Origin of the sequence: Mucilaginibacter phenanthrenivorans, from assembly GCF_024721155.1 — a bacterium.
Lineage (GTDB): Bacteria > Bacteroidota > Bacteroidia > Sphingobacteriales > Sphingobacteriaceae > Mucilaginibacter > Mucilaginibacter phenanthrenivorans.
In genome coordinates this window covers 115,344-323,777 of the sequence record NZ_JAHVAP010000010.1, presented here as the reverse complement: position 1 = coordinate 323,777, position 208,434 = coordinate 115,344, and the positions used below count along the sequence as shown (strand labels likewise).

Genomic DNA, 208,434 nt, shown 5'->3' with positions numbered 1-208,434 from the left:
TATTAACAAAGAAAAAGAAGCAAAAAGAAAGCTTCAACAATAATAATAACATATTAATTCTTGTTGAAGCTAATCTAAAGGTAAGTCTGCGCCCCCCCACCGGCTGTGTCCCCACAGCCGGAGATGCTTGTGGTTTGAACTAAGATTTATAGGAAAAAGAGATTTTAGGACTCTTATTGAGAGATTACTCTCATCAAAAAATCCTGCTGGTTGCTGTGAGGACACAGCAACGGGAAAGGAATAAAAAAAGAAATCAAAAAAAATCCCCCAAATCTGCTTAATCCCGGTTACTTTTACCTTTCATAATCATTATTAATTCCATGAGGCCTCTATCCCGCATTATCCTTTTGCTTAGCATTGCTTTATTTTTTGCTATCCCATCATCCGCCCAAAAGAAAAAAGATTTCACCAAATATGTCAACCCTTTTATCGGCACAGGCGGACACGGGCATACTTATCCCGGCGCAGTAGTGCCATTTGGGATGGTACAGCTTAGTCCGGATACCCGGATTCCCGGGTGGGATGCCTGTTCGGGCTATTTTGATGCCGACACCACCGTTTATGGTTTTTCGCATACGCATTTGAGCGGTACCGGTATTGCCGATTATTGCGACGTGCTGTTTATGCCGACCACTGGCGAACCGAAATTTAAAAACACCGATTACATGTCGGGTTTTAAAAAAAAGAACGAGATAGCAACGCCGGGATATTATCGTACGCTACTGGATAAATACAATATCAATGTAGAGCTTACCGCCAGCACCCGCGTCGGCGTTCACCGCTATAGTTTCCCATCAACAAAAGAGGCCAATATTATTATTGATTTGCAACACCGCGACCAGGTGTTGGATTCATGGGTTGAAGTGGTTAATGATCATGAGATTCGCGGTTTCCGCCGTTCAAGCTCATGGGCAAGCGACCAGTCGCTTTACTTCTACGCTAAATTCTCTAAGCCATTCAAAACCTACGGAATAGCCAGCGACGACAAACTACAACCCGGCCAAAGCAAATTACAAGGCAAGAATATCAAAATGTACATCCGCTTTGATAACCCAGGCGAGGTGATCGCCAAGGTGGGAATTTCGTCTGTCAGCGCAGAAGGTGCGTTAAGGAACCTGGATGCGGAAGTTCCTGATTTCAACTTCAAAAAGGTGCAGGCTGATGCAAAAGCTTTATGGGTAGATCAGTTGGCGAAAATAGAAGTTGAAGGCGGTGCACCCACTGCATCGGCACAGCAGGTTCCGCAAAACACACAAGATCCTAATTATAATGGGCAAGCCTCATACAAGCGACCGGCCGGGCAAAAGAAACAGCCGACAATTGATTATGTAAAACAAAAACATACCATTTTTTATACCGCCCTTTACCACGCCATGCTCGCCCCTAATGTTTATAGCGACGTTGATGGCCAGTACCGCGGCATGGATCAAAAAGTGCACAAAGCTGATGGTTTTAATTATTATACCGTATTTTCTTTGTGGGATACCTACCGCGCTGAAGACCCGCTGTTAAACCTCATCGATCGCAAACGCACGCTTGATTTTATAAAATCTTTTTTGGCGATGTACGAGCAGGGCGGTTTATTACCAATTTGGCCTTTAGCATCTAATGAAACTTATTGCATGGTGGGCAACCACTCCATCCCGGTTATTGTTGACGCTTACGCAAAGGGTATCCGGGATTTTAATGTGGATGAAGCATTTACAGCCATGAAAGCCGCCGTTAACCGCAACCAGTTTGGATTGGACTCATACCGTAAAAATGGTGTGGTGTTGTCTGATGATGAGCATGAGTCTGTTTCAAAAACACTGGAATATGCCTTTGATGATTGGTGTATCGCCCAAATGGCAAAAATGCTGAACAAACCAGCGGATTATGCTGAATTCATTAAACGCGCCCAATACTGGAAAAACAACTTTAACGATCAGAATGGCTTTATGCAGGCGCGCAGCAATGGCGGCTGGTTCACGCCTTTTGAACCAACGGAAATCAACAGCAACTATACCGAAGGCAATTCCTGGCAATATTCATTCCTTGCGCCGCAGGATGTGGAAGGATTAGCAGACCGTATGGGCGGCAGAGCTGCGTTTGAAAAGAAATTGGACGAATTGTTCACAACGGATTCAAAATTGAGCGGACACGATCAGCCTGATGTAAGCGGCTTGATCGGCCAGTATGCACATGGCAACGAACCGAGCCACCATATGGCTTACCTCTATAATTTTACCGATGCGCCCGAAAAAACACAACTATACATCAGTCGCATTTTACGCGAGGAATACAGCGATAAACCAGATGGTTTGTCGGGTAACGAAGATTGCGGGCAGATGTCGGCCTGGTATGTGATCAGCTCGCTGGGGATCTATAATATTGCTCCTGGTCAACAGCAATTTCAAATTGGCATTCCGCAGTTTGACAAGGCGGTTATTAATTTAGAGAATGGCAAAAAATTCACCATCACCAACCCCGGCGCAGGCGTAACCCGTGCAAATATTTACCTGCAGGGCATGACTTTGAACAAAAAGGTTTACAACAAACTGTACCTTAACTACGATGATATCGCCAATGGTGGCGATTTCGAGGTACTTACCGGCAAGTTGCCAAACAGCATTTTTGTACAGGGGCTGGAAAAACCAACATCTAAGATCACTGATAGCCTGATCATATCCGATCCGTATATCATCGCACCATCAAAAACATTCAAGCAGCCATTCAAAATTGAAATAAAGGCGGCGGATAAAAACGCGAAGATCTTTTATACCACGGATGGCTCTGCTCCTACAGCAAGCTCAACCCTATATACAGGTTCATTGGATGTTTCGACAAACGTCACAATAAAAGCAATAGCTATTGATGGCGGCAAAGCCAGCTTTGTGGTTACCGGAACTTTTAACAAGATCAGAGATGACATCAAACTAACCCTCGTTAACAAGTACCTGCCCAATTACGCTGACCAGGGTGATAATACGCTAATCAACGGGATCCGCGGCAAAGCAAACTGGCGCACCGGCAACTGGCAGGGCTTCCAGGGAAATGATGTGGTCGCAATAATAGACATGCAACAGGTTAAGTCCGTTAAACAGGTTACATTTGGGGCATTGCAAGACAGCGGCTCATGGATCGTTTTCCCGAAGGAAGTGGAATATTATACTTCTAATGATGGTGTGAAGTATACATTAGCTGCAACTGTAAAAACCAAAATTGATGTTAAAGACACCAAACCACAAACTCAGGACTTTGTCGGGCAATTGAATACCAGTGCCCGCTTCATCAAGGTAATAGCCAAACAATATGGCCCGCTACCCGACTGGCACGAAGCCAAAGGCAGCCCGTCGTATATTTTTGCGGATGAGATTGTGGTGGAGTAGTGTTTAGTTGATTAGAGACTGGAGATTAGTTAAAAAACGTTCTATATAATTTCATTTTTTTTAATGACGGCACAAGAACTTATAAATCTGTATCGAAATAGTCCAGATGAAAAAACAATAAAAAGTGTATTGCCATATTTTCGATTTGAACCTGTTATGCAGGGCAAAAGCGTCACCGACTCAAATCTTGAATTCAGGATTGAAATTGTAAATGGACTTTTGAATGATTTTTCTCTGCTCGATATTGAACTTATTAGAAGTTTATTTACGGAGGACGTTATCTGTGATCGTGCTACCTTTACCAATGCCGATTTATACCAGCAATGCTTTTACTTATTTAGTCTTGGACAATTAGAGGATACATTCATTTTATACGATGCCAAGTATAATGCAACCAATATGGACACCGGTATGATGTTAGACCGGGAAGCTATAACCGTAGGGCATGAAATTGAAAAAGTTATCGACTACGTTGAATCCCGGTTTGAATCCGAACCAACATTGGCAGGTAAATATCCCGATATGCTGGCAGATCTTAAGGATTTACAACTTAATCCGGATTATGAGAACATCGGTACTTACACTCAATTTATAAAAGGATATTTTTTCAGACGCGAAAAAATTAGCCCTCCTGAAAATATATTGCTTATGGAAAACACTCCAGAACCAAAACACGAAGTTCTAAAACCATGGTGGAAGTTTTGGTAAAGAGATTTAAACCTTACGAAATTTTAAAAACTTCGTAAGGTTCTGGGCTAAATAACTATCAGCTTCATCAAAAAAATCAGCTAACATCTGTGATCATTTTTTCCTTGGCCCTTTAGCCAACACCCATCCGGCTACTTTCCTGCCAATATCCTGCGCCGAACTATTCTCAAAATTATAATGTATCCCGCCATAAACGCGGCTGTATCCATTTTCAAACTCAACCTGGCTTAACGATTCAACCACGCGGACAGGTTCACCGTCGGTTGTGGTATGCAGTTCCAAATGGTTTTTATCACCATAAAATTTCTTTAAGATCTCATAACCAGCGGTAACTGTTGCGCTGTGTCCGCTGGGGAAACTTGGATGTGCAGGTGTAGTAATCAACGGAGTCCATTTGGTATATGCTTTTACCGACCCGTCTTCTTCTGCATTTAAAGCTGTTACAGGGCGCCATGCAAGGTATTTATACTTTCCGCCCCATACCTCGATACGCGCATCGGCTTCAGCAATATCAACCAAAGCAAAAATCAATGCATTATCCTCTAATGAAGTACCGTGGGCGACAGCAAGTAATCTGGCACCCTCGTTGACTGTCAGCTCAGCATCCTGCTTGTAAAACTGGGCGATATGGGTTTGATCTTCTGTGCGTTTGGTGCTTTTAATTTCACCAAGCTCATTTACCTCAGTTAATGCCTTTTTATAATCATCGCTGCCGATGGCTGGCGGAGGCGCTGGTAAAAATTGTTTACTATCCTTTAATAAAAACGGCTTTACATTACCCCATTCCACATCTATGCCCGGCGCAAATTTACCCGGCGTTGGGCGGTATGCTCCCACTCCCGGTTTTTCTATCCCAGCATAAGTAGTTAGTGGACTTGAGCCATCATTCGCCCTTAACGCAAGAATATCCGCAGCGGAAGCTGCGCCAATTGCCTGTCCCTTATCGACCGGCCCGTCTGTGATACCCTGGAGGCTATTGGCCAATGCCGAATCAAGCGATGGTTTCTGTGCCGGGAAAAGGCCTGTCAGCACATCATGAGCCGCCTGCACTGCAGCGGCAGTAGCCGATGCCGAACCGGAAACTGATTTATTGTAGTGATATGGTGTCCCGATATGTTTAATTGAATTTACCGCATCGTAAACCGCAATAGCTTCAATAGCTTCTGTGCGACTGCCGAGGTTGCTGTTTTGCTTCGCGATTTTGGTGGCTTTAACTGTGATGAGGTTCCATTGAACTATGGGATCAATAGGTTTTTGCTGGGCAAAGGTGCTATCTATGGATAAGATCCCGGTACCGATTAATGTTGTGATTAATAAAGCTTTATTCATGATAAGTTAAATATACCAGCAAATATATAAAACTATATAATATCTATAGAAATAGTAGAATAATTAATATTTACTTAACATTATCTTTTTGAACTATGATTTTTAGGATTTGAGGATGAACATAATTCTTATGAGATCAACCTAAACCTGGCATATACTATTTGACCATCCATCCTGATAATCCTTTTATCCTTTAATTATGGTTCAAACATTTAATCATATCAATAACTTCCTTGCCTCGTCCAGCTTTTCCTTTTCCTCTTTTGGCAATACCGGGAATTTCAGATCCAGTTCTTTCAACGTCTTCAAAACAACGGTGGATATTGCAATCCGCGTGAACCACTTTTTATCAGCCGGAATAACATACCATGGAGCTTTCGAAGTAGCAGTTTCCTTTATAGCCTTCTCATAGGCATCCATGTATTCATCCCAATATTGCCGCTCCACTATATCGCCGGCACTGAATTTCCAGTTTCTTTTGGGGTCGTCAATACGTTTTAAAAACCGCTCCTTTTGCTCATCCTTCGACAAGTGCAGGAAAAACTTTATGATCACCGTTCCATTATCCGTGATATGTTTTTCAAAATTTCGGATACTTTCATAACGACGTTCCCAAAATGCCTTGTTAACTTTTTTCACATCATCAATAGCCGGAAGGTTTTCCTTTAGCAATAATTCCGGATGAACTTTGGTAACCAGCACATTTTCATAATGCGAACGGTTGTGGATCCCTATCCTACCGCATTCCGGTAAAGCCTTATAATGCCGCCACAAATAATCATGCTCATAGTCCTCCAGGCCTGGTTGCTTAAAACTGTATACTTCGCAGCCTTGTGGATTCAAGCCCGACATGGTATGCGCAATAGCACCGTCCTTTCCCGCTGCATCCATGGCCTGGAAGATGATCAACAATGATTTGCGATTGGCGGCATAAAGTTTTATTTGATGTTCTGCTGTTTCACTTATCAATCCTTTCAATACGGCCCTGGCATCTTCTTTTCTAAAGCCGTCGGAATAACGAGGATCAAAATCCTTCAGTGAAAATTTTTCACCGTCAACTATTTTAAATTTCTTAATTATGTCCATCTTTTTATATAATTGGCAAATGCAAGTTAACTTAAAATTTACCTGCAAAACTTACGTTGTTATTATTTGTTAAAACGGCTATGATATAGTGCCATAATTTTACATCTTTACCACATGTTCAGGGAAATAAAAAACCGATTCCTAAGATATTTCTTAATATTCATCTACTTTATTATCATTTTCTTTTGCTCCATCGAATTAAATTTTCTTTGGCTCTTCGGCTACTCGCCTGATATGCACGACATTAAAAACCCCACATTGTCGCTTGCATCCGAGGTTTATTATGCCGATGGCACGTTGATAGGCCGTTATTATAAAGAAAACCGCTCTCCGGTGGAGTTCAAGCAAATCTCCCCCAATATTATAAACGCCCTTATAGCTACCGAAGATGTAAGATTCTATCACCATAACGGCGTGGATTTTTATTCTTTTTTCACCAGCATGCTTTCAACAGCATCCGGCGACAGGCGCGGTGGCAGCACCATTACCCAGCAATTGGCAAAAAACCTGTTTGAAACGCGTAAAAAGAAATCGCAGGGTATAATAAAACACATCCCTGTGATCAGAACGATAGTGTATAAGTGTAAGGAATGGCTTACCGCCTTCAAGATCGAGCACGTTTACAGCAAGCAAGAGATCTTAACCTTATATTTAAATACCGTTCCTTTTGGTAATAACACTTTCGGCATAAAAACAGCTTCGCTCAAGATCTTCAATAAAACGCCGGACGCGCTGAAGCCTGCGGAGGCTGCCACATTAGTTGGCATGTTGAAGGCAACGTCAACTTATAACCCTATTAATAATCCGAAACATTCATTGGAGCGCCGTAATGTTGTTTTAGGGCAGATGTTTAAAAATGGGTACCTAAAGAAACCTGATTACGACACCAGCATTATAAAACCTATCCAACTTGATTTAAGCTACGTTGAAAATGAGGGTCAGGGTGATTCGTATATTCGCCAGGCGGTGGCCCGCTGGTTGAAAAAATGGTTGAAGGATAACGACTACGATCTTTACGAAGACGGTTTGAAAATATACACAACCATTGATCCGCGCCTGCAACAATACGCGGAGGAAGCCGTTACCGAAAAAATGAAGATGCTGCAAAAGCGCTTTAATAACCTTTGGGGTAACAAAAACCCATGGCAGGATTTAAATGGTGTTGAAATCAAGGACTTCGTGTTAAAGGCAGAGGAACGCCTCCCTATTTATGACAAACTGGAAAAGAAATATAACAACGACGAAAAGCTTGTTAACCAGTATTTCGAGAAGCGTAAGCACATGAAGATCTTTACATGGAACGGTGAGCGGGATACCACATTCTCTACTATCGATTCAATAAAATATTACGCCAAGCTTTTAAATACAGGTATGATGACCATGGAGCCAAGCACCGGAAAAATAAAGGTTTGGGTTGGTGGCATCAATTACCACTATTTTAATTACGACCACGTAAACCAGGCGCGCAGGCAGGCAGGCTCCACATTTAAACCCTTTGCTTATTTAACTGCGTTGGATAATGGATTTACACCTTGCGATAAATTTACCGATAAACCGGTATCTATAAAATACACCGATGAAGGCCGCGACCAGGTTTGGGAGCCCAATAATGCCGACTTCAATTTCTCATACCGCGAAATGTCATTACGCTGGGCAATGGGAAAATCGGTAAACTCTATTACCGCGCAGCTTACTGAGAAGGTAGGCTGGGATAAAATTGTTCAATATGCCCATAAAGTGGGTATCGAAAGCCCTTTAAGAGCTATCCCATCTGTTTCATTGGGATCAAACGATGTGTCGGTTTACGAAATGGTGCGGGCATACAGCACCTTCCTTAATCGCGGAAAAAAAGTTGATCCGATACTGGTAACAAAAATTGCCGACCAGGACGGAAACACATTAGAAGAGTTTACCAAAAAAGAAGTGCAGGTAATCAGCGAGGAAACAGCATGGCTGATGCTATACATGTTCCGCGGCGGTATGGAAGAACCGGGTGGCACTTCTCAAGCTCTATGGGAATATCCGGGCTTGTGGAAAAAGAGCAGCAACCAGATTGGCGGCAAAACAGGTACGTCGTCAAAATATGTCGACGGCTGGTATATGGGCATCACAAAAGATTTAGTAACAGGTGTTTGGGTTGGAGACGATGACCGCAGCGTACACTTTACCAGTTCCGAAACCGGCGAAGGCTCGCACACGGCATTGCCGATTTTTGCCCGTTTTATGGAAAAAGTTTATGCCGATCCTAAATCGGGCTATACCCCGGGGCCGTTCCCGAAACCATGGAGCAAGATCACCAAGAAATATGATTGTCCATCGCCGATACCAGTTGTTGATTCTGCTTCAACGGATAGCTTATTCAGGCCGCTGGATACCACTAAGGTAGCGCCGCCACCGGCAGCAGTACCGGATGATACGAAGCCAAAGGCAACGGATCGTTAATTTTGGCAGTAGTTATAATTGTTGAAGACGTTGTAGGAGTTGTAAATGTTAAAAAGCTATTTATTATGATGAATCTTAACATTTACAACTTTTACAACCCTTACAACCAAACACAACTTTTTATCTACTTTAGCTTATTCTATTTATCGCCATATGAATAAACGTCTCCCCGTTTTAACCAGAGCCCAAAGATTCCTCTTTATATTGGCCGCAATGGCCATTTCCCTCCTGCTTTCACAGCGGGCAAGTGCACAGTATTTCGGGCAAAATAAGGTCCGTTATAAGAACCTGAAGTTCCAGGTTTATAAAACACCGCATTTCGAGATCTACTATTATTTGAAAAATGATAGCATGATCAAACGGTTTGCGCAGGAAAGCGAGCTTTGGTACACCCTGCATCAACAAATTTTCAGGGATACATTCAGGAACGTTAACCCGATTATTCTATATGCCGATCACCCCGATTTCCAGCAAACTACTGCTATCGACGGTGAAATTGACGTGGGGACAGGAGGTATTACCGAGGGTTTAAAAAACCGTGTGGTAATGCCGGTTATGGAAAGCAACCAGATGACCCGCCACGTTATCGGCCACGAATTGGTGCATGCCTTTCAATACCATTCCCTGCGGGGCGGTGATTCAACTACGTTCGAAAATATAGGCAATATTCCTTTGTGGATGGTGGAAGGTATGGCCGAGTACCTGTCGCTAGGGAAAAAGGATGCGTATACGGCCATGTGGATGCGCGATGCCTATTTAAATCATAATATCCCGTCAGTACGAGATCTTACTGAAACGAATAAATACTTCCCATACCGTTACGGCGAGGCATTTTACTCTTTCATTGGCTCTACTTATGGAGATACGGTTATAGTGCCATTCTTTAAAAACGTTGCCCGCTTTGGATTGGGCTACGGCATCAGGCGCACCTTTGGATACGATGACAAAACCCTATCCAGCTTATGGAAAAGTTCGGTTGAAGCCACGTATAAGCCATATTTAAAGGATACTGTGGAAGTACCAGTCGGTACAAGAATAATAGACGAGCACAATTCCGGCAAAATGAACCTTGCTCCCGCCGTTAGCCCGGACGGCAAATACCTGGCGTTCTTATCAGAAAAGAATTTATTTGCTGTCGATCTCTTCCTGGCGGATGCAAAAACCGGGCGGGTGCTCCGACGACTCACCAGCAAGGTATCAAACACGCATATCGACGAATTTAACTTTATCGAATCTGCCGGTGCATGGTCGCCGGATAGCAAGAAGTTTGCCTATAGCGTGTTCAATAAAGGTATAAACCGGATGGTGGTTGAAGACGTGGCATCTGGCACTATCATTAATGACGTTGCTATGGGAAAGGCTGAACAATTCAGCAACCTGTCTTGGTCACCGGATGGGAAAAGCATTGTTTGCCAGGGGCTGGCCGAAGGACAGGGAGACCTTTACCTTTACAACTTCGATACTAAACAGGTAAAGCAGTTAACCAACGACAAATACACTGATTTTCAGCCAACCTTTTCAAGGGATGGCAAAAAGATCCTCTTCTCAAGCGATAGAACGACTTACGATAAATCTTTATCCTACCAGATAACCTTTAACCTCGCTGAGCTTGACCTTGCAACAGGAAAAGTTACCGACATTAAAATTTTTGACGGTGATAATAACTTAAATCCGCAATATTCATCGGACGGCACACAAATATATTTCCTGTCCAACCACCTGGGTTTTCGCAACTTGTACCGTTACACCCCGGCAACCGGGAAGATTGAACAAATGACGAATTTATTTACCGGTGTGTGCGGCATTACTGAATATTCCCCAGCCCTAAGCATTTCTAACAATAGCGATATTGTTTACTCATACTATGCAAAGCAGAAGTATTCATTGTATAATGCGAAGGCTACAGATTTTAAGGCGCAGGTTGTTACGGATATGCCCGGAGATTTTGGTGCAGGCATCCTGCCCCCGGCCCGTTCTGTAGGTGTTGATTTAATAAATTCTAACTTAAATAACTACCTGGCTTACCCTAAATTGCCGATTGATTCCATCAAAACCATTCCCTATAAATCTAAGTTTAAAATGGACTACCTGGTGAGCAGCGGTGTAGGTGCCTCGGTAAGCCAATATGGCGCTGGATTATCCAGCGGCGTCCAGGGTGTTTTTAGCGATATTTTGGGCAGAAACCAAATTTATGCAGCGGTTGCCGTAAATGGGGCCGTTTATGATTTTGGCGGCCAGTTTACTTATATTAAACAAACCGGCAGGTGGAACTTCGGCGGCAGCATTTCGCACATCCCATTCCAAACAGCTAATTACAGCGAGGTAAACTCAACATATAATACTGGGAAGACAACGATCCCATCTATAGAGGACAGGTTCGACCTGATCCGCATTTTCCAGGACCAGGCTTCCTTATTCACCTCATATCCAATCACGAAGAAAACAAGGGTTGAATTTGGAACCGGCATAGCTCATTATTATTACCGGGTTGACAGGTACACCACCATTTATGATACGCTGGGCAACTTCATTGACAATAATAAAACACACATTTCAAATTCCGACTATAACAAAGACCCTTCGAATAATGGAATCAATCTTACCCCGTTCAGCATCTTTAACGTAAATACGGCGCTTGTTGGTGATAATTCATTTTTTGGGGTGGCGTCTCCATTAAGCGGTTATCGCTATCGCCTGCAGGCGGAGTACGACATGGGTACTTACCGCTTCTTCGCCCCTACTATTGACCTGCGCGAGTACCTGCGCGTTGCCCCGGTAACCTTTGCAGCCCGTTTGTACGGATACGGTCGCTTTGGTAATACAGGTAATCTTTACCAGCTGTATGTGGGTTATCCTTACCTGATCAGGGGATATGAACCACAAACTTTTTACAATGTGAACACCAAAAAGGCAAGCAATGGATTTACCATCGATCAGCTATCCGGTAATCGCATTGCTGTCGCTAACTTCGAGATCCGGTTACCTTTTACCGGTCCTGAAAAACTTTCGCAATTTAAATCGAAGATCTTATTTACCGAACTTAATGCATTCTTTGATGCAGGCCTTGCCTGGAACTCAGGAAACCAGATTAAATTCCAATCAGCCCCGGATGTAACCGGTTATGTAGGAAGAGTAGATACCCAAGGCAAGCCGGTATTGGATAAAAATGGTCTTCAACTGCAAGATCCTGTTTATAACACAAACCAGCGTGTACCGGCATTAAGCGCGGGTGTTTCATTAAGAATAAACATATTCGGCTATTTTGTATTGGAGCCATACCTTGCCGTACCATTTAACCGCACCGACGTTACCAAGCCTGTATTTGGTCTAGGCTTTACGCCGGGATGGTAGTTGGGGAGAGTCTTAAGTCCGAAGTCGAAAGTCAATAGTAAAAGGGTATTATTTGATACTTTTCCTGCTAACGACTTTCGACTCAAAGACTCAGGACTTAGTTTTCATGACCCTTCTCTGATCCTTTCCTATTGTCTCTTGCCACTAAAATCCTATCTTTGCGGCCATGAGGAAATGGTTCATCGTAATATTAATAATTGTCGGCGGTCAGCGTTTATTTGCGCAAAATGCAACGCCGAATGCCCCCGTTATTGATTCTGTAAAGGCCAAGTGGGGTAAGGTAAAGAATGTAAACGGCACTAAAATGATATCGTCAAACAATATCATTGAAAACATAGAATTGTCGAACGAATACAGTGTATTGGTAACCGCCATTGAGGACGCGGGTTTAACCGAAACGTTTAAAAGTAAAGGCCCTATCACGTTTTTTGCGCCTACCAACCAGGCATTCGAAAAATTGCCGGCGGGTGAACTGGATACTTTATTAAAGCCTAGCCATAAGCTCGAACTGAATTACCTTATTACAAGCCATGCAATAGTAGGAAGCTTAAGTGTGCGGGATATTCAAAGAAAAATAAACTCAAACAAAGGCGAGGCTACGTTCCGTACTATTGCCGGCACTACGTTAACCGCCAAAATTGATGCCAACCGTAATATTGTTTTGATTGATGATAATGGAGGTAAAAGCATTATCAGTAAATTTGATATTCAGCAAAGCAACGGCATGCTGCATATAGTTAATGCTGTTTTGGTTCCTAAAAGCAGGAACATATAAACAGACCTCCTGTTGACAAACCTGCTGAGCTGATATTTCGTAATTTATTTTGTAAGGATATAGAATTTAATCCGACTAAATTAAAAACATAATAAAATGAAACAATCAATTTTAGCAGTTATTGTGCTGACTATGCTAACATCATTCGGATGCCAGCTAAGCAGCGGCCAGGTAAAAAAATATGATCCTAAGCGCAAGATGAGCAAAACCCCTATTGAGTGGAAAAAGATCTTGTCAGCAAACGCATACCACATAATGGTTGAGAGCGGGACTGAGCCGCCTTATCAAAATGCCTATCATGATAACCATGAGAAAGGTGTATATGTAAGCGCCGCCACCGGCGAGGTTTTATTTTCTTCGGAGGATAAATTCGACAGCGGTACAGGATGGCCAAGCTTTGTTAAGCCTGTTGATCCTAAAAAAATTGAAATAGTTACTGACAATAGCGACGGCATGACACGCGACGAAGTTATTGAAAGAAGTACCGGCCTGCATCTCGGCCATGTTTTTGACGATGGCCCTGCTAACAGGGGCGGCAAAAGATACTGCATGAACTCCGGCGCCTTAAAATTCATTAAAAAGTAACAGCGCGCCTGTTTGAGCTGATAGAAGGACGAAGCTGCGGCCTTACCCTCACACCGCTCTCATAATTTAAACCGATGGTCAGATCTACCCAATCAGGGTTAACAGGTCTGATCATTTTTTCTTTCTGGGGCCTTGTAAAAGTGCTCACAGTTTTAAAGCGCTCCATGGCCTGCTCCTCGGTATTTATCTCCTCGAAATACACCAAACGGTTAAGCTGTTTTGAATTATCAAAAAACAAAGTAGGCATCTGGCGATAAAATTCAAGAGTTTTCAACAGGTCTGAACACAGGCCTACGTGTAAGTTATTGCGGTTTCTGTCAGTAATGATATAGATGAAGCGTTTCATATTGATAAATAAAATTTGCTGGTTAAAAAACAATTACTAATTTTATGAGCATAAAAATACTAATAATTTTAGCAATTCCAAATTTTATCTCAAATATTTATTTATCTGTTGAATTACTTAAGCAGCGTTGAAGAATGTAGAGGTAGTCGGATTAAAAAACATTTTCTTAGTAACAACATTATTACCTATTTACAAACTGATAATTCGAATTTATTTTTTTTATTTTGTAGTAATAAAAGTCCTAAACACTTATTGAAAAAAACCATAATGTCTTTCTGAAATTCACGAGTGTTGATAAGCCTTTTAAGAAAAGTTGCATGTCTTTGGTAAAACATGCTGGGTAAAGCCGCCCCATTTATAATGATGGCACCTAAAAAAATCTCATGAATAATTTAAGAACAAATCTCTTAGCAAGCAATCAATTACTAACGAGAGAAGAAATGAAAAATGTTAAAGGAGGCAAGGTTGTACCTTATAATTGTTTCTGCGAAGATGATCTTGTAGGATGTGGATACTGGCTACCTGAAGATTCAGATGGATACGTTGATAATAAAGATATTTTATGGGCTATGAATGACTGTTGCGGTAGCAACCAAAAGGCCATTTGCGACGGACCAGCGGCGTGAAAACAACACCATAAACTACACATGAATCGGACTACGTTATAGTTTGATTCATGTGTAGTTTAACATTTTGAAATCAATACAATTTTCAATTCCTGTTATCTACTTCCCATTGGCTTAATTCAACGAGTAACAAATGCTAATAAAATTTGTTATTGAAGATAAATTATACTAATTTTATGAGCATTATTATTACTAATAACGTTAGCACTCTGAATTCATGTCAAATATTCCTTCAAATATTAAATTTCTTCGTAAAAAGAAAGGCCTCACACAACAGCAATTTGCTGATGAATTAGGCATAAAACGTTCATTGGTAGGCGCTTACGAAGAGGAAAGGGCTGATCCGAAATACGATCTACTAAAAAAAATAGCATCATTCTTCGACATCTCTATTGATGACTTTATCAATGAAGAAATTGACGAAAAGTGGGCCCCAAAGCCAAAAGGAAATCCGGCCAACCTGCGTGTTTTAAGCATTTCTGTTGATAAGGAAGACAACGAGAATATAGAATTGGTGCCAATGAAGGCAAGTGCAGGCTATTTAAATGGCTATGCCGATCCCGAATATGTGGCCAAATTGCCCAAGTTTTATTTACCCATGTTTAAACAAGGCACCTATCGCGCATTTGAAATTAAAGGCGACTCGATGCTGCCTTTACAATCAGGCACTATTATAATAGGTGAATACGTTGAAAACTGGGGCGACGTAAAACAGGCTGAAACTTATGTTGTAGTCTCTAAAAACGAGGGGGTTGTTTACAAGCGCATCGGAAATAAATTTAAGGACAATAAAAAATTAAAGCTGGTATCTGACAACCCTGTATACGATCCTTACGAAATAGGCGGCGAAGATATCCTGGAGCTATGGAAAGCAAAAGCCTATATCTCCACCCATCTGCCAATCCCAACTCCTGAACCAACCCTCGAAAGCCTAACCGGAATGATGGCCCAGATGCAGCGGTCAATATCGAATCTTCAAGGTAATAATTAGTTAATGGGGTTGGATTGGTTGATTAAGTAAGTGGTTGAAATAAAAACAATTGCTTTTAACCTAATCAACCCAATCCAACTTATTCAACTCAATCAACCACCTCACCACCACGCAACAATTAAGTTACATGTTAACAATTAAACCTTATTGAGGTTATCTTTATCTATAGATTAAAAAAACTAAAAAAAGATGAGAAAAATTTTGTTAATGTGCTGCTTCCTAATTGGAATTACAGCAGTATGTCGCGCACAAGGTGGCGGCAGAAGAACCCCTGAAGAAAGAGCTAAGCAAATGCAAACACAGCTTAAACTAACTGACGACCAAACTACTAAAGTTACAGCGATATTTCAGTCACAATCAAAAACAATGGACAGTTTGCGTACAGCGGGCGCCGATAGGTCAACGTTTCGCCCGTTAATGCAGGCATCTAACGAGAAAATCAAAGCCATTTTAACTCCTGATCAGGCAGCAGCATGGCAGAAAATGATGGATGAGCAACGCGCACAAAGGCAACAAGGCGGCGGTGGTAATTAATCGCCAACTAAAGTTTTTTAAGAAGGCGCTTCGTTAACCGAAGCGCTTTTTTAATTTAGCACAAAATTTGGGGCTTGACATCATCAGAACTATTCATCGTAAAAAAGCTGCAGGAACGGCAACTTGCCGGTAACTACAGAGCGCTACAGCCTGACAATGCTTTAATTGATTTTTGTTCGAACGATTATCTGGGGTTTGCCCGTTCCATCGAACTAAAAAATAAAATTGATGCGGAAATAAGTCGAGCCGGCTTAACTACAAATGGATCAACAGGTTCTAGGTTATTAGCCGGTAATTCAAACTATACAGAAGAAATCGAGCAATATATCACTGATCTTCATAACGCAGAAGCGGGCTTGATCTTTAACTCAGGTTACGATGCCAACCTTGGTTTATTTTCATCCTTACCACAACGCGGCGACACTATAATTTTAGATGAGCTTATCCACGCCTCAATAATAGACGGTGCCCGTTTAAGCTTTGCTAACCGCTATAGCTTTAAACACAATGATCTTAATAATCTTGAAGAAAAGTTAAAACGGGCTAAAGGTAATTGTTATGTGGCCATTGAAAGCGTGTATTCGATGGACGGTGATACGCCTGCCCTTGCAGAAATTGTGGCACTTACAGAAAAATATAATGCCAATTTAATTATTGACGAGGCCCATGCCGTAGGATTATATGGATTTGGCTTAGTGAGTGAACACCTACAGCGCAAAGTTTTTGCACGTGTAGTAACATTCGGAAAAGCTTTGGGTTGCCATGGGGCCATTGTTTTGGGAAGTAAGCTTTTACGTGAATACCTAATAAACTTTGCCCGGTCGTTTATTTATACTACAGCCGCTTCGCCCGGTCAAATAGCAGCAATCAAGATAGCATATGTGCATTTAAAAGCATCCGATGAAGAAATAGAAAAATTAAAAACCAACATCCGACTTTTTAAACACTCCGTAAATAATGTATCCGGTTGTAAACTTATTGAAAGTGACAGCGCAATACACTGTTTGATTTTAAAAAGTAATGAAAGAGCAAGGGAGGCTGCAAGCCTGTTACAGCAAACAGGACTTGACATTCGGCCAATACTTAGCCCTACCGTGCCTCAGGGAAGCGAGCGGATTAGAATTTGCCTTCATTCCTTCAACACACCGGAACAAATAACTTTATTGACCGCTACTATTAATACATTTACCAATGCCGAATAGAACGATATTTATAACAGGAATAGGAACCGAGATTGGCAAAACGATCGTATCAGCGGCCCTGGTTGAAAAATTAAGGGCCGACTACTGGAAACCAGTACAATCTGGCGATTTGGATAACAGCGATACGATGAAGGTGAGAAACCTGATTACCAACGATATTTCTGTTTTTTACCCGGAAACGTATAGGCTAACCCAGCCCTTCTCTCCACACAAATCAGCTGCTATCGATGGTATCAGCATTGATAAAAACAAATTCGTAATTCCTGAAACCGACAATACTTTAATTATAGAGGGTGCAGGTGGGTTGATGGTGCCGCTTAACGATAAATTCCTCATGATAGACCTGATCAGGCAGCTAAATGCTGAAGTGATATTGGTAACCAAAAACTATTTGGGGAGCATTAATCACACACTTTTATCTATCGATGCATTAAAGCACCGTCATATCCCGATTAAAGGGATCATATTTAACGGCGTAAAGGATATTTACTCAAAGGAATATATTCTCAAATATACCGGTATCGAATTATTAGGGCATATCCCGGAATATAACCTGATCGACAAAAAAGCTATTATCGATGCGGGAGGATATGTAGAAATTTAGTTGTAAGTGTTGTAAAAGTTGTAGTTGTTGAAAGCGGAACAAATCTTCCAATAAATTACAACTTTTACAACACTTACAACCTTTACAACAACTAACTTTACTAAATGAAGAACATCACCGTAATAGGCTCCGGCACAATGGGTAACGGAATTGCACATACATTTGCGCAGCATGGCTTTACAGTTATTTTGGTTGATATCAACCAGGATGCTTTAACCAGGGCAATCCAAACCATCACCAGTAACCTTGATCGTCAGCTTAAAAAGGGCACAATTGACGAACAGCTTAAGTCGGATACGCTAAACAACATAACAACTTCTACAGATCTTAAAACCACTGTCGCAAAAGCAGACCTGGTTATAGAAGCCGCAACAGAAAACCGCGAAATAAAGCTAAACCTGTTTAAACAGCTAAGCGACTTTTGCAAGGATGGAGCGATATTGGCTTCAAACACATCATCCATATCGATTACTCAAATTGCATCGGTAACAAAAACTCCGGGAAATGTTATAGGCATGCACTTCATGAATCCTGTTCCCGTAATGAAGCTCGTGGAGGTGATCCGCGGTTACGCTACGACTGACGCGGTTACAGCTACTATTATGGAGTTATCCAAAAAGCTCGATAAGGCGCCGGTTGAAGTAAACGATTATCCGGGATTTGTGGCCAACCGCATCCTGATGCCGATGATAAACGAGGCTATTTATACCTTGTACGAAGGTGTTGCCGGAGTTGAGGAAATTGATACCGTTATGAAATTAGGCATGGCCCACCCGATGGGTCCGCTGCAACTGGCAGATTTTATTGGACTGGATGTTTGCCTGGCTATATTAAAGGTGCTATATGACGGTTTTGGCAACCAGAAATATGCACCTTGCCCCTTGTTGGTAAACATGGTGACAGCAGGGCACACAGGTGTAAAATCAGGCAGCGGCTTTTACAAGTACACACCGGGAAGCAAGGACCTGTTGGTAGCAGAAAAATTCCTTTAGAATCTCCAAAATTTACGAAGTTTTAAAAACTTCGTAAATTTGAACTATTCCCTATTTTTCTTCCGGACTCTACTGACTTTCGGACTAACCAATCTCTAATCTCCAGCCTCTAATTAACTAGCTTAAACCTTTTCTCAAAATAATTGTCTATGTATTCATCTATTATTTAATATTTAATATCTATGAAAACGATATCAAAATTGGGAATAATGACTGCATTAGCGGGATCGTTATTCCTGTCAGCATGTGAAGGAACTTATTATGTGGCCGATCAGCCGGTTGAACCTGTTTATGAACGACCTGTTGCACCCTATGCCGGCGCAGTTTGGATTGATGGTGATTGGGGCTACAGCGGCGGACGTTATGTTTATCGCAGAGGCTACTGGGCGAGGCCGAGAGTCGGCCGGGCTTATGTACGCGGCGGATGGACACACACCAATCGCGGGTATGCCTGGCATAGAGGACATTGGAGATAAAAGCCAAGCCCCCAGCCCCTAAGGGGAGCAAAAAAAATTAAAAAGCAAAAGGCTTCGCGGATAGAACTGCAAAGCCTTTTGCTTTTATTCCCCCTTTAGGGGGATAGGGGGCCTACATCCGCTCCGGCACGTCTATCCCCAATAATTTCATTCCTTTATTAATCACCTTTCCTGATGCTGCCGATAATTGCAATCTGAATTCTTTTACATTTTCATCGTCCGCCTGTAGTATCGAGCATTCGTGGTAGAATTTGTTGTAGATTTTAGCCACCTCGTATACATAATTCGCAATTACTGCCGGGCTGTAGCCATCTGCAGCAGCCTTTATGATTTCCGGGAACTGGGTTAGTGAAACGATCAGATCCCGCTCTTCAGGTGCCAATTGGCTAACCGTAACGTCAGCATTGGTAATTTTAGCCCTGCTTAATACGGACCGAATTCGCGCATGGGTATATTGAATAAACGGTCCGGTATGCCCCTGGAAATCAACCGACTCTTCAGGATTAAATAGTAACCGCTTCTTGGGATCAACCTTTAACAGGAAATATTTTAAAGCGCCCATACCGATGGTATGATAAAGCTGTTGCTTTTCGTCCTCGCCAAAGCCATCTACCTTACCCATCGCTTCTGTTTGCTCTTTGGCAGTCTGCTCCATTTTTTCGATCAGGTCGTCCGCATCTACAACCGTTCCCTCACGCGATTTCATCTTACCGGTAGGCAGGTCAACCATCCCATAGGATAAATGGAAAAGGCCATCAGCTCCATCCTTACCTAATTTTTTAAGAATGGTAAACAATACCTTAAAATGGTAATCCTGCTCGTTACCTACTACATAGATTGATTTATCCATGTGGAAATCATTGTATTTCAACTGCGCGGTACCCATATCCTGGGTCATGTAAACCGAGGTACCATCCGAGCGTAAAACTAATTTTTCATCAAGTCCTTCCGAAGTTAAGTCGATCCAAACTGAGCCGTCATCTTTCCTAAAGAAAACACCCTTCGCTAATCCCTCATCAACAATATCCTTACCTAATAAATAGGTGTCAGACTCGTAATAGAATTTATCAAAGGTTACGCCGAGTTTCCTGTAAGTTTCAGCAAATCCGCCGTAAACCCAATTGTTCATGGTTTTCCAAAGGCTGATGACTTCTTCGTTCCCTGCCTCCCATTGCTGGAGCATTTCCTGGGCTTCCTTTATTAAAGGCGCATTCTTTTTTGCCTCCTCTTCGGTTTGTCCTTCGTCCTTTAATTCCTTTATCTGCGCTTTATATTCCTGATCGAAGATCACATAATACTTCCCAACCAAATGGTCACCCTTCAACCGTGTCGATTCTGGCGTTTCGCCATTCCCGAATTTTTGCCACGCGAGCATCGACTTACAGATATGAATCCCACGGTCATTAACCAAATTTGCCTTTATAACTTCGTAACCAGCAGCACCCAGGATCTCAGAAATAGAGAAGCCCAATAGGTTATTCCTAACGTGACCTAAATGCAATGGTTTATTGGTATTAGGCGATGAGTATTCTACCATCACCTTTTGGCCATTTGCAGGTACAACGGCGAATGTATCGGGTAATATTTCGTTATAGAGTTGATTTATCCAATACTCATCAGCTATGGATAAATTCAGAAAACCCTTTACTACGTTAAAACCTGAAACCTCACTTAATTCGTTTTTAAGAAATTCCCCAACCTCTGTCCCGGTTTGTTCAGGTGACTTTTTTGAGAATTTGGTGAATGGAAAGGTAACCACAGTAACCTGTCCTTCAAACTCCTTGCGGGTTTCCTGCAGGTTTATATCGGCAGCGGCAATATCAATATCGTATAGGTGTTTAACAGCTTTAACAGTAGCGTCGAGAATAAAATTCATGGTGCAAAAATACGAATTTTAGTCCGAAAGTTGTCTGAATCAGAATTTACAGAATTAGAGAATTCTCTGAATTATGTTTGGAAAACCGCCGAAACAGACTGACTTTGCATTCTGCAAATTTCGAAATCCTGTAAATTCCAATTCAGACAAAGAGTCACTCGCCCGACGGCCCAACTAACCTCTAATCTCTGACCTCTAATCACTATATTTGCGCTTCTACAACCCATTTATGACACTTAGCAACAGCGAATTTAAATTAGATGTAACATCCGAAATTGGAAACCTGCGCGCATTATTGATCCACAGCCCTGATAACGGCCTGGGCAAGGTGGTGCCATCAAAAGCACAAGACTGGCTTTTTGAAGACATCGTACACCTGGATACCATGCGCAAAAACGAATACGACTATTACGTTAAGTTGTTGATGTATTTTCTTGATCCTGGAAAGATAAAAGGCAAGCTGGCGCAAATAGACGCCGAGCAAAGTAACCGCTCATTTTATAAGCCTGATGACAAGGCATTCCATGCTTCAAACAAGGTTATAGAAATCCAAAGTTTGCTGGAAGATATTTTGCATGACGATGATACCCGTAAAAAAATGGTTGCATCTGTTTGTGCCATTGAGAATTGCACTTATCGCCTGCAATTAAAATTAATAGCAACCGAACCTGTGGAGCTTGCGAAGGTGATCATTTCTGGTTCGTTTAATAAAAACGAAATGATCTTCGCTCCTATCCCTAATTTGATTTTCTCCAGGGATATCGGGATCGCCATTAATAATTATATGCTGCTCAACAAACCGGCAAAGAAGGCAAGGGCGCGCGAAACGTTGATAATGCGGTATATATTTTTTAACCATCCGCTGTTTGCTGCTTATCAAGACAACATACTGGAGATCCCTGAAACAGTTCAACATTTTTTACGCCCCGGCGAGGATACCGATCAAAAGACCACGCTTGAAGGCGGCGATGTGATGATGGTTAGCCCAAAGCATTTGATAATTGGTTGCAGTGAGCGCACTTCGGTAAGCGGCGCCAACGAAGCCATAAAGCTGCTGTTTGAAAACGATGTGGTAAAAAAGGTGACCATTGTAAAAATTCCGCATAAGCGTGATTACATGCATATCGACACGGTTTTTACGCAGGTAAAACGTAATATGTGGGTGCTGTTGCGCTCGTTATCTGCAACAGAAACCGCCATTCAAAACAATGAACCAATAGCCTGGTTTGCTGATAAAAAAAATAAGGATAAGCCTGAGATTGTTCAATTTAGGAAAGATAAAAGGACAAAGACCTTTGATACTTTGGAAGACCTGCTAACCGATATCAGCGAGAACGATCTTAAAAGTGCAGAAAAAACCGAGTTTATTTATTCAGGCGGCGATACTTTTCCTTACGATGCACGTGAGCAATGGACCGACTCCTGCAACTTACTTGCTGTAAAGGAGGGGGTAGTTTTAGGCTACGACCGCAACGACAAAACCGTTGAGGCATTCAAGGAAAAAGGCTTTACCATAATAAAAGTTGCCGACCTGTTAAAACAATTTGAGAGCGGCGAACTTAATCCAGAAACGATGATTGACACACTCATCCTGATGCCGTCCGCCGAGCTTTCACGCGCCCGTGGTGGTTTTCATTGCATGAGTATGCCGTTACAAAGGGATGAAATTTTATAGTTCATGGTTGATGGTTCACAGTTCATGGTAGCTTCAGCTATTCACTACTAGGAACCATTCCGCATGAACTTCGGCTATGAACCATGAACTATCAACTATGAACCAGCAACAATCCACATCCCACATATTAATGATCCGCCCGGTAAACTTTGGATTTAACGAAGAAACGGCGGCAAGTAATGCCTTCCAAAACCGTAATACAGCCAAGGATGGCGTAAATGAAAAGGCACAAGAGGAGTTCGACCGTATGGTAAACACCTTGTGCAGCAACGGCGTTGATGTAACTGTTGTTGACGACACGCACGAGCCGTATACCCCGGATTCTATCTTTCCAAATAACTGGGTGTCATTCCATGCCGACGGCGGCATATTTTTATACCCTATGCAGGCTGAGAACCGACGTTTGGAACGCAGGGAAGATATCATTGCCAAGTTGGAAGATAGTTTTGCGGTAAAGCACATTATCGACCTAAGTCGGTTTGAGGTGGAAGATAAATTTTTAGAAGGCACCGGCAGCATGGTACTGGATAGGGTGAATAAAATAGCTTACGCATGCCTTTCGCCCCGCACCAACCGCGAGGTATTGGACTTGTTCTGTGAACAGGCTGGCTATACAGCTATCTGCTTTGATGCGGTTGATGAAAAAGGCAAAGCCATTTATCATACAAACGTGCTGATGTGTGTCGGCAGCAGCTTTGCAGTGATCTGTTTGGATAGCATCCCCAATCCGCACGAAAAAATTGTGGTTAAGGAATCTCTTTTGTCAACCCAAAAAGAAATTATCGACATTTCATTTGAGCAGATGAACAAGTTTGCCGGCAATATGCTTGAAGTAAAGAATGCAGGTGGCGAAAATTTGATAGTGATGAGTGAAAATGCTTTTAATGCCCTTTCGCCAGGACAAAAGACAGACCTGGAAAAGTACGGCAAGCTCATTTATTCTAATATCAACACCATTGAAACAAATGGCGGCGGAAGTGCAAGATGCATGATGGCGGAAGTACATCTACCTTTGGGTTCATGGTTCATAGCCGAAAAAGCCAGGGCGCCCGTCTCTTAACAGCGCAGCTACTATTAACTATGAACCCTCAAAAAATTACATAACAATACACCAATTGTTGTGTTTAAAAATTACATTTGCCAAAATTTTAATAAATGCAGAGTTACGAAGAGTTTCTTGACCTGAGTGTAGGTTTTCCGCAGGATGGTTTTGAGATAATTGAGGATGAACTTTATTTTCACGACCTCAATTTAATGGAGATGATAGAAACGTATGGCACTCCCCTACGATTCACTTATCTGCCTATAATTTCGAAAAAGATCCAGCAGGCAAAACTGCTGTTTCAGCAGGCCATCGTAAAGAATAATTATCGCGGCACCTATAAATATTGCTATTGTACCAAAAGCTCACACTTTAAACATATTGTTGAGGAAGCGCTTAAAAACGAGATCCACCTGGAAACTTCGTCGGCCTTTGATATGCCAATGATTGATGCTTTGGAGAAAAAAGGTGCTGTTAGCAAGGATGTTACCGTGATCTGCAATGGGTTCAAAACATTCCAGTATAAAACGTACATCGTCGACATGCTGCATGATGGCTTTAAAAACATCATCCCGGTATTGGACAACAAGGAGGAATTTAACCTGTATGATGACGAGATCGAGATGGATACCCCATGTAATCTTGGCATCAGAATAGCAGCGGAAGAGCAGCCGGACTCGCAATTCTATACGTCACGCCTTGGCGTGCGCATGGAGGATATTATCGATTTTTACTATAATAAGATCGAAGGCAATCCAAACTTCAGGGTTAAATTACTACATTTCTTTATCAACTCCGGTATTTCTGACACGCCATACTACTGGAACGAGCTGGAAAAATATGTTACCCTTTATTGCAAATTCAAAAAAATCAATCCGCATTTAGATACGCTTGATATTGGTGGCGGGATGCCTTTTAAAGATTCCCTGGTTTTTGATTTTGATTATGAATACATGATCAACGAGATTGTGAGCCGGATAAAGGAAATTTGTGCCGATAACGACACTGAAGAACCGGATATCATCACCGAATTTGGTAAATACACCGTTGCTGAAGCTTCGGGTATTCTTTATAAAGTATTGGGCCGTAAACAGCAAAATGACCGTGAGCGCTGGCTGATGCTGGATGGCTCGTTCATCACCAATCTGCCCGATGTTTGGGCACTTAACCAAAAGTACATCCTATTACCGGTAAACAACTGGGACAGCGAGTATGAGCGTGTAAACCTCGGCGGGATTACCTGTGACGGGCAGGACTATTACAACCAGGAAGCGCACATGAACAGCGTGTTTATGCCAAAAACCCGTAAGGTACAATACCTGGGCTTTTTCAACACCGGCGCTTACCAGGAAGTATTGAGCGGCTACGGTGGCATCCACCACTGCCTGCTGCCATCGCCAAAACACGTGATCATTCGCCGCAACCGTGATGAGACCTTTAACTTTGAAGTTTTCGGCGAGGAGCAGAACAGCAAGCAGGTATTGAAGATTCTGGGTTATACAACGTAGAGATTAGAGGTTAGAGACCAGAGATCAGGAAAAATTGTAGAGACGTAATACTGTGCGTCTCTTTAGAAAATACAAAGGCGCATAATAGCGCCTTTTTTGTTAAAATTGCGTGATGAAACACATCCCCATACACAAGATGCAGGAAACGGCCAATATCGGCTTGCTGCTGCACTATACTGATGAATTGCGGATGAAAAAGGAAACCGACGCACTAGGAGTGCATCGTGATGACCATTACATATTTTTCATAATAGAAAGCGGCTCGGTAGTAATGGCTGTTGATTTTGCCGAAGTAGAAATCCCCGAGCGCAACATTTATTACGTGCTGCCCGGGCAGGTACATTGCCTCGCCGATTCACGCAATGCCAACGGATGGTTTATGGCTATAGATACCTCATTGATACCAAATGAATTCCGGGAGATTTTTGAAGATCATTTAATATTGCAGCAGTCGTATCTTCTTTCAACAGAAAAATATGAACAATGCCATAAGCTGATCAGGTTACTAAGCGATGCCTATAAAAGTGACCCAAATGAGCCGTTTTATTTACAAACCGTTTATTCGTTGTTGAATTGCTTTTTGGGGATAGCGGCGGCCGGTTACAGTAATTACCTGCAAAACGTAAAGGCATCATCGCGTCCAAAACAAATAGTTCAGGATTTTAAGCGTTTATTATCCGAAAACTTCCTGGTTGAAAAAAGTCCGTCAGTGTATGCCGGGATGTTAAATATTTCAGGCTCCTATCTTAACGAAGCTTTAAGCAAAGTAACCGGTTTATCGGTATCGTACTGGATAAACCACCAGGTAATACTAGAAGCCAAACGGCTTTTATACTATACGCAGCTTACCGTTAAAGAAATTGCTCACCAGCTTGGATACGAAGATCATACCTATTTTTCAAGGATCTTTAAAAACGCCGAAGGTAAAACACCATTGGCCTTTCGCGACAGTTACCGCAAATAGTCCAACACCTACCCCGATCTATCTATTTCACGACTCGTCGTTTTCCGCTTCCTTTGTATTATTAAATCATCACTCCAATGAATACATTAATACTAAATAGCCTAAAGAAAAAAGCATCATTAGTTATAGAGAATAGGGTTTTAAAAACAGCCCTGGTGCTGGAAGTACGCAAATGGCCATCATCAAACATAATCGAAATCGATCTGCATATGCCTTTTACCAGCATGCATAACTGGAACGAGGTAAATTATATAAAATGCAAAGTAGCTGACTTCACCTACCGCGATTATACCCCATCTGGCTGGGATGCAGAAACGCAAACCTGCACGTTGTTTGTGGACGCTGGGCATAACGGACCGGGTAGCATATGGGCCAGTCAACTAACAAAAGGAGACGAGCTTGGCTATCTTCAAGTTAAATCTACCAGGCAAACGCCGGTAAACACATCGGCAGTTATTTGTTTGGGCGATGAAAGCAGTATTGGCCACATATTGGCTATGCAGCAGCTGGCAATGCCCGCAGCCCGATTTTCCGGCGCCGTGCTAATGGGAGATGAGCACAGCAGAAGCTTATTTAATGAATATTTCCGCACGCCGCTACAGCCCGTTTTACGAAACGACGTGTATGGGCATCATTCGTTAACCGAATGGCTTTTAAAGCAATCCTACAACCTTGAACATACGATATTTTATCTTACAGGGAATAACACAATGGTTAGCCAGCTACGGAAAACGCTAAAGCAACAGGGATATGGGCAGCATCAAATTAAAGCAGAAGGATTTTGGTCGTGAAATAAATTCACCAGGCCTATGAAGTTTTTAAAACCCCGTAGGTTTCCTTTTCATTCCGGGTTGAAGCAACGGCTTTGTTTGTAGACGTCCCGGCAGGATAAACAGAAGCTCCTCGATCTGGAATCTGCTCATCCAATTTCGCTGAAATACTTTTTATAGCATGATCCATACTTTCGGCTGAGCCGAAAAGATGATCCTCAAACTGGTAATACTCCCTCTCTCGGTTATCACTATTTTTAATAATATCAATAATGCCCAAAATATTTGAGAGGTGCTTTCTAACCTCGTGTGAATTTATAAAGGCAAGCTCTTCCTTCTGCGCCGTAAATAATAGCTTTTGATAATGCCGCTTTTGCCTTGCACTGCGGTAAAACAGCGTCACTATAGCTACGATCAGGAGAGCTACAACCACAGCAAACATCAACCACAAACGCTCCCGTTTATATCTTTCGTCCTTTTGAAGATATGAACCCGCCAATTCATCAATTTGAATTTGTGACGAAATACTGCCTACCTGTGTAAGCCTGTTGATAACATCCTCCGATTGTTCGAGCGCCATTTTAAAATTATAGTCAGCAAGCTGGGGATTATGGTTACCCTCGGCAATTTGCCCTAAAACCTTATATAAGTGATATTTAATTTCTGGGTGATTCACCTCCAGTGGTTCATCCAACAGTTCATTAATTATTCTAACTGCCGAATCAGGGTGCCCCCCATTAAAATAGGCGTCGGCCAGGTTCTGCTGATCCTGGTCGTTATATTTATAAAGGCTATCCGTCTGCATAGCCTTTATTAGCCTTACCGCCCTTTCAAAGTCGTATTGTAGCAGGTATAAATAATATTCTGTTCTTTTCTGATAGGTATAAAGCTTGTAGATATTACCTTTTATTGCTTTAAGTTTATCGCAATATTTTTTAAGCGAATCGGGCTTGTTCATCCTGAAAAAGTTCTCGGCCTTATTATAGTAAATGATCTTGTTGATATGCACGTCATTCGGACCATATTTTTGCGTTAAGGCTTCCGCCTCATCCAGGTAAAAAAGAGATTGATTGTAAAAATTATTTTTATAATAAACGTCGGACAAGTTCACGTTTATTTGCTGTTGTAAGAGGGGATCGTTCAGCGTTAACGCTTCTTTTTTTGCGAGCCCATAGCTTGTGACGGCTTCGATGGCATTACCCTCGTCGGTTTGAATAAATGCCAGGTGGCTTAAAAACGTGAATACCAGGTAATGATCGCCATTAACACCGGCATATTTAATGGCTTTTAACATTGCAGCCTCGGCGTCGTCCATATGCATTAACCGGCGCTGGTACATGGCCTCTGTAAAATATTCAAATGCCTTGTAGTTTTCTATTCCCCCTAATATTGTGTTCAACCTGGACTTTGCTGAACTCAGGCTGTCCACCGGGTGGGTTTGAAGGTATTGTTTGACGTAGCTTACAAGCTTTTTCTCTCTTACCTGCTGATCCTTAATCTTCAGAATATTCGGCATGCTGTTGCTGTCAATGGTCAACACGTCGGCATTGCCTTTAAAAGCAATACAAGCGGACAGCAGCAACACAAGCAGGAGATTTTTCAGCATCAGGTAAATTATGTAAAGACTTTATCCCGTGTCATATTGCATCTGCAATATTATATTAGGCCGGTTATTACTTTATACCAATTAAATGAAAAAAAAGTTGCCTAAAAGCAATATTTTATACTATTAATCAACAGCGAGAGTCCGGAGGACGGAGAGTCGGGGAAGTGCATAGAGAAAAGAAAGATCACAACGCTGTTTCGTCTTCCTATTTTCGGGCTCATCTAAGCATCAAATTTTTCCAATAGCTTCAACAGGGTTTCGAAATCTTTTGGATAAGGTGCGTGAATGGTTATGTCCTTGCCATCAACCAGTTTAAAACTCACCTCGTACGCATGAAGTGCGAAACGCTTCATAATAGGCTGTTCCTCCTGGTCCTTACCGAGATGATATTTGCGTTTTATTTTAGATAAAAAAACAGGCTGGCCCTTATACATTTCGTCGCCGGCTATTGATGCCCGCTGCGTGGCCAGGTGAATTCGGATCTGGTGCATACGGCCGGTAACCGGACGGCACTCCACCAATGTATAATGCTTAAAATATTTCAACGACTGAAACCAGGTCTCAGCCCTTTTACCCTCCTGCCGGCTGATAGTGACATTGCCCTTGCCTACATTTAAGATAGGCAGATCTATCAACAGGTTTTCGAAAATATGGGTACCATCAATAATGGCGTGATAAACCTTTTTAACCTGCCGTTTCTCAAACTGCATGGATACAGTACGGTACGCCTCCGGATTTTTAGCTATGATTAAGGCTCCTGACGTTTCCTTATCAAGGCGGTGACAGATCTGTGCATCTTCAGAATAGCCCTTTGCCAGGCGGAGCATATTGATCTCGCCGCCCTCGCGCTCATCCAACGAACTGATGAACGGCGGCTTGTTAACCACAATTATATCATCATCCTCAAACAATATCAGGTCGGCAAATTTCGGAAACTTCATAGCCGGCAAAAATACGGTTATTAATAAGCTTATAAAACAGGTTACTGTAATTATATGCTACTGCCTACGAATAATGCCCTTAATAACATACAAATCGCTGACTTTTTACTGTAGTTAAGTTTAAAAATAGCTTGGAATAATATTTGTTTATCGAAAATGCATACATCTAAATATAAAAAACAAAATGAGCGCAAACACAACCAAACCTGAAGAAAAGGGATTTTTCGAGAAGGTAAAAGAAACAATTGAAGAATTTTGGGATGGAACCAAAGAAAAAGCCGAAGATATAAAAGACGCAGCCGAAGATAAATTTGAAGACGTTAAAAAAGCGGTAACCGCCAAAAAAGCCACAGCTGCTAAAAAGGTAACTACCGCAAAGCGTGTTGTTGCAAATAAAGCCGCTGACGCCACCACCCAGGCTAAGGCAGCTGTTAAAACAGTAAAGGCAAAAGCCGATGCAAAAGTTACCGCAGCTAATGCCAAGGCTAAGGATGAAACTGCTAAGGCAAAAAAAGCAGTGGCTGAAGTAAAAGCCAAGGCGGACACAAAGGTTAAAGCTGTAACTACCAAAGCAAAAGCCGATGTAGCTAACGCTAAAAAGACGGTAGCAGCCAAAGCCACAAAGGCAAAAAATACTGCTACAAAAAGAAAAGCAACAGCAGCTCATTAAGCTGGCAGGATCTTACAAAGCAAACGAGCCGTTCAGTTTTGAACGGCTCGTTTGCTTTGTAAGATGGTTTGGTTAAACTACCTTGCTTCAAATTTATAGCCTACACCTTTTACAGTAGCCACACAATCATCACCAAGTTTTTCGCGCAGTTTGCGGATGTGTACATCAATCGTGCGGTTGGTAACCACTACTGAATCTTCCCAAATATTTTTCAGGATTACTTCGCGGGTGTAAACTTTGCCGGGCTTTGAGGCCAGCAAATAAAGCAACTCAAACTCTTTTTTAGCTAAAACCACTTTGTTTCCTCTTTGAAAAACAAGATAAGCTTCGCGGTCAATAACCAAATCACCAATTTCAAGTTTGTTATCAGTAACATCTTCGGCAGGGGCATTGCGACGAAGGATGGCATTTATACGACTTACAAGCGCCCGCGGCTTTATAGGCTTAGCTATATAATCATCGGCGCCAACGTTAAAGCCGGCAATTTCAGAATATTCTTCGCTGCGGGCCGTTAAGAACACCATAAAGGTATTTTTAAACTCAGGCATGGTGCGCATAATGCGGCACGCTTCAATACCATCCATCTTGGGCATCATTATATCCAGCACAATAAGGTCTGGTAATGAACGCTTCGCTTCGGCAACAGCTTCCTGTCCGTTGCGTGCCAGGAATACCTGGTAGCCCTCTTTTTTCAGGTTATATTCAATAAGCTCTAAAATATCAGGCTCATCGTCAACTATCAAAATTTTCTGTTTGTTAGAACTACTCATGCAGGTTAATTTTTGCGTAAAAGTAGGCGCGCAAATGTATCTTATGGTTAAAGATACATTAACAAATTGTTAAATGTTACTTTATTTTAACGATTTGTTGAGATTTGGTAAATGTCTTATTTAAAAATTCTTCAAGATCGGCGCCTGTTATGTTCTTTGCGACTATAATTCCCTGCGGATCGATGATGAAGTTTGATGGGATGGCCTCAACATGAAATAGCCTTTCGGTAGGGCCCTCAAAATTCTTTAGGTCCGAGCCGTGGCTCCAAGTTAGCTTATCAGCAGCAATTGCCTGCTCCCATTTGGCTTTATCCTGATCAAGCGATATCCCTAAAATATTCAAACCAAGTGGTTTGTAAATAGCATACTGTTTAACCACGTTGGGGTTTTCTGCCCTGCATGGCGCACACCATGATGCCCAAAAGTCAAGCATTACGTATTTGCCTTTATAATCAGATAGTTTTATTGGCTTGCCATCAATACCAGCTACTGTAAAATCAGGTGCTTTATGACCAACCGAAACGGGTTTTAGGTTCACCATCATTTTGATGAATTTCTGCACGCCCGGGTTATCCTTAAAGTTATCCTTAATATCATCCGCGTAAGTAATCATTTGTGCTTCATATTTTGAAGGATCAAGCGATGTTGCTGCATAGAAACCAGCCAGGGAGGTTTTGTTTGCATTTACAAACTTCAGAATCTCGTTACTGTAATCCACACTGTTTTTTTGAAACATCGGCAGGTAAATCTTTATCAGCGAATCAGATTCTTTGCCAATAGCCTGCGCCTTATCCTGGTATTCCTGGGTTATCTTGGCATTCTTCTCGCCATAAAAATTACTGATCTTGTTAAACTCCTTAATTTTCCCAGACTCGTCCGATCCCGAAACTTCGTAAGCATGTGTATTATCATTCAAGCTAGTGCTAAAATCAATGGCATCGCCATTTTTAGCGATCATATCAAATATGCTGCCTCCCACCCTTAGTTTGTAAAGATTAGCGTACGGTGCCTTGTGCTTGAACTGAAACTTGCCATTCTCGCTCAGATTTACGGAGTCAATAACAGCAACCGTAGAGCTGTCAGCCTCCATCAGGTAGATGGTTTTTAAGCTGCCTGGATTATTAATTACGCCCGAAATAGTAAAGGCATCCTTGTCTTTGCAGGAGTATACAGCTAATGACAAAATGGTAACGATACTTAGGATTAAATGCTTTTTCATTCTTTTATAGATTTGAGATGTGAGACGTGAGATTTGAGATAAAAACCATTTCGGTCTCATATCTCACGTCTCACATCTCATATCTATTTACTTTCCAGTTCCTTTATTAAAAGTTGATTCGTTTTCTGCGGATCGATCTTACCCTTCGAGCTTTTCATGATCTCACCCATAAACAGGCCCAAAACGCCCTTTTTACCCTTTTGGTATTCTATTACCTTGTCTGGATACTTCGCGATCGCATCCTGAATAAAGCGACTCACGTCATTATTATCACTGGTAATCAACAGGTTGAGTTCAGCTGCCAGTCCTGCGGCGGTTTTATCGCTGTTCTTAACAAGCTCCGGGAATAGTTTTTGTGACGCCACCGTGTTATTTACCTTACCGGAATCAACGAGTTTTATCAGTCCTGCCAGCGTTTCAGGTTTAAGTTTAAAGTCTGTTATAGATGTGTTGCTATCATTTAAATATGATTTTACAGATCCCATCAGCCAATTTGCTGCGGCTTTTGAATTTTCAGTATTAGCAATTAACGCTTCAAAGTATAAGGCGACATCCTTATCTGCGGTAATAACCCCGGCATCATACTCTGATAATCCTAATTGATCGGTATATTTATCATAAAGAGCGTTCGGCAATACCGGCATGGCGCTTTGAATAGTATTTACGTATTCCTTTGTTAATGCCAAAGGTGTAAGGTCAGGCTCAGGGAAATAACGATAGTCGTTGGCCATTTCCTTTGAACGCAATACAGAGGTTTCACCTGTATCAGCATTAAAATTCAATGTATTTTGATCGATGTGACCACCTGCTTCAATAACGTTAATCTGCCTTTCAAACTCATGCTCAATAGCTCGCTGCACATTCCGGATTGAGTTCAAGTTCTTTACCTCGCACCGATTGCCATAAGCAGTTGCGCCTTTTAATCGAACAGAAATATTGGCATCGCAACGCAGGCTGCCTTCCTCCATGTTGCCATCGCAAACATCAAGGTAACGGACAAGCTTGCGGATCTCTGTTAAAAATTGTCCTGCTTCTTCAGCGCTGCGCATATCGGGCTCAGTAACAATTTCAATAAGCGGCACCCCTGCCCTGTTCAGGTCGATAAGCGAATCGGCGTGGTGCTGATCGTGCATGCTTTTGCCGGCATCTTCTTCCAGGTGGATATGATGGATGGCTATGTTTTTTGTTGAACCATCTGTTAATCGCACCAAAACAGAGCCGCCTAAGCATATCGGCATATGATCCTGGGTTATCTGGTAACCTTTGGGTAAATCGGCATAAAAATAATTTTTGCGTGCAAAGGTGTTGCGGAGATTGATGGTGCAGTTGCAGGCAAGACCCATCTTTACCGCATATTCAACGGCTTTCTTATTAAGCCTTGGCAATGTGCCGGGGTGCCCTAGAGATATAGCGCTGATATGCTCGTTCGGTCCGCCGCCAAAGGCAGCTGAATCTGACGAGAATATTTTGCTTAAAGTTGATAACTGTGCATGAACCTCTAAGCCGACAACCAATTCATATTTGTCACTAATCCCGGCGGTAATACTTGTCATATAAATAAAATGCGGCGATGGTTTTTATCACTTATTAGGGTTCAAATATAAAGTTAATAGTGATGAATGCGAATATAGATGCGAAAAAATACCATCGCGGCACGGCTTTTGGCTTATGCAGTGCAAATAAATACTTAAACATGAAAAAAATCATTTTAAACTTACTTGCAGCAGCTTTCATAATTGCAATAAGCAGTGCCGAAACAAAAGCGCAGGTTAGCGTTGGCTTAAGCGTTGGGGTTAACACCTGGACGCCGCCTGCCGATTATTCAGACGCAAATTATTATTACCTACCGGATGTAGAAGGTTATTATTATGTCCCTACACATCAATATGTTTATATGGATGGCGGCAGATGGGTTTTCAGAGCCTCATTGCCTCCGCGTTACGCCTCATACGATATCCGTACAGGTTACAAAGTGGCCGTTTACAGGCCGCACCCTTACCGGTATTTTTCTCACGACCGTGTAAGTTATGGCAGGTACACGGGTCATGGAGGCGGTGGAATCATGCGTGATCGTTACCGTGCAAGATATGCACCTCATCACGACAATGGAAACCATTATGGTGAAAGACAACATGGATTTGACCACAATAGAGGACAGTTTCACGGCGGCGGCGATCACGGACATGGTGGCGGACGCCCGCAAGGTGGTGGTGATCATGGTCATGGCGGTGGAGATCGCGGTCACGGCGGTGGTGGTGATCATGGTGGCGGTGGCCACGGCGGCGAGCACGGACATCATTAATTATCGAGAGTTCAAAGTAATCAGTCACTCGCGCCGGGAAAGCGTTCCATTTTTACACATGGAACACCCGGAACACTATGAAACATACTCATTATAAGGTTATTACATTTTACACCAACAATAAGCAAGTGTAAATATTTGACAATGAGCGTTTTTAAGATTTATATTTAAAAACATATCGATGTAATCTATTTATAATCAACATGTTTCAGTTTTATAGATAATTAAAACTCGCGTTAGTCAGTAATTTAGTATAACAAGAAAACCGCCTTATGGGCGGTTTTCTTGTTTATATATAACTCCAGGTTATGCTAAAAAACTCTTCGCCTTTTCCAATGCCTTTTCCAATCCGCTGATATCGCTCCCTCCTGCAGTCGCAAAAAATGGCTGACCACCGCCGCCGCCTTTTATTTCTTTGGCCAGCTCTCTTACTATAGTTCCGGCGTTCAGGCCTTTTTCTTTAACAAGATTTTCTGCGATCATCACAGTTAATGATGGTTTGCCGTCTATATCAGCAGCTAATACCAGGAACAGGTCTGATACGATATCCTTCAACTGGTAAGCTAAGTTTTTAATGGCATCAGCGTTCGGTAGTTGAACTTTTTGGGCGATGAAATTAACGCCGCCTATCTGTTCGGCTTTTTGAGCCAGCTCATTTTTCAAACCTGCTGATTTCTCCAATACCGATTTCTCGATCTCTTTTTTCAGCTTCGAGTTTTCATCCAATAAGCTTTCTACGCTTTTTGAGATATCCTTCGGATTTTTCAAAAGTTCCTTTAACTGCTGAACCAGCTTATTTTGTCCAATGATGTAATCTTCAGCGCCCACACCGGTAATGGCCTCAATACGACGGACCCCGGCAGCAACCGCGCTTTCACTTACAATTTTGAAAAAACCGATCTGCCCGGTAGCCTTAACGTGTGTACCGCCACAAAGCTCCTTGCTGAATTCGTCGTCGAATGTGATCACCCGCACATACTCACCGTATTTTTCACCGAATAACGCAGTTACACCCATGTTGATCGCCTCGGCATAAACAACGCTCCGCTCCTCTTTAAGCGGGATATTTTCACGTACTTTTTGATTTACTATCGCTTCTATCTGCGCCAGCTCATCATCGGTTACTTTAGCAAAGTGCGAAAAGTCGAAACGTAAATAATCGGGATTCACTAATGAACCCTTTTGATTTACATGCGAGCCCAATACCTGCTTCATTGCCGCATGCAATAAATGCGTAGCACTGTGGTTACTATTGGTGCGATTGCGCAAAGCAGGATCAACAATGGCTGTTAAAGCATCGTCCAGATCCTCCGGCAATTTATCCGTAAAATGAACGATCAGGCCGTTCTCCTTCTTGGTATCGGTTACGTAAATGATCTCGCCATCCGGGAAGACCAATTCACCCTTATCACCCACCTGTCCGCCGCTTTCAGCATAGAACGGTGTTTTATCCAGTACGATCTGGTATTGCTCCGTTCCTTTGGCTTTTACCTTGCGGTATTTTACAATATGGGCAACACTTTCAGTTTCGTCGTAGCCGGTGAATTCAACAGAGTCGTCTTCTTTTAGGACTACCCAATCGCCGGTATCGATAGTACCAGCGGCGCGTGAACGGGTCTTTTGTTCCTGCAAAGCTTTTTCGAAGCCATTTATATCAACCGTCCAACCCTGCTCCGTTGCTAATAACTCGATTAGATCTATAGGGAACCCATACGTATCATATAATTCAAAAGCGACACTACCTCTAATAGTTTTTAAAAAACCATTAAGCCTCTCAAAGAATAAATCATCAGTGTCAGAATTTCGGCTAAACTCATTAATTCTTTCTAATTCAGTATCACTATAGGCTTGTTTTGAATCCGAAGAAAAAGTGCTTTTTAAAAATTGTATTGTGGAGGATGTGACACTTGCCCGATCCCATTCAATGCCGGAGTGGTATGTATCTATTTTGAGTTTAAACTTCTCCATTAGCTCACGCTCATAGTTAAAAAGTCTGATTCCCTTTTCCAATGTCCTCAAAAAGCTGATCTCCTCCTCCAAAATCACCTTCTGCACAAAATCCTTCTGGTCGTACAAATTATCAAACACACCTTTAAACTGCTCTGCCAGTAACGGCACCAACTGGTTTAAAAACGGCTCCTTAAAACCTAAATATTGATAGCTGTATCTAACCGCTCTGCGTAAAATACGACGGATCACATAGCCGGCTTTATTATTTGATGGCAGCTGTCCGTCGGCAATTGCAAAACTAATGGCACGGATATGGTCTGCCAGTACACGCATTGCAACCGCCTCGTTCCAGCCTTCTTCGCCCGGTTTGGCAGCGCTATTATATTGTTTGCCGCTTTTTTCAGCAATAAAACTGATCATCGGTTGAAAAACATCCGAATCATAATTCGATGTCTTTCCCTGCAGCACCCTAACTAATCGTTCAAAGCCCATCCCCGTATCCACATGCTTAGCAGGCAATGTTTGTAACGAGCCGCCCTTCAGCCTGTTGAACTGCATGAATACGTTATTCCAGATCTCAATCACCTGGTCGTGATCGGCATTTACAAGGGTTGCACCATTAACTAAAGCGCGTTCGCTATCCGGGCGGTTATCATAGTGAACTTCAGAACAAGGTCCGCATGGGCCGGTCTCACCCATTTCCCAAAAATTATCCTTCTTGTTTCCTGGGAGGATGTTTGCTTCATCAACATAAGCTTTCCAGAAATCGTAAGTCTCGGTATCTTTTTCCAGGCCTTCTTTTTCGTCACCCTCAAAGTAGGTAACGTACAGGCGGTTCTTGTCTATTCCATAAACATCAGTCAGCAGTTCCCAGCTCCAGGCAATGGCTTCCTTTTTAAAGTAGTCGCCAAAACTCCAGTTACCCAGCATCTCGAACATGGTATGGTGATAGGTATCTATACCTACTTCTTCCAAATCGTTGTGCTTGCCGGATACCCGCAAACACCGCTGCGTATCGGCCACACGCGGAAACTTAGGAGCTTCCTCGCCCAAAAAAAGCGATTTAAACTGGTTCATCCCCGCGTTGGTGAACATCAGCGTAGGGTCGTTTTTAATAACAATAGGCGCCGAAGGAACGATGGTGTGCCCCTTTGATGCAAAAAAATCAAGAAAAGCCTGACGAATTTGAGTAGCTGTCATGAGTGCAAAGGTAATTATTAGTCCGAAATTGTCTGAACCATGATTAAAGGATTTAAAGATTTCATGATGGCGCGGGATAAAATAGGCACCATATTGTAAATTGAGCGGATAAAGATTAAATTTGTTTATGGAAACCTTGAAAATTGATATTCAAAGCGATCAGGAAAAAAAAGTATTAATTGCTTTTTTAGACAGTTTGAGTTATCACTATAGAAGTGAGAGTGACGATTATATTTTAACTGATGATCAGGTAAAAGAAATGGTTCGACGTAAAGCTGATTTTCTTGCTGGCAAAACAACATCTCGTCCATGGAATGAAATAAAAACGAGATACGAAGGTGTTTGAAGTTGAATTACTAACTGAAGCTGAAAAAGAATTAGCCAATGCTTATGATTGGTACGAAGAACAATTAACGTCATTAGGTAATAGGTTTTATAAAGAGATCAAGTATTATCTAACTTTAATAGAAAACAATCCGTACCTATTTCAGATAAGGTATTCGGAAGAACTGCGGGCTGCGTCATTAAACAAATTTCCTTTTCTTATCATTTACTGGATTGACGAAATAAATCGCGTAGTTTACGTTACATCTATTTTTCATACCAGTCGCAGTCCAAAATATTTCTGATTTAATTCCGAAATCGAACATCCGAATTCCGAAATTCCAATTAAACAATTACATTTGCATATGCCATATAAAGAACGGGAAATCAGCAAGATGTACTACACCATGGGTGAGGTAGCCATCCTTTTCGACGTAAACCAATCGCTTATAAGATTTTACGAAAAGGAGTTTGACGTTTTGCAGCCTAAAAAAAATAAAAAAGGCAACCGTTACTTTACCCCCGAGGACATCGAAAATCTGAAGATCATCTTTAGTCTCATCCGAGATAAAGGCTATACCCTCAACGGGGCAAAAGAATATCTAAAAAATAATATGGCCGATACCAAGGACAGCCATCGCGTGATCAGCTCATTGGAAAGCCTGAAAAAATTCCTGATTGAGGTACGTGACCAATTGTAATTATTGATTGAACTGCTATCTTTATTCCAAATATGATAGCCAGCCACAAGGGTGAGATCCCCTTCCTTATCTACTTACTTCCCTTTATCGCCGGTATTGGCTTTGCTATTAATTTACATCCGGCAATTAGCTTTAATTGGTTTATTGCCGCGTTTGTTATTTTCACTCTTTTCTTTATCGTTTTTAATATAACCTACAGCAAATTAAAGCTATATAAATCCCGATGGCTTGGCGGACTATTGATTGCAGCAATTCTATTTACTTCCGGCTATATCCGTGTTATCCAAAATAAAGAGACAAACAACAAGGATCATTTTTCAAGGGCAAAGGCACAGCAACTGGTTGTGAAAATCAATAATGAACCTATCCTTAAAAACGGCTGGTTACGGTTTACAGCGGATGTTGAGGCAACGGTGAGTAACAACAAAACAACTTCATCCAGCGGCACCTTGCTTGTTACGCTTAAGGATACTGCAAGTCATTTGTATTATGGCGACGAATTAATTATTCCGACAAAATATACCATTGTAAACCAACCATTTAACCCGGCTGAGTTTAATTATAAACGATACCTGGCTAATCAGAATATTTACTACCAGGAGTTTTTGTTTCCCAAGCAATATAACGTAGTATCAAGCGGAAATGGCAACCCGGTTATCAGCTATTCCCTGCATTTAAGGCAATACTTCATCGCGAAGCTAAAACGCAATATGCGTGATACCAACGCTATTGCAGTAGCCTCAACCCTGGTACTTGGCTATAAGGCCGATTTAAGCAATGATATTTTACAGGCTTATTCCAAAACCGGGACAGTGCATGTGCTGTCTGTTTCTGGTGCACACGTAGCTGTATTTTATATATTCTTATCCTTTGCGCTTGGCTTTTTAAACAGGTTTAAATATGGCCGGCTGATCAAAGCCATCATTATAATAGCTGTTATCTGGTATTATTCGCTCCTTACAGGTTTTTCGCCGGCGGTTTGCCGGGCGGCTGTGATGATCAGCATGGTGGTGATCGGAAAAACTTATAATCGCTATATCAACACATTAAATATCCTTGCGTTATCAGCCTTTGGGCTGTTACTGTACAATCCGCTTTATATTGTTGACGTTGGCTTTCAGCTCTCCTACCTTGCAGTTTTCGGGTTGATCGTATTTCAGCCTATGGTGTACCAGTGGCTCGATCTTCAAAACAAATGGGCTGATAAGTTGTGGAAAGCCTGTTCGATTTCTATAGCCGCGCAGGTTATCACCTTCCCGTTGAGTGCTTTTTACTTTCACCAGTTCCCGGTCTACTTTTTGGTAAGCAATCTGTTCATCATTATCCCTACAGAAATCATCATGCTTTCGGGCATCGTTTACCTGCTGCTGCCGCAAATACCGTTTGTATCAAAAACAATTGCCTGGGTGTTTGAACAAACCATCCTGGTGATGAACAGGTTTCTAACATGGATTGAGCACCTCCCATTTGCATCCATAGCTAAAATATGGGTAACTACCACGGAGTATCTGTTGCTGTATACGATAATTATTTGCCTGTTTTATTTTTTGTACAACAGAGCAACGATATTTTTAAAAGTTGGTGTTGCTGCAATACTAATCTTAAGTATCAGCATTAGCCTGAAGCGGATTGACATGGAGCACTTAAGCAATATTGCCTGCCTGAATGTTAATAAGCACAAAGCAATTATTTTTAAGGATGGAGGTAAAGCCGTTATACTTACTGATCTAAAGGATACCGACAAGACTTACAGATATTCCATACAACCCTATTTGGATAGTTGCCAGGTTAGCCATAGCCGCTTACTTGCCGTTAATCAGAATATTAAAACGCCGTGGATAATGAAGCAGGGCGGATTGATCCAGTTTTTAAACCTTCGCATGTTTATCTTAAACAGCCAGCCTGAGGTGGAAAATCTTGCTGAGAAAATAAAAACTAATTATATTTACATAACAGGCAATCCACATACGACATTAGCCGTCATTAATAATACTTTTGATTATCAAACATTTATAGCTGACGGTAGTAACTGCGACGCCTACATTGACCGTTTGAAAAGTGCGGCAGGAAACAAAAACACAAATTATAAGATCCTGAAACGTAACATTTCGTTTAGCACTGTATCTAATTAAAACAATAAAAGAAAAACAAAATTTGCATCAGAGTTAATAAACATCTAAATTGTATTAAAAATCAATCCTATAAAATGAATATCAAATTTTTTAACGTTGCACTGGGCATAGCCCTTACCGCAGCCACCCTAAGTGCGAGCGCACAAAAAACATACACGCAGGGGGTTATCTCGCTAACCACCGATATGCGCGGCCAGCCGGTTGAAGCAAAAGGCTATTTTACTGCTGATTCGCTTGCATTGGCGTTCACACAAGGCCCTGCATCAATCAAAATATTAAAAAACACCAAAAACACATATGTGGCTATTTTGGTCGACGTTCCTGTAGCTTCAATTAAGAAAGCCGCTATTGCAAGCCCCGCTGAAATTGAAGAAATGCAGTCGCAGGACCCAAAATTCACTTTTGCGCCAACAACTGAAACCAAACAGATCTCTGGGTTCAATTGCAAAAAAGTTATAGCTACCGATGCCAAAGGAGCTAAATTCGATGTTTGGATCACTAACGACGTAACCCTCCCTGCAGGTGCAATAGCTTCATATTATGCAAACGTAGGTGGTACACCAATTCAATATACTTCATTTAGCCAGGGTCAGTCGGCCAACGTAACTGTTACAGGAATTGCAGAAGGCAAGGCACCTGCCAACACATTTACCATTACATCCGACTTTGAAAAGATCACCCTTGATGATTTGAAAGCTTTAGGTGGCGGTTGATCAACTGTTAACGCCAACAAAATAATAAGAAAGCTTGCCAATCGGCAGGCTTTTCTTGTGAAAAAACAAATTTATAATTTAAAACTTCTCATCTATCCCCAATCCGAACAAAGCAAAATCATACTTAACGGGATCAATTAGGTCAAACTCCCTTAACCTTTGGGTTAGCTCAATCGCAGTTTGCCAATCGGTTTGTTTACGGGTGATGAGGTTAAGCTTGCGGGCTACACGGTCGACATGCAAATCACACGGAACTATTAATTCCGACGGCTTGATATGATTCCAGATCCCAAAATCAACACCGCAATTATCCTTGCGCACCATCCAGCGCAAAAACATATTCAACCGCTTACAGGTTGATTTTTGCGATGGTGACGAAATGTGTTTTTTGGTACGATTCGGAAAATCAGGTAATGAAAAGAAATAGCTTCTGAAATAATTCAAATATTTCTCGATAGCCTCTTCATCATTTAACTTTTGCTCCCCCTTCAGGGGGCTGGGGGGCTTGGGCAAAAACGCCGATTCCAGCGATTCATTATTTTCATAATGATACCGAAAGAAGGATATAAAGTACAAAGTATCTATATCGTTAAACGTGCGGTGCTTAAAGTGGAGCAGCTTTTTAAGGTCGACTTCCTGATGATTGATAATGAAATCATAAGGAGCGCCATCCATCAGGGTAATGAGTTCCTTACACTTGTTGATTATAGTTACCCTTTGCCCCCAGGCAAGCACAGCCGCCCATAACCCCATGATCTCGATATCCTGCCGCCTGGTAAACATGTGCGGTATGGAAACAGGATCATTCTTTATAAAATCGGGTTGATTGTATTGAAGTACTTTCGAGTCGAGAAAAGCTTGAAGCTCCCCAGCCCCCTGAAGGGAAAGTTTTTGAAGATCAAATTCTAACATAGCGAATTATTCATCCCCCCTTTAGGGGGCTTAGGGGGCACACTTATATCCAGGGCTGATGTTCCCTGGAAGCTGTTTCCCATTTATCGAGCTTATCATTTACAAAATAGAGCCAGTAGCTTTCGAGTTTTTTATCGCCATTCCATTCACTGTATTGCACTACTTGTACCATTGTGTTGGTTTCGGGGTAGTTTTTTGTGGCGACAATATTATCCGGCTTCTTTTTCAATTGTGCCTGTACTTCCTCCTTACTCATCCCTAATTTTATGGAAGTCAGGTTTACGCTTTTAGACCTGTCTACAGCAAGATTATATGCCGAGCAAGACGTAAACGTAATAATTGCTAATAATACAAATACTGATAATTTGATGTTCTTGATCATGTGTTTTGTGTTTTGGTTGTATTTACATAGATGCCGCTTAAGCGAATAGGTTTAATACAACAAAACATTTTCACCATAACGTTACACAGAGCCCAAAGCCTGCTTCAAATCGTCCAGCAAATCCTCAACATCCTCAACCCCTACGCTTAACCGCAGCAGGTTATCAACCACGCCAACTTTCTCACGCTCTTCCTTCGGGATAGACCCATGCGTCATGCTTACCGGGTGATTGATCAACGATTCTACACCACCCAGTGATTCAGCCAGCGCAAATACTTTAAAGGAAGATGCTACGCGATAGGTTTCCTGCAAATCAGCGCCTTTTAATACTATTGAGATCATCCCGCCGAAATCGCGCATTTGTTTTTTGGCAACTTCGTGATTTGGGTGATCGGTAAAGCCCGGCCAGTAGATCTTCTCCACCTTGGGATGTGTTTTTAAAAACTCAGCTATAATTCTACCATTTTCGCAATGCGCCTTCATGCGCAGGTGCAGGGTTTTAATACCGCGCAGCACTAAAAAACTATCCATAGGGCCCGGTGTTGCACCGCAGGCGTTATAGATAAACCAAAGCCTTTTATATAGTTCCTCATCGTTCAGCATTAACGCGCCCATAACCACATCACTATGGCCACCAATATATTTGGTTACCGAATGCATTACAATATCAGCACCCAGATCTATCGGGTTTTGCAGGTAAGGCGATGCAAAGGTATTATCAACAGTAAGCAGGATATTTTTCTCCTTGCTGATCTTGGCAATCGCAGCGATGTCAACAATTTGCATGGTAGGATTAGTCGGCGTCTCTATCCAGATCAGCTTTGTATTTTCATTGGCATACTCCCTGATGATCTCCGGGTTGGAAAGGTTCAGGAAATGGAACTTAATACCGTAGTTGGAAAAGATCTTGGTGAACATGCGGTATGAACCGCCGTAAAGATCATTGCCGGTGATAACCTCATCGCCAGGCTTAAGCAGTTTCATTACCGCGTCCGTAGCGCCCATCCCACTTGAAAAAGCAAGACCGAATTGCGCGTTTTCCAATGCAGCCAGGCAGTTTTCCAATGCCTTGCGGGTTGGGTTGGTCCCACGTGAGTACTCAAAACCCTTATTGTCCCCCGGCGATTTCTGCCAGTAGGTTGATGTCTGGTATATCGGTGTCATCACTGCACCGGTTGATGGATCAGGCTCTTGTCCTGCGTGAATGGCCTTAGTCGCGAATTTCATGTGTGATTCATAGTTAATGGTTCATAGATCATGGTAGGAAAGATGCAGTGATTTATCAACTTTCAATATTGATCATGCCTGCAAATTCTCTCAAACTTTGTCATTGCGAGGAACGAAGCAACCTCGTCGCTATGCACCAGCGCTATGCATAGTTCGTGATATATAAGGACGAGGTTGCCGCGCTCGTTCCTCGCTCGCAATGACAAAGTTTAAATTAATACGCCCTTGCAAATACTACCCTCTGCGTTGATGGCTTGCCTGTCAAAATACATTTCCCTTCTTCCTGCTTGTTATCCAAAGGAATGCATCGGATAGTAGCCTTTGTCTCATCCTTTATCCTTTGCTCGGTTTCCGGTGTACCATCCCAATGTGCGAGTAAAAACCCAGGCTGCTCGTCAAGCATGCGTTTAAATTCATCATAGGTGTCAACTTCGGTTGTATTCTCTGCACGGAAGCTGAATGCCTTTTGATAGATATTCTTTTGGATTTCTTCCAGCAGGGCTTCGATATGGGTACCTAATCCTTCCTGGTTAACTGTTTCCTTTGTTTTGGTATCGCGGCGGGCAAGCTCAACGGTTCCGTTTTGCATATCGCGGCTACCGATTGCCACACGCAATGGAACACCCTTTAATTCATATTCAGCAAACTTTGCTCCCGGGCGATGCGTATCGCGGTTGTCAAATTTCACAGAAATACCTTTGGCCTTTAATTCTTTAGTCAGTTCTTTTACAAAGACCGAAATATTATCGAGTTCCTCCTGGTGCTTATAAATCGGCACAACAACAACCTGGATAGGCGCCAATTTTGGTGGTAATACCAAACCCGCATCATCTGAATGGGCCATGATCAGCGCACCAATCAAACGGGTTGATACCCCCCAGGATGTGGCCCAAACATAATCAAGTTTATTTTCCTTATTGGTAAACTTCACGTCAAACGCCTTAGCGAAATTCTGGCCTAAAAAGTGTGATGTTCCTGCTTGCAAAGCCTTTCCGTCCTGCATTAAAGCCTCAATGCAATAGGTATCCAGGGCACCTGCAAAGCGTTCATTGGCAGTTTTCTTTCCGCGGTATACCGGTAGTGCCAACCAGTTTTCAACAAAATCAGCGTAAACGTTAAGCATCTGTTCAGTTTCGGCAATTGCCTCGTCAGCAGTTGCATGGGCGGTGTGTCCCTCCTGCCATAAAAACTCCGTAGTACGTAAAAACAAACGGGTACGCATTTCCCAGCGAACCACATTGGCCCATTGGTTAACCAATATCGGCAAATCGCGGTACGACTGGATCCAGCCCCTATAGGTATTCCATATAATAGTTTCAGATGTCGGGCGGAGAATCAGTTCTTCTTCCAGCTTTGCGTCCTCATCAACAACAATATTACCGTTGCCATCATTTTTCAACCTGTAATGGGTAACAACAGCGCATTCCTTGGCAAAACCCTCAACGTGACTTGCTTCCTTTGAAAAAAACGACTTTGGTATCATCATGGGGAAATAAGCATTAACGTGACCGGTTTCCTTAAACATACCGTCAAGCACTGCCTGCATTTTTTCCCAAATCGAATAACCGTAAGGTTTAATGATCATGCAACCTTTAACCGGCGAATATTCGGCCATGTCGGCTTTAATCACCAGGTCGTTATACCATTGCGAATAATCTTCTTCCTTACTTACAACCCCTTTGCTCATATAATTTTTGTAATAGTTTTGAATTTATAAAGAGGTCAAATTTAAACTAAGATTTATAAGATTTATAGGATTAATGGATTTTAATGCAAAAAGCCTTGTTAAATAACAAGGCTGTATTTCTCATAGTCAATAGAACCAACTAATCTCTAATCTCCGGTCTCTAATCAACTAACGTTAGTCTTCATCAACAAATGACCGAAGCATCCAGGTGTTCTTTTCTTTGAACTGCATAAAACGGTTGATCATATCGTTGGTACCGTCGTCACCAGCTTCAGCGGTTATCTCCAGGATCTCACGTTCTAATTTAATTAGAGTGGCTATATCGTCAATAATAGCCTTAACCATTGTGGTATCCTTTAACCCAATGGTATCAATTTCCTTTATTTTCGACTTTTTGATATAGTCGTCGAAAGTACTGTATGGTGGTTTGCCTAAAGTCAGTACCCTTTCAGCAAGTTCGTCGATATTGGTAAGTGCCTCGGTGTAAAGCTCCTCGAATTTTACATGCAGGGTAAAAAAGCTTTTGCCCTTTACATTCCAGTGGCAGCCACGCACCTTTTGGTAATAAATATGGTAATTGGCCAGCAGCTCATTTAAATGATCCACTACCGGTTTTTCCTTCGATTCCTTAAGACTTATTTTGTCTGCTTTCATTGTATTTGTGTTTTTGATAAGTGTGTACAAAAATACGCACCCCTGCTTATTTATCTTCATATTTGCAGCTAATATGACACTATCGCCACATATAAACGAAAATTTTGCAGGCACAATTTGGCGCATGGAAATCGATAATATCACAGACACGCTTTTTGTTGAAATAAGAAATAATGAAGAGAAAAATGTTTGTTTTGGGTCGATAGACCTGGTAAGCGGCAAAGTATATTTCAAGGATTATACTACCCCCGAACGGTGGCTCACCGGGATAGAAGCGGCTTATGATGGGGTTTTGCTTATTCACTATTACCAGTCGGAATCCGGGCCAACGCATAAAGGCTTGCTGGCTATCGATGCATTTACCGGCGCAACCCTATGGAACAACTTCAACTATGCTTTTGATCATTTAACAGCAAACGGGCCAATTGTTTATGACACCCGTTCGCAACCGCGCAAATTGTTTTTGGCTGATATTAAAACCGGAGCAACAACCCGAATCTATGAGCCATATGTTTATAAGGATGCCGAAAATAATATCAGCGTGCCTGAACAACTAAGTGCCGAGAATTTGCCCGCCGATCTGATTACCGTACACCCTTACGGAAATTGGGTGCATTATCTTGATTACAATAATTTTAGAATTGTATCTTTGCACGCGTTAAAAGCGGGCTTGCTGGTGCAAATGCTATATCTGTTTGATGGAACTGATAAAGTTTATGAAGATTTATTAAACTCAGATATACAAAAAATTCAGCCGGAGGCGTTTATATTGCATAAAAACCATTTAATTTACATAAAAAACAAGACCGAACTAAAAGTTTTGTCCCTATAAATTATTGACTCAAAGTTAATTATGAAATTTAAGATTCTTTTGTTAACCCTCTCGTTGTTTACGTTTTCCGCATCATTATTTGCAAATCCATTAATTGATTCGATAGGTGTAAAAAACAACGACGGCAAAAAAATGATACTGTTTAAGGTTAAAGCCGGCGATACTTATTATTCCATCGGCCATCGGTACAACATCAAGGCCGAAGTTTTAATGAAGTTTAACGGAAGTAAAAAGCAAACCCTTTCCATAGGTAAAATAGTAGAAGTTCCTACTGATCAGCCCTTCAAAAAAGGAAAATCAAAATCGAAGGAAAAGGAAGCGATAGCTGACAAACCAGCTAAGGAAACCAAGAAGGAGAAAAAAGCCAGGCTGGCGCGTGAGGAAAAAGAAGCCCTCGCAGAGAAAAAGCATCATAAAAAAGAAGCTACCGAAGAACCTGCCCCCCGTGAGGAGCAACAGGCTGCAACAACCCAGCCACCAGTGCAACCGCCGGTTGCACAGCAACCAGTTGTTCAACAGCCCACACCTACTCCGCCACAGGACACTACGCCACCAACCCAATATAAAGTATCAGCAGGTGAAACGTTATATTCAATAGCGAAGAGGTTTAACACCAATGTAGATAACATTACCAAGCTGAACAATTTAACGTCGACAAACCTTTCTCCGGGTCAGATTTTGTTGGTTAGGCCTGCGACATCAACGCCGCAACAACCAGCCCCGCAACAGGCAGTAATTAACCAGGTGCAACAAGTTGTGGCAAAACGTGATTCAAACTTAGGTACGGCAATTTCAAAAGATAGCAGTGCATTAGCTGAACGCCATTTGAACGCAAATAAATTTGGCATCTACGAAAAGAATGAAAAAGGTGTAGCTACCTGGATAGATGACCCAAGTCTCGATCCGAATAAAAAACTGGTATTACACCGCACGGCTCCTATCGGTACCGTTATAAAAATTACTAACCCAATGACAAATCGTACAACCTTTGCAAAGGTGGTTGGCCGTTTTACAGATAGCGAATCAACTAAGGATTGCATCATCGTGATGACAAAAAATGTTGCCGATTCGTTAGGCGCTTTAGACAAACGCTTCCATGTAAACATCAGCTACGGTAGTCCGAATGAATAAACCATATATAATGGGTATTGCCGGGGGAAGCGGCTCCGGCAAAACTTTTTTTTTGAAGTGTTTTCTCGAGCATTTTTCTGCGGATGAGGTATGCCTTGTATCGCAGGATGACTACTATTTTTCTGTGGCTGATAACATGACCAAGGAGGAAATTGCGCTTTATAACTTCGATCTTCCTTCTACTATTGATCATGACCATTTTGAGGCAGACATTGACAGCCTGCTAAACGGCAAAACGATTCTAAAAAAGGAATACACCTTTAATAATGCCGATGCCATCCCCAAAATGCTGGAGATAAAATCTGCGCCCATCATAATTGTTGAAGGCTTATTCATCCTCCATTTTAAAAAGATCTCCGAAACACTTGACCTGAAGATCTTCATTGAGGCTGATGATGATATAGCCCTGCAACGCCGCCTTAAACGAGACTTACTGGAACGCGGTTATTCGCACGAGGATGTGATGTACAGATGGGCAAACCATGTGCAGCCTGCCTACAAAGAGTTCCTGCTGCCTTATAAGGACGAATGCGATAAGGTAATCGTAAATAACAGTCACAAGGCTGAAGATATTATTTGCGTAACGGAGGAAATTTCGAAGGATTTAAGGGAGCGCTTGTTGTAGCGGTTCATGGATCATAGTTGATGGTTCATAGTCGAAAATGACAGCTACCATGAACTATCAGCTATGAACTAAATAACCATCTCCGGCACTTCGCCCTCAATAATCAACTTTCCGGCAGTAGCTTTTTTAATTTCTTCAACGCTTACACCGGGAGCACGCTCTAAAAGTTTAAATCCTCCTTCAGGTAATACATCAAGCACGGCCAGTTCTGTCACGATTTTCTTAACGCAGTTTACGCCGGTTAAAGGCAACGTACAATTTGGTAGCAGCTTTGATTCGCCTGCTTTGTTCACATGCTGCATGGCAACAATTATATTCTCTGCCGATGCCACCAGATCCATGGCGCCGCCCATTCCCTTAACCATTTTACCAGGAATTTTCCAATTGGCAATGTCGCCGTTTTCTGAAACTTCCATGGCGCCCAGTATCGTTAGGTTCACCTTTTTTGCCCTGATCATCCCAAAGCTCATCGCCGAATCAAACACCGCAGAGCCGGGCAACATGGTAATGGTTTGTTTGCCTGCGTTAATAATATCTGCATCCTCTTCGCCCTCGAACGGAAAAGGGCCCATGCCCAGCAATCCGTTTTCAGATTGTAAAACCACATCTATATTCTCCGGGATGTAATTAGCAACCAGCGTCGGGATCCCGATGCCAAGATTTACGTAATATCCGTCCTTTATTTCCTTAGCAATTCGTTTTGCTATTCCTTCTTTGTCTAACATAACTTCTTCTTTATGTCATTGCGAGCAGGAACGACGAAGCAACCTCGTAGCTATGCATATTCGCTATGCAGAGCTACGAGATTGCCGCGCTATCGCTCACAATGACAAGGTGTCTATTTTTTACGCACTGTACGTTGTTCAATGCGCTTTTCGTAGTTTTTCCCCTGAAAAATCCGGTGTACGTAAATCCCGGGTGTATGAACATGATCCGGGTCAATTTCCCCGGGTTCTACCAGTTCCTCTACTTCCGCGATGGTAATTTTACCGGCCATGGCCATAACTGCATTAAAATTACGGGCAGTGGCACGGTAAACTAAATTCCCCATGGTATCGCCCTTCCAGGCTTTTACTATGGCAAAGTCCGCTTCAAAGGCCATCTCCATTAAATAATCCTTACCGTTGAAGTTTCTTACTTCCTTACCAATAGCGACTTCTGTTCCTATTCCCGCAGGGGTGAAAATTGCCGGCATTCCGTATCCCGCCGCCATGCAGCGGGTGGCAAGCGTACCCTGTGGAATTAGTTCAACTTCAAGTTCGCCGCTTAATAACTGGCGCTCAAATTCTGCGTTTTCCCCCACGTATGATGAGATCATTTTTTTTACCTGGCGTTGCTTTAACATTAGGCCGATGCCAAAATCATCAACACCTGCATTATTGGAGATGCAGGTTAAATCCTTTACTCCCTTTTTCACTAAAGCCGCTATGCAATTTTCTGGCAGCCCGCTCATGCCGAACCCACCCATCATCAAGATCATGCCGTCCTCAATATCCCGGATAGCCTCGTCAGCGCCGCTAACTGTTTTATTCATGTTGTATAATTGGTTGGGGCAAAATTAGTTCTTTTTTGCCCATAGATGATGGACAATTGTATATCGATAAATAAAATTCAAAACAATTACAACGCTGAGGCGTAATTATTTATACATCAACAAGCAAACTTATGGAATTCGACAAAAACAAACACCTGGATAACTGGGACGATAACTCAGGTAAACCCACTGCTAAACCAAACGCCTGGCGTGTTGAAGACGATGAGAACCTGGACGAAAAAAACCTGGAAAGAAATCTTTATGGCAAAAGTGAAAACAACATGAAGCCGGTAAAGGAAGGGCAGCCAATGGGAGGTCAGAGTTTTGGAAAAAACAGCAATACTCCTGCCGGAGATGATAAAAATAATCCTTCACAAAACGCAGGCTATTCCAATGCATATTTCGCCCGTACCGAGCCATTAGAAGAACACACAGAAAGCAATAACTTTAAACCAAAAGAACAGGATGGCGAACCAAACTATGCAAAGGCACAGCCCTATGCAAATTTGAGCGACGCCGAGCCGAAACCTGATCCTGTTGAACGCGGCAATGGTGAAAATGACAAGCCTCACAAAGGAGCTGATGGTTACCAGGAAGGAACCGCCGATAATGAAAACGAGCCGAATATTCCCGGACCAAATGAATTATCCGATCAACAAAAAGTTGGCGAGGATGTTGAAGGCGGAAATGATCATGTAGAATCGTAAATAGTCGGGAAGTCAATAAAAACTGAAATGAACTACATTTAATCTTTCTGTCTTTACTGACTTTCGGACTTTCCCCATCACCAGGAAATTGTCTTATCTATAAACGCGATCAGATCGTTAGCCATAAGCTGCTGTTCTTTAACACTGGGATGTCCGTTTGTGTTTTTGTAAGGGATAAAATGAGTATATATCTTTTTATCATTTAACCCGGCAACAGCCTTTTCAATATACCCGGGCCACGGCGAACCGGCTTTGGTTGCGTCCATACTACCAAGAATACATAGGATTTGGGCCTTGGGATATTTAGCCCTTACACTTTTTACAAAGCTTTGGTAGGCGTTAATAATAAACTCCGGTGTTGGTGGGGTTGTGCCAAACTTTGCCTTAAATTGCTCGTTGTCCGGCATTTTTACCAGCCAGGAATCGTTTTGAAACAGGTTGATAATTACCAGGTCGGGCGTATACTTTGAAAAATCCCATTTGCTGTTCGGATCAGTTGCGTCCAACCGGTCGTACATTTCCGACATTACCAAAGGAAACCAACTAATAGTTATGCCAATCCCGCTTTTTGAAGTGCTATAAAATTCGGCATTATAGTGCCTCGCCGTTAATGCCGCATAGCTCAGATAACCATTCTCGAACGGACTAGTGCCCCTATCCTGCCCTGTAGTATCTTCATCGGCATATCCACAGGTGATAGAATCTCCAAAATATTCGATTTTATGTTTACCAACTGTAGGCGCCGACAAAAATTTCCCGCCTTTATCCAGCTTAAACTGGTAAAACCAGGTTTTGCCCATAGCCCATTCGGTACGCTTAAATATTTCAAGTGTGTGTTTGCCTGCGGACAACCCAGATGCAAGCACATACTCTTTTTTTGCAGCTTCCGGGTGAAAAACACTTAGGATCTTGCCGTCAACTATGATATTATAGTTATTGTCGCTTCGTTCGTCCTTTAGCGTTGCACTTACGCTTGTACCTGTAAAGTTTATTCTTATAGAATTTGCAGACCAGGAAAGCTGAGCAGCGGTATCCAAAATGGCAATCCGGCCGGAATACCGAATATGTGGATCATTGAACTTTACAATTTTTTGTCCAACACAGTTGAGGCTAACTAAGATAGCAACTAAACAAATCCAAAATTTGGTCTTCATATCTATAAAATCCTTAAAATCCCTTAACGGCGACGCCCTCTTGAACGCCTTGATAAAACAAACAACAACTGAAAAATCCCGGTCTTATTTCAAATATACATAAGTGATCCCATCCCCGCCGCGATCTAAATGCTCGTCCTCCATCCTGTCAACCTGCTCATATTTTTTTAAATATTGACGAATCATCTTGCGAAGGATGCCATCCCCCTTACCGTGGATGATCTTTAAATTACCAAAACCCATCATCACCGCACGGTCAAACAATCTTTCAATATTACCCAGGGCGTCCTCGGTACGCATTCCGCGCACATCAATTTCGGGGCTGAAGCTCGATATATCGCTGGTTTGTGTGCTGAAGCTCTTCCTTATCTCTTTCGGAACCGCTGACCTTGAAACCTTCATCACGCGCTTCCGCTTCGCCACGGTACGCAGATCACCAATGGCAATTACTACATTATCCTTTATCAGCTCAATAACCTGCCCTGTGGTCTCGCTGTCTGTGAGCTTTACCCAATCACCGGGCTTTAATTCTTCGTCTTCTATTGATGAAGATTTCGGAGTAGCTGGCTTAACCGTATTCTTTTGCAACTCCGCGTTTAAGTTCTCACGAAGTGTTTTTGTTTTCTCCTTATCAGCATTGCTGCTTTTAATTTCAGAGATGGTATTTTCGACCAGCTTGTTGGCGTTCAGAATAATGTTCTTCGCCTGGTCCTTCGCATCCCTTATCAGCGCCTTCTTATTTTCCTCTAAATAGCTTTTAAGTGTTTCATTTTCGGCAAGCAGAGCATTTACCTGTCGCTGTTGTTTATCCAGCTTTAGTTTGGTATCGAAGATCTCCTTCTTCTCGCGCTCCAGGTCGACTAGTAAAGTATCTACCTTTTTTTGTCCCGCGCTCACCTTATTTTTTGCCAGGTTGAGCACATTTTGCGGCAAACCAATTTTTTGCGCTATTTCAAAAGCATAAGAACTTCCCGGCTTTCCGACTTCAAGCATATAAAGCGGCTTCATTTCCACGTTATTGAATAGCATAGATGCATTTTCAATCCCCTCAGTATGGCTGGCAAAGATCTTAAGGTTCGAATAATGGGTGGTTACCATGCCCTTTACCTTTTTATGATTTAACGATTCCAACACCGCCTCGGCAATAGGCCCGCCAAATTGCGGATCGGTTCCGGTACCAAATTCATCTATCAGGATCAGGGTTTTACCGTTGGCCTGCTCCACAAAATTTTTCATTTTTGACAGATGAGCGCTGTAGGTACTTAAATCGCTTTCAATAGATTGGTCATCCCCAATATCAACAAACAGCTGTTTAAACACGCCTGCAACACTTCCCTCAGCCGCAGAGATCAACAAACCAGCTTGTACCATCATCTGTAATAAACCCACAGTTTTCATGCAAACAGATTTACCACCAGCGTTTGGCCCCGATACTACAATAATCCGTGTTCCCTCATCAATTTGCACATTTAATGGCACCACCGTCTTACCTTCCTTCTTGAAGTTTAACAGCAATAATGGATGACGGGCATTTGTCAGTTTAAGCCGGGCGTCATTAACCACTTCGGGCATGTTGCCCTCAATGTCTATCGCAAAAAGCGCTTTGGCTCTAACAAAATCAAGCTTGGTCAACAAACCATGATAGGAAAGTAAAAGTGGAACGTAAGGCCTCAGTTCATCAGTTAAGCCTGTTAATATTTTTACGATCTCGCGCCTGCGTTCAAACTCAAGGTCGCGGATCTTATTATTCAGGGTAAAAACCTCTTCCGGCTCCATGTAAACGGTTTGACCGGACGCTGATTCATCGTGAATGAACCCTTTCAGCTTGCGTTTGTTTTCTGCAAGCAATGGAATGCACAACCGCCCATCGCGAACAGTTAGTGATCCGTCTGCCGTCCACCCATTGCCAGTTGCACTTTTGAATATAACGTCGATCTTTTTACGGGCCTCCTGTTCAGCTTTTGCGATACCTGAAGTTATTTCCTGTAAGTCCCTTGAGGCATTGGGTCTGATCTTTCCTTTTTGGTCGATAACAAGGTCGATCTTCTTAAGGATAGCTTTTTCTATGGGCAGGTGTTCAAACAAAGCTTCCAGGTTGGGGTACTGTCCTTCCCTTTCGTTAAAATAACCGATCACAGCGAATACCGTAGTCAAAGACGCCTGTACCTGGTAAAATTCTTCCTCGCTTAAAAACGCGCCCTCAATTTTCGCCTTGTTGGCAAGCGACTTAATGTCGAAAAAATGATGAATGGGTAACGGAGCGTCATTCTCCATTATATTTTTAAACTCGCTGGTTTGGTAAAGAAATTTACGGATCTGGTCGTAATTATTCATTACCTGGATCTTGTCCACCATTTGCCTGCCCATCTCGCTAAGGCAGTGCGTTTTTATCAGTTCCTTTACCTCGGTAAAACCGAGTTTGTCAACACTATTACTGGGGTAAAGCATTCTTTTTCGTTTGTTTCCTCCTTATGGAATCGGCTACATGCTGCAGGCTATTCAGCGAATCAGCCTTCTTCTTCAGGTTTATTAATATCTGATCGTACATCTTTTGCAATTCAACCGGCTGGGTTGAATAATATTTAAGGCTCTTCCTGAATTCTGCGGAATCGGTATGAAATCTTTTAAATACTGCCTCGTATCTCACAGTGCCGTATTTAATCAGGCTATCCTGCATCTGGTTGTTACCATAGCTTCGTCCGTCAACAAGGTGAACCTCTGTTAACAGGCTGACCATTTGGTCGTGATTTATAACTCCATTAGGCCCTTTAGTTCCCTTACATGAAAATAAAAAAAGCGTTGCTGAAAAAAACAAGGTGATATATTTACGCATTCTGTAATTTAGCGGCGAATAATTAAGCAAATTTACGGATTAATGAGCATAGCAGAGAACATCAAAAGCTTAAAAAAAGAAACTGAACTTATAAATGTTATCTTAATAGCAGTATCAAAAACCAAACCGGTTAATGAAGTGCTGGAGGCCTACCAAACAGGACAACGCTTATTTGGCGAAAATATGGTGCAGGAACTTGTAGAAAAGTACGAACAGTTACCAAAGGACATCGAATGGCACCTGATCGGGCACCTGCAAAGCAATAAAGTTAAATATATCGCACCGTTCATCAGCATGATCCAGTCTGTTGATAGCCTGAAACTTTTACAGGAAATAAATAAGCATGCCGAAAAGAATAACAGAGTTATCGACTGCCTGCTGCAGGTTTATATTGCCGATGAGGAAACGAAATTTGGACTGGGTTTTGACGAGGTAATTGAATTACTGAGATCGGAAGAGTTTACTTCCTTAAAACACATCAGGATAAGGGGCTTGATGGGTATCGCCACCAATACCGACAGCGAAAAACAAATTAAAGAGGAATATTACGAGCTAAAAACATTCTTCGACGGTATAAAACAAAGCTTTTTTAGAAAGGACGATAAATTCGATACGCTATCAATGGGCATGTCGTCCGACTATAAATTAGCCATAGAGCAGGGCAGCAATATGGTACGGCTGGGCAGTACTATTTTTGGCCAACGAGTGATAAAACACTGGAAAAACAATTAGGATTTCGGAAGTCGGATTTTCGATTTCGGAATTTTTGAATAACAATTTGCCTGGTTGAAGTTACAGGATCATGATAATCCTTAAATCCTCTTAATCATGGTTCAAAAAATAACTAATGACACAATGACTAACATACGAATAGCAAAAAAAGAAGATTGTCCCCGTTTAATGGAATTGGTACACGAACTGGCTCTTTTTGAAAAGGCGCCTGAAGAGGTTACCGTTACCTTGCAGGAATTTGAAGATGCTGGTTTCGGTGAAAAACCTGTATGGAAGGCATTTGTGGCCGAAAACAACGGTCACATTGTTGGGTTCGCCGTTTATTATATCCGATACTCAACATGGAAGGGATCGAGGTTGTATTTGGAGGACCTGATAGTAACTGAAGAAATGCGCGGAAAAGGAATAGGAAAATTGTTATTCGACAAGTTAATAATTGAAGCCAATGAACTTGGATTTAGCGGAATGGTATGGCAGGTGCTTGATTGGAACGAACCCGCTATCAACTTTTATAAGAACAAATATGGAGCCGCTGTTGAAGCCGGTTGGCTTAATGCATCGTTATCAAAGGAACAGCTTTTAAATATCAATTTATGAAATTACAGCCGGGAGTATTTTGTTTAGTTGCTATCGCGATAAGCGGGTGTATGTGGGGTAAACCAGGTACAACCAAAAGCGCTATTAATACGGATACACTGGCTTTTAAATATACGGTATTTAAGCAACGCGCTGCCGATTGCGGTGAAAAAGCCGACACCGCCTGTACTGTTGTGAAATTTAAATATCCGGACTTTACCGGGCAAAAAAAATTGAATGACACGATAGTACAAAAGCTTGTCAACCTGTTTCAATTGAGTGAGAAGCCCGACACGAGTTTAAAGGAATTATCGAAAAACTTTATGGCGAATTATTTAAGCGCCATAAAGGAAAACAGCGCCGAGATGTTTTACTCGCTCGATTGCTACACAAAAATAATACGGCAGGATTCCAGTTTAACAACACTGGAAATCGGTGGTTATTCATATATGGGTGGTGCTCACCCATCGTCGTTTACCGGCTTTATTAACTGGAATACCAAGGCCGATAAAATTATAACACTGGATGATTTAATTGCTCCTGTCAACAAAGCAAAACTTGCTAGCATAGCGGAACACATATTTCGTGCAAGCGAAAAGTTAGCAGACACCGCCTCACTTGCCAACAACTATTTTTTCAAGGACAATAAGTTCGCGTTAAATGATAATTTTTCGATAACCCCGACCGGATTAAGGTTCCTTTATAATCAGTATGAAATAAAACCTTATGCGGCCGGCACTACAGAACTAATTATACCTTACGCAAAAATCAAATCGCTATTGCTACCCAATACGATTCTTACTCAATATATAAAATAATGCTTGTTTTTAAATTCGGAGGGGCATCTGTAAAGGATGCCGAAGGCATAATAAACCTCGCCAGCGTGGTTGAAAAATATAACGCGAACCAATTGCTAATTGTGGTTTCGGCAATGGGCAAAACTACCAACGCGCTCGAAAAGCTTACCAAAGCATATGTTGACCGGGATGAAGAAGTACACACCATTTTCGATGACATAAAAAAATATCATTACGATATAATTGAAGAACTCTTCGACAAGAACGACCAGGTGTTTGACGATGTTGCCAATACATTTGTAGAGATAGATTGGGTAATTGAGGAAGAACCGCACGATGATTATGATTTTATTTATGATCAGATCGTGTCAATCGGCGAGCTTGTTTCCACGCGGATAGTTAATGCCTACTTAAATAAAGCAGGTTTAAAAAGTCAGTGGCTGGATGTACGCGGATACATCCACACAGATAACACCTATCGGGAAGGCGTTGTACAATGGGATAAGACCAGGACAGCCATCAGCACCGAAATTCCGGCCTTGTTAAACAAGGGCATTGTTGTAACGCAGGGCTTTTTAGGTGGAACGTCTGAAAACTTCACCACAACGTTAGGTCGTGAGGGATCTGATTATACCGCGTCTATATTTGCGTCATGCCTGGGTGCCGAATCTGTTACCACATGGAAGGATGTGCCCGGCGTGTTGAACGCCGACCCCAAATTTTTTACAGATACCATAAAATTTGATGAGCTTTCGTATTCCGAAGCCATCGAGATGACTTATTACGGCGCTACAGTTATCCACCCAAAAACAATAAAACCGCTTCAAAACGCCAAAATACCACTGCTGGTAAAACCGTTCACAAAACCTGACGAACCCGGCACTGTAATAAAGGAAAACGGCAAAAATGTATTTCTAAAACCGGTGATCATCATCAAACAAAACCAGGTTTTGCTTTCCCTTTCTGCTAAGGATTATTCTTTTATTTCTGAGAATCACCTGAGCGGTATTTTTGGCATGTTTGCCGCCAGCCATGCCAAAGTAAACATGATGCAAACATCGGCGCTGAGTTTTACTGTATGTATCGATTTCTCTGAAGACCGTTTTAGAAGGCTTTTGAAACAACTGAACGAAGAGTTCAATGTTAAATATAACGAGGGTTTAACACTGATAACGGTAAGGCATTACTCAACCGAATCGTTAAACGAGTTAAAGGCCGGTAAAATCATATTAATGGAGCAACTGAGCCGGAATACCATACAAATGGTTGTTAAGTAACATTCCTGTTCAAAAACTGTAAAAAAATGTTAAACCCGCTATTGCAGCGTTATATTTAATCATCAATGGGCTATATTAGCCCTTGCATCCGGCTTAATCTAAATTCATGAGATTTATAAAGACAATTTTAACGTTATCAATATTTTCAATTTTATTTTATTCAAACGCATCTGCACAGGATGGAACTGTTTTGAATAAAATAATGACAAAAACGGCCAAGATTTACCAGGACATGCCGATAGAGCGGGTTTATTTGCATTTTGATAAGCCTTACTATGCCCTTGGTGATACGATTTGGTTTAAAGCATATTTAACATTAGATCAGCACCAACCATCGCAGATCAGTAAGATAATATACGTTGATTTACTAACTGCTAAGGATTCATTGGTCGAGTCGCTGAAGATCCCCGTGAAAAATAGTGTTGCATGGGCCGATATTCCAATCTCTCAATACACGTATAAAAAAGGGAATTACAGGATTGTGGCCTATACCAATTGGATGAACAATTTCGGGCCTGAATATTTTTTCAATAAGAATATAACAATTGGCGACGCCATAAACAATTCGGTATCTACCCTGGTCTCATTAAAAAGATCGGTTTTTCCTAAATACACAAAAATTTCTGCAGGGATTTCCTATAAAGACGACGAAGGAAAACCTTATAGCGAGAAGAAAGTAACCTGGACAATTGAAAAGGATTACGACGAAATAGCAAAGGGAAAAGGCGTAACAGACAAAAATGGCTATATCGATATCGGTTTTGCGAACGTCAAAAACATTGGACTGGATTCAACTGCCTTGATTACAGTTATTGACCGGGGCGACAGGAAGCAGGGAACCAGTAAATTTTCGCTAAAATCGGTCTCGAAGCCAAATGACATGCAGTTTTTCCCTGAAGGCGGACAGCTTATCGGCGGGATCCCCACGAAGGTGGCCTTCAAGGCTTTAAAGCCGGACGGATTAGGTATTGATGTTAAGGGTACCATAACTGACAATACTAATAAAGTGGTAGCCGAGTTTTCATCTGCCCACCTGGGGATGGGTTATTTTTTACTGACACCTGAAGATGGCAAAACATACACTGCGCACGTATCGTTTGCGGATGGCACCGAGGCGACACCCGATCTTCCTAAAATATTAGCAGATGCAACAACCATCAACATAGATAACACCGATCCGGAATCGTTAAAGATAAAGTTATTGTCGGACGCTGCGTTTGTAAAAGAGAATGCCGGAAAAACCTTTTTCATACTTGCAAAATCAAGCGGGGTAATATGTTTTGCGGCGCAAACAAAATTACAAAACCAGGTTTACACGGCAACAGTCCCAAAAAGCAAATTCCCTACCGGGATTGTGCAGGTAACGCTTTTTTCTGATGATGGCGAACCATTAAGTGAGCGAATTGCCTTTATTATGCATAACGACCAGCTGAATCTTTCCGTTGCCAGCGATCACCCATCCTATACAACCAGGCAAAAGGTCAAATTGAGTATAGCAGCAAAAAACGGCGACAAAACTGCTGAAGGAAACTTCTCAGTTGCTGTGATCGATGATTCGAAGGTTCCGGTTGATGAAAACTCTGAAACCACCATATTATCATACCTTTTACTAACAGCGGATATTGGCGGTTATGTCGAAAAACCTAATTACTACTTTAATCACCCTGATGAAAAAAAGCTTGCTGACCTCGACATTTTGCTACAAACACAGGGTTACAGGCGTTTTTCGTACGATGGCATAATGACAGAAAAATACCCGTCGATAAGCTTTCTGCCTGAGCAAGGTATCACGCTTACCGGAACTTTAAGGGCGTTTAACGGAATGGCCATAGGCAACGGCAACGTTAGCTTGAAAATAAAGGACAAAAATTATTCTGCAAATGCAGTTACAGATGCCGACGGGCGCTTCAGATTTCCAAATCTTGTATTTTCCGACTCAACCCAGGTTTTCTTAAGCGCCAGGAACAATACGCGCGCAAGCGATTTGGTGTTAACCGCTGATGGAGATCCATACCAGAAAATAAACTCAAACCCTACCACGCCCGACGCTGTCATGAATATCGATAGTACCCTTAGTTCTTATTTAAAAAACAGCAAAGTTCAATTTAACAACTCGCACGTGCTAAAGGAAGTGGTGATAAAGGATACCAGGATCGTAAAAACGGTTAGTCACAAGGATTATAGCAGTTTATCCAGCTTAAGCAGTGAGCCTGATCATTTAATTAAGGCAGAAATGTTACAGGGTTGTGGTAACGTACTAAATTGTATAAAGGTTTTTGCGACAGGCATGATCTATGAGAATAATAACTTTTATGTAATGCGGGATTATAACTCGGGGAATAAAACGCCGGTACAGGTTTTTGTTAAGGGCATGCCGGTGGACAACAATTACCTGGAGAATATAAGCGCTGCCGAGATTGAATCGGTAGAAATATTTTTAAAGGATGAATTAGGTTTGGTGAATAGTGCATACAACAGCAACGGCGCAATTGTTGTTAATATGAAAAAAGCCCCTGAGGGCCAAAAAATAACTTTGGCACAACTTAGAGATCTGATTCCACCTAAAAATGAATTAACGATAAGCCCGAAGGGATATGTGATCAAAAGATCGTTTTACCTGCCACGATATTCGGGCCCCAGAGCCAGCCAGCCAAACCAAATTGATACCCGAAGTACCATTTATTGGAACTCCAATATTGTTACCGATGCAACAGGCACTGCCTCCTTTGAATTTTTCAACTCAGATGGCACCGGAACATACAGGGCAATAGTTGAAGGGATAGATAAGGATGGCAATATCGGCAGGCAATTGTTTAGGTATACTGTGAAGTAGTAGTTGATTTGGTGAGTGGTTTATTGGGGTGATTTAGTTTTCATTCCCGGTTAACCTAATCAACTCAATCAACATAATCTAACTAAATCAACCCAAAAATGAGTAAACTAACCCCGTTCCATGTAGCTGTTCCTGTTTATGACCTGGAGGAATCGAGGCGATTTTACCGGGAGGTTTTGGGCTGTAGCGAAGGCCGGACCTCGGATCACTGGGCCGACTTTAATCTTTACGGACACCAGTTTGTGATTCATTTAAAACCCCGGCCATCCGAAAAAGCCGATCACCATTTTAATCCTGTTGACGGGCACGAAGTACCTGTTCCGCACTATGGTGTGGTTTTAGAGTGGGATGAATGGCATAAGCTTGAAGAAAGACTCAGGACCCATCATATAGAATTTGTTATAGAGCCTTACATCCGCTTTAAGGGCTTACCTGGTGAACAGGCTACTATGTTTTTCCTGGATCCATCCGGAAACGCACTCGAATTTAAATCATTTAAAGATTTTGGTCAGCTATTTGCCGTATAGGCAACCAGTTACTGTTTATTAAAGTATTGCTAGTAACAATACTTTATGAGTAAATTTGGTTATGGATGTAAAAGAAGTTGAGCGCCTGATAAAGATCAGTAAGGAACATCCCCTGATGCCGGAAACATATATCCCCTGGCAAACGGAACCCACACCTGAAGATATCTTTTTACCGGAAGCCTTAACGTCCTTAGAAGGCCTTGAAATTTACCACACCCTCACTCCTGCTCAAAAATTAGATCTCGGTCGGCATGAATTGGTACAGGTAATAGCTTCATACGCCTGGGGCGAATGCCTGTTTTGTCTTTTTATGACGAGGCATATCCTGACCCTGCCGTTGCAGGATGTGGAACACCGTTTTTTATTACGGGAATTGATAGAAGAATTCAGGCACCAGGAAATGTTCGGGCAAGCTATTGCAAAAATTGGCGGTGAACCTATCCGGCAATCAGGGATGCATAAATTTTTCGGCGAATTCAGCAATAAGTATTTACCTGCCGATTACCTGTTTATGGGCAGTGTATCTGTTGAACTGGTGACGGATGTTTATGGCAACCATGCCCGGCGCGCGCCAAACATATACCCTGTGCTAAAAAAGATGTTCGACTTACATAATATTGAGGAAGGCCGGCATATACTTTTTACAAAAAGCCTTTTAAAGGAATACGCCGCAAAGGCGGGTTACATTAAACGAACATTATATAGCTATGTAATATTGTTCAATATCCTTTTTGTACGTACAATGTATGTTAAGAGGGAGATCTATGAACGGATCGGGCTTGAAAACCCCAACGAGGTTTATAAACTCGCGTCCCGAAACTTTAAAAAGAAATTTAGCGAAACTTGCTTAAAGGACATTACAAGCTTTGTAAATAGCTGGAAGGGTTTTAATAACTCAACCCGTTGGGCGTGGCGATGGATCCTGGGCGCTAAAGTGTAATGGCAGGTTCAGATTTTTCGACATTCGCCTTAAGATCAACAAGCCTTTTTTTGACCTCCTTTTGCAACTTTATTTTTATGACTGTACTTATCAGGCTAAAAGGAAAACGAAATTCATACGCGTATAAAAAAATTACTTCGGTTTGATGCTCACCAGTTTCCTTAAAGGTCCATGATCCTAAAAACGACTTGAACATATAAGGACCGTCAATCATTTTTATAGCCGTAACCTTTGGCCGGTTAAAGCTGACATATTCAGTAACCATCCCTATACCATTTTTCGCGACGCACAGCGTCTTAACACCCGCTCCGGCCTCCTTCGCTCCATATAGCAGATCTGCCTTTCGTAGAAACGTATCCCATGTTAAGCGAATATTATAATCCTGGGTAAAGTCGAAAACAACTTCAGGCTTGCGGTCAATGATAATTGATTCGGTGAATTTCGTTGTTTTCATTTTGGGATATTTTATGTTGTCCATTCAAATTTCCACATCTGAAAAGCTATTTAAAAAGGGAGCTTACATAATAATATAAGCGTACGCTTGAATAGATGAAGTTACTTTTTCTTTTTTAACTCATCTAACCTAGCCACATCGTGCCAATCTTTTTCCCTATGAGTTAAAACTTTCATGCTTCTTAAAAAATCATAGTTAACAACATTCAAGATCAAGTCATTCCCTATATCATGTTTAATCATTTCTTTTTCAGCTTCATCAAAATCAATATTCGGATGAACAAACGTCAGGCAGTCTATTGAGTTAGGCATTTCACCTATGGAACATTTAAAAAAAGTAGTAAAATCCTGCTCTTTATATTCCGATATTTCTTCGTCGGTATAACCCAAATCAAGCAGTACCAGGTAAAATTGGTCTCTATTTTTGTTAGTTGGAGCAAGCCAAATATCCATATCATGGGTATTACGACTAACACCATGAAAATTAACCGCTATACCGCCGATAAGCATATATCTAACATGCCAACGCTGCATAGCGGTTAAAAAAGCGATAAAAAACTCGTCTGCAATATCAAACTGCATCGTGTGAATGATATATTTTAAAAATCCTTCCCTTCGGGTATTTATCTTTATGGAAATTAGTCATATTTCGAAGCTTAAAATAATACCGTAATCTTTCGCTATAAGATAATCCAGCGAAAAACCTCCTTTGCTCATCTTCATCTTCTTCCCACGTAGTATTTATTTTAATTCGCTTCATTGTTCTATTAACTATATCACTTCGTTAATGCTCATTTCCCTGATCTCTTTTATTTCACCAGGTCTTCCATTCTTAAACGCCTTTCTTGGTGTTAAGCCAAGCAGCTCAAACATCGCCATATCTGTATCAAATGACGGATTGGGTGTAGTCAGCAACTTTTCCCCGGCAAAAATAGAGTTAGCACCAGCCATAAAGCAAAAAGCTTGTTCAACCAAACTCATTTCGGTGCGGCCGGCTGAAAGGCGCACTACTGTTTTAGGCATAATGATCCTTGTTGTAGCAATCATTCTTACCATATCCCAAACCGATACGCGCGGCTGATCGGCCAGTGGCGTTCCCTTCACCGGTACTAGTGCATTAATAGGAACCGACTCGGGATGCTTAGGCAAATTTGACAATGTTTTAAGCATCGAGATCCTATCCGCTACAGTTTCACCAAGTCCTATTATGCCGCCACTGCAAACAGTGATCTTGGCTTTACGCACATGTTCAAGCGTTTTTAAACGATCGTCATAAGTGCGGGTGGTTATAATGCGCTTGTAATCATCTTCAGAGGTATCCAAATTGTGATTATAAGCATACAGACCTGCATCTGCTAAACGTTGAGCCTGCGATTCGGTAAGCATACCCAGGGTACAGCAAACTTCCATGTCGAGCTCATTTACTGCCTTGACCATATCTATTACCTTATCAAAATCCTTGTTATCCCGGACTTCACGCCATGCCGCTCCCATACATAACCTTGATGCGCCGCCGTCTTTAGCTTTTTGAGCAACAGCAACAACTTCATCTTTAGGCATTATGGCGTGTACATCAACACCGGTATTGTACCGGGCGGCCTGCGGGCAATATGCACAGTCTTCCGGGCATCCTCCCGTTTTAATTGAGATCAATGAGCTGATCTGTACTTCTGAATAATCCTTATTTTCACGGTGCACGGTAGCTGCCTCGTAAACAAGATCAAGTAATGGTCTGTGGTATATTTCAGCAATCTCTTCTTTGGTCCAGTTATATCTTACTTCGGTCATTATGTTCGCTGTTTTTAGATGTATTCGTAAATCTATTTATTATAAAATTCTTAATTATTTAAAAGTGATGCAATAATAGTTTTGTGGCAAACCACAGCGGCAGTAAAAATCCTGCACAATCTGTAAATGTAGTAATAATGATAGATGATGCCACCGCCGGATCTATCCCTACCCTTTTTAACACCAGTGGAATTGATGCACCGGTTAAGCCCGCAACCACTAGGTTCCCTGTCATCGCCAAAAATAGCACCAGCCCAAGCATCGGGTTGGCGTCATAAAATAATGCGATAAAAAAAACGATAAGGCCGTTGGCAGCTCCATTTATAAGGCCGACTAAAAACTCCTTTAAAACGGTATTATAAGCCTGTTTATCGCTCAAATCGCTAAGGGAGATACGCCTTACAGTAACCGCAAGCGCCTGGGTGGCCGAATTGCCGCCCATGCCTGCTATAATGGTCATATAAGCCGCTATGGAAGGCAGCTGCTTAACGGTATCGTCAAAATGACGGATAACGGATGCAGCCAGGTATGCCGTAGCAAGGTTAATCACCAGCCATGGCAAACGGCTTTTAACAGCGTCCTTCCAGTTACCGCTAAGTTCCTCATCTTCAGACACACCGGAGATCTTTAATAAGTCTTCGGTGTTTTCCTGCTCCATAACGTCGATGATGTCGTCGACCGTTACGCGGCCCAGCAACTTCATATTATCATCAACAACCGGGATAGTGGTCAAATTATATTGTGAGATCAGGCCGGCAACGTCTTCCTGATCAAGTTCCGCCTTTACATATACGAAATCCGTATTCACTAAATCGCGGACATGAGCTTCCGGGCGGGCTTTTAGAATCGACTTTACAGATAAAATTCCTTGCAGGATATCGTTATCATCAACCACGTAAATGGTATAGAACTCCTCCATCTCCTCCGACTGGCGAATGATCTCATCCAGCGCATCCTTTTTATCAAGGTTGATATTTACCTTAATAATTTCAGAGTTCATGATCCCGCCCGCAGTATCTTCATCATACTTTAACAGGGCGCGGATACTGTCAGCATCTTCCTGGTCCAGGTCTTCCAGTATTTCCTGCTGTTCGTCTTCATCCAGCTGTGAAATAATGTCTGTAGCATCGTCATAATCCAGCTCTTCGATGATCTCCGAGCGTTTTTCAGGATGAAGGCCGATAAGCAGCTCACCGGCATCCTGCTCCTCGTGCATTTCAGCAATTACCTCTGAAGCGACGTCTGTTGGCAGGATATTAATGATCCTTTCCTTGGCTTCCTGGGGCAGCCGCTCAAACATCATAGCAATCTCTGAAGCGTGATATTCTTTTAGAACACGCTCTAATTCAGCATCATCCGCCTCAAGCGCGGCTTCAATGCGAAGCAGGTCAGATTTATCTATTTCAAATGATTGCATATGCGACTAAAATACATATTTATGCCGCAAAACCGGGAATAAAAATGGCTTGATTTTATATTGCTGTTTACAACTAAAGGCTATGCTTGTATTTGGCGATCACTCCGGTAAGCTTACTGAATTTCAATAAGGTTTGATTAACCTGCATTTTACGGATCGACAGTTGAATACTGCAATTATTGTCAAAACTTTGAGTAAGAATTTCCAACGCGTCTTCTTTGATGATCCGCATTACATCATTCATTTGCAGGTAATCAAATTCAATAAGATAGACATCATTTACCGTTCTTGAGATAACGGATGCCTGTTTCAACGCTTCTTCGGTCGCCAATTTATATGCGTTGATCAAACCGGGAACGCCAAGTAACGTTCCGCCAAAATAACGAACCACTACAACAGCTATATTTGTTAAATCGTGCGATAGCAATGTGTTTAAAATAGGCCGGCCGGCTGTACCTGATGGTTCCCCATCATCATTAATTCGGAATATGGAACGATCGGGCGTTAGCCGCATGGCCCAGCAGTGGTGGTTTGCCTTAGGATGTTCGGAACGTAACTGTGTTAAATTAGTTTTTAGTTCAGTTTCGTTGTTTATAGGATAGGCAAAAGCAAGGAATTTGCTGCCGCGATCACGAAAGATCCCTTCAGCAGCCTTCTCAATAGTACGGTAGGTATCGTCAAAAAGCATTAATGTGCAAAAAGATTGGTAAAGAATTGCGGGTAATAAATAACAGCAATGGCAAGTATGGCTAACACCAACCCTATTTTATTGAACAGGCTGAGTTTTTCCTTAAAGATGAACACACCTATTAACGTACCGAAAACAATTACACCGATATTCATGGATGCAAAAACGATAGACGGATTTTTTGAAAGGGATTGGTGTGCCTTGAGATAGAACAGGATATTGCCAAAATTAGCGATCCCCAACACCCAGCCAATAAATATATGCGGCCACGAAAACCGCATGGTTTTGGTAAAAACCTGGTATAGCAATCCAATTAAGGCAAATATAAAGGCAAGCGAATACACTATAAATAAAGAGGTGCCTATAGATATCTGTGAAACGCGTTTCAATAAAATATCTATAATCCCCATCCCTAAAAAAACAATCAGCAGGTAAACCCATGAGCTTGCACCCGTCTTTCTATCTTTTGCCTGCTTATTCCAGGGGATTAGACAAACTACCGCGATAAGGCCAATTGCAAGGCCTACAAGTTTAGCCGCGGTAGATGTTTCATTAAATATCAAAAATGCGGCGGCAAACGGGATAAAAAGCGATAAACGTTGTGCAGCGTCGGTTCGTACTATTCCTGTAACCTTAACAGATGTGGCGATAATTACAAACAATAACGGTAACAGCAAGCCAAGCAAGCCGAGCAGCGCAAACGGCGCATTATTTAAGTGCCGCAGGTCCGGCTTTAAAAATAACCAGGTTAAAACTATAGCTATTGAATAGTTCCACGTTATCGCCTGGTAAACGTCGATATGATAGCGCTTAGCCAGCTTTAACATTATGGACACCAAAACGCTACAGCAAATACTTAAAAAAACGTAGAACATGGGTTATCTTATAGTTGATTAGGTTGATTAGGTGAGTGGTTGATTAAGTTGTCGCTTGTTTTTGAGGCGATTAATTAACTAATCAACCTAATCTAACTTAATCAACCATTCACTAACACCAACAATTTATCATTTCCGGGTGAATACTCACCTATTATCACACCGCTTAAAAATGGCGCTTTTATTCCTTTTTTTAATTCCTTTTCGCCGGTGAAGATCCGGGCTTCGTCCCACAGATCAGCCTCGATAAAACTATTTAGCGTATGGGCGCCGCCCTCAATAATTACCGATTGAATATCCTGCAGATATAGTTGAAATAAAACATACTGGGGTACGTACCTTTCAAAATCTTCGAGGCCAATATACTTGTTTTTACCATCAACATCTGTTTTTACTTCATTAAATATAAACGTTTCAACTGATTGGTCGAATATATTTAAGTTTGAATTTAGTTCCAGTTTCCTGTCAATTACAACGCGTTTTGGCGATTTACCATTTCCGTATCGCACATTAAGCTGCGGGTTATCAATAGCCGCCGTATTCTTTCCTATCAATATGGCATCTTCTTCGCTGCGCCATTTGTGTACCAGTTTACGCGATTCTGTTCCTGTTATCCAAAGTTGACTATTGTCATCCGGCGCAAAAAAACCGTCCGCCGTTTGCGCCCATTTCAGGATAATGTACGGCCTGTGCTTTTGTACCCTGGTAAAAAAGCGGCGGTTAAGCCATTGACATTCTTCCTCCAATATACCTACAATAACTTCTACACCCGCAGCCTTTAACTTTTCAATTCCCTTCCCATCCACTTGTGCAAAGGGGTCACGGCAGCCAACTATTACCTTCGGGATTTGATGTTTAATGATCAGATCCGCACAAGGAGGCGTTTTTCCGTAATGCGCGCAGGGCTCTAATGAAACGTATATGGCAGATTGTTTTAGTAGTTCATCTGAATTTTCAAACTTATCGATAACCTGGTTTATCGCGTTCACCTCGGCGTGTGCCTGGCCGTATTTATGGTGATAGCCCTCGCCTATTACTTTATCCTCAAACACAACAACAGCGCCAACCATCGGATTAGGACTAACCGCATCAATACCCAATTCGGCAAGCTCAATGCAGCGCTGCATATATTTTTCGTGTTGCACCATGCTGCAAAAGTAGCTTTTATGTTACTTTGTTGCATGAAAACTATAAAGGATGTTTTTGACAGCTTTCGCAAGGGACTTGAAGCTATCTACGATACCAATGAAACCGAAGCTTTAATACTTTTGGTGATCAACGAAGTATCTAATATATCTAAAGCAAAGATCAAGGCATTTCCTGAACTTGAATTAACAAATGAGCAGACTGAACAATTAAAAAGCATCCTTGGAGAGTTAAAAACCGGTAAACCTGTTCAATATATTTTAGGTAAAACTGAGTTTTACGGTTTGCCTTTTAACGTAAATTCATCCGTATTAATTCCCCGGCCGGAAACGGAAGAGTTGGTGGAATGGGTTTTGGAGTCAGTTGGCAGTGGAGAGTTGGCAGCTGGCAGTATCCTGGATATCGGGACAGGTAGTGGGTGCATTGCTATTTCTTTAAAAAAAAACCTGCATGCCTTTAAGGTATCCGCAATGGATATTTCCATTGATGCGCTCCAAACTGCCGCGGGAAACGCAAAACTTAATGAAGTTGATATTTTGTTTGTTGACGATGATATCCTGAATTTAAAATCTGAATATCCGAAATTCGAAATCATTATAAGCAATCCTCCCTACGTTACCATGCAGGATAAAACCCAAATGCATACCAACGTAACCGATTTTGAACCACATACCGCGCTGTTTGTACCGGAAAGAGATCCCCTAATATTCTATAGAGCCATCGCTGACTTTGCGCTCAACAACCTTAATTCAAATGGGCTCTTATTTTTTGAGATTAATGAAAACTACGGCAAGGAAACAGTTGAATTATTAGCTAATAAGGGCTTCAATAATATTGAACTACGGAAGGATATGAGCGGCAGGGATAGGATGATACGATGTTTTTTAAATATGTCAGCATACTGCTATTAACTCCTGCTACTGCCACTAGTTATGACCTCGGATGAAACTGAATAATCGTCCCCTTTAAATATTCCCTGTCCAGGTGCGTATAGATCTCGGTGGTAGTGATACTTTCATGACCCAGCATTTCCTGCACGGCTCTCAAATCTGCGCCCCCCTCCACCAAATGTGTAGCAAATGAGTGCCTGAAGGTATGAGGACTGATGGTTTTATTTATTCCGGCAAGTTGGGCTAATTGCTTAATTACCATAAATATATACACCCTGCTAAGCCGGCTTCCGCGTCGGTTTAGAAAAACCAAATCTTCTTCGCCTTTTTTTATCGGGATATGTACGCGGATATTTTCAATCCAGATCTTTAAAGCATTGATAGCCTCTCCCCCTATCGGCACGAGCCTTTCCTTACTGCCCTTCCCGGTCACCTTAATGAATTCGATGTCTAGATAAAGATTGGATAATTTAAGTTCTGTGAGTTCTGATACCCGCAGTCCGCTGCCATACAGCACCTCAAGTATCGCTTTATTACGCCCGCCCTCCGGCTTGGAAAGATCGATGGCAGCTATCAGCTTATTTATTTCCTCGTAACTTAAAGTATCGGGGAGTTTGCGTTGAATCTTAGGCGATTCCAGCAATTCAGATGGATCGCTCTTTATCAAATCCTCCATCAGCAGGTATTTATAAAAGGATTTAATGCCTGATAAGATCCTGGCCTGCGACGAGGGGATCATGCCAAGGTCGGCGGCCCAAACAATAAATTCTCGCAGGTTACTTAAAGTGATCTTTTCCGGGTTTATTTTAAATCCCTCCCTGTCAGCAAATTGATAAAGCTTTTCAATATCCCTGCTATAGGCCTCGATAGAATTTGCCGACAACGATTTCTCTAACTTTAAATAACTTTGAAAACCTTTTATTGCCGAACGCCAATCCAATTGATTTTATTTAATGTTTTTAACTAAGTTTGAAGTGATGAAGATACAAATTATAAACGGCCCCAACTTAAATCTGCTGGGGGTTCGCGAGAAATCAATCTACGGCAATACCGATTTTGTAACCTATCTTGATGAACTGCGCAAACGCTACCCAACGGTAGAAATTGATTACTACCAAAGCAACGTAGAAGGCGAAATTATAAATAAAATACACGAGGTGGGATTTAGTTACGATGGTATTGTGATAAACGCCGGCGCTTACACCCATACCTCCATAGCCATTGCCGATGCTATTGCCGCTGTAAAAACGCCTGTAATAGAAGTTCACATTTCAAACGTTTATAAACGTGAGGAATTCCGGCATCATTCAATGCTGGCCGCCAGCTGTAAAGGCGTTATTGCGGGTTTTGGAATGGATTCTTATCGCCTTGGTATCGAAAACCTGGCAAATATTTAAACAATTGTATAAACTTCAGATGCGAAAAATAATTAAACTAACCCCGCTAATTATACTGTTATTAACAGTTTTTTCAAGCCTGAATGCTCTTGCACAGGATAAAAAAAAGAAGCCAGAGGTTGCGAAAAGAGAATCTGTAAGGCACAAAATGCACTCACGAGACTCGTTATTGCGTTTACTTAACAAATCCGACACTTCAATAAGCAGCCTTTTACAAAGAATTGCCCAATATACCACTACGTTTAACCAGATCAACAATAACCTGGCTGAGGGAGTTGACACGGCAGAAATAAGCCAGGGGTTTCCGCCCGTTTTAAGAAGGATCAATAAAATTGATAGCCTTATTAACACCCATAAGTCAAGCACGTTACGTTATCTATTTGTATTAAGAGATAACCTTGATCATTTACAGGACGATATGGAAGGCTGGCAATCTGACCTGGAAGATGCTAGTACAAAGCTAATTCAAAACCAAAAAGAACTTATCAAATTTGCTAAGGACACCTCGCTTAAAATTATTCCTGCAGATAGTTTGATCAGGGAAACTTTTTTTGCACATCGAAAAGTCGTCAGGCAATTATTTCAGAAAACAGATTCTGTTAACCGTGCCAGTTTGCTAAAAGTTAATCTTCTACAGGATAAAATAGCTGTGGCATATACCAAAGTATTGGATGAAACCGACCAGATAGATTCAAAAATAAAAAAGTTTGCCATAAGGGCAATAAACGGAGAATCTGATTTTATATGGAACACGGGACTTCAAAACGATGATTTTAAACCAGCATTAAATAGCACTATCAGGCTTAACAAAATACTCTTTAATTACTTTATAAAAAGTGAAACCTATACACATTACATCAGCATAGTTTTCTTGATACTCGTTTTTGTATGGATAATTTACGTTAGAAGGAAAACGCGTCGTCATCATGAAAACGCGGAGACAGTACTTGATGAGGCTAATTACATAAATAAACATTTCATTACAGGATCGTTACTTGTTGCCGTAGCCATTATTCCTTATTTCTATGGTCATCCACCGGTTATTTTCCTTGAGACATTATTCCTTTTGTCCATTGTATTAACGCTATTCCTTGTAAAAAAGAATTATGAGCGGTGCTGCTTTACTTTTCTTCACCGTTTGTTCTGGATTACCATTATTTATGGGATGAGCAACCTTTTCATACAAATTTCAAATGTCGACAGGTATGTTGTCTTACTACTGAGCATTGCTTCTCTCATTACAGCATACTCGTTTTATAAAGAGATAAAGAAATCGCCCGATGATCATATTCCCAACGCCAAACTGGGTGTAAAAATATTTATAGCTCTGCAATTTTTATCACTGTTGTTGAACATAACAGGCAGGTTTAGCCTTTCCAAAATAATAGGTGTTACGGCCGCCTTCAATTTGTGGTTTCTTGTTATCCTCTTCTTTGTTGTCCAGATAATCAGCCAGGGTTTATTTTTACAATTCCAGGGTAAAAAGGAAGGAAACAGCATTTTAAATTACATCGATTATACAATCGTTCAAAAGAAACTTCGGCAGGTGCTAATTGTAATGGCAAGCTTACTATGGCTGTTTTTCCTATTGCAAAATTTAAATATTGACGATTGGGCTGCAGATAATATAGGGGATTTATTAAGTCAGTCACAAAGCATAGGCGGCGCATCGTTCACCTTTGGTGGATTTATTATTTTCATTTTTGTGATCTGGCTCTCGTCCATAGTATCAAAGGTTATCAGCTATTTTTATGATGTTTCTGCGCTCCGGGTTAATGACCTTTCGGTTGCCAAAAAGAAGAACAGGACTTCCACCTTATTGATCAGGATGGCAGTTTTTTCGCTCGGTTTCCTGTTAGCAGTTGCCGCATCGGGCTTCCCATTGGAAAAACTAACCATAATTATCAGTGCTTTCGGCGTGGGTATTGGCTTTGGTTTACAGAATATTGTGAACAACCTGGTATCGGGTTTAATACTGGCGTTTGAAAAACCTATTCAAATAGGTGATGTTATCGAAGTTGATGGTGTTTCAGGAACCATGAAGGAAATCGGCATTCGGTCGAGCAAGGTAGCCACGGGCGACGGGGCGGAGGTTATCATACCCAACGGCGACCTGATATCGCACCACGTAATAAACTGGACGCTGAGTAACAGTAACCGCCAGGTCGGCCTGGTAGTCAATACGGCTTACGGTGTCGACATCAACAAAGTTAAAACCTTGTTGAAGGATTTACTGGTTAAACGAGACGACATAATGACAACTCCGGGGCCATCTGTCTTCTTGAATAATGTAAGTGAAAGTGCTGTAGAATTCAAGCTATTTTTCTGGGCAGCTGATATAAGTACTGTTTCAGAACTAAGGAGCCGTGTTTGGGCTGATATTTTTGATGCATTTAGAAATCAAGATATCGCGATACCTTCATCAAAAAAAGATTTATACCTGCATTTTCCGGATGGCGCCCCTGCTGCAATATTAGATGCAAAAACGGATCAGGAGAAAAACAAATTGGACAAAAAGGAAGAGACTAACAAAAGCGATCAGGATCAAGATCAGTAAAATGCCTTTTCTTCTTCACGAAGAAAGCCCATACGAGGCTGCCTTTGTACATGCCTTTGGAGTTTGACGTATGCGATTTACTGTTGATAGCGGGGCGTTTTGATTTATTTCTTTTAAAAAGACTTAGTACAAAGTTCTGGTGCGCCCTACTTACGGCCCAGGCATCCTTACGCTTGCCCTCGCTTAAAAAACGGAACAAGGCCAGCAAGTCCATCCAGATGCGGACAAAAATGACAAACACGGCCCTGCCAAATGAAAGGTTATTTGCCAGCAGCAGGAGATTGTTCCTGAAGTTTAAATAAGTTTTAAAGGGATTTTCAACATTAAGTGTACCGCCGCCAAGGTGAAATACCTCAGACTCGGCGCAGTACATAATCTTGTAGCCCATGTTTTTTAAGCGCCAGCACAGATCTATTTCCTCCATGTGCGCAAAAAAGCGGTCGTCAAAACCACCAGCTTCCAGCCAGCATTTTTTTTTCACGAACATTGCAGCGCCTGTTGCCCAAAATACTTCTTTTGATTGCTGGTATTGCCCCTTATCCGCTTCAATCTCATAAAACATCCGGCCCTGGCAAAATGGATAGCCGTAGCTATCGATAAAACCTCCTGCAGCGCCGGCGTGCTCTAAATATTCCCGCTGATTATAAGCCCTTATCTTTGGAGCCGCTGCCGCGATAAGCGGGTCGCCTTCCATTAAATTAATGACCGGTGCTATCCAGGCCGGGGACACTTCCACATCTGAATTAAGCAAAATGAAGTAATCAGCGTCTACTTTTTCTAAGACCCGGTTATAGCCACCTGTAAAACCGTAATTAGTATCGTTTTGGATAATCGTGATGGATGGATATTCCGCTTTGATAAACGCTACAGACGCATCGGTCGATGCATTGTCGCCGACTACAATTTCAAGGTTTGGATATACCGAGGATAGTACCGATGGAAGAAACTGCCGAAGATGTTTAACGCCGTTCCAATTTAAAATAACTACGGCAACTTTGGGTGTATTACTCATTTTTGTGTATCCTCCGGCTTAATTTTCCATCTCCGGTGCGACCATAGCCAGTATTCGGGTTTTTCTCTTATTAATGATTCCAGGTACTTTACGTGAATTTCTGTGATCTCGTAAGGTTTTGTTTTTTCCGGCTCTTCAACCAAAGGAACAAAGGTATAAGTATAATGGCCTCTTTTTACTAAATCTATCCTATAAAATACTACAACACAATTTACCACCTTCGTAAGTTTTTCTATCCCTAAAAAAACCGCAGTTTGTTGGTTTAAAAAAGTAGTAAAATATTTAGCGTCCTGCAAGGTTGGAGTTTGATCGGAAGCTAATACTGTAAAAGTAAGTTCATTTTTAAATTCAATCATTTTACGGAGCGTTTGCCGCATCGAGATCATCGTGGCTCCAAACCGCGACCGTGTACGGTTAAAGAAATCAGTAAACACTTCGTTGGATTGCGGTTTATAAACGATCACGCGCTTTTTTTCTGTCAAAAAGCCAAAGCTTAAACAGGCCATTTCCCAGTTGCAGTAATGCCCGGCAGCAGCCATAATACTTTTGCCTTGTTTAAAATAATGATCCACTAATTCCGGGTTGGTCGGGATCATTCTTTTACGCACCTGCTTTTCACTCATGCTTACCGATTTGATGGTTTCCATCATCAAGTCGGCCATGTATTTATAATATTTTCGTTCGATTGCACTACGCTCAGCCTCAGATTTCTCAGGGAAGGAATTGCGCAGGTTTTCCTGCACAACTTTACGCCGATAACCGGTTATGTAGTATAGAATTACAAATACAATATCAGACACCAGGTACAAAAACCAAAAGGGAAGTAACGAAAGCAGGTATAAAAAGAATGTACCTAATCTTGAAAGCCCTTTTTTTATCATTATTTTCGTCCGATTTTTGCTACAAACATAAAATTTATGATTGAAAAAGGCGCTGTGTTACCTATGTTTTATCTGCCACCTGTTGAGTATTTTGTACAACTAAATACTTATAAGCCTGATATACTGATAGAAGCCGAGGAACACTTCCCTAAGCAAACCTACCGTAACCGCGCTAATGTGTACACCCCCGATGGTGTACTTGGGCTCACGGTGCCTGTGACAAAAGGTGCAAAAAATCACACTAAGGTGCGCGACGTTAAAATCAGCTATGATTTTGAATGGCAACGACTCCACTGGCTCAGCCTGCAGGCCTGTTACCGCCGCTCTGCTTATTTTGAATATTACGAGGATGAACTGGTTCGATTTTATGAAAATAAGTTCGATTTTCTTTTCGATTATAATGAGCAGTTACTACAATTCATTTTAAAGTCGATCAAAATCAAGCTGAACTTAAATTATACGGAAACTTACGAGCCCTCCTACCCATATTTAGCTGACTTCAGAAGTTCCATCAATCCGAAACTAGAAACAGAAATCGACCAAAAGCCATATTTCCAGGTGTTTGAAGATCGAAAAGGTTTTATAAAGAATTTAAGTATTGTTGATCTCCTGTTTAACCAGGGGCCGCATTCTGTTAATTATTTATAATTCTTAGAAGATATCAAGTCGATTTAATCAAATATTCCCCTAAATATTTCAGGAGGTAATACATTTTATTTGTAATAATACCAGAGACATAAAAATACCCCAACTGTTTTTTTGTTATAAACACCTATTAATCAATAACATAAATCAACATATTTAATTATTGTTAACTTTTTTCACATAATATTTGTGAATTGAAATATTACGCATATCTTTACCCCACTAAATAGGTAGATATTATAGCATTTAAAAAGCGAATGAAAACTCCAAACTCTTACTTGCACCTGCTTAATGCCGCAAGCTGTTGTACTCAACCCTCAAAATATTATATGTGTTGCTGTTGATATTGCTAAAAACAGACACATAAACAGCCTTAATTAATCAAAACTTTTCAAGTCCAAACTTAACAAATGAAATTACCTTACGTAATTAGAACGGTACTCGTATTGAGTATACTTTTCAGCGCTTTTACATTAAAAGCCCAACAAAATGAAGATCTTCTTAATCTGCTAATCAAAAAGAATGTATTAAGCCAGCAAGAGGCTGACTCCATCCGCGCCGACCAGGCACTTAAGGAACAAGCTAAAAGGGACAAAGGAAATCAGCACAATATTACTATAGGAACCCGCGCACTTCAAATAAGTGGATTGGTACAATCGCGTTACCAGGGTTTCGCACAAAATGGTGTTAATAATGCGTTCGACCTGCATCGTGCACGTTTGGATGTTAAAGGTGACATTAACGATAACTGGACTTATGAGGTGTATACTGAATTTGCCGGTACAACCAAACTGCTTGACGCCTACACCACTTATAAAATTACTGATTACTTAAAATTCACAGCCGGGCAATTCAAAGTTCCCTTCTCGCAGGAAAGCCTGATCTCAGATAGTCAGCTAGACTTTATTGACCGTGCACAAGTTGTTGATGCGCTTTCGGGCCGTGCTAAAGACGTAATAGGCAATCAAAATGGCCGGGATATAGGAATCCAGATCAATGGCAGCTTTGCAAAGGTTGATGACCGCTATTTATTCGATTATACATTTGGCGTATTTAACGGAGCTGGTTTTGATGTAACTACTGATAATAACTCACACAAAGATCTGGCCGGAAGGTTAAGCATCCACCCAATTAAAGACCTTGTTGTCTCTGCCGACATCTATAACGGCCAGGGGAACTACGGTACGCCTGCAAAAAATCAAAAAAGGAACCGTACAGGCTTTGATGCCAAATATGTGTATGACCAACTCTCCTTAATCGCTGAATACGATAAAGGCACCGATGGTATAATCAAAAGAGAAGGCTGGTATGGCCAGGTGGCTTACTACGTAATACCGAAAAAATTGCAGCTGGCTACAAGGTATGATACCTACGACCCTAACGAGGTAATAACAACAGATCGTTCAACCTGGTACGTAGAAGGTGTAAATTACTTCTTTAACCAATGGGCCAAGCTAAGTGTGGATTATAGTATCCGCCACGAAGAAACCACACAAATAAAAAACAACTTGTTCTCAGCTCAATTACAGCTAACATTCTAAATAAAATAGCATGAAGAATATATTTTTCAAAAAACAGACATTAATAATAGGCAGCCTGGCCTTGGGAATTACAGTGGTAGCCTCTTCGTTTGTAAAGAGAGCAGTTCCTACCCCGCCGGTGGACGATCTTGAAGGCACCATCAGTATTTCAGGCGCATTTGCCCTGTACCCTATCACCGTAAAATGGGCAGATGAATTTAAAAAGCTGCATCCAAATGTAAAATTTAATATCTCCGCAGGCGGTGCAGGTAAGGGAATTACCGATGCCTTATCAGGACTGGTTGACATCGGTTTAGCTTCCCGCGATATTGATCCTGCCGAAGTTAAAAAGGGCGCTTACACCATTTACGTAACCAAAGACGCCGTGGTACCTACCTTTAATACAGGCAACCCAAATGCCGCTGCCTTACTGGCCAAAGGCGTAAAACGCGATCAGTTCCTGAACGTTTTTGTGACTGGTAATATTAAAAACTGGAACCAACTGGCTGGAAAGGTTTCTGTACCGATCCATGTATATAATCGTTCCGATGCCGCAGGTGCTGGTGAGACCTGGGCAAAATATTTTGGCAAAAAGCAGGAAGACCTTTTAGGTGTAGGTGTTTATGGAGACCCTGGCTTGGCGCAAGCCGTAAAGAAAGATGTAACGGGAATTGGCTATAATAACCTTGCATACTTATACGATTTAAAAACCCGCAAGCAGGTTGCCGGTGTCCACGCCCTGCCTATTGACGTAAACGGAAACGGTAAAATCGATGCGGATGAGAATTTTTATGAAACAATTGATCAATTAACAGACGCCATTGCCGCAGGTAAATACCCTTCGCCACCAGCCCGTAACCTTGGATTTTTGTTCAAAGGAAAGCCAAAGAAAAAAGAATTGATAGAATTCGTAAAGTTTGTGCTTACAACAGGCCAAAAAGATGTTGACGAAAATGGTTACATAGCGCTTTCAAAGGCCAAGATCCAGGAGGAGCTTAAGAAGGTTAATTAGGTTTGGAAAAGTTGTAGTAGTTGTAAAAGTTAAAAACCTCTGCTTTTACAACTACTACAACAACTACAACACTTACAACCTTTACAACAACAACATGAACTTCAGACTACTAAAAGATAAAATTCTATCAAAACTGATGCTGGTGTTTACACTGGCATCAGTTTCGTTATTACTGGTGATAGGTATCGGGCTATACTATAAATCTGCTCCTATAATACACCAGCTCTCGTGGGGCACATTGATCACCTCGACCGTATGGAAACCGTTAAAAGGCCTGTTTGGCTTTTTCCCGTTTATAATGGGCACGTTATGGGTAACCGGCATCGCCATAATAATAGCATTGCCCTTATGCCTGCTAACCGCTTTATACATAGTTGAATATGCGCCAGTAAGAATAAAAAGGATCTTAACGCCTTTTGTCAATTTACTTTCGGGTATCCCGCCCGTTATATTCGGTGTATGGGGTGTATTGTTTATCATTCCCCTTATTCAAATTTACATTGCGCCGCATTTTGTAGAATTTTCTACCGGGTACAGTGTTTTAGCAGGCGGAATTGTATTAGCCGTAATGATCTTCCCGCTGATAGTCAGCATCATCAGCGAGGTATTACGAACCATTCCACAAGAATTAAAGGATGCATCACTCGCATTAGGCGCTACCAAATGGGAAACTATAAAAAAAGTTATCCTGCGTAAGGCCTTACCAGGGATAGTTGCAGCAACGGTTTTGGCTATTTCACGGGCATTTGGTGAGACTATCGCCGTGTTAATGGTTTGCGGAAACAACGCCGCTGTACCACATTCGGTTTTCGATCCGGGGTATCCCCTGCCTGCACTTATTGCTAATAATTACGGCGAGATGCTTTCCATCCCATCTTACGACTCCGCACTGATGTTTGCAGCACTGCTGCTTTTTATTATCATACTACTATTTAACATTATATCAAGGGTGATATTAACCCGCTTAGAAAGGAGACTTGCGGGATGAGAACCAGGAAATTAGAAGAATTATTTTTCAGGACCTTGATGGTCCTCGCCACTATACTTGTTGCGGGAAGCTTTTTCCTGATCGTGGGCACGGTATTTATTAAGGGCATTCACTACATGAACCTTGATATGATCACCAAAACTCCCGGCGGTGGATTTTACATTGGTAAGGAGGGAGGTGTTTTAAACGCCATCATCGGATCGTTTTACGTTGCGGGCGGTGCAACCATACTGGGGCTTATTATTAGTATCCCGGTTGCGATCTTTATTAACCTGTATATGGATGGTAAAAGATTTTTATCAAACACCATCCGTATGGCATTTGATGTATTGTTTGGAATTCCGTCAATCGTTTACGGAGCTTTTGGATTCCTTATTATGGTATACTTTGGCATCCGGGCTTCCTTATTGGGCGGCATTATTGCAGTAACGCTACTTGTGATCCCTATTTTGGTGCGAACGCTTGATGAGGTGATTCGTACTGTTCCGTTTGAGCTCCGTGACGCCGCGCTTTCCCTAGGCGCTACGCGCTGGGAAACAGCCAAAGTAGTATTAAGGCAAATAAGACCGGGGATCTTTACTGCTATATTACTTTCGTTCGGCAGGGCTATTGGCGACGTTGCCTCGGTACTATTTACCGCTGGCTTTAGCGATAATGTGCCAACGTCATTACATGAGCCGGCAGCTACCCTCCCACTCGCTATATTTTTCCAGTTAGGCAGCCCGGTTGAAGAAGTGCAGGGACGTGGCTATGCCTCTGCTTTGATATTAACCATTATTGTTTTAATTATCACGGTGTTAGCCGACTTACTGATAAAAAAATACTCCAAACACAAAATTTAAATGACTAAAACTCCACATATCAGCGTACAGCATTTGAACGTGCATATCGGCGCACAGCACATTTTAAAGGATATCAATATTAACATTCCCGATAAAAAGGTAACATCCATCATCGGCCCATCCGGTTGCGGGAAAACTACCCTGTTAAAATCATTTAACCGGCTTTGGGATAATACTGCCGATGTAAAGATCACCGGGAAGGTATTGGTTGACGGCGAAGATATTTACGACCCAAATGCCGAGGTAACTCACATCCGTAAAAAAATGGGGCTGCTTTCGCAACGGCCTTACCCCCTGCCAATGTCTATTTACGATAACGTCGCCTATGGCCCGCGGATTCATGGCATTCGTAAAAAACAGGACCTTGACCAACTGGTGGAGGAACAGCTAAAGGCCACAGGCTTATGGAACGAGGTGAAGGATCGTTTAAACGCGTCTGCGACTCGCCTTTCAATTGGCCAGCAGCAACGCTTGTGCCTTGCCCGGGGGCTTGCGGTTGGGCCTGAAATTATTTTGGGTGATGAATCAACATCAGCGCTTGATCCTGTTTCTACTGCCATTATCGAGGATCTTTTTATCAGCCTGAAAGAAAAGTATTCTATTGTTTTGGTTACCCATATTCTTCGCCAGGCTCGCCGGGTATCAGATTATATCATATTTGTTTACATGGGTAAGATCATTGAATTCGGGCCTACCGAAGAAGTTTTGCTGAACCCAAAGGAGGAATTAACAAAGGAATATGTAAAGGGATATATCAGTTAAATATTAAAAAATGATAATTTAAAATCAAAAAATAATCGATTTCACTTCAAAAAAGACCATTTAAATAAAAAACAAATAGAAATTAATAACTAACCCTGCAGATACTATAGATATTCTATTAAAATCACATAAAAACAATAACATTTTTAATACTTTCACCGTATATTGCACCATTTACAAGCTAAATGGCCTACAATTACCAAAGAATCGTTATAAAAATCGGATCGAACGTACTTACTCAAAAGGACGGTCTTCCCGATTTAAACCGCATTAATCACATCGTTGAACAAATCGCCAAAATAAAGCGGCAGGGCGTCGAAGTGGTATTGGTTTCATCCGGAGCGGTGGCATCCGGGCGAAGCTTAATTTCCATTTCAGAAAAATTTGATTCAATTGCTACACGACAGCTATTTGCTTCTATCGGGCAAGTAAAGCTGATCAATACCTACGCACAACAGTTTGAAAAATATAACATCCTTTGTTCACAAGTATTGGTAACCAAGGAAGATTTTAGGGACAGGCTGCATTACCTGAACATGAAAAACTGTTTAAAGATCCTGCTGCAGCACCATGTTATACCTGTTGTCAATGAAAACGATGTGGTATCAGTTACCGAACTAATGTTTACTGATAATGATGAGTTGGCGGGACTGATCGCATCCATGCTGAACGCCCAGGCATTAATCGTACTAACTAATGTCGACGGCATTTATGATGGCAATCCCGAACAGGAAGGCGCAAAAGTAATTGAAGAGGTGAGCGGCTCAAAGGTCGATTTTTCGTCATTTGTAAGTTCCGGTAAATCACAATTTGGCCGTGGAGGTATGATCACAAAATCAACAATGGCGCAAAAAATAGCCCAACTAGGAATCGCTGTACATATTGCAAACGGTACCCGGGACAATATTTTGAACGATGTATTGGATGACAAAATTGCTCACACTTACTTCGTGCCAAACAGGTCAGCCTCCGGCAAAAAGAAATGGATTGCTCATGCCGGCAATTTTGCAAAGGGAGTGGTCCAGGTAAACGCCGGAGCCAGAGCCGCACTCACATCTGCTAAGGCGTCAAGCTTGCTGCCTGTTGGGGTTATAAATATCATAACCGGATTTAAAAAAGGCGAGATCATTAAGTTGGTTGATGAAAACAATAAGCCCATAGGCCTTGGCATCGCCGAATACGGCTCTGAAAAGGCCGAAGAAATGATGGGGCAAAAAAATCAAAAAGCGCTGATACATTATGATTATCTTTACTTAGAATGTTAAATAGCTATATCCCATATTTCGAAAAGGCCCGGTCTGCAGGCAGAAAGGCTATAAGCCAGGTGCTCATTAATCAGGTTCTAAATGCGCTTGCGGCATCCGCTATCGCCCAAACTGATTATTTGCTGGCGGAAAATAAAAAGGATCTCGATCTGATGGATCGGCATGATCCTAAATACGACCGTCTAAAACTTACAGCAGAACGAATAGCCGACATAGCAAAGGAAATTGAAAATATTGTTTTACTGGAAAGCCCGTTAGGGGAAATATTTTCAGAAAAAACTATGCCAAATGGTTTGCAAATCAGCAAAATGAGGGTTCCGCTTGGAGTAGTGGGCGTTGTTTATGAGGCAAGACCGAATGTAACATTTGATGTATTTTCGTTATGCTTTAAAACTGGCAATGTGTGTGTTTTAAAGGGTGGCAGTGATGCTTATCATTCAAACAAGGCTATTATTTCCATTATCCACCAGGTTTTATCAGATCATGAAATTGACGAGAACAATGCTATCCTGCTCCCGCCGGAACGCGAAGCCGCAGATGCATTGCTGAGTGCCATTGGTTATGTGGACGTTTTAATACCAAGGGGAAGCCAGCAGTTGATTAATCATGTACGAAATAACAGCAAAGTACCTGTAATTGAAACAGGCGCAGGTATAGTTCATACCTACTTCGATGAGTTTGGCGACCTGGAAAAAGGCGCAAACATAATATTTAATGCAAAAACCAGGCGTGTAAGTGTATGCAATGCGTTAGATTGCCTGATAGTTCATTATACCAGGCTACGTGACTTACCCGCGCTTGTTAAATACCTCGGCGAAAAAAAGGTGGCGCTTTACGCTGATAAAACTGCTTTTACCATCCTCAAAGGTCATTATCCTGAAGGAAGCCTTAACCACGCCAAACCAGAACATTTTGGTACTGAATTTTTAGCTATGAGAATGGCTGTAAAGATTGTTGAATGCTTTGAGGATGCCCTTGATCATATCGCGCAATACGGTTCAAAACATAGCGAGGCTATAATTTCAGAAGATGCCACTCGTACAGAGGTCTTTTTAAACAATGTAGATGCGGCCGCAGTGTATGTAAATGCGTCAACGGCGTTTACTGACGGCGCTCAATTTGGGTTGGGAGCGGAGATCGGGATAAGTACGCAAAAACTCCATGCGCGCGGCCCGATGGGTTTGGAAGAATTAACCAGTTATAAATGGATAGTTAAGGGAGATGGACATATAAGATCCTGAGGATCAACAACATATTAAAAACAAAAAGGTGTCCGCCTGGAGCGGACACCTTAATTTAGTTTCACTTTGCCTGATTACTTTACAAGGTAATTCACCACCGCAACAAAACAAATGATCATCAAAATTACACCTTGTAATTTTTGCTCTAAAGTTAACTTGGTATACATTAATTTATTAATTAGGGTATTCAAATTTATAATGTAATACGTGTGTTACAAAGCATTTTTTTATTTTTGCGATTTTTTTAACAAAAAATACACATTAATTTTATAAAAGGTCAGCCAAACAGTTATTAAATGAAATATTTGCAAAAAACTGACTTATATGTAAAATTTACACCATGTAAAATAACACTAAAAAGCACCCCTGAAGTCCTCTAAATGCAGTTTTTCTGCTTTTTTTGATGGAATTTTTCAATGTGCTTTTTTTTTAATAAAATCGACTGTTTGTGTAGTTTATTCTACAACCAATGGACGCTTTTTTTGTAGGCAGGTTGGCAGGAGGAAAAATAAAAAAAGCTAAAAGGGCCTTATTGTGTCCGATATTATATACACCCTTAGTCAAAATTTAACTAATAACTTATTTTCGTTGTGTTTATTATATTATTAAATAATAATTACAATAATCAACCGTATTTTAAACCGTGAACCTATTTAAAAGAGTCATTAATATCACCTGGAAAACATTGCTGGGCTTTGTTATCTTCACTTTATTATATATCTCCTCGGCTTATATTTTATCAAGGATTAGTGTGGCTAAGGAAACATCCACATTTAAGGAGATCGCCATTTATATCCATACGAACGGCGTACATACCGACATTGTGGTACCTGTTAAAAACGAACTTTGCGACTGGAGCAGGGAGATAAAATTTGAAAACACGATTTGTAAGGATACGATTGCCCGTTACGTTGCTTTTGGCTGGGGCGATAAGGGATTCTATTTGAATACGCCAACATGGGCTCAACTTAAATTCAGTGTGGCATTTAAAGCCGCCTTTGCCTTGAGCACTTCGGCCATCCATGCTACTTTTTACAAAGACTTAAAGGAAAACGCTGATTGTATAAAGATTATGATAAGCAGAGAACAGTACAGGCGCTTAATAAAATACATTCAAACAAGTTTTAAGCCTGATTCCGCAAACAACATCATCAACATAAAAACCAACGCGAATTATAACAGGTACGATGCTTTCTACGAAGCCAAGGGTAAGTACAACCTTTTTTACACCTGCAACACATGGGCAAATAATGCGCTAAAAGCCTGCGGGCAAAGAGCTTGTTTATGGACACCATTTGATTCAGGCATTTTCTATCAATACAGGAAATAACAGCGTCAAGAACCAACATAAAACATAACGCTGGGATTCTTAACGCGATAGTCTTCCTTATCACTTTACAGTCAAATTACTTAACTAAGGTTTAGTATTCGTACTTTTGCAAAATTATGAGTAAGCACGGCAGGATATTAGTGGCAATGAGTGGCGGAGTTGATAGTTCGGTAGCGGCAGTTATGCTGCATGAGCAGGGCTATGAAGTTATCGGCCTTACCATGAAGACTTGGGACTATGCCTCATCGGGCGGAAGCTCAAAGGAAACAGGCTGCTGCAGCCTGGATAGCATTAACGATGCCCGTGCATTAGCTGTTGGCTACGGGTTTCCGCATTACATATTGGATATCAGGAGCGAATTCGGTGATTTTGTAATCGACAACTTCGTTGATGAATACCTCGCGGGCCGTACCCCTAACCCATGTGTTTTATGCAACACGCATATTAAATGGGAAGCATTGTTAAAACGCGCCGATAAGCTGGATTGCGAGTTCATTGCAACCGGCCATTACGCCAACATCCGGTTACAGGATAATGGCAGGTATGTGATATCAAAAGGAAAAGACGAAAATAAGGATCAGTCATATGTGCTATGGGGTGTGTCTCAAAAAAACCTTGCCCGCACAAAATTTCCGTTAGGAAGCTTCTCGAAACCGGAGATCAGGCAAATGGCTTTAGACATGGGGCAGGTTGAGCTTGCCGGTAAAAGCGAAAGCTACGAAATTTGCTTTGTGCCCGATAACGACTACAGATCGTTCCTAAGACATAAAGTAGAAGACCTTGAAACACGCGTAGCTGGTGGTAACTTTGTTTTAACAGACGGCACCGTAGTAGGCAAACACCAGGGTTATCCCTTCTATACTATAGGTCAGCGCAAGGGTTTAGGTATTGCCTTAGGGCATCCGATGTTTGTAACCAGCATTCAGCCGGATACAAATACTGTGGTTTTAGGAACCATAGATGAGCTTGAACGCAAGCAGGCCTGGGTTAAAAACCTTAACCTGGTTAAATATGAAACAATTAACGAGCCTTTAGAAGCCGTTACCAAAATAAGATATAAGGATGCGGGCACACAAAGTACCATTGTACAAATGGGCCAGCACATGAAGGTGGACTTTCATCATTCGGTATCTGGCATCGCCCCGGGTCAGTCTGCTGTTTTTTATGAAGGCAATGATCTGCTTGGCGGCGGATTCTTGATGTGATTTGGTTGTAGATGTTGTAGGCGTTGTAGTGGTTAAGAATCCATAACAATTACATCCTATTACTTTAACATTTATAACCTTTATAACTCTTCCAACTCTTCCAACCCTTACAACATTTTCCAGAAACAAATTTGCGTTTCGCTTTCTTTATGTTTTATTTGCAAAAAAAACTGCTTAAATGGCTAAAAACTTACTCATAGTTGAATCTCCGGCGAAAGCCAAAACCATCGAGGGATACCTTGGCAAAGACTTTACTGTTAAGTCGAGTTACGGGCATATCCGCGATTTGGTTAAGTCAGACGATGCCATTGATGTTCTGAATAACTTCAAACAAAACTATGAAGTTCCGACAGATAAAAAGCAGGTAGTCAGTGAATTAAAGAAATTGGCTAAAGAGGCAGACATTGTTTGGCTTGCATCGGACGAGGACCGGGAGGGTGAAGCCATTTCCTGGCACTTATTTGAGACATTGGGCCTTAAAGATGCCACTACCAAGCGAATTGTATTCCACGAGATAACAAAACCTGCTATATTAAAGGCAATTGAAACGCCGAGAAAAATAGATTATAATTTAGTTAACGCACAGCAGGCGCGTCGTGTACTGGATAGATTAGTAGGTTTTGAGCTTTCTCCCGTTTTATGGAAGAAGGTCAAACCATCATTGTCTGCCGGCCGTGTGCAATCAGTTGCCGTTAGGTTGATTGTTGACCGTGAACGCGAGATCAATAAATTTAAATCGGAAGCTGCATTTAAAATAGTTGCCATTTTTGGCAAAGGCAGGGATGCTTTTAAGGCTGAACTGTCTGAACGATATGCCAAGCAGGAAGACGCGGAAAAGTTTTTGCAGGATTGTTTAGGTGCCGATTTTGACGTTAAATCGTTAGAAACCCGCCCGGCAAAACGTTCGCCTGCCGCACCTTTTACTACATCGACATTGCAACAGGAAGCCAGCCGCAAATTGGGTTATTCGGTTTCACGCACAATGCAGGTTGCCCAAAAGCTGTATGAGGCGGGACATATTACTTATATGCGTACCGATTCGGTTAACTTATCGGATACTGCATTAAATGCAGCTGCAAATGAGATCGTATCTGCTTACGGCGATAAATACCATCAGCAAAGGATCTATAAAACCAAGAGCGCCAGCGCGCAGGAAGCTCACGAAGCCATCAGGCCTACTTATTTTGATAAGCACAGCATCCAGGGCGATTCAAGCGAAGTACGTCTTTACGACCTGATCTGGAAGCGTGCGATTGCTTCACAAATGAGCGAGGCACAGTTTGAAAAAACTACCGCAAAGATCAGCATCTCGACCCGCAAGGAAGACCTGGTTGCCAATGGTGAAGTAATGAAATTCGACGGCTTCCTGAAGGTATACCTGGAATCGAGCGATGACGAAGAAGATAACCTGAGTGATGGTGAAAATGCGATGCTGCCGCCTTTAACAAAAGGGCAGCGTTTGGCTTTGCAGGAAATGTCGGCTACTGAACGTTTTTCGCGTCCGCCTGCAAGATATACCGAAGCAAGTTTGGTAAAGAAGCTGGAAGAGCTTGGCATTGGACGGCCGTCAACCTACGCCCCTACTATCTCCACCGTTCAAAATCGCGGTTACGTAGTGAAGGAAGAGCGCGAAGGTAAACAAAGAGCGTTTAGGGTATTAACGCTTAAGGGTGATAAAATCACCAAAGAAGAAAAAATAGAAAATACAGGCGCTGAACGTGGCAAACTTTTCCCTACTGATATCGGCGCTGTTGTAAACGACTTTTTGGTACAGCATTTTAATGATATAGTCGATTTCAACTTTACGGCCAGCGTTGAAAAACAATTCGACGAGATAGCACAGGGCTTAAAGGAATGGACGGATATGCTTCACTCCTTTTATACACCATTCCACAAGGAAGTTGAAAGTACTACACAAACAGCTACCAAAGCAACCGGCGAACGTGACTTAGGTGTACATCCGGAAAGCGGTAAAAAAATGTCAGTACGGATTGGTCGTTATGGCCCGTTTGTGCAAGTGGGTGAAAATGCTACCGATGAAGAGCCGGAGAAACCGCTGTATGCCAGTTTGCGTACCGGTCAAAGCATTGAAACCATAACACTTGAAGAAGCCTTAGAACTATTCAAACTGCCGAAAAAAGTAGGCTTCTTTGAGGATAAGGACATGACCGTTGCGATCGGAAAATTCGGCCCGTATATAAGGCATAACGGCGCATTTGTATCATTACCGAAAGGAATTGACCCGCTTGACGTTACCGAAGAGCAGGCAATCGAGTTAATCATCGACAAGCGCAAAAGAGATGCTGAAAAGCTGATCAAAACTTTTGACGAGGATCCAACCATGAAGGTTCTAAATGGCAGATGGGGCCCATATATTGAATTTGATAAATTAAACGTTAAGATCCCTAAGGATAAAGATCCGCTAACGTTAACCTACGAGGAATGCAAGGCATTAGCCGATGCAACTCCGAAGGACGCTAAAAAAGGACGCTTTGGTAAAACCGCAGCTGCAGCTAAGCCTGCCGCTAAAAAGGCCCCCGCTAAGAAGAAGGCCGTAGCGAAGAAGAAATAGATGAGTTGATTAGGTTGATTGAGTGAATGGTTGATTAAGTTATCCTTTTCAAACTCCATCAACTCAATCAACTTAATCCAACCCAATCAACTTAATCAACCATAAAATGATAAAAGACCTGCCCAACAACGTAGTAAAGGATATTGCTATAGCGGTAGCGCTGGAGAAGGAGAGCGTTGAAAGCAAAATATGGTATGTCTACCTGATTAATTTGAAGAACATCCCTATTGAAAGTGTACTCATCACCTCGAAGGGTTATGGCGAGAAGGACGGTGTGCAGGTAAAAACATCCACCCTGCGCCATATGATCCCTCTTTTAGAGCCAAATTCATATAAGCTCATCGAACCCATCGACGAGCAAACATTCGGCTTAAACAATGAATATTGGTTAAGCTTTTATATTGGTAAGGAGATCTACGACAAAAAATTTATTTTCCTCCCGGAAAGTATTGTTGAAATGAACTTTGTTAAACTACCTGTGGTTAATAAGGTTGGGGTGATGATCCTGTAGTTCTTTTAAACTAAGATTTATAGGATTTTCATAATTATAACAGCCCTCAAGGATCAGTCAAATCAACAAAATTACATTTAATCAGCGGTTAAAAATCTTTTTTCATCAACCCTTTTTATTGTCATTTATTTCATAATTTACATGACAATAAACAAACCTATCCATGGACACTTTCTACAGCCTTTTCCGGAGCCGGAAGGGATTAATCAGCATCGGTATCTTTCTCGTACTGGTATTTTTAACCGTTTTTATCATTGCACAAAGACGAAAAAAACCAGGAATCGATCCGGAATTTAGCAAATATATTGAGTCTTACACCACCGGGATAATTTCCAAAGGAAGCGACATCAGGATAAGACTGGCCGGCGAGGTGCAGGTAAGTCACGAGCAAAATGCGGCCTTAGCCGATAATATCTTCAGCTTTTCACCATCGATAAAAGGCAAGGCTTACTGGATTGATGCCCGTACCATCGAGTTCAGGCCGGACGGTAAGCTCGACCCGGATAAAAGCTATTCGGCAGACTTTAAATTAGGTAAGATAATTACCGTTGATGGCAAGTTCGATGACTTTAAATTCAACTTCCAAACTATAAAACCGGACTACACAGTAAGTTTTATCGGTTTGCAAACCGCCACAAATACATCTTTGGATAAGATGAAACTTAGCGGCGTACTGCAAACCGCCGATAACGAAGACCCGGCTGAGATAGAAAAAATAATCACTGCAAATTTTGTAAACCCGGTTCACATCAGCTGGCAGCACAACAGCGTTACCAAAACCCATAAGTTTGTAGTGACAGATCTAAACCGGGGAAATGGTATAGTAAATCATCTTAACATTCATTGGGATGGCAGCGGCCTTAATATCAACAAAACAGGCGACCAGGCCTTTGAAATCCCGGCTATTGGTGATTTTAAGGTGCTTGATATTAAGGCAATTCAGGATAACGACCAATATGTATTAGTTCAATTTTCCGATGCGATAAAGGTTGGACAGGAACTGAATGGCTTGATCGGCATGAGCAACGTAACCGATGCAGCTTATACCATTGAAGGCAGCACCGTAAAGCTTTATGCACCGGAACATTTGCAGGGTAATTACAGTGTATTTGTTAACGAGGGGGTTGAAAATATCTCCAATAAAAAAATCACCAAAACTTATACTGCGAATGTATTCTTTGAGAACAGGCTGCCAACGGTAACCATTCCCGGCAAAGGTGTTATCCTGCCTGACTCAGGCAAACTAATGATGCCTTTTGAGGCCACTAACCTGAATGCGGTCGATGTGAGTATCATAAAGATCTATGAAAACAACGTGCCTCAATATTTCCAGAATAACGGTTTTGATGGCGGCGAAGAATTGCGCCATGTGGGTAAGCCTGTGGTGCAGAAAACAATCCGGCTTGACCAGGATAAAAGTCTTAATTTAAATAAGAAGAACCGCTTCATGCTGGATATCGACCAGCTTTTACGGACTGAGCCGGGTGCCATCTATCGCGTAATTATCGGCTTCAGGCAGGAATATTCAATTTACAACTGTAAGGCGGGATCCCCTGTACTAAAAAACGAGGGTGACGAAGAAGGCTACGGTGATGAAGGTGGTGGCAGCAGTTTTGGAAACAACACGGGGACAATCAGTGATGAAGACGATGATTTCTGGTCAAGATATGACAACTACTATCCCGATGGCTTTAACTGGCAACAACGTAACGACCCTTGCACCGGTTCATACTTTACCAAGGAACGCTGGGCAGTGAGGAATATCATTGCTTCAAACATTGGCCTTATAGCCAAACGCGGCAGCGATAACGGAATGCTGGTAGCGGTTACCAACATATTGACGGCTAAACCAATGAGCGGCGTTGAACTGGAACTGCTTGACTACCAAAAACAGGTGATCTTTAAAACTACATCAGACGGCGATGGGCTGGCAAAATTCGACATGAAGCGCAAACCGTACCTGCTGGTTGCCAAAAATGGCAAGGAACGCGGTTATTTGAAGTTGGATGACGGCAGCTCGTTGCCCCTCTCCCGCTTTAATGTTGGCGGAGAGCAAATCCAGAGCGGATTGAAAGGTTTTATTTATGGTGAGCGCGGCGTATGGCGGCCGGGTGACTCGATATTTATGTCGTTCATATTGGAAGATAAGCTTAAAACTTTGCCGCCTGATCTCCCGGTTCAGTTTGAGTTATCGGATGTAAACGGAAAACTATATAAGCGCATCACGCAAACCAAATCGGTAGATGGATTTTACAGTTTCCACACGGCTACCGAAACTTCATCACCTACGGGTAACTGGTCGGCAAAGGTGAAGGTTGGCGGAGCTGTGTTTGAAAAGAATGTGAAGATAGAGACCATCATGCCTAATCGATTAAAGATCAATCTATCGTTCAACGGCGCGAAGGAATTGACAAAGGGTGGTGATGTAACCGGCAACCTAACAGCGCAATGGCTCTTCGGCGGAACGGCTCAGAATTTAAAGGCTAAGGTCGACGCATTTTTATCGCCTAAATCAACATCGTTTAAAGGGTATGAGGATTATGTTTTTGACGATCCTACCCTGGCCTTTACCACGCAAACCCAAACCATATTTGATGGCAGGCTTGATGAAAACGGAAAGGCTTCGGTAAATACCAACATCAATATTGAAAAACAAGCGCCGGGACAACTGACTGCCAACTTCCTGGTAAAAGTATTTGAGCCGGGCGGCAATTTCAGCATCCAATCGTCGAGCATGCCATATAATGTTTACCCGGGATATGTGGGCATTAAAACTGAAAAAGGCAGCGACCTTTCGGGCATGCTGGTTACCGATAAGGATCATGATATCGATATTGCCGACGTAGATGTGAACGGCAAGCCATTCGAGGGCAGCCGAAATGTGGAATTAGAACTCTACAAGATACAATGGCGCTGGTGGTGGGACGAAACCGGCAACGAAATGAGCAATTTTACGCAGGACAAGTACAACAAACTCATTAAAACAGCAAGTGTAAGGCTGGTAAACGGTCGCGGTAAATGGAATTTACACATTAACCAGGCCGATTGGGGGCGTTATCTTATCAGGGTTAAGGATGAACAAACCGGGCACTCAACGGGTAAGATAATTTATGTTGATTGGTCTAACTGGTCGGAACGACTGCAGCAAACCAACCCTACGGAAGCGGCGATGTTATCCTTCACATCTGATAAGACCAACTACAAAGTTGGGGAAGATGCTACACTTACCATCCCAACCATGAGCGATGGCCGTGCGCTGATCAGCTTTGAAAATGGTAGCAAGGTTTTAAAAACAACGTGGATCGACACTAAAAAAGGACAAACCCGCTATACATTTAAGGTTGATGAAACCATGGCGCCGAATGTGTTTGTGAACGTTACGCTGTTGCAGCGGCATTCGCAAACGGTGAATGACTTGCCCATCAGGATGTACGGTGCAATCCCATTAAACGTTGATAACCCGGCAACCATTTTAAAACCGGTGATCAGCATGCCGGATAAGATCAGGCCGGAAACGCAATCATCCATAACCGTATCCGAGGCTTCGGGTAAGGAAATGACTTACACCGTTGCCATTGTTGATGAAGGGCTGCTGGATATCACCAATTATAAAAACCCTGATCCGCACGAGACATTTTATGCCCGTGAAGCGCTTGGCGTAAAAACGTGGGACCTGTTTGACTATGTGATCGGGGCTTATGGAGGCGGGCTTGAACGCATTTTAAGTATAGGTGGTGACGGCACGGCGGGCACCAACCATAACGTATCCGTAAACCGTTTTAAACCGGTTGTGAAATTCTTAGGGCCATACCATTTGGATGCAGGCGATAAGCAAACCCATACGTTTACGCTGCCACAATATATTGGCTCAGTAAAGGCGATGGTAATTGCAGGGCATGATGGTAGTTACGGACACGCCGAAAAATCAGTGGCTATTAAAAAGCCGCTGATGATATTGGCGACTTTGCCGCGTGTATTAGGTCCATCAGAAAAGATCCAGCTGCCGGTTACTGTATTTGCGATGGAGAACAACATCAAGACGGTAAATGTATCGGTGCAGTCGAATGCATTCAGTAATCTTGGCGGTAATAACCAGAAGACCATCACCTTCGCTAAAACCGGCGATCAATTGGTAACATTTGACTTGAGCGTTAAGGATTTTGTGGGAGTTGGTAAAGTACGCATCATAGCAAAAAGCGGCGGTGAGGTTGCGGCTTATGATGTCGAGCTGAACGTACGCAACCCAAATCCGCCGGTTACGAAGATCCAGGAAAAAGAGCTTGCGCCGGGTGAAAGCTGGAGCGCTGCCTATTCTGCCATCGGGATCAACGGAACCAATAAGGCAACTTTGGACGTTGCTTCCATCCCACCGATGAACCTTACCAAGCGGTTAAATTATTTGATAGAATACCCGTATGGCTGCGTTGAGCAAACTACTTCGTCGGCATTCCCCCAATTGTATTTGGGTCAGTTACTTGACCTTACACCAAGGCAGCAGGCAGAAACCGAGCGAAATATAAAAGCAACCATAAACAGGCTGAACGGCTTCCAGGTTAGCGGCGGCGGCTTAAGCTATTGGCCGGGTGTTGGTGAAGCCGACGAATGGGGAACAAATTATGCCGGCCACTTTATGCTGGCAGCACAGGCAAAAGGCTACAGCCTGCCGCTTGGCTTTATTGACCAATGGAAAAAATACCAAAAGCAAAAGGCCGTAGCATGGACACCTGACCCACGAGCATATTATTGGAGCGATTTGGTGCAGGCATATCGTTTATACCTGTTAGCGCTGGCACGCTCACCTGAGCTTGGCGCGATGAATAGGTTACGGGAATACAAATACCTGAGCCCCGAAGCAAAATGGAGGCTAGCGGCTGCATATAAGCTTTCAGGTCAGCCGGAAATTGGCTTGCAGATGATTGCCGGCTTGCCATTAACGGTTAAACCGTATAACTCCATGTATGGCACGTTCGGTTCCGATCTTCGTGACCAGGCGATGATCCTGGAAACACTCACATTGCTTGGCAAACAACAGCAAGCGTCGGGTTTATTGCGTACGGTTGCCACAAGACTATCACAGGATGATTGGTACAGCACGCAAACCACGGCTTATTCATTGATAGCGATTGCGCAATACTGCGGTGAGCATAAATCGAGCAGTAAATTAACGTTCAGTTACACGGCAGGTAAATCGAAGGCGGCGGTTAGCTCATCGTCCTATTTGTGGCAATTGCCGGTTGATGCACGGGGTGGAAATGTAACCTTAAGAAATACAGGTACTAACAAATTATATATCAGGCTGATCCAGCAAGGTCAGCCATCATCGGGCGATGATGTGCAAACCCGCATCGATCCGGATGTTTTACAAATGCGGATAGCTTACACAACCCTGGGCGGTAAACCTGTTGACCCGGTAAGCCTGAAACAGGGAACCGATTTTGTAGCGCAGGTAACCATCAAAAATCCCGGCAAACGCGGCCGTTATGATAATATGGCACTTACGCAGATCTTCCCGTCAGGTTGGGAGATCCTGAACACGCGGATGATGAATGGTGCGGAAGCTTTTGCATCGTCGGAATCAGATTACAGGGACATCAGGGACGACAGGGTAAATACCTACTTCAGTTTACTTGAGGGCAAGGAAGTAACTTATTATGTAATGTTGAACGCGGCTTATGCAGGCAAGTACTATTTACCGGCTACTTATTGTGAAGCAATGTATAATAATGCGATAACGGCATTGATTAAGGGGCAATGGGTTGAAGTAGTTAAGTAAGTTAGATTAGGTTGATTGAGTTGGATTGAGTTGATTAGGTTATAAAAATTAAAAGATAGTAGTTAGGAAATGGCTTCATTTACAGAGTTGGAAACATGGAAACAGGCAAGAAAAATTAGAAACATGGTATCTGCTTTGGTGAAGACATTTCCATCAGAAGAAAAATACAGACTTAATGATCAAATAATAAGATGTTCAAGGTCAATAGGAAATAATATTGCAGAAGGACATGGGCGCTTCCATTACCAGGATAATATTCATTTTTGTATTATCGCTCGAGGTTCGTTATCGGAAACATTAGACCACATGATAGTGGCCCTTGATGAAAAACTAATACCGGAAGATTTTTTGCAATCGTTCCAAATTGAATACGATCAATGCCTCAAATTATTGAACGGCTATATTCAATTCATTAAAAGAAAGAAGAACAACGAACTGGACTAACAAAAAAACAACTCAATCTAACTTAATCCAACTCAATCAACCTAATCAACTACATTTTAAACAGCCCATACTTCAAAATACAATATATCGCCCTCACCCCATCTTTCCATCCAATCTTCTTTCCATCCTCATAAGTACGGCCATAATATGAAATGCCTACTTCGTAAATCCTAATTTTTGGTACCCGTGCAATCTTCTGCGTAACCTCCGGCTCAAAGCCAAAGCGTTGTTCGGTGAGTTTGATGGATTGGATGAGTTTGGTATCAAAAAGCTTGTAACAGGTTTCCATGTCCGTTAGGTTAAGGTTACTGAACATGTTTGACGCAAACGTTAACCAGCGGTTGCCGATGGTATGCCAGAAAAATAAAATGCGGTGCGGGTTACTGCCCATAAAGCGTGAGCCGTAAACCACATCGGCAAAGCCGGAACATACGGGTTTTAAAAGGTCGTTATATTCGGCGGGATCGTATTCTAAATCGGCATCCTGGATGATCAGGTATTCGCCGGTTGCTTTCGCAATGCCGGTATGTAATGCAGCCCCCTTTCCTTTGTTAAACTCGTGTTTATAATAGCTGATGGGCAGTTCTGGATTATTTTGCTGATAGGTGTGGATAGCCTCTTCGGTATGATCGGTAGAAAAGTCGTTTACAATGATCACTTCCTTTTGGATATCCTCAATCAGGTCAACAGCCTTAATTTTATCTAAAATTAAATGTATCGTGTTACCTTCGTTGTAAGCGGGGATAATAATTGATAACTTTCCTATCTTCATTCCAATAAATGCGACTGGGTTTAAATCGACTAAAAACTTTCCTTAAAAAACCAAAAGTAATAATAATACTGGCGTTTTTATCAGCCCTGTTCCTGCTATTCTGGTTTTGCCTGCCCAAACCGTTATTCAACAGCCCCACTTCCTATGTAATTGACGATGCAGATGGTCAATTACTTGGCGCTTCAATAGCGAAAGATGGACAATGGCGCTTCCCTCCCAACGCTGAAGTACCTGAGAAGTTCAAGCAGTGCATCATAGCTTTTGAGGACAAACGTTTTATGAGCCACCCAGGCTTCGATGTTTTGGCGTTAAGCCGGGCAATCAGGCAAAACTTTCGCTCAAAAAAGGTTACCAGCGGCGGCAGCACCTTGACCATGCAGGTTATCCGCCTTGCAACCAAACATAAACGAACCGTCTGGAATAAACTAACAGAGATCTTTATGGCGATGCGCCTGGAGGTTGGCTATAGTAAAAATGAGATCTTATCATTATATACAAGCAATGCCCCGTTCGGAACAAATGTTATCGGGCTCGATGCTGCCTCCTGGCGATATTTTGGGCGCAGTCCTGATAAATTGTCCTGGGGTGAAATGGCCGCAATGGCGGTATTGCCCAATTCTCCGTCACTGGTGCATCCCGGTAGAAACCGTGCTATCCTATTAAAAAAAAGAAATTTACTGCTTGACAAATTGCACAAACAAGGCATTATAGATTCTACAACAGCGGCACTCGCCAAATTTGAGCCGGTGCCCGACAGGCCGATGCCCCTACCAACCCTTGCCCCTCACCTGCTTGAAAGATTTAAAGCGGATCATCAAAACAATGTCCACGGCGATACCAGGTTGAAAACGAGCATCAAATCCACCTTACAACAACAGGTAAATGAGATCCTGGAACGACACCACCAGGTTTTAAAATCAAACGACATTAACAACATTGCAGCAGTTGTGCTTGATGTGGAAACCGGCTCCACGTTGGCTTATGCTGGTAATATAGCCCACCCGGAAGACCCGGAAATGGAAAGCGATGTGGATGTGGTAAATGCTCCGCGCAGCCCGGGGAGTACACTTAAGCCGATCCTGTACGCCAATATGCTGCATGACGGCTTGCTGTTGCCGAATAGTTTAATGCCGGATATCCCTACGCAAATTGCCGGTTATCACCCGGAAAATTTTGACTTAGGTTATGACGGTGCAGTACCTGCTTCAAGGGCTTTATCCCGCTCATTAAACGTGCCCGCAGTAAAAATGCTGCAACAATTTAAGTATGAGCGCTTTTATGATGCGCTGCAAAAAATGGGGATTACCACGTTAAAAAAACCGGCAGATCACTACGGCTTATCACTTATTTTAGGCGGAGGTGAAAACACGCTTTGGGAACTAAGCGGCGCTTATACCGACCTGGCGCGGGTGCTCAATCACTACAATAAATACAACGGCAAATATGACCCGGCAGATTATCACAACCCGGTGTACAACATCTCAACAGAAAAAAAAAAACCGGAACTGGAGAAATCAGGTTTATTGGATGCCGGCTCAATTTATTACACATTGCAAGCCATGGAAGAGGTAATGCGCCCCGGCGAGGAAATGTTATGGCAGCAGTTCAGCTCTAGCCAGCGGGTGGCCTGGAAAACCGGAACAAGCTTTGGCTTTCGTGACGGCTGGGCAATTGGCATAACTCCCAAATATGTCGTTGGTGTATGGGTTGGCAATACCGATGGCGAAGGCAGGCCAAATCTTACCGGCATCAACACAGCCGCTCCTGCACTGTTCGAGATCTTCCGCCTGCTGCCTGTTACCCGCGATTGGTTCGAAATGCCGGTTGGCGAAATGGTGAAAATAAAAGTCTGCCACCAAAGTGGTTACCGCGCCGGAGATTATTGCGACGAAACCGACGACATGTGGGTGCCCAAAGGCGGATTGAAAGCCCCGGTTTGCCCCTATCACCAATTGGTTCATTTAAGTGCCAATGGTAAATGGCAGGTAACCGGCAACTGCACCCCACCGGATCAGATCATCAACAAAAACTGGTTCGTGCTACCGCCGTCAATGGAATATTATTATAAAACTAAAAACTATCAATACCGGATTTTACCGCCGTTCCGGCCGGATTGCGTACAGGCTGAAAATGCTGTTCCCATGGAAGTCATCTACCCGAAGGACGGCGCTAAAATATATGTGCCGCTGGAAGCAGATGGCAGCCGTGGACGCGTGATCTTTAATGCAGCACACAGGCAGGCGGGTGTAAAGATCTTTTGGCACCTGGATGATAAGTACATAGGCGAAACAAAAGACTTTCACCAGATGGCTTTAAACCCGCCGCCAGGTAAACACGTGCTTACATTGGTTGATGGGAACGGAAACACCGTACATATAGGGTTTGAAGTACTGGAGAAGTAGTTAACTATCTATCACGATTTGTTTATCGCAAATTTGTGTTAACCCCTATATTTTATAATTATTTGATTATCAATAATTTAATTCAAAATAAATCGAAATTGTGTTAACCCTGTTAACCCCCCTTGTAAAAACTGCAAACCACCAACTAAAAACTGCCAACTGATTATTATCTTGCTCAAAAATTAAGATAAGCAAATGCTTGAACAATACGACCTTCATAACCTGATGGTAATTGATATTGAAACTGTTCCTCAATATAAAACCTTCGACGAGGTGCCGGAGCATTTTCAAAAGCTGTGGGATTTAAAAACCGTTCACCAGCGTAAGGAAGAAACTGCTGAGGACTTTTACGAGCGCGCGGGCATCTGGGCCGAATTCGGAAAAATTATCTGTATTTCGATGGGAATCTTTACCAATGGCAGGAATACAGGTCTGAGGGTTAAGTCGTTTGCCTCACATGATGAAAAGGAATTGCTGGAACAATTTGCTGCATTATTGGTTAGTCAGCCTGCCAGCCTGATCCTTTGCGCACATAACGGTAAAGAATTTGATTTTCCTTATATCTGTCGCAGGATGCTGGTTAACGGCGTAAAAATCCCTTCGCAACTGGAACTGGCAGGCAAGAAACCCTGGGAGATCAATCACCTGGATACCATGGAATTATGGAAGTTTGGCGATTACAAAAGTTACACCTCGCTGAGTTTGCTCACCGCTATCTTTAATATCCCCACACCAAAAGATGATATCGATGGCAGCATGGTGGGCAAAGTTTACTGGGTAGATAATGAACTTGAAAGGATTTGCATCTATTGCCAAAAGGATGTGGTTGCAACGGCCCAATTACTAAGGCGGTACCGGGGCGAAGAACTGATTGCCGATGAGCGAATTACCATAATTGGCGCCTAAAATATCACCCTAAAGTCAATAATCGTAGAATCTCTCGTGCAAACCGGGGCTTGATACTTAGTACTCAAGACTTAAAACTTTATCCCGTATCTTTGTACAAATAATACATATGTCTAAAAAGAAAAACAGTTCATCTATCGTCAGGGTACTCACACAAATGGTACTTGACATATTTGAACAAAACGGCAATACGCCGTTGAATTACAAACAAGTTTCTGCCAAATTAAACGTTCGCGACCCGGATGACCGGGATATAATTTTTGATATACTTAGAGAAGAAACAAAAAAGAGCACGCTGAAGGAAGTGGTTCCCGGCAAATTTCAATTGCTTGAACTTAAGACCTTTATTGAAGGCAAAGTTGATCTGACCAATGACGGTTCGGCATTTATAGTAACGGATGATACGGATGAGAGCGATATTTTTGTCGCTCCCCGCAAATTACGCAATGCCCTGAATGGCGACCGCGTTAAGGTTTACGTTTATGCCAAAAGCAAGGGTAAGCACAAAGAGGGTGAGGTTATTGAGATCATCAGTCGTGCGAAAATGGAGTTCACAGGGATTGTAAAACTCTCTGAACGCTTTGCATTCTTTATCCCTGACGACCGCAAAATGATGCACGATATTTTTATCCCGATGAGTGAGCTCAACGGCGCTAAAAACGGGATAAAGGCAGTCGCTGAAATTACAGACTGGCCCGCTGACGCAAAAAACCCCATTGGCCGCATCAAGCATATTTTAGGTACCCAGGGCGAGAACGATACGGAAATGAATGCCATCCTCGCCGAGTATGGTTTCCCGCTTTCGTTCCCTAAGGAAGTTGAACATGAGTCTGAAGAAATCTCTGATGTGATAACCAATGAGGAAATTGCAAGACGGCGCGACTTTAGGAATATTACAACTTTCACCATCGACCCATTTGATGCTAAGGATTTTGACGATGCCTTATCATACAAGGTATTGGACAATGGCAACTATGAGGTAGGTGTCCACATTGCTGACGTATCGCACTATATCCAACCTGATTCTGCGCTTGATAAAGAAGCTCTTGACCGAGCAACTTCGGTCTACCTTGTCGACAGGGTGATCCCGATGCTGCCTGAACGTTTATCAAACGGATTATGCTCTTTACGGCCTAAGGAAGATAAGTTGTGCTTTTCCGCAGTTTTTGAGCTGGACGAAAATGCCTACATCATCAACGAGTGGTTCGGTAAAACGGTGATCCATTCCGACAGGCGCTTTGCTTACGAGGAAGTTCAGGAAGTAATTGAAAACAAGGCCGGTGATTTTGTTGATGAGATCTTGAAACTAAACGCATTAGCCTATAAGCTGCGTGAGCGCAAGTTCAAAAATGGCGCCATCAGCTTTGAAACCACCGAGGTAAAATTCAAGCTGGACGAAACAGGCAAACCTACTGGTGTTTATGTAAAGGAACGAAAGGATGCCCATAAGCTGATAGAAGATTTCATGCTGCTGGCAAACCGTAAGGTGGCCGAACATGTGAGCAAAATGGGAAAGGGTAAGCACAAATACACGTTTGTTTACCGGGTTCACGATACGCCGAAGCCCGATGCACTGGCAAACTTTGCACAATTTGCTGCGAGATTTGGCTATAAGATCAATACTAAATCAGATAAGGAAACTGCTAAATCCCTTAATTATTTAATGGAGGATGTAGAAGGAAAAAAGGAGCAAAATGTGCTTACCCAACTGGCCATCCGCTCCATGGCAAAAGCAATTTATACTACAAAAAGTTCAAGCCATTACGGATTGGCTTTCGACCACTACACCCACTTCACCTCTCCTATCCGCCGGTACCCGGATGTGATGGTGCATAGGCTGCTGTTCCATTATCTGAATGGCGGGCAGTCGGCCAACGAAGAGCATTACGAAAAACTTTGCCAGCACAGCTCACAAATGGAAAAAAAGGCTGCCGATGCCGAACGCGCCTCGGTTAAATACAAACAAGCTGAATACCTGCGCGACCAGGTTGGCAATATCTTTAGCGGTGTTATCTCGGGCGTTACCGAATGGGGCATGTACGTTGAGATCATCGAAAATAAATGCGAGGGCATGATTCGTCTGCGTGATATTTCGGATGACTTTTATACTTTAGACGAAAAAAACTATGCCATCATTGGTCAGCGTAAAAAGAAGGTTTACCAGCTGGGCGATGAGGTTAAAATAAGAGTGAAGAACGTAGATCTTACAAAAAAGCAGATCGATTTTTCACTGGTACAGGATTAGTCAGAGGTTGATTAAGTTAGAATAAGTTGATTGGGTTGGATTAAGTTGATTTTTTCTAACTACTCACTTAATCAAATCAATCAAAAAAATCAGTGAAATCATCCTTAAATCGGTGAAATCCAAAATAAATGAAGAAACTCGAAGATTTGCAGGCAATTATAAGTGATGCTATTGATAAGCTGAACTTCCCGGAATATCCTGCTGCGTTATATGAACCCATAAGCTATATTCTGTCACTTGGCGGCAAACGCATGCGCCCTGCCCTGCTTTTAATGGCCTGCGACCTGTTTGGCGGTGATGTAGACGCAGCTATCCCACCCGCGTTAGCGATCGAGGTGTTCCATAACTTCACGCTAATGCATGACGATATTATGGACAACGCACCCTTACGCCGCGGCCATACCACAGTACACGAACGCTGGAACAAAAATGCGGCGATCCTATCAGGGGATGTGATGCTGGTAGAGGGTTATAAGCTGATGATGCAGGTTGAGGACCGTTTGTTACGGCCTATCCTCGACATCTTTAATACTACGGCCACAGGTGTTTGCGAGGGCCAGCATCTGGATATGGAATTTGAAGAGGTAACGGATGTTAAAATTGACGAATACCTGGAAATGATCCGCCTTAAAACTGCCGTAGTATTGGGCGGTGCTTTAAAAATAGGCGCTTTGATTGGCGGAGCAGATTTGAGAGATGCCAACTTATTAAGCAGTTTTGGTGAACACTTAGGGCTTGCGTTTCAATTGCAGGATGATATCCTGGATGTTTACGGCGATCCGGAAAAATTTGGCAAACAGGTTGGCGGTGATATCATTTCGAACAAAAAGACCTATCTTTTAATAAAGGCTAAGGAACTTGCTAATAACCAACAAACAATCGAATTAAACCATTGGATAGACTTGAAAGAATTTGATACTGCCAATAAAGTTGAAGCAGTTACTGCCATTTATAACTCACTCGACATAAGAAAATACGCAGAAGAAGCTATGCAAACCTATGCCGACAAAGCCTTCGACGCGCTTGATGCCATTAATTTACCGGAAGAACACAAACAGTACCTGCGCGATTTTGCAGACGGGTTGCTGGTAAGGGAGAATTAATTATATTTAGTGCATGAAAAGACTGTTGATCATTTCTGCTGCTATCCTACTATTCTCATTTATTAATAAAGCTTATTCCCAGGCTTTAACCCCACCTGAGTTTCCGGGAGGTAAACAAGCTTTTAGTGCCTTTTTGAATAAGAATTTGAAATGGCCAAAAAACACGTCTGACGACACACAGGGCGTGGTAATTATTAGTTTCTTTGTGGAGAAGGATGGCAGACTTACCGAGATCAAGGTTGCCAAAAGCATGAGCCCACCTTTTGATGAAGAAGCATTACGGGTGATAAACCTTTCGCCAAAATGGATCCCAGCCATGAAAAACAATAAGTTTATTAAATCAAAATATACTGTTCCTATCAGGTTTTTCATTAAGGCATAAGATTATGAAAAAAGTTTTATTTACTATTTTACTAGCATTGACGTTTTTGGGCCTGAAGGCACAGACTAGCAGTCCGCCAGATATTGAGGGCCTGGAGGATAAGTCTAAGACGGACTCCACTAAGTTGAACGCTTTTTCTAAAGCTAATCCTACTTTTATTTCAGTTGAAAAAGCTGCTGAGTTTCCCGGTGGACCAGATAATTTTTACAGATACATTGAAAAGAATATGCGGTACCCTAAAGATTCCTGGACGAAGAAGATTGAGGGGAAAGTAATTGTTTCATTTGTCGTGGGCACAGACGGTCACTTAACTGATGTTAAAATATTACACGGTGTTGCACCAGATTTGGATGCAGAGGCAATTCGACTCATAAATCATTCCCCATCCTGGGTTCCCGCTATTCAAAATGGAAGGCCCGTAAAAGTTTTATTTAAAATACCTGTCACTTTTAAAATTTAGTAAAAACAATCAGATGCGTAAATTACTTATCCTATTTATTTTATTATTGACAGGTAGAAGCTTTGCCCAGGAACTCACCTCCGGCGGTAAGCTAAAGCCCGAACAAGCCATAATGGATGTAAGGCACTACACCATTGCGCTGAACGTTGATTTTAAGCAACGCAGTATCGATGGTTACACCACAATCGATGTGATTATGGCGCAGCCTACGCATGTTTTATTGTTTGACCTGCTTGATTCACTAAACATCAACCAGGTTTTGGTAAACAACAAAAAACAAGCATTTGAGTATAAAAATAACCTGATAAGAATAAATCTTGCGGATGAACTGCCGGCCGGAAAGGCAAGCGTAAAGGTCATTTACGGTGGCAAGCCTCATGTTGCCCGCAGACCGCCATGGGATGATGGATTTATATGGAAAACAGATTCAACAGGTCACCCGTGGATGGCGATAACTGCTGAGGGCACAGGCGGCAAGCTTTATTTTCCATGTAAGGATCACCCATCCGATGAACCAAACGAGGGCGTCGATATGATCATTACTGTGCCTAAAGAATTGGTAGTTGCCGGGCCTGGTCTTCTTCAAAAAGTGACCAAACATGGCGAAACAGCTACCTTTCACTGGAAAACCATACACCATCAACAACTATAGCATCCTGTTTAACGTAGGCGATTTTGCAGTGGTAAGCAGAACGTACACCACTATCGATGGCAACAAGGTACCGCTGCAGTTTTACGTATTAAAGGAACACGAAGCCAAGGCACAGCACCACCTGGACATTTTTGAAAAAACAATTCACGAGCAGGAGAAATATTTCGGCGAATACCCGTGGGCCAAGGAAAAAATAGCCATTTGCGAAACACCACACTTAGGTATGGAGCATCAAACCATGAATGCCTACGGCAACAAGTTCCACTACACCAAAGTCGGCGGAGAGGATTATGATGGGCTGATGCACCACGAGTTCGGCCACGAATGGTGGGGCAACAAAGTTACTGCAAAGGATTGGGCCGATTACTGGATCCACGAAGGAATCTGCACTTATGGAGATGCCCTGTATGTTAGAGAGTTTGAAGGTAAAGAAGCTTACATAAAATTCTTCAAGCAATCAGCGGTTACTTTTGGCAACAAGATCCCTATTGTGATGGGCAAGGACATTGACGAGGAAGCAGCATATAACGGTGATATTTATGGCAAGGGCGCATTCTTTATGCATACCATTTGCTATATAATGGGTGATAGCCTTTTCTTCCCTGCGCTTAAAAAATTCGTAACCTCGCCAAAATATACTTACAGCAACCTGGTAACAACCGATGACGTCCAAAACTTCTTCAGCCAGGAATCGGGAATGGATATGAAACCTCTGTTTGATCTATTCCTACGCTCAATTAATAAGCTGGAAATTCATATTAAAGCCCAGCCTAGGGGTAAGTACCTGATCCAACTGGATAATATGTCTATCCCGCTACCTATTGATGTAACTACCGATGCCGGTACAAAACGAATGATGGTTGACAGTAAGGGAATTAAGGTTGATAGTAAAATTATGCCTGTGGTAGATGCGGACAGTTATTATTTGAAGAAGGTGATAATGGAATAAAGGTCTTGTATTAAACATTGTCATTGCGAGCGATAGCGTGGCAACCTCGTCGTAGGGCATGGCGAATATGCATTGCGACGAGGTTGCTTCGTCGTTCCTCCTCGCAATGACAGGATTTCTATATTCACGCAAAAAGCCCGAATTTAAATAAATCCGGGCTTTTCAATATGATGAGCTTAAGCTGAATTACTCAGCTGCTTTTTCTTCTGAATCAGCTGCTTTCTTTTTAGGAGCTGCTGCTTTCTTTGGTTTTGCTTCTGCAACCGGAGCAGCTTCTTCTGTTGGTGTTTCTTCAACCGCTGGTGCTTCTTCTGCTACAGGAGCTTTAGCTGCGACAACTTTCTTTTCAGCCTTTACTGCTGGTGCAGGTGCTGCTACTTCTGCAACCGGTGCTGCTTCCAAAGGTAAAACAGAAACGTATGAACGGTTGTCTGCTTTCTTTTTGAAGGTTACGATACCTTCAGCCAAAGCAAATAAGGTATGATCTCTGCCGATACCTACGTTAAGGCCCGGATTGTGTTTGGTACCACGCTGACGAACGATGATGTTACCTGCAATTGCCGGCTGACCACCAAATATCTTGATACCTAAACGTTTGCTATGTGACTCGCGGCCGTTTCTGGAACTACCGGCCCCTTTTTTGTGTGCCATTTCTTAATATCTTTATGACCGATAGAAACCGGTCCGATTAAACTTTAATTATAATGTGATACCAGTGATCTCTATCTTGGTAAATTGCTGACGGTGACCGTTCTTTTTCTTGTAACCTTTTCTTCTTTTCTTTTTGAAGATAATTACTTTATCACCTTTTAAATGAGACACTATCTTAGCAGATACTTTAGCGCTTTTTAAATCAGAACCTAATTTAAATTTACCTTCGTTTTCAGCTAACAATACGTTGTCAAATTCAATACTAGCGCCTTCATCACCCTGTAACCTGTGTACAAAGATCTGCTGGTCTTTTGCAACTTTAAATTGCTGTCCGGCTATACTTACTATTGCGTACATTGTTTGTTAATTATTGTTTTAAAATTCGAGGTGCAAATATAGGAATACAATTCGCAATAAACAACACCTCTATTTATTTTTCTTTCTATCTTCTGCTTCCGACAAAACCGATGTAATCTCCTTGATCAGCCCCTCATTGGCATCCTTTAATTTCGGGTCGCCATTAAATGATTCATCGAACACTACCTTTTTGCTTTTACGCTGATAGTTAAACTCGATATAATAGCGAACAGGCTTCAAACCTTTGTATTTAGTACTGTCGCCCCGCTCGTCTGATGGAAAATCCCAGAACCCTAGGTCGGCAGCTTTGCGATGCAGGTATAAAAGCTCGCTGTTTTTAAGCAAAATATTGGTTTTTATTAATGAGTCCTTCTTGTTTAAATACTGATAATTACCGGTTTTGGAGTCGTACTTGTTTACCAGGCTGTCGCTGGTACCATACTGAATTACAAACGATTTAAATTCCGTGAATTTATAAGGTGCGTTCTTCAGCATCCTGCTATAATAATACACACAGTACAACAGGAACGGAACCACTATGGTTAATGTAAAAAATATTTTTTTTGCTTTATCGGACATTGGTGTTAATTAGTGAATTGGTGATTGAGTGAATTAGTGATTTTAATGCAGTTAGTGAATTGGTGAGTGGGTGAATTAGTGATTTTAAAATCAATTATATATTTAATCATTATTTAGATGATACGGTCTTTCTGGAGGCCGAGACAATTTTGAGAATTTGGCTTGCTTCGTCGGATAAATAATCAAGTTCAGACGGTTTTACAACTTCTGCCTCCACCAAAATCTCCATCCAAAAAACAGATTCATCAGCTTCCTCAACTACGATTGAAAGCTTCGAATGAAATTCAGCTTTTGACCTTGCACGACAAGCAGCGCGGTAATTAGCTCCAACTGAAGACGATGATCTTAATAGCTGCCTTCCAATAATTTTAGCCTCTTCTGTCTTTGGCAAAGTTCTATAAAACTTGATATTATCAACAACAAACTTTTTTGTGCGATTTCGCATCATCTCGGCAAAATCGACTTTTTGATTATCTTCAGTCATAAATATAAAAATCAATAATTATTAGCAATCACTAATTCGCCAAATCACTAATTCACTAATTGTTCCTCGCTTAATTCGTTTTCCCATTTACTTACTACGGCTGTTGCCATTGCGTTGCCAAGCACGTTGGTTGCGGAGCGGCCCATATCTAACAAGGGATCAATTCCGATGATGAGCGCCAGCCCGGCTTCGGGGATATTAAACATGGGTAGGGTTCCGGCTATAACCACCAACGAAGCTCGCGGAACGCCTGCCACACCCTTGCTGGTAAGCATTAATATCAGCAACATAGTTACTTGCTGCCCTACAGATAGGTGCATATTGTAAGCCTGCGCTAAAAACAAGGAGGCAAAAGTCATATACATCATGGAGCCATCGAGGTTAAAGGAATACCCAAGAGGCAGTACAAAACTTACTATTTTATTATTACAGCCGAAACGCTCCAGCTCAAGCAACACCTTTGGATAAGCGGCTTCGCTGGTTGATGTGCTGAATGCGATCAACATAGCATCCTTTATTTTGCCGACAAGGCTGAAAACTCTTTTACGCAGTACTACAAAGCCGGCAAAGATTATCACCATCCAAAGTACCGTGAGGGAAAAATAAAACTCACCGATAAAAATAGCGTAGGTTGATAAAATTCCAAGGCCTTGCTTAGCTATAATAGCAGTTATAGCGCCAAAGACAGCAAGCGGTGCAAGCATCATCACATACCCGGTTATTTTTAATATAATGTGGGCAATGGCGTCCATTGCCTTGATAACAATTTCGCCCTTTTCGCCGATGGCTGCGGTCGCGATACCAAAAAATATAGAGAACACCACGATCTGCAGGATCTCGTTGTTCGTCATCGCCTCGAAAAAGCTTCTCGGGAACACGTGATCAACAAAATCTTTCAATGAAATTCCCGTTTTCTTTATCCCTGTAGATAAGTGGCTATCAGGCAATGGCAAATGCATTTCTGTTCCCGGCTGAAAAAGGTTAACCAGCAACATACCTAATAAAAGCGAAACCAGGGTTGCCGACAAAAACCACAACAGCGTCTTGCCCCCTATTCGCCCGACAGCTTTAATATCGCCCACCTTTGCCACGCCAACCACCAGCGTTGAAAACACGAGCGGCCCCACGATCATCTTGATAAGGTTAAGGAAGATCTTGCTTAGAATATTAAAGCCTTCCAGCTTATCCTCCCTTTGGTCGTCAGCAACCTTACGGAGGCTAACCTGGGTTGCCCGCTGAATTTTAAAATTCTTGTAAGCGATAGCAGTGCTGTCCAACCCTGCTAAGCGAGTGTCTATTTTTTTGATAGCCACATCTGCCGAACTCATCCGGGTGTTAATGGCATTTATTACGTACACATTGTACAGGTAACCCGCTATCACGCCCAAAATAAGGGCGACAAAAATATAGAGCGTAAGTTTGCTTTTTTGCATAGAACTCTTTGAGCCTGCAAAAGTAGTTATTTGAGTTGATTAGAGACCAGAGATTAGGGGTTAGTTGCGTAAAAAGTAAGCAGCGAATAAAAGCCTGTTAACATAAAGCGCCAGGAACTAATCTCTGATCTCCAGTCTCTGATCCCTAACTCAAATTTTTTCCACAACAACTGCTGTTCCGTAAGCCAGCACTTCTGTTACGCCCTGCATAACCTCGTTGGCATCGTAACGCATATTTATAACGGCATTTGCGCCGTGCTGCTGGGCATGCTGCATCATTAATTGGTATGCTTCTTCCCGGGCCGTTTCGCAAAGCTCGGTGTATACGCTGTTCTGGCCGCCCATAATTGTTTGCAACCCACCCAATATATTACCGCCGATACCACGTGAGCGAACGGTGATTCCCCTTATTATCCCCAAATGCTGGGTGATCTTATATCCTTCTAAACCTGTGCTTGTTGTAACTAACATAATTTTTAAGTTTTGTTATTTGATGAGTTTTTAAGTGATTTGTTTCTAAAGATTGCCTTTTTTTATTTCAGCTATAGCATAATGTGCCGCGCGGGCAGTAAGTGCCATAAAGGTAAGTGACGGATTTTGAGTTCCTGCGGATGTCATACAGGCGCCATCAGTTACAAAAACATTGGGACAGGCATGCAGTTGATTCCATTTATTAAGCAGCGACGTTTTAGGATCATGCCCCATTCGTACGCCACCTACTTCATGAATATCAAGCCCCGGCGCTTGTTTACTATCGTTATGGCTAATGTTCTTACAACCTGCCTTATTCAGCATCTCTGCCCCTTGCTCTAAAAAATCCCTCATTAATTTCTCATCGTTATCGTCATAGTCAACCGATACTGTAAGCAATGGGATTCCCCATTCGTCTTTTTGATCCTTGCTTAAATAAACATGGTTAGTTTCTTTCGGGATAGTTTCTCCCTGCATCATCATATAAATGCCCCAGTCGCCCGCTTCCGAAATAGCGTCCTTAAAGGCTCCGCCCAATTGCGGACCATCGGCAGAATGCCCCCAGCCTCCGCGGGTAGCCGTGTAAAAGGTCATATATCCCCGCAGAAATTCCGTTTCCTGCTTATGTACATTCCTGAAATTTGGCATCATAACAGCGGTTGGGCGACGTCCATAGTAGTACGAATCTTCATAACCATCCATCCTTGCAGTCAATGAACCCCGGTAATTCTGAAATGCGATGTACTTGCCAAGCAAACCATTGTCATTCCCCAATCCATTTGGGAAACGTGAAGAGGTTGAGTTTAACAAGATCAGGTTTGTGTTTAATGCCGCTGCATTAACAAAAATTATTTTAGCAAAATATTCTGTTGCCTGTTTAGTGTGTGCATCAATCACCCTAACACCGGTTGCCTTCTTTTTCTTATCGTCGTAAATAATAGAATGTACTACAGAGTCAGGCAATATGGTAAGATTGCCTGTTTTTGCCGCGGTTGGCAAGGTAGAAGAATTCGAGCTGAAGTATCCCCCAAACGGGCATCCCCTTTGGCATAAATTGCGCGCCTGGCATTGTCCTCTGCCCTGCTCCAAATGGACCTCATTTGGCTGGGTTAAATGCGCACAACGGCCTATGATAACGTGCCGGTCTTTGTAATGTGCCATTATCCGTTCCTGCATTACCTTTTCAACAACGTTCATTTCCCACGGCGGCAAAAACTCACCATCAGGCAGGGTTTCTAAATTATCGCGGTTGCCGCTAATCCCGGCGAAACCTTCTACATAGCTATACCAGGGAGCTATGTCTTCGTAACCTATTGGCCAATCAACAGCGAAGCCATCGCGGGCAGGGCCCTCAAAATCGAATTTACTCCATCTTTGCGTTTGCCTGGCCCATAAAAGCGACTTCCCGCCAACCTGGTATCCACGAATCCAATCGAACGGCTTTTGCTGTATATAGGGATGTTCCTTATCCTTCACAAAAAAGTGTTCTGTACCTTCATCAAATGCATAACAGCGGTTAACCACCGGATTGTCTTCCTTTGTTTCCCTGGGAATATATCCATGGTGTTTAAAGTCCCATGGATTTTTGGTGGCTGTATGATAATCCTTTAAGTGCACTACATTCCTGCCACGCTCCAAAACCAACGTTTTTAAGCCCGCCTGGCAAAGTTCCTTTGCCGCCCATCCCCCACTAATTCCCGACCCAATGACAATAGCATCGTAGGTATGATTACTTGTAGCCGTATAATTAAATTCGGGTGAAGACATAATTGGGGCGTTCTTAACGGGTGATATTGGAAACTCTAATATAGAAATTTATGCCCGGGCTAAGTAAACATTCTATCTCCCTTTTTCATATTTTTGTTAGATCGATTACATTAGAATGCTGCGCGTAAGTGAACTGTATATTTATCCCATAAAATCGCTCTCAGGTATTGCACTCCAGAAAGCGCAGATAACAGACAAGGGCTTCGCTTACGACAGGCGGTGGATGCTGGTTGATATGAATAACTGCTTTTTAACACAACGGGAACACGCACAAATGGCATTATTAAGTCAATCAATTGAAAAAGACGTACTGCGTATTACCCACAAGACAAATAAGAGTTCCATCACCGTTCCATTAAACCCGCTGCCAACAACAGACCGGCAAACGGTTACCATCTGGGACGATACCTGTATAGCAGAGTTTGTAAGCGAGGAGGCAGACGGTTGGTTTTCGGAGATGCTTGGGTTAAAATGCAGACTGGTTTATATGCCCGACGATTGCCGGCGAATAGTAGATCAGCGTTACGCACCCGAGAACTCAGTTACATCCTTTGCCGATGCCTACCCGTTTTTACTCATCGGCCGATCGTCATTAGATGAATTGAATAGCCGCCTTGCTGAATCGTTGCCGATGAACAGGTTCAGGCCGAACATCGTGTTTACAGGCGGTCAGCCGTTTGGTGAAGATCAATATGACCACTTTACTATTTCCGGGATCGACTTTCACGGCGTTAAACTTTGCGCCCGTTGTGTGCTAACCACTATTGACCAGGAAACTGCAATGAAGGGAAAGGAGCCGTTAAAGACCCTTGCCTCTTATCGCTTTAAAAACAATAAGATCCTGTTCGGGCAAAACCTGGTTCATAGCGGAACAGGTGAAATTACCGTAGGCGATGAACTAATGGTTCTACAGGAACACGTTGAAGACAGGTTTATTGTTTAAATAAAATCTACCCTTTTCATATACATTAAATAAACATTATCTTTACAGCGGGACAATAGTGCTAAAAGCCAATTTGAAGCAACACAAATTCTTTTATTTATCTTTGTAAGCGCTATTTTTAAATATGCTATCGAAAAAAACCAAGTACGCAATTAAAGCCCTGGTAGTGCTGGGGAAAAATGCAGACAAACCGCCAATGCAAATTTCAAAAATTGCTGAGGAGGAAAAAATCCCTAAGAAATTCCTGGAACAGATCCTTTTAGATCTGCGTAATGCAGGCTTCCTTTACAGTAAAAAAGGTGCTGGTGGCGGCTACAGCCTCAATAAGGACCCAAAAGATATTTACCTGGTGCAGATAATGCGTATAACTGATGGCCCTATCGCCATGGTTCCATGCGCCAGCCTTAACTTTTATCACAAATGCGACGAGTGCCACCAGGAAACCACCTGCGGCATCCGTGATGTGTTTATTGAAGTTAGGGACGCCACGGTAAAAATACTATCAGAAACCAGCATTGCTGATGTGATCAGCAGGGAAAGCACCTTGATATTGAATGGATAAGGGTAGTTGATTAGGTTGTTTAAGTTAGATTACATTCTGCTCACTAGTAACTCAATCAACCACTCACTTAATCGCCCCAATCAACTTAAATCCTCTCCTTTTCATCCTTGGCTGCGTTATCGCGGCTTTTCTGGCTTTTTGATGCGGTGCCAAATGAACGGCTATAGGATAGCTTAATAATAGGGCAAAAATGCGATTCAGGCTGGTAATTTACATAAACATCACTGTTAAAAGCGTCAGTGATCAACGGTCCAAGGTGACCGCGATAAACATTGGCGCGAAAAATATCGGATATGCTTAGTTGAAAACTGCCGTTGTTGTTTTCAAGTTCCTTTTTAAAGCCCAGGTTGAAAATGGCATTTCCATTTGAGCGGTTGTTACCGCCATAGGATACTGAGTTATAATAGCCGGACAACTCAATGGCGTAATTGCCGGGAAGTTTAAAACTTTCGCTAAAATTAAGGGAATAGCTGAAATAACTTTTCACCAGCAACTCAGGAAAGTAGCTGATCTTGTATTTGTGCCATCCGCCTATAAAATTATAATTCATTTCCCACCAGTCTGCAATCTTCACCGGGATAGTCGCCTGTGCAGTTAGGTTATTTTGCCAGTCGGCATTTTCAGGCATCAAATAAACCAGTCCCCTGGTGGGGCCGGGCACGCCTTGCACCCCCTCAATAGGATCAGCGTCCCGGCTGTACAATATCGAAAACAAATAATCCTGCCAGTTATAAGCCAGCTTTAAGTTATGAGTGATCGTCGGTTTCAGGGCAGGGTTGCCCGTAAAAACAGAAACAGGGTCATTATAGGCTACATAAGAAGCCAGATCTGCGAAAGTCGGACGGCTGATCCGTTCCGTATAGGACAATTGTAATTGTTCTTTCTCATTCAGTTTCCGGCTGAGAAAAACATCCGGAAACAATCTCCCCAGCTTACGGTCGACAAAGTATTGCGCATTGAGTGAATGATCAGTCGTGTTGCGTGAATATTCGTACCTGGCTCCACCGGAAAGGCTGGTCAGGCTGTCGGGTTTCCAGTTCAGCACTGCATAACCTGCGCCGATCAGCTCACGGGTAGCCAGGTCGTTTGAAGTACCCGCTCCGATAGGCACCCACTGGCCGTTGACCAGGTTTTCAATGCCGGCTACACTCTGGCTCCGGGTATAGGTGCCTTTCAACCCGGCTTCCAGTTGCACCTGTTTGTTAAAAGAATTGCTGTAATCCAATTGAGCGACAAATACATTAATATCGGCATTTGCCAGGTTTCGTTGCCGCGGGGCGAACAAGCTATCACTGAAATTGCTCTGCACCTGTGTTGGACTGTTGCTGTGGTGGCCAAAGTAATCCAAATTGACATTAAACTTTTGATCCTTGTTGATGGTTTGCTCCAGGTAAAGGCTGGGGTGCAGGTAGTGCGTATGGCTGTTACCGGACAGCTGCGAATCGAACACAAGATTGGAGTCGGGCAGTGCATAATTGCCAAAGTTATGGCGAGTATTTTGATCCGAACTGCTGCTGTAATAAACGCTCCCGCCTGTGGTAGTTGCAGCATTTCCATGATAATCAAAGCCGCCGCCAAATCCCTGATAAGCTGATATTGTATTTCCTTGTCCATTGTAATGAAAGTTAGTTAGTCCTCCGATGATAGGAACGTCTTCCGTACCCTCTGCCAGCAGCAACGAGTAGTAATGGTCACGAGCATAATCATATGACGCATGCAGGCTGAATTTACCGCTATTATAGTTCAAATTAATATCGGCAGATGCTTTATCGGCTTTACCATAACCGGCCGAGGCAGTTACAGAACCGTTGGTACCATGCCGTTTGTTTTTTTTAGTAACGATATTGATCAGCCCGGCATTGCCGTCCGCATCATATTTGGCGGGCGGTGTGGCGAGCAGTTCGATCTTGTCGATATCATCAGCGGTCATGCCATTCAGCAGGGCAGCCACCTGGTCGGCTGAGAGGCGCAGGAGTTTACCATCCATCATCACCATAACTCCGCTTTTGCCGTTCAGGCTAATGGCGCTGGTTTGCGGGTCAACAATTACGCCGGGTGAACGGGAGAGCACCTGTAAAACCGAACTGCCTTTGGTCATGATACTGTTTTGCACGTTAACCGCCAATCCGCCAGGCTCCTGCTGCACTAATGGCTTGCTGGAACGGATCACCACTTCGCTCAATTGTTGGCCAGCAGCTTTTAGCCGGATCGTTCCGGCATCATAAGCCGGATCGCGGATGGTCAGCGGTGAAAAATAGTCCATATAGCCTACGCAACTGATTTTAAGGGTATAAGTGCCGGATGGTGCAGCGCTAAGCCTAAAAACCCCTTTTTCGTCCGAGGCCGCTGAACGCACCAGCGTACTGTCTGCACTTTTCAGCAATACCGCAGTGGCAAAAGGTACCGGGCTGCCATTGGTATCCGTAAGCGTACCGCTGACCTGGCTTTGGGCAACGGTGCTTAATAACAATCCGCAAAGGATGAGCAATAACGTTTTCATGCTCCAAAGGAAGTTTTCATCTGTGGCACGCAAAAATCCGGTTGACGAAATGCGGCCGCTAATTGACGAGGCGCATGAAATGGCACGAATTAATGTTGCAGGTGATTGAAATAGGGCAATGTACAGGTTATCCTTTGCCCGGTGTATTTCATCAATTAAAAACGGCCATTGGCATATCGGCCTGTATTTATTAACTGAATAGCCGTAACTTTATTAATTATGCCATCCATGACGAATTCTCAAAACTGGTTTATCAAATACAAGCTTTACCACATCCCTTTCTGGATGTTGTATAATTATATTTTTTGGTCGCTGGCAATCGACAGCCCTTACCGGGCAGCCCAGGAAATGTTTTTTTCTGTTTATTTTATCAAGTCTTTCTTTTACATGATCTTTCCGGCGTTTGCTGTATATTTCAACCTATATTTCCTTATCCCCCGTTACCTGCAAAATGGACGCTATGGTTGGTATTTCTTTTTCCTGGCACTCACCATTGTCCTTTCATCGTCGCTGATAGTACCTGGGTATTACCTGAGCGCCTGGCTGGACGGCATCCATGTGGAAAAGAAGTTTGGCATCACGAATGACTGGAACGACTTCTATCACCAGGCCAAGTCAGAACCTTTGAAATCCACCATAGCCGCTATTACGCTGGCCATGAGCATTAAGCTTACCAAAAACTGGATTGAAGGACAAAGGCGGCAACAATTGCTGGAAAAGGAAAAGCTCGAAACCGAGTTGAAATTCCTCAAATATCAGTTTAACCCGCATTTTTTGTTCAACAGCATCAATTCCATATTTTTCCTGATCCATAAAAACCCGGATATGGCTTCCGATTCGCTGGCCAAATTTTCCGACCTTTTGCGGCACCAGCTTTATGAAAGCAATGACAACCAAATTCCGCTTGATAAAGAGCTCTCCTATCTTGAAAACTTTATAGAACTGGAAAAACTCCGGCAAAATAAGGATGTAGAGGTTGATTTTGCGATTGATCTACCGCAGGTCATGTCATTGGGAATAGCGCCCTTTATATTGATGACGTTTGTGGAAAATGCATTTAAACATATTTCCCGACACTTTGATAAGGCCAATTGGATAAGTATTAAGCTTGAAATAGTTGATTTCCAGCTTAACCTGTTTGTGGCTAATAGCACCGACCCAATTGAAACCAGGCAGGTAGTAACCTACGGAGGTATAGGCCTGCAGAACGTAAAAAGACGGCTCGACCTTGTTTACCCTGGACAATATAAACTCGACATAAAAAACGAACCGGGCATTTTTGAAGTAAAACTTCAGCTAACTTTAACCGAATTTGAAACGCAGCCAGCAATGGAACTGTCTTAACCGTATGAAAATTAATTGCGTAATAATTGACGATGAACCGTTAGCACGTGAGGGCCTGGCCAGCTACGTGCGCGAAGTTGATTTTTTACACTTAACCGCTACCTGCGAAAACCCCATCGATTTGGTAAAACTGATTGATGAAAATAAAGTCGATTTAATTTTCCTGGATATTCAAATGCCAAAGATGAACGGGATAGACTTTTTAAAGATCGTTAAAAACCCGCCGATGGTGGTTATCACTACAGCTTATCCCAGCTATGCGCTGGAGGGTTTCCAGTTAAATGTGCTCGACTATTTACTAAAACCCATCACATTCGACCGCTTCTTTAAATCGGCAAACAAGGCGAAGGACTATCAACGACTGCTCAATATATCCGCCTCAGCCGGTCTTCAACAACCTGAGCCCGTTGCCGATTACTTCTTCATAAAGTGCGGCAATAAGTACGAAAAGATCTATTTTGAAGAGATTTTATATGTAGAGGGGATGCAGAATTATGTAACCATTTTTACAATCAAAGGTAAGTATGTGACCTTACTTAACCTCAAAAATTTAGAGGAAAATCTCGACAGCAAATCCTTTATCCGGGTACATAAATCATATATTGTCTCCACTGGCAAAATTGACGGCATCGAGGGCAATGAGATCTGTATGCAATCGCACCATATTCCCATCAGCAGAAATTATCGCGAACAGGTTATCCAGCAGGTGGTAACCAATAAGCTTTGGGATAAGATAAAGTTCTCCTAAACAGAAAAGCCATCCTGTGGGGATGGCCTTCTGTATTTATCGCGAGTAGATTGTGTTAAAAATGGAACGCAAGTTTCGTAAAGATCCTTGTTCCGTTGAAGCCCATCTGAACAGCATCAAATGGCCCGCCAGATTCGCTATCGCCCCATGATGACTGGTGAGCGCCTTCAGTAACAGCTAAATCCGGATGCACATTAAATATATTGTCTACACCGGCAGTCCAGGATATTTCTTTAGTTATTTTATACGATACATATAAATCGGTGGTAGCCTTTCCGTGGAAAACAAAATTTTCAGGAACAACTCCCTTACCGTTGTCTAATTCCACATAAGGATCCCAACCATTGCCGGAGGCGGAGGTATTGGCGCCGCCCGGTCCGTCAGGATTTGCGCCAGGTACACTGTTATACCCAAAACCCTGGGTAGTTAATTTGCCAAAATAGGTAATGTGTGTGCCTACAGCAAATTTATCGTATCCGTATTCAAGACCTAAAGAAAACTTTGAATGAGGGGCGGAAGCCGTTAAAAAAGCAGCTTCTCGCGTACTAAAGTATGCTTGTTGGTGTGCGTAGGTATCATTCAATGCGGCAGGGATATTAATTTTGTTTATAGTTATTCCCTGTATGTTTCCGGCAAGTAACCCTGTGAACCTATTTTTCCCCCATGACTTGTGATAATCCAATACCATATCAATCCCCCTATTGGTCGTATTCACAGCATTGGTAAAGAAGTTGGCACTCTTTACGTTATTGTCTATTAAATAATTTTTTATTGCAGTTACGGTGGTATCGAAACTACCGGTAATTACTATTCTGTTTTTGATCTTAATAATATAACCATCAACAGTAAAGTTAAAACCAGGGGCCGGCTTCCATGTAAAGCCTAGGCTTTCATTAATGGAAGTTTCCTGGGTAAGTTTAGGGATTCCTACCTGGCGGGCAGCTTCCGAATAATTTGGGACCAATTTAGCATAAACCAATTGACCGGCAATGATGTTAGTATTGGTATTACTGAAATTCATTTGTTGTAACGAAGGCGCCCTAAAACCAGTACTAAAAGAACCTCTCAAATTAAAATTGTCAGTTACTTTATAACGGGTTGCTAATTTAACTGTACTTACACCGCCAAAATCAGAGTAATGTTCAAAACGGGCAGCACCATCAACCAGCCATGCTTTGGTTACGTCTAAAGAACCTTCTACATAGGCAGCCTCATTGGTTCTATGAGATGTGCTTGCATCAGTTGGTTGATAACCAGGATACCCTTCAGAACCCGATGCTTTGGCATCGCCATTAGCTAAGGCAACACTACCGTCGTCATTATAAATTGTCGGTCCGGTATAGAGCGCCCCGCCGTTTCTGTAAGAATCAGGTTCGCCCGCATATAATTTATAACGTTCATACCTGAATTCTGCACCAAAAGACAGTGTTAATCCTTGGGCTACATGTGCGAAACGCTTGGTTACATCTAAATTAGCAGTGTTTTGCAAAAAGTTGAACCCACCGTCATCAAACCTGGTTTTGGTAGATTGTTCAGGTAAAGGCAAGGAAGCATTAAAGGTATCATTACCCCAATAATGAAAATCATTATATCCTATATTGTTACTCAAATCCCAATCCCAGCCATCGCCGATAGTACCTTTTAAACCCAACGCATTAGACATGTCTTTTATGTAAACATCTTCCTGTGGATTGTAATATACATTAGCAGTATCTAAACTGCCTGCTGTAGGGTCAAACACGCGCATAATGCCAGGTACAAATATTAAATTACCATTTGCATCGGTAGGGAATTTTATGTGATTGCTGGTACTGCTCCACCTGCGTGTCCAGGCATATACATTTGAATGTTTATAGTTATAGCCCCCAAAAGAATAAAAAGTAGTTTTGGTGCCTGCAAGGGGAATTTCCATATTGTACATTCCTCCGCCGGATGTAACAGAGCCATCACCAAAAGCTCTTCTCCAGGCATCAACGCTCAAAGCATTGGGATTTGTATCCCAGTTTGTTTGCGGTACGGCCCTGAAAGTTTTACCCTGATCCATAAAGTTGCCACCAAAATTGATAAAACCACCGTTCTTACCAATCGACACGCCATAGTCCAGACCTAAAGTAAAGGTTTTGCCGTCTATTTGTGAGCCTGTGTAATATTGGCTTGGGTCAACGTTGTTCAATGTATTGTATTTATGGTCATAATAACCACTACCACCAATGTTAACAGTCAGGTGGTTAACATCTTTTTTCAAAACGAGGTTAATAACCCCTGCAATGGCATCTGATCCATATTGTGCCGAAGCGCCGTCGCGTAAAATTTCCACATGATCAATGGCAGCTTCAGGTATGGCATTTAAATCGGTACCGCTATTACCCCGGCCACGGGTACCTACCTGGTTCACAAAAGCAGATAAGTGACGTCGTTTACCATTAACCAACACCAGCGTTTGGTCGAAACCCAGACCACGCAAGCTTGCAAAGTCAATAGCATCTGATCCGTCTCCACCGCTTTGTTTATTATAATTAAATGATGGCACAGACTGGTTCAACTGGCTCATCAAGTCGGGTTTTGCAGTAGTTGAGCTAACTGAATTTACACTGATCACATCTACAGGTACCGGTGAATCCATTTTGGTACGGCCACCACCGCGGCTACCAACAACAATTACTTCTTTCAACGATTCTGACGAAACAGCCATTGTTATATCCACTACTTTGTTTTCGCCGACTGCAAGTTGTATGCTCACCGTTTTCATTTCGTATCCAATGGCCGTAAAGGACACCTTGTATGTGCCTGCCTTAAGATCAAGGCTGTATTTACCATCAATGTCGGTTGTGGTTCCTATGCCAGATGGAAAGACCCGCACAGTACTTTCTTGTAAAGGTTTACCCGCTGCTGTTACAGTTCCGGTAATCTTCTGGGCAAAAATTGGGGAGCAAAACATAAAAAGCGCTCCAAAAAGCAATAGGGGTAATTTTAAATTCATAGTTTTTAATTTAGTGTGAAGTTTTCATTAGATTGTTGTTAAATTGATCGTAAATTATGAATATTATTTAAATATTTTAGTATTAAGTCAAAAAAATATGACTTTTTATTAGTTAATTTTAATAAAATGAACCAATTTGAATAATTTTAACAATAAAATACACGAATAACTAAAATTATTTATCCATTTATAGAATATTATTTCAGTATAAATCGAAATAAATCCACTAAATAAATAATTACAGAAAAAAATTAGAATTAATGCGATGAGTTTTATTTAAATAATAGCTTAATTAACCTTTTTTTCATCAAGTTAAAAATTGTTAGTGTAAAAACTACACAAATACCACTACCCAATCATCGACACCGGACATGTATTCCATGAAACAATTTTTCCTAAAAAAAACATCCTAATCCTATTGACTTTCTTTTGTAATCAAAACGTAAAAACTGTCTTTTTTCAAATAAATACGACAACTTCCGTATACTATATATATCTTTGTCATTATAAAAGATGAAAACAACCATTTATAATTATTATAAGGCTATGATGTATTGCCATATGTGCGGCAACTGATTGAGGCTTTATCGATATTTATATTAAGATACAAAGCCTCTTTAGCGCCCGCCGGAGAGGTTTTTTTATACAACAAAATTAACGACGTACTATGCAAAGCTTTCGCACCGAACTGGAGAACCCGGTAGTTGAAAAAGATATCATCGATCTTGAAAAAAAGATCAGGGCCTTCCGTGAAGGTAAGATTCATGATGAAAAGTTCAGGAGCCTGCGTTTGGCTCGCGGCATCTATGGCCAGCGCCAGCCGGGGGTTCAGATGATCAGGATTAAACTGCCCTTTGGAAAGGTAACCTTTAAACAGTTACTAAAAATTGCCGATATATCTGACAAATACGCCAGCAGCAACTTACACCTTACAACGAGGCAAGATATCCAGATCCATTATGTAAGCCTTGACCGTACGCCTCAGTTATGGGCAGAGCTGGAGCAGGACGACATTACCTTACGCGAAGCTTGCGGCAATACAGTTAGAAACGTAACTGCCTCTCCTACTGCCGGAATCGATCCATTGGAACCGTTCGACGTTTCGCCTTATGCTCATGCGGTATTTGAATACTTTTTGCGCAACCCTATTTGCCAGGAAATGGGGCGTAAATTTAAAATTTCCTTTTCTTCAAGCGAAGCTGATACGGCATTCTCTTACATTCATGATATTGGTGCAATTCCTAAAATAAACGCAGCAGGTGAGCGTGGTTTTAAGGTAATGCTTGGCGGCGGCCTTGGTGCACAACCATTACTGGCAAATATTGTGGAGGATTTTTTACCCGAGGATGAACTTATCCCTTATATCGAAGCCATCATCCGCGTATTTGACCGCCATGGCGAACGCAACAACCGGAACAAGGCTCGTTTAAAATACCTGATCCAGAAAATAGGCCTCGCCGAAGTCCTATCACTAGCAGAAGCCGAAAGAACTGCGTTAAAGGTGAAAACTTATAAAGTGAACAGGGATGCAGTTCCCCAACCCGCACTTCCTGCAGAAACTACATTTGCCGATGTCGCTATCGCCAACCCGTTCCGTTATGAACAATGGCTGGCAACCAATGTATTTGAACAACAGCAAAAAGGCTTTTACGGCGTATATATTAAAGTACCTGTTGGTGATATTCCTTCGGAAACTGCCCGTAAGTTGGTAGCTGTTCTTCAACCATTGGTTGCAGATGAGATCCGGGTAACCCAAAACCAGGGACTACTGTTAAAATTTGTTCGGAAGGAGGCATTGCCTTCATTATATAACGGTCTTGCTGAACTTGAGCTTGCCGCGCCGGGCTTTGACAGCCTTGCAGATGTAACCACGTGCCCGGGCACTGATACCTGTAACCTGGGCATCTCGAACAGCATGACACTTTCGCGCGTATTGGAAGACGTGATCTATAATGAATACGAGGAACTGATCTATAATCGTGAAATAAAAATAAAGATCAGCGGCTGCATGAACTCCTGCGGCCAGCATGGTTTAGCACACATTGGTTTTCATGGAAGTTCGTTAAAGGCAGGTACCAAAGTATTACCGTCTGTGCAGGTGCTCCTGGGCGGCGGAACAGTTGGCGACGGTGTTGGCCGCGCTGCTGAAAAAGTGATTAAAGTACCTGCTAAACGCGCAACAAATGTGTTGAGAGCAGTCCTTAACGACTATAAACTAAATGCTGTTACGGATGAAACATTCCATGCTTACTACGACAGGAAGACCAAGGACTATTTTTACCAATTATTAAAACCCCTTGCCGACCTAACCACCTTAACAGATGATGAGTTTGTAGATTGGGGCCACCAGGAAACTTTTGCAACAGCAATTGGTGTTGGTGAATGTGCGGGTGTTATTATTGATTTGGTTGCAACCCTGCTTTATGAATCGGAAGAGAAATTTGGCTGGGCAAATGAAGCCTTTGCTGATGGCAGGTGGGCGGACGCAATTTACCATGCCTACAACACGTTTGTAAGCTCAGCTAAGGCGTTATTGCTTGATAAAAACATAAACACCAGCACGCAAACAGGTGTAATAAAAGAATTTGATAACAACTACATAAGTACTGGCGAAATTAAGATAGATGGCACATTTAGCGATTTGGTTTTACAGATCAACAAAAACGAGCCATCAGAAGCATTTGCTGTTGCCTACCTGCAACAAGCCGGCGATTTTTTGAATACAGTGAAAGCTAAAAGAGAGGAATTGGTACAATCATGATCACGACTTCAACAGAAAAAAATATAAAAGAACCACGTATCACACTTGTTGGCGCAGGGCCTGGCGATGCCGACCTGATAACGCTTAAAGGTGTTAAGGCATTGCAAAGCGCTAATGTTGTATTGTATGATGCATTAATAAACGAAGAACTACTCGGGTTTGCCCCTGCTCATGCTGTAAAGGTATACGTTGGCAAACGCTCCGGCGATCCATCATTTTCGCAGGAAGCGATCAATAAGCTAATGGTTGATTACGCTTTGAACTATGGCCACGTGGTACGGTTGAAGGGCGGTGACCCTTTTGTATTCGGCCGGGGCTTTGAAGAGTTGGATTTTGCTGCCTCATACAGCATCCCGGCACAGGTTGTACCGGGAATTTCCAGCTCGATAGGTGTTCCGGGAATGCAAAATATCCCCATTACGCACCGTGGTTTAAGCGAAAGTTTTTGGGTGGTGACAGGTACAACAGCCAATCACCAGGTATCAAAAGATGTTTATGAAGCCGCCCGCACTAACGCAACGGTGGTTGTTTTGATGGGTCTGCATAAGTTGGCTGAAATCACTGAGATCTTTAAAAAGGAAGGCAAGAACAAATTGCCGGTTGCCGTAATTCAAAGCGGGACAACAAAAGATGAAAAAATTGCCATAGGCATAGTAGATACGATAGTTGAAGTTGTGGAAGAAAAGAAGATCACCTCGCCTGCATTAATTGTATTTGGCGAAGTAGTATCTTTACATCCTGCCTATCAACCTATAAAAGAATTTTATGACATTATTGCCGAAGGATAGCAGGTTAGCAATTCAGGATAAAAAAGCGGAAGGCAACCCCTTGTTCCCCGTTTTTTTAAAGCTGAATGATTTGCATACGGTACTTATTGGTGCAGGTAATGTTGGTTTGGAGAAACTGACAGCCATTTTACACAATAGCCCGGATGCGAAGGTAACCGTTATTGCTCTGGAAATTTTACCGGAAGTTCACTTACTGGCCTCCGAATATGAGGGGCTGAATATCATACAAAAAGCTTTTGCGGATAGTGATTTGAATAGTGCAGACATAGTTGTTGCCGCAACTAATGATGCCGAACTGAATAAATTTGTCCGGCAGTCGGCGCACGACAGGAAACTATTGATCAACGTCGCGGATAAACCCGAGCTTTGCGATTTTTACCTGGGTTCGATTGTCCAGAAGGGCGATCTCAAAATAGCGATATCCACTAACGGGAAATCACCAACCATTGCAAAACGCCTTAAAGAGGTTTTAAACGAGAGTTTACCCGCAGAACTGGATACTACTTTGCAGCAAATGAGTGAACTGCGTAATTCTTTAGGCGGCGATTTCGCCTATAAGGTACGCAAGCTAAACGAAGTAACTTCCGTATTGGTTGAACCAAAATCAGCAGAGAAAAAAAACATCATCTGGTTAATATGGGGTTCCATTATATTATCAATTATTATTGCGGTTACCGCGCTATGGTTCAACGAGCCGGGTTTTAGGGCCTTCGCACAAACTATCGGAACAGAGTTTTATTACTTCTTAGCGGCCGGATTTTTATTCGCGTTGATCGATGGTGCTATCGGCATGTCATACGGCGTAACAACTACATCATTCTCCTTACAAATGGGCATCCCTCCTGCTGCCGCGAGCATGGGCGTTCATTTATCCGAGATCATGAGCAATGGCATAGCCGGCTGGATGCATTACCGCATGGGTAATATCAACTGGAAGCTCTTTAAAATGCTGCTGGTACCGGGAATTATCGGTGCTGTAACTGGTGCTTACCTGTTATCGTCATTGGAACATTATAGCCAATATACAAAGCCATTCGTTTCCGTTTATACTTTAATATTAGGGATCGTAATCCTGTCAAAAGCATTTAAAACGGGCGTGAAAAAATCGGAAGACAAAATAAAAAAGATACCCTTGCTCGGCTTAGGCGGCGGCTTTATCGACGCTGTTGGCGGTGGTGGCTGGGGTTCCATCGTATTGTCTACATTAATTGCAGGCGGTCGTCACCCGCGCTTTTCGTTGGGAACTGTTAAGCTGTCACGGTTTTTCATCGCCCTGATGAGCTCCATCACATTTATTGCAATGCTCAACAGTAAGCATTGGGAAGCGGTGGCGGGTTTGGTGATCGGCAGTGCAATTGCGTCACCCATAGCAGCGAAGATTTCCAATAAGATCTCAGCAAAGGCGATAATGGTTGCTGTTGGTGTTATAGTGATATTAATAAGTATAAAAAGTATTGTGGCCTTTATAACGAAGATCCATTTTTAAGATGAGTGAGTTAGCAGAACATATAAAAAAGGAAACGGCGGGATTAAACCCGGTGGAAGCCTTAACGCTTTTATCGGATATTTTTCATGGCGAGATCGTGTTTTCAAGCAGCTTTGGCTGGGAGGACCAGGTGATAACGCACATGATATTTACCAATAACCTGCCAATTAAGGTTTTCACCTTAGAGACCGGCAGGCTGTTCCCCGAAACTTATTACGTTTGGAACCGCACCATGGAAATTTACGGGACGCCTGTTCATGCTTATTACCCGCAAACCGAATTGGTGGAGCAAATGGTAAGCGCAAAAGGCCCGAGCAGCTTTTATGAATCGGTAGAGAACCGGAAGGAATGCTGTGGCATCCGTAAAATCGAGCCATTGAAACGTGCATTAGCGGGTAATAAATGCTGGATAACCGGCATCAGAGCAGAACAATCAGCTAACCGCCAGGATATGAGCAATGTGGAGTGGGACGAAGGAAATAACTTAGTTAAATTCCACCCGATCTACAGCTGGACTTTAGACGAAGTAAAAGAGTATATAAAAAAATATAATATACCTTATAATACCCTGCACGACAAGGGTTTTCCAAGCATAGGTTGCGCTCCCTGCACAAGAGCGGTACAACCCGGCGAAGATTTCAGGGCAGGCAGATGGTGGTGGGAAGACCAAAGCAAAAAAGAGTGCGGATTACACGGGGTTAATGAAGTGATTGAAAAATGAGCAAACATAATTTAGATTATTTAGACGAGTTAGAGGCAGAAGCGATTTACATTCTGCGGGAGGTGGCCGGCCAGTTTGAGAAGCCTGCGCTATTATTTTCAGGTGGAAAAGATTCGATCACGCTGGTGCGCCTGGCTGAAAAAGCCTTCCGTCCGGGTAAGTTTCCGTTTCCCCTGGTACATATCGATACCGGGCATAACTTTATTGAGACTATCGAATACCGGGATAAAATGATCAAACGGATTGGCGAAAAGCTAATCGTCGGCCATGTTCAGGATTCGATCGACGAAGGTAAGGTAGTTGAACAAAAAGGCAAAAACGCCAGTCGGAACGCTTTACAAACAGTTACATTGCTTGATACCATAGCTAAACATGGCTTCGATGCATGTATAGGTGGCGCCCGCAGGGATGAAGAAAAAGCGAGGGCTAAGGAACGCATCTTTTCTGTTAGGGATGAGTTTGGGCAATGGGACCCAAAACGTCAACGCCCGGAACTTTGGAATATTTTTAATGGCAAGATCCATAAAGGCGAAAACGTCAGAGTGTTCCCGATAAGCAACTGGACCGAGCTTGATGTTTGGAATTACATCCGCAGGGAAAAAATTGAATTGCCATCTATTTATTTCGCGCATGAACGCGAAGTAATTACCCGCAACGGCCAGCTCATGGCTGCGTCGCCATTCTTAAATATGGACGAAGAAGACATTATTGAAAAGCGCAACGTTCGTTTCCGTACCGTAGGTGACATGACATGTACTGCGGCAGTTGAATCATACGCTTTTGAAATAGATGACATTATTAGTGAAATAAGTGAATCAAAAATAAGTGAACGTGGCGCCCGAATGGATGATAAAGTGAGTGAGGCAGCGATGGAAGATAGAAAGAAGGGCGGATACTTCTAAAAACGCTTGTCATTGCGAGCGAAGCGTGGCAACCTCATCGTCAGGCATAACGAAGAGGTTGCTTCGTCGTTCCTCCTCGCAATGACAATGTGAGTTAAAATCCGAAATTGAAAATCTGAATTCCGAAATACAAACAATGGATATATTAAAATTTATAACAGCAGGCAGTGTGGATGATGGTAAAAGCACCCTCATAGGGCGTTTACTGTACGACAGTGAATCTATTCTTGCTGACCAACTGGAAGCTTTGCACAGTTCAAACCGTAAAAACGATGACGGCAGCGTTGACCTTGCAATTTTAACTGACGGCCTTAAGGCTGAACGTGAGCAAGGTATTACCATTGATGTTGCTTACAAATACTTTCAAACCGAAAAGCGCAAGTTCATTATTGCTGACACCCCGGGACACATTCAGTACACCCGTAATATGGTTACTGGTGCGTCGAATGCTAACCTGGCTATTATTTTGATAGATGCCCGCAAAGGGGTGATCGAGCAAACTATCCGTCACTCCTACCTGGTTTCCTTATTGGGCATACAACAAGTGGTGGTTTGTATCAATAAAATGGATATGGTTGAATTCAGTGAGGCGATCTACGAAACCATCGTGAATGATTATAAAGCACTTGCTTATAAAGTGGGCCTTACAAATGTAAAATATATCCCCGTAAGCGCCTTAAAAGGTGATAACATTGTTCATGCTTCATCGAACATGAAATGGTATGAAGGCAAAAGCCTATTGCCATTTTTAGAAACTATCGAGCTTGAAGTTGATGATAGTACTGCACATGCCCGTTTCCCGGTGCAATGGGTGGTAAGGCCGCAAACAGAAGAGTTGCATGATTACCGCGGCTATGCCGGCCGTGTTTCCAGCGGATCATTTAAGGTAAATGATAAAGTAACTGTGCTCCCATCGGGTTTCCATTCAACTATTGAAAAAATTGAATTGCTTGATCAAGAACCGGAAGAAGCTGTAGCCGGCATGTCGGTAACTATCCATTTAAAGGATGAGATTGATATCAGCCGCGGTGATGTTTTGGTAAACACTGAATACCAGCCTGAAGTTTCGCAACTAATTGAAGCCGATTTGTGCTGGATGGACACCCGTGCTTTGGACCCTACACTTACCTATTTTATACAACATAACAGCAAAGTAACACGCTGCAAGATCAGGGAGATCCTCTACAAAGTGAACATCAACACACTTGAAAAGGAATTTAATGAAGACTTTAAGCTCAATGACATCGGCCGCATCATCATAAAAACTGCAGATCCATTGGCGTTTGATCTATACCAAAACAACAAAGCCAACGGTGGCGCTATAATTATTGACAGCAGAACCAATGTTACCGTTGGAGCATTGATGCTCCGTGCAGTCGTTGAAGATTAGTTAATTAGAGATTAGAGACCAGAGATTAGTTAAATCTATCGCTGGTCTCCGACTTTAAGTCAACTAATCTCTAATTAACCAGTCTCTAATCAACTATTTAGCGAATTCCGCTTTCAGCTCTGCCTTTTCGGCTTTCCTGAATTTCATAACCTTGGGCACAGATACGCTGGCTATATAGGGATTATCCTGGTTAAGCCTGTAGTATCCCTGGTGATATTTCTCAGCAGCATAAAACACTTTGTAAGGGACAACCTGTGTCACAATAGGTTCCGGGTAGTGCTTACTATCATTTATCTTTTTGATCGTGGCTTCCAGCACGCTCTTTTCTTCAGGGGTACGATAAAAAGCTATTGAACGATAGTCTGTTCCCACGTCAGGCCCCTGGCGGTTAAGCTCAGTTGGGTCATGTGCGAAAAAGAACGCATTTGCCAAAGTTGCATAGCTGATTACTTTAGGATCATAATACACCTGCACACATTCAGCGTGGCCTGTAGTACGTGAACTTACATCTTCATAACTTGGGTTTTTAGCAGTACCACCAGCATACCCGGAGATAACTTTGTTTACCCCCCTTAATTCAGACATGGCCTCACTCATGCTCCAGAAGCAGCCGCCGCCAAAAGTGGCTACGGCCTCGCCCGCGCCGGGCTTTGGCAAAGCAGCAAAATCATTTTTTGGATCAGGCTGGCCGTTTACGCATCCTGCAAATAACAGAATTGCAGTAACATATAAAATAATTCGTTTCATACTATTTTTTGAGTTTATAAGTAAATATACGTTGATGATGTTTTGTTGGATGGTCATTGGGGCGTAAAGTTGTTTTTCGTAGTTGATTGAGTTGTATTCAGTTGATTTGGTTGGATGAGTTAATGTATTTCATTTATCACTTAGTCGCAACGAAATGTAAAACCTTACAATCTACTTTAACTTAATAAACTAAATCCAACCTAATACAACTCAATCAACGCCTTAATGCCCTCTTTACCTTAAACAAGATCTCCGTTAATCCATTAATCTTGATCTCGTAAACCGTTGCCAGCATCATTCCTAATTTGCCCGGCGGGAAGCCTTTGCTATGCATCCACTCAAGGTACGACACCGGAATATCACTTATCAGGGTGTCTTTATACTTACCAAATGGCATCCTGGTTTGTACTATTTCAATTAGGATCTTCGAATCGGGTGTTATATTTTCCACTCCGGTAAAGATAGGCAATACTTATTTACAGTCCCGGTTTCGCTATTAAATCAAAAAACAGATATTAACCAAAATATGACACACAATTTAAGCCAAATGAAGTTATACCAATTACATTTATAAACTAATTTATGAAACAACAATTTGCAGCAGTACTTACAGGGTCTGACTATCCTGTTGACGGAACAGTTACCCAGGTAGATTTTGACGGATATTCAAATGCCTATGAATTTGAATCGATAGATAATAGTCTTCATCTTATCATCGCAAAGGACGACGAAGGCAATTGGGTACGTATTGCGGGTACCGAACCTTATTTAAATAGCTGGATTGACGAGCTGGCCCAACAGGTGGTATAATTACAATCAAATATTGATATGGAAAAACGGGAAATAGGAAATTCAGGATTAAAAGTTTATCCCTTAGCCTTTGGCGGCAATGTTTTTGGATGGACAATAGACGAGAGGGAATCCTTTAAAATATTGGATGCCTTTGTTGACGCAGGCCTGGATTTTATTGATACCGCCGACGTGTACGCCAAATGGGTGCCTGGTAATAAAGGCGGCGAATCTGAAACCATTATCGGTAATTGGTTAAAAAAATCAGGCAAACGTGATAAAGTTATTATCGCCACCAAAGTTGGGAAACCGATGGGTGACGGCAAGAAGGGACTTTCGCGCAAATACATCACCCAGGCAGTTGAATCTTCACTAAAGCGACTGCAAACGGATTATATCGATCTTTATCAATCGCATGATGATGACAAAGACACTCCATTGCTGGAGACTCTTGAAACATTTACAGACCTTATAAAACAGGGAAAGGTAAGAGCCATCGGCGCATCAAACTACGATGGCATTAGACTAAAGGAAGCTTTACAGGTAAGTAAAGACAACGGACTTGCCTCGTATGAATGCCTCCAGCCTGAATACAATTTATACAGCCGTGAATACTATGAAAAGGAACTTGAATCTGTTTGCCGCGAGAGGAACGTTGGCGTAATTAGCTATTATTCATTAGCAAGCGGCTTTTTAACAGGAAAATATCGCTCAGAAAACGACTTATCGCAAAGCAGTCGTGGTACGGGCGTGAAAAACTTTCTTACCCCGCGGGGCTACAAAATTTTAGCCGGACTTGACAAGATAGCCGCTGAGTTTAATTCAACACCTGCAGGCGTGGCACTGGCCTGGATAATGGCCCGGCCCGGAATTACCGCTCCAATTGCGAGTGCAACAAACCTTAAACAATTGGATGACCTTGTTAAGTCAACACAGCTTAAGCTTACTAGCGGCGCTATTGATTTATTGAATATTGCGAGCAGCTACTCGAACTAAGATTTTTAAGAAAAAAAGGATTTTAAGAACTGCTTCGCCAGGTTTGTTTTAGAATCTTGAAAACTCCGTTTCCTGAAAATCTTAGTTTAAAAAGAAAGAGCCACCTTGCGGTGGCTCCTCTCATTATATAATTAATTGACAAACATTCTCTTTTAAAACCTGCCCTGCCTGTGGTTTACAAAAATAGGGCGGTTATTTTGTTGGTTGTTTTGGGTAAAGTGTTCATCACCTCCGTGGTTGTCGTGATTACGGTAGCCACTGTTTTGAGTTGATGGACGTTCGTTTTGCCCTCTGTCATTTCCCCGGCTTTGGTTAGGCTGACTGAACCTGTTATCCTGCCCCCTATTATCGAAGCGATTATAGTCTCCTCTTTGAGCTTGCAGACGGTTAAACCTGTTGTCCCTGTTGTCAAAACGGTTATCATTTCCCCTGTATGCATCACGGTTAAACCTGTTGTCCCTGTTGTCAATTTGTCAAAACGGTTATCATTTCCCCTGTATGCATCACGGTTAAACCTGTTGTCCCTGTTGTCAAAACGGTTATCATTTCCCCTGTACGCATCGCGGTTAAAATGCTCATCTCTGCCATAATGGTTATTCCTATTAAAGTTTCTCCATTCAGCTATTTCATGGCCGTTATACCTTGACCTGTAGAAATCGTTACGCATATACGGACGGTTTGCATGTACCTCGAACCTGCGGGCGCTTCTCCAGTCATAGTTACGGTAAGCGCCGGGTAAGTAAGTACAGGTGATCCAGTTATCGCCATTGTAATAATAGTAGCTTTGAGCGTTAACGTTATAATAAGCGTCTACATCAGGCAGGTAATAATAGTCGTCATCGTTGCTATCATCATAAACTTGGTCGTTTTCATCATATACTGGTGCTTGTTCAACCACCTCAGTAGCCGGTACGTAAGTTACAGGACGGAGCCCTAAATGTAAACCCACACTCACCCTTATTTGTGCATTAGCGCTGTTATAAAACAAACCGCTTAATGCTATTGCTGATAATATTGTTAGCTTTTTCATAATCATAAATTTTATACAGTTAGGACAGGAAAGCGTGACAATGGTTTAATTACACTTCTTCATAATTTTATACAAATAGACATATAAAGATTAAAATTTCACAAAATTCACAATAATCGGAATTTAATTTCAAACACTTCAAATAATATATTCCCGAACCATATATTATATTGCCCTCTTATTTAAAGAAAATAAAATATAAAAAGTGATTATAATAATAACCGCGTATTGGGAGACGATTACAGATTTTAAGATAATTACACCGATTGAATCAATCGGTGTAATCTTTTCTAATCAGGGCAATCATTCAACTAGCGTATACTGATAAGCCTTGCTCCTTTGTATTTTAGCCTTAACGCGCTCAATACTATCTTCAATTTTTTCGCGCTGGCTTTTATAGGTTACAGCATCAAATGCTTCATTGTAAGCATTCAAAGCCTTTTCCCATTGTTTGTTTTTTTCGGCAGACAACCCAAGCAAGTTATAAATATCAGCTGCCTGCACACCAGGAACGGTTAATGCCTTTGACGCGATATAATTTACCTGTGGTTCCATGTTCAAAAAAACAACCAGGTTTAAGTAATGAAAATAGTTAGCCGGGAATGCAGGATCAAGCTCCATGCAGGTTTTAAAGTGATAGCCCGCCGTTTGATGATCCTCCAGGTCGTAATAGTATATTTTGCCAAGCTGATAATGGGCCTTTGCATAAAACGGGTCGTTGCTGATAATTTCATTCAGCAATTGCAGCGCTTTGGGCGTTTTCCCGTAGTCCAGCTTATCGGTGGCTTGTAAGTACTTTTCTTCTAATGTATAATAGGTGTTCATAAAAAATTCTAATCAATCAGACTCACAGGTTAGTTAAACCTGAATCCGGTAAAAAATAATAAATGTTGTTGTTTTTCGCAGTTAAGATAACCTGAACTCTAAGAGAGTACACCTGGTGCACACCTCTCCTGTTGCATCCCAAAGGGCCGCATACAGTTGTTTTTGCAGAAGTAATTAAGGCGTTGCATCGTTTTATTTTTTTGCAAAGATAACCAGATTTTACAAAAACTGCAAACTTAACCAAATACCGCCCGTGCAATCATTAACTAATCGGTGTAACCAATTCCCCAACTTTTTTATATTTTTGCGGATGATACGGATGATGCTAAACTATATCTCCGGCACCATTCCTAATACATGGATATATCAGTAGTAGTACCTCTTTACGACGAAGTAGAATCATTGCCCGAATTGACCTCATGGATCAGCCGTGTAATGGATGAGAACCGATTTACCTATGAAGTGATCCTGGTTGATGACGGCAGTACCGACGGTTCATGGGAAATGATCAGGAAGCTGAATGAGGGTAATCCTTTTATAAAGGGCATCAAATTCAGGCGCAATTATGGCAAATCGGCTGCGCTGAATATGGGTTTTGAAGCTACGCAGGGCGATGTAGTAATCACCATGGATGCCGACCTGCAGGACAGCCCCGATGAGATCCCCGAGCTTTACCGCCGCATTGCCGAAGAAAAGTACGACCTGGTATCCGGATGGAAGGCAAAACGTCATGATCCGCTAAGCAAAACCATCCCTACAAAAATATACAATGCGGCCACGCGCCGCATGTCGGGCATCCATAACCTGCATGATTTTAATTGCGGCCTTAAAGCCTATCGCAAGGCGGTTGTAAAAAACATAGAGGTTTATGGTGAAATGCACCGCTATATCCCTGTTATTGCCAAATGGGCAGGGTTCATAAAAATTGGTGAACAGATAGTTGAACATCGCCCGCGTAAATATGGCAAAACCAAATTTGGCATCAGCCGGTTTATCAATGGCTTGCTTGATTTAATGTCGATATTTTTTGTTGGCAAATTTGGCAAGCGCCCGATGCATTTTTTCGGCACTATGGGCACATTAAGCTTCTTAGCGGGAACCATTATTACTATTTGGATGATAGTTGATAAGTTGCGCGCCATAGCAAAAGGCGAGCATTACCGCGATATAACCGGACAGCCCCTCTTCTACATAGCCCTGGTAGCAGTAATATTAGGCTCTCAATTATTTTTAACAGGCTTTGTAGCCGAACTGGTATCACGAAGCGCCCCCGAGCGCAATAAATACCAGGTTGAGGAAGTTATCTAGGAGTTGAATAAGTTTACTAAGTTAAATTAGGTTGATTAAGTTACACGGACGATGCGTATGGGTTTAAGAATAAAAAGCAGGAATAAAACACAATCAACTTATTCAACCCAATCAACCACTCACTAACATCCATGTTTTTTTCCATCATTATACCACTATACAATCGCCCGCAGGAAATAAAGGAACTCCTGGAAACCTTAGTACTGCAAACTTATAAGCAGTTTGAGGTTTTGGTGATTGAGGATGGCTCAAAAGATGATGCCGCTGATATCGTTAAAAGCTTTGCCGATAAACTGGATATTAAATATTTTGTAAAACCAAACGAAGGCCAGGGCTTTACCCGCAATTATGGCTTTGAGCGCGCCAAAGGTGATTACTTTGTGATTTTTGATTCAGACTGCCTGATCCCCGAAAATTATTTGCAAATAGTGAATGATTCGCTGGCTGATAATTGGCTGGATGCTTATGGCGGTCCTGATGCCGCTCATCCATCGTTTACGCCGGTTCAAAAGGCTATCAGTTATTCTATGACTTCGCCATTTACAACCGGCGGTATCCGCGGCAATAAAAAAGGCATTGGTCAATTTCATCCCCGAAGCTTTAACATGGGTATTTCAAGAGCGGTTTGGGAAAAAGCGGGCGGCTTTATTATCACTCGTTCCGGCGAGGACATTGAATACAGCATCCGGATTCATTCTATGGGATTTAAGATAGGATTGATACCCGAAGCCAAAGTTTACCACAAGCGCCGCACAAGCTTTTTACAATTTTACAAGCAGCTTCATTTTTTTGGCAGAGCCCGTATAAACGTTTACAAGTTCTTCCCGGGGGAGCTTAAGCTGGTGCATTTTTTTCCAGCAGCGTTTACCTTATGTTTGATATTTACCGTTATTGCCAATATATTTAACTGGCGAATAGCAATAGTATGCAATGGTATTTTGGCGGTTATTATTTTGTTGATATTTTTTCACTCATTGGTGAAAAATAAATCGGTAAAAATTGCACTTTTGAGCCTAATAGCATCCTTTATCCAGTTAATTGCTTATGGCTTAGGCTTTATGCAGGATTTCTGGAAGCGGGTAATATTAAAACTATCATAATTACATATGTTTCATCCTTTTTCAGTAACAGAAACGCTCAACATAGCGTGGCATATTTTCAAGAAAAATTTCGCCACTATTGTTGTGTATTCCTTGTTGGCTATCGTTTTAATAGGAGCCATAGTTTTTGTTATCGATTTTATACTTGCAGATGCAATTTTAGCATCAATTGGCGTATTTGTGTTATTAATAGGCATCAGTTTTATATTCCTGGGTTTTATAAAGTTGGTTTTTCAGCTTTTAGACAGAGAATATTATGATTTCGAATTCCGCGATATTGTTCCAAAAATCAAAATGCTGCTCAGTTATCTTACGCTATTGGTAATCGTAAGTACGCTTGCTGTATTTATGACCAATTTGATTAAAAATATGAATGAAAGTTTCATTCAGAACGTGCTTGGCATACTTGTGGGCGTTTTCTTTGAATTTTTCTTCCTGTTTTACTTTCCTATTTGTACCTGTTTTATCGTTGATGATGGCAGCGGTCCGTTTGAATCGATTGCCCAAAGCTTTCAACTTATAAAAGGTAACTTCTTAAAATATTTCCTTTTGTTCATCCTGATAGAGGCATTGGTTTTTGTAGGATCGATAACTATTATTGGGATGGTAGTTGTGGTGCCGTTTGTAAACATCTTATTAGTTGTGGCCTATCGTAAATTAATTTACAGTCACTTGGATGTGGATGATGACATTACCGAAACGGTTTAACTTATGGGACTAAAGGCAGCATTAAGCAAACCTTTTGCCGCTATCGTAAATATCGGGTTAAACAAGCTCCGCAAAAATGCGGTTGCGCTTCAGCAAAAAACATTTGAGCAACTTATCAACAAGGCAAAGAATACTGCCTTTGGCAAGGATCATCACTTTGACCAGATCAGCAGCTATGATCAGTTTAAAAAGAATGTTCCCGTTCGCGATTACGAGGATTTAAGACCGTATATTGACCGCGTTACCAAGGGCGAGAAAAATGTTTTATGGCCCGGCAAGCCTGCCTATCTTTCAAAAACATCCGGCACAACCTCAGGTGTTAAATATATTCCCATCTCAAAGGAAAGCATGCCCGAGCATATCAAAGCCGCGCGCAACGCTTTACTAAGCTATATTCATGAAACAGGCAACGCCGACTTTGTTGACGGCAAGCTGATCTTCCTGCAGGGCAGCCCTGTTTTAAGTGTGAAGGCGGGAATTTCAACCGGCAGGCTGTCTGGCATCGTGGCTCACCATGTGCCCGGTTACCTTCAAAAAAACAGGATGCCGAGTTATGAAGTAAATTGCATTGACGACTGGGAGCAAAAGGTAGACGCCATTGTTGAGGAAACCAAAAATGAGGATATGCGCCTCATCTCCGGCATTCCCCCGTGGTGCCAGATGTATTTCGACAGGTTGTCGGCAGTATCAGGCGGCAAAAAGATAAAGGAGATCTTTCCGAACTTTAAGCTGTTTGTGTACGGCGGTGTTAATTACGAGCCTTACCGTTCCCGCATGGAGGAAAGTATTGGCTTCACAATTGATACCATTGAAACTTACCCGGCATCCGAAGGCTTTATTGCGTTCCAGGACTCACAAAGGGAGAAGGGCTTATTACTGATGGTCGATTCAGGGATTTTTTATGAGTTCATTCCTACAGAAGAGTTCTTTAACGACAACCCTACCCGGATCAGCCTTAAGGATGTTGAACTAAATAAGAATTACGCTTTAATATTAAATACAAGCGCCGGTTTGTGGGGATATAGTCTTGGTGATACCATCAAATTTGTATCGAAAGACCCCTATAAAATTATAGTTACCGGGCGCATTAAGCATTACATTTCCGCGTTTGGCGAGCATGTTATCGGCGAGGAAGTTGAACAGGCATTAATGGGTGTTGCCAAACAACAGGGTGTTGATATTATTGAGTTTACCGTTGCACCGCAGGTAAACCCATCACAAGGGCAACTCCCTTATCATGAATGGTTTATCGAGTTTGGATCTGCGCCGATTGACCTTAAAGCTTTTGCACTTGAAGTTGACAAAGCCCTGCAGCAAAAAAATATTTACTATTTCGACCTGATTGAGGGTAACATTTTGCAGCCTTTGATAATCCAAAGCTTAAAAAAGGATACCTTTATAAATTATATGCGCTCGCAAGGAAAACTTGGAGGACAAAATAAAGTGCCGAGACTCTCGAATGATAGAAAGATAGCAGACGAATTGAAGGTGTATATAGTTTGATTATTGAATTGGTAGATTGCTATATTGTTTATTGTAAATTCATTTAAAATAGATATATGGAAAAGAGATATTTACAATTAAGCGATTTAAACTCTTATAAAACAGCATTTTATTTCAGCAATAAAGTTTGGGATATTGTTATAAAGTGGGACTATTTTGCCAAAGATACTGTAGGTAAGCAATTTGTGACAGCTGCTGACTCTATTTCTGCAAATATCGCAGAGGGTTTTGGAAGGTATCATAAGAAGGATAAAGTTAAATTCTATTATTATAGTTTAGGATCTACAAAGGAATGTACAGATTGGCTTAGCAAGGCTAAAACAAGGAATTTGATTCCGGAAGAATTATTTTCTGAACTTAATGAGATAATTGAAAGGCTGCCCAGAGAAATACACCAACTAATCAAATTTACTAACGAAAAACTAACGGTGTAACTTAAGTTCGATGGCAATTAAACAATATAACACAGCATTATCTTGAGCAACAATAAAACAATAAAACAATTCAACAATAAAAGGTCCATAGCTATTTTAGGATCAACAGGCAGTATTGGAACACAATCGCTTGAGGTCATTTCAAACAACCCCGAACTTTTCAGGGCTTATTTGCTTACCGCATACAACAATGCGGACCTGCTTATCGGCCAGGCTTTGCAATTCGACCCTAACTACGTAATCATCTGCGACGAAGGCAAATATCAATATGTTAAAGAAGCGCTTGCTACTACCGATGTAAAAGTACTTGCAGGAATTGAAGCAATAATAGAAGCCGTAACACATTCAGAAATTGATGTCGTATTAACTGCGATGGTTGGCTTCGCCGGTTTAGAGCCTACTATTGCAGCTATAAAAGCCGGAAAGGATATCGCGTTAGCGAATAAAGAAACTCTGGTTGTTGCGGGCGAGTTGATTACCGACCTCGCGAAAAAGCATAACGTTAAGATCCTGCCGGTTGATTCAGAACACTCTGCCATATTTCAGTGCCTAGCGGGTGAAGAAAACAATCCCATTGAAAAGATAATTTTAACAGCGTCTGGCGGCCCGTTTAGGAACAGATCACTTGCTTATTTAGAAAATGTAACAAGGGAAGACGCACTTAAACACCCAAACTGGGTAATGGGCGCCAAAATAACTATTGACTCCGCGTCGTTAATGAATAAGGGGCTTGAAGTTATTGAAGCGAAATGGCTCTTTGATTTAGCGGCTGACCAGATTGATGTGATCGTTCACCCGCAGTCAATCGTCCATTCAATGGTGCAGTTCAGGGACGGCTCGATAAAAGCGCAAATGGGTTTGCCTGATATGAAGCTTCCTATTCAATACGCGCTCACTTATCCCAAACGGGTAAAGAATGATTTTAAACGTTTTGATTTTACCAGCTATCCTAATCTAACGTTCGAAAAACCAGACCTGGTAACGTTCCGTAATTTGGCACTAGCGTTCGAGGCTTTAAAACAAGGTGGTAACATGCCTTGTATTATTAATGCAGCAAATGAGATTGCGGTAGCCGGTTTTTTAAGCAAAAGTATTGGCTTTTTAGCCATGAGCTCGGTAATTGAACAATGTATGCAACACATTGCCTTTTTGAAGAGTCCTGATTTGGAAGACTATTTGAATACTGATAAAGAAACACGCATCTTTGCGCAAAATTTAATACATCAAATGCCATTAAAGGCATTACAATTTTAATATAAATATATAAATGAGTATAGTGATCATGGTGGGCCAGTTAATCCTGGGCCTCTCTATTTTGGTAATCCTGCATGAACTTGGACATTTTTTAGCAGCCCGCGCTTTCGGAATTAAGGTAGACAAGTTCTACCTGTTTTTTGATGCATGGAACTTTAGCCTGTTTAAATTTAACTATAAAGGTGTTGAATACGGAATTGGCTGGCTGCCATTGGGTGGTTATGTAAAAATTGCCGGTATGATTGACGAATCAATGGATACCGACCAACTTGCCGGTCCGCCGCAGCCCTGGGAGTTCCGCTCAAAACCAGCATGGCAGCGCCTGATAGTAATGCTTGGGGGGATAATTGTAAATATCTTTTTAGGGATCCTGATATTCTGGGTATTGACCATTAAATATGGCGAAACCTATACACCTAATTCCGACGTAAAATACGGCATTGTACCCGGCTCTCTGGGTAAGAAAATGGGACTGCAAGTTGGCGATAAAATAATCGCCATAAATGGCAAAAAGGTCGTTCGTTTTGAGGAGTTGACCAGCACCGAAGTAATATTAGGCAATACCGATCTTACCGTGCAGCGCGGAGATCAAACTTTGCATGTAAGGGTTCCCGGAAACTTGATTAATGACCTGTCTGACATGGGGATGGAGCAGTTTATCAGCAGATCACCAAGGTTTAAGTTTTCGGTTGATTCTGTCGCTGCAAATTCCGGTGCAAAGCAAGCGGGATTATTAAAAGGCGATAGCATCCTTGCTATTAACACTGCAAAAATTGGCTTTTTCGATGAAATGCAGGCACAACTGCAACAGTACAAGAATAAGCAGGTTCAAATAACGATAAAACGTAATGGTAATGTTTTGCAAAAGGAAGCGCACATAGACGACAAAGGCGTGCTGGGCTTTTTCCCAAAAGCTGATCTGCCGGAAACAAAAAGATTAACCTACGGATTTTTCGGCTCGCTTCCTATTGGTGCTACCAAGGCGTGGGGAACCTTTACCGACAATGCAAAGGGACTTGGAAAGGTTTTCAAGGGCGAAGTTAAGTTCAATAAGGCTGTAAGCGGCCCTGTAGCCATAGCAACCATGTTCGGTTCTCATATCGACTGGATCCGTTTCTGGAGCCTGGTTGGCTTTTTGTCCATGGTATTGGCATTGACTAATCTATTGCCTATCCCGGCATTAGATGGCGGTCATGCCTTATTCCTGGTAGTTGAAATGATAAAGGGCAAACCACTTAGCGATAAGTTTTTAGAACGCGCCCAGATAGTAGGATTCGTGCTATTGATAACATTAATGGTATTTGTGTTCGGTAATGATATCGTGAGGCAGGTGATGAAGAAATAACTTTCCTCGATAAAAATCTATAACAAAACAGGCCGTCCTTAATAATAGGGACGGCCTGTTTTGTTATAAGTTGGTAGTAATTATTGAACCGGGTCTGAAAAGTTAGTATTGGCTTGTTCGATATCTAAAATAGAACGTTCTTTTTTGAAGATTGCTGCTCCAATTAATGAAATGATAGCGCCCAGGATTGGTGTACCAATAATGACGCCAACCGTAGCTATAATAACTCCGTACTTCCGGGTGATTCCCATTGCTGATTCTATCTGTTCAGATGATAGATTACCTGCTGCCTCCAATTTTTGTTGAGAAGCCGTCATTGCTTGTTCCCAAACATCCGGGCTTAGTATGGTAAAATAAATGTAAGTGAAAATGGCAATCATTATTCCTGAAAAAACAGAGAATAACAAGCCTTCAACAAAGGCCTGGCCAAAAGTCACAAACCCTCCTAGTTGCTCCCTGTACTCTTTTTGACTTAGGATAAGGAAAGTGATAAAAAAGATGTAGTTAACATATTTTACCGGAGAATTTACATCAAGTTTCAAAAACTGATATAAATAGGTAAGAACAATTGATGTCACAAAGCTAATTAGTGCCCATTTAAAGGCCGTTTTGCTTGGCGTAGGTGCGATAGTTTCCATTAATGATTGGTTTTAAGTTTTATTTAAAAGTAAATAAATTTATTCAACTTAAAGGAATAAACATAAAAAAGCAACCTGGATGCTACCCAGTTGCTTTCAAATTCTTTAAAAACGCTAAGATTGATTTTCAGCCTTATGAGGGCTGGGCGTATGGCGGATCTTTTTTAAAAAGCGATCCAAATATGAGTGCCAAAAGAAATATAAACAGGATAGAAATTACTACTCCCTGTATTGTACTGCCAATCGTTATATGCTGCTGTTGGGCAAAATCCTTTTTCATATCGGCAATATTTGATTCCACAGCTTTGGGATTCTCGCCTCTTTGCTTCAGAATTGTAGCTTTGGCATTAATGGCGGCCATTTGGGTTTTTTGAATACCTCCCGGCTCGATAAACTTATCAAAAACAATATCCTTTGCTACAAACTGGATCAGATAAGCCACTATAAACATTGTAAATATTCCTGTTGTAGCTTGTTTAAATGTCCAATAACCACCTATATTTTTGCGGGAATTAAAGCAGAAAAACACGACACAAAAAATCGGAATAAACACCGAAAAAAATATCGGTGCGGCTACAAAAAGCGCTGGCGACTGGTTAGCCGCTGTAATAAAATAATAAGATATTATACTAAGCGCTGTAACAATAACACCCAACAACAACCCGTTTTTAACCCCGTTTATCTTTATCCTTTGATCAATATCATTCATTATTAAGATTGTTTTATGCTATTACCTGAAGCTTACCAGGATCTCCAGCACAGCCATATCAAATTCCTTGTCAATTGCATTAGCTGCAATGCTTTCCTTTACTTCCGGAGCGGGATCAGTGTTTTGAAAAAAGCACATGATCGGGTAAAACAATTCCTTTAATTCTGAATCTTCGGGCAGGTTCGCTCCTACTATATGAATTTCGCCAACAGGGCTCTCCATTAATATTTGGTGTGCTATAACCGGCTCATAAATACGGTATTCATCCTGAAATTCGTCTTCATCAACCAATAAAAATTCTTTTAGATAATCTTCAAGTCCGGGTTCAATATCCTCATCCTCGCACTCGTTTAGATAAAGCAGCAGGTTCAGAAGCTCAGTACCACGATCAAGCGTTTCCTCTTCAATAGCCTCCCATTCAGGCGTATCGAGGTAATCCTCTTCCAGTTTCTTAACGTCAGCGCTAAAGAAATTGATCATCAGCAGGTCGAAGAACACTTCGCGTAAAGCTTCTAATTGCGGATAGTCATCAAACACCTCATCCAACATGTCAACTTTACTCATAAAATCTTCTTCCGAATCAAATACTTCGCCTATTACATCAATAAACGGCGTAGCATCGAAGCTACTATATTTCGAAAAAGCCTTTAAAGAGGCTCCAATGGCTGTTTCTACTTTTTGGTCGATCATGTTTTTATTGTTTATATAGGTGATTGTTATTTAACGTCAACACCACTTTTCCTTTTAAGTTCTCCCCGATAAAGGGTGAATTGTATGATTTTGATTTGTTATTCCGCTTAGTGTATTCCCATTCCTCGCCCAGATCGAGCAAAACGATATTAGCATCCTGTCCCTCAGCAATTGTAGCTGTATCAACGCCTAAGATCTCGCGCGGATTGATGGCCAGTTTTTGAACGATCAGCTCCAGATCAAGCCCGGCCTTTAAAGCAAGCGCAAAAGCTGTTTGCAAACCAATGATACCGAATTCTGCCACTTCAAACTCCACATCCTTAAATTCAACTTCGTGTGGGGTATGTTGTGAAACTATGGCGTCGATGGTGCCGTCTTTAAGCCCCTTCAGTAAAGCATTAACATCGTCGCGGGTACGTAGCGGTGGTTTTACTTTATAAAGGCTGTCAAAGCCCATAAGCGCCTCGTCGGTTAATACCAAATGATGCGCAGCAACATCGCAGGTAACTTCCAGCCCTTTGCGTTTTGCCTCTCTTATCAGCTCAACCGAGCGCGTGGTCGATATCGTTGTAAAGTGGATTCTTGATCCGGTATATTCAGCTAAATAAAGATCCCGGGCAATCATCAGCTCTTCTGCCAATGGTGGGATGCCCTTCATACCTAACAAAGTACTTATCTCACCTTCGTTAACCTTAGCCTTACCTGCTATCGCGGTATCTTCGGGATACGAAAGTATCAGTGCGTCAAAACCCTGTGCATATAACAGTGCCCGTTCCATAAGCCCGGCATCCTGCACGGGGCGGTTACCATCAGTAAACGCTTTGGCCCCGCTTAAAAACATATCGTACATTTCTGCCAGGTCCTTACCCTCACGTTTGTGTGAGATAGCACCTAAAGGATAAACATCAACCAAATTTCTTTTAGCGCGGTTCATCAGGTACTCAATCTCGGCCTTTGAATGTACCGGGGGAATTGTATTTGGCATCAATGCTATCCCGGTAAAGCCACCGGCAGCCGCAGCAGCAGTTCCTGTGTGCAGGTCTTCCTTTGTTTCAAGGCCCAGTTCACCGATATTGCAATTTAAATCAAAAAAGCCCGGAGATACATACTTACCTTCTGCTTCAATCAATTCTGCATCAGCTTCCAGATCAGGGCCTATTTTGCTTATTACGCCCTTCTCAATTAAAATGTCAGCAACCTGGTTGTTAAAGGGAGAGTTAGGATCAATAATTGTCGCGGATTTTATAAGCAAATTCATTTACTATGCTTTAAAAGGTGGGTTTTTATCCATTTAAACCGGTTGCTTTATACTGCGCTGATTTGTTTAATAGAACCTGATCAGCAGTATTTCGGCCCCCAGAAAAATCAATGCCAAAATTATACAAAGTTTCCATAATTGTAAGCCGAAATTTGCATCAGTTACATTTCCTTTTAACGAGCCTTTTCCACCCTCCATTATTTCGCTTGCGCCCGGCACCAGCTTAGCTAGTTCTGTATTGTTCAAATAACTCAGGTCCGACTCACTTCGGTTATCGTTAAAAGCCAGCACTGCAACAGTGCTATCCGCTTTTTTCAGGTCGTAGGTACCTGTTTCGTGTAATTGATCGGCCACATATATCAGCGTACTCCCCTCCTGTTGTCTGGTATCAGGGATGATGCTTTGCGTACCTTTTACCAGCTTTAACAATTGCTTCTCATTGGTTTTAACAGGCAGCGTTTCAATCCCCTTGTCGCGACCAAGGGTATAGAACAACGGCTGATCATGCCCGCTCAGCAGGGCTATCCGGAACATCACCGGCACAAATAATGCGTGCCTTGGCAAATTGCTAAAATCATCAGCGAGAGGCGCGGCAGAAACATATACCTTACCCCTGCCACTTGCATAACCCGTCCAGAAAGCTTTACCACCCGGCAATGTCATCAGATTTTCAGCACGGTTGCCTGTTGACGAACTAAGCTGGTAGTATTTTTTCACAACCGGCAGATCCGGATTTTGAGGAAATCCCTCGAAGATATTTTTAAAAATTTGATTTTGCAGGTTAAGCGTTGACACTTTAGTATCCCCGGTTGAAAGCTTTTCAGGATAAGCAGCATTCATTGGCTGCAATAACGACCGGTAGCTATTTAAATCAGCATCCGCAGATGGAAATACAGCCAGTGTTCCGCCTTTGCTTACATACGCTTTTAACTGTTGCGACAAACCTGTTGAAATGGCATTTATATCACTTAAAATAATTAGCGGATAGGTATTTAAAGCAGCGTAATCAACGTTTCCGTCCGTTACCCTATTAGCTGCGAAGAACGGATCGGATGCGAATACAGCTTTTAAATAGCTGTTTGCTATACCGCCATCAACCAATAAGATGGGCATTTGCTGTTTTACGTTGAATGAAAAGTAAAACTGGTTATCAAATGTAACCGGGTTATCCTGTAGCGTTATTTCAGCGCGTTGCCAGCCTGCTTTAAGTCCTGAAAATGTCAATGTATCATACTGTTGTGCGCGGGCTTTAACGGTATAACTACCTAAAGCCTTTTGTTCCCCGTTTATTGAAAGTTTAAGCGGGATCTTTTCCGCAGGCTTATCTGCATAGTTATGAAGCCGCACCACCAGTTTTTCACTTTCGCCCGGGCGATGGATGGCGCTTAGCAGGGCCACGGAGTCGACAGCTACATTCGGCAGGATATTGGCCTTGAGCTGTACCAGGCTGATCTTTAACTCGGTATCGGCCTTAACCGACAGTGTGCCCTGCATGTTTTTTTGAAAATCGGATATTACGTACACCGATCTGCCGCCTCCCCGGTGCATATCCAGCAAGCCTTGCTGCCTGCTAATGATCTGTTGCAGGCTCCGGCTTTGAGGGCTTATCTTTACCGCATCAACTGCGTCGTTAAATTCGTCGCGGCTTAGCAAACGCTGGTGCTTGCCCTCAAAATCCTGGGTAAGCAATTGAAAACTATCGTTAATATTATACGCTGATGCAATTTCTTTTGCGCGGCGCTTGGCTTCGTCAAGCAGCGTACCCTCGCGGTTAAGGGTTTGCATTGAGTACGAGTTATCTACAAATATACTTACTGCCTGTAGCTTACCGGCGTTAGCGGCGTTTTTGCCGGGCAGGTATGGCCGTGCAAAGGCGAAAACTAAAAACGCCAAAGCAAGCAATCTTGACGCCAGGATAAGTCGCTCCTTTAAGTTCCTGCGGTGTGATTGCTGCTCCTGTACATCCTTTAAAAACTGCACATTGCTGAAATACACCTTTTGGTACCTGCGAAAATTAAATAAGTGAATAATAACAGGGATGGCCAGCGTTAACAGTGCAAATAGAAAAGCAGGATATAAAAAATGCATATATTAATTTGCCGGTGTGCAGATATGCAAATGTGCGAATTTATTTCCTTTCAAAAAGTTGATCAACCCGGTTTACAGATAAAATTGCAAACAAAAATACACTTCCGCCCCTTTGTTAATAAAGATTTATTAAGATGGTTGATTGGCATATCGGATGTTCGGGATTTCATTACAGGGATTGGAAGGGGCCATTTTACCCGGCTAACCTACCCCAGCGTAAATGGTTTGACTATTACTGCGAACACTTTAGTACACTTGAGCTAAATGTCACCTTCTACCGTTTCCCTCAATTATCGTTTTTACAAACCTGGTATCAAAAGGCTCCGGCTGAATTTCGCTTTGCCGTTAAAGCCCCGCGGGCCATTACCCACTATAAAAAATTTAACGATACTGCTGATCTTATCACCAGTTTTTACGATACCCTTAATGCTGGCCTGCAGGAAAAGTTGGGCCCGGTTTTGTTCCAGCTACCACCCAGTTACGACTACACAGAGGAGAGGATTGACAAAATAATAAACAGCCTGAATCCCTCATTCAAAAACGTGCTCGAACTGCGGCATGTAAGCTGGTGGCGAAATGATGTTTATAAAAAACTGGCCGATCACAACATTACCTTTTGTGGTATGAGCCATCCCAAATTACCCGATGAAGTAGTTATAAATACTGACATAGTTTACTATCGCTTCCACGGAGTACATGATCTATACAGGTCACGTTATTCCATCGAGTTTTTGAGAAAAATCACGGATGAAATTAAACAACACCAACATATTACGGAGGCATGGTGTTATTTTAATAATGATTACGATGCTATCGGTGTTTTTAACACGAGGGAAATGATTGAGCTGGTAAACGGAACTTAGTCCGAATTCTCTTTAAGTAATCGCCTCAGAGAACAGCTCTAATCTCTAATCCCCCCCGTTCATCCCCAAAATACTTCGCTCCTGTACTTTATCTTTTAAGTTGATGATAGTTTTCGTTGCTTTGGCTAACATATTAGTTAAGGCAGCAATTGAAAAACAAGATCACCATATCTCTTTACTGGAAATGCCAGCTTATTGGCTGGTCTGTTGCCGCATTGTATTGGGAATATCGCGGTTTAACCGGCGGTCATTTCAACTGGTTGTTGGGCGTATTACAATTTATTACCGATGTATTCATTTACATCCTGCTTACGCATTTGTATCGCGCCTTTGCTATAAAATACGGTTTTCAAAATTTAAACTTAGGGCAGCTGCTTAAACGGATCGTCCCTTGTGCAATCGCTTTAGGCGTTCTTTATACGCTTGCTACCACTGTTAAATTATATCTATTCCAGTTGTGGTTTACGCCCCATTTATCACAAACTTATGGCCAATTTTTCAAGGATCACGGAGAGGCGATCTTTATTGGGGGCACAAGGTTAATGTCGATATGGTTGCTGGCCTACCACATGTACCACTACGCGCAAAGGGAAATAAGAACGAGCCGTGAAAATGCCAGGTTAGCCATCATTTCGCGCGATGCACAGCTGAATAACCTGTCTGCCCAGCTAAACCCGCATTTCCTATTCAATTCCTTAAATAACATTAAGGCGTTGGTTATCGAAAATCCTAAGTCGGCGCGGAGGGCTATTGATTTGTTATCAGACCTGTTACGTACCAGCCTTTACACCGGTGATGATATGCTGATAAGCTTGGAGGACGAAATCTCTTTAGTCAGAGATTACCTTGAGCTGGAAAAATTAAGGTTTGAAGAGCGGCTGCAATACGAGATTCATTTTGATGAGCATCTTGCTGGTATTAAAGTTCCGAGGCTATCTATTCAAACACTTGTTGAAAACGCCATAAAACACGGTATTGCAAACCTAAAGGAGGGTGGATTGATAACCATTAGCGTGGAAGGAACCTTTAATGGAGTAAAGATTCTTGTTCAAAATCCCGGGAAATTAATCAGTGATGATTCACAAAAAGGTGTTGGCCTTAAAAACCTGGAAGAAAGACTGGAATTACAATACAAGGGCCGCGCAGGTTTTGTAATAAGCGATAATTTGAACGACGTTGTTTTAGCCACCATAATAATTCCATCGGCATGAAAAAAACAACTTTAATAATTGTTGATGATGAGCGCAACGCCCGGGAGGAAATCAAGAAACTACTCGAAAACTATCCCGAACTGGAAATTGTTGGCGAAGCAAAAAATGCCGATGAGGCAAAGCACCTCATCGAGTCAAAACAACCTGACCTGCTGTTTCTTGATATCCAGATGCCGGAGAAATCAGGGTTTGAGCTGCTGGAATCGCTTGATAAGGTACCGCAAGTAATATTTACTACCGCGTACGACCAGTATGCTGTGAAGGCATTTGAGGTAAGCGCAATAGATTACCTGATGAAACCCATCCGCGAAGAACGCTTTGCAAAGGCAATGGAGCAACTAAAGTTAAAGACAAGCACTCCCAATAATGACAGGATTTTTGTTAAGGACAGGCAGCAATACCACTTTATTAGCTGGAGCAAGGTTCATTTAATTGAATCGATGGATAATTATGCGCGGCTTTATTTTGACAATAAGAATGTATTCCTGAAAAGCTCCCTGAACCTGTTAGAACAAAAGCTTGATGAGGCTGTATTTTTCAGAATAAACCGTGCGCAGATCATCAACATAAAATACATCGAAAAAATGACGCCGGCGCCGGACGGCCGACTAAAGCTGCTGCTGAAAACGGGAGATACGCTCGATGCATCGGACAGGCAATCAGTCAAGCTGAAGAAGCTTATGAAAATATAAATCACGTAAACATTTAGTAAAAAATCATGAACAGAAAACTCTGTATGGCATTACTATGCCTTATTATGACAAGCTTTTGCCGGGCCCAATCGCTATCCTTGAAACAGCTAAGTGCACCAGATAGCGTTGGGCTAACTCGCCAAATGCCCTCATTAGCCAATGATATCATCCTGGAATACAAACTAGTTGGTGATAAAAAAGCCTATTTGAACAACCTCTTCAGACTACAGATTGTGGCGGGAAAATATGCAGACGCAATTGCAACTATCAGCTCAATACGCAGCGCATCAAGAGCAGACGGAACTCAATATCCCAATTTGCTTTATAAACAATTTGAGCTTTTTGCACAAGCCCAAATTGATCAACTCGTCACCGGCAACTCTTTCAATAATACCTTTGATAACTTATTTGATACGCTCTTAAAACAACTGGACGATAAAAGTGCGCAGTATATTTATTTTTCGTTTACAACCAGGAACGGCGTTAATGAGTTGAAAAGCGATTTCCAAAAGTCGCTTGTTTCAACAGTAAAAAAAGACAATTTAAATATAGATGAAGCAATAGCGCTTTGTAACAGTTATCTTCTTTTACAAGTCTTGGAAAACATCGACCCTGTAGCCCGGGCTTTGTTTAAAGCGGATGATAACAGGCGGTATATTATTAATGACAGTGTGTTTATAAAAACGAATGATGGTGCTACACTTTCGGGGGTTATGGTGCGGAGGAAGGGAATCCACACGCCACAGCCAACTGCCTTAATGTTCTTTATTTACTCAAACCTCGAACGCAGCCTTTATGAGGCTAAATATGCCGCGGCACACGGTTATGTTGGAATAGTTGCCGATACGAGGGGAAAACGCCTGAGTCCCGACCCTATTGAACCTTATGAACATGAAAGCCGGGATGTAAACACGGTGATCGACTGGATCAGCAAACAGCACTGGAGCAATGGGAAGGTTGGTATGTACGGCGGCAGCTATTCGGGTTATGCCCAATGGGCGGCAACAAAACACATGAACAAGGCGCTTAAAACCATTGTGCCCTATGTGGCCGCCATTCCCGGCCAGGGTTTACCAATGGAGAACAATGTTTTTTTGAATGTAAATTATCAATGGGCATTTTACGTTACCAATAACAAATATGTAGATGACGCGATTAACAACGACAATGAACGCTGGGAAAATCTGCGGAATAAATGGTATACAAGCGGTGTCGCATTCCGAAAAATTGACAGTTTGGATGGCACGCCAAACCCCCGGATGCAAAAATGGCTCAGGCATCCATCATACGATAAATACTGGCAGGATATGGTGCCTTACAAAACAGACTTTGCCAAAATAAACATCCCGGTATTAACCTTCGAGGGCTATTACGACGACGGGCAGATTTCCGGAATGAAGTACCTACTGGATCACTATAAGTATAATCCGAAAGCCAATCATTACCTCATCATAGGCCCCTATGACCATTTTGGAACGCAGCAGGGAGGTTACCCGGTACTCCGGGACTACAGGGTTGATCCGGTTGCGCTGATTCACACCAGGGACCTTGCATTCCAATGGTTTGATTACATTCTTAAAGGCGGTAAGAAGCCGGCGATACTAAAGGACAGGATCAACTATGAAGTGATGGGTGCAAATGTTTGGGAACATGTTCCATCCATCGAAAAAATGAATAACAAAACTTTAAAACTCTATTTAACCAATATCAAAGCCGACAGTAATTATGTATTAAGTGATAAGCAGCCAATAAAAAGAGGCTCGGTTTACCAGGAAGTTAACCTTGCCGACAGGACAACATTTAATAACGATTACTACCCCGATCCCATCATCAAAAAACAACTTGACCGTAGCAACGGCCTTTTTTACATCAGCAAGCCATTTGATAAACCTGTTGAAGTGAATGGCATATTCACCGGAGAATTAAAGGCCATCATCAACAAAAAGGACATGGATATTGGCGTTGTGCTGTACGAGGTGACGCCAAACGGCGAGTATTTTGAACTCTCGTATTATCTCGGCCGGGCGAGTTATGCAAAGGATATGAGCAAAAGGATCTTGCTTCATCCTGGTGTTATGGAAATTATCTCGTTTTCAAGAACCCGAATGGTGAGCCGGCAATTAAGTAAGGGCAGCCGCCTGCTGGTTGTTTTAAATATCGATAAAAACCCTTTCGCACAGGTTAATTACGGTACAGGTAAGGATGTGAGCGATGAAACTATTAAGGATGCAACGGAGCCGCTAAAAATCTGGTGGGGAAACGGAAGTTTTATTAGGGTGCCGGTTATGGAATAAAATAGTTCAAACTATGTCATTGGGGTCTGCTATGCAGCGGAAGCAATGACATAGTTTTTTATTCCTCCCTATGATGTCGTCTTTTCTTCTTTTTATGGTGTTCTTCGGTATTTTTTTTAGACTTTTTAGTGGTTGACGTTTTATTATCAGAAGTTGACGCTTTTACCGGTTCCTTTTGAACACCTTTTACATTGGTTGAGTCTTTAGTTAACTGCTTTATGGAAAGCTCTAGACCGTGCAGATCGTATTCAAACTGGCGTTTTGCGCCTGTTGGTTTGGCCACTTTGGTATTGCCATCGTAAATTGGAAATTCACGGATTAGCTTACCATCCTTTATGTAAAAGTTGTCATCTCCTCTATAACCAGCACGCTGCGATTTATTTAATCTTGGGAATTCAAGCTTATGAGCGCCGCTGTTGTTAAATTCAAAGGCGTACATATTCGTATAGTTAATGGTATCCTTCCCCTTAGCCTGGATTATTATTTCGGGGTTGCCATCAAGATCCATGTCCGAGTTATATGCGTCAACAATATCGCCGACAAGGTCGCCGGTTGTGGTTGTAAATTTGGCAGCAACTGAGTCGGAATGCAGGATTTCGAATGCCCCGGTTTTGGTTGCTCCCCGTCCCCAGCTTAACACATCATAATCCTGTCCCGGCGAAACCTCAACCAGCTTATGGAACCTGAATGGCACCATTACAACCGGCTTTTTAGGGGTAACAACTTTAGCTTCGGGCTTTTTGTCATTCCCGCAGCTTACCATTAACAGGCTGCCAACAAAGGCTGAAAGATATAACTGGTATTTGTTGAACATAATTACTAATTAAACAATGTGTCGGGAGTTACCTCTGCCTTAGGTTTATCCGGGGTTGTGATAAACATTTTTAAATTCCCATTGCTGGTGGCATCAAAATATTTTATAGTGATCCTATGGTATCCTTTTAACAATGCAACCGCACCTCCCTGGTCATACATGTTATGCCTGCCGTCGTTATCAATAACCTGCTGATCATCAATTGATAATGATGATCCGTTTGAAGATGCAGTTGAAAACCCATAAACTCCGTCACTATCAATACGTATTAAGCCGGAATATATTACACCGTAACCCTTCATATTTTTCTTGAAGGCAGTTGTGCTGAATGTAACCGCCACGCCGCTGTCGATAGCTGCAGCTGTACCAAGCTGGGTTACACTATTAAATTCACCTGTATATAATTTGTACTTTAAGCCCTTGTTCACGTTCGATCCGGCAACTGCAGGCTGGGGAACTTTATTGTACACAACAGCCCTTGTTACCTGGCTGCGTTTACCTGACGGCGTTATCACTATAGTTTTTAGCTCACGGTATTGATCGGCAGGTACGTTGTAAGTCATTGGTATGGTGTACTCCATATCGGTTTCACGCGGCGTGTAGCCGTCAATTGTATAATAAACCTTAGCACCTTCAACAGGACTTTTCAGTTTAACGGTTAGTTGGTTACCAAACATAATAGTGTCCTGGGTGCCGATTGCTTCAGGCACCCGGAAGTTGAAACCGCTTTTTTCAAGCACAGCCAGGTGACCGGGCAGGCGGGTATTTGCAAAATCGGTATAGTTTTTCCTGGCCAACGGCGTCCATGAAAGTTCCGAAAGGGCAAGGATTCGTGGCAGAATCATGTATTCAACCTTCTTTTCGGTAGGGATATATTCCGTCCACAAGTTGGCCTGTACCCCCGTAATAAATTTCTGCTGATCCGGGGTTAGCTCATCAGGTGTTGGATTGTACCTATAGATTCTGCTTAACGGATCATATCCCCCAATACTAACAGGCTCCAGGTTTGATTTCCCCTGCTGCTGATCGATATAAAGGCCACCGCTGCCGGGCGTCATTATTACGTTATGGCTTTGTTGTGCAGCCGCAATTCCACCCTCTTCACCGCGCCAGCTCATTACAGTAGCATTTGGAGAAAGGCCGCCTTCAAGAATTTCATCCCAGCCTATCATGCTCCGGCCTTTTGAGTTGATAAACTTCTCTATGCGCTGGATGAAATAGCTTTGTAATTTATCTTCCTTGCTGGACGACTTATCATCAGTTAAACCTAGTTGTTTAATCAGATCCTGGCAAAATTTCGATTTCTTCCAGGCATTCTTTGGTACTTCGTCGCCACCCACATGGATATATTTGCCAGGGAAAAGATCCATTACCTCGGTTAACACATCCTGCAGAAAGTTAAATGTTTTGTCGGACGGTTCATAGATATTATAGAACACACCCCATGTTTCGGCAGCTTTATAAGTACTGGCTAAGGATGGATCGCAACTAAACTCAGGATATGCAGCCATTACTGCTTCCGAGTGACCTGGCATCTCAATTTCTGGAACAATGTTGATATACCTGTCTGAGGCATATTTTACCACGTCGCGAATCTGATCTTGTGTATAATACCCTCCATAAGGTGTATTGTCGAATTGCTGTGGGGTACGGTCGTGGTAATTACCGATAACCGTTTGCGCACGTTGGCTGCTCACCTGGGTTAGTTTAGGATATTTTTTAATTTCGATACGCCAGCCCTGGTCGTCGGTTAAATGCCAGTGAAAGTTATTCAGTTTATAAGCTGCCATCAGGTCGATATACTTCTTTACAAACTCTACCGAAAAAAAGTGGCGGCTTACATCCAGCATTAAACCGCGATAAGCAAAACGGGGATAATCTTCAATTTGTACGCAAGGCAATTTTGCCACTGCATTTCTGTCGGCAGGAATTAATTGGATCAGCGACTGAATTCCATAAAAAAGCCCCGCGCCCTTTCCGGTTATAATAATCTGTTTCGGCGTAATGGTTAAACGGTAGCCACCCTCAGGCAAATTATTGGCACCAAAAGAAGTAAGTATGACGGCATTGGTAACCCCCGCACCGATATTTACTTTAAGCTTAACCTTAAGCATGGCTCTATTTTGCAGGTAATCCTGCAAAAACACAACTGCCTTATTCGTAATGCTATCTGCATAAATCGCGGTCTCCTGGCTCAACACAAATTGACCGGTTGATTTTTTTATGGACACAGGTGCGGGTATTATTCCTGCATTAGGATTGGTATCCTGTGCATTTACAAACCCGGTAAAAAAAACCATGCAAAAGCACAGCGATATAAAAATCCTTTTACGCATACAATAAAATTAGTGGTTTAGTAACGAGGTGGTGAAGATAGCAGATTTTGGAAAAAAACTTCCTTTTACGGGTGTAAAAAATCTGTATCTAAACAAAAAGTCACCCGTTTAAGCGGGTGGCTTTGATTTATTTCTTTTCCTCAGCTGCGACAGCCGCTACAACAGGCTTAGCCTTTTTATGATCGTGGGGCCGGGTATTACCGTATGACCCCATTGCTAATTTTCCCTTGCCTGTTTTTTTATCGCCTTTTCCCATGATATCATTGATTAAGTTAGTTAATGTCGACCGCTGATTTAAACTGATTGTTTTGATTTCGCTGATCTCTCGCAAGGTATAACTTAATAATCGATAAAGTTGTTTTAATAGAGATTATAAAAAACCTTCTCTTTCAACCAATCTGGGTCCCTAATTACTAAAGCCAACTAATCTCTAATCTCCGGTCTCTAATTACTAAACTCAAGCCGTAACCACATGCTCCTTTGCAGCAAGGTACCGTTCCGCATCGATAGCAGCCATACAACCGCTGCCTGCAGCTGTAACAGCCTGGCGATAGATATGATCCTGCGCATCGCCGCAGCAGAACACACCTTCAACATTTGTTGTGGTTGATCCGGGAGTTGTTTTTATATAACCGGTTTCATCCATGTGGATCCAGTCTCTGAATATCTCAGTATTTGGATGATGACCAATGGCCACAAAAAACCCCTGCACCTTTAAGGTTGTTTCTTCGTTTGTTACGTTATTCACAACGGTTACACCTGTAACGCTTTGGCCATCGCCAACTATTTCCTTGGTTTCTGTATTGTAAAGGATCTCGATGTTTGGAGTATTCAATACGCGGTGCATCATGGCCTTCGACGCCCTGAATTCGTTACGACGAACGATCATAGTTACCTTACGGCATAATTTAGCCAGGTAGGTTGCTTCTTCAGCAGCAGTATCACCTGCACCTACAATAGCTACATCCTCGCCTTTAAAAAAGAACCCGTCGCAAGTAGCACATGCGGAAACTCCGAAGCCGCTATATTTTTGTTCCGATTCGAGGCCCAGCCATTTGGCAGAAGCACCGGTTGAAATAATAACAGTATCGGCAGTAATGGTTTTGTGTTCGTCAACAACAACTTTGTGCGGCAAGCTTGAAAAATCAACCGAGCTCACATAACCAAAACGAATGTCGGTTCCTAAGCGCTCTGCCTGCTTACGGAAGTTTTCCATCATTTCGGGGCCCATGATACCTTCAGGGTAGCCTGGGTAATTCTCAACGTCAGTAGTTTGTGTTAACTGACCGCCTGCAAGCAGTCCTGTATACATAACCGGTTTTAAGTCGGCACGTGAAGCATAAATAGCTGCGGTGTAACCTGCAGGTCCGGAGCCTATAATCAGGCATTTTACATGTTCTATATCCTGGGACATTTGTATTTTTAAATTGAAGATCAAAGGTACAAAAAAAGAGGATTTTATTGGTCAGGGCTATGCCATTCTTTAACTATCCGTTATACTTTATCAAACTATTTAAAATCAGGATCACTTGGCCAGGAAATCGCTTCTGCGACTAACCCATTCTGGTATTCCATCGACATACCATTTCCGACTTCTTTTGCCAACATAAAACCAAATCCATCATCTAAAGAGTATTTATTTTCAGATTTCGAAAATATAAATTTATACCTCATCTCTTTGGGGTTGCCATCGTGAATTTCGGGTATGAATCTCGGCATGCTCACCAACTTGGTCAATAAAATGCTATTAATATTGCTAGACAATGAAGATTTAATCAATTTGGGGTTTTTTATTTCTCCCTTATCTGTGACGGTGATCTCGGTTTCTACAGACCAATTTTTTATGGTATCCGGAATATGGAATTTTTGTCTTATATATTTACTAAGGTCTCCAGGAAAATAAGCAAGCTTAATGTGAATGGTCTCTTTTAACAGTTTATCATCTTTATAAAACCGCGTTACTAAAGGTGTTTTTAGCGTGTCGTAACCGTAAAAATTCCATTCGCCTTCTTTTTTATCGTCTGCATAGTTGCCTTCTTCAAGCACATAATCATTAAAATACTTGTGGTATCTGGTGTAGATGCCATTTAATTTATTGTTTTTATATATGTAGGAGCAGCGTTTAGTGTTGCGTTTTTCAAATTCAACCCACATTCCAGTTTTATTTCCATTAGAAAAATACCCCACCTCACTGATATAATTACTTGTATCAGCACGAACTATTCCTGATAAATTAAAAGGGATACTATTTTTAGTATAGTAGACAAACCTGCCATTAGGTATCGTCATAAGTTCATCTTTATATATTCCTTGGTAAATAATAGTATCTCTCATGTTATATTTACGAACACGATAAGTCGAATCATCAATTTTTTCAATTAGATTATAAGCAACAGCATGTTTAGGATCAGCTGTCAACTTACCACCAGAGGTAACGTAAACTTTGCCAGCCTGGCAAAAACCTGATAAAGCAAATAAAATACTTAGCGCAAGAGTTATAAAGAATTTCATTGTGATAATTTCAGTAGCCAATATAGCTATTTTCCCACATTCGCCTTAAACACCCTGATCACATTTCCGCCAAGAATCTTACTTACATCCTTTTCGGAATATCCAAGCTTTAGTAATTCTTCGGTGACTTTTGGATAATCAGTAACGCTGTTCATGCCCAGCGGATATGATTCTGCGCCATCAAAATCGGAGCCGATGCCAACATGGTCAACACCTATCAGTTTGGCTATGTAATCTATATGATGGATCAACAGGCTAAGTGGTGGGCGGATCTTGTCCGACTCTGATTTATATATTTCATTCAACCTGATATTGGCTAAATCGCCATCATGATAAACTTTGGTAAGTGAATCAAGCTCAGCCCGGTGCTGGCGGATAAACGCAGCCGACTTAGCCGAATAGGTGCTATCTACAAATCCGCTGTAAAAATTAACACATACAACGCCGCCGTTTTTCGCAAGCGCCTTCAGCTGATCATCCTTCATATTACGACGGTTGGGATCAATGGCCCATGCGCAGCTGTGCGACGCGATAACAGGTTTGGTGCTGGTAGCAATTACATCGTAAAACGTTTGCTCGCCAACGTGGGAAACATCAACCATAACACCCAGGTCGTTCAGGTGCTTTACTATTTGTTTGCCATAATCGGTTAAGCCAAGATGTTTCAACGAATCCTTTTTAGTGACCTCATCCCTCGCTGATGTTGCCCATGACGTGCTGTTGTTCCAGGTAAGGGTAAGGTAATTCATACCGCGTTTGGCCAGGCTGTCAATATAATCCATCCTATCCTCAATCATGTGGCCGCCTTCAACGCCTATCATCGCTGCCATTTTTTGTTGCTTAACCGCCCTCTTTAATTCCTTTGAGTTATGAACCAGTGTTATTTTTCCTGGGTTCCGGGCAATTAAGGCATATAACGAATCAATTTCCCGATTTGCAAAAGCAAATGCCGTACCGTTACCGTATTCCTCACCACACCAAATGGAAAAGATCTGGCCGTCCAGTCCGCCTTGCTTTGCGCGCACCAAATCGAAGTTACCGGTGGTTTGCAGCTTGCCTACATCCTGTTTAGTGATCAGTATATTGGAAAGAATATCGTTATGGGTATCAATTAAAATTGCCTTTTGATGGATCTGCATCGGGGTTTGGGCAGATGCGGCGATTATGAGCAGCAAAAGCAATGATAAAGGCAACAGTTTTTTCATATTCCTAAAGTAGCAATTATTATAAAGAAATGCTGTTGAAGTTTACAGATCGCTTCTATCAAAAAACTTGCTTTACCTCAAAGACGGATATTGATTTATAAAAAAGTAAATACTTACACCCACAATTAATGCAACACCAACTATCATTACAATTGGCCAAATGAAGCGGCTTTGGTTATCATCTATTATAAAATGCTCAATATCGTTAGTATCGTAAACTATGTTAACCGTGTCACCGATATTGTAGGGTGATGGATTGCTTCCGATGGAATACTTTTTAGTTACCCACTCCTTTTCAAGTGTGACATACCTGATGATCGGGTAATGAAGCCCGTTTCTGCCAGAACTGTCGTTATCGAAACTAATGCTGGTCATGTCCGAGGTATTTTCCATATCAAAGACCACACCCTCAACTCTTTTACCGGTGACCAGTATCTTTTTGTATTCGTTCCATTTACCAAAACCGAACACTGCTAAAAAAGCACCACCTGCAACAATTATAAGTTCATCATAGTTTACGTTCACGAGATCGGGATTTAGGGATTTTAAAGATTTATGAATATAATTATTAGCCGTCTGCAAGGGTCATCTGCACATCAAAAATTCGCACATCAGGTCTGTATTATCCCAACATTAAAAGCCTTTTCAATTGGCGCATGATTTGCAGCCTCAATTCCCATGGAAATTACTGTACGGGTTTCAAGGGGATCGATAATTCCGTCAACCCAAAGCCTTGCCGAGGCATAATAGGGCGTGGTTTGTGAATTGTACCGATCTGTAGTTTCCTTTAGCAATGCATCTTCCTTTTCCTGGTCAACTTCCTCGCCTTTAGCCTTTAAACCGGCTGCCTGCATCTGTACAAGTACCTTTGCTGCCTGTGAGCCACCCATCACAGCTATTTTAGCTGTAGGCCAGGCATAGATTAACCTTGGATCATAAGCCTTGCCACACATCGCATAATTACCTGCACCGTATGAATTTCCAATCACAATAGTAAACTTGGGCACTACAGAATTTGCTACAGCATTCACCATTTTAGCGCCGTCCTTTATTATCCCGCCATGTTCAGACCTGCTGCCTACCATAAATCCGGTAACATCCTGCAGGAACACCAACGGGATCTTTTTTTGGTTACAATTCATAATAAAACGGGTGGCCTTATCTGCCGAATCGGAATAAATAACGCCGCCAAACTGCATCTCGCCCTTTTTTGATTTGACCACTTTACGCTGATTGGCTACAATACCAACTGCCCAGCCATCAATCCGGCCAAGACCGCAGATAATTGATTGCCCATAACCAGCCTTATATTCTTCCAACTCAGAGTTATCAAGCAGGCGTTTTAAAATATCGTTCATATCATAAGCAGCATCCCGGTTTGTAGGCAAGATCCCGTAAATATCCCGGGGATCAAATTTAGGGGCTGCTCCCTTTATCCTATCAAAACCAGCTTTTGGGAAATCACCAATCATGCTCATTATATTGCGGATAGAATCGAGGCATGCTTTGTCGTTGGGGTGTTTATAATCGGTCACGCCCGAAATTTCACATTGCGTAGTAGCCCCGCCAAGTGTTTCATTATCCACATCCTCACCTATCGCCGATTTTACAAGGTATGATCCTGCCAGGAAAACCGAGCCCGTGCCTTCCACAATCATTGCCTCGTCGCTCATGATGGGTAAATAAGCGCCCCCTGCCACGCATGAACCCATAATAGCAGCAATCTGGATAATACCCATACTGCTCATCATGGCATTATTGCGGAAGATGCGCCCAAAATGTTCCTTATCAGGGAAGATCTCATCCTGCAAAGGCAGAAAAACGCCGGCAGAATCCACCAAATAAATAATCGGCAAGCGGTTTTCCATCGCTATTTCCTGCGCACGCAGGTTTTTCTTGGCTGTAATTGGGAACCACGCTCCGGCTTTTACAGTGGCGTCATTTGCAACCACCACGCATTGCCGTCCGGATACATAACCAATGCCGCAAACCACACCACCCGAGGGGCAGCCGCCATGCTCAGCATACATGCCATCGGCCACAAAGGCACCCACTTCCAGCCAGGGTTTATTTTTATCCAGCAGGTAAGCAATACGTTCGCGGGCTAGCATTTTACCCTTTTCCTTTTGTTTGGCTGCAGCCTTCTCGCCGCCGCCCTGGTAAACTTTTTTTAGCCGGGTATTCAACTCGTAAACAAGCTGCTTGTTTATATCTTCGTTCTTATTAAAGTCAATATCCATAGTGGTTTTATAGCGATGTAATTTTAGGTAAAATTGATCATTTAAATTAAGCCATTATTTATTTTACCATTACACACTTTTGTTCTGTTAATTATAAGTACCAATACTTATCAAATTACGTAAAAATACGCTTACCCTTTCGCGATTAACTTGTTAATTTTATCCGTAGAAATTAAACCTAAAACAATGATACAGCAAACCAAACATTATGGCTGGAGCCCCGATCTTCCCGACCATAGAGACATGCAATTTTCCGTTGTACGCCAGGCAGCATTAGCCACGGCTGTTCCAAAATCTGTTGATCTGCGCCCGCAATGCCCACCTGTTTATGACCAGGGTCAGTTAGGATCGTGCACGGCAAACGCAATTGCAGGCGCTTTCCAGTTTGAATTGCTTAAACAAAAACTACCATCATTTAACCCCTCGCGATTGTTCATTTATTACAATGAGCGTGTATTGGAAGGACATGTTAAAGTTGACAGCGGCGCACAGATACGTGACGGTGTTAAATCTGTAGCTACACAAGGCGTTTGCGATGAAGTACTTTGGCCCTATATCATTACCAAATTTGCGGCAAAACCCAAAAAAGCCTTATATACTAAAGCATTAAAAAATAAAGCCATACAATATACCCGCCTTAACAATACCGCTATAAATGAATTGAAGACATGCCTGGCATCTGGCAGCCCATTCGTTTTTGGTTTTACGGTTTATCAAAGCTTCGAGGGCGATGTGGTGGCAAAAACCGGCGTATTAGCTATGCCCGGGAAAAACGAAAGTGTAGTAGGCGGACATGCAGTAATGGCAGTAGGTTATGATGATGCAAAAAAAGCTTTTATCGTTCGTAATAGCTGGGGAAGTAACTGGGGGTTACAGGGATATTTTTACATGCCCTACGCCTATATTACTGATACTAACTTAGCAGATGACTTTTGGACGATTAGCAGTGTAGACTAAAAGGTTCATAGTTGATGGTTCATGGATCATAGCCAAAAGACCAGAACTAATCTCCAATCAACCAGTCTCTAATCTCCACTACAGTTATAGCCGGAGGACAAGACCTAATCTCTAGTCTCCAATAAACTAGTCTCTAATACCCGGCCTCCTTTTAACAGGCGAAATCGATTTAACTATGGTTTCGCCTGTTATTTGTTTTTTTACAGGCTTTTGTCTGGCCACCGAGTTTTCATAAGCTAACTGAAGTAACTGCTTCATATATTCTTCAGGAAAATCGTCCTTGTCCCTTACCCTTAAATAACGGTATTGGCTGCCATTGCCGATTAAAACTTTTTGCGGATCGGGAAAATCCACACCCCGGTTGAAGCCGAAGTTCACATGATCGCTGCAAACAGCTATGCTGCAAAACACATCTCCCGCTTTATCCGTAGGCGACCAGCCGAAAGCCACTGCATTATAGTTGTCGTAAATAAGTTCATTGGTTTCGGGGTACAGGTCCCAAACAAACGCTCTTAGCCATAGAGCAGCAGCCTTTACGCTATCCGGGTAAGGCAGCATAAATTTCATTAAATCGTTAATATTTCCCTTGCCCATTATTATTGTCAAATGTATCGGACTAAACACATCTTATTTATAAAGTTAAACGTACAAGTTATTGAATTATAAAATATTGTCACAATAACCCCAGGTGGCTGTCGCGCTTTTTTTGAAGTATAAAATTACTATTTAATGGATAAAACTAATTTTAAATAAATATGGTGAAAAAATGAAGATTACACGCGTTAAAATTTGACGGAAGGTGCCTCCTGTGAGATAGCATTTGCCCTGGCAGAGTTATTTCTAAGGTTGCTTTTTCGGCATATTGTCTCATTCAGAAATGGGTGTTGGGCTGCTTTTATTTGGAAGATTGCTGATGGCTTTTGCCGGGCAATTTTTGTTGAAGTTGCAGTAATGACGTGTAAATGTTAATTAAGCTAAAAAAAAGGTTCAGGATTTCTCCTGTCTTCCAAATGTCTCTTGTGAGTAATTATTTAACACAGAGATCATAAAGAATGTGCGGATTGAAACTGGGTTCTCTTGCTTAATTATTTCAGCGGATAAAATTTAAAAAACTAATAAATAAATCTAAATTTATGATTCTATTACTATTGACGTACCTGTTCAAAAAATTTGGACACAAACTAAAGCTTGGCGCTCTTTTGCAAAAACCTCGTTATGCCATAGCGCTGCAGCCAATTGGGGTTCAAAATGTATCTGTCATACAGAAATTAAATTCGGGAAACGTTTAGCGATTAAGGCTGATAATTTCTTTGATCGATGAGCATTGACACCGACAGTAGCGGATGCTTTGCAAAAAATTAGCCTGCAATGATGGCGCTTGCAAGGTGAGTTTTAATAATGTGGAGCGATCTGTTTGCGGGCCGGGTGATGTACTCTTTGTACTGGCCGGCGTGGAGCATCGCTTTTAGAAATTTACAAATGACTTTGCCACCTGAGTTATCTTTTGCGGCCCAATGGCGGGGAAGACGCTAAGTAATAAGCCGGGAATCTACATCGTCCTGGTATTTTTCTACCAGTACCTTTACAGTAACAAGTAGTTGCCCGGTATGCCTCATGGTATGTTCGGCGGCGTGTACGTACAACCCAATAATCGTTGATGGCAATTTTGCCCGGCCCACTCCCCTGCTGTCCGTCAGCGTTAATTCGTCAGCATTTGCAAGCTGAATAAGGCAATCATCAACCTGCTTGTTAAATAATTCAATAAAGGTGTTCGTATTATATTCTCCTTTCGGTGGGTGCCCTTCCAGAGCCAGCTCGGTTAATTGTTGTCTGTTTAGTTGTTCGCCTTTTGCATAGGTAAACAGCCTGTTTAATACGCCTGCAAGGTGCTGCAGGTGAAAACCCGGGGATGCCATGCCAGACAATTTCTCCCACAGCAATGCTTCAGGAAAGCCATCCATTAAAGCATTGATCTCTTCGCGGGCCTGTAACAGGGCGTGAGCTACTGGTTGCAGCAAACCAGGTATATTATCAAGCGGCCCACGTAACCAAACTTCCGGTTTATTCATAGCAATTATTTTAATTTGTCCATCATTGCCTTCGCCTCGTCATGACTGAGCGTTTGCGGCAGGTTGTAGATCTCCCGTACTCTATCGTGGGTATTATCAGTCCAAAGCCAACTCGTCCAAACCATAAACCAAGCCCATTGAGGTTGTACCTTTAATATCTCGGCTTTGGGCAGCTCGCCAGTTTCCGTCAACGCTATTGGTTTTCCATTGGCCAGGGCAAGTAAGTCGTTATAATCTTTTTGCTCGTAATCAAAGTGGTAAACATCAGCGCCTAAAATATCAACGTAGTTAGCACCAGGGTAATAGTCCCTGTAATCATAAGCCTCATCGTAAGGGATGTCGCGCAGGCCATTTGCGCCCCAAATCCACAGCAAGTTGTTCAAATGGAAGTAATTGGTATACCTGTCATACATCATCTTCCATAATTTAGCAATGCCATTCTCACCCTTCCTGTTTCCCCACCAAAACCAAACGCCATTCATTTCGTGGTAAGGGCGCCATAAAACAGTTACGCCTGCGTCCCTAAGTTGTTTCAAATAACCTGCTATTACATCAATTTGTGCGAGCCATTTTTTATTAAGATCGGTGCCTGGTGTGGTCAATTCATTCCACTGTGCATCAGTCATTTTGCCCTTTACATTTTTTTCAAAGTCATACGGAGGGTCGTCCGTTGGCTTTCCTTCATGCCACATGAGTGTTACCAAATATCCCTCTTTCGATTTCCTTATCGCTTCCTCTACTATCTGCGGCCCAAGGTCCTTATCGCCCCAATTCATAAAATCGCTTCCCCATACTGCGGGGTATTTGCCGCTAATATTTTTCGCACTGTCTGAAAATACATTCCTGTCGCTGTTATAATTTTGTTGTCCGGATAAAATATACCTGCCTTTTATACTATACAAAAAGTTTAGTGTTTTTTTAACTCCGGCAGTTGCATTCTCATTTACAGGACGTTGATTTTGTGCATTGACGTAAATACTTATGAACAATATTAAAATCAGAACGAAATATTTTTTAGTTGGCATGCTTTTTTATCAGATTATCAATAGATGTTCAAAATTAACAAAAATCTATTATCAAGTAGTTCCGCCAAAATTGCTAATAATGCCTTACCTTTGAGGCCATTAACACTATGATTAAATTTGCCCCGGTAAGAAGAATTGCCAGCCCATTGCTAATTCTTGCTGCCATACTTATCACATTTCAAAGCTGTAAAAAAAAGCGCGACGAGACTGCTACCTTTTTTTTCAAGAAGACACACAATAAAGTTTACCAGGACTATAGTCCGCACGCTTTTGCAGTAGTTTTCAAAAAAGTGTTCTCGCAGGAACGATCAAAGCTTAAACACGCCGATTTTATAGCCGATTACTATCGAAAAAATCATTACAAGCCTGAAATAGTAATGGATCATTTGTTTAACAATGATTTGCTAACTGTATCCGACTATTGCTTTAAAGCCGATGAGCACGGCCTTGACCCATCTATATTTGATGGAGAGCGGCTGAGGGAGCTGGTTTACAACTTTAACAACAAGAGCAAAACAAAAAGCATCGATGAGATCTATCATGATATAGCCGAGATAGAGATCAGCGCCGCTAACTCGTTGATTAACTATTCAAACGCTTTGGAATATGGTGTAGTTAACCCAAAGCTTATTTATCAACGCTATTTTTTAACAACCAAAAGGCCGGATAGCCTGGGCATGCTGCATGTTTTCCATATTAATAACATGCAGAGTTATTTAGACAGCATCCAACCTAAGGACCCGCAATATAAGGCACTGCAAAAAGCCCTAAGCGAAAAATATGAGGCTCCGGGCAGATCGGGCGAGGAGAGCAAACGCATATTGCTGGTTAACCTTGAACGGTTAAGATGGAAGAATAAACCTGCCGAAGACAAATATGTTATTGTAAACATCCCTGATTTTTTCCTTAACGTAATAGATAGCGGCAAATCGGTGTTGAAAATGAAGGTGTGTGTTGGCCAGGGTCGCAATATGGATAATGCTAATAATCTTGCTGCATACAATGATACGTGCAAGGTTGATAATCCTAACGAGCACGAGACGCCCTTATTAAATAGCGTAATTAATTATGTGGAGGTTAACCCAGTTTGGAATATCCCGCAAAGCATTGCCAGCAAGGAAATCTTGAAAGAAGCTGCGGACGACCGTTTTTATTTAGCCAATAAAGGCATTAATGTTTATAAAAACGGCAAACTGGTTGGCAACCCGGAAGAAATAGATTGGACTAAGGTTACCAAGGATAATTCCCCATTTGAGTTTAAACAACAACCGGGCGAGGATAATTCATTGGGCAAAATAAAATTCCTTTTTAAAAACAGAAGTAACGTTTATTTACATGATACACCTGCCAAGTCGGCGTTTTTGAGAAAAATGCGCGCGGTTAGTCATGGATGCGTGCGCCTGGGGGATCCTAAGGCGCTTGCGTTAAATTTATTTGGGCCCGGTGAACGTTATGACGAAATAGTAAAAGACATGGATGACAATAATCCCGACCCGTCGGATATGAATCTGCCAAAGAAAGTTCCTGTTTATATTACCTACGTAACCTGTTGGGCCGACGAAACAGGCGCATTACAGTTCAGAAATGATGTGTACGGACAAGATATTGTGTTGTATGAGCACCTGCAAAAATTCTTGCATCCGGCTACCAGGGTTAATACCTACGGAACAAATTGATAGAGACACAGATTTCACAAACCGATGTTGGTTAATTCGAGTGAATTAGTGCCGTATAATTTACAGGCTTGCCATTACGGCATGATTTGAATCAGGAAAAATGTAGTTTGCTGCCATATCCTCATCCAAAAATATCGAGCTATAACGGTCATCGTTACCATTAATAAACATTACTGTTTTATCTTTTATAGTGTTGATAACCTGCTCGGCAACGTCAAGCGGTACTGCAGGGCAACCATAACTACGCCCAAGCCTGCCTAACATTCCTATTGCATTCTCACCAACATAATCGGCGCCATGAACCACTATCGCCCGCTCACGTGCATTTGAGTTAAAACCGGCATCCATACCATCCAAGCGCAACGACCGGCCATTTTTACCATAGTAAACGTCATCAGTGATATAAAAGCCAAGACTGCTTTGGTGAGAGTCAATCCTGTTTGAGAATGCTGTAGCCATATCGTCACCACTTCCATGGCCATGAGCCACCCAGGTATTTAAAACCAATGCATCATCGATCATATCGATGATCCACATACGCTTTTCTTGGCTTGATTTTGTTAGATCAATAACCGTTAATATTGAGCTAGTTTGCGGCAGCTTATTTGAAGCTTTTAGATTCATGAAGCCGGTAACTGCCTTGTAAAAAACATTAAATTCCAAACCCGATGCCTGCAGATGGCCTGCTTCATAAATGTTTGAAACGTATTTTTCGAGTAATTGCCTGGCGGATAAGCCATTCCTGAAATCGAAGTTATTTTTGATTGGATTAGCGCTTTTCCAGCTAATAGTAGTAATTGCGAGGATCAATAAAATTCCTGTAAAACCGCCAACACGTTTCTTCATTCTTTACCAGTTAAAATCAATAATCAATTAGTGGCCGTTTTTACGTTAAAAAACAGAATTAGGTTCTGATTTTTCGCCACTTTTTACAATTTTTTCATTAAAGATCTTTTTATTTAATAATTAATAAAAACACCTTTAATAAACAATAATATAGCTAAATATTAAGTTTTCATTTAATATTTTAATACAAATGCTATTTATTGTAAACTGAAAAAAAGTTTAATTATTATTTAACCCAGTTAATTTTTTCTTCAATTTCGGTATTTCTTTTCCCTTCCGGATATTCATCGGCATAACCAAAATACAGCACCCCCATTATTGCATCCTCCTCTCCAAAGCCCAAAAACTCTTTAAAGAACGGCCTGAGCGACATGCCACCGGTACTCCAGAACGAAGCAATATTTAAAGCAGTTGCACCTAAAAGCATATTTTGTATGGCACATGACGCCGCAGCAATTTCCTCAAACTGAGGAATTTTAGGCAGATCGCCGCGCTTCATCACTGCTACTACTACATGCGATGCCTTATCTCCCTGGTGTTGTAAGTTATCATAAACAGTTGGGTTAAAGTTATCCCCCATACTGTTTTGTTTATAAAGCTCGGCATGTTGCGCGCAAAACTCCGGGGGATTTTCATAAACTATAAATCTCCATGGTTCGGTAAAGCCATGCGTTGGCGCCCAGTTAGCCAATTCAAGCAACGCTGCGATATGTCCATTGGGAACTTTGTTACCATTCATTGCTTGAGCCTTAACAGTTCGGCGGTTTTTTATAATGCTTGCTATTGTTGCAAAAGAGTTATCCATAGATGTAAAATAAAGCGTCCCGGTTATTTTAACCAGGACGCAAAAGTAAGCTTTTTATAAAAAGGGCAAATTATAAATCTGCTCCTTATCAATAAATAGAAGGAAACCTGTGTGGATCCGTTTCATTCATGATGCTGTAAACTGCTTCAATAATATCGTCGAGCGATGGCTTACTAAAATATCCGCCATCAGATCCGTATGGTGGCCTGTGATGTTTGGCAGTTAGTGTTCTTGGTTGTACATCAAGCGAATAATAGCCCCTCTGTTCCTCAATTACCCGTTGCAAAATGTAAGCGGATGCTGCACCCGGTAAGTCTTCATCAACTATTAACAACTTGCTGGTTTTCTTTAACGAGTTGCCACATACATTTTCGGTATCAAACGGATACAGGGTTTGCGGATCGATAACTTCTATGCTGATGCCCAACTTCTCCAACTCCACCGCGGCTTCCATAACAATGCGGAGCGTAGAGCCATAAGAAATCACCGTAATGTCAGTTCCCGGATTTAATATTTCGGCTTTGCCTAAAGGCACAGTAAATTCACCAACGTTAGCTGGCAAGCGTTCCTTTAAACGGTAACCGTTCAAGCATTCAATAACCAAAGCCGGCTCATCACCACGCAGCAACACATTATACATACCGGCAGCCTGGGTCATGTCGCGCGGAACGCAAATATGCAGGCCACGCATGGAGTTTAATATGAGCCCGAGAGGCGAGCCTGAATGCCAGATTCCCTCCAGCCTGTGGCCGCGTGTTCGAACTATCAACGGCGCCTTTTGTCCGCCGCTTGTACGGTAGCTCAAGCTGGCCAAATCATCACTCAAAACATTTATAGAATATAACAGGTAATCAAGGTATTGAATTTCGGCAATCGGCTTTAAACCCCTCATTGCCAAACCCATGCCTTGCCCTATGATCGTTGCCTCGCGGATACCTGTATCTGTGATGCGCAAATCGCCATATTTGGTTTGGAGCCCGGCAAATCCCTGGTTTACATCGCCAATTGCGCCTACATCCTCGCCAAAGGCAACAATACTTTTATCGCGCTCAAAGTTGGCATCAAAACATGCGTTTAACACCTCTCGACCATCAATAAACTTTGAATCCTCATAATACCTTGCGCTAACATTCGCCACATTTAAAGGTGAATACTGTGTTTCGCTAAATAATTTAGAGTTATACCGCTTGATATTTTTTATATTTTCGCTGGCAAGCCATGTTATCAGTTCCTGCTTTTGCGCTGTATTGTGTTTTACTGTAATCCGTAACGCCTTGCGGATAGCCGCAACAACATCCTTACGCCCAGGGTCAATACAATTCCGCAACTCAGCAATTACCTCATATAGTTGGTCATGCTCAGGCAGATTCTGCGCAAGCCGCTCGATAAGATGCGACGCCTCATTTATTTCAATTACGATTTCGTTACTCAACTCAGCCCACACTTGCTTTTGCACATCCCGTACATATTTTTTGGCGGTAACCTCAAGTGCGTCCATCTCAGCTTCTGTGGCAACCGCGGAGGCTATCATCCATTTACGCATCTGCAGCAGGCAGTCATGTTCCTCTTCCCAGGCAAGCCGTTCCTTTGACTTATAACGTTCGTGCGAACCCGATGTTGAGTGGCCCTGCGGCTGTGTCATCTCTATTACGTGGATCAAAACCGGCACATGCTCGGCACGGCAAAGCGCTATTGCGCGCTCATAAGTTTCGCACAGCGCCACATAATCCCATCCCTTAACTTTATAGATCTCGTAGCCGTTGCTGCCTTTTTCGCGCTGAAAACCTTTTAAAATTTCGGAAATATCTTCTTTGGTTGTTTGCAGCTTAGCCGGGACGGATATCGCGTAAGCATCGTCCCAAACAGAAATAGCCATTGGCACCTGCAATACTCCTGCAGCATTAAATGTTTCAAAAAATAGGCCCTCGGAAGTTGAACCATTGCCGATGGTTCCAAAGGCAACCTCGTTTCCTCTTACCGAAAATTTATCTAAATATTCAAGCTGCTTATTTTGACGATACAGTTTTGAGGCGTAAGCCAATCCCAGCAAACGCGGCATATGACCGCCCGTTGTTGAAATATCAGCCGAACAATTCATGGTTTCAGCCTGGTTTGTCCAGCTTCCGTCCTCGTTTACAAAACGTGTAGCGTAATGGCAATTCATTTGTCTGCCGCCTGATGCCGGGTCCTTTTCGATGTCAGGATAAGCATATAACTGTGCGAAGAATTCGTTCAGGTTACTCATACCCGTAGCGAACATAAAAGTTTGATCGCGGTAGTAGCCCGCACGCCAGTCGCCTTTCTTAAAGGCTTTTGCCATAGCCAGTTGTGCAACTTCCTTACCATCGCCAAAAATTCCAAACTTAGCCTTACCCGTGAGCACCTCCCTGCGACCAATCAAACTCGCCTGCCTGCTTTCGTAGGCAATGCGGTAATCCTGGATCACAATCTTCTTAAAATCTTCAAAACTGAGCTCAGCGGTATTTAATTGACCGGTAACGTTAATTGCAGTTTCGGGCATATAATATTTTGTTTAGACAGCAAAACTATAAAATTCTATTCTGTAATTGGCATTATTGCATATAAAACATGGAGTTTAACGAATAGTTTTATAATTACATTAAACCTTTTATATTTGTAAAAATCAAAGATACATTATGAAAAAGATTTTATTAATATGCGCAGTAATTTTAGGTTTTGCTTTTACTGCATCTGCACAAGATAGTGAAAAACCTGTATTTAAATTCAACGAGGAAAAACACGATTTTGGCAAGATCCCGCAAGGCACACCTGTTACCACGGTATTTGAATTTACTAACGTTGGTAAGGAGCCACTTATTTTAACGGATGTTAGGCCAACCTGCGGTTGCACCATTGCTGATTTTACTAAAACTCCTGTTAAAGCAGGCGAAAAAGGAACTATTAAAATCACCTACAACGCAGCTGTGGCAGCACCTTTTAATAAACCGATCGTGGTAACTTCGAACGCTTCCATCCCGCAAAAAACAATAAATATTGTTGGCGAGGTAGTTGCAAAACCAGCGAGCACGAATTAAGAGACTTCCCCGTTTAAAAAGACATTTAAAGACGCGATTACCTCGCGTCTTTTTTATTTCCCGTAAGTCCCAAACTTCTTCTTTCGGACTTTCAGACTTTCGGACTTTACGACTAATTCACTACTTTTGCTCCATGCCAAAAATATCAAGTAAAGGGCAGCAAATGCCTGCCTCTCCCATCCGTAAATTAACCCCTTTTGCCGATAAGGCTAAGCTGGATGGTAAGAAGGTTTATCATTTAAATATAGGTCAACCGGACATAGAAACGCCTGAAGGGATGCTGAACGCGATAAAAAACATCAGCTTTAAGGTTTGGGCCTATACGCCGTCAGAGGGTACGTTATCTTACCGCAAAAAGCTAACTGAATACTATAATAAACTGAATTATAACATTACCCCGGAGAATATAATTGTCACCACCGGCGGTTCGGAAGCTATAACGATCTCGATGATGGCCTGCCTTGATCCGGGCGACGAGGTAATAATTCCGGAGCCTTTTTACGCCAATTACAATGGCTTTGCCTGCCAGAGTGACATTGTGGTGAAACCTATATTATCATACATCGAAAACGGTTTTGCCCTGCCTCCTATCAGCGAGTTTGAAAAGCTAATAACCGACAAAACAAAGGCGATAATTATCTGCAATCCTAATAACCCGACCGGGTATTTATATTCAAAGGAAGAACTGCAAGCGTTAAAGGAACTGGCTTTAAAATACGATCTGTATTTATTCAGCGATGAGGCTTACCGTGAGTTTTGTTACGATGGCCAGACATTTACCTCCTTAATGCACCTGGATGGATTGGATGAAAATGTAATTGTGATGGATACCGTAAGCAAGCGCTACAGCGCATGCGGAGCACGCTTAGGCTGCCTGATCACCAAAAACAAGGAAGTAATTGCGGCCGGGTTAAAATTTGCACAGGCAAGGTTAAGCCCCGGCATGGTTGAGCAAATTGCTGGCGAGGCGGCAGTTGACACACCAGACGAATATTTTGAAACGGTAAATAAGGAGTATACCACACGCAGGAATACCATTGTAAACGCCCTTAATAAAATGGAAGGTGTTTATTGCCCTAATCCAGGCGGGGCTTTTTACGTTGTGGCGCAACTTCCAATTGACAATGCTGATAAATTTTGCCAATGGATGTTGGAATCGTTCAGCTATGAAAATCAAACCGTTATGATGGCCCCTGCAACCGGCTTTTACAGCACACCTGGCGCCGGGCTAAACGAAGTTAGAATGGCATACGTTTTGAATAATAATGATATTGAAAAGGCAATGAAGTGCCTGGATGAAGCCTTGAAGGTATACCCTGGCCGAGAAGTAGCATTAGCAGCTGGAAGTAGCAGTCTCTAGAATAGAGGTGGTAGCAGTTTTGAAATAATAGCAGTAGTATTATGAAGCGGCAGTATTTGAATTGATATCTCGAAAACTGCTACTGCCGCTACCATCTGCTACTAATTTTCTGTATATTTGCAGTTGACTTAAGACTATTTACTCAATACTTAAGGCTTCAAAAAATGGGGTCGACCGGAATTGACAGGATGGAGATAAGTAAGTAAGCATGCAGCGCGTTGGGTGAATTAGCGCTCTAATCAGAACACTCAAAATCACAAATGGCGAAAATAACTACGCCTTAGCTGCTTAATTTAGAATTTAGCTAGCTTTTGTCCCGCCGGTTCTCTGTTTCGTTGGATCGGCAACCGGGGCATCGAAAAACGGAAATAGCCTGCTTAATGGTGTGCATAGCAGGCGAAACAAAGCACCTAAGGAAGACGGTACAGGCATGCAACTGGCCTTCCCCTTCCCTACAATTAAACAGAAGCTAAGCATGTAGAAAGCTTACCTTATACCATGTTTGGACGAGGGTTCGAATCCCTCCGGCTCCACTGAATTTAGTATCAAAACAGAGTAAATGCCTGCAAATCACACGATTGCAGGCATTTCTTTTATAGTCAAATGTTACTATTTACCCATCTTTTCGCATTTGCAAGGTGAGTAATTCGGTGAGTTGACTTTCTGAAAACCTTACTCACCAAAACGACTTATCATTTTGATTATCAACCTGTTCAATAAATGAACATCTTGTGTACAGCCGATTGCAAGCTTAATTTTGTTTCACTTTTAATGCTAAAACATTATGAAAACTAATTTCAGTTTGCTTTTCTATTTAAAAAAGCCAAAAAATTACGAAAATGGCCGCGTTCCAATCTATTTACGCATAACCGTAAACGGACAGCGAGCCGAAACTACATCCGGGCGAGAGTGTGAGCCATCGCTATGGAACAGCATTGCAGGGCGGTTTAAAGGCACTAAAGAAGAAATTAAATCTTTAAATGCTTATTTGGATAACCTGCAATCACAGGTATATGAAGCCCATCGCCAATTAAACGACACACAAAGTGTTGTAACCGCAGAAACTTTAAAAAACAAGTTTTTAGGCAAAGAGGAAAAAGGCAAGATGCTTATTGAGGTATTTAAAGACCACAATAAGAAAGTAGCCACTTTAGTTGGAAGTGAATATGCAGCGGGAACATACATCCGCTACAAGACTTCTTTAAAGCACACAGAGGACTATTTAAGATGGCAATACAAAGTATCAGACATTGATATTCAAAAAATTGACCATGATTTTATAACCAACTATGAGTTTTATCTCCGCTCTGAACGCAAATGCGCTAATAACTCTGCCTTTAAATACATCAAGAATTTCAAAAAGGTAGTTGGTATTTGTTTGGCAAGCGGATGGCTAACGAAAGATCCCTTTATAAACTATAAGATAAGGATTAAACAAGTTGACCGTACTTTCCTCAATCAGGAAGAAATACAGGCTATGGCAAATAAGGTTTTTTCAACTGAACGTCTTAACCAGGTGAGGGATATTTTTTTATTTTGCTGTTTTACTGGATTAGCCTATGCCGATGTTAACAAGCTTAAAAGTTCGGAAATTGTAAAAGGGCTTGACGGTGAAATGTGGATTTACACCAAACGTAAAAAAACAGACACGCCAAGTCGAATACCTCTATTACCATCTGCATTGAATTTATTGGATAGATATACAGAAAATCCTGTTTGCTGTAATACTGGGAAAGTGTTACCGGTAGCATCAAATCAAAAAATGAATGCCTACTTAAAAGAGATAGCTGGCCTTTGCGGGATTGATAAACCGCTTACTTTCCACATCGCCCGACACACATTCGCCACTACCGTAACCTTATCTAACGGTGTGCCTATAGAAAGTGTAAGTAAAATGCTCGGTCATACTAATATCAAGACTACACAGCACTACGCTAAAATCCTTGATTTGAAAGTAAGCCAAGACATGGCCATGCTTAAAAATAAATATGCAAGTATTTAAGCACCCTAATAAATTAACTCAATTAGCTACTTAAATTATACGATAATGGAAACACCGATTATACCTGATGAAATAGTAATGAATCAGATATACTATATCAGAGGCCAAAAAGTAATGATAGACCGTGATCTCGCGGTTTTGTACAATGTTGAAACGAGAATATTGAAACAGGCCGTCCGCAGGAACATTACAAGATTTCCTGATGATTTCATGTTTGAGATGACTAAGGAGGAGTTTCAAAATTGGAGATCACAAATTGTGATCTCCAATTCCGACCTGATGGGTTTAAGATTTATGCCCTTTTGCTTTACAGAACAGGGTGTAGCAATGTTATCGAGCGTCTTAAATAGTGAACGGGCCATCAATGTAAACATTCAGATTATCCGAATCTTTACACGTATTCGCCATATGTTCATGGATAATACGGAATTAAGGCTTGAAATAGAAAAAATCAAATCTAAGCTGGACAATCAGGATAAAAATATGGAAGTAGTATTTCGCTACCTTGATGAATTGATTGAGGATAAGGAAGACCCGAAGCCACGTAAAAGGATTGGTTTCAAATCCGAAGATTGGTAACAATGTTAAATTATTGACGGTAAGTTGTTAATGGCAAAATATTTGTGAGATATTTTGCCATTTTTATTTTCACTATGAAACCAAAGAAAACCAACTTTTTTAAATTCCGTGGCCGATTTGATTTGTCACCACATCGCTATGAAATTGGCAGGCCGTTCATACAAAACAAAGAGGCAGAGGATAATTTCTTATTATTAAGACTTTATGAGATTGAAGAATCTGAATTTTCAGATTATTACCATTTTCACCTCGAAGATTTTTTAAAGAGGTTTCCTGACCAGGAAGAGGCTTTTTTTTACAGTGTTGAAGATATTATATCAACAAGAATCCGATACTTTCAAAGGCAAGATCCGTTCGCATCAAACCATGCCGCCAATAATGAACGCATCCGTCAATTAAGGGGTTTCCAAGAGTTTTTAACCACAATTGACCAATGGCATAAAAGCAAACCAATGGAAACAATTATTGGTGAAAAAGATGAACAAATAACACAGTTAAAGGCCAAAATTGAAGAACTGGAAAATCAGCTTAATGACCTTAACGCTTTTGAGGCCAGTGAAAAAATAAAAATCAACAAGGGTAATCTATCGGCATTTATGGATTTGATGCAACAATTACAACGACTGCTTTTGCCAAACGGCAATAAACTATTGAGTACGCAAGCGTATAGCCCGTGGTATAAAATGATTGCTAAAAACTTTCTTCATGGCGATAAGCCGATTGCTTTGGCAACAGCACAGCATTATTTTTCTTCGCCGGAATCATCGAAATATATTTTTATACCTGAAAAGGAAAAGATTTTTAAAATTAAGCCGTCAACGGATTAGGCTAAGTAATAATCAGTTCCTTTCCCGTGCCCAAACGCCACTAATGGGCATACATTTCCATGTATTGCAGTCCACCTTTGAGTTAAAATCAGCCAGTAAGCAACATTTACCATGATTGCAGCCGGCTGATATAATTAACAATATTTAGGAGGACAAAACATGAATTTGGAGATCATCACGAAAGAAGATTTAAGGGAGTTTAAAAATGAAATGCTTAATGCCATTAAGCAAATCCTACAACCCGGACAAGGACAATCAAAGAAGTTCTTAAAAAGCAATGAAGTTCGGAGGTTATTAAATGTATCGCAAGGCACTTTACAAAACCTACGTATCAACGGCACCCTGCCTTGTACCCAGATAGGCAGTATTTACTATTACAAGCTTGAGGACATTAACAGGCTATTAGAAAACGGAAACCACAAAGACCAAAATGTGATTTCTTTAAACGGCATAAATAAGGAGGGATTATGATTTTACAGCAAGTAAAAAACCTCAACGTGCTATTGAAAAGAATATCTAACGACAAACAGCTATTGGCAACCCATGTAAGCCTGTTTACAGCGTTATACATATGTTGGCAGCGGAGTGATTTATCCATACCGTTTTCTGTAAACAGAAAGGAATTGATGGCATTTTCTAAAATCGCTTCGGTTGCAACTTATCATAAGTGCATCAAGCAACTAGATGAATTAGGGTACATTCATTACGAACCATCCTACCATCCGAAAACGGGCAGCCTAATTTATTGGCGGTCAGTAGATACCGGAATTTAATACAATCTAAAAGTATAAATCTAACCAAAACGCCTTTGGCGTTTTAGCGCACCTTTTTTATCGTATTACAGGAAGCAAGTTTGTGTTTTTGTTCCACAAAAACTCCCCTGATGCCTCCGGCACAGGGCAAACTTGCCTTTTGCGCCCGTTGGTTGCAAAAGGTTTTAGGGGTAAAAAAAGTGCTATACGGGTATTGCAAATCAATTAAGATTATGGAAATTCTATCAAAAGAAAATATAAAACCTAAGACCGAGCGGCCTAAACATAAAGGTGGTGCGCCGAGAAAGAGGGTGAAACGGGAGCAGGATATACGGGTAAGATTAACAGCTACCGAGCGGTTTCACATAGAAAGCAAATCTAAGTCCGCAGGCATGAGAATTAGCGATTGGTTTAGGACAGCCGCTAAAGTGGCAAGGGTTGTTCCCCGGCTAAACCCGGAAGACCGCAGCATATTACACATGCTTGCAGGCATGGCTAACAATCTTAATCAGCTAACCAAGTTGGCGCATGTTGGGGGCATACTTAGTTTGGCGAAAAAATGCAACGAGTTATTAAATGAGATAGACGAGGCAATCAAATACTTTAATAAAGATGATAGGCAAAATACCGAAACCGGGAAAAAGCTTTAAGGGCTGCATAGAATACAACTTGCTGAAAAAGGATGCAACAATACTTATGGCGGACGGCATACGTATCGACAGCATTGCGCATACCATAAACGACTTCAATATGCAAAGAAAGATGAACCCCGGTTTAGGTCAGGCAGTAGGCCACATGATTTTAAGCTGGAGCATAAATGATGATCCCAAATTAAACGATGATGTTATGGTTAGCATAGCAAAAGAGTATCTGCAAAAAATGAAAATTAAAGATACGCAGTTGTTAGTAGTACGCCATCAAGATAAGGAACATCCGCATTTACATATCATTTACAACAGGGTAGACAACAATGGTAAAACCATATCCGATAATTTTCAGCACCTCAAAAATGTCAAAATAGCTAAAGAGCTTACTTTAAAACATGGCTTTTATATAGCGAGCGATAAAAAGATGGTGAACCGACAGCAACTAAAAGGCACGGATAAAACCAAATACGATTTATTCGATGCAATTACGGCTATCACCAAGCAGGTTAAAAGCATTGATGAGTTAAAGCGACAATTGTTAAACAAGGGCATTGAAATGCAATTTAAGTACAAAAGTGGAACAAAGGAAGTGCAGGGTGTCAGTTTTTCTAAAGGGGATGCCAAATTTAAAGGCTCTGAAATTGACCGAAGTTTAAGTTATGGCAGGATTTGTAAAACCATTGACCAAAACATACAGCATGAAAGAACCGAACAAGCAAGGCATCTACATTTTGTTAGCGAATTGAAGAATGTGGTATTATCCCATACGCTCACTGACCAACAAAATTTTGGCACTGGTGGCAAGTCTTTATTTGAAGTACTGTTGGAGCCTGATTATGTTGAGCCCATGCCTTACGTTAATGACACTGACGAACGAAAAAAGAAACGGCGTAAAAGCCCGAATGAAAGTTATAAAATTAGCAGGTAATAATTAATAACATTTAATAGAATGGAAAATTCAGAAAAGAGCATCCACGAAGAAATAGTTGATCAGTTGATTATTAAGGTCAATGAATTGGAAAATCAACAGATCAAGCAAGCTGATTACTCCCCGTACTTTGAAAGTTTAAAACAAACTTTAGAAGGATTTTTGAAACAATATAACAATGATATTCAGGGCTTAAAAAACAGTACAAGTAATTTAAACACGATTAACTCGAATGATCAGACGAAAAACATCCTGATAGAAACAAAAGGCATTTTGAAGGCTATTAAGCTTGCTTTACCAATAACCCTTAACTACTCTTTTGATTTAAAAACTAAGAGATGGATTATTGCGGGAATGATATTGCTGATAATAACGGCTATCAGTACTGGATTAAGCGGTTATCTATGGAGTGCAAATAACCGCCTTGAAATTAATGATATTAAATACCGGGCTATCCGTCAAACCGCCCCTGAATATACCCATTGGGCAGATACTACTTATTTGAGAGATCCTGATGCCATGATAAATAATACAGTCAAATTGGAAGACGAGGCTTTGGAAAAAACCGCAATGGAAAATATAGTCTTTCGCAAGAATAAGGAGGCCAAAGCAGCTATAAAGAGGTTGCAAAATTTAAAAAAGAAGAAGTAAATTATCTAAAGTGTTTTAAACAGAATGGATAGCAATATAAGTAAGTAATTCGGTAATTATTTTCCAGACCTGAAAACTTGCGCGGCAACCCCTGCAATTTCTATATCTTCTACTTGCGCAAGAGCGATATTTAGAACCTTTTTATTACCTATGGTTCTCGCTAACTCTTGCAACATTATCTTAAGATTCTTGACTTCTTTAAGGTTGTTTCTAATATCATCAATTCTGAACATGATAAAACCTTTGTCCCCTGGTGATGAAAAAAATATAACTAAGTGGAAGTGATCATTAAAAAGAAATGTGAAGACACGGTCGCTATCATCATCCGAATGTTTTATACCGGCATCAGTAATATAATCTAAGATTTCATGGTCATTTTGCGAGACATAGATATTGTATTTCATTTTAATATATTAGCTTTCTACCCGCGTTTGCCTGTCAACTCAATAATCACAATTTCATTTAATTTGCTCTATTACAGGCGATTTAACAACATAATTTCCGAAATCAAATTCTTGACCAAAATTAATGCCGCCCGTCCACATCATGTCTTGCGTTACAAGTCTGATGTCATCGGATGGTATGCGCTTTGCTTCATTGCAAGAAGTTATTTTATAAAACACAGTATCTGATTGTGTGTATTTTTCCGCCGTTTCTCTGTCTGTTACAGCGAAAATGTCCAAATGACTACTTGATGTCATATCATTATTAGGAATGGCTGTATCGTTTTCAAAATGCATTACATATCCAAGACCATACCCGTTATCTATTGGTGACAAACTTTTAAGTTTAAAACGTGTGTCAGATAAACCATTGGTGTCAATAAATGATTCAAATTGGCTTATGTAAGATAAAACAGCGTCCTGCATCTTTATATCGTTTTTCGCCATATCGGGATTTTGTTTTATGAAATTTTTCATAAACAATTGAGCCTTTGAATAATTGTTATAGCCCTTGTTTTCATTGGATACACTATCGCAGGAAACCTCGAACAAGCATATTAATAATAAAACCGCAAGTAAATTTAATTTCATTATGTGTTTTTCAATGAGATGAGGGTTGAGTGATACTATTAGGTTACTTGAAAAGTAGATTTTTATCGATTATTTGCTATTTCTAAGTATTTCCACTTTTTCACGTTCACTTTGTAATAGTTCTTGATAAAGTCTTTTGTTTTCTTCAAATAACTCCACCAACTTGTCTATCGGATTAAATGTGGGGTAGTAATTGAAAAAAGCAGCTTGATCATGGTTGTTTACGGTATTACCGATAATGTTAAACACAGCTTCTTCGTTAAATTTTCTAATACCCTCTACAGGTACGCCCAGCGCCTTTGCTATTTTCTCTAAAGCATCGTCTTCAACTTCTGCACTTTGTTCAATCTTAGACACAGCTTGTTGACTGATACCAAGTTCAGCCGCTAAAGCTTCCTGTTTCATTCCGCGCAACTCACGAATTCTACTGATTTTTCGTCCGATGTGTAAAGTAGGTTCTGACATAATGCAAATGTATATGATTATGGTAAATGTACGAAACAACCATTGAATTGTAAAACACAACCGACTATGGTTCGGTACACATCCAACGACTTATTCTTTTGTGTTCCGGTTAATGTAGGCCGGAATAAATAGAAAGCTTATGTATTACGGTGTTTATGCTCCATGGGAACACTATCCCAAAAATCTCCGTCATTATGAGATACAGAATCCATTATCTGTAGTTGAAGAATTTTTCAGTTGCGCATGGCCTAAAAGTCATCGAAGAGACTTAAAGGAATGGCGAGATTACGTTATTAACGAGAAATTCTTTACGGGTAAAAAGCATGGTCCATGCTCCGTGCTTTTTATCCATGAAATAAATATGAAGCTCTTAGAAGCCCTTTATTTGCTATGGTTAGATTATGAGGAAAATAAATATCGCCTTTCGATTCCGTCAGAAACGCAATTGGAAGAAGAAAAAGAAAAATGGATATATTTCCCTAACAATCTTTCTGTCAAAGAACTTTTAAACCCCTATAAGGTAGTAAAGAAAATATTTAAAAAGATCAGTCCAGAACAATTTAGGGACTACTTAAACGATTGGCTCCATTGGGCATTATCTAATTCAGCTATTGATGAAACTGTTGTGCCTGGGGAAGTAATAATGGTTTATGAGAACATGCTTAAACTATATTCGGCTGCATGGTTAATTCACCAACGGCAATTGAAGAACGGGTTAACGAAGTTGACGAAAAAAACGGCGAACGAAGTTTGCGCTATAGAACGCCCGCCGATTGAAATAAGGCCAATTAATCCTACCCTGACAGCCGCAGAAAAATTGGCACTGGATGAAGTGCTTGATACAATAAAAAATAAAATACCATCCATTCAATCAGTTACCTTGTTAGGTACACATGAACATCCTTTCACCTATTACCTGCTTATTTTACTGGATGAAAAGGAAAAGATAGCCGAGCACGAGGTTGGCAATAAGATTGAGGATATTTGCCGCCACCATATATCGGTGATCGCTATTGTGCACAAGGCAAACGTAGCGAGGCAAGGCATAGAAAGTGGCAAGCGGTTTTGGAACAACGTTATGAGTAAGGGAATGGGTATTTACCAAGTACCTGAACTTCAGTTTCCAGAATTCAAATTGGTTGCCGAGGATGATTTTACAAAAAGGTCTGCTATCGATTGGGAGAGATGGGGGCTACAGGGCAAATCGTTCCTGAAAGGTGCTAAATACTATATCGAAAACAAAGACTTCACCCTTGCAGTATTCCTATTGCACCAAGCTGCTGAAAGCACATTAATCGCAATTATTAAAGCGATATTAGGTTATCGCATGTCTGCCCATAACTTATCACGAATGATAAGGCTGACCTTGTTATTTACAGACGAACTAAAGAATGTGTTTGAATTAAACACGACAGAGGGTTCGCAAATGTTTAATCTCTTGCAAACTGCATATTCCGAAGCAAGGTATCGGGAAAGTTTTATTGCTGATGAAGAATCGGTTAAAATGTTAATGCCAAAGGTTGAATTGCTGTTACATACGACAGAAGAGGTCTTTGAGAAATTCACTAAGGCTAATAAATGTTAATCTATTTCTTCAGCATACGTAACCTTACTCAATGAAGTATCAATTTGGAATCGTGATTTATGTAAACCTAACGCACCAAAGCCATTTTTGGCTCTATATGTGTGTTCGATAGAGTAGCTTTGCAGCTTTCCTTTGTAGGTCTTGTCTTGTAGATTTATAATATTTTCCAAGCTATCTTCTTTTCTTTTATAATATGTTTTTAATCGAATATTAGAGTGAAAACGGTGTTTAGATTCATTAAGAATGTTATCCATGCTTTCAGGGTCATATTTTGAAGCGCTATCTACATACGAGGCTGCTAATAAATCCATTTTTTTGCCAACTGGATCCCCCAACGCATAGCTTTGATGATATGGCACTAATGTATCGAAGCGTACACTTTCATAACTATGAGGGTCATTTAACGTGCCATTGAGGTATGATTTTACTAAAGTTTCTGCTATCTGCTGCTTAGATTGACGATTGGTACAGGCAAACAAAATAATAGGTATAATGAACAATATTTTTTTCATTGGGATTATTAAGGTGAGACATTTTAAAGTCGATTGAAAATAGGATAAGTTTTTGGTATATAGCTATATGTTTATAAAATTCATCTTAAAAAGATGGTGGTAAGTTACTTGCATGTACAAAGTTTCCAGCGGCAGCGACCGTACAATTAGAGGATGATAACCATTTGTCAAATTCAAACTACACTGATTAAATTATCCCTCATTCACCGCTACAGCGAAGATAGCCCACACCGGGATAAAACGTCAAGCGAAGATAGCCCACACCGGGATAAAACGTCAAGCATATATGTGAAAGCTTTGTTATCAAATAAAACTTGAAGATTATGCAAACGAAACAATTATTTATTGGCATAGATGTCCATAAGACGAGCTGGTCGGTGAATATACGAACAGACTTATTTGATCACAAGACGTTCAGCATGCCATCAGAGCCGGAGATTTTAATAAATTATGTTAATCAAAATTTCCAGGATTATTCCGTCGAATGTTGTTATGAAGCATCATGCTGTGGATTTATACCATACCGGCGATTAAGCCTTGCTGGTTGGAGCGTCAAGGTCCTTAATCCGTCTGATATACCTCAGACAGCAAAGAATAAAGATCAAAAGACCGATAATGTAGATTGCCGGCATCTCGCCAAGCAACTGAGATCAGGCCATCTCACTGGGATATACGTGCCTGACGAACAACATGAGCAACTCCGAAGTCTGTTTAGACAGAAGAATAATTTAACCAAAACAGTTCGTAAACTGAAAAGTCAAATAAAAGGCGAATTACTCTATTATGGTATTAAAATTCCTCAGGAGTGTGATACTGTTAAATGGACAAAGAGGTTTATAACCTGGCTTAACGATTTGGAATGGAAGTATTCGTCAGGACATTCTAGTTTACACAGTAAGCTACGGTATTTAGATTTTGCCCGGCGGGAATGGCTTACGCTTAATGCGGAACTAAGAGAGTACGTTCGGAGCAATTACAATAATGATTTTTGTTTATTGATGAGTATCCCTGGTATTGGCCCGACAATAGCTATCGGTATACTTGCCGAATTAGGCGATATCAGAAGGTTTAATAAATTTGACCATTTGGCCAGTTACGTTGGATTAATACCGAGCATTTACAGTAGTGGTGATACAATGCAGGTAAGAGGATTGACTTACAGACGTAAAAATTTATTAAGAAGTTATATGATAGAAAGCGCATGGGTGTCTGTACGGAGAGATCCAACTATGCAAGAATATTATAGAAGTCATTCGGGTAAACAAGCCAACAAGATTATTATCAAAGTAGCACATAAACTTTTGCGAAGGATATGGCATGTAGTCAGAACTGGTGAAGAATATAAAACCGGGTTAACGAATAACGCATCGGTGGCGACAAGTTAGCAAAATGTATACGTGTTAGTATATGGAAAACTCTTCGAGTTTACACACATACTAACACGACAATAACAACAATAAGAATAACGATGAAAATAAAAGATTTTCCCGTTTGTACTCAAAAAAAAAAAGGTGACTGCAATATATACCCGGCGGCTTTATTTAAAGCAATTTATTGGTAGTCTGCAAAAGTCAAGTAGGCAGCGCCTTTTATTTATACCCATGATTAATGTCTGCGGCTTTTAGTGATGACCGCAAATAGGAGGTTGAGAAACAAGGGTAATCTTTAATAAGAAGGTAGTAGATTAACTGCCAGTGCATTGTATTGGCATGTTTTTCCTGACTGAAAGAAAAAAATGAATAATATAAATCAAATATTAGTATTTTAACGTTTAAATAGCACTAAGCTTTCCATAGGAGGGTATATAAACGGGCAGTTGTGTTTGTTTTTTTGCTTGCCCGCCCTTGACATTTTACCCGGTTACGCGCTTTTGGTTGCTTAACGGTTAAATAAGGGGTTGGTGTTCATTTGGTTTAAATTAAGCTCCTTTTTTAAAATAATGTTCTAATAACAATGTTATCAACGCTGTTAAGATTGCAGCTATAATAAAAAGTATGAATTTTTTATAATTGGTTTTCGCATATCTAAACCATTCATACCAAAATGGTGCTTTTTCGAGTACCATCATTATAGGTTTGTTATTTTCCAATTTAAATTTCTCGTCTTTTTTTACATCATCAAACTGGCTTAAAGGGATATAAATGTAATCGTATTCGTTCTTGTTAACCCATATTCTTTTAACATAAATTTTTTTTTGAAGATCTTTTGTCTTTTTCATTTTAAGCGGATATAATATTGAACTTTGGGGTTAGTTTTGTTAATATTATTAAATTTACTTCGATAAATACAACCTATCATAATTAACCGATGAAAAACCTATTTGCAATTTTAATAATAATAACAGTTTGTCAAAGCTGCACTCACCACAATGGCAATATCAAAAATGTCAATCTTAATAAATACACTTTAACGATCTATCAGGATAAGTTCGACCCATCAACTAATAAATTTAAACCAAATAATGTAATTGACAGCATGAGTGCTGATAATGACACAGTGGCCTATTTGACTGTTTTGAAAAGATTCTACAATCAAAAAATAACAGAAAGAGCGAATTACAACTACGGTCAGCCAAAATCATTTTTAATACTTGACAAAAACGGGATAGACTTAAAAGTTAAATTATCAGAAAGAATAGTAACCGGTTTGAAAAATCAAGTAGAAAACACTCCCAATGTAAAAAAAATGCTTGACGATTATAATAGAGATAGTTTATACACTGATACCACAAAAGTTAGATAATAAAAAGATGATACGATTTAAAATAAACCTTATAAATAAGATTACACTATCGTTCGCCTCAATGCTATTTATTGGGTGTAGTAATAATGCACACCCCAATACCGAAGCTGTAAAGTCGTTAGACACTAATTCAGATTCAGGTTACATCATAACAAGAACTGATAAACTAATAACGGGAAAAGCGACAATTGCCTATACTCATACAAATAGAAAAGAGTCTCAATTTGCTTTGGATATTAATTCAAGAGCTGAACAACAAAAGGATTTTTTAATAAAAACTTCCGATAAAAAAGTCATTATATCTGATATCGATAATAAAATAATTCGCGAATACCAGATAGACAAACAATGGGTTAACAAGAGCGGGCCGGAAACGGTATATGATTTAAGGGACGGTAATAATATAGATTGTTCGCTGACTCATTATATTGATATAGAAAAGCACCATCATTTTTCGTTTAGATTTGAAAATGTATTAGAAACCTACAGTGACGAGTAGTGGATTTTGTATGTTATATTTATTATCATTCAGTAAAACGTGCGAAAACTTGCCGTCTTAGCTCATCTATATTTATATCTTTTTTTATTTCATTAAGTTGGGTAATATACCGCATATCTGTTGTACTAATAAAATTATTCGCTTGCTTAATTAGCAAGAGATCAATAAGAACTCTATCTTGATTTTGGTATAGTGGTTTTATTTTCTTAGTTCTGATTAACACTTTATCGCCGTTAAGTGGCAATATAAAATCATCTTTATACACATCAAAATCTTGTGGATTTCGTAAAATTAACGGATTGTCACATATTAGAGACGGCTTTCCGCCGGGGTCGAAACGCAAGATTGTCAATGGAGAGCTACTACCGATTAAGTTCTGAAAAAGAATAAACGGCAACCAATATTTGATTATCTTGTAAGAACTTTCGTTTTCTACAATATCTTTTTCAAATTGGGAATTTAATAAAATTTGTTTGGTATTCGTATCACTTATATTTAGTCCGAGTCCGCTTAACCCTTTTCTTTCCAATAAATCTTTTACAAACTTATCATTGCTTGGATTTCTCCAAAACAAATGAGCCACAAAGAACTGTAACATTGGCATATCTGCTTCCGTCAATCCGTGGCGCTCTTCGGTTGAATATCTAATTTTGTTAAATAGCTGGGCAACATCATTGTCTAAATCACCGTAAAAATCTGTCTCTAAGAAATCCGTTGGTTCATCTTTTATAATTAGGGTGTTCCCATTTTTCTCAAAAAAATGAGTTTCAGGAGAAAAAAGCTTTCCATTTGCCTTATATCGGTTCTCTTTAGTTAGATAAATATGAAATTTATTTTCATCGTTAGTGAAGTTCTTAAGGTAAAATTGTGGAATATAATGGTGTTTTTTAGAAATTTGCTGCATAAAGTTTGTTCTGTTTTATATATCGAACTACACGTTTAAAGCTTTTATTTTCAACAATAGACTACAAAATAAAAATTTCATATATGGAATTTGCTGTCGTCCATCCGCTAATCTTTAAAACATAACCTTCTGTATTCATTTTTATAATATTCAAAATCCTTCAAACCAATATTTGTTCCTTCGATTAATTCTACACTTTCTTCCATAAGGTAAATATTGTCCTCTTCAAATTTCTTCTTTTGTACTTTTCGTACCCAATAAAAAGGAGTAATCACAGAATCGTAATCCTTCAGTATGTCAATTACCTTTATCGCGAAATTTTGATAACATCCATGATACTGATATAACCAATCAATATTTAACTCTTTAAACGGATAACCCAATTGATCGTTGTTGTAGAAGTAGAGGGTTCTCGCAATCCAATTTGTACTCGTTTTTTTATATTTCCGAATTTCCCTTTGCAAATCCTCTCTTTCAATTAATCTAACTAATTGCTCATCATCAAAATACAGCTCGCCTTTTTTGCCGCCGCATAAGAGGTTAGTTAATATTCCATTTCCGCATATTTTTCTTCCAAACCACGCAATTAGTCCGTGTTCTAACAATAAAGCATCATCCTCATTCAGTCCTTCAATAAGTTTAAAATCGCATGAAAGGTTTTGATGTTCCAATTCGTAAAAAACTTTATGTTTTAATGAGAACATTTTTTCTGGCACGGAATATATTTTAGAATAATACTCTTTTTGTTTTACAAATTCTTTTTCGTGATTTGTATATCTCTTTCCAGTTCCTTTTCCAACATAAAAAGGAAGTCCGTTTCTTGGATCAAAGAGTATATAAACATAGTAACTTTCACTCATTACATTAATATTAAGCTATTTTTATAGGCGTTAAACAGTAACTATCAGTTTGGTATATAGAATATGGCTACCATATCAAAGTTAATTTATTAATTAATATATCGAGGTTGAGCCTATACAATGCATTAATAAAATACCATTCAATGATTGGATAGCAATTCAAAATTTCGTATCTTTATATCATAAGATTTGCAATTAATCTGTACTCAAAAAAGTGGTGAGTGTTTCGGTGAGTAAGAAATTAAGCCATTATAAAATATTGAATATCAGCGCGGTACACGGGCAATACAAATCCCTCCGGCTCCACCACGCGGGATTCCGCCAAAATTACCATCAGGCTGCTCTAAAAAGAGCAGCCTTTTTTGCTTCATAATCAACAAGTTATGCTCGAACAACGAATGTATCCAGGGTGTTCTAAATACCCCTTCAATGAACGTGAGACTATGTTTGAACACCCGCTTTAAAAAAACATGCTGCTGGCTGATTTCGGCTTTTTTGAATATAGCTGAAATGCACAATAAGTGTTTCATCTGCTCAAATTGAGCCGTCATTAACTCGCTATTCCCGGCCTTCAAATGATTGATCTCTTCCTTTAATACCATTTTCTCGCTGTTAAATTTCTTAAAATATTTTTTATACGTATCCGACTCGATCTCATCATTCATCAACCTCTCCTCCAGTTTATCGATCTTTTTTTCAATTTCCGCGAGATTTTTCTCCTTTGCTTGCTGCTGTTGCAGCCTTACCGAGCCGGATTCATTTATCGAAGCCTTCATTTTCGAAATAAGATAAGCCAGTTGTTCCCCGGTAAAATCCAGGTGGGCAATTAGCTGCTCAAATTTTTCATGCATCACTTTACCGGGAATATTCACATTATTGTGCCGGACACAACGATAGTATAAATAATACCGGCTCTTTCCCTTCGACCATCCCGCGGTCATCAGGGAACCGCAGCATGGACTTACGATCACCCCGCGCAAAATAAATTCTTCCTTGGGTTGAGATTTCGCAACACGCTTTATGCCCAGCTTTTCCTGGACAAGCCAGTACTGGTCCTCATTGATGATTGCCTGGTGAACGCCTTTAACAACACGCTCCGGTTCAGCCTTATCGGCGGCGACCTTAACCAGGCCCGCATAAGTTGGATTGGAAAGGGTGCGGGCGATCGCGCTGCTCCCGTTGACATTGTATCCCAGCTGCCGGGCGTCCGCATGGATGATAAACTTCGGGACCCCATTCAGGTAATCCCTGAATATCTTCTGAATGATAAACGCCTTGGATTCATCGATCAGCAGCATGCTCCTGCCACTGCCATCACGTGAATTGATGTAACCAAATGGCGCGACATGAACAAACCGGCCGGACTGCTGGGCCTGGCGAATGCCATTTTTCACACGCTTACGTATCCGAAACAGTTCAGCATTGGCCATCAAATATTTAAATGCCCTGCTGATAAACACGTTGGGATCTGAGGTATCGAGATCCAGCGGTTCTGCGCATTCCAGCACCTTCATGCCGTATTTTTTTTCAAGCTGCTCAATTTTGGTCAGGGCCTCGGGCAGGTTACGGCTAAACCGGTCATGGTCCCAAATGATGAGGTACTGTACCTTCCCCTTATGTGCCTTGATAAAGGCTTCCAGCGCCAAATAATCCGGACGGTCAAATGAATAGCTGCATTCACCATCATCCTTATAAATAGCAACCAGGTCAACCTTGTTCCTGGTACAATATTCCCTTATCCTGTCCTCCTGGAACTCCAATGAATAATTGGATTGATCCCGCTTACTTATCCTTATGTATCCTATTGCATTCATTTTCGGTAGTCTTTATAATGATCTGAACTGCTATTTCCGCTATTAAATTTAATAATTCCTGCTCACTCTCCGAAAGTTTTGGAGCAATAATTTGTGGTGTTACTGCACTTGAAGCAGTATTTCCTGTTTGTTTTGTTGCCATAGGCAACAAGGTGCGCCGTGAGCAGGTTTGGTATTGACAATCCTGTTAACAAGCACTTATCTTAAGTCGCTAAAAGTTGCAGAGACACTTGGCGCGCGGAAAAAACGCAGTGCACCCGGGAGGGCAGGCACCGTTAATGCGGAAGGAAAACATTAAAACTATTTGCAGGGATTTTGCTTTTTTTCCAGTCTTCAGAGACCCTACAATTACACGACCCGGGTTACCCTGATGGCCGGTCTGCACCACCGTATATTTTATAATGAGGCAGCTCAAAGGTTGTGAAGGGGGATTGCTCCCCCTTTGTGTTAATTAAGCAGCAGCTTGCCATGCTTGGCGAAATCGGCGCAAAGGTTAAAGGCGGTTTGGCTTTTCTGCAAACCTGTACCGTACATGATGGATTTGAATTTGGCTTCCTCATCCCTGAAATTACGTACGTTTTGGAAATAGCCCGTAACGGCATTGTACGCGCCGAAGAGTGTACCTCTGGTCGTTTCCACCTGTTGTGTCGGGCTGGTCATGGCATAATCAAAGACACCGCTGATGATGTTATTGAAATGGCCCGACAATAATTCATCCTTACCCAAACGCAGGCTTTCAAAAGTTTCCCTGTTGGGGCACATTGCCATCTGCAACAGCCGTTTGAGCTCGGGGTCGGAAATTTTAACCCTCGACCAGCGGTTATAAATTGCTTCCAGTTCCACCGTTAACTGGTTGGTGATTTGCAGCATTTTATAAGCTTCCTTCAATTTATCGGTTGCACTGGCGGTATGCCTGATCTTTATGCAGTTGATTTGCCCGCGCAAAGCAGCATGGAGGGTGTTTTGGCAAACGATGCGCACCGGGGTAAATGCAATATTGATACTCCCCGTGCCATCATGCGAAGTCGTGAGGAACAAATATTTTTCGATACAATCGTTCCGCCCCACCCGGATGTAATCGGGCAATTTTGCCGTGATGAATATCCGCTCGCCATTACCCAGTGCCCCCGCTGTTTCGTATAATATGCCGTCCCTTCCGCCTACAATACTGTCGAAAAACGTGAAGGCATCGACATTTTGCACCACTTCGTAATCCCTGCCAACTACACCTAAAACTTTGTTGTTATCGGTGCGTACGGTGGCGTAATAATCCGGGACAGCAATCCGCCCCTCCAACATCCCGTCAGGATCAGTTGCCCCGGCAGTGCTCCCATCACCGCAGGTAAATAAATTGCGTTTTTCAACGGTATAATCCAGTTGCGCATGGACCAGCGCCCCGGCGCTGGTCGGGTAATCGCTGATGACCTGCCCCAAGCCGTGCCAGGCTTTTTCCCTTACACTGAAAAAACTGTATTTTTCAGTGCGTTCGTTATAATTTATATGGTGCATCTTACTTCGTTTTAAGTTTATATTTCATCAATTCCAGTTTGCAGATTTTGACCCTGCCCGTATCGCTGATGGTACAGGTGGATTTTTCCTGCACCTCGTTTATGGCCTCATGGACGGTTTTATGCGTCGTTTTGATCGTGGCCTTCACCAAAAAATAAACCGTATCGTACATGGCCTTACCCGTTATAAGCGTTCATAAAATCCGCCAGTTCCAATTGGAACACGGCAGGGTTATCCTTTGCCAGTTCCCCGGCGTACCCCTCCCAAAATATTTGGTCGGTGAGTTCTATAAATAACTGTATCATTGTCTTAGCTTTTAAGATGTACTATCTTAGCAATACGCCCCCGGCAATTTCAACCCCGGGGGCGTAACCATTGAACAACTATGCAGGTATTTGGATACCTGATTCGATTTCGGCCAATTTATCCACGCAAAGCCGGTTCACCATCTGGGCGACTGTCCAGATGATAGTCGGGTTCTTGGTGGTGAAAGTTTGGCGCTTATCATCGGTGATGGTCAGGGCACAGCCCTGGTAGATATTACCGCCCGTTTCGTCCGCCTCCTCCTTCAAATCGAATTCAAAGCCCTCCAAATTATCAATGGTTTCCAATAACTTATCCCGCTGGATCTTTTTGCGGTGCAGCTCCTCCACCAGCTTCAACGTACCGTCCAAATTCAGCACCGGCTTTTTATCCCCCGGTTTTACCTGTTCCGGCTGTGGTACTGCTGCTTTAACCTGCGCTGATTGGGCTTGTTCCGCCTTTGGCGCCTCTTTAGCGGGTTCGGGCTGCTGTTCAACTTTCGCCGAATCCCTGTTCACCGGGTTCCCCGCCACAAACTGGGGGTTCTTATTTTCAACGGTAACCGGGTTTTCCTTTTTAACTGCTACCCCGTTCTTTACAACTTCCTTTACTTTCGTTTCCATAACTTTAATTTTAAAATGTTTTAAATTGTGTTTTACTCGTTCACGGATAAGGTTTTATTTTCCGTTTGACCCGCCGCCTTCGGTGGCTCCCTGCTTTTTTTCGTGTTCATGCTGCTTACTTTTTTTAATTCCCGTCGGCACATGCCTCCGGTGGCTTTTTGTAAGCACCCTCACCTGAAAAAGCCGGTCAGCCCGGCAAGACTTTGCGGAAAAAAATACGACCCGAGCGCAGCGAGGTGTGGAGATTTTTTTCCGGCAAACCCGCAGGGCCTGGTCTTGACGGGCTGATCCGGCGTTCAGAACTTTGCTTGCGAAAAAGCCAGTGGAGTATCCTGGACATGGTAAATAAGCGCTATAAAAACCTAAAAAAACAGCCAAAAGGAAGTATGGGTGATTGTCGCCAGCCCAGCTGTGAACGGCAGTGAACTGCCGGGCGAAGCGACGGAGCCCAGGCTTCCCAACCCGCAGTGAAGCGGCTGAGCGAAGCAAAGCGGCTGGAACTGCTGGCCTGGCTAAATACCCTTAGTTATTGATGGCGCTTAACCAAACCCTCTTATTGTGAAGGGCCGCGATCCGCAAACCCAGCTCCATTGCAGCAATAATGGTTGATGACTTCGCCCGGCCCATGCCCTTAAACACACACAACGCCTCCATCGTGATCACCGCAAGCCGGCTGAGGTCATGATCGATGCTGGCCAGTATCCGCGCCGCCAGTCCGACCGCCGTTTCATTGGGCGTCCCGCTGCCGATGAGCATCGCCAGCAATTCCGCATCTGTCATGGCTGTTCTCCCGCCAGCCATCATTTTTTCGCGGGGCCGGCTGTCCGGGTGCCAGGCCTTAATACCGTTAACCCGTTCAACAGCGGCATACTGGCCGATCTGCTGGCTCGCCGTACGGAACAGGGAGGAAAGCGCCTCCATCGCAAACTCGAAATTTTCCTGGAAGATCACGACGCCGCTGCGTTGGTAAGTATCATCGCCCTTATGGTCGCTCCTGCTGATACTGATATAAAAGGTGCCGTTATCGGCTTCCATGAAATCAAAAAAGTAAAACTTTTCCAGGTGGGAAAAGCTTTCGGTAACTAAAATTTTATCCCTCATATCGTTTCATTTTTGTCCACAAAAATGGATAGGGCATAAAAAACAATTGATTTAAAACAATTATATCCGGTCGGATCGTTTATAGTTTAGTAAATCAACCAGATAGAGATGCCGATATTTGACGCCGGGCATTGCCATTATTGCAACAGGGAGCTATTTGGCGGCCGTTCAGACAAAAGATTTTGCAGCGATATTTGCCGGAATGCATTCAACCGGGAAAGGCGAAAGGATGAAGCCCGGCTGTTTGGGGAAGATGTCAGGGAACAGATCCTGAAAACAATTAAAAAAAATTACGCCCTGCTATTGAAGTTTAATCCCATGGGTGAAAGCTTCCGGATAGTGGACCGACAGGCGATCTACCTGAAGGGATTCAATTTCAGGTACTTTACCAGCTGCAAAAAAGTCGATAATGACCTTATTTATTTTTGCTTTGATTATGGTTGGCGGGACCTGGAATATGGGTTGATCGAGTTATTCGTCGACGAGGACCAACTGATGAAGTAGCCTGCAAGAAAAGAAAGCCTGGTCAGACGACCAGGCTCCCAGGCAATGTTTACCAACAATTTTTTTAGTTGCAAATTATTTACCGGCGTTTTTCTTATCCGTCACTTCCTTACGGATATCCGTCGCCAGCACTTTCAATTGCTGCATCGCGTTCCTTAAGCGGGTGCCGGCGGCTTTATTGCCTTTTTCATAAAAAGCTTCGGCATCTTGTTCCGTATTGTCCAGCAGTGATTTGACCTCTTTGAATTTGTCCATGATAAATGATTTGAATTGATAATACTATTAATTAAAAATTTAAGCCCGCAAATATAAAGGATTTAGCGATTCACCGCCATTTCCTTTTCCTGTGCCTGGCCCTTGCCTTTATCCAGCTTCATTTGCTGTTCCAGCGCCGGTTCCTTCAGGAACTGTTCCCGCTTTTCGGATTTGCCGTCCTCCTGGTAAAAATTGACCTGGCTGTAACGCGGCGATGTTTCGAGGTGCAATTTCATTTCCTGCCCGTCCCTGACCACGGTAACCAGGGGGCGGTTGCCGTTCTCCAGCGTCTTTTGCAATTGCGCCGCCTTTTCCGGGCTGTTCATTTCCCTGATCTGGTATTTCTCCAGCACCCCCTTCAAATCAAAGCCATATTGCGGCACCGAAAACTGGGTCGTTGAAAAATTCTGGTATTTGTCCTTGGGCTGGTCCTTGTCCAGCTTGATCCAGGCCTGGTATTGCTCGCCGCCCAACTTGACCAGGTCATCACGAAAAACAGCACGCCCCTCGATCAGGTTGGCGGCCTGTTCCGCGGTAAAGCCCCTGCCCTTGTCTACGAAAATGGTTTGCGTTACCGCCGGTATGCGAAAGGTACGCTGGAAGTCCTTCGCGATATAATTGACCTTACCGTTCTCCATCCTGGCCAGCTCCACCTTATGCCCCGCATCCTTGCCGGCTGCCAGCTCGCTGTTGCCCTGCTGCTCCTTAAAATAACCGATCGCCGCACTTACGTTTTCAAACGAACGCACCAGGTTCTTCCCCGCTTCCTGCGGGTTCGGACTGATCACCATGTATTTCTGCCCCTCCTCCAGCGGCTTACCCGTGTTCAGCGCCACGGTATATTTATTTAAATAATAATACTCCGACTGGCTGGACTGTTTAAAATGCAGCGTCAGGTCGACATTCCGGTTGCCGCTGACCTTGTCATGCAGGTCAAAATCGGTCGCGCCGCCCTGCATCCGCTTTTCCATTTCGCCCGCGACTTTCGGACTAAAGCCCAATTGCTTTAGCTCCTCTTTTAGATTTTCCAGGTTGTTTAAATTCATACTGTTTAAATTTTGATGTATGGAATGATTAAAAATTAATGCTTCGTTCTTAATAATGCCCTGCAGGCTGTTTACCACCTGCTCGATGGTCGGTAAACCAGCGAACGCCTGCCAGATATCCGGGCGTTCTGCGGGTTCCAGGCCAAATTGTGCCAGCCGGTCGGTAAGCAAACAGGCCTTCATGCCCTTGACCTCGAACCGGTGCCCGGGGTGGAACCTCACCGACAGCTCCATCATAATAATGGTTTGATCCGGCGTCTTTGCACCGGTCTGGTGCACATAGCTCAGCCTGCCGCTGTCATACATGGCAGCGATCGCCCGCGCAATCCGGTTACCGTCATAGCCGCACTCCTCCAGCTCCTGCTCCAGTTCCGCTACCGACAGCATCAGCGCCTCCCGCTTTGGTTGTTCCGCAGCAAGACCGCTTCGCCGCCCTTCAGCTTCACCTTCACCCGCCGCACCTTTTTCCCGATCAGCGTTTTGGCCGCCGAGATCCCCGCCGCAGCCGCCTGCGTCCCCAGCGATTCATCCATGCCCGGGAACTCCATGTTGTCCAGCGCCCCTGCCGTCCCGTTGCCTGCCGCTTCCCCCAGTTCCGCCTCCGGCGCGTTAATGCCCGGCATCCCGTCCAGCGAAAACACCGTCAAACTAACCGGAATGATCGAACTCCCCAGGCGGATATTCCTGATCTCCAGCAACAAGCGCTGGTTGGCGATCACACACAAACCGGAAAGTACCTGGCCCTTTGGGTAGCTAATGCCACCCAGCGTCACCGTATCCTGCAGCCGCAGCCTGACCATCCCGCCCTGCAACACTTTTTGGTTACCATCGATCAGCGCGGGAATGGCCCGGAACGCCGAGTCCTTTACCGCCGCTTTGACAGCAGCCTCCCCCGCCTGCTTTTCCAACGCCGAAACCGGGTGCTGAATCTGCATGAGCTTATCCAGCATCCCATTCAGCTGCTGCAACTGCGGGTCAGGCGGACCCGCCTCCTGCTTTTCCTTTAACAGCTTTTCCAGCCGGTCCAGTTCAGCGGTGGAGGCGGCAATTGGGCTACCTGCCGCAGTCACCGGCGTAACCACAGGTGGCGCATTGATCTGCCTGTTGATCTCCGCCAGTTTTACCGCGATCTTCGCTTCGTTATCCGTTGCACTACCTGAACCGGTCACACCGGTGCTCCGTACTTTGGCCACCCCCATTCCCTCGTTGTGCCTGAACGTAGCCGTATCCCAACCTAAACTTGCAAAAACCTCCGCTGAACTTTTAGCATTCGCCGCCGTCGAATCCCTTTTCGCCTTTTCGTACAGGCTGTACTTATCGTCCTTTCCCTTAGCCAGTCTGGCCCCCGGCAGTTCGGTATTGATACCCCTGCCTGGACCTGCCGCGCTTAATTGCCCGTTGCCCTTACCCCCGCCCAGCGCGTAAAAGCCCAGCGCCAGGAACGGTAAAACCAGCAGCGGTAAAAAAAGCAGCATTTTTTGTTTTCTTTCTTCCGGTGTTGAATTCATAATTGATTGGATTAATACATAAATGATTAAAAATGGCTGATGGCCTTCATCAGCAACCAAAGCGACAAACCACCGAAGACCAGGCAGAACGCCACCAGCGCCATAAGCTTCGAACCCTGGTCCCAATAGGCTGTCTTCCGTTCCAGGTAAGTCGCCAGCTGCCGCTGTCGTTTTTCCAATGCCCCGGTCAGGCATGACCAGAACGCTGTGGGTTGCCGGGGTACCCTCACCCGTCGCCTCCCAAACCAGCTCATGGCGTCCCCCCTTTCACATCATCGTTTTGCAGGATCTCCCAATTGCGGATCAGGAACCCATGCGGGTTATTGTCTGTCTCCGATTTCAGGTCGCTGACCGTCCCTTGCGTCACCAGACGCCGCGTCACGGTACTGCTCGAGCGCACCAGCTTTTCCGTCGCAAAACAGGTAAATGCATAGGGATAGCTATCCATCCCCAGCCGGATACTGTCCACCGTCACCTGCTGGTCGATATTGCCAGACACCAGGTTATTGTAATAACCCGCCTCCCGCAGGTTATCATAGGCCCTCTTGGCACTCTCGTCCGCCAGGTAAAACGCCCTGGTCACCGTCGCCTGGATCGCCTTGTCATCCGGCACCAGCGTAAAAAAGTCCTCGTGGAACACCCTGATATGGTCGCGCAGCTCTACCGGTAAATTCACCTTCCGGTCCGCCGCCAGCGCCTCCAGCACCTTCCCGTTATACAGGATATGCACCCTGTTCTGCGCCGCGTCCACCAGCGCATAACTTTTATAAATGCAAAAGCACACGCAAAACACGTTAGCCGCGATCAGCAGGAAACTGAACAGCCTTACATGCTTAAAAGCCGTATCGATATTTTTGAAATGTTGAAACATAAGCCTAGCCCCCCAGCCCCCTAAAGGGGGCGTATTAAAAAATTGATAATAAAACCCTAAAAAACTTTGCCCTATTTGCTCCCCCTTTAGGGGGCTGGGGGGCTACCCTTTTAGCTTATCCTTTTGATGCGACGAACCCGCGCTGTCCCAGCCCGCTTTAAAATCGGCTGGCGCGTTCAGCACATTACTCCGGAACTGCTCGCCGCGCCCGCCCAAAGCGGCGGCGCCGCTCACCACCGTATTCGTCGCCGTACTTACCGTTGTTGCCGCCACACTTGTCACCCGGTTCAGCAAACCGTTCCCCCCATGCGCGTGGATCACGTAATTGGCCACACTCGGCACCGAGAAGTAGCCGACAATGCCGATACATAAAAAGATCAGGTAAGCCGTATCCGTCGGGCTGAAGAAGGTATCGCCCGAGCTATGGATCTGCGAAATATCCAGTTGGATCATCTGCTGCTGCACTTTACCGATGATACTGCCGAAGATATTGGCAATGGGCAGCCACAAAAAGATATTGATATAGCGCGCGATCCATTGCGTCAGCGTATGCTGCAGCCCGTCAAAGACCGCAAAACCGAATACCAAAGGGCCAAGGATCGCCAGCACGATCAGATAAAACGTCCGGATCGTATTGATACACAGGATCGCCGCTGCGTACAACACCTGCAGGATCTCGCTCATCCACTCCTTGATATTATTCTTAAAGTTATAAGCCTGCTTATCCATCCAGAACTTCATATCATTGCCCAAAGCCGAAAACGTCCCTTCGTTGTTATCATTCGGGTCATCCGGGTGCGTGTACTTGTACCACTTATCCCGGTCGCCGTTCCCGTCATCGCCCACATACATTTGGTAGGAACTGCTATTCTTAATGGCATCCTCCTTCTGCTTCAACAACAGCGCGATACTGTTATTCGAGTCCGTCACCATCCCCGCCGTCGCCGCAACGACCGGCTGCATGATCCCGTTCATCAAACTGATCACCGCCGGGAACAGCATGATACACATCCCCAGCGCGAAGGGCCTTAACAAAGGATAAAAATCCAGCGGCTCGGCATGCGCGATCTGCCGCCACACCCGCGACGCGATATACCACAAGGCTGCAAAACCCGCGATCCCCCGCGCCGCATCGATCAAACCCGAACACAAGGGGATCATCTGGTCATAGACGTTGTTCAGCACCGGCTGCATCCCCTGTAAGCTCGAAGTGAGGTCCTGGGCCGAAGCAAACGAAGGCATCAACCAAAACAACAACAAGCCCCCCAGCCCCCTAAAGGGGGAGCTTTTAAATACTTCATTGATCTTCAATATTTTCATACACTATTATTAAAAACATTAATTTTTTGTTCCCCCTTCAGGGGGCTAGGGGGCAAATCTTTTTAATTCATCCGCGTCATTTTGTTCCTTCAGCCGCTGCACCAGCAGCACTTGCACCGAGTTATCGAAATACCGCAAAAACACCAGCTTGTGCTGCGTATCGTCATACAACTGGTCGATCTGCTGCAAGCGCTCCGCATCACTCATGCGCAGCGTACCCGCGGTCAGTACATTCGCCAGGTTGGTCAGGTTGTCGACGCTGCCCTTCAGCAACTGGTTAAAGACGTTGTTCATATACAGCAGTTCCCCGGCACTGAAATGCCCCGAACCCGAATATGTCCGCATCATCGCCTTCCCTTCCGACACGATACGCGCCTGGTTCGCGATGATATCCGCGATCCGCCCATACTTTCTAACCTCCGGGCTCACCGCCTCCAAACTGTTCAGGAAAGCCGAATGCAGGTTAAAGTTCCCCTGCGACAAATCCTTCACTTCGCCATAGCCCTGCGTCAGGATTGTATAGCCCGTCTTCATATCCGACAGGATCGCCTTGAACTGCGTCAGTTTCTCAATGTCCAGGATCAGCTGCTGCATATCCGAACTCTGCGCCGAGGCCCGGCCCATACTGCCAAAAAACAAACCAGCCAGCCCCGCCAGGAAGACCAGGCCTCGCCTCATATTCCCCGGCCAACACCTAATCCCCAGTTCCATACAACCGCATTAATGTTCCCGGATCATGCACATTATTCCCCCGCTGCACCACCAGTGTACGCACCGCCGAACAAAACGAGCAGCTGAACAGATAGGCATCTTTGATCGAGGCAGAAAGCCGGTTGATCCGCACCATCCGGTCCGCATCCGTCATCGACAATCCGCCGGGCGACAGCACCGTGTGCAGGCCGGAAAGGTCCGCATTGCAAGCCGCCAGCACCCCGCTGCCTACCCTGTTTACATAAGCCTGCTCTCCCGCCGACAACCCCGCCAAACCCTTCAAGCCGTTAAACTGGCTTTCCACACTTTGCACCTCCGATTGCAGCGAAGCCACATCCGTAGCCGCCTTTACCTGCGGGCTAACCAACTGCAGCGCAGCATAATAATCCTTATGTAAACCGAGTTCCCCATCCTTAAAATTCGCCACCATCCCCCAGTCACTTTTCGCCAGCGCGTAACCCTGTTTCACTTCCCGGTCAAAAGCCTCCAAAGCCGCGATCTGCTGCCCCAGGTATTTTACCAATGTCTTCTTTTGAGAAAACCACTCCGCCAAGGTCTGCGCCTGCGCGGGCTGAAAGCTGAAAACACAAAGACCAAAGCAAAACAGGAACACACCCAAACCGACCATCCACCGCACAGCAGGCAAACCTTTCATCTTTAAGCTTTTACCTTTCCGCTTAAACACCTCACTCGATCCCATAATACCGTTTTAAAGTCAGCACCTCGTTCTCATCCGACGCCCGCTGGATGCTCAATAGCTGGTTCTGCGCGTTAAAAGCTTGCAGGTCATTGTAATTGCTGTCCATATGGTCAGCCGCCTTGTTCACCAGCTCCAGCCGTTTCGCATCCGGCATCTGCGTTTTACCCGCGTGCACCACCGCCAGTAACTGGTCGAGGTCACTCACGCTCGCTTGTAAGATGCCCGAATACACCCTTTCCATATAAGCCAGCTCCTCCGCCGAAAAATGCTTATCCTGCTTCAGCAGCCCCCAGGCCTGGTGATAGGCATTGACCAGCTGCACCTGTTTTTGCGTCAAATCCGTCAGCCGCGAATAATAAGCGATCGCCGTTTTGATATCCCATAACTCGCTGTAATAGCCGCTGAACAGGTCCTTTTGCTTCTGCGACCATTCAGATATTTCCGCCAGCTTCAGCTTCGACAACTGGTTCTCCAGTGTCTTTTGCGCATCCTGCAGCCAGATCGTCTGGTTCTGCAAACGCTGCACCTCCAGGTCGATGGCCCGGATCACCCTGCCCACCGTCTCGCCCAGCACCTGGCTGACCACGATCTGCGCATCCGCCCCCTGCGGGATCGCCACGAAGAGCGTCACCGCCGATATCGGCAGGATCACCATATACTTCTTTACCTTCTCCATAAAAAATGACACAAAGCCTCCTCCTTGCCGTTAAAACGACATTAAAAATTGATCCCTAAATTTGATTGATTAAAAAACGCTAAAGCTTTCTATACACCGCCTGGTTGATCAGCAGCACCCCGCGTGCCCGGTCAAACCGGAACACCCGGCCGCTCTGCGGTTCCGACAGCTCCAGCTTCGCCGGGTCAAAAACCGTCTCATAGTTTTTCACCCGCAGCCGCCTGGGCAATAGCTTACCATCCCGCAATGCCCGGTAGCCCGTGCGCCACACCAAATGGTAATGCAGCTCACCGCCAGCCGTAATGACCAGTGTATCGTTCGCTACACCGTACTCCCCCTTCGCCGCGTTCACATAGGTACCCGGTATAAAATCCTGCACCCGCTTCGATTGATTGTGGCAGGCCGCCAAAACCAGTGGCAGGCCCATAATGATTAACAAACTTTTCATAACAAAGAATTAATGTTTATTCCGCAGCTCTTCCGCCAGCACGGCAATACCCTTTTGGATACCGCCATACTTTTTCGCGTATTGCCGCACTTTCACCTGCTCGCTCTCCTCGGTGGTATAGGCCAAATATTCCTCCAGCGACACCTCCGTCCGGTACACCCGGGATAGCGGCCCCATAATAAAGGCCACCTCCTTGTACCTCCGTTTCGGGTCGTTCGCCTTGTTCATCGACAGGATCAGCGCCTTATCCTTATCGGTCAGACCCAGCAGCTCCTGGATCTGGTCAAACTTATTCTGGTATTTGCTTTGGTCCAGCAGGATCTTGCAATCGGAGTTATTGATGATCGCCTGCTTCACCACAGGCGAAGAAATGATATCCTCCACTTCCTGCGTAACCACCACCGCCTCGCCGAAGAACTTCCTCACCGTCTTGAACAAATACTTGATGTACTCCGCCATTCCCTCCTTAGCAATCGCCTTCCAGCACTCCTCGATGAGCAGCAACTTACGCACCCCCTTCAGCTTGCGCATCTTGGAAATAAACATTTCCATCAGCACCAGCGTTACAACCGGGAACAGGATCGGGTGGTCCTTGATATTGTCCAGTTCGATCACGATAAAAGGCTGGTGCAGCAGGTCCAAATTCTCCCGCGCATTCAGCAAATAATCAAACTCCCCGCCGCGGTAATAAGGGTTCAGCACATACAGGAAATTCTGCACGTCAAAGTCCTTTTCCTTCACCGACTTCCCCGACAGCACCTGCACATACTCTTCCCGCAGGTACTCGTAAAAGGTATTAAAGCACGGAAAGACATCCGGGTGTATCACCAGATGCGCAAAATAGCCAGTCAGTGCATTGGAAAGCGCCACATATTCCGACCTGCGGAACACCTCGTCATCCTTCTTCCACAAAGCCAGCAGCAGCGTCTTGATACTTTCCTTCTTTTCCGTATCCAGCACATCACCCTCACCCAGGTAAAAAGGATTGAACCTGATCGGGTCATCCTCCGAATACGTAAAGTAATACCCGCCCACCAGCTCGCAAAGCCCCTTATAACTGTGGCCCACATCCACCAGCACCACGTGCGCCCCCTGCTCAAAATAAGACCGGACCAAATGATTGGTAAAAAAGGACTTGCCCGAACCCGAAGGCCCGATGATGAACTTATTCCTGTTGGTCGTATAACCCAGCCGCATCGGCTCATCCGAGATATCCACCTGCACCGGCCGCCCCGTCAGCCGGTCACCCATCCTGATCCCAAAAGGTGAAACGCTGCTTCTATAATTCGCCTCCAGGTTAAAAAAACAAGCGGCCTGTTCCGCGAACGTGTCAAACGTTTCATTCATCGGGAAATCCGCTTCATTGCCAGGCATCCCCGCGAACCAAACCTGCGGCGCGCCCACTGTTTCCAAACGCGCCACCGCGTCCAGCTGCGCCATCGCCGAACCCACCAAATTCTTCAGCTCCCCGGCCTTCACCGCATCCTCGCGCCAGCACAACACATTGAAATGTGCCTTGACCGGCAGCCGCTGCGAACCAATCGCCTCGTTCAAAAAGTCGTTCACCGCGTCCCTGGCTATGGCATTCTCCCGCGAATAACCCGACAAGCTCTGCAAACGCAGCTTCTTCGCCTCCAGCTTTTTGATCGTTTCGGGCCCGTTGCCGGTAAACACATACTGGTTCAGGATATGGTTACAGGGCAGCAACTGCCCCAAAGGCGAGGCGAAACCGATACTAAACTTCGCCCGGTCCATCGAATACCGGTCATAATTGATCCGCGAACCGCACAAAGGCGGCAGATCGGCCACATCTGCGAGCGTATACAACTCGCAAACCTTGTTCCCCACCTGCAGTCCGTCGCGGATCCGTATATCCGCCAAACCCGGCCGCTCCCCTTCGGCCACCAACAAACAATACCGCTCGATCACCCCGGCAACAGCTTCCGTACCCGCCAGCAAATCATCACCCAGCCGCACCAATCCCACAAAACCACTATCCGACAGCACCCGCACAAACTGGCCCGCTGCATCCAGGAAATCTTTATACAAAGCCCCGTCCAGCACCTGCTGCGGTACGATCCCTTTCCGCAGCAAATTCGAAAATGCGGATGAACCTAATTTCCGATCCTTCGGCTTTTGCGTCAGGAAGATATAGCAGCTATGGTCCAAATATTCCCGCTCGTTAAAGAACCGCTCGCTGGAATGCGACAAAAAACTTCCACCGTTCTTTTCAAAATCCGCCAGATACTTACCTTCAGTGAACCAATCCTGCTTATGAAAGATACAGCTCTCCGGCAGCAGCCGGATCGCCTTCACCCAGGCCTGGTGGTATGCCTCGTAATCCCGGTCAGACAGCGTAAAGATCTCCGGCAGCTCCGCCCTAAAGCCAATCGTCACATCGCCGAAGGCCGACAGGATCGCGCCGTTCTCCACCCTCACCAGGGGCAATATATCCGCCAGTTCCGCTTCCCTATACCCCATCACGGCCTCCCTTCAAACCAACAAACACCTGACGCGAGCTGACCACCAAATGCCCCGGCAAAGCCCGTCCCGCCCAAAACTTCATCAGCCCATGCTCCCCAAACCGCGCACTCAGCTTAAACACACCAACAAACAAGCCTGTACCCGTACCCAGCACCAGCGGCAGGATCAACCAAAGCCCCAGCCCACAGATATACAATACCGCGAAAGCGATCAGCAGCGCCACCAACCCCACCGCCAAATAAGCGATATACTGCGCCTTCAGCCCCCTGAAGACAATGGGTTTCGACACCCCCTTATTGACCTGATATACCGAACTCATTAGCCCTCCCAACCCTCCCTAAAGGGAGGAATTAAAAAAATAAACCTCAAACTATACAACGGCAGCATACGATCACAAACCAAAGAACGATTTCAACACTGTCGCTACGATCACCAGGAACACGCAGGAGCCAAACCAGGCAGCCGCCACCTTATTCGTATCCGGTTCCCCCGCGTTCCACTTGTTGAACACCTTTACCGCGCCGATAATCCCCACCACCGCGCCAATCGCATACATCAAATTACAACCCGAATCAAAATAACTTTTGACCTGCGTCGTCGCCTGGGTAATACCCGCATTGCCATCCTGTGCCAGGCAATCATTGACCATAAACAGCGTCGCGCCAAACAAGAGCATCTTCAGTAAAGCAGACTGTTTCGCTGGATAAAGGATCTGGGGGAAAGAGAAAAGAAACCAGTATTTTTTTTGAATGAATTTCATAAGATTAAAGAATAACTAAACACACCACATAAAAGCTCACACCACACACAAACAGGGAACCGCATCAGCCCCAGAGCGCATCCAGTTCCGCGTCCGAGATCGGGAAGAGCACATGATCACGGATATACCCGTTCAGGTAACCCTGGTCAGCAGTTCCCCGGATCTGCGGATACTTCATGCTCACCAGCCCGAACAACGCCGTAAATTCCGCCTTGCCGCCCTGTTCCGTCTCGAGCACATGAAAAATATTCTTCAGTTCCTGGATCACATCCGGGATAAGGCCCCGCTGCCGCTGACGCCGTTCTTCGGCATCCTCGTCCGCTCCCAGCGGGTCAGCAAACCCGAACAGGTTCATCGATACCCTGGACATTCCCGCCGGCATCGCCGGCTTACCCATCAGCTCCGCCTCCTGGCCCTCCGGCTCCCCCGTGCTGATTTCCGCGGTGCCGACAGGCTTCCGGGCCGGAAGCAGCGGAGCGCTCCTTTTTACCATCCCCCTCCATACCTCCCGGACCTGTTTACGGTAAAACAAAGCCAGCGCCCCGTACCAGACCAGGCTCAAAACCGATGCAGCGACCAAAAACTGCTGCCATGTTAAATGCTGAAACATAAGATTTGAATTTCCCGCCGGCCCCATTGCCGCCGGATCACAGGACAAAGGTTGCCCAATGCCGGACAGAACCATGACAAGCACCAAACCCCTCCCCATCAAAATTTTAGCATACATCTCAAAGCCAACACGATGGAATTTGCGCGGTTGAGATTTCAACCGAAATTCTTTTAGACAGACGCGGCAGTTGGATGTGTGGACACCTTGTTTAAGCCAATCGGGAATTGGCTAATTGGCACCTGTCCCGCCCTATTCTGCGATCTATCAAGTCAAGTCGGATTTGAATTTACCGCCAGGTGCGGCACGCGAACCATATTTGATGGCAACCTGAAATCCGTGAACAATGCAATTTGCGCAAGAGGCAATTCATCTCCCCGTGCAAATTTATTTGGAAAGCTGCCCCGGAGGGTATTAAAATTCGACTAATCATATCAGAGAAGGGAAATGTTCAGATCAGACACCTTCTTGAAAATTAAGGGCCATTGGCGCCAATAATTCTGAGCCAGACCATAAAACCAAGTGCGCCCGGCGAGTCGCCGTTCGGAAAACAACAGATCAAAGCAACAACTACTTCACCGTAAATGCGAACAATCCGGAGTCTGATGTATTTCCGCTGGTATCCCTGGTGATAATCCGCCAATAGTAGGTAGTCCCTTTCGCAATTACAACGTCGTTCACAAAGCTGTCTTTAACAGCAGAATAAGCCAGGGCAACTTCCCCGATCGTCCCCAAATAGACATCATAATTTGCGATTGACGCAGGGGTGACAGAACTTCCTTTCCAGGAAAGATTGATTTTATTATTAGTCGATGAAACAACTTCACCAAATGCCGGATAAATAATGTCTGCAGGAAAGGGCGCATACGACACAGTTCCCGCGCCTGCATTATAGAACTTCCAGACCTCACTTTTTGAAGTGATCGCTGATTTAGCTGATTTGGAAACAACATACCAGGAGTAAGGAGTGTTCCTGGTCAAAATGACTTCAAAATGAGTTTGAGAGGTCGTTTTTGTAGTTTGATTATTTGTTAACAGGTCAGTGATAACAAGGTCGTAACTGTCTGTATTGGCCGAAGCATCCCAAATAAATGAAACTGTACTTTCTGTTGAAGAAATGATATTTCCGGTCGTGCAGACCTCGTCCTGCGCGGGAGTTGTTAATAACACTGGAGAAGGATCCGGTACCGGGTTGTTTTTTTTTCCTCCACAACCGGCCAGGAAAAGTAAAATGAAAACTATAAGTAATACATGTCTCATTTTTTCAATATCTTAAATATTTTTTCGGTGTTGCCCATGTTTAAATGCAATGCGTATACACCAGATGCTAACCCGGATACATTCAGCTTAAGTACGCCAGATTGATTGACATATTGTTTACTAAAAACACGACTGCCATTTAATGTATTGGTTATATCGACAGCAACATTGCTGATATTAGCATTCCCCAAATTTAGATATAACACATCTTCAAAAGGAACGGGATATGGACTTATCTCTCCGGAATTATTGATCAACTTTTTGATTGAGCCCTGGCATGCCCTGTCGGTACTAACTAGCAATTCATTATTTCCTTGCTTAAGCGGTAATGTAATTGTATTATTTGCAGTATTATAGCTAATGTTGTTTAATTGTATATTATACAAATCGCCGCCGCCAAGTTGTAAACTGATACTGTTATCGGCACTATTTACTGTCGAATAAAGTGAAAGTTCCTTGGGCTGTGTTATCATTACGGTAAAACACTGTTCAAAATCGGGTTGCCCGGTAATTGTGATACAGACCGAATAGCTGCCCGCCTGTAAATTTTTAAGGGATACCGAATCTGTGAATGAATGATGTGCATTAACTCCATTACCTGAAATATTCGCTACGTAATTAAAGACTTTGGCAGCGGCAATTTTTATGGACCCATTGCTGCTGCCATCACAAGTTGCGCCGGTTATTGTTAGCTTAAAATTGTCCGGCGGGAGCACGAACCGGGTATTAATATAAGTGGTATCTGATTCAGCAGTTTTCGTTCCCAGCGATATCTTAACGGTGTATGAGCCACCTGTAGCAACCAAGTAAGTTGGAGCTGTTGCTTTTGGCAAGTTAACCCCATTCCTTTCCCACTGGTAAGTATAGCCTGTTGCCGGGCTGGCCGACAGCAATACGGAGCCGCCGTCTAAAAAGGCAGTAGGCCCATTAGCTACAATTACAGGAACCGGCAAGCCATTTTCAATACCTGGCCCGAACCTGATCCGCTTCAGGGCGGCAGCACTTGTATTCGTTCCGTCTTTGATAACAAAACTCACCGTTCGTATACTGGTATCAGGAGATAATTTGTTTTTGTTTACGTATACGACCGAATCAAGGACGTTTTGCCATTTATCAGGAAAAACCTGGCCTGTTAATGTTAATACACCGGTACTTTTATTGTAACCCGTGGTGATATTAGGATTTCCTTTGTAAGCCAACGAATCTTCAGCAGGCATGAAGTTTTCTGAAAGAGATACCGTCGCTGAAATCAATGGCCCGGAATAGATTGTTTTAATTTTTGCAAAAGTATCAACGATAAATGACACACCTTTTTTCACTGGGTATATTCCGGTATCCGGCGTGGTTATAACCCTTAGTAAGTCACCATTTGTTAACACTTGTACGCCGTTCAAAGCTGCGAACAATTCCGGCTTGCCATCACCGTCAAGGTCGGCGATCCTCATTCCTGTCGTATGTGCAGCAAATGGGTAGGTTATGGGACTGTCGAAGCCTATTTTTCCACCCGACGAATTATTATGCAACACAGCTACATTTCCCGCATCGCCAATATTAACAGCAACATCCGGCTTGCCATCACCATCAATATCGCCAACAGCCAGGCCGGGCATTAAACTGGCTGTTCCGGTTACATCAAAAGATGCCAGCGGCGAAAACGAGAACACTCCTTTTTTTGAGGTGTTTTGCAGCGTGGTAATATCTTTCCGATAATCGAATAAATCAGAAGAAATTATATCCGGCATATTATCCCCATTCATATCGGCCAGCGTTATGCCCCTTTCTCCCGGACCAATAAAAAAATAAGACAATCCGGAAAACGAAATATTGCCAGGTGTGCACTGATTTAAAAATACACAAGCGTATGACAGGTAGGAACCGGTACCGTCTGTTGAAATAACCAGGTCTGGCTTTCCATCGCCATCAACATCCTTTACTGTAAAATAAAGAACATCCGAAGTAGAAATAGCTGTCGGTGACGAAAACATCACTTTGGCGGCAGAAGATTGATTTAATAAGAAATATACGGTTGCCCCGTTGTTATAAATCAGATCAAGTCTTCCGTCACCATCAACGTCTGCGGTAGTCAAATGTGACGCACCATATGGCAGGTTAAATCCCGTGCTAAAGCTAATCTGCAAAGATGTGGAAGTGTTTAAATATATCGTTATTCCTCTATTACCATATACAATACCGTCAGGTTTACCATCCCCATCAATATCATTAACCGCAACACCCTGCATTGCATTTTCTAATGGAATGTCAATACCAACGAAACCTCTTATCAAACCGACACTGGGAAAAACGCTAAAATTGTTGTAATTTGTCAATGCGACCATGTCGGGAAGACCATCATTGTTTACATCACAAATGACCGGAACAGTGGTTACCTGTGCAATTGTAGCATAAATTTTTGTACCATAACTACTTTGACTAAGTGTTTGAGGCGGACTAATGACAGGATCAAATGCCATTCCT

Annotated in this window: 193 protein-coding genes and 1 other RNA gene (1 of these 194 cut by a window edge); 101 read left to right on the top strand and 93 right to left on the bottom strand. The window is 42.4% G+C overall.

Annotation, left to right across the window (positions count from 1 at the left end):
- Window positions 1–320 precede the first annotated feature (320 nt).
- Together KXD93_RS23505 and KXD93_RS23500 are read left to right on the top strand one after the other, a co-directional pair.
- Window positions 321–3,368 (top strand): GH92 family glycosyl hydrolase, encoded by a 3,048-nt coding sequence (locus KXD93_RS23505; RefSeq protein WP_258139827.1) that lies wholly within the window; start codon window positions 321–323, stop codon window positions 3,366–3,368.
- A gap of 63 nt (window positions 3,369–3,431) precedes the next feature.
- Window positions 3,432–4,076, top strand: a complete 645-nt coding sequence (locus KXD93_RS23500; RefSeq protein WP_258139826.1) for a hypothetical protein — start codon at window positions 3,432–3,434, stop codon at window positions 4,074–4,076.
- A 93-nt stretch (window positions 4,077–4,169) separates the two neighbouring features.
- Here KXD93_RS23500 and KXD93_RS23495 read toward each other — a convergent pair whose 3' ends face one another.
- Both KXD93_RS23495 and KXD93_RS23490 read right to left on the bottom strand, forming a co-directional pair.
- A complete protein-coding gene (locus tag KXD93_RS23495; RefSeq protein WP_258139825.1) occupies window positions 4,170–5,405 on the bottom strand; it encodes a vanadium-dependent haloperoxidase in 1,236 nt (411 codons plus the stop codon).
- A 216-nt stretch (window positions 5,406–5,621) separates the two neighbouring features.
- Window positions 5,622–6,491 carry a polyphosphate kinase 2 family protein gene (locus tag KXD93_RS23490; protein ID WP_258139824.1) on the bottom strand — a complete coding sequence of 290 codons (870 nt, stop codon included), beginning with the start codon at window positions 6,489–6,491 and terminating at the stop codon, window positions 5,622–5,624.
- 114 nt (window positions 6,492–6,605) lie between these two features.
- Between KXD93_RS23490 and KXD93_RS23485 the strand changes: the two genes are divergently transcribed.
- The 4 genes from KXD93_RS23485 (at window position 6,606) to msrB (ending at window position 13,644) form a co-directional block, all read left to right on the top strand.
- Window positions 6,606–8,933, top strand: a complete 2,328-nt coding sequence (locus KXD93_RS23485; RefSeq protein ID WP_258139823.1) for a transglycosylase domain-containing protein — start codon at window positions 6,606–6,608, stop codon at window positions 8,931–8,933.
- Between the two features lie 213 nt (window positions 8,934–9,146).
- Window positions 9,147–12,284 (top strand): tolB protein precursor, encoded by a 3,138-nt coding sequence (locus tag KXD93_RS23480; protein WP_258139822.1) that lies wholly within the window; start codon window positions 9,147–9,149, stop codon window positions 12,282–12,284.
- A 166-nt stretch (window positions 12,285–12,450) separates the two neighbouring features.
- Window positions 12,451–13,059 carry a fasciclin domain-containing protein gene (locus tag KXD93_RS23475; RefSeq protein ID WP_258139821.1) on the top strand — a complete coding sequence of 203 codons (609 nt, stop codon included), beginning with the start codon at window positions 12,451–12,453 and terminating at the stop codon, window positions 13,057–13,059.
- 96 nt (window positions 13,060–13,155) lie between these two features.
- A complete protein-coding gene (gene msrB / locus KXD93_RS23470; RefSeq protein WP_258139820.1) occupies window positions 13,156–13,644 on the top strand; it encodes a peptide-methionine (R)-S-oxide reductase MsrB in 489 nt (162 codons plus the stop codon).
- On the opposite strand, the gene KXD93_RS23465 is transcribed toward msrB, so the two are convergent.
- Window positions 13,634–13,990, bottom strand: coding sequence for a GIY-YIG nuclease family protein (locus KXD93_RS23465; RefSeq protein WP_258139819.1), 357 nt, complete (start codon window positions 13,988–13,990; stop codon window positions 13,634–13,636). The two genes, msrB and KXD93_RS23465, sit on opposite strands and share 11 nt — an antisense overlap.
- Before the next feature lie 383 nt (window positions 13,991–14,373).
- Here KXD93_RS23465 and KXD93_RS23460 point away from each other — a divergent pair, with 383 nt between their 5' ends.
- The 7 genes from KXD93_RS23460 (at window position 14,374) to KXD93_RS23430 (ending at window position 19,415) form a co-directional block, all read left to right on the top strand.
- Window positions 14,374–14,616, top strand: a complete 243-nt coding sequence (locus KXD93_RS23460; RefSeq protein WP_258139818.1) for a hypothetical protein — start codon at window positions 14,374–14,376, stop codon at window positions 14,614–14,616.
- Between the two features lie 217 nt (window positions 14,617–14,833).
- Window positions 14,834–15,607: an XRE family transcriptional regulator gene (locus KXD93_RS23455; protein WP_258139817.1), complete on the top strand. Its 774-nt coding sequence runs from the start codon at window positions 14,834–14,836 to the stop codon at window positions 15,605–15,607.
- 189 nt (window positions 15,608–15,796) lie between these two features.
- Entirely contained in the window at window positions 15,797–16,141 is a 345-nt protein-coding gene (locus tag KXD93_RS23450; RefSeq protein WP_258139816.1) for a hypothetical protein, read from the top strand.
- A 74-nt stretch (window positions 16,142–16,215) separates the two neighbouring features.
- Window positions 16,216–17,343 (top strand): aminotransferase class I/II-fold pyridoxal phosphate-dependent enzyme, encoded by a 1,128-nt coding sequence (locus tag KXD93_RS23445; protein ID WP_258139815.1) that lies wholly within the window; start codon window positions 16,216–16,218, stop codon window positions 17,341–17,343.
- Window positions 17,333–17,947: a dethiobiotin synthase gene (bioD, locus tag KXD93_RS23440; protein WP_258139814.1), complete on the top strand. Its 615-nt coding sequence runs from the start codon at window positions 17,333–17,335 to the stop codon at window positions 17,945–17,947. Before KXD93_RS23445 ends, bioD begins: the two co-directional genes overlap by 11 nt.
- Before the next feature lie 104 nt (window positions 17,948–18,051).
- A complete protein-coding gene (locus KXD93_RS23435; RefSeq protein WP_258139813.1) occupies window positions 18,052–18,939 on the top strand; it encodes a 3-hydroxyacyl-CoA dehydrogenase family protein in 888 nt (295 codons plus the stop codon).
- Between the two features lie 182 nt (window positions 18,940–19,121).
- The gene (locus tag KXD93_RS23430) at window positions 19,122–19,415 is read left to right on the top strand and encodes a hypothetical protein (RefSeq protein WP_258139812.1); all 294 of its coding nucleotides are present in this window, start codon (window positions 19,122–19,124) and stop codon (window positions 19,413–19,415) included.
- A 112-nt stretch (window positions 19,416–19,527) separates the two neighbouring features.
- Here KXD93_RS23430 and argS read toward each other — a convergent pair whose 3' ends face one another.
- On the bottom strand, window positions 19,528–21,291 hold the full coding sequence (argS, locus tag KXD93_RS23425) for an arginine--tRNA ligase (protein ID WP_258139811.1): 1,764 nt from the start codon (window positions 21,289–21,291) through the stop codon (window positions 19,528–19,530).
- A 229-nt stretch (window positions 21,292–21,520) separates the two neighbouring features.
- Here argS and KXD93_RS23420 point away from each other — a divergent pair, with 229 nt between their 5' ends.
- The 5 genes from KXD93_RS23420 to KXD93_RS23400 all read left to right on the top strand — a co-directional run bounded on the left by KXD93_RS23420 (window position 21,521) and on the right by KXD93_RS23400 (window position 27,271).
- Entirely contained in the window at window positions 21,521–22,966 is a 1,446-nt protein-coding gene (locus tag KXD93_RS23420) for an arginine deiminase family protein (RefSeq protein WP_258139810.1), read from the top strand.
- Window positions 22,967–23,063: 97 nt separating this feature from the next.
- The gene (ctlX, locus tag KXD93_RS23415) at window positions 23,064–24,026 is read left to right on the top strand and encodes a citrulline utilization hydrolase CtlX (protein WP_258139809.1); all 963 of its coding nucleotides are present in this window, start codon (window positions 23,064–23,066) and stop codon (window positions 24,024–24,026) included.
- Between the two features lie 95 nt (window positions 24,027–24,121).
- The gene (locus tag KXD93_RS23410; RefSeq protein ID WP_258139808.1) at window positions 24,122–25,516 is read left to right on the top strand and encodes an arginine decarboxylase; all 1,395 of its coding nucleotides are present in this window, start codon (window positions 24,122–24,124) and stop codon (window positions 25,514–25,516) included.
- A gap of 112 nt (window positions 25,517–25,628) precedes the next feature.
- On the top strand, window positions 25,629–26,480 hold the full coding sequence (locus KXD93_RS23405; protein ID WP_258139807.1) for a helix-turn-helix domain-containing protein: 852 nt from the start codon (window positions 25,629–25,631) through the stop codon (window positions 26,478–26,480).
- 77 nt (window positions 26,481–26,557) lie between these two features.
- The gene (locus tag KXD93_RS23400) at window positions 26,558–27,271 is read left to right on the top strand and encodes an SIP domain-containing protein (RefSeq protein ID WP_258139806.1); all 714 of its coding nucleotides are present in this window, start codon (window positions 26,558–26,560) and stop codon (window positions 27,269–27,271) included.
- Window positions 27,272–27,287: 16 nt separating this feature from the next.
- Here the strand turns inward: KXD93_RS23400 and KXD93_RS23395 are convergent, their stop codons facing one another.
- Window positions 27,288–28,856 (bottom strand): tetratricopeptide repeat protein, encoded by a 1,569-nt coding sequence (locus tag KXD93_RS23395; protein ID WP_258139805.1) that lies wholly within the window; start codon window positions 28,854–28,856, stop codon window positions 27,288–27,290.
- 221 nt (window positions 28,857–29,077) lie between these two features.
- Complete coding sequence (locus KXD93_RS23390; RefSeq protein ID WP_258139804.1) at window positions 29,078–29,797, bottom strand: RluA family pseudouridine synthase; 720 nt, start codon at window positions 29,795–29,797, stop codon at window positions 29,078–29,080.
- Between the two features lie 184 nt (window positions 29,798–29,981).
- Here KXD93_RS23390 and KXD93_RS23385 point away from each other — a divergent pair, with 184 nt between their 5' ends.
- A complete protein-coding gene (locus KXD93_RS23385; protein WP_258139803.1) occupies window positions 29,982–30,467 on the top strand; it encodes a hypothetical protein in 486 nt (161 codons plus the stop codon).
- Between the two features lie 77 nt (window positions 30,468–30,544).
- On the opposite strand, the gene KXD93_RS23380 is transcribed toward KXD93_RS23385, so the two are convergent.
- The 3 genes from KXD93_RS23380 to gatB all read right to left on the bottom strand — a co-directional run bounded on the left by KXD93_RS23380 (window position 30,545) and on the right by gatB (window position 34,009).
- A complete protein-coding gene (locus KXD93_RS23380) occupies window positions 30,545–31,237 on the bottom strand; it encodes a response regulator transcription factor (protein ID WP_258139802.1) in 693 nt (230 codons plus the stop codon).
- 76 nt (window positions 31,238–31,313) lie between these two features.
- Window positions 31,314–32,456: a redoxin domain-containing protein gene (locus tag KXD93_RS23375; RefSeq protein ID WP_258139801.1), complete on the bottom strand. Its 1,143-nt coding sequence runs from the start codon at window positions 32,454–32,456 to the stop codon at window positions 31,314–31,316.
- A gap of 83 nt (window positions 32,457–32,539) precedes the next feature.
- Entirely contained in the window at window positions 32,540–34,009 is a 1,470-nt protein-coding gene (gatB, locus tag KXD93_RS23370; RefSeq protein ID WP_258139800.1) for an Asp-tRNA(Asn)/Glu-tRNA(Gln) amidotransferase subunit GatB, read from the bottom strand.
- Window positions 34,010–34,149: 140 nt separating this feature from the next.
- Here gatB and KXD93_RS23365 point away from each other — a divergent pair, with 140 nt between their 5' ends.
- The gene (locus KXD93_RS23365; RefSeq protein WP_258139799.1) at window positions 34,150–34,758 is read left to right on the top strand and encodes a hypothetical protein; all 609 of its coding nucleotides are present in this window, start codon (window positions 34,150–34,152) and stop codon (window positions 34,756–34,758) included.
- Between the two features lie 306 nt (window positions 34,759–35,064).
- On the opposite strand, the gene alaS is transcribed toward KXD93_RS23365, so the two are convergent.
- Window positions 35,065–37,908, bottom strand: coding sequence for an alanine--tRNA ligase (gene alaS / locus KXD93_RS23360; RefSeq protein ID WP_258139798.1), 2,844 nt, complete (start codon window positions 37,906–37,908; stop codon window positions 35,065–35,067).
- A 127-nt stretch (window positions 37,909–38,035) separates the two neighbouring features.
- Between alaS and KXD93_RS23355 the strand changes: the two genes are divergently transcribed.
- The 5 genes from KXD93_RS23355 (at window position 38,036) to KXD93_RS23340 (ending at window position 41,778) form a co-directional block, all read left to right on the top strand.
- Complete coding sequence (locus KXD93_RS23355; RefSeq protein WP_258139797.1) at window positions 38,036–38,254, top strand: addiction module protein; 219 nt, start codon at window positions 38,036–38,038, stop codon at window positions 38,252–38,254.
- Window positions 38,247–38,537: a type II toxin-antitoxin system RelE/ParE family toxin gene (locus tag KXD93_RS30660; RefSeq protein ID WP_373417372.1), complete on the top strand. Its 291-nt coding sequence runs from the start codon at window positions 38,247–38,249 to the stop codon at window positions 38,535–38,537. Before KXD93_RS23355 ends, KXD93_RS30660 begins: the two co-directional genes overlap by 8 nt.
- Before the next feature lie 60 nt (window positions 38,538–38,597).
- Window positions 38,598–38,933: a MerR family transcriptional regulator gene (locus tag KXD93_RS23350; RefSeq protein WP_258139796.1), complete on the top strand. Its 336-nt coding sequence runs from the start codon at window positions 38,598–38,600 to the stop codon at window positions 38,931–38,933.
- Between the two features lie 32 nt (window positions 38,934–38,965).
- On the top strand, window positions 38,966–41,065 hold the full coding sequence (locus tag KXD93_RS23345; protein WP_258139795.1) for a ComEC/Rec2 family competence protein: 2,100 nt from the start codon (window positions 38,966–38,968) through the stop codon (window positions 41,063–41,065).
- Between the two features lie 74 nt (window positions 41,066–41,139).
- Window positions 41,140–41,778 carry a DUF4412 domain-containing protein gene (locus KXD93_RS23340; protein ID WP_258139794.1) on the top strand — a complete coding sequence of 213 codons (639 nt, stop codon included), beginning with the start codon at window positions 41,140–41,142 and terminating at the stop codon, window positions 41,776–41,778.
- A gap of 78 nt (window positions 41,779–41,856) precedes the next feature.
- Here the strand turns inward: KXD93_RS23340 and KXD93_RS23335 are convergent, their stop codons facing one another.
- The 5 genes from KXD93_RS23335 to KXD93_RS23315 all read right to left on the bottom strand — a co-directional run bounded on the left by KXD93_RS23335 (window position 41,857) and on the right by KXD93_RS23315 (window position 46,640).
- The gene (locus tag KXD93_RS23335; RefSeq protein ID WP_258139793.1) at window positions 41,857–42,690 is read right to left on the bottom strand and encodes a TIGR02757 family protein; all 834 of its coding nucleotides are present in this window, start codon (window positions 42,688–42,690) and stop codon (window positions 41,857–41,859) included.
- A gap of 43 nt (window positions 42,691–42,733) precedes the next feature.
- Window positions 42,734–43,072, bottom strand: a complete 339-nt coding sequence (locus tag KXD93_RS23330) for a hypothetical protein (protein ID WP_258139792.1) — start codon at window positions 43,070–43,072, stop codon at window positions 42,734–42,736.
- Between the two features lie 81 nt (window positions 43,073–43,153).
- Window positions 43,154–44,299 (bottom strand): cystathionine gamma-synthase, encoded by a 1,146-nt coding sequence (locus KXD93_RS23325; protein WP_258139791.1) that lies wholly within the window; start codon window positions 44,297–44,299, stop codon window positions 43,154–43,156.
- Window positions 44,300–44,513: 214 nt separating this feature from the next.
- Complete coding sequence (gene proS / locus KXD93_RS23320) at window positions 44,514–45,986, bottom strand: proline--tRNA ligase (protein WP_258139790.1); 1,473 nt, start codon at window positions 45,984–45,986, stop codon at window positions 44,514–44,516.
- Between the two features lie 174 nt (window positions 45,987–46,160).
- Window positions 46,161–46,640, bottom strand: a complete 480-nt coding sequence (locus tag KXD93_RS23315) for a Dps family protein (protein WP_258139789.1) — start codon at window positions 46,638–46,640, stop codon at window positions 46,161–46,163.
- 124 nt (window positions 46,641–46,764) lie between these two features.
- On the opposite strand from KXD93_RS23315, the gene KXD93_RS23310 reads away from it, so the two are divergent.
- The 3 genes from KXD93_RS23310 to KXD93_RS23300 are packed head-to-tail and all read left to right on the top strand — an operon-like array spanning window position 46,765 to window position 49,228.
- Window positions 46,765–47,472, top strand: coding sequence for a DUF4905 domain-containing protein (locus KXD93_RS23310; protein ID WP_258139788.1), 708 nt, complete (start codon window positions 46,765–46,767; stop codon window positions 47,470–47,472).
- Window positions 47,473–47,493: 21 nt separating this feature from the next.
- A complete protein-coding gene (locus KXD93_RS23305; RefSeq protein WP_258139787.1) occupies window positions 47,494–48,603 on the top strand; it encodes a LysM peptidoglycan-binding domain-containing protein in 1,110 nt (369 codons plus the stop codon).
- Window positions 48,596–49,228 carry a uridine kinase family protein gene (locus tag KXD93_RS23300; RefSeq protein ID WP_258139786.1) on the top strand — a complete coding sequence of 211 codons (633 nt, stop codon included), beginning with the start codon at window positions 48,596–48,598 and terminating at the stop codon, window positions 49,226–49,228. The genes KXD93_RS23305 and KXD93_RS23300 overlap by 8 nt, the downstream gene beginning before the upstream one ends.
- Before the next feature lie 68 nt (window positions 49,229–49,296).
- On the opposite strand, the gene KXD93_RS23295 is transcribed toward KXD93_RS23300, so the two are convergent.
- Both KXD93_RS23295 and KXD93_RS23290 read right to left on the bottom strand, forming a co-directional pair.
- Complete coding sequence (locus KXD93_RS23295) at window positions 49,297–49,953, bottom strand: 3-oxoacid CoA-transferase subunit B (RefSeq protein ID WP_258139785.1); 657 nt, start codon at window positions 49,951–49,953, stop codon at window positions 49,297–49,299.
- Between the two features lie 113 nt (window positions 49,954–50,066).
- Entirely contained in the window at window positions 50,067–50,762 is a 696-nt protein-coding gene (locus KXD93_RS23290; RefSeq protein WP_258139784.1) for a CoA transferase subunit A, read from the bottom strand.
- A gap of 131 nt (window positions 50,763–50,893) precedes the next feature.
- On the opposite strand from KXD93_RS23290, the gene KXD93_RS23285 reads away from it, so the two are divergent.
- Window positions 50,894–51,469: a hypothetical protein gene (locus KXD93_RS23285; RefSeq protein ID WP_258139783.1), complete on the top strand. Its 576-nt coding sequence runs from the start codon at window positions 50,894–50,896 to the stop codon at window positions 51,467–51,469.
- 77 nt (window positions 51,470–51,546) lie between these two features.
- Here the strand turns inward: KXD93_RS23285 and KXD93_RS23280 are convergent, their stop codons facing one another.
- From KXD93_RS23280 to KXD93_RS23270, 3 genes are all read right to left on the bottom strand, one after another.
- Window positions 51,547–52,623, bottom strand: coding sequence for an SGNH/GDSL hydrolase family protein (locus KXD93_RS23280; protein WP_258139782.1), 1,077 nt, complete (start codon window positions 52,621–52,623; stop codon window positions 51,547–51,549).
- A gap of 84 nt (window positions 52,624–52,707) precedes the next feature.
- Window positions 52,708–55,071, bottom strand: coding sequence for an endonuclease MutS2 (locus tag KXD93_RS23275; RefSeq protein ID WP_258139781.1), 2,364 nt, complete (start codon window positions 55,069–55,071; stop codon window positions 52,708–52,710).
- Entirely contained in the window at window positions 55,055–55,456 is a 402-nt protein-coding gene (locus KXD93_RS23270; RefSeq protein WP_258139780.1) for a DUF4296 domain-containing protein, read from the bottom strand. Before KXD93_RS23270 ends, KXD93_RS23275 begins: the two co-directional genes overlap by 17 nt.
- Window positions 55,457–55,498: 42 nt before the next feature.
- On the opposite strand from KXD93_RS23270, the gene KXD93_RS23265 reads away from it, so the two are divergent.
- From KXD93_RS23265 to KXD93_RS23235, 7 genes are all read left to right on the top strand, one after another.
- Window positions 55,499–56,188, top strand: a complete 690-nt coding sequence (locus KXD93_RS23265; protein ID WP_258139779.1) for a YggS family pyridoxal phosphate-dependent enzyme — start codon at window positions 55,499–55,501, stop codon at window positions 56,186–56,188.
- Window positions 56,189–56,311: 123 nt separating this feature from the next.
- Entirely contained in the window at window positions 56,312–56,785 is a 474-nt protein-coding gene (locus KXD93_RS23260; RefSeq protein WP_258139778.1) for a GNAT family N-acetyltransferase, read from the top strand.
- Window positions 56,782–57,582: a DUF3298 and DUF4163 domain-containing protein gene (locus tag KXD93_RS23255; RefSeq protein WP_258139777.1), complete on the top strand. Its 801-nt coding sequence runs from the start codon at window positions 56,782–56,784 to the stop codon at window positions 57,580–57,582. Before KXD93_RS23260 ends, KXD93_RS23255 begins: the two co-directional genes overlap by 4 nt.
- The gene (locus KXD93_RS23250; RefSeq protein WP_258139776.1) at window positions 57,582–58,838 is read left to right on the top strand and encodes an aspartate kinase; all 1,257 of its coding nucleotides are present in this window, start codon (window positions 57,582–57,584) and stop codon (window positions 58,836–58,838) included. The genes KXD93_RS23255 and KXD93_RS23250 overlap by 1 nt, the downstream gene beginning before the upstream one ends.
- Window positions 58,839–58,944: 106 nt before the next feature.
- Window positions 58,945–61,671 (top strand): carboxypeptidase-like regulatory domain-containing protein, encoded by a 2,727-nt coding sequence (locus KXD93_RS23245; RefSeq protein WP_258139775.1) that lies wholly within the window; start codon window positions 58,945–58,947, stop codon window positions 61,669–61,671.
- A gap of 98 nt (window positions 61,672–61,769) precedes the next feature.
- A complete protein-coding gene (locus tag KXD93_RS23240; RefSeq protein WP_258139774.1) occupies window positions 61,770–62,198 on the top strand; it encodes a VOC family protein in 429 nt (142 codons plus the stop codon).
- 61 nt (window positions 62,199–62,259) lie between these two features.
- Window positions 62,260–63,138: a diiron oxygenase gene (locus KXD93_RS23235; RefSeq protein WP_258139773.1), complete on the top strand. Its 879-nt coding sequence runs from the start codon at window positions 62,260–62,262 to the stop codon at window positions 63,136–63,138.
- Here KXD93_RS23235 and KXD93_RS23230 read toward each other — a convergent pair.
- The 7 genes from KXD93_RS23230 to ribD all read right to left on the bottom strand — a co-directional run bounded on the left by KXD93_RS23230 (window position 63,128) and on the right by ribD (window position 69,507).
- Window positions 63,128–63,592 (bottom strand): type II toxin-antitoxin system RatA family toxin, encoded by a 465-nt coding sequence (locus KXD93_RS23230; protein ID WP_258139772.1) that lies wholly within the window; start codon window positions 63,590–63,592, stop codon window positions 63,128–63,130. The genes KXD93_RS23235 and KXD93_RS23230 overlap by 11 nt on opposite strands.
- Window positions 63,593–63,693: 101 nt before the next feature.
- Window positions 63,694–64,173 carry a hypothetical protein gene (locus KXD93_RS23225; RefSeq protein WP_258139771.1) on the bottom strand — a complete coding sequence of 160 codons (480 nt, stop codon included), beginning with the start codon at window positions 64,171–64,173 and terminating at the stop codon, window positions 63,694–63,696.
- 189 nt (window positions 64,174–64,362) lie between these two features.
- Window positions 64,363–65,379, bottom strand: coding sequence for a biotin synthase BioB (gene bioB / locus KXD93_RS23220; protein ID WP_258139770.1), 1,017 nt, complete (start codon window positions 65,377–65,379; stop codon window positions 64,363–64,365).
- Between the two features lie 58 nt (window positions 65,380–65,437).
- Complete coding sequence (gene mgtE, locus KXD93_RS23215; protein ID WP_258139769.1) at window positions 65,438–66,796, bottom strand: magnesium transporter; 1,359 nt, start codon at window positions 66,794–66,796, stop codon at window positions 65,438–65,440.
- A gap of 73 nt (window positions 66,797–66,869) precedes the next feature.
- Window positions 66,870–67,484, bottom strand: coding sequence for an IMPACT family protein (locus KXD93_RS23210; RefSeq protein WP_258139768.1), 615 nt, complete (start codon window positions 67,482–67,484; stop codon window positions 66,870–66,872).
- Entirely contained in the window at window positions 67,484–68,359 is an 876-nt protein-coding gene (locus KXD93_RS23205) for a DMT family transporter (RefSeq protein ID WP_258139767.1), read from the bottom strand. Before KXD93_RS23205 ends, KXD93_RS23210 begins: the two co-directional genes overlap by 1 nt.
- Before the next feature lie 101 nt (window positions 68,360–68,460).
- Window positions 68,461–69,507, bottom strand: a complete 1,047-nt coding sequence (ribD, locus tag KXD93_RS23200) for a bifunctional diaminohydroxyphosphoribosylaminopyrimidine deaminase/5-amino-6-(5-phosphoribosylamino)uracil reductase RibD (protein ID WP_258139766.1) — start codon at window positions 69,505–69,507, stop codon at window positions 68,461–68,463.
- Between the two features lie 33 nt (window positions 69,508–69,540).
- Here ribD and prmC point away from each other — a divergent pair, with 33 nt between their 5' ends.
- Entirely contained in the window at window positions 69,541–70,416 is an 876-nt protein-coding gene (gene prmC / locus KXD93_RS23195) for a peptide chain release factor N(5)-glutamine methyltransferase (RefSeq protein ID WP_258139765.1), read from the top strand.
- Between the two features lie 19 nt (window positions 70,417–70,435).
- On the opposite strand, the gene xerD is transcribed toward prmC, so the two are convergent.
- The gene (xerD, locus tag KXD93_RS23190; protein ID WP_258139764.1) at window positions 70,436–71,335 is read right to left on the bottom strand and encodes a site-specific tyrosine recombinase XerD; all 900 of its coding nucleotides are present in this window, start codon (window positions 71,333–71,335) and stop codon (window positions 70,436–70,438) included.
- Window positions 71,336–71,372: 37 nt separating this feature from the next.
- On the opposite strand from xerD, the gene aroQ reads away from it, so the two are divergent.
- Both aroQ and KXD93_RS23180 read left to right on the top strand, forming a co-directional pair.
- A complete protein-coding gene (gene aroQ / locus KXD93_RS23185) occupies window positions 71,373–71,792 on the top strand; it encodes a type II 3-dehydroquinate dehydratase (RefSeq protein WP_258139763.1) in 420 nt (139 codons plus the stop codon).
- 19 nt (window positions 71,793–71,811) lie between these two features.
- Window positions 71,812–74,349 (top strand): mechanosensitive ion channel family protein, encoded by a 2,538-nt coding sequence (locus KXD93_RS23180; protein ID WP_258139762.1) that lies wholly within the window; start codon window positions 71,812–71,814, stop codon window positions 74,347–74,349.
- Here KXD93_RS23180 and KXD93_RS23175 read toward each other — a convergent pair.
- Together KXD93_RS23175 and KXD93_RS23170 are read right to left on the bottom strand one after the other, a co-directional pair.
- The gene (locus KXD93_RS23175) at window positions 74,318–75,361 is read right to left on the bottom strand and encodes a glycosyltransferase family 2 protein (RefSeq protein ID WP_258139761.1); all 1,044 of its coding nucleotides are present in this window, start codon (window positions 75,359–75,361) and stop codon (window positions 74,318–74,320) included. The two genes, KXD93_RS23180 and KXD93_RS23175, sit on opposite strands and share 32 nt — an antisense overlap.
- Complete coding sequence (locus KXD93_RS23170) at window positions 75,358–76,242, bottom strand: lysophospholipid acyltransferase family protein (RefSeq protein ID WP_258139760.1); 885 nt, start codon at window positions 76,240–76,242, stop codon at window positions 75,358–75,360. Before KXD93_RS23170 ends, KXD93_RS23175 begins: the two co-directional genes overlap by 4 nt.
- A 36-nt stretch (window positions 76,243–76,278) precedes the next feature.
- Between KXD93_RS23170 and KXD93_RS23165 the strand changes: the two genes are divergently transcribed.
- The 14 genes from KXD93_RS23165 to KXD93_RS23100 all read left to right on the top strand — a co-directional run bounded on the left by KXD93_RS23165 (window position 76,279) and on the right by KXD93_RS23100 (window position 96,352).
- Window positions 76,279–76,890 carry a WbqC family protein gene (locus KXD93_RS23165; protein WP_258139759.1) on the top strand — a complete coding sequence of 204 codons (612 nt, stop codon included), beginning with the start codon at window positions 76,279–76,281 and terminating at the stop codon, window positions 76,888–76,890.
- A 407-nt stretch (window positions 76,891–77,297) separates the two neighbouring features.
- The gene (locus KXD93_RS23160; protein ID WP_258139758.1) at window positions 77,298–78,428 is read left to right on the top strand and encodes a porin; all 1,131 of its coding nucleotides are present in this window, start codon (window positions 77,298–77,300) and stop codon (window positions 78,426–78,428) included.
- 10 nt (window positions 78,429–78,438) lie between these two features.
- A complete protein-coding gene (locus KXD93_RS23155; RefSeq protein ID WP_258139757.1) occupies window positions 78,439–79,419 on the top strand; it encodes a PstS family phosphate ABC transporter substrate-binding protein in 981 nt (326 codons plus the stop codon).
- A gap of 94 nt (window positions 79,420–79,513) precedes the next feature.
- On the top strand, window positions 79,514–80,407 hold the full coding sequence (pstC, locus tag KXD93_RS23150) for a phosphate ABC transporter permease subunit PstC (RefSeq protein WP_258139756.1): 894 nt from the start codon (window positions 79,514–79,516) through the stop codon (window positions 80,405–80,407).
- Entirely contained in the window at window positions 80,404–81,249 is an 846-nt protein-coding gene (gene pstA / locus KXD93_RS23145; RefSeq protein ID WP_258139755.1) for a phosphate ABC transporter permease PstA, read from the top strand. Before pstC ends, pstA begins: the two co-directional genes overlap by 4 nt.
- On the top strand, window positions 81,250–82,011 hold the full coding sequence (locus KXD93_RS23140; protein ID WP_258139754.1) for a phosphate ABC transporter ATP-binding protein: 762 nt from the start codon (window positions 81,250–81,252) through the stop codon (window positions 82,009–82,011). It abuts the gene before it with no gap.
- A 185-nt stretch (window positions 82,012–82,196) separates the two neighbouring features.
- Window positions 82,197–83,276, top strand: coding sequence for a glutamate 5-kinase (proB, locus tag KXD93_RS23135; RefSeq protein WP_258139753.1), 1,080 nt, complete (start codon window positions 82,197–82,199; stop codon window positions 83,274–83,276).
- Window positions 83,270–84,517 carry a glutamate-5-semialdehyde dehydrogenase gene (locus KXD93_RS23130; RefSeq protein WP_258139752.1) on the top strand — a complete coding sequence of 416 codons (1,248 nt, stop codon included), beginning with the start codon at window positions 83,270–83,272 and terminating at the stop codon, window positions 84,515–84,517. Before proB ends, KXD93_RS23130 begins: the two co-directional genes overlap by 7 nt.
- 643 nt (window positions 84,518–85,160) lie before the next feature.
- A complete protein-coding gene (locus KXD93_RS23125; protein WP_258139751.1) occupies window positions 85,161–85,847 on the top strand; it encodes a TIGR02117 family protein in 687 nt (228 codons plus the stop codon).
- A gap of 116 nt (window positions 85,848–85,963) precedes the next feature.
- A complete protein-coding gene (gene mnmA / locus KXD93_RS23120) occupies window positions 85,964–87,052 on the top strand; it encodes a tRNA 2-thiouridine(34) synthase MnmA (protein ID WP_258139750.1) in 1,089 nt (362 codons plus the stop codon).
- Window positions 87,053–87,230: 178 nt separating this feature from the next.
- Entirely contained in the window at window positions 87,231–89,624 is a 2,394-nt protein-coding gene (gene topA, locus KXD93_RS23115; RefSeq protein ID WP_258139749.1) for a type I DNA topoisomerase, read from the top strand.
- A gap of 106 nt (window positions 89,625–89,730) precedes the next feature.
- Window positions 89,731–90,135: a hypothetical protein gene (locus tag KXD93_RS23110; RefSeq protein WP_258139748.1), complete on the top strand. Its 405-nt coding sequence runs from the start codon at window positions 89,731–89,733 to the stop codon at window positions 90,133–90,135.
- A 163-nt stretch (window positions 90,136–90,298) separates the two neighbouring features.
- Window positions 90,299–95,908 (top strand): alpha-2-macroglobulin family protein, encoded by a 5,610-nt coding sequence (locus tag KXD93_RS23105; protein WP_258139747.1) that lies wholly within the window; start codon window positions 90,299–90,301, stop codon window positions 95,906–95,908.
- A gap of 69 nt (window positions 95,909–95,977) precedes the next feature.
- Complete coding sequence (locus KXD93_RS23100; RefSeq protein WP_258139746.1) at window positions 95,978–96,352, top strand: four helix bundle protein; 375 nt, start codon at window positions 95,978–95,980, stop codon at window positions 96,350–96,352.
- 49 nt (window positions 96,353–96,401) lie between these two features.
- Here the strand turns inward: KXD93_RS23100 and KXD93_RS23095 are convergent, their stop codons facing one another.
- Window positions 96,402–97,124 carry a glycosyltransferase family 2 protein gene (locus tag KXD93_RS23095; protein ID WP_258139745.1) on the bottom strand — a complete coding sequence of 241 codons (723 nt, stop codon included), beginning with the start codon at window positions 97,122–97,124 and terminating at the stop codon, window positions 96,402–96,404.
- Between the two features lie 8 nt (window positions 97,125–97,132).
- Between KXD93_RS23095 and pbpC the strand changes: the two genes are divergently transcribed.
- From pbpC to KXD93_RS23055, 8 genes are all read left to right on the top strand, one after another.
- The gene (pbpC, locus tag KXD93_RS23090) at window positions 97,133–99,526 is read left to right on the top strand and encodes a penicillin-binding protein 1C (protein ID WP_258139744.1); all 2,394 of its coding nucleotides are present in this window, start codon (window positions 97,133–97,135) and stop codon (window positions 99,524–99,526) included.
- Window positions 99,527–99,721: 195 nt separating this feature from the next.
- Window positions 99,722–100,432, top strand: a complete 711-nt coding sequence (locus KXD93_RS23085; RefSeq protein ID WP_258139743.1) for a 3'-5' exonuclease — start codon at window positions 99,722–99,724, stop codon at window positions 100,430–100,432.
- Window positions 100,433–100,541: 109 nt separating this feature from the next.
- Window positions 100,542–102,677 carry a ribonuclease R gene (rnr, locus tag KXD93_RS23080; RefSeq protein WP_258139742.1) on the top strand — a complete coding sequence of 712 codons (2,136 nt, stop codon included), beginning with the start codon at window positions 100,542–100,544 and terminating at the stop codon, window positions 102,675–102,677.
- Between the two features lie 128 nt (window positions 102,678–102,805).
- Window positions 102,806–103,780 carry a polyprenyl synthetase family protein gene (locus KXD93_RS23075; protein WP_258139741.1) on the top strand — a complete coding sequence of 325 codons (975 nt, stop codon included), beginning with the start codon at window positions 102,806–102,808 and terminating at the stop codon, window positions 103,778–103,780.
- Between the two features lie 13 nt (window positions 103,781–103,793).
- Window positions 103,794–104,162: an energy transducer TonB gene (locus tag KXD93_RS23070; protein ID WP_258139740.1), complete on the top strand. Its 369-nt coding sequence runs from the start codon at window positions 103,794–103,796 to the stop codon at window positions 104,160–104,162.
- Between the two features lie 4 nt (window positions 104,163–104,166).
- Window positions 104,167–104,622, top strand: a complete 456-nt coding sequence (locus KXD93_RS23065; RefSeq protein ID WP_258139739.1) for an energy transducer TonB — start codon at window positions 104,167–104,169, stop codon at window positions 104,620–104,622.
- Window positions 104,623–104,635: 13 nt separating this feature from the next.
- Window positions 104,636–105,274, top strand: a complete 639-nt coding sequence (locus KXD93_RS23060; RefSeq protein ID WP_258139738.1) for a gluzincin family metallopeptidase — start codon at window positions 104,636–104,638, stop codon at window positions 105,272–105,274.
- Window positions 105,222–106,223 carry a M1 family aminopeptidase gene (locus KXD93_RS23055; RefSeq protein WP_258139737.1) on the top strand — a complete coding sequence of 334 codons (1,002 nt, stop codon included), beginning with the start codon at window positions 105,222–105,224 and terminating at the stop codon, window positions 106,221–106,223. The genes KXD93_RS23060 and KXD93_RS23055 overlap by 53 nt, the downstream gene beginning before the upstream one ends.
- Before the next feature lie 186 nt (window positions 106,224–106,409).
- Here KXD93_RS23055 and rpmA read toward each other — a convergent pair whose 3' ends face one another.
- The 7 genes from rpmA to KXD93_RS23020 form a co-directional block, all read right to left on the bottom strand.
- Window positions 106,410–106,874, bottom strand: coding sequence for a 50S ribosomal protein L27 (gene rpmA, locus KXD93_RS23050; RefSeq protein ID WP_258139736.1), 465 nt, complete (start codon window positions 106,872–106,874; stop codon window positions 106,410–106,412).
- Window positions 106,875–106,922: 48 nt separating this feature from the next.
- Entirely contained in the window at window positions 106,923–107,231 is a 309-nt protein-coding gene (gene rplU, locus KXD93_RS23045) for a 50S ribosomal protein L21 (RefSeq protein ID WP_091374057.1), read from the bottom strand.
- 69 nt (window positions 107,232–107,300) lie between these two features.
- Window positions 107,301–107,810, bottom strand: a complete 510-nt coding sequence (locus tag KXD93_RS23040) for a hypothetical protein (RefSeq protein WP_258139735.1) — start codon at window positions 107,808–107,810, stop codon at window positions 107,301–107,303.
- A 109-nt stretch (window positions 107,811–107,919) separates the two neighbouring features.
- Window positions 107,920–108,294 (bottom strand): four helix bundle protein, encoded by a 375-nt coding sequence (locus KXD93_RS23035; protein ID WP_258139734.1) that lies wholly within the window; start codon window positions 108,292–108,294, stop codon window positions 107,920–107,922.
- A 47-nt stretch (window positions 108,295–108,341) separates the two neighbouring features.
- Window positions 108,342–109,727 carry a dicarboxylate/amino acid:cation symporter gene (locus tag KXD93_RS23030; protein ID WP_258139733.1) on the bottom strand — a complete coding sequence of 462 codons (1,386 nt, stop codon included), beginning with the start codon at window positions 109,725–109,727 and terminating at the stop codon, window positions 108,342–108,344.
- 150 nt (window positions 109,728–109,877) lie between these two features.
- Window positions 109,878–110,198: a YbjQ family protein gene (locus KXD93_RS23025; protein ID WP_258139732.1), complete on the bottom strand. Its 321-nt coding sequence runs from the start codon at window positions 110,196–110,198 to the stop codon at window positions 109,878–109,880.
- A 45-nt stretch (window positions 110,199–110,243) separates the two neighbouring features.
- Window positions 110,244–111,965, bottom strand: a complete 1,722-nt coding sequence (locus tag KXD93_RS23020) for a GMC oxidoreductase (protein ID WP_258139731.1) — start codon at window positions 111,963–111,965, stop codon at window positions 110,244–110,246.
- A 115-nt stretch (window positions 111,966–112,080) separates the two neighbouring features.
- Here KXD93_RS23020 and KXD93_RS23015 point away from each other — a divergent pair, with 115 nt between their 5' ends.
- Both KXD93_RS23015 and KXD93_RS23010 read left to right on the top strand, forming a co-directional pair.
- Window positions 112,081–112,908, top strand: a complete 828-nt coding sequence (locus KXD93_RS23015; protein WP_258139730.1) for an MOSC domain-containing protein — start codon at window positions 112,081–112,083, stop codon at window positions 112,906–112,908.
- A gap of 124 nt (window positions 112,909–113,032) precedes the next feature.
- Window positions 113,033–113,470: an RrF2 family transcriptional regulator gene (locus KXD93_RS23010; protein ID WP_258139729.1), complete on the top strand. Its 438-nt coding sequence runs from the start codon at window positions 113,033–113,035 to the stop codon at window positions 113,468–113,470.
- A gap of 85 nt (window positions 113,471–113,555) precedes the next feature.
- On the opposite strand, the gene KXD93_RS23005 is transcribed toward KXD93_RS23010, so the two are convergent.
- On the bottom strand, window positions 113,556–115,970 hold the full coding sequence (locus KXD93_RS23005) for a TonB-dependent receptor domain-containing protein (protein ID WP_258139728.1): 2,415 nt from the start codon (window positions 115,968–115,970) through the stop codon (window positions 113,556–113,558).
- A 228-nt stretch (window positions 115,971–116,198) separates the two neighbouring features.
- On the opposite strand from KXD93_RS23005, the gene KXD93_RS23000 reads away from it, so the two are divergent.
- Window positions 116,199–117,314 (top strand): sensor histidine kinase, encoded by a 1,116-nt coding sequence (locus KXD93_RS23000; RefSeq protein WP_258139727.1) that lies wholly within the window; start codon window positions 116,199–116,201, stop codon window positions 117,312–117,314.
- 4 nt (window positions 117,315–117,318) lie between these two features.
- The gene (locus KXD93_RS22995; protein ID WP_258139726.1) at window positions 117,319–118,062 is read left to right on the top strand and encodes a LytR/AlgR family response regulator transcription factor; all 744 of its coding nucleotides are present in this window, start codon (window positions 117,319–117,321) and stop codon (window positions 118,060–118,062) included.
- 55 nt (window positions 118,063–118,117) lie between these two features.
- Here the strand turns inward: KXD93_RS22995 and KXD93_RS22990 are convergent, their stop codons facing one another.
- Window positions 118,118–121,042 carry a TonB-dependent receptor gene (locus tag KXD93_RS22990; protein WP_258139725.1) on the bottom strand — a complete coding sequence of 975 codons (2,925 nt, stop codon included), beginning with the start codon at window positions 121,040–121,042 and terminating at the stop codon, window positions 118,118–118,120.
- A gap of 667 nt (window positions 121,043–121,709) precedes the next feature.
- On the opposite strand from KXD93_RS22990, the gene KXD93_RS22985 reads away from it, so the two are divergent.
- The 6 genes from KXD93_RS22985 to KXD93_RS22960 all read left to right on the top strand — a co-directional run bounded on the left by KXD93_RS22985 (window position 121,710) and on the right by KXD93_RS22960 (window position 129,090).
- Complete coding sequence (locus KXD93_RS22985; protein WP_258139724.1) at window positions 121,710–123,803, top strand: ferredoxin-like domain-containing protein; 2,094 nt, start codon at window positions 121,710–121,712, stop codon at window positions 123,801–123,803.
- The gene (cobA, locus tag KXD93_RS22980) at window positions 123,800–124,591 is read left to right on the top strand and encodes a uroporphyrinogen-III C-methyltransferase (protein WP_258139723.1); all 792 of its coding nucleotides are present in this window, start codon (window positions 123,800–123,802) and stop codon (window positions 124,589–124,591) included. Before KXD93_RS22985 ends, cobA begins: the two co-directional genes overlap by 4 nt.
- On the top strand, window positions 124,569–126,077 hold the full coding sequence (locus KXD93_RS22975; RefSeq protein ID WP_258139722.1) for a TSUP family transporter: 1,509 nt from the start codon (window positions 124,569–124,571) through the stop codon (window positions 126,075–126,077). Before cobA ends, KXD93_RS22975 begins: the two co-directional genes overlap by 23 nt.
- Before the next feature lies 1 nt (window position 126,078).
- Window positions 126,079–126,798 carry a phosphoadenylyl-sulfate reductase gene (locus KXD93_RS22970; protein ID WP_258139721.1) on the top strand — a complete coding sequence of 240 codons (720 nt, stop codon included), beginning with the start codon at window positions 126,079–126,081 and terminating at the stop codon, window positions 126,796–126,798.
- Window positions 126,795–127,700 carry a sulfate adenylyltransferase subunit CysD gene (gene cysD, locus KXD93_RS22965; protein WP_258139720.1) on the top strand — a complete coding sequence of 302 codons (906 nt, stop codon included), beginning with the start codon at window positions 126,795–126,797 and terminating at the stop codon, window positions 127,698–127,700. Before KXD93_RS22970 ends, cysD begins: the two co-directional genes overlap by 4 nt.
- Before the next feature lie 136 nt (window positions 127,701–127,836).
- On the top strand, window positions 127,837–129,090 hold the full coding sequence (locus KXD93_RS22960; RefSeq protein ID WP_258139719.1) for a sulfate adenylyltransferase subunit 1: 1,254 nt from the start codon (window positions 127,837–127,839) through the stop codon (window positions 129,088–129,090).
- Between the two features lie 93 nt (window positions 129,091–129,183).
- On the opposite strand, the gene msrA is transcribed toward KXD93_RS22960, so the two are convergent.
- Both msrA and KXD93_RS22950 read right to left on the bottom strand, forming a co-directional pair.
- Complete coding sequence (gene msrA / locus KXD93_RS22955) at window positions 129,184–129,837, bottom strand: peptide-methionine (S)-S-oxide reductase MsrA (RefSeq protein ID WP_258139718.1); 654 nt, start codon at window positions 129,835–129,837, stop codon at window positions 129,184–129,186.
- A 214-nt stretch (window positions 129,838–130,051) separates the two neighbouring features.
- On the bottom strand, window positions 130,052–130,288 hold the full coding sequence (locus KXD93_RS22950) for a DUF3820 family protein (protein ID WP_258139717.1): 237 nt from the start codon (window positions 130,286–130,288) through the stop codon (window positions 130,052–130,054).
- A gap of 131 nt (window positions 130,289–130,419) precedes the next feature.
- Between KXD93_RS22950 and KXD93_RS22945 the strand changes: the two genes are divergently transcribed.
- On the top strand, window positions 130,420–130,647 hold the full coding sequence (locus KXD93_RS22945) for a hypothetical protein (protein WP_258139716.1): 228 nt from the start codon (window positions 130,420–130,422) through the stop codon (window positions 130,645–130,647).
- Window positions 130,648–130,665: 18 nt separating this feature from the next.
- Window positions 130,666–131,622, top strand: coding sequence for an aldo/keto reductase (locus tag KXD93_RS22940; RefSeq protein ID WP_258139715.1), 957 nt, complete (start codon window positions 130,666–130,668; stop codon window positions 131,620–131,622).
- A 175-nt stretch (window positions 131,623–131,797) separates the two neighbouring features.
- On the opposite strand, the gene KXD93_RS22935 is transcribed toward KXD93_RS22940, so the two are convergent.
- Together KXD93_RS22935 and KXD93_RS22930 are read right to left on the bottom strand one after the other, a co-directional pair.
- Complete coding sequence (locus KXD93_RS22935; RefSeq protein WP_258139714.1) at window positions 131,798–132,652, bottom strand: hypothetical protein; 855 nt, start codon at window positions 132,650–132,652, stop codon at window positions 131,798–131,800.
- 303 nt (window positions 132,653–132,955) lie between these two features.
- On the bottom strand, window positions 132,956–133,477 hold the full coding sequence (locus tag KXD93_RS22930; protein ID WP_258139713.1) for a tetratricopeptide repeat protein: 522 nt from the start codon (window positions 133,475–133,477) through the stop codon (window positions 132,956–132,958).
- 357 nt (window positions 133,478–133,834) lie between these two features.
- Here KXD93_RS22930 and KXD93_RS22925 point away from each other — a divergent pair, with 357 nt between their 5' ends.
- From KXD93_RS22925 to rseP, 7 genes are all read left to right on the top strand, one after another.
- Window positions 133,835–134,785, top strand: a complete 951-nt coding sequence (locus tag KXD93_RS22925; protein ID WP_258139712.1) for a glycosyltransferase family 2 protein — start codon at window positions 133,835–133,837, stop codon at window positions 134,783–134,785.
- A gap of 131 nt (window positions 134,786–134,916) precedes the next feature.
- The gene (locus KXD93_RS22920) at window positions 134,917–135,885 is read left to right on the top strand and encodes a glycosyltransferase family 2 protein (protein ID WP_258139711.1); all 969 of its coding nucleotides are present in this window, start codon (window positions 134,917–134,919) and stop codon (window positions 135,883–135,885) included.
- Between the two features lie 6 nt (window positions 135,886–135,891).
- Window positions 135,892–136,593: a hypothetical protein gene (locus KXD93_RS22915; protein ID WP_258139710.1), complete on the top strand. Its 702-nt coding sequence runs from the start codon at window positions 135,892–135,894 to the stop codon at window positions 136,591–136,593.
- A gap of 3 nt (window positions 136,594–136,596) precedes the next feature.
- The gene (locus KXD93_RS22910; RefSeq protein WP_258139709.1) at window positions 136,597–138,096 is read left to right on the top strand and encodes a GH3 auxin-responsive promoter family protein; all 1,500 of its coding nucleotides are present in this window, start codon (window positions 136,597–136,599) and stop codon (window positions 138,094–138,096) included.
- A gap of 56 nt (window positions 138,097–138,152) precedes the next feature.
- Window positions 138,153–138,530 (top strand): four helix bundle protein, encoded by a 378-nt coding sequence (locus KXD93_RS22905; protein WP_258139708.1) that lies wholly within the window; start codon window positions 138,153–138,155, stop codon window positions 138,528–138,530.
- 42 nt (window positions 138,531–138,572) lie between these two features.
- Window positions 138,573–139,784 (top strand): 1-deoxy-D-xylulose-5-phosphate reductoisomerase, encoded by a 1,212-nt coding sequence (locus tag KXD93_RS22900; protein WP_258139707.1) that lies wholly within the window; start codon window positions 138,573–138,575, stop codon window positions 139,782–139,784.
- A gap of 13 nt (window positions 139,785–139,797) precedes the next feature.
- Window positions 139,798–141,129, top strand: coding sequence for an RIP metalloprotease RseP (gene rseP / locus KXD93_RS22895; RefSeq protein ID WP_258139706.1), 1,332 nt, complete (start codon window positions 139,798–139,800; stop codon window positions 141,127–141,129).
- Between the two features lie 80 nt (window positions 141,130–141,209).
- On the opposite strand, the gene KXD93_RS22890 is transcribed toward rseP, so the two are convergent.
- The 5 genes from KXD93_RS22890 to KXD93_RS22870 all read right to left on the bottom strand — a co-directional run bounded on the left by KXD93_RS22890 (window position 141,210) and on the right by KXD93_RS22870 (window position 146,512).
- A complete protein-coding gene (locus KXD93_RS22890; RefSeq protein WP_258139705.1) occupies window positions 141,210–141,767 on the bottom strand; it encodes a DUF4199 domain-containing protein in 558 nt (185 codons plus the stop codon).
- A gap of 133 nt (window positions 141,768–141,900) precedes the next feature.
- Window positions 141,901–142,476 (bottom strand): DUF4199 domain-containing protein, encoded by a 576-nt coding sequence (locus KXD93_RS22885; protein ID WP_258139704.1) that lies wholly within the window; start codon window positions 142,474–142,476, stop codon window positions 141,901–141,903.
- Between the two features lie 21 nt (window positions 142,477–142,497).
- Window positions 142,498–143,166 carry a hypothetical protein gene (locus KXD93_RS22880; RefSeq protein ID WP_258139703.1) on the bottom strand — a complete coding sequence of 223 codons (669 nt, stop codon included), beginning with the start codon at window positions 143,164–143,166 and terminating at the stop codon, window positions 142,498–142,500.
- A gap of 4 nt (window positions 143,167–143,170) precedes the next feature.
- Window positions 143,171–144,424, bottom strand: a complete 1,254-nt coding sequence (locus tag KXD93_RS22875) for a dihydroorotase (protein ID WP_258139702.1) — start codon at window positions 144,422–144,424, stop codon at window positions 143,171–143,173.
- A 66-nt stretch (window positions 144,425–144,490) separates the two neighbouring features.
- The gene (locus KXD93_RS22870) at window positions 144,491–146,512 is read right to left on the bottom strand and encodes a BatA domain-containing protein (RefSeq protein WP_258139701.1); all 2,022 of its coding nucleotides are present in this window, start codon (window positions 146,510–146,512) and stop codon (window positions 144,491–144,493) included.
- A gap of 134 nt (window positions 146,513–146,646) precedes the next feature.
- Here KXD93_RS22870 and KXD93_RS22865 point away from each other — a divergent pair, with 134 nt between their 5' ends.
- The 4 genes from KXD93_RS22865 (at window position 146,647) to KXD93_RS22850 (ending at window position 151,572) form a co-directional block, all read left to right on the top strand.
- Window positions 146,647–147,375, top strand: a complete 729-nt coding sequence (locus KXD93_RS22865) for a DUF72 domain-containing protein (RefSeq protein WP_258139700.1) — start codon at window positions 146,647–146,649, stop codon at window positions 147,373–147,375.
- Between the two features lie 149 nt (window positions 147,376–147,524).
- Window positions 147,525–148,586: a sensor histidine kinase gene (locus KXD93_RS22860; protein ID WP_258139699.1), complete on the top strand. Its 1,062-nt coding sequence runs from the start codon at window positions 147,525–147,527 to the stop codon at window positions 148,584–148,586.
- The gene (locus KXD93_RS22855) at window positions 148,583–149,278 is read left to right on the top strand and encodes a LytR/AlgR family response regulator transcription factor (protein WP_258139698.1); all 696 of its coding nucleotides are present in this window, start codon (window positions 148,583–148,585) and stop codon (window positions 149,276–149,278) included. Before KXD93_RS22860 ends, KXD93_RS22855 begins: the two co-directional genes overlap by 4 nt.
- Before the next feature lie 26 nt (window positions 149,279–149,304).
- Complete coding sequence (locus KXD93_RS22850; protein ID WP_258139697.1) at window positions 149,305–151,572, top strand: CocE/NonD family hydrolase; 2,268 nt, start codon at window positions 149,305–149,307, stop codon at window positions 151,570–151,572.
- Window positions 151,573–151,630: 58 nt separating this feature from the next.
- On the opposite strand, the gene KXD93_RS22845 is transcribed toward KXD93_RS22850, so the two are convergent.
- The 8 genes from KXD93_RS22845 to KXD93_RS22810 all read right to left on the bottom strand — a co-directional run bounded on the left by KXD93_RS22845 (window position 151,631) and on the right by KXD93_RS22810 (window position 160,678).
- On the bottom strand, window positions 151,631–152,386 hold the full coding sequence (locus tag KXD93_RS22845) for a hypothetical protein (protein WP_258139696.1): 756 nt from the start codon (window positions 152,384–152,386) through the stop codon (window positions 151,631–151,633).
- Window positions 152,387–152,391: 5 nt separating this feature from the next.
- A complete protein-coding gene (locus KXD93_RS22840) occupies window positions 152,392–154,722 on the bottom strand; it encodes a family 20 glycosylhydrolase (RefSeq protein WP_258139695.1) in 2,331 nt (776 codons plus the stop codon).
- Window positions 154,723–154,849: 127 nt separating this feature from the next.
- Entirely contained in the window at window positions 154,850–154,978 is a 129-nt protein-coding gene (locus KXD93_RS22835; protein WP_258139694.1) for a 30S ribosomal protein THX, read from the bottom strand.
- 201 nt (window positions 154,979–155,179) lie between these two features.
- Window positions 155,180–156,136, bottom strand: coding sequence for a thioredoxin-disulfide reductase (gene trxB / locus KXD93_RS22830; RefSeq protein WP_258139693.1), 957 nt, complete (start codon window positions 156,134–156,136; stop codon window positions 155,180–155,182).
- 95 nt (window positions 156,137–156,231) lie between these two features.
- A complete protein-coding gene (locus KXD93_RS22825) occupies window positions 156,232–157,233 on the bottom strand; it encodes a toxin-antitoxin system YwqK family antitoxin (RefSeq protein ID WP_258139692.1) in 1,002 nt (333 codons plus the stop codon).
- Window positions 157,234–157,259: 26 nt separating this feature from the next.
- Window positions 157,260–158,438, bottom strand: a complete 1,179-nt coding sequence (locus tag KXD93_RS22820; protein WP_258139691.1) for a dipeptidase — start codon at window positions 158,436–158,438, stop codon at window positions 157,260–157,262.
- Between the two features lie 72 nt (window positions 158,439–158,510).
- Window positions 158,511–158,963, bottom strand: a complete 453-nt coding sequence (locus tag KXD93_RS22815; protein WP_258139690.1) for a DUF3592 domain-containing protein — start codon at window positions 158,961–158,963, stop codon at window positions 158,511–158,513.
- A gap of 86 nt (window positions 158,964–159,049) precedes the next feature.
- Entirely contained in the window at window positions 159,050–160,678 is a 1,629-nt protein-coding gene (locus KXD93_RS22810; protein WP_258139689.1) for an acyl-CoA carboxylase subunit beta, read from the bottom strand.
- 186 nt (window positions 160,679–160,864) lie between these two features.
- Here KXD93_RS22810 and KXD93_RS22805 point away from each other — a divergent pair, with 186 nt between their 5' ends.
- Window positions 160,865–161,635: a C1 family peptidase gene (locus tag KXD93_RS22805; RefSeq protein WP_258139688.1), complete on the top strand. Its 771-nt coding sequence runs from the start codon at window positions 160,865–160,867 to the stop codon at window positions 161,633–161,635.
- 126 nt (window positions 161,636–161,761) lie between these two features.
- On the opposite strand, the gene KXD93_RS22800 is transcribed toward KXD93_RS22805, so the two are convergent.
- The 3 genes from KXD93_RS22800 to KXD93_RS22790 form a co-directional block, all read right to left on the bottom strand.
- The gene (locus KXD93_RS22800) at window positions 161,762–162,259 is read right to left on the bottom strand and encodes a DUF1801 domain-containing protein (RefSeq protein ID WP_258139687.1); all 498 of its coding nucleotides are present in this window, start codon (window positions 162,257–162,259) and stop codon (window positions 161,762–161,764) included.
- A gap of 905 nt (window positions 162,260–163,164) precedes the next feature.
- The gene (locus tag KXD93_RS22795) at window positions 163,165–163,704 is read right to left on the bottom strand and encodes a DinB family protein (protein WP_258139686.1); all 540 of its coding nucleotides are present in this window, start codon (window positions 163,702–163,704) and stop codon (window positions 163,165–163,167) included.
- Window positions 163,705–163,709: 5 nt separating this feature from the next.
- The gene (locus KXD93_RS22790) at window positions 163,710–164,729 is read right to left on the bottom strand and encodes a glycosyl hydrolase (protein WP_258139685.1); all 1,020 of its coding nucleotides are present in this window, start codon (window positions 164,727–164,729) and stop codon (window positions 163,710–163,712) included.
- A 107-nt stretch (window positions 164,730–164,836) separates the two neighbouring features.
- On the opposite strand from KXD93_RS22790, the gene KXD93_RS22785 reads away from it, so the two are divergent.
- Window positions 164,837–166,405: a L,D-transpeptidase family protein gene (locus tag KXD93_RS22785; RefSeq protein WP_258139684.1), complete on the top strand. Its 1,569-nt coding sequence runs from the start codon at window positions 164,837–164,839 to the stop codon at window positions 166,403–166,405.
- A gap of 60 nt (window positions 166,406–166,465) precedes the next feature.
- Here the strand turns inward: KXD93_RS22785 and KXD93_RS22780 are convergent, their stop codons facing one another.
- The 3 genes from KXD93_RS22780 to KXD93_RS22770 form a co-directional block, all read right to left on the bottom strand.
- Window positions 166,466–167,251 carry a murein L,D-transpeptidase catalytic domain family protein gene (locus KXD93_RS22780; RefSeq protein ID WP_258139683.1) on the bottom strand — a complete coding sequence of 262 codons (786 nt, stop codon included), beginning with the start codon at window positions 167,249–167,251 and terminating at the stop codon, window positions 166,466–166,468.
- Window positions 167,252–167,477: 226 nt separating this feature from the next.
- On the bottom strand, window positions 167,478–168,056 hold the full coding sequence (locus tag KXD93_RS22775; RefSeq protein ID WP_258139682.1) for a nitroreductase family protein: 579 nt from the start codon (window positions 168,054–168,056) through the stop codon (window positions 167,478–167,480).
- Window positions 168,057–168,144: 88 nt separating this feature from the next.
- The gene (locus KXD93_RS22770) at window positions 168,145–170,577 is read right to left on the bottom strand and encodes an alpha-ketoacid dehydrogenase subunit alpha/beta (RefSeq protein WP_258139681.1); all 2,433 of its coding nucleotides are present in this window, start codon (window positions 170,575–170,577) and stop codon (window positions 168,145–168,147) included.
- Between the two features lie 136 nt (window positions 170,578–170,713).
- Here KXD93_RS22770 and KXD93_RS22765 point away from each other — a divergent pair, with 136 nt between their 5' ends.
- From KXD93_RS22765 to KXD93_RS22720, 10 genes are all read left to right on the top strand, one after another.
- Entirely contained in the window at window positions 170,714–171,112 is a 399-nt protein-coding gene (locus KXD93_RS22765) for a DUF1573 domain-containing protein (protein ID WP_258139680.1), read from the top strand.
- A gap of 133 nt (window positions 171,113–171,245) precedes the next feature.
- Window positions 171,246–172,472: a pyridoxal phosphate-dependent aminotransferase gene (locus KXD93_RS22760; protein ID WP_258139679.1), complete on the top strand. Its 1,227-nt coding sequence runs from the start codon at window positions 171,246–171,248 to the stop codon at window positions 172,470–172,472.
- Between the two features lie 166 nt (window positions 172,473–172,638).
- Window positions 172,639–173,008: a transfer-messenger RNA gene (gene ssrA / locus KXD93_RS22755) on the top strand.
- 248 nt (window positions 173,009–173,256) lie between these two features.
- Window positions 173,257–174,474 (top strand): site-specific integrase, encoded by a 1,218-nt coding sequence (locus KXD93_RS22750; protein ID WP_258139678.1) that lies wholly within the window; start codon window positions 173,257–173,259, stop codon window positions 174,472–174,474.
- Between the two features lie 45 nt (window positions 174,475–174,519).
- A complete protein-coding gene (locus KXD93_RS22745; RefSeq protein WP_258139677.1) occupies window positions 174,520–175,053 on the top strand; it encodes an ORF6N domain-containing protein in 534 nt (177 codons plus the stop codon).
- 74 nt (window positions 175,054–175,127) lie between these two features.
- On the top strand, window positions 175,128–175,880 hold the full coding sequence (locus KXD93_RS22740; RefSeq protein WP_258139676.1) for a hypothetical protein: 753 nt from the start codon (window positions 175,128–175,130) through the stop codon (window positions 175,878–175,880).
- A gap of 159 nt (window positions 175,881–176,039) precedes the next feature.
- Window positions 176,040–176,351, top strand: a complete 312-nt coding sequence (locus KXD93_RS22735; protein ID WP_258139675.1) for a helix-turn-helix domain-containing protein — start codon at window positions 176,040–176,042, stop codon at window positions 176,349–176,351.
- Between the two features lie 514 nt (window positions 176,352–176,865).
- Window positions 176,866–177,282, top strand: coding sequence for a plasmid mobilization protein (locus KXD93_RS22730; RefSeq protein ID WP_258139674.1), 417 nt, complete (start codon window positions 176,866–176,868; stop codon window positions 177,280–177,282).
- Window positions 177,245–178,207 carry a relaxase/mobilization nuclease domain-containing protein gene (locus KXD93_RS22725; RefSeq protein ID WP_258139673.1) on the top strand — a complete coding sequence of 321 codons (963 nt, stop codon included), beginning with the start codon at window positions 177,245–177,247 and terminating at the stop codon, window positions 178,205–178,207. Before KXD93_RS22730 ends, KXD93_RS22725 begins: the two co-directional genes overlap by 38 nt.
- A 21-nt stretch (window positions 178,208–178,228) precedes the next feature.
- A complete protein-coding gene (locus KXD93_RS22720; RefSeq protein WP_258139672.1) occupies window positions 178,229–178,858 on the top strand; it encodes a hypothetical protein in 630 nt (209 codons plus the stop codon).
- Between the two features lie 56 nt (window positions 178,859–178,914).
- Here KXD93_RS22720 and KXD93_RS22715 read toward each other — a convergent pair whose 3' ends face one another.
- The 3 genes from KXD93_RS22715 to KXD93_RS22705 all read right to left on the bottom strand — a co-directional run bounded on the left by KXD93_RS22715 (window position 178,915) and on the right by KXD93_RS22705 (window position 180,357).
- Window positions 178,915–179,262, bottom strand: a complete 348-nt coding sequence (locus KXD93_RS22715; protein WP_258139671.1) for a hypothetical protein — start codon at window positions 179,260–179,262, stop codon at window positions 178,915–178,917.
- 54 nt (window positions 179,263–179,316) lie between these two features.
- Window positions 179,317–179,892, bottom strand: a complete 576-nt coding sequence (locus tag KXD93_RS22710; protein ID WP_258139670.1) for a hypothetical protein — start codon at window positions 179,890–179,892, stop codon at window positions 179,317–179,319.
- A 69-nt stretch (window positions 179,893–179,961) separates the two neighbouring features.
- Window positions 179,962–180,357 carry a helix-turn-helix domain-containing protein gene (locus KXD93_RS22705; protein WP_258139669.1) on the bottom strand — a complete coding sequence of 132 codons (396 nt, stop codon included), beginning with the start codon at window positions 180,355–180,357 and terminating at the stop codon, window positions 179,962–179,964.
- Window positions 180,358–180,496: 139 nt separating this feature from the next.
- Between KXD93_RS22705 and KXD93_RS22700 the strand changes: the two genes are divergently transcribed.
- A complete protein-coding gene (locus tag KXD93_RS22700) occupies window positions 180,497–181,942 on the top strand; it encodes a HEPN domain-containing protein (protein ID WP_258139668.1) in 1,446 nt (481 codons plus the stop codon).
- Here the strand turns inward: KXD93_RS22700 and KXD93_RS22695 are convergent.
- Entirely contained in the window at window positions 181,939–182,454 is a 516-nt protein-coding gene (locus KXD93_RS22695; protein WP_258139667.1) for a hypothetical protein, read from the bottom strand. The genes KXD93_RS22700 and KXD93_RS22695 overlap by 4 nt on opposite strands.
- Window positions 182,455–182,777: 323 nt before the next feature.
- Between KXD93_RS22695 and KXD93_RS22690 the strand changes: the two genes are divergently transcribed.
- The gene (locus KXD93_RS22690) at window positions 182,778–183,839 is read left to right on the top strand and encodes an IS110 family RNA-guided transposase (protein ID WP_258139666.1); all 1,062 of its coding nucleotides are present in this window, start codon (window positions 182,778–182,780) and stop codon (window positions 183,837–183,839) included.
- Window positions 183,840–184,372: 533 nt separating this feature from the next.
- On the opposite strand, the gene KXD93_RS22685 is transcribed toward KXD93_RS22690, so the two are convergent.
- Window positions 184,373–184,672: a hypothetical protein gene (locus KXD93_RS22685; protein ID WP_258139665.1), complete on the bottom strand. Its 300-nt coding sequence runs from the start codon at window positions 184,670–184,672 to the stop codon at window positions 184,373–184,375.
- 89 nt (window positions 184,673–184,761) lie between these two features.
- Here KXD93_RS22685 and KXD93_RS22680 point away from each other — a divergent pair, with 89 nt between their 5' ends.
- Both KXD93_RS22680 and KXD93_RS22675 read left to right on the top strand, forming a co-directional pair.
- A complete protein-coding gene (locus KXD93_RS22680) occupies window positions 184,762–185,196 on the top strand; it encodes a hypothetical protein (protein ID WP_258139663.1) in 435 nt (144 codons plus the stop codon).
- Window positions 185,197–185,203: 7 nt separating this feature from the next.
- Window positions 185,204–185,695 carry a hypothetical protein gene (locus KXD93_RS22675; protein ID WP_258139662.1) on the top strand — a complete coding sequence of 164 codons (492 nt, stop codon included), beginning with the start codon at window positions 185,204–185,206 and terminating at the stop codon, window positions 185,693–185,695.
- Window positions 185,696–185,720: 25 nt separating this feature from the next.
- Here the strand turns inward: KXD93_RS22675 and KXD93_RS22670 are convergent, their stop codons facing one another.
- From KXD93_RS22670 to KXD93_RS22630, 9 genes are all read right to left on the bottom strand, one after another.
- Complete coding sequence (locus KXD93_RS22670) at window positions 185,721–186,599, bottom strand: DUF4238 domain-containing protein (protein WP_258139661.1); 879 nt, start codon at window positions 186,597–186,599, stop codon at window positions 185,721–185,723.
- Between the two features lie 107 nt (window positions 186,600–186,706).
- Complete coding sequence (locus KXD93_RS22665) at window positions 186,707–187,459, bottom strand: GIY-YIG nuclease family protein (protein WP_258139659.1); 753 nt, start codon at window positions 187,457–187,459, stop codon at window positions 186,707–186,709.
- Between the two features lie 266 nt (window positions 187,460–187,725).
- Window positions 187,726–189,273: a recombinase family protein gene (locus KXD93_RS22660; RefSeq protein WP_258139657.1), complete on the bottom strand. Its 1,548-nt coding sequence runs from the start codon at window positions 189,271–189,273 to the stop codon at window positions 187,726–187,728.
- Window positions 189,242–189,415, bottom strand: coding sequence for a hypothetical protein (locus KXD93_RS22655; protein ID WP_258139656.1), 174 nt, complete (start codon window positions 189,413–189,415; stop codon window positions 189,242–189,244). Before KXD93_RS22655 ends, KXD93_RS22660 begins: the two co-directional genes overlap by 32 nt.
- A gap of 305 nt (window positions 189,416–189,720) precedes the next feature.
- On the bottom strand, window positions 189,721–190,782 hold the full coding sequence (locus KXD93_RS22650) for a DUF932 domain-containing protein (protein WP_258139654.1): 1,062 nt from the start codon (window positions 190,780–190,782) through the stop codon (window positions 189,721–189,723).
- Window position 190,783: 1 nt separating this feature from the next.
- Window positions 190,784–190,954 carry a hypothetical protein gene (locus KXD93_RS22645; RefSeq protein WP_258139653.1) on the bottom strand — a complete coding sequence of 57 codons (171 nt, stop codon included), beginning with the start codon at window positions 190,952–190,954 and terminating at the stop codon, window positions 190,784–190,786.
- A gap of 4 nt (window positions 190,955–190,958) precedes the next feature.
- Window positions 190,959–191,087: a hypothetical protein gene (locus KXD93_RS22640; protein ID WP_258139652.1), complete on the bottom strand. Its 129-nt coding sequence runs from the start codon at window positions 191,085–191,087 to the stop codon at window positions 190,959–190,961.
- A gap of 78 nt (window positions 191,088–191,165) precedes the next feature.
- Window positions 191,166–191,708 carry a hypothetical protein gene (locus tag KXD93_RS22635; protein ID WP_258139651.1) on the bottom strand — a complete coding sequence of 181 codons (543 nt, stop codon included), beginning with the start codon at window positions 191,706–191,708 and terminating at the stop codon, window positions 191,166–191,168.
- 522 nt (window positions 191,709–192,230) lie between these two features.
- Entirely contained in the window at window positions 192,231–192,809 is a 579-nt protein-coding gene (locus KXD93_RS22630) for a UPF0758 domain-containing protein (protein WP_258139650.1), read from the bottom strand.
- 108 nt (window positions 192,810–192,917) lie between these two features.
- Between KXD93_RS22630 and KXD93_RS22625 the strand changes: the two genes are divergently transcribed.
- Window positions 192,918–193,313, top strand: a complete 396-nt coding sequence (locus tag KXD93_RS22625) for a hypothetical protein (protein ID WP_258139649.1) — start codon at window positions 192,918–192,920, stop codon at window positions 193,311–193,313.
- Window positions 193,314–193,388: 75 nt separating this feature from the next.
- On the opposite strand, the gene KXD93_RS22620 is transcribed toward KXD93_RS22625, so the two are convergent.
- From KXD93_RS22620 to KXD93_RS22545, 16 genes are all read right to left on the bottom strand, one after another.
- Window positions 193,389–193,568, bottom strand: a complete 180-nt coding sequence (locus KXD93_RS22620) for a BF3379 family histone-like protein (RefSeq protein WP_258139648.1) — start codon at window positions 193,566–193,568, stop codon at window positions 193,389–193,391.
- Between the two features lie 62 nt (window positions 193,569–193,630).
- Entirely contained in the window at window positions 193,631–195,001 is a 1,371-nt protein-coding gene (locus tag KXD93_RS22615) for a hypothetical protein (RefSeq protein ID WP_258139647.1), read from the bottom strand.
- Entirely contained in the window at window positions 195,001–196,122 is a 1,122-nt protein-coding gene (gene traM, locus KXD93_RS22610) for a conjugative transposon protein TraM (RefSeq protein ID WP_258139646.1), read from the bottom strand. Before traM ends, KXD93_RS22615 begins: the two co-directional genes overlap by 1 nt.
- Window positions 196,123–196,148: 26 nt before the next feature.
- Window positions 196,149–196,352, bottom strand: coding sequence for a hypothetical protein (locus tag KXD93_RS22605; RefSeq protein ID WP_258139645.1), 204 nt, complete (start codon window positions 196,350–196,352; stop codon window positions 196,149–196,151).
- A gap of 20 nt (window positions 196,353–196,372) precedes the next feature.
- Window positions 196,373–196,993, bottom strand: a complete 621-nt coding sequence (gene traK / locus KXD93_RS22600) for a conjugative transposon protein TraK (protein WP_258139644.1) — start codon at window positions 196,991–196,993, stop codon at window positions 196,373–196,375.
- Between the two features lie 102 nt (window positions 196,994–197,095).
- Window positions 197,096–198,313 carry a conjugative transposon protein TraJ gene (gene traJ, locus KXD93_RS22595; RefSeq protein ID WP_308726303.1) on the bottom strand — a complete coding sequence of 406 codons (1,218 nt, stop codon included), beginning with the start codon at window positions 198,311–198,313 and terminating at the stop codon, window positions 197,096–197,098.
- 45 nt (window positions 198,314–198,358) lie between these two features.
- Window positions 198,359–198,991, bottom strand: coding sequence for a TerB family tellurite resistance protein (locus KXD93_RS22590; RefSeq protein ID WP_506546845.1), 633 nt, complete (start codon window positions 198,989–198,991; stop codon window positions 198,359–198,361).
- A 16-nt stretch (window positions 198,992–199,007) separates the two neighbouring features.
- A complete protein-coding gene (locus KXD93_RS22585; protein ID WP_258139642.1) occupies window positions 199,008–199,724 on the bottom strand; it encodes a hypothetical protein in 717 nt (238 codons plus the stop codon).
- The gene (locus KXD93_RS22580) at window positions 199,711–200,400 is read right to left on the bottom strand and encodes a conjugal transfer protein TraI (protein ID WP_258139641.1); all 690 of its coding nucleotides are present in this window, start codon (window positions 200,398–200,400) and stop codon (window positions 199,711–199,713) included. The genes KXD93_RS22585 and KXD93_RS22580 overlap by 14 nt, the downstream gene beginning before the upstream one ends.
- Before the next feature lie 79 nt (window positions 200,401–200,479).
- Window positions 200,480–200,848 (bottom strand): hypothetical protein, encoded by a 369-nt coding sequence (locus tag KXD93_RS22575; RefSeq protein ID WP_258139640.1) that lies wholly within the window; start codon window positions 200,846–200,848, stop codon window positions 200,480–200,482.
- A 9-nt stretch (window positions 200,849–200,857) separates the two neighbouring features.
- Window positions 200,858–203,329, bottom strand: a complete 2,472-nt coding sequence (locus tag KXD93_RS22570; protein ID WP_258139639.1) for a TraG family conjugative transposon ATPase — start codon at window positions 203,327–203,329, stop codon at window positions 200,858–200,860.
- The gene (locus tag KXD93_RS22565) at window positions 203,319–203,651 is read right to left on the bottom strand and encodes a DUF4133 domain-containing protein (protein ID WP_258139638.1); all 333 of its coding nucleotides are present in this window, start codon (window positions 203,649–203,651) and stop codon (window positions 203,319–203,321) included. The genes KXD93_RS22570 and KXD93_RS22565 overlap by 11 nt, the downstream gene beginning before the upstream one ends.
- Before the next feature lie 72 nt (window positions 203,652–203,723).
- The gene (locus KXD93_RS22560) at window positions 203,724–204,008 is read right to left on the bottom strand and encodes a DUF4134 domain-containing protein (RefSeq protein ID WP_258139830.1); all 285 of its coding nucleotides are present in this window, start codon (window positions 204,006–204,008) and stop codon (window positions 203,724–203,726) included.
- 148 nt (window positions 204,009–204,156) lie between these two features.
- Window positions 204,157–204,861 carry a hypothetical protein gene (locus tag KXD93_RS22555; protein ID WP_258139637.1) on the bottom strand — a complete coding sequence of 235 codons (705 nt, stop codon included), beginning with the start codon at window positions 204,859–204,861 and terminating at the stop codon, window positions 204,157–204,159.
- 408 nt (window positions 204,862–205,269) lie between these two features.
- Window positions 205,270–205,959 (bottom strand): hypothetical protein, encoded by a 690-nt coding sequence (locus KXD93_RS22550; RefSeq protein ID WP_258139636.1) that lies wholly within the window; start codon window positions 205,957–205,959, stop codon window positions 205,270–205,272.
- On the bottom strand, window positions 205,956–208,434 hold the end of the coding sequence (locus tag KXD93_RS22545; protein ID WP_258139635.1) for an FG-GAP-like repeat-containing protein. Its footprint extends 3,107 nt past the window's final position; the window shows 2,479 of its 5,586 coding nt (coding positions 3,108–5,586); its start codon lies off the right edge, out of view; its stop codon occupies window positions 205,956–205,958. Before KXD93_RS22545 ends, KXD93_RS22550 begins: the two co-directional genes overlap by 4 nt.

Bases quoted from the DNA above. Each gene is read 5' to 3' on its own strand.
- KXD93_RS23505 (WP_258139827.1), top strand. From the start codon at position 321: ATGAGGCCTCTATCCCGCATTATCCTTTTGCTTAGCATTGCTTTATTT.
- KXD93_RS23500 (WP_258139826.1), top strand. From the start codon at position 3,432: ATGACGGCACAAGAACTTATAAATCTGTATCGAAATAGTCCAGATGAA.
- KXD93_RS23495 (WP_258139825.1), bottom strand. From the start codon at position 5,405: ATGAATAAAGCTTTATTAATCACAACATTAATCGGTACCGGGATCTTA.
- KXD93_RS23490 (WP_258139824.1), bottom strand. From the start codon at position 6,491: ATGGACATAATTAAGAAATTTAAAATAGTTGACGGTGAAAAATTTTCA.
- KXD93_RS23485 (WP_258139823.1), top strand. From the start codon at position 6,606: ATGTTCAGGGAAATAAAAAACCGATTCCTAAGATATTTCTTAATATTC.
- KXD93_RS23480 (WP_258139822.1), top strand. From the start codon at position 9,147: ATGGCCATTTCCCTCCTGCTTTCACAGCGGGCAAGTGCACAGTATTTC.
- KXD93_RS23475 (WP_258139821.1), top strand. From the start codon at position 12,451: ATGAGGAAATGGTTCATCGTAATATTAATAATTGTCGGCGGTCAGCGT.
- msrB (WP_258139820.1), top strand. From the start codon at position 13,156: ATGAAACAATCAATTTTAGCAGTTATTGTGCTGACTATGCTAACATCA.
- KXD93_RS23465 (WP_258139819.1), bottom strand. From the start codon at position 13,990: ATGAAACGCTTCATCTATATCATTACTGACAGAAACCGCAATAACTTA.
- KXD93_RS23460 (WP_258139818.1), top strand. From the start codon at position 14,374: ATGAATAATTTAAGAACAAATCTCTTAGCAAGCAATCAATTACTAACG.
- KXD93_RS23455 (WP_258139817.1), top strand. From the start codon at position 14,834: ATGTCAAATATTCCTTCAAATATTAAATTTCTTCGTAAAAAGAAAGGC.
- KXD93_RS23450 (WP_258139816.1), top strand. From the start codon at position 15,797: ATGAGAAAAATTTTGTTAATGTGCTGCTTCCTAATTGGAATTACAGCA.
- bioD (WP_258139814.1), top strand. From the start codon at position 17,333: ATGCCGAATAGAACGATATTTATAACAGGAATAGGAACCGAGATTGGC.
- KXD93_RS23435 (WP_258139813.1), top strand. From the start codon at position 18,052: ATGAAGAACATCACCGTAATAGGCTCCGGCACAATGGGTAACGGAATT.
- KXD93_RS23430 (WP_258139812.1), top strand. From the start codon at position 19,122: ATGAAAACGATATCAAAATTGGGAATAATGACTGCATTAGCGGGATCG.
- argS (WP_258139811.1), bottom strand. From the start codon at position 21,291: ATGAATTTTATTCTCGACGCTACTGTTAAAGCTGTTAAACACCTATAC.
- KXD93_RS23420 (WP_258139810.1), top strand. From the start codon at position 21,521: ATGACACTTAGCAACAGCGAATTTAAATTAGATGTAACATCCGAAATT.
- ctlX (WP_258139809.1), top strand. From the start codon at position 23,064: ATGAACCAGCAACAATCCACATCCCACATATTAATGATCCGCCCGGTA.
- KXD93_RS23410 (WP_258139808.1), top strand. From the start codon at position 24,122: ATGCAGAGTTACGAAGAGTTTCTTGACCTGAGTGTAGGTTTTCCGCAG.
- KXD93_RS23405 (WP_258139807.1), top strand. From the start codon at position 25,629: ATGAAACACATCCCCATACACAAGATGCAGGAAACGGCCAATATCGGC.
- KXD93_RS23400 (WP_258139806.1), top strand. From the start codon at position 26,558: ATGAATACATTAATACTAAATAGCCTAAAGAAAAAAGCATCATTAGTT.
- KXD93_RS23395 (WP_258139805.1), bottom strand. From the start codon at position 28,856: ATGCTGAAAAATCTCCTGCTTGTGTTGCTGCTGTCCGCTTGTATTGCT.
- KXD93_RS23390 (WP_258139804.1), bottom strand. From the start codon at position 29,797: ATGAAGTTTCCGAAATTTGCCGACCTGATATTGTTTGAGGATGATGAT.
- KXD93_RS23385 (WP_258139803.1), top strand. From the start codon at position 29,982: ATGAGCGCAAACACAACCAAACCTGAAGAAAAGGGATTTTTCGAGAAG.
- KXD93_RS23380 (WP_258139802.1), bottom strand. From the start codon at position 31,237: ATGAGTAGTTCTAACAAACAGAAAATTTTGATAGTTGACGATGAGCCT.
- KXD93_RS23375 (WP_258139801.1), bottom strand. From the start codon at position 32,456: ATGAAAAAGCATTTAATCCTAAGTATCGTTACCATTTTGTCATTAGCT.
- gatB (WP_258139800.1), bottom strand. From the start codon at position 34,009: ATGACAAGTATTACCGCCGGGATTAGTGACAAATATGAATTGGTTGTC.
- KXD93_RS23365 (WP_258139799.1), top strand. From the start codon at position 34,150: ATGAAAAAAATCATTTTAAACTTACTTGCAGCAGCTTTCATAATTGCA.
- alaS (WP_258139798.1), bottom strand. From the start codon at position 37,908: ATGACAGCTACTCAAATTCGTCAGGCTTTTCTTGATTTTTTTGCATCA.
- KXD93_RS23355 (WP_258139797.1), top strand. From the start codon at position 38,036: ATGGAAACCTTGAAAATTGATATTCAAAGCGATCAGGAAAAAAAAGTA.
- KXD93_RS23350 (WP_258139796.1), top strand. From the start codon at position 38,598: ATGCCATATAAAGAACGGGAAATCAGCAAGATGTACTACACCATGGGT.
- KXD93_RS23345 (WP_258139795.1), top strand. From the start codon at position 38,966: ATGATAGCCAGCCACAAGGGTGAGATCCCCTTCCTTATCTACTTACTT.
- KXD93_RS23340 (WP_258139794.1), top strand. From the start codon at position 41,140: ATGAATATCAAATTTTTTAACGTTGCACTGGGCATAGCCCTTACCGCA.
- KXD93_RS23335 (WP_258139793.1), bottom strand. From the start codon at position 42,690: ATGTTAGAATTTGATCTTCAAAAACTTTCCCTTCAGGGGGCTGGGGAG.
- KXD93_RS23330 (WP_258139792.1), bottom strand. From the start codon at position 43,072: ATGATCAAGAACATCAAATTATCAGTATTTGTATTATTAGCAATTATT.
- KXD93_RS23325 (WP_258139791.1), bottom strand. From the start codon at position 44,299: ATGAAATTCGCGACTAAGGCCATTCACGCAGGACAAGAGCCTGATCCA.
- proS (WP_258139790.1), bottom strand. From the start codon at position 45,986: ATGAGCAAAGGGGTTGTAAGTAAGGAAGAAGATTATTCGCAATGGTAT.
- KXD93_RS23315 (WP_258139789.1), bottom strand. From the start codon at position 46,640: ATGAAAGCAGACAAAATAAGTCTTAAGGAATCGAAGGAAAAACCGGTA.
- KXD93_RS23310 (WP_258139788.1), top strand. From the start codon at position 46,765: ATGGAAATCGATAATATCACAGACACGCTTTTTGTTGAAATAAGAAAT.
- KXD93_RS23305 (WP_258139787.1), top strand. From the start codon at position 47,494: ATGAAATTTAAGATTCTTTTGTTAACCCTCTCGTTGTTTACGTTTTCC.
- KXD93_RS23300 (WP_258139786.1), top strand. From the start codon at position 48,596: ATGAATAAACCATATATAATGGGTATTGCCGGGGGAAGCGGCTCCGGC.
- KXD93_RS23295 (WP_258139785.1), bottom strand. From the start codon at position 49,953: ATGTTAGACAAAGAAGGAATAGCAAAACGAATTGCTAAGGAAATAAAG.
- KXD93_RS23290 (WP_258139784.1), bottom strand. From the start codon at position 50,762: ATGAATAAAACAGTTAGCGGCGCTGACGAGGCTATCCGGGATATTGAG.
- KXD93_RS23285 (WP_258139783.1), top strand. From the start codon at position 50,894: ATGGAATTCGACAAAAACAAACACCTGGATAACTGGGACGATAACTCA.
- KXD93_RS23280 (WP_258139782.1), bottom strand. From the start codon at position 52,623: ATGAAGACCAAATTTTGGATTTGTTTAGTTGCTATCTTAGTTAGCCTC.
- KXD93_RS23275 (WP_258139781.1), bottom strand. From the start codon at position 55,071: ATGCTTTACCCCAGTAATAGTGTTGACAAACTCGGTTTTACCGAGGTA.
- KXD93_RS23270 (WP_258139780.1), bottom strand. From the start codon at position 55,456: ATGCGTAAATATATCACCTTGTTTTTTTCAGCAACGCTTTTTTTATTT.
- KXD93_RS23265 (WP_258139779.1), top strand. From the start codon at position 55,499: ATGAGCATAGCAGAGAACATCAAAAGCTTAAAAAAAGAAACTGAACTT.
- KXD93_RS23260 (WP_258139778.1), top strand. From the start codon at position 56,312: ATGACTAACATACGAATAGCAAAAAAAGAAGATTGTCCCCGTTTAATG.
- KXD93_RS23255 (WP_258139777.1), top strand. From the start codon at position 56,782: ATGAAATTACAGCCGGGAGTATTTTGTTTAGTTGCTATCGCGATAAGC.
- KXD93_RS23250 (WP_258139776.1), top strand. From the start codon at position 57,582: ATGCTTGTTTTTAAATTCGGAGGGGCATCTGTAAAGGATGCCGAAGGC.
- KXD93_RS23245 (WP_258139775.1), top strand. From the start codon at position 58,945: ATGAGATTTATAAAGACAATTTTAACGTTATCAATATTTTCAATTTTA.
- KXD93_RS23240 (WP_258139774.1), top strand. From the start codon at position 61,770: ATGAGTAAACTAACCCCGTTCCATGTAGCTGTTCCTGTTTATGACCTG.
- KXD93_RS23235 (WP_258139773.1), top strand. From the start codon at position 62,260: ATGGATGTAAAAGAAGTTGAGCGCCTGATAAAGATCAGTAAGGAACAT.
- KXD93_RS23230 (WP_258139772.1), bottom strand. From the start codon at position 63,592: ATGAAAACAACGAAATTCACCGAATCAATTATCATTGACCGCAAGCCT.
- KXD93_RS23225 (WP_258139771.1), bottom strand. From the start codon at position 64,173: ATGCAGTTTGATATTGCAGACGAGTTTTTTATCGCTTTTTTAACCGCT.
- bioB (WP_258139770.1), bottom strand. From the start codon at position 65,379: ATGACCGAAGTAAGATATAACTGGACCAAAGAAGAGATTGCTGAAATA.
- mgtE (WP_258139769.1), bottom strand. From the start codon at position 66,796: ATGCAATCATTTGAAATAGATAAATCTGACCTGCTTCGCATTGAAGCC.
- KXD93_RS23210 (WP_258139768.1), bottom strand. From the start codon at position 67,484: ATGCTTTTTGACGATACCTACCGTACTATTGAGAAGGCTGCTGAAGGG.
- KXD93_RS23205 (WP_258139767.1), bottom strand. From the start codon at position 68,359: ATGTTCTACGTTTTTTTAAGTATTTGCTGTAGCGTTTTGGTGTCCATA.
- ribD (WP_258139766.1), bottom strand. From the start codon at position 69,507: ATGGTGCAACACGAAAAATATATGCAGCGCTGCATTGAGCTTGCCGAA.
- prmC (WP_258139765.1), top strand. From the start codon at position 69,541: ATGAAAACTATAAAGGATGTTTTTGACAGCTTTCGCAAGGGACTTGAA.
- aroQ (WP_258139763.1), top strand. From the start codon at position 71,373: ATGAAGATACAAATTATAAACGGCCCCAACTTAAATCTGCTGGGGGTT.
- KXD93_RS23180 (WP_258139762.1), top strand. From the start codon at position 71,812: ATGCGAAAAATAATTAAACTAACCCCGCTAATTATACTGTTATTAACA.
- KXD93_RS23175 (WP_258139761.1), bottom strand. From the start codon at position 75,361: ATGAGTAATACACCCAAAGTTGCCGTAGTTATTTTAAATTGGAACGGC.
- KXD93_RS23170 (WP_258139760.1), bottom strand. From the start codon at position 76,242: ATGATAAAAAAAGGGCTTTCAAGATTAGGTACATTCTTTTTATACCTG.
- KXD93_RS23165 (WP_258139759.1), top strand. From the start codon at position 76,279: ATGATTGAAAAAGGCGCTGTGTTACCTATGTTTTATCTGCCACCTGTT.
- KXD93_RS23160 (WP_258139758.1), top strand. From the start codon at position 77,298: ATGAAATTACCTTACGTAATTAGAACGGTACTCGTATTGAGTATACTT.
- KXD93_RS23155 (WP_258139757.1), top strand. From the start codon at position 78,439: ATGAAGAATATATTTTTCAAAAAACAGACATTAATAATAGGCAGCCTG.
- pstC (WP_258139756.1), top strand. From the start codon at position 79,514: ATGAACTTCAGACTACTAAAAGATAAAATTCTATCAAAACTGATGCTG.
- pstA (WP_258139755.1), top strand. From the start codon at position 80,404: ATGAGAACCAGGAAATTAGAAGAATTATTTTTCAGGACCTTGATGGTC.
- KXD93_RS23140 (WP_258139754.1), top strand. From the start codon at position 81,250: ATGACTAAAACTCCACATATCAGCGTACAGCATTTGAACGTGCATATC.
- proB (WP_258139753.1), top strand. From the start codon at position 82,197: ATGGCCTACAATTACCAAAGAATCGTTATAAAAATCGGATCGAACGTA.
- KXD93_RS23130 (WP_258139752.1), top strand. From the start codon at position 83,270: ATGTTAAATAGCTATATCCCATATTTCGAAAAGGCCCGGTCTGCAGGC.
- mnmA (WP_258139750.1), top strand. From the start codon at position 85,964: ATGAGTAAGCACGGCAGGATATTAGTGGCAATGAGTGGCGGAGTTGAT.
- topA (WP_258139749.1), top strand. From the start codon at position 87,231: ATGGCTAAAAACTTACTCATAGTTGAATCTCCGGCGAAAGCCAAAACC.
- KXD93_RS23110 (WP_258139748.1), top strand. From the start codon at position 89,731: ATGATAAAAGACCTGCCCAACAACGTAGTAAAGGATATTGCTATAGCG.
- KXD93_RS23105 (WP_258139747.1), top strand. From the start codon at position 90,299: ATGGACACTTTCTACAGCCTTTTCCGGAGCCGGAAGGGATTAATCAGC.
- KXD93_RS23100 (WP_258139746.1), top strand. From the start codon at position 95,978: ATGGCTTCATTTACAGAGTTGGAAACATGGAAACAGGCAAGAAAAATT.
- KXD93_RS23095 (WP_258139745.1), bottom strand. From the start codon at position 97,124: ATGAAGATAGGAAAGTTATCAATTATTATCCCCGCTTACAACGAAGGT.
- pbpC (WP_258139744.1), top strand. From the start codon at position 97,133: ATGCGACTGGGTTTAAATCGACTAAAAACTTTCCTTAAAAAACCAAAA.
- KXD93_RS23085 (WP_258139743.1), top strand. From the start codon at position 99,722: ATGCTTGAACAATACGACCTTCATAACCTGATGGTAATTGATATTGAA.
- rnr (WP_258139742.1), top strand. From the start codon at position 100,542: ATGTCTAAAAAGAAAAACAGTTCATCTATCGTCAGGGTACTCACACAA.
- KXD93_RS23075 (WP_258139741.1), top strand. From the start codon at position 102,806: ATGAAGAAACTCGAAGATTTGCAGGCAATTATAAGTGATGCTATTGAT.
- KXD93_RS23070 (WP_258139740.1), top strand. From the start codon at position 103,794: ATGAAAAGACTGTTGATCATTTCTGCTGCTATCCTACTATTCTCATTT.
- KXD93_RS23065 (WP_258139739.1), top strand. From the start codon at position 104,167: ATGAAAAAAGTTTTATTTACTATTTTACTAGCATTGACGTTTTTGGGC.
- KXD93_RS23060 (WP_258139738.1), top strand. From the start codon at position 104,636: ATGCGTAAATTACTTATCCTATTTATTTTATTATTGACAGGTAGAAGC.
- KXD93_RS23055 (WP_258139737.1), top strand. From the start codon at position 105,222: ATGGCGAAACAGCTACCTTTCACTGGAAAACCATACACCATCAACAAC.
- rpmA (WP_258139736.1), bottom strand. From the start codon at position 106,874: ATGGCACACAAAAAAGGGGCCGGTAGTTCCAGAAACGGCCGCGAGTCA.
- rplU (WP_091374057.1), bottom strand. From the start codon at position 107,231: ATGTACGCAATAGTAAGTATAGCCGGACAGCAATTTAAAGTTGCAAAA.
- KXD93_RS23040 (WP_258139735.1), bottom strand. From the start codon at position 107,810: ATGTCCGATAAAGCAAAAAAAATATTTTTTACATTAACCATAGTGGTT.
- KXD93_RS23035 (WP_258139734.1), bottom strand. From the start codon at position 108,294: ATGACTGAAGATAATCAAAAAGTCGATTTTGCCGAGATGATGCGAAAT.
- KXD93_RS23030 (WP_258139733.1), bottom strand. From the start codon at position 109,727: ATGCAAAAAAGCAAACTTACGCTCTATATTTTTGTCGCCCTTATTTTG.
- KXD93_RS23025 (WP_258139732.1), bottom strand. From the start codon at position 110,198: ATGTTAGTTACAACAAGCACAGGTTTAGAAGGATATAAGATCACCCAG.
- KXD93_RS23020 (WP_258139731.1), bottom strand. From the start codon at position 111,965: ATGTCTTCACCCGAATTTAATTATACGGCTACAAGTAATCATACCTAC.
- KXD93_RS23015 (WP_258139730.1), top strand. From the start codon at position 112,081: ATGCTGCGCGTAAGTGAACTGTATATTTATCCCATAAAATCGCTCTCA.
- KXD93_RS23010 (WP_258139729.1), top strand. From the start codon at position 113,033: ATGCTATCGAAAAAAACCAAGTACGCAATTAAAGCCCTGGTAGTGCTG.
- KXD93_RS23005 (WP_258139728.1), bottom strand. From the start codon at position 115,970: ATGAAAACGTTATTGCTCATCCTTTGCGGATTGTTATTAAGCACCGTT.
- KXD93_RS23000 (WP_258139727.1), top strand. From the start codon at position 116,199: ATGACGAATTCTCAAAACTGGTTTATCAAATACAAGCTTTACCACATC.
- KXD93_RS22995 (WP_258139726.1), top strand. From the start codon at position 117,319: ATGAAAATTAATTGCGTAATAATTGACGATGAACCGTTAGCACGTGAG.
- KXD93_RS22990 (WP_258139725.1), bottom strand. From the start codon at position 121,042: ATGAATTTAAAATTACCCCTATTGCTTTTTGGAGCGCTTTTTATGTTT.
- KXD93_RS22985 (WP_258139724.1), top strand. From the start codon at position 121,710: ATGCAAAGCTTTCGCACCGAACTGGAGAACCCGGTAGTTGAAAAAGAT.
- cobA (WP_258139723.1), top strand. From the start codon at position 123,800: ATGATCACGACTTCAACAGAAAAAAATATAAAAGAACCACGTATCACA.
- KXD93_RS22975 (WP_258139722.1), top strand. From the start codon at position 124,569: ATGACATTATTGCCGAAGGATAGCAGGTTAGCAATTCAGGATAAAAAA.
- KXD93_RS22970 (WP_258139721.1), top strand. From the start codon at position 126,079: ATGAGTGAGTTAGCAGAACATATAAAAAAGGAAACGGCGGGATTAAAC.
- cysD (WP_258139720.1), top strand. From the start codon at position 126,795: ATGAGCAAACATAATTTAGATTATTTAGACGAGTTAGAGGCAGAAGCG.
- KXD93_RS22960 (WP_258139719.1), top strand. From the start codon at position 127,837: ATGGATATATTAAAATTTATAACAGCAGGCAGTGTGGATGATGGTAAA.
- msrA (WP_258139718.1), bottom strand. From the start codon at position 129,837: ATGAAACGAATTATTTTATATGTTACTGCAATTCTGTTATTTGCAGGA.
- KXD93_RS22945 (WP_258139716.1), top strand. From the start codon at position 130,420: ATGAAACAACAATTTGCAGCAGTACTTACAGGGTCTGACTATCCTGTT.
- KXD93_RS22940 (WP_258139715.1), top strand. From the start codon at position 130,666: ATGGAAAAACGGGAAATAGGAAATTCAGGATTAAAAGTTTATCCCTTA.
- KXD93_RS22935 (WP_258139714.1), bottom strand. From the start codon at position 132,652: ATGAAAAAGCTAACAATATTATCAGCAATAGCATTAAGCGGTTTGTTT.
- KXD93_RS22930 (WP_258139713.1), bottom strand. From the start codon at position 133,477: ATGAACACCTATTATACATTAGAAGAAAAGTACTTACAAGCCACCGAT.
- KXD93_RS22925 (WP_258139712.1), top strand. From the start codon at position 133,835: ATGGATATATCAGTAGTAGTACCTCTTTACGACGAAGTAGAATCATTG.
- KXD93_RS22920 (WP_258139711.1), top strand. From the start codon at position 134,917: ATGTTTTTTTCCATCATTATACCACTATACAATCGCCCGCAGGAAATA.
- KXD93_RS22915 (WP_258139710.1), top strand. From the start codon at position 135,892: ATGTTTCATCCTTTTTCAGTAACAGAAACGCTCAACATAGCGTGGCAT.
- KXD93_RS22910 (WP_258139709.1), top strand. From the start codon at position 136,597: ATGGGACTAAAGGCAGCATTAAGCAAACCTTTTGCCGCTATCGTAAAT.
- KXD93_RS22905 (WP_258139708.1), top strand. From the start codon at position 138,153: ATGGAAAAGAGATATTTACAATTAAGCGATTTAAACTCTTATAAAACA.
- rseP (WP_258139706.1), top strand. From the start codon at position 139,798: ATGAGTATAGTGATCATGGTGGGCCAGTTAATCCTGGGCCTCTCTATT.
- KXD93_RS22890 (WP_258139705.1), bottom strand. From the start codon at position 141,767: ATGGAAACTATCGCACCTACGCCAAGCAAAACGGCCTTTAAATGGGCA.
- KXD93_RS22885 (WP_258139704.1), bottom strand. From the start codon at position 142,476: ATGAATGATATTGATCAAAGGATAAAGATAAACGGGGTTAAAAACGGG.
- KXD93_RS22880 (WP_258139703.1), bottom strand. From the start codon at position 143,166: ATGATCGACCAAAAAGTAGAAACAGCCATTGGAGCCTCTTTAAAGGCT.
- KXD93_RS22875 (WP_258139702.1), bottom strand. From the start codon at position 144,424: ATGAATTTGCTTATAAAATCCGCGACAATTATTGATCCTAACTCTCCC.
- KXD93_RS22870 (WP_258139701.1), bottom strand. From the start codon at position 146,512: ATGCATTTTTTATATCCTGCTTTTCTATTTGCACTGTTAACGCTGGCC.
- KXD93_RS22865 (WP_258139700.1), top strand. From the start codon at position 146,647: ATGGTTGATTGGCATATCGGATGTTCGGGATTTCATTACAGGGATTGG.
- KXD93_RS22855 (WP_258139698.1), top strand. From the start codon at position 148,583: ATGAAAAAAACAACTTTAATAATTGTTGATGATGAGCGCAACGCCCGG.
- KXD93_RS22850 (WP_258139697.1), top strand. From the start codon at position 149,305: ATGAACAGAAAACTCTGTATGGCATTACTATGCCTTATTATGACAAGC.
- KXD93_RS22845 (WP_258139696.1), bottom strand. From the start codon at position 152,386: ATGTTCAACAAATACCAGTTATATCTTTCAGCCTTTGTTGGCAGCCTG.
- KXD93_RS22840 (WP_258139695.1), bottom strand. From the start codon at position 154,722: ATGCGTAAAAGGATTTTTATATCGCTGTGCTTTTGCATGGTTTTTTTT.
- KXD93_RS22835 (WP_258139694.1), bottom strand. From the start codon at position 154,978: ATGGGAAAAGGCGATAAAAAAACAGGCAAGGGAAAATTAGCAATGGGG.
- trxB (WP_258139693.1), bottom strand. From the start codon at position 156,136: ATGTCCCAGGATATAGAACATGTAAAATGCCTGATTATAGGCTCCGGA.
- KXD93_RS22825 (WP_258139692.1), bottom strand. From the start codon at position 157,233: ATGAAATTCTTTATAACTCTTGCGCTAAGTATTTTATTTGCTTTATCA.
- KXD93_RS22820 (WP_258139691.1), bottom strand. From the start codon at position 158,438: ATGAAAAAACTGTTGCCTTTATCATTGCTTTTGCTGCTCATAATCGCC.
- KXD93_RS22810 (WP_258139689.1), bottom strand. From the start codon at position 160,678: ATGGATATTGACTTTAATAAGAACGAAGATATAAACAAGCAGCTTGTT.
- KXD93_RS22805 (WP_258139688.1), top strand. From the start codon at position 160,865: ATGATACAGCAAACCAAACATTATGGCTGGAGCCCCGATCTTCCCGAC.
- KXD93_RS22795 (WP_258139686.1), bottom strand. From the start codon at position 163,704: ATGAATAAACCGGAAGTTTGGTTACGTGGGCCGCTTGATAATATACCT.
- KXD93_RS22790 (WP_258139685.1), bottom strand. From the start codon at position 164,729: ATGCCAACTAAAAAATATTTCGTTCTGATTTTAATATTGTTCATAAGT.
- KXD93_RS22785 (WP_258139684.1), top strand. From the start codon at position 164,837: ATGATTAAATTTGCCCCGGTAAGAAGAATTGCCAGCCCATTGCTAATT.
- KXD93_RS22780 (WP_258139683.1), bottom strand. From the start codon at position 167,251: ATGAAGAAACGTGTTGGCGGTTTTACAGGAATTTTATTGATCCTCGCA.
- KXD93_RS22775 (WP_258139682.1), bottom strand. From the start codon at position 168,056: ATGGATAACTCTTTTGCAACAATAGCAAGCATTATAAAAAACCGCCGA.
- KXD93_RS22770 (WP_258139681.1), bottom strand. From the start codon at position 170,577: ATGCCCGAAACTGCAATTAACGTTACCGGTCAATTAAATACCGCTGAG.
- KXD93_RS22765 (WP_258139680.1), top strand. From the start codon at position 170,714: ATGAAAAAGATTTTATTAATATGCGCAGTAATTTTAGGTTTTGCTTTT.
- KXD93_RS22760 (WP_258139679.1), top strand. From the start codon at position 171,246: ATGCCAAAAATATCAAGTAAAGGGCAGCAAATGCCTGCCTCTCCCATC.
- KXD93_RS22750 (WP_258139678.1), top strand. From the start codon at position 173,257: ATGAAAACTAATTTCAGTTTGCTTTTCTATTTAAAAAAGCCAAAAAAT.
- KXD93_RS22745 (WP_258139677.1), top strand. From the start codon at position 174,520: ATGGAAACACCGATTATACCTGATGAAATAGTAATGAATCAGATATAC.
- KXD93_RS22740 (WP_258139676.1), top strand. From the start codon at position 175,128: ATGAAACCAAAGAAAACCAACTTTTTTAAATTCCGTGGCCGATTTGAT.
- KXD93_RS22735 (WP_258139675.1), top strand. From the start codon at position 176,040: ATGAATTTGGAGATCATCACGAAAGAAGATTTAAGGGAGTTTAAAAAT.
- KXD93_RS22730 (WP_258139674.1), top strand. From the start codon at position 176,866: ATGGAAATTCTATCAAAAGAAAATATAAAACCTAAGACCGAGCGGCCT.
- KXD93_RS22725 (WP_258139673.1), top strand. From the start codon at position 177,245: ATGATAGGCAAAATACCGAAACCGGGAAAAAGCTTTAAGGGCTGCATA.
- KXD93_RS22720 (WP_258139672.1), top strand. From the start codon at position 178,229: ATGGAAAATTCAGAAAAGAGCATCCACGAAGAAATAGTTGATCAGTTG.
- KXD93_RS22715 (WP_258139671.1), bottom strand. From the start codon at position 179,262: ATGAAATACAATATCTATGTCTCGCAAAATGACCATGAAATCTTAGAT.
- KXD93_RS22710 (WP_258139670.1), bottom strand. From the start codon at position 179,892: ATGAAATTAAATTTACTTGCGGTTTTATTATTAATATGCTTGTTCGAG.
- KXD93_RS22705 (WP_258139669.1), bottom strand. From the start codon at position 180,357: ATGTCAGAACCTACTTTACACATCGGACGAAAAATCAGTAGAATTCGT.
- KXD93_RS22700 (WP_258139668.1), top strand. From the start codon at position 180,497: ATGTATTACGGTGTTTATGCTCCATGGGAACACTATCCCAAAAATCTC.
- KXD93_RS22695 (WP_258139667.1), bottom strand. From the start codon at position 182,454: ATGAAAAAAATATTGTTCATTATACCTATTATTTTGTTTGCCTGTACC.
- KXD93_RS22690 (WP_258139666.1), top strand. From the start codon at position 182,778: ATGCAAACGAAACAATTATTTATTGGCATAGATGTCCATAAGACGAGC.
- KXD93_RS22685 (WP_258139665.1), bottom strand. From the start codon at position 184,672: ATGAAAAAGACAAAAGATCTTCAAAAAAAAATTTATGTTAAAAGAATA.
- KXD93_RS22680 (WP_258139663.1), top strand. From the start codon at position 184,762: ATGAAAAACCTATTTGCAATTTTAATAATAATAACAGTTTGTCAAAGC.
- KXD93_RS22675 (WP_258139662.1), top strand. From the start codon at position 185,204: ATGATACGATTTAAAATAAACCTTATAAATAAGATTACACTATCGTTC.
- KXD93_RS22670 (WP_258139661.1), bottom strand. From the start codon at position 186,599: ATGCAGCAAATTTCTAAAAAACACCATTATATTCCACAATTTTACCTT.
- KXD93_RS22665 (WP_258139659.1), bottom strand. From the start codon at position 187,459: ATGAGTGAAAGTTACTATGTTTATATACTCTTTGATCCAAGAAACGGA.
- KXD93_RS22660 (WP_258139657.1), bottom strand. From the start codon at position 189,273: ATGAATGCAATAGGATACATAAGGATAAGTAAGCGGGATCAATCCAAT.
- KXD93_RS22655 (WP_258139656.1), bottom strand. From the start codon at position 189,415: ATGGCAACAAAACAAACAGGAAATACTGCTTCAAGTGCAGTAACACCA.
- KXD93_RS22650 (WP_258139654.1), bottom strand. From the start codon at position 190,782: ATGCACCATATAAATTATAACGAACGCACTGAAAAATACAGTTTTTTC.
- KXD93_RS22645 (WP_258139653.1), bottom strand. From the start codon at position 190,954: ATGTACGATACGGTTTATTTTTTGGTGAAGGCCACGATCAAAACGACG.
- KXD93_RS22640 (WP_258139652.1), bottom strand. From the start codon at position 191,087: ATGATACAGTTATTTATAGAACTCACCGACCAAATATTTTGGGAGGGG.
- KXD93_RS22635 (WP_258139651.1), bottom strand. From the start codon at position 191,708: ATGGAAACGAAAGTAAAGGAAGTTGTAAAGAACGGGGTAGCAGTTAAA.
- KXD93_RS22630 (WP_258139650.1), bottom strand. From the start codon at position 192,809: ATGAGGGATAAAATTTTAGTTACCGAAAGCTTTTCCCACCTGGAAAAG.
- KXD93_RS22625 (WP_258139649.1), top strand. From the start codon at position 192,918: ATGCCGATATTTGACGCCGGGCATTGCCATTATTGCAACAGGGAGCTA.
- KXD93_RS22620 (WP_258139648.1), bottom strand. From the start codon at position 193,568: ATGGACAAATTCAAAGAGGTCAAATCACTGCTGGACAATACGGAACAA.
- KXD93_RS22615 (WP_258139647.1), bottom strand. From the start codon at position 195,001: ATGCTGTCGGTAGCGGAACTGGAGCAGGAGCTGGAGGAGTGCGGCTAT.
- traM (WP_258139646.1), bottom strand. From the start codon at position 196,122: ATGAATTCAACACCGGAAGAAAGAAAACAAAAAATGCTGCTTTTTTTA.
- traK (WP_258139644.1), bottom strand. From the start codon at position 196,993: ATGTTTCAACATTTCAAAAATATCGATACGGCTTTTAAGCATGTAAGG.
- traJ (WP_308726303.1), bottom strand. From the start codon at position 198,313: ATGAAAATATTGAAGATCAATGAAGTATTTAAAAGCTCCCCCTTTAGG.
- KXD93_RS22590 (WP_506546845.1), bottom strand. From the start codon at position 198,991: ATGAGGCGAGGCCTGGTCTTCCTGGCGGGGCTGGCTGGTTTGTTTTTT.
- KXD93_RS22585 (WP_258139642.1), bottom strand. From the start codon at position 199,724: ATGGGATCGAGTGAGGTGTTTAAGCGGAAAGGTAAAAGCTTAAAGATG.
- KXD93_RS22580 (WP_258139641.1), bottom strand. From the start codon at position 200,400: ATGGAGAAGGTAAAGAAGTATATGGTGATCCTGCCGATATCGGCGGTG.
- KXD93_RS22575 (WP_258139640.1), bottom strand. From the start codon at position 200,848: ATGAAAAGTTTGTTAATCATTATGGGCCTGCCACTGGTTTTGGCGGCC.
- KXD93_RS22570 (WP_258139639.1), bottom strand. From the start codon at position 203,329: ATGGGGTATAGGGAAGCGGAACTGGCGGATATATTGCCCCTGGTGAGG.
- KXD93_RS22565 (WP_258139638.1), bottom strand. From the start codon at position 203,651: ATGAGTTCGGTATATCAGGTCAATAAGGGGGTGTCGAAACCCATTGTC.
- KXD93_RS22560 (WP_258139830.1), bottom strand. From the start codon at position 204,008: ATGCTCTTGTTTGGCGCGACGCTGTTTATGGTCAATGATTGCCTGGCA.
- KXD93_RS22550 (WP_258139636.1), bottom strand. From the start codon at position 205,959: ATGAGACATGTATTACTTATAGTTTTCATTTTACTTTTCCTGGCCGGT.